This window comes from Haloarchaeobius marinus (genome assembly GCF_051207415.1).
Classification (GTDB): domain Archaea; phylum Halobacteriota; class Halobacteria; order Halobacteriales; family Natrialbaceae; genus Haloarchaeobius.
Map to the genome: position 1 here is coordinate 382,581 of NZ_JBPKGD010000003.1, position 200,652 is coordinate 583,232.

209 protein-coding genes, 1 tRNA gene and 2 pseudogenes (1 of these 212 cut by a window edge) are annotated in these 200,652 nt (G+C 67.7%); 103 read left to right on the forward strand and 109 right to left on the reverse strand.

Annotation, left to right across the window (positions count from 1 at the left end):
- From ileS to ACSC1W_RS13925, 3 genes are all read right to left on the reverse strand, one after another.
- A protein-coding gene (gene ileS / locus ACSC1W_RS13915) for an isoleucine--tRNA ligase (RefSeq protein ID WP_435348134.1) crosses the window boundary here: on the reverse strand, positions 1-2,103 show its 5' portion. 1,086 nt of this gene lie to the left of the window's left edge; the window shows 2,103 of its 3,189 coding nt (coding positions 1-2,103); its start codon is at positions 2,101-2,103; the stop codon falls past the left edge of the window.
- Positions 2,104-2,193: 90 nt separating this feature from the next.
- A complete protein-coding gene (locus ACSC1W_RS13920; protein WP_435348135.1) occupies positions 2,194-2,346 on the reverse strand; it encodes a hypothetical protein in 153 nt (50 codons plus the stop codon).
- Positions 2,347-2,452: 106 nt separating this feature from the next.
- On the reverse strand, positions 2,453-2,701 hold the full coding sequence (locus ACSC1W_RS13925) for a DUF8151 family protein (RefSeq protein WP_435348136.1): 249 nt from the start codon (positions 2,699-2,701) through the stop codon (positions 2,453-2,455).
- A 92-nt stretch (positions 2,702-2,793) separates the two neighbouring features.
- On the opposite strand from ACSC1W_RS13925, the gene ACSC1W_RS13930 reads away from it, so the two are divergent.
- Genes ACSC1W_RS13930 through ACSC1W_RS13940 form a run of 3 tightly spaced genes read left to right on the forward strand, consistent with a single transcriptional unit; the run spans position 2,794 to position 4,061 of the window.
- Positions 2,794-3,018 carry a DUF7860 family protein gene (locus ACSC1W_RS13930; protein ID WP_435348137.1) on the forward strand — a complete coding sequence of 75 codons (225 nt, stop codon included), beginning with the start codon at positions 2,794-2,796 and terminating at the stop codon, positions 3,016-3,018.
- A complete protein-coding gene (locus ACSC1W_RS13935) occupies positions 3,015-3,647 on the forward strand; it encodes a uracil-DNA glycosylase (protein ID WP_435348138.1) in 633 nt (210 codons plus the stop codon). The genes ACSC1W_RS13930 and ACSC1W_RS13935 overlap by 4 nt, the downstream gene beginning before the upstream one ends.
- A 33-nt stretch (positions 3,648-3,680) precedes the next feature.
- The gene (locus ACSC1W_RS13940) at positions 3,681-4,061 is read left to right on the forward strand and encodes a hotdog family protein (protein WP_435348139.1); all 381 of its coding nucleotides are present in this window, start codon (positions 3,681-3,683) and stop codon (positions 4,059-4,061) included.
- Positions 4,062-4,063: 2 nt separating this feature from the next.
- On the opposite strand, the gene ACSC1W_RS13945 is transcribed toward ACSC1W_RS13940, so the two are convergent.
- The gene (locus tag ACSC1W_RS13945; protein ID WP_435348140.1) at positions 4,064-4,900 is read right to left on the reverse strand and encodes an amidohydrolase family protein; all 837 of its coding nucleotides are present in this window, start codon (positions 4,898-4,900) and stop codon (positions 4,064-4,066) included.
- 76 nt (positions 4,901-4,976) lie between these two features.
- Between ACSC1W_RS13945 and ACSC1W_RS13950 the strand changes: the two genes are divergently transcribed.
- The 4 genes from ACSC1W_RS13950 (at position 4,977) to ACSC1W_RS13965 (ending at position 7,553) form a co-directional block, all read left to right on the forward strand.
- Complete coding sequence (locus tag ACSC1W_RS13950) at positions 4,977-5,402, forward strand: HIT family protein (RefSeq protein WP_435348141.1); 426 nt, start codon at positions 4,977-4,979, stop codon at positions 5,400-5,402.
- A 51-nt stretch (positions 5,403-5,453) separates the two neighbouring features.
- Complete coding sequence (locus tag ACSC1W_RS13955) at positions 5,454-6,209, forward strand: ParA family protein (protein ID WP_435348142.1); 756 nt, start codon at positions 5,454-5,456, stop codon at positions 6,207-6,209.
- Positions 6,210-6,251: 42 nt separating this feature from the next.
- Positions 6,252-7,094 carry a DUF7847 domain-containing protein gene (locus ACSC1W_RS13960; RefSeq protein WP_435348143.1) on the forward strand — a complete coding sequence of 281 codons (843 nt, stop codon included), beginning with the start codon at positions 6,252-6,254 and terminating at the stop codon, positions 7,092-7,094.
- A gap of 72 nt (positions 7,095-7,166) precedes the next feature.
- On the forward strand, positions 7,167-7,553 hold the full coding sequence (locus tag ACSC1W_RS13965; RefSeq protein WP_435348144.1) for a pyridoxamine 5'-phosphate oxidase family protein: 387 nt from the start codon (positions 7,167-7,169) through the stop codon (positions 7,551-7,553).
- Here the strand turns inward: ACSC1W_RS13965 and ACSC1W_RS13970 are convergent, their stop codons facing one another.
- Entirely contained in the window at positions 7,554-8,069 is a 516-nt protein-coding gene (locus ACSC1W_RS13970; RefSeq protein ID WP_435348145.1) for a DUF7858 family protein, read from the reverse strand.
- 168 nt (positions 8,070-8,237) lie between these two features.
- Between ACSC1W_RS13970 and ACSC1W_RS13975 the strand changes: the two genes are divergently transcribed.
- Positions 8,238-9,119: a transcription initiation factor IIB gene (locus ACSC1W_RS13975; RefSeq protein ID WP_435348146.1), complete on the forward strand. Its 882-nt coding sequence runs from the start codon at positions 8,238-8,240 to the stop codon at positions 9,117-9,119.
- On the opposite strand, the gene ACSC1W_RS13980 is transcribed toward ACSC1W_RS13975, so the two are convergent.
- From ACSC1W_RS13980 to ACSC1W_RS14035, 11 genes and pseudogenes are all read right to left on the reverse strand, one after another.
- On the reverse strand, positions 9,073-9,762 hold the full coding sequence (locus ACSC1W_RS13980) for a nucleotide-binding protein (RefSeq protein WP_435348147.1): 690 nt from the start codon (positions 9,760-9,762) through the stop codon (positions 9,073-9,075). The two genes, ACSC1W_RS13975 and ACSC1W_RS13980, sit on opposite strands and share 47 nt — an antisense overlap.
- A complete protein-coding gene (locus ACSC1W_RS13985; RefSeq protein ID WP_435348148.1) occupies positions 9,759-10,328 on the reverse strand; it encodes a DUF7857 domain-containing protein in 570 nt (189 codons plus the stop codon). The genes ACSC1W_RS13980 and ACSC1W_RS13985 overlap by 4 nt, the downstream gene beginning before the upstream one ends.
- A 25-nt stretch (positions 10,329-10,353) precedes the next feature.
- Positions 10,354-11,108 (reverse strand): annotated as a pseudogene (locus tag ACSC1W_RS13995) (DUF7856 family protein).
- The gene (locus tag ACSC1W_RS14000) at positions 11,105-11,443 is read right to left on the reverse strand and encodes a DUF7855 family protein (protein ID WP_435348151.1); all 339 of its coding nucleotides are present in this window, start codon (positions 11,441-11,443) and stop codon (positions 11,105-11,107) included. Before ACSC1W_RS14000 ends, ACSC1W_RS13995 begins: the two are co-directional and overlap by 4 nt.
- Before the next feature lie 60 nt (positions 11,444-11,503).
- Entirely contained in the window at positions 11,504-11,782 is a 279-nt protein-coding gene (locus ACSC1W_RS14005; protein WP_435348152.1) for a DUF7854 family protein, read from the reverse strand.
- On the reverse strand, positions 11,783-17,899 hold the full coding sequence (locus tag ACSC1W_RS14010; protein ID WP_435348153.1) for an LAGLIDADG family homing endonuclease: 6,117 nt from the start codon (positions 17,897-17,899) through the stop codon (positions 11,783-11,785).
- Between the two features lie 156 nt (positions 17,900-18,055).
- Positions 18,056-18,853: a group I intron-associated PD-(D/E)XK endonuclease gene (locus ACSC1W_RS14015; protein WP_435348154.1), complete on the reverse strand. Its 798-nt coding sequence runs from the start codon at positions 18,851-18,853 to the stop codon at positions 18,056-18,058.
- A gap of 275 nt (positions 18,854-19,128) precedes the next feature.
- A tRNA-Pro gene (locus ACSC1W_RS14020) sits at positions 19,129-19,201 on the reverse strand.
- Positions 19,202-19,389: 188 nt separating this feature from the next.
- On the reverse strand, positions 19,390-21,282 hold the full coding sequence (locus tag ACSC1W_RS14025; protein ID WP_435348155.1) for an SLC13 family permease: 1,893 nt from the start codon (positions 21,280-21,282) through the stop codon (positions 19,390-19,392).
- Positions 21,283-21,417: 135 nt separating this feature from the next.
- Complete coding sequence (locus ACSC1W_RS14030; protein WP_435348156.1) at positions 21,418-21,771, reverse strand: DsrE family protein; 354 nt, start codon at positions 21,769-21,771, stop codon at positions 21,418-21,420.
- Between the two features lie 118 nt (positions 21,772-21,889).
- On the reverse strand, positions 21,890-23,320 hold the full coding sequence (locus ACSC1W_RS14035; RefSeq protein WP_435348157.1) for a dihydrolipoyl dehydrogenase: 1,431 nt from the start codon (positions 23,318-23,320) through the stop codon (positions 21,890-21,892).
- Positions 23,321-23,511: 191 nt separating this feature from the next.
- On the opposite strand from ACSC1W_RS14035, the gene ACSC1W_RS14040 reads away from it, so the two are divergent.
- The 3 genes from ACSC1W_RS14040 to ACSC1W_RS14050 all read left to right on the forward strand — a co-directional run bounded on the left by ACSC1W_RS14040 (position 23,512) and on the right by ACSC1W_RS14050 (position 26,155).
- Complete coding sequence (locus ACSC1W_RS14040; protein ID WP_435348158.1) at positions 23,512-24,168, forward strand: NAD(P)H-hydrate epimerase; 657 nt, start codon at positions 23,512-23,514, stop codon at positions 24,166-24,168.
- A 111-nt stretch (positions 24,169-24,279) separates the two neighbouring features.
- The gene (locus tag ACSC1W_RS14045; protein WP_435348159.1) at positions 24,280-25,143 is read left to right on the forward strand and encodes an SDR family oxidoreductase; all 864 of its coding nucleotides are present in this window, start codon (positions 24,280-24,282) and stop codon (positions 25,141-25,143) included.
- The gene (locus ACSC1W_RS14050; protein WP_435348160.1) at positions 25,136-26,155 is read left to right on the forward strand and encodes a patatin-like phospholipase family protein; all 1,020 of its coding nucleotides are present in this window, start codon (positions 25,136-25,138) and stop codon (positions 26,153-26,155) included. Before ACSC1W_RS14045 ends, ACSC1W_RS14050 begins: the two co-directional genes overlap by 8 nt.
- 14 nt (positions 26,156-26,169) lie before the next feature.
- Here the strand turns inward: ACSC1W_RS14050 and ACSC1W_RS14055 are convergent, their stop codons facing one another.
- From ACSC1W_RS14055 to ACSC1W_RS14065, 3 genes are all read right to left on the reverse strand, one after another.
- Positions 26,170-27,201, reverse strand: a complete 1,032-nt coding sequence (locus tag ACSC1W_RS14055; protein WP_435348161.1) for an NAD(P)/FAD-dependent oxidoreductase — start codon at positions 27,199-27,201, stop codon at positions 26,170-26,172.
- Between the two features lie 32 nt (positions 27,202-27,233).
- A complete protein-coding gene (locus tag ACSC1W_RS14060) occupies positions 27,234-27,638 on the reverse strand; it encodes an oxidoreductase dimerization domain-containing protein (protein ID WP_435348162.1) in 405 nt (134 codons plus the stop codon).
- A 318-nt stretch (positions 27,639-27,956) separates the two neighbouring features.
- On the reverse strand, positions 27,957-28,499 hold the full coding sequence (locus ACSC1W_RS14065; protein WP_435348163.1) for a putative phosphothreonine lyase domain-containing protein: 543 nt from the start codon (positions 28,497-28,499) through the stop codon (positions 27,957-27,959).
- 328 nt (positions 28,500-28,827) lie between these two features.
- Between ACSC1W_RS14065 and ACSC1W_RS14070 the strand changes: the two genes are divergently transcribed.
- The 3 genes from ACSC1W_RS14070 to ACSC1W_RS14080 all read left to right on the forward strand — a co-directional run bounded on the left by ACSC1W_RS14070 (position 28,828) and on the right by ACSC1W_RS14080 (position 32,899).
- A complete protein-coding gene (locus ACSC1W_RS14070) occupies positions 28,828-29,139 on the forward strand; it encodes a hypothetical protein (RefSeq protein WP_435348164.1) in 312 nt (103 codons plus the stop codon).
- Complete coding sequence (locus ACSC1W_RS14075; protein ID WP_435348165.1) at positions 29,132-32,098, forward strand: DEAD/DEAH box helicase; 2,967 nt, start codon at positions 29,132-29,134, stop codon at positions 32,096-32,098. Before ACSC1W_RS14070 ends, ACSC1W_RS14075 begins: the two co-directional genes overlap by 8 nt.
- 450 nt (positions 32,099-32,548) lie before the next feature.
- On the forward strand, positions 32,549-32,899 hold the full coding sequence (locus ACSC1W_RS14080) for a hypothetical protein (RefSeq protein ID WP_435348166.1): 351 nt from the start codon (positions 32,549-32,551) through the stop codon (positions 32,897-32,899).
- A 169-nt stretch (positions 32,900-33,068) separates the two neighbouring features.
- Here ACSC1W_RS14080 and ACSC1W_RS14085 read toward each other — a convergent pair whose 3' ends face one another.
- The 3 genes from ACSC1W_RS14085 to ACSC1W_RS20930 form a co-directional block, all read right to left on the reverse strand.
- Positions 33,069-33,464, reverse strand: a complete 396-nt coding sequence (locus tag ACSC1W_RS14085) for an HIT family protein (protein ID WP_435348355.1) — start codon at positions 33,462-33,464, stop codon at positions 33,069-33,071.
- A gap of 202 nt (positions 33,465-33,666) precedes the next feature.
- A complete protein-coding gene (locus ACSC1W_RS14090; protein ID WP_435348167.1) occupies positions 33,667-33,873 on the reverse strand; it encodes a hypothetical protein in 207 nt (68 codons plus the stop codon).
- 836 nt (positions 33,874-34,709) lie between these two features.
- Entirely contained in the window at positions 34,710-34,910 is a 201-nt protein-coding gene (locus ACSC1W_RS20930; protein ID WP_492764725.1) for a DUF6199 family natural product biosynthesis protein, read from the reverse strand.
- A gap of 231 nt (positions 34,911-35,141) precedes the next feature.
- Here ACSC1W_RS20930 and ACSC1W_RS14100 point away from each other — a divergent pair, with 231 nt between their 5' ends.
- Positions 35,142-35,705: an OsmC family protein gene (locus ACSC1W_RS14100; RefSeq protein WP_435348169.1), complete on the forward strand. Its 564-nt coding sequence runs from the start codon at positions 35,142-35,144 to the stop codon at positions 35,703-35,705.
- A 263-nt stretch (positions 35,706-35,968) separates the two neighbouring features.
- Here the strand turns inward: ACSC1W_RS14100 and ACSC1W_RS14105 are convergent, their stop codons facing one another.
- Positions 35,969-36,442 carry a redoxin domain-containing protein gene (locus ACSC1W_RS14105; RefSeq protein WP_435348170.1) on the reverse strand — a complete coding sequence of 158 codons (474 nt, stop codon included), beginning with the start codon at positions 36,440-36,442 and terminating at the stop codon, positions 35,969-35,971.
- A 352-nt stretch (positions 36,443-36,794) separates the two neighbouring features.
- Here ACSC1W_RS14105 and ACSC1W_RS14110 point away from each other — a divergent pair, with 352 nt between their 5' ends.
- The gene (locus tag ACSC1W_RS14110) at positions 36,795-37,163 is read left to right on the forward strand and encodes a DUF5518 domain-containing protein (RefSeq protein WP_435348171.1); all 369 of its coding nucleotides are present in this window, start codon (positions 36,795-36,797) and stop codon (positions 37,161-37,163) included.
- Positions 37,164-37,311: 148 nt separating this feature from the next.
- Here the strand turns inward: ACSC1W_RS14110 and ACSC1W_RS14115 are convergent, their stop codons facing one another.
- Together ACSC1W_RS14115 and ACSC1W_RS14120 are read right to left on the reverse strand one after the other, a co-directional pair.
- Complete coding sequence (locus ACSC1W_RS14115; protein WP_435348172.1) at positions 37,312-38,082, reverse strand: DUF7504 family protein; 771 nt, start codon at positions 38,080-38,082, stop codon at positions 37,312-37,314.
- A 50-nt stretch (positions 38,083-38,132) separates the two neighbouring features.
- Positions 38,133-38,867, reverse strand: coding sequence for a DUF7504 family protein (locus ACSC1W_RS14120; RefSeq protein WP_435348173.1), 735 nt, complete (start codon positions 38,865-38,867; stop codon positions 38,133-38,135).
- A 177-nt stretch (positions 38,868-39,044) separates the two neighbouring features.
- On the opposite strand from ACSC1W_RS14120, the gene ACSC1W_RS14125 reads away from it, so the two are divergent.
- Entirely contained in the window at positions 39,045-39,278 is a 234-nt protein-coding gene (locus ACSC1W_RS14125) for a hypothetical protein (protein WP_435348174.1), read from the forward strand.
- Between the two features lie 6 nt (positions 39,279-39,284).
- On the opposite strand, the gene ACSC1W_RS14130 is transcribed toward ACSC1W_RS14125, so the two are convergent.
- The gene (locus ACSC1W_RS14130; protein WP_435348176.1) at positions 39,285-40,382 is read right to left on the reverse strand and encodes an A24 family peptidase C-terminal domain-containing protein; all 1,098 of its coding nucleotides are present in this window, start codon (positions 40,380-40,382) and stop codon (positions 39,285-39,287) included.
- A 224-nt stretch (positions 40,383-40,606) separates the two neighbouring features.
- On the opposite strand from ACSC1W_RS14130, the gene ACSC1W_RS14135 reads away from it, so the two are divergent.
- Positions 40,607-41,569 carry a hypothetical protein gene (locus tag ACSC1W_RS14135; protein ID WP_435348177.1) on the forward strand — a complete coding sequence of 321 codons (963 nt, stop codon included), beginning with the start codon at positions 40,607-40,609 and terminating at the stop codon, positions 41,567-41,569.
- A 7-nt stretch (positions 41,570-41,576) separates the two neighbouring features.
- Here ACSC1W_RS14135 and gvpM read toward each other — a convergent pair whose 3' ends face one another.
- The 8 genes from gvpM to ACSC1W_RS14175 are packed head-to-tail and all read right to left on the reverse strand — an operon-like array spanning position 41,577 to position 45,726.
- Positions 41,577-41,864: a gas vesicle protein GvpM gene (gene gvpM / locus ACSC1W_RS14140; protein WP_435348178.1), complete on the reverse strand. Its 288-nt coding sequence runs from the start codon at positions 41,862-41,864 to the stop codon at positions 41,577-41,579.
- Entirely contained in the window at positions 41,861-42,691 is an 831-nt protein-coding gene (gene gvpL, locus ACSC1W_RS14145; protein ID WP_435348179.1) for a gas vesicle protein GvpL, read from the reverse strand. The genes gvpM and gvpL overlap by 4 nt, the downstream gene beginning before the upstream one ends.
- Positions 42,684-43,031, reverse strand: a complete 348-nt coding sequence (gene gvpK / locus ACSC1W_RS14150) for a gas vesicle protein GvpK (RefSeq protein WP_435348180.1) — start codon at positions 43,029-43,031, stop codon at positions 42,684-42,686. The genes gvpL and gvpK overlap by 8 nt, the downstream gene beginning before the upstream one ends.
- Positions 43,018-43,455 carry a gas vesicle protein GvpJ gene (gene gvpJ, locus ACSC1W_RS14155; RefSeq protein ID WP_435348181.1) on the reverse strand — a complete coding sequence of 146 codons (438 nt, stop codon included), beginning with the start codon at positions 43,453-43,455 and terminating at the stop codon, positions 43,018-43,020. Before gvpJ ends, gvpK begins: the two co-directional genes overlap by 14 nt.
- A complete protein-coding gene (locus tag ACSC1W_RS14160; protein WP_435348182.1) occupies positions 43,448-44,338 on the reverse strand; it encodes a hypothetical protein in 891 nt (296 codons plus the stop codon). Before ACSC1W_RS14160 ends, gvpJ begins: the two co-directional genes overlap by 8 nt.
- On the reverse strand, positions 44,331-44,843 hold the full coding sequence (locus tag ACSC1W_RS14165; RefSeq protein WP_435348183.1) for an Hsp20/alpha crystallin family protein: 513 nt from the start codon (positions 44,841-44,843) through the stop codon (positions 44,331-44,333). The genes ACSC1W_RS14160 and ACSC1W_RS14165 overlap by 8 nt, the downstream gene beginning before the upstream one ends.
- Positions 44,843-45,097: a gas vesicle protein GvpG gene (gene gvpG / locus ACSC1W_RS14170; protein WP_435348184.1), complete on the reverse strand. Its 255-nt coding sequence runs from the start codon at positions 45,095-45,097 to the stop codon at positions 44,843-44,845. Before gvpG ends, ACSC1W_RS14165 begins: the two co-directional genes overlap by 1 nt.
- Positions 45,098-45,099: 2 nt before the next feature.
- Positions 45,100-45,726 carry a GvpL/GvpF family gas vesicle protein gene (locus ACSC1W_RS14175; RefSeq protein WP_435348185.1) on the reverse strand — a complete coding sequence of 209 codons (627 nt, stop codon included), beginning with the start codon at positions 45,724-45,726 and terminating at the stop codon, positions 45,100-45,102.
- A gap of 249 nt (positions 45,727-45,975) precedes the next feature.
- Between ACSC1W_RS14175 and gvpA the strand changes: the two genes are divergently transcribed.
- Together gvpA and ACSC1W_RS14185 are read left to right on the forward strand one after the other, a co-directional pair.
- Entirely contained in the window at positions 45,976-46,236 is a 261-nt protein-coding gene (gene gvpA, locus ACSC1W_RS14180; protein ID WP_435348186.1) for a gas vesicle protein GvpA, read from the forward strand.
- Positions 46,237-46,247: 11 nt separating this feature from the next.
- Positions 46,248-46,721 (forward strand): gas vesicle protein GvpO, encoded by a 474-nt coding sequence (locus ACSC1W_RS14185; RefSeq protein WP_435348187.1) that lies wholly within the window; start codon positions 46,248-46,250, stop codon positions 46,719-46,721.
- A 206-nt stretch (positions 46,722-46,927) separates the two neighbouring features.
- Here ACSC1W_RS14185 and fer read toward each other — a convergent pair whose 3' ends face one another.
- Together fer and ACSC1W_RS14195 are read right to left on the reverse strand one after the other, a co-directional pair.
- Complete coding sequence (gene fer, locus ACSC1W_RS14190; RefSeq protein ID WP_435348188.1) at positions 46,928-47,317, reverse strand: ferredoxin Fer; 390 nt, start codon at positions 47,315-47,317, stop codon at positions 46,928-46,930.
- 157 nt (positions 47,318-47,474) lie between these two features.
- Positions 47,475-48,710: an inorganic phosphate transporter gene (locus ACSC1W_RS14195; protein ID WP_435348189.1), complete on the reverse strand. Its 1,236-nt coding sequence runs from the start codon at positions 48,708-48,710 to the stop codon at positions 47,475-47,477.
- Positions 48,711-48,803: 93 nt separating this feature from the next.
- On the opposite strand from ACSC1W_RS14195, the gene hisA reads away from it, so the two are divergent.
- Complete coding sequence (gene hisA / locus ACSC1W_RS14200; protein WP_435348190.1) at positions 48,804-49,532, forward strand: 1-(5-phosphoribosyl)-5-[(5-phosphoribosylamino)methylideneamino]imidazole-4-carboxamide isomerase; 729 nt, start codon at positions 48,804-48,806, stop codon at positions 49,530-49,532.
- 317 nt (positions 49,533-49,849) lie between these two features.
- Here hisA and ACSC1W_RS14205 read toward each other — a convergent pair whose 3' ends face one another.
- Entirely contained in the window at positions 49,850-50,089 is a 240-nt protein-coding gene (locus ACSC1W_RS14205; protein WP_435348191.1) for a DUF8028 family protein, read from the reverse strand.
- Positions 50,090-50,340: 251 nt separating this feature from the next.
- On the opposite strand from ACSC1W_RS14205, the gene hisB reads away from it, so the two are divergent.
- The gene (gene hisB / locus ACSC1W_RS14210) at positions 50,341-50,928 is read left to right on the forward strand and encodes an imidazoleglycerol-phosphate dehydratase HisB (RefSeq protein WP_435348192.1); all 588 of its coding nucleotides are present in this window, start codon (positions 50,341-50,343) and stop codon (positions 50,926-50,928) included.
- Here the strand turns inward: hisB and ACSC1W_RS14215 are convergent.
- Positions 50,925-51,254: a cupin domain-containing protein gene (locus ACSC1W_RS14215; RefSeq protein WP_435348193.1), complete on the reverse strand. Its 330-nt coding sequence runs from the start codon at positions 51,252-51,254 to the stop codon at positions 50,925-50,927. The genes hisB and ACSC1W_RS14215 overlap by 4 nt on opposite strands.
- A 115-nt stretch (positions 51,255-51,369) precedes the next feature.
- On the opposite strand from ACSC1W_RS14215, the gene trpY reads away from it, so the two are divergent.
- Complete coding sequence (gene trpY / locus ACSC1W_RS14220) at positions 51,370-51,873, forward strand: TrpY family transcription regulator (RefSeq protein ID WP_435348194.1); 504 nt, start codon at positions 51,370-51,372, stop codon at positions 51,871-51,873.
- 45 nt (positions 51,874-51,918) lie between these two features.
- Here the strand turns inward: trpY and ACSC1W_RS14225 are convergent, their stop codons facing one another.
- Positions 51,919-52,296 (reverse strand): hypothetical protein, encoded by a 378-nt coding sequence (locus tag ACSC1W_RS14225; RefSeq protein ID WP_435348195.1) that lies wholly within the window; start codon positions 52,294-52,296, stop codon positions 51,919-51,921.
- 357 nt (positions 52,297-52,653) lie between these two features.
- On the opposite strand from ACSC1W_RS14225, the gene ACSC1W_RS14230 reads away from it, so the two are divergent.
- Entirely contained in the window at positions 52,654-53,196 is a 543-nt protein-coding gene (locus ACSC1W_RS14230) for a hypothetical protein (protein ID WP_435348196.1), read from the forward strand.
- Entirely contained in the window at positions 53,193-53,789 is a 597-nt protein-coding gene (locus ACSC1W_RS14235; RefSeq protein ID WP_435348197.1) for an IMPACT family protein, read from the forward strand. The genes ACSC1W_RS14230 and ACSC1W_RS14235 overlap by 4 nt, the downstream gene beginning before the upstream one ends.
- Before the next feature lie 41 nt (positions 53,790-53,830).
- Here the strand turns inward: ACSC1W_RS14235 and ACSC1W_RS14240 are convergent, their stop codons facing one another.
- Genes ACSC1W_RS14240 through ACSC1W_RS14250 form a run of 3 tightly spaced genes read right to left on the reverse strand, consistent with a single transcriptional unit; the run spans position 53,831 to position 57,795 of the window.
- Entirely contained in the window at positions 53,831-54,868 is a 1,038-nt protein-coding gene (locus ACSC1W_RS14240) for an ABC transporter ATP-binding protein (RefSeq protein WP_435348198.1), read from the reverse strand.
- Entirely contained in the window at positions 54,861-56,708 is a 1,848-nt protein-coding gene (locus ACSC1W_RS14245; protein ID WP_435348199.1) for an ABC transporter permease, read from the reverse strand. The genes ACSC1W_RS14240 and ACSC1W_RS14245 overlap by 8 nt, the downstream gene beginning before the upstream one ends.
- Positions 56,709-56,712: 4 nt before the next feature.
- Positions 56,713-57,795, reverse strand: coding sequence for a thiamine ABC transporter substrate-binding protein (locus ACSC1W_RS14250; protein WP_435348200.1), 1,083 nt, complete (start codon positions 57,793-57,795; stop codon positions 56,713-56,715).
- A gap of 229 nt (positions 57,796-58,024) precedes the next feature.
- Between ACSC1W_RS14250 and ACSC1W_RS14255 the strand changes: the two genes are divergently transcribed.
- A complete protein-coding gene (locus tag ACSC1W_RS14255; protein WP_435348201.1) occupies positions 58,025-59,179 on the forward strand; it encodes an AI-2E family transporter in 1,155 nt (384 codons plus the stop codon).
- On the opposite strand, the gene ACSC1W_RS14260 is transcribed toward ACSC1W_RS14255, so the two are convergent.
- Positions 59,176-59,952: a sulfurtransferase gene (locus ACSC1W_RS14260; protein WP_435348202.1), complete on the reverse strand. Its 777-nt coding sequence runs from the start codon at positions 59,950-59,952 to the stop codon at positions 59,176-59,178. The genes ACSC1W_RS14255 and ACSC1W_RS14260 overlap by 4 nt on opposite strands.
- 275 nt (positions 59,953-60,227) lie before the next feature.
- On the opposite strand from ACSC1W_RS14260, the gene ACSC1W_RS14265 reads away from it, so the two are divergent.
- Positions 60,228-61,082 (forward strand): sulfurtransferase, encoded by an 855-nt coding sequence (locus tag ACSC1W_RS14265; RefSeq protein ID WP_435348203.1) that lies wholly within the window; start codon positions 60,228-60,230, stop codon positions 61,080-61,082.
- A gap of 94 nt (positions 61,083-61,176) precedes the next feature.
- The gene (locus ACSC1W_RS14270; protein ID WP_435348204.1) at positions 61,177-61,797 is read left to right on the forward strand and encodes a rubrerythrin family protein; all 621 of its coding nucleotides are present in this window, start codon (positions 61,177-61,179) and stop codon (positions 61,795-61,797) included.
- Positions 61,798-61,834: 37 nt separating this feature from the next.
- On the opposite strand, the gene ACSC1W_RS14275 is transcribed toward ACSC1W_RS14270, so the two are convergent.
- Genes ACSC1W_RS14275 through ACSC1W_RS14285 form a run of 3 tightly spaced genes read right to left on the reverse strand, consistent with a single transcriptional unit; the run spans position 61,835 to position 64,403 of the window.
- A complete protein-coding gene (locus ACSC1W_RS14275; RefSeq protein ID WP_435348205.1) occupies positions 61,835-62,107 on the reverse strand; it encodes a DUF7553 family protein in 273 nt (90 codons plus the stop codon).
- Positions 62,104-63,486, reverse strand: coding sequence for a DUF2268 domain-containing putative Zn-dependent protease (locus tag ACSC1W_RS14280; RefSeq protein WP_435348206.1), 1,383 nt, complete (start codon positions 63,484-63,486; stop codon positions 62,104-62,106). The genes ACSC1W_RS14275 and ACSC1W_RS14280 overlap by 4 nt, the downstream gene beginning before the upstream one ends.
- Positions 63,483-64,403, reverse strand: coding sequence for a hypothetical protein (locus ACSC1W_RS14285; RefSeq protein ID WP_435348207.1), 921 nt, complete (start codon positions 64,401-64,403; stop codon positions 63,483-63,485). Before ACSC1W_RS14285 ends, ACSC1W_RS14280 begins: the two co-directional genes overlap by 4 nt.
- Before the next feature lie 131 nt (positions 64,404-64,534).
- Here ACSC1W_RS14285 and uvrB point away from each other — a divergent pair, with 131 nt between their 5' ends.
- The gene (uvrB, locus tag ACSC1W_RS14290) at positions 64,535-66,601 is read left to right on the forward strand and encodes an excinuclease ABC subunit UvrB (protein WP_435348208.1); all 2,067 of its coding nucleotides are present in this window, start codon (positions 64,535-64,537) and stop codon (positions 66,599-66,601) included.
- A gap of 124 nt (positions 66,602-66,725) precedes the next feature.
- Positions 66,726-67,412 carry a DUF4013 domain-containing protein gene (locus ACSC1W_RS14295; protein WP_435348209.1) on the forward strand — a complete coding sequence of 229 codons (687 nt, stop codon included), beginning with the start codon at positions 66,726-66,728 and terminating at the stop codon, positions 67,410-67,412.
- Between the two features lie 43 nt (positions 67,413-67,455).
- On the opposite strand, the gene ACSC1W_RS14300 is transcribed toward ACSC1W_RS14295, so the two are convergent.
- The 3 genes from ACSC1W_RS14300 to ACSC1W_RS14310 all read right to left on the reverse strand — a co-directional run bounded on the left by ACSC1W_RS14300 (position 67,456) and on the right by ACSC1W_RS14310 (position 70,321).
- The gene (locus ACSC1W_RS14300) at positions 67,456-69,225 is read right to left on the reverse strand and encodes an excinuclease ABC subunit C (protein WP_435348210.1); all 1,770 of its coding nucleotides are present in this window, start codon (positions 69,223-69,225) and stop codon (positions 67,456-67,458) included.
- Positions 69,226-69,362: 137 nt separating this feature from the next.
- On the reverse strand, positions 69,363-70,055 hold the full coding sequence (locus ACSC1W_RS14305) for a DUF5828 family protein (protein WP_435348211.1): 693 nt from the start codon (positions 70,053-70,055) through the stop codon (positions 69,363-69,365).
- Positions 70,056-70,105: 50 nt separating this feature from the next.
- Positions 70,106-70,321, reverse strand: coding sequence for a DUF8007 family protein (locus tag ACSC1W_RS14310; RefSeq protein WP_435348212.1), 216 nt, complete (start codon positions 70,319-70,321; stop codon positions 70,106-70,108).
- 95 nt (positions 70,322-70,416) lie between these two features.
- Between ACSC1W_RS14310 and ACSC1W_RS14315 the strand changes: the two genes are divergently transcribed.
- Positions 70,417-70,794, forward strand: coding sequence for a cupin domain-containing protein (locus ACSC1W_RS14315; protein ID WP_435348357.1), 378 nt, complete (start codon positions 70,417-70,419; stop codon positions 70,792-70,794).
- Positions 70,787-71,371, forward strand: a complete 585-nt coding sequence (locus tag ACSC1W_RS14320) for a DUF8052 family protein (protein ID WP_435348213.1) — start codon at positions 70,787-70,789, stop codon at positions 71,369-71,371. Before ACSC1W_RS14315 ends, ACSC1W_RS14320 begins: the two co-directional genes overlap by 8 nt.
- Before the next feature lie 15 nt (positions 71,372-71,386).
- Here ACSC1W_RS14320 and ACSC1W_RS14325 read toward each other — a convergent pair whose 3' ends face one another.
- The 4 genes from ACSC1W_RS14325 to ACSC1W_RS14340 form a co-directional block, all read right to left on the reverse strand.
- Positions 71,387-73,228, reverse strand: coding sequence for a carbon starvation CstA family protein (locus tag ACSC1W_RS14325; RefSeq protein ID WP_435348214.1), 1,842 nt, complete (start codon positions 73,226-73,228; stop codon positions 71,387-71,389).
- A 126-nt stretch (positions 73,229-73,354) separates the two neighbouring features.
- Entirely contained in the window at positions 73,355-74,332 is a 978-nt protein-coding gene (locus tag ACSC1W_RS14330) for an ArsA family ATPase (protein ID WP_435348215.1), read from the reverse strand.
- Positions 74,333-74,334: 2 nt separating this feature from the next.
- Complete coding sequence (locus ACSC1W_RS14335) at positions 74,335-74,634, reverse strand: DUF7990 family protein (protein WP_435348216.1); 300 nt, start codon at positions 74,632-74,634, stop codon at positions 74,335-74,337.
- Between the two features lie 52 nt (positions 74,635-74,686).
- The gene (locus tag ACSC1W_RS14340) at positions 74,687-75,007 is read right to left on the reverse strand and encodes a hypothetical protein (protein WP_435348217.1); all 321 of its coding nucleotides are present in this window, start codon (positions 75,005-75,007) and stop codon (positions 74,687-74,689) included.
- 66 nt (positions 75,008-75,073) lie between these two features.
- Between ACSC1W_RS14340 and ACSC1W_RS14345 the strand changes: the two genes are divergently transcribed.
- Complete coding sequence (locus ACSC1W_RS14345) at positions 75,074-75,265, forward strand: DUF8107 family protein (RefSeq protein ID WP_492764724.1); 192 nt, start codon at positions 75,074-75,076, stop codon at positions 75,263-75,265.
- Positions 75,266-75,270: 5 nt separating this feature from the next.
- Here ACSC1W_RS14345 and ACSC1W_RS14350 read toward each other — a convergent pair whose 3' ends face one another.
- Together ACSC1W_RS14350 and ACSC1W_RS14355 are read right to left on the reverse strand one after the other, a co-directional pair.
- Positions 75,271-75,492: a hypothetical protein gene (locus tag ACSC1W_RS14350; RefSeq protein ID WP_435348219.1), complete on the reverse strand. Its 222-nt coding sequence runs from the start codon at positions 75,490-75,492 to the stop codon at positions 75,271-75,273.
- Positions 75,493-75,575: 83 nt separating this feature from the next.
- A complete protein-coding gene (locus tag ACSC1W_RS14355) occupies positions 75,576-75,998 on the reverse strand; it encodes an SRPBCC family protein (protein ID WP_435348220.1) in 423 nt (140 codons plus the stop codon).
- A gap of 118 nt (positions 75,999-76,116) precedes the next feature.
- Between ACSC1W_RS14355 and upp the strand changes: the two genes are divergently transcribed.
- Entirely contained in the window at positions 76,117-76,794 is a 678-nt protein-coding gene (gene upp / locus ACSC1W_RS14360) for a uracil phosphoribosyltransferase (RefSeq protein WP_435348221.1), read from the forward strand.
- Positions 76,795-76,835: 41 nt separating this feature from the next.
- Positions 76,836-77,042 (forward strand): DUF7569 family protein, encoded by a 207-nt coding sequence (locus ACSC1W_RS14365; RefSeq protein WP_435348222.1) that lies wholly within the window; start codon positions 76,836-76,838, stop codon positions 77,040-77,042.
- A 508-nt stretch (positions 77,043-77,550) separates the two neighbouring features.
- Here the strand turns inward: ACSC1W_RS14365 and ACSC1W_RS14370 are convergent.
- Positions 77,551-78,507 (reverse strand): phosphotransferase family protein, encoded by a 957-nt coding sequence (locus ACSC1W_RS14370; RefSeq protein WP_435348223.1) that lies wholly within the window; start codon positions 78,505-78,507, stop codon positions 77,551-77,553.
- 59 nt (positions 78,508-78,566) lie between these two features.
- Positions 78,567-80,627, reverse strand: coding sequence for a S9 family peptidase (locus tag ACSC1W_RS14375; protein WP_435348224.1), 2,061 nt, complete (start codon positions 80,625-80,627; stop codon positions 78,567-78,569).
- Positions 80,628-80,768: 141 nt separating this feature from the next.
- On the opposite strand from ACSC1W_RS14375, the gene ACSC1W_RS14380 reads away from it, so the two are divergent.
- Complete coding sequence (locus ACSC1W_RS14380; RefSeq protein WP_435348225.1) at positions 80,769-82,628, forward strand: helicase C-terminal domain-containing protein; 1,860 nt, start codon at positions 80,769-80,771, stop codon at positions 82,626-82,628.
- 240 nt (positions 82,629-82,868) lie between these two features.
- Complete coding sequence (locus ACSC1W_RS14385) at positions 82,869-83,120, forward strand: hypothetical protein (RefSeq protein WP_435348226.1); 252 nt, start codon at positions 82,869-82,871, stop codon at positions 83,118-83,120.
- 1 nt (position 83,121) lies between these two features.
- Here ACSC1W_RS14385 and ACSC1W_RS14390 read toward each other — a convergent pair whose 3' ends face one another.
- From ACSC1W_RS14390 to ACSC1W_RS14400, 3 genes are all read right to left on the reverse strand, one after another.
- Positions 83,122-83,397, reverse strand: a complete 276-nt coding sequence (locus ACSC1W_RS14390; RefSeq protein WP_435348227.1) for a hypothetical protein — start codon at positions 83,395-83,397, stop codon at positions 83,122-83,124.
- A gap of 152 nt (positions 83,398-83,549) precedes the next feature.
- The gene (locus ACSC1W_RS14395; RefSeq protein ID WP_435348228.1) at positions 83,550-84,629 is read right to left on the reverse strand and encodes a class I SAM-dependent methyltransferase; all 1,080 of its coding nucleotides are present in this window, start codon (positions 84,627-84,629) and stop codon (positions 83,550-83,552) included.
- 4 nt (positions 84,630-84,633) lie between these two features.
- Positions 84,634-85,761, reverse strand: a complete 1,128-nt coding sequence (locus ACSC1W_RS14400; RefSeq protein ID WP_435348229.1) for a 60S ribosomal export protein NMD3 — start codon at positions 85,759-85,761, stop codon at positions 84,634-84,636.
- A gap of 178 nt (positions 85,762-85,939) precedes the next feature.
- Here ACSC1W_RS14400 and htpX point away from each other — a divergent pair, with 178 nt between their 5' ends.
- The 10 genes from htpX (at position 85,940) to ACSC1W_RS14450 (ending at position 93,232) form a co-directional block, all read left to right on the forward strand.
- Positions 85,940-86,815 carry a zinc metalloprotease HtpX gene (htpX, locus tag ACSC1W_RS14405; protein WP_435348230.1) on the forward strand — a complete coding sequence of 292 codons (876 nt, stop codon included), beginning with the start codon at positions 85,940-85,942 and terminating at the stop codon, positions 86,813-86,815.
- 5 nt (positions 86,816-86,820) lie between these two features.
- A complete protein-coding gene (locus tag ACSC1W_RS14410; RefSeq protein ID WP_435348231.1) occupies positions 86,821-87,258 on the forward strand; it encodes a hypothetical protein in 438 nt (145 codons plus the stop codon).
- A gap of 25 nt (positions 87,259-87,283) precedes the next feature.
- Positions 87,284-87,889: a PspA-associated protein PspAB gene (pspAB, locus tag ACSC1W_RS14415; RefSeq protein WP_435348232.1), complete on the forward strand. Its 606-nt coding sequence runs from the start codon at positions 87,284-87,286 to the stop codon at positions 87,887-87,889.
- Between the two features lie 76 nt (positions 87,890-87,965).
- Positions 87,966-88,931 carry an ABC transporter permease subunit gene (locus ACSC1W_RS14420; RefSeq protein ID WP_435348233.1) on the forward strand — a complete coding sequence of 322 codons (966 nt, stop codon included), beginning with the start codon at positions 87,966-87,968 and terminating at the stop codon, positions 88,929-88,931.
- A 149-nt stretch (positions 88,932-89,080) separates the two neighbouring features.
- Entirely contained in the window at positions 89,081-90,112 is a 1,032-nt protein-coding gene (gene radA / locus ACSC1W_RS14425) for a DNA repair and recombination protein RadA (protein WP_435348234.1), read from the forward strand.
- Positions 90,113-90,189: 77 nt separating this feature from the next.
- Entirely contained in the window at positions 90,190-90,579 is a 390-nt protein-coding gene (locus ACSC1W_RS14430; protein ID WP_435348235.1) for a DUF8147 domain-containing protein, read from the forward strand.
- 190 nt (positions 90,580-90,769) lie between these two features.
- Positions 90,770-91,168 carry a hypothetical protein gene (locus ACSC1W_RS14435; protein ID WP_435348236.1) on the forward strand — a complete coding sequence of 133 codons (399 nt, stop codon included), beginning with the start codon at positions 90,770-90,772 and terminating at the stop codon, positions 91,166-91,168.
- A gap of 58 nt (positions 91,169-91,226) precedes the next feature.
- Positions 91,227-91,466, forward strand: a complete 240-nt coding sequence (locus tag ACSC1W_RS14440) for a sulfurtransferase TusA family protein (protein WP_435348237.1) — start codon at positions 91,227-91,229, stop codon at positions 91,464-91,466.
- 4 nt (positions 91,467-91,470) lie between these two features.
- Entirely contained in the window at positions 91,471-92,613 is a 1,143-nt protein-coding gene (locus ACSC1W_RS14445) for an NAD(P)/FAD-dependent oxidoreductase (RefSeq protein ID WP_435348238.1), read from the forward strand.
- 10 nt (positions 92,614-92,623) lie between these two features.
- The gene (locus tag ACSC1W_RS14450; RefSeq protein ID WP_435348239.1) at positions 92,624-93,232 is read left to right on the forward strand and encodes a helical membrane plugin domain-containing protein; all 609 of its coding nucleotides are present in this window, start codon (positions 92,624-92,626) and stop codon (positions 93,230-93,232) included.
- Between the two features lie 16 nt (positions 93,233-93,248).
- Here the strand turns inward: ACSC1W_RS14450 and sufU are convergent, their stop codons facing one another.
- Entirely contained in the window at positions 93,249-93,674 is a 426-nt protein-coding gene (gene sufU, locus ACSC1W_RS14455) for a Fe-S cluster assembly sulfur transfer protein SufU (RefSeq protein WP_435348240.1), read from the reverse strand.
- A 116-nt stretch (positions 93,675-93,790) separates the two neighbouring features.
- Here sufU and ACSC1W_RS14460 point away from each other — a divergent pair, with 116 nt between their 5' ends.
- Positions 93,791-95,326, forward strand: coding sequence for an LVIVD repeat-containing protein (locus ACSC1W_RS14460; protein ID WP_435348241.1), 1,536 nt, complete (start codon positions 93,791-93,793; stop codon positions 95,324-95,326).
- A gap of 20 nt (positions 95,327-95,346) precedes the next feature.
- Here the strand turns inward: ACSC1W_RS14460 and ACSC1W_RS14465 are convergent, their stop codons facing one another.
- Complete coding sequence (locus ACSC1W_RS14465) at positions 95,347-95,982, reverse strand: HD domain-containing protein (protein ID WP_435348243.1); 636 nt, start codon at positions 95,980-95,982, stop codon at positions 95,347-95,349.
- Positions 95,983-96,072: 90 nt separating this feature from the next.
- A complete protein-coding gene (locus ACSC1W_RS14470; protein WP_435348244.1) occupies positions 96,073-97,317 on the reverse strand; it encodes an aminotransferase class V-fold PLP-dependent enzyme in 1,245 nt (414 codons plus the stop codon).
- Positions 97,318-97,462: 145 nt separating this feature from the next.
- Between ACSC1W_RS14470 and ACSC1W_RS14475 the strand changes: the two genes are divergently transcribed.
- From ACSC1W_RS14475 to ACSC1W_RS14490, 4 genes are all read left to right on the forward strand, one after another.
- A complete protein-coding gene (locus ACSC1W_RS14475; protein ID WP_435348245.1) occupies positions 97,463-98,020 on the forward strand; it encodes a KH domain-containing protein in 558 nt (185 codons plus the stop codon).
- 187 nt (positions 98,021-98,207) lie between these two features.
- A complete protein-coding gene (gene thsA, locus ACSC1W_RS14480) occupies positions 98,208-99,884 on the forward strand; it encodes a thermosome subunit alpha (protein ID WP_435348359.1) in 1,677 nt (558 codons plus the stop codon).
- 195 nt (positions 99,885-100,079) lie between these two features.
- Entirely contained in the window at positions 100,080-100,961 is an 882-nt protein-coding gene (locus ACSC1W_RS14485; RefSeq protein WP_435348246.1) for a hypothetical protein, read from the forward strand.
- A gap of 119 nt (positions 100,962-101,080) precedes the next feature.
- Positions 101,081-102,073 (forward strand): ornithine cyclodeaminase family protein, encoded by a 993-nt coding sequence (locus ACSC1W_RS14490; protein WP_435348247.1) that lies wholly within the window; start codon positions 101,081-101,083, stop codon positions 102,071-102,073.
- Positions 102,074-102,095: 22 nt separating this feature from the next.
- Here the strand turns inward: ACSC1W_RS14490 and ACSC1W_RS14495 are convergent, their stop codons facing one another.
- Complete coding sequence (locus tag ACSC1W_RS14495) at positions 102,096-102,737, reverse strand: helix-turn-helix domain-containing protein (RefSeq protein WP_435348248.1); 642 nt, start codon at positions 102,735-102,737, stop codon at positions 102,096-102,098.
- A 123-nt stretch (positions 102,738-102,860) separates the two neighbouring features.
- Between ACSC1W_RS14495 and ACSC1W_RS14500 the strand changes: the two genes are divergently transcribed.
- A complete protein-coding gene (locus ACSC1W_RS14500; RefSeq protein WP_435348249.1) occupies positions 102,861-104,132 on the forward strand; it encodes a hypothetical protein in 1,272 nt (423 codons plus the stop codon).
- Between the two features lie 64 nt (positions 104,133-104,196).
- On the opposite strand, the gene ACSC1W_RS14505 is transcribed toward ACSC1W_RS14500, so the two are convergent.
- The 13 genes from ACSC1W_RS14505 to lipA all read right to left on the reverse strand — a co-directional run bounded on the left by ACSC1W_RS14505 (position 104,197) and on the right by lipA (position 117,026).
- Positions 104,197-104,415 carry a DUF7535 family protein gene (locus tag ACSC1W_RS14505; protein ID WP_435348250.1) on the reverse strand — a complete coding sequence of 73 codons (219 nt, stop codon included), beginning with the start codon at positions 104,413-104,415 and terminating at the stop codon, positions 104,197-104,199.
- Between the two features lie 50 nt (positions 104,416-104,465).
- The gene (gene leuS / locus ACSC1W_RS14510; protein WP_435348251.1) at positions 104,466-107,333 is read right to left on the reverse strand and encodes a leucine--tRNA ligase; all 2,868 of its coding nucleotides are present in this window, start codon (positions 107,331-107,333) and stop codon (positions 104,466-104,468) included.
- 66 nt (positions 107,334-107,399) lie between these two features.
- Positions 107,400-107,918: a DUF8108 domain-containing protein gene (locus ACSC1W_RS14515; protein ID WP_435348252.1), complete on the reverse strand. Its 519-nt coding sequence runs from the start codon at positions 107,916-107,918 to the stop codon at positions 107,400-107,402.
- A gap of 35 nt (positions 107,919-107,953) precedes the next feature.
- Entirely contained in the window at positions 107,954-108,268 is a 315-nt protein-coding gene (locus ACSC1W_RS14520; RefSeq protein ID WP_435348253.1) for a hypothetical protein, read from the reverse strand.
- A gap of 123 nt (positions 108,269-108,391) precedes the next feature.
- A complete protein-coding gene (locus ACSC1W_RS14525; RefSeq protein WP_435348254.1) occupies positions 108,392-108,808 on the reverse strand; it encodes an Hsp20/alpha crystallin family protein in 417 nt (138 codons plus the stop codon).
- Positions 108,809-108,996: 188 nt separating this feature from the next.
- Entirely contained in the window at positions 108,997-109,803 is an 807-nt protein-coding gene (gene pheA, locus ACSC1W_RS14530) for a prephenate dehydratase (RefSeq protein ID WP_435348255.1), read from the reverse strand.
- A gap of 85 nt (positions 109,804-109,888) precedes the next feature.
- Entirely contained in the window at positions 109,889-110,083 is a 195-nt protein-coding gene (locus tag ACSC1W_RS14535) for a DUF7837 family putative zinc-binding protein (RefSeq protein WP_435348256.1), read from the reverse strand.
- A gap of 61 nt (positions 110,084-110,144) precedes the next feature.
- Positions 110,145-111,602 (reverse strand): dihydrolipoyl dehydrogenase, encoded by a 1,458-nt coding sequence (lpdA, locus tag ACSC1W_RS14540; RefSeq protein WP_435348257.1) that lies wholly within the window; start codon positions 111,600-111,602, stop codon positions 110,145-110,147.
- A 146-nt stretch (positions 111,603-111,748) separates the two neighbouring features.
- Positions 111,749-111,955 carry a hypothetical protein gene (locus tag ACSC1W_RS14545; RefSeq protein WP_435348258.1) on the reverse strand — a complete coding sequence of 69 codons (207 nt, stop codon included), beginning with the start codon at positions 111,953-111,955 and terminating at the stop codon, positions 111,749-111,751.
- A gap of 153 nt (positions 111,956-112,108) precedes the next feature.
- Complete coding sequence (locus ACSC1W_RS14550; protein ID WP_435348259.1) at positions 112,109-113,647, reverse strand: dihydrolipoamide acetyltransferase family protein; 1,539 nt, start codon at positions 113,645-113,647, stop codon at positions 112,109-112,111.
- A gap of 1 nt (position 113,648) precedes the next feature.
- Positions 113,649-114,653 (reverse strand): alpha-ketoacid dehydrogenase subunit beta, encoded by a 1,005-nt coding sequence (locus ACSC1W_RS14555; protein WP_435348260.1) that lies wholly within the window; start codon positions 114,651-114,653, stop codon positions 113,649-113,651.
- 3 nt (positions 114,654-114,656) lie between these two features.
- The gene (pdhA, locus tag ACSC1W_RS14560) at positions 114,657-115,766 is read right to left on the reverse strand and encodes a pyruvate dehydrogenase (acetyl-transferring) E1 component subunit alpha (RefSeq protein WP_435348262.1); all 1,110 of its coding nucleotides are present in this window, start codon (positions 115,764-115,766) and stop codon (positions 114,657-114,659) included.
- Positions 115,767-116,081: 315 nt separating this feature from the next.
- Entirely contained in the window at positions 116,082-117,026 is a 945-nt protein-coding gene (gene lipA, locus ACSC1W_RS14565; protein WP_435348263.1) for a lipoyl synthase, read from the reverse strand.
- Between the two features lie 215 nt (positions 117,027-117,241).
- Between lipA and ACSC1W_RS14570 the strand changes: the two genes are divergently transcribed.
- From ACSC1W_RS14570 to ACSC1W_RS14585, 4 genes are all read left to right on the forward strand, one after another.
- The gene (locus tag ACSC1W_RS14570) at positions 117,242-118,672 is read left to right on the forward strand and encodes an MATE family efflux transporter (protein ID WP_435348264.1); all 1,431 of its coding nucleotides are present in this window, start codon (positions 117,242-117,244) and stop codon (positions 118,670-118,672) included.
- Between the two features lie 91 nt (positions 118,673-118,763).
- The gene (locus tag ACSC1W_RS14575; RefSeq protein ID WP_435348265.1) at positions 118,764-121,109 is read left to right on the forward strand and encodes a DEAD/DEAH box helicase; all 2,346 of its coding nucleotides are present in this window, start codon (positions 118,764-118,766) and stop codon (positions 121,107-121,109) included.
- Between the two features lie 38 nt (positions 121,110-121,147).
- Positions 121,148-121,657 (forward strand): hypothetical protein, encoded by a 510-nt coding sequence (locus ACSC1W_RS14580; RefSeq protein ID WP_435348266.1) that lies wholly within the window; start codon positions 121,148-121,150, stop codon positions 121,655-121,657.
- Positions 121,654-122,130, forward strand: coding sequence for a hypothetical protein (locus tag ACSC1W_RS14585; protein ID WP_435348267.1), 477 nt, complete (start codon positions 121,654-121,656; stop codon positions 122,128-122,130). Before ACSC1W_RS14580 ends, ACSC1W_RS14585 begins: the two co-directional genes overlap by 4 nt.
- 4 nt (positions 122,131-122,134) lie before the next feature.
- Here the strand turns inward: ACSC1W_RS14585 and ACSC1W_RS14590 are convergent, their stop codons facing one another.
- On the reverse strand, positions 122,135-122,890 hold the full coding sequence (locus tag ACSC1W_RS14590; protein ID WP_435348268.1) for an HAD family hydrolase: 756 nt from the start codon (positions 122,888-122,890) through the stop codon (positions 122,135-122,137).
- A gap of 18 nt (positions 122,891-122,908) precedes the next feature.
- Here ACSC1W_RS14590 and ACSC1W_RS14595 point away from each other — a divergent pair, with 18 nt between their 5' ends.
- Positions 122,909-123,670: a PDDEXK family nuclease gene (locus ACSC1W_RS14595; protein WP_435348269.1), complete on the forward strand. Its 762-nt coding sequence runs from the start codon at positions 122,909-122,911 to the stop codon at positions 123,668-123,670.
- A 69-nt stretch (positions 123,671-123,739) separates the two neighbouring features.
- Positions 123,740-124,771 (forward strand): tRNA-intron lyase, encoded by a 1,032-nt coding sequence (gene endA / locus ACSC1W_RS14600; RefSeq protein ID WP_435348270.1) that lies wholly within the window; start codon positions 123,740-123,742, stop codon positions 124,769-124,771.
- 45 nt (positions 124,772-124,816) lie between these two features.
- Here the strand turns inward: endA and ACSC1W_RS14605 are convergent, their stop codons facing one another.
- On the reverse strand, positions 124,817-126,025 hold the full coding sequence (locus ACSC1W_RS14605; protein ID WP_435348271.1) for a tryptophan--tRNA ligase: 1,209 nt from the start codon (positions 126,023-126,025) through the stop codon (positions 124,817-124,819).
- A gap of 256 nt (positions 126,026-126,281) precedes the next feature.
- On the opposite strand from ACSC1W_RS14605, the gene ACSC1W_RS14610 reads away from it, so the two are divergent.
- Positions 126,282-127,712, forward strand: coding sequence for a DUF7282 domain-containing protein (locus ACSC1W_RS14610; protein WP_435348272.1), 1,431 nt, complete (start codon positions 126,282-126,284; stop codon positions 127,710-127,712).
- A gap of 1 nt (position 127,713) precedes the next feature.
- Here the strand turns inward: ACSC1W_RS14610 and rio1 are convergent, their stop codons facing one another.
- Positions 127,714-128,592, reverse strand: coding sequence for a serine/threonine-protein kinase Rio1 (rio1, locus tag ACSC1W_RS14615; RefSeq protein ID WP_435348273.1), 879 nt, complete (start codon positions 128,590-128,592; stop codon positions 127,714-127,716).
- A 133-nt stretch (positions 128,593-128,725) separates the two neighbouring features.
- Positions 128,726-129,016: a translation initiation factor eIF-1A gene (gene eif1A / locus ACSC1W_RS14620; RefSeq protein WP_435348274.1), complete on the reverse strand. Its 291-nt coding sequence runs from the start codon at positions 129,014-129,016 to the stop codon at positions 128,726-128,728.
- A 94-nt stretch (positions 129,017-129,110) separates the two neighbouring features.
- On the opposite strand from eif1A, the gene ACSC1W_RS14625 reads away from it, so the two are divergent.
- Positions 129,111-129,350, forward strand: coding sequence for a DUF7470 family protein (locus ACSC1W_RS14625; protein WP_435348275.1), 240 nt, complete (start codon positions 129,111-129,113; stop codon positions 129,348-129,350).
- Positions 129,351-129,362: 12 nt separating this feature from the next.
- On the opposite strand, the gene ACSC1W_RS14630 is transcribed toward ACSC1W_RS14625, so the two are convergent.
- Together ACSC1W_RS14630 and rnz are read right to left on the reverse strand one after the other, a co-directional pair.
- Positions 129,363-131,345, reverse strand: coding sequence for a DUF460 domain-containing protein (locus tag ACSC1W_RS14630; RefSeq protein WP_435348276.1), 1,983 nt, complete (start codon positions 131,343-131,345; stop codon positions 129,363-129,365).
- 138 nt (positions 131,346-131,483) lie between these two features.
- Positions 131,484-132,413 carry a ribonuclease Z gene (gene rnz / locus ACSC1W_RS14635; RefSeq protein WP_435348277.1) on the reverse strand — a complete coding sequence of 310 codons (930 nt, stop codon included), beginning with the start codon at positions 132,411-132,413 and terminating at the stop codon, positions 131,484-131,486.
- Between the two features lie 381 nt (positions 132,414-132,794).
- Here rnz and ACSC1W_RS14640 point away from each other — a divergent pair, with 381 nt between their 5' ends.
- From ACSC1W_RS14640 to ACSC1W_RS14660, 5 genes are all read left to right on the forward strand, one after another.
- Positions 132,795-135,968 carry a S8 family serine peptidase gene (locus tag ACSC1W_RS14640; protein ID WP_435348278.1) on the forward strand — a complete coding sequence of 1,058 codons (3,174 nt, stop codon included), beginning with the start codon at positions 132,795-132,797 and terminating at the stop codon, positions 135,966-135,968.
- Entirely contained in the window at positions 135,892-136,134 is a 243-nt protein-coding gene (locus tag ACSC1W_RS14645) for a dockerin type I repeat-containing protein (protein ID WP_435348279.1), read from the forward strand. The genes ACSC1W_RS14640 and ACSC1W_RS14645 overlap by 77 nt, the downstream gene beginning before the upstream one ends.
- Before the next feature lie 147 nt (positions 136,135-136,281).
- Positions 136,282-136,941 (forward strand): cohesin domain-containing protein, encoded by a 660-nt coding sequence (locus ACSC1W_RS14650; RefSeq protein WP_435348280.1) that lies wholly within the window; start codon positions 136,282-136,284, stop codon positions 136,939-136,941.
- Between the two features lie 56 nt (positions 136,942-136,997).
- Complete coding sequence (locus tag ACSC1W_RS14655; protein WP_435348281.1) at positions 136,998-138,005, forward strand: AAA family ATPase; 1,008 nt, start codon at positions 136,998-137,000, stop codon at positions 138,003-138,005.
- A 157-nt stretch (positions 138,006-138,162) separates the two neighbouring features.
- Positions 138,163-138,606, forward strand: coding sequence for an acyl-CoA thioesterase (locus ACSC1W_RS14660; protein WP_435348282.1), 444 nt, complete (start codon positions 138,163-138,165; stop codon positions 138,604-138,606).
- Here ACSC1W_RS14660 and ACSC1W_RS14665 read toward each other — a convergent pair whose 3' ends face one another.
- Entirely contained in the window at positions 138,607-139,665 is a 1,059-nt protein-coding gene (locus ACSC1W_RS14665; protein ID WP_435348283.1) for a methyltransferase domain-containing protein, read from the reverse strand.
- Positions 139,666-139,945: 280 nt separating this feature from the next.
- Here ACSC1W_RS14665 and ACSC1W_RS14670 point away from each other — a divergent pair, with 280 nt between their 5' ends.
- From ACSC1W_RS14670 to ACSC1W_RS14680, 3 genes are read left to right on the forward strand one after another with little or no spacing between them, the layout of a single operon-like run.
- Complete coding sequence (locus ACSC1W_RS14670) at positions 139,946-140,506, forward strand: TATA-box-binding protein (RefSeq protein WP_435348284.1); 561 nt, start codon at positions 139,946-139,948, stop codon at positions 140,504-140,506.
- 36 nt (positions 140,507-140,542) lie between these two features.
- Positions 140,543-140,914 carry a DUF7473 family protein gene (locus tag ACSC1W_RS14675; RefSeq protein WP_435348285.1) on the forward strand — a complete coding sequence of 124 codons (372 nt, stop codon included), beginning with the start codon at positions 140,543-140,545 and terminating at the stop codon, positions 140,912-140,914.
- 34 nt (positions 140,915-140,948) lie between these two features.
- Positions 140,949-141,272, forward strand: coding sequence for a hypothetical protein (locus ACSC1W_RS14680; RefSeq protein WP_435348286.1), 324 nt, complete (start codon positions 140,949-140,951; stop codon positions 141,270-141,272).
- 1 nt (position 141,273) lies between these two features.
- Here the strand turns inward: ACSC1W_RS14680 and hisG are convergent, their stop codons facing one another.
- Both hisG and ACSC1W_RS14690 read right to left on the reverse strand, forming a co-directional pair.
- Positions 141,274-142,119: an ATP phosphoribosyltransferase gene (gene hisG, locus ACSC1W_RS14685; RefSeq protein ID WP_435348287.1), complete on the reverse strand. Its 846-nt coding sequence runs from the start codon at positions 142,117-142,119 to the stop codon at positions 141,274-141,276.
- A 70-nt stretch (positions 142,120-142,189) separates the two neighbouring features.
- Positions 142,190-142,804 carry a stage II sporulation protein M gene (locus tag ACSC1W_RS14690; RefSeq protein ID WP_435348288.1) on the reverse strand — a complete coding sequence of 205 codons (615 nt, stop codon included), beginning with the start codon at positions 142,802-142,804 and terminating at the stop codon, positions 142,190-142,192.
- A 112-nt stretch (positions 142,805-142,916) separates the two neighbouring features.
- Here ACSC1W_RS14690 and ACSC1W_RS14695 point away from each other — a divergent pair, with 112 nt between their 5' ends.
- Both ACSC1W_RS14695 and ACSC1W_RS14700 read left to right on the forward strand, forming a co-directional pair.
- Positions 142,917-144,200 carry an amidohydrolase gene (locus ACSC1W_RS14695; protein WP_435348289.1) on the forward strand — a complete coding sequence of 428 codons (1,284 nt, stop codon included), beginning with the start codon at positions 142,917-142,919 and terminating at the stop codon, positions 144,198-144,200.
- A 218-nt stretch (positions 144,201-144,418) separates the two neighbouring features.
- Positions 144,419-144,868, forward strand: coding sequence for a hypothetical protein (locus tag ACSC1W_RS14700; protein ID WP_435348290.1), 450 nt, complete (start codon positions 144,419-144,421; stop codon positions 144,866-144,868).
- 154 nt (positions 144,869-145,022) lie between these two features.
- Here ACSC1W_RS14700 and ACSC1W_RS14705 read toward each other — a convergent pair whose 3' ends face one another.
- Positions 145,023-146,993 (reverse strand): PAS domain S-box protein, encoded by a 1,971-nt coding sequence (locus ACSC1W_RS14705; RefSeq protein WP_435348291.1) that lies wholly within the window; start codon positions 146,991-146,993, stop codon positions 145,023-145,025.
- Between the two features lie 188 nt (positions 146,994-147,181).
- On the opposite strand from ACSC1W_RS14705, the gene ACSC1W_RS14710 reads away from it, so the two are divergent.
- From ACSC1W_RS14710 to hjc, 3 genes are all read left to right on the forward strand, one after another.
- Positions 147,182-148,465: an adenosylhomocysteinase gene (locus ACSC1W_RS14710; RefSeq protein ID WP_435348292.1), complete on the forward strand. Its 1,284-nt coding sequence runs from the start codon at positions 147,182-147,184 to the stop codon at positions 148,463-148,465.
- A 119-nt stretch (positions 148,466-148,584) separates the two neighbouring features.
- Positions 148,585-150,948 (forward strand): ATP-binding protein, encoded by a 2,364-nt coding sequence (locus ACSC1W_RS14715; RefSeq protein WP_435348293.1) that lies wholly within the window; start codon positions 148,585-148,587, stop codon positions 150,946-150,948.
- A 52-nt stretch (positions 150,949-151,000) separates the two neighbouring features.
- Positions 151,001-151,426: a Holliday junction resolvase Hjc gene (gene hjc, locus ACSC1W_RS14720; RefSeq protein ID WP_435348294.1), complete on the forward strand. Its 426-nt coding sequence runs from the start codon at positions 151,001-151,003 to the stop codon at positions 151,424-151,426.
- 145 nt (positions 151,427-151,571) lie between these two features.
- On the opposite strand, the gene ACSC1W_RS14725 is transcribed toward hjc, so the two are convergent.
- A complete protein-coding gene (locus tag ACSC1W_RS14725) occupies positions 151,572-152,177 on the reverse strand; it encodes an SWIM zinc finger family protein (protein ID WP_435348295.1) in 606 nt (201 codons plus the stop codon).
- Positions 152,178-152,335: 158 nt separating this feature from the next.
- On the opposite strand from ACSC1W_RS14725, the gene ACSC1W_RS14730 reads away from it, so the two are divergent.
- From ACSC1W_RS14730 to ACSC1W_RS14750, 5 genes are all read left to right on the forward strand, one after another.
- Positions 152,336-152,677 (forward strand): DUF7471 family protein, encoded by a 342-nt coding sequence (locus ACSC1W_RS14730; protein ID WP_435348296.1) that lies wholly within the window; start codon positions 152,336-152,338, stop codon positions 152,675-152,677.
- Complete coding sequence (locus ACSC1W_RS14735) at positions 152,674-153,186, forward strand: winged helix-turn-helix transcriptional regulator (RefSeq protein ID WP_435348297.1); 513 nt, start codon at positions 152,674-152,676, stop codon at positions 153,184-153,186. The genes ACSC1W_RS14730 and ACSC1W_RS14735 overlap by 4 nt, the downstream gene beginning before the upstream one ends.
- Before the next feature lie 168 nt (positions 153,187-153,354).
- A complete protein-coding gene (locus ACSC1W_RS14740; protein ID WP_435348298.1) occupies positions 153,355-154,653 on the forward strand; it encodes a DUF7405 family protein in 1,299 nt (432 codons plus the stop codon).
- Between the two features lie 90 nt (positions 154,654-154,743).
- On the forward strand, positions 154,744-155,796 hold the full coding sequence (locus tag ACSC1W_RS14745; protein ID WP_435348299.1) for an iron transporter: 1,053 nt from the start codon (positions 154,744-154,746) through the stop codon (positions 155,794-155,796).
- Positions 155,797-155,839: 43 nt separating this feature from the next.
- Positions 155,840-156,061 (forward strand): DUF7472 family protein, encoded by a 222-nt coding sequence (locus ACSC1W_RS14750; RefSeq protein WP_435348301.1) that lies wholly within the window; start codon positions 155,840-155,842, stop codon positions 156,059-156,061.
- Here ACSC1W_RS14750 and ACSC1W_RS14755 read toward each other — a convergent pair whose 3' ends face one another.
- Positions 156,062-157,087 carry a DNA primase regulatory subunit PriL gene (locus tag ACSC1W_RS14755; protein ID WP_435348302.1) on the reverse strand — a complete coding sequence of 342 codons (1,026 nt, stop codon included), beginning with the start codon at positions 157,085-157,087 and terminating at the stop codon, positions 156,062-156,064.
- Between the two features lie 55 nt (positions 157,088-157,142).
- Entirely contained in the window at positions 157,143-157,580 is a 438-nt protein-coding gene (locus tag ACSC1W_RS14760) for a MaoC family dehydratase (RefSeq protein ID WP_435348303.1), read from the reverse strand.
- 88 nt (positions 157,581-157,668) lie between these two features.
- Here ACSC1W_RS14760 and ACSC1W_RS14765 point away from each other — a divergent pair, with 88 nt between their 5' ends.
- Positions 157,669-158,481 carry an alpha/beta fold hydrolase gene (locus ACSC1W_RS14765; protein WP_435348304.1) on the forward strand — a complete coding sequence of 271 codons (813 nt, stop codon included), beginning with the start codon at positions 157,669-157,671 and terminating at the stop codon, positions 158,479-158,481.
- Positions 158,471-160,087 (forward strand): AMP-binding protein, encoded by a 1,617-nt coding sequence (locus ACSC1W_RS14770; RefSeq protein ID WP_435348305.1) that lies wholly within the window; start codon positions 158,471-158,473, stop codon positions 160,085-160,087. The genes ACSC1W_RS14765 and ACSC1W_RS14770 overlap by 11 nt, the downstream gene beginning before the upstream one ends.
- Here ACSC1W_RS14770 and ACSC1W_RS14775 read toward each other — a convergent pair whose 3' ends face one another.
- Positions 160,088-160,837: a DUF429 domain-containing protein gene (locus tag ACSC1W_RS14775; protein WP_435348306.1), complete on the reverse strand. Its 750-nt coding sequence runs from the start codon at positions 160,835-160,837 to the stop codon at positions 160,088-160,090.
- 133 nt (positions 160,838-160,970) lie between these two features.
- Between ACSC1W_RS14775 and ACSC1W_RS14780 the strand changes: the two genes are divergently transcribed.
- The 9 genes from ACSC1W_RS14780 to ACSC1W_RS14820 all read left to right on the forward strand — a co-directional run bounded on the left by ACSC1W_RS14780 (position 160,971) and on the right by ACSC1W_RS14820 (position 172,031).
- A complete protein-coding gene (locus ACSC1W_RS14780) occupies positions 160,971-161,675 on the forward strand; it encodes a helix-turn-helix domain-containing protein (RefSeq protein ID WP_435348307.1) in 705 nt (234 codons plus the stop codon).
- 59 nt (positions 161,676-161,734) lie between these two features.
- On the forward strand, positions 161,735-163,159 hold the full coding sequence (locus tag ACSC1W_RS14785; RefSeq protein WP_435348308.1) for an ABC transporter substrate-binding protein: 1,425 nt from the start codon (positions 161,735-161,737) through the stop codon (positions 163,157-163,159).
- Positions 163,160-163,175: 16 nt separating this feature from the next.
- Entirely contained in the window at positions 163,176-163,985 is an 810-nt protein-coding gene (locus ACSC1W_RS14790; RefSeq protein ID WP_435348309.1) for an ABC transporter ATP-binding protein, read from the forward strand.
- The gene (locus ACSC1W_RS14795; RefSeq protein ID WP_435348310.1) at positions 163,982-164,680 is read left to right on the forward strand and encodes an ABC transporter ATP-binding protein; all 699 of its coding nucleotides are present in this window, start codon (positions 163,982-163,984) and stop codon (positions 164,678-164,680) included. Before ACSC1W_RS14790 ends, ACSC1W_RS14795 begins: the two co-directional genes overlap by 4 nt.
- Entirely contained in the window at positions 164,677-165,684 is a 1,008-nt protein-coding gene (locus tag ACSC1W_RS14800) for a branched-chain amino acid ABC transporter permease (RefSeq protein WP_435348311.1), read from the forward strand. The genes ACSC1W_RS14795 and ACSC1W_RS14800 overlap by 4 nt, the downstream gene beginning before the upstream one ends.
- Positions 165,674-167,092 carry a branched-chain amino acid ABC transporter permease gene (locus ACSC1W_RS14805; RefSeq protein ID WP_435348312.1) on the forward strand — a complete coding sequence of 473 codons (1,419 nt, stop codon included), beginning with the start codon at positions 165,674-165,676 and terminating at the stop codon, positions 167,090-167,092. Before ACSC1W_RS14800 ends, ACSC1W_RS14805 begins: the two co-directional genes overlap by 11 nt.
- On the forward strand, positions 167,089-168,114 hold the full coding sequence (locus ACSC1W_RS14810) for a 3-oxoacyl-ACP synthase (protein WP_435348313.1): 1,026 nt from the start codon (positions 167,089-167,091) through the stop codon (positions 168,112-168,114). The genes ACSC1W_RS14805 and ACSC1W_RS14810 overlap by 4 nt, the downstream gene beginning before the upstream one ends.
- Before the next feature lie 176 nt (positions 168,115-168,290).
- Positions 168,291-169,889 carry a tryptophan--tRNA ligase gene (locus ACSC1W_RS14815; RefSeq protein WP_435348314.1) on the forward strand — a complete coding sequence of 533 codons (1,599 nt, stop codon included), beginning with the start codon at positions 168,291-168,293 and terminating at the stop codon, positions 169,887-169,889.
- 123 nt (positions 169,890-170,012) lie between these two features.
- The gene (locus tag ACSC1W_RS14820) at positions 170,013-172,031 is read left to right on the forward strand and encodes a hypothetical protein (protein WP_435348315.1); all 2,019 of its coding nucleotides are present in this window, start codon (positions 170,013-170,015) and stop codon (positions 172,029-172,031) included.
- A 20-nt stretch (positions 172,032-172,051) separates the two neighbouring features.
- Here the strand turns inward: ACSC1W_RS14820 and ACSC1W_RS14825 are convergent, their stop codons facing one another.
- The 3 genes from ACSC1W_RS14825 to ACSC1W_RS14835 form a co-directional block, all read right to left on the reverse strand.
- The gene (locus ACSC1W_RS14825; RefSeq protein WP_435348316.1) at positions 172,052-172,402 is read right to left on the reverse strand and encodes a DUF7521 family protein; all 351 of its coding nucleotides are present in this window, start codon (positions 172,400-172,402) and stop codon (positions 172,052-172,054) included.
- Positions 172,399-172,749: a helix-turn-helix domain-containing protein gene (locus ACSC1W_RS14830; RefSeq protein ID WP_435348317.1), complete on the reverse strand. Its 351-nt coding sequence runs from the start codon at positions 172,747-172,749 to the stop codon at positions 172,399-172,401. Before ACSC1W_RS14830 ends, ACSC1W_RS14825 begins: the two co-directional genes overlap by 4 nt.
- Positions 172,750-172,816: 67 nt before the next feature.
- The gene (locus tag ACSC1W_RS14835; RefSeq protein ID WP_435348318.1) at positions 172,817-173,464 is read right to left on the reverse strand and encodes a class I SAM-dependent methyltransferase; all 648 of its coding nucleotides are present in this window, start codon (positions 173,462-173,464) and stop codon (positions 172,817-172,819) included.
- A 137-nt stretch (positions 173,465-173,601) separates the two neighbouring features.
- Here ACSC1W_RS14835 and ACSC1W_RS14840 point away from each other — a divergent pair, with 137 nt between their 5' ends.
- Positions 173,602-174,336 (forward strand): hypothetical protein, encoded by a 735-nt coding sequence (locus ACSC1W_RS14840; protein WP_435348319.1) that lies wholly within the window; start codon positions 173,602-173,604, stop codon positions 174,334-174,336.
- A gap of 52 nt (positions 174,337-174,388) precedes the next feature.
- On the opposite strand, the gene ACSC1W_RS14845 is transcribed toward ACSC1W_RS14840, so the two are convergent.
- Entirely contained in the window at positions 174,389-176,740 is a 2,352-nt protein-coding gene (locus ACSC1W_RS14845; RefSeq protein ID WP_435348360.1) for an ATP-dependent DNA helicase, read from the reverse strand.
- 209 nt (positions 176,741-176,949) lie between these two features.
- On the opposite strand from ACSC1W_RS14845, the gene ACSC1W_RS14850 reads away from it, so the two are divergent.
- Positions 176,950-177,528, forward strand: coding sequence for a DUF1684 domain-containing protein (locus ACSC1W_RS14850; protein WP_435348320.1), 579 nt, complete (start codon positions 176,950-176,952; stop codon positions 177,526-177,528).
- Between the two features lie 118 nt (positions 177,529-177,646).
- Here ACSC1W_RS14850 and ACSC1W_RS14855 read toward each other — a convergent pair whose 3' ends face one another.
- Positions 177,647-178,327, reverse strand: coding sequence for a class I SAM-dependent methyltransferase (locus tag ACSC1W_RS14855; protein ID WP_435348321.1), 681 nt, complete (start codon positions 178,325-178,327; stop codon positions 177,647-177,649).
- Between the two features lie 152 nt (positions 178,328-178,479).
- Between ACSC1W_RS14855 and ACSC1W_RS14860 the strand changes: the two genes are divergently transcribed.
- The 3 genes from ACSC1W_RS14860 to ACSC1W_RS14870 all read left to right on the forward strand — a co-directional run bounded on the left by ACSC1W_RS14860 (position 178,480) and on the right by ACSC1W_RS14870 (position 179,996).
- Positions 178,480-178,929 carry a DUF2391 domain-containing protein gene (locus ACSC1W_RS14860; protein ID WP_435348322.1) on the forward strand — a complete coding sequence of 150 codons (450 nt, stop codon included), beginning with the start codon at positions 178,480-178,482 and terminating at the stop codon, positions 178,927-178,929.
- 159 nt (positions 178,930-179,088) lie between these two features.
- A complete protein-coding gene (locus tag ACSC1W_RS14865) occupies positions 179,089-179,667 on the forward strand; it encodes a DUF7090 family protein (protein WP_435348323.1) in 579 nt (192 codons plus the stop codon).
- Between the two features lie 20 nt (positions 179,668-179,687).
- Positions 179,688-179,996, forward strand: coding sequence for a nucleoside triphosphate pyrophosphohydrolase (locus ACSC1W_RS14870; RefSeq protein ID WP_435348324.1), 309 nt, complete (start codon positions 179,688-179,690; stop codon positions 179,994-179,996).
- Between the two features lie 150 nt (positions 179,997-180,146).
- Here the strand turns inward: ACSC1W_RS14870 and ACSC1W_RS14875 are convergent, their stop codons facing one another.
- The 5 genes from ACSC1W_RS14875 to ACSC1W_RS14895 form a co-directional block, all read right to left on the reverse strand.
- On the reverse strand, positions 180,147-180,926 hold the full coding sequence (locus tag ACSC1W_RS14875) for a DUF7089 family protein (RefSeq protein WP_435348325.1): 780 nt from the start codon (positions 180,924-180,926) through the stop codon (positions 180,147-180,149).
- Positions 180,926-181,018, reverse strand: coding sequence for a hypothetical protein (locus ACSC1W_RS14880; protein WP_435348326.1), 93 nt, complete (start codon positions 181,016-181,018; stop codon positions 180,926-180,928). Before ACSC1W_RS14880 ends, ACSC1W_RS14875 begins: the two co-directional genes overlap by 1 nt.
- 265 nt (positions 181,019-181,283) lie before the next feature.
- Positions 181,284-182,138, reverse strand: a complete 855-nt coding sequence (locus ACSC1W_RS14885; protein WP_435348327.1) for an OapC/ArvC family zinc-ribbon domain-containing protein — start codon at positions 182,136-182,138, stop codon at positions 181,284-181,286.
- Complete coding sequence (locus tag ACSC1W_RS14890; RefSeq protein ID WP_435348328.1) at positions 182,138-182,524, reverse strand: DUF2073 domain-containing protein; 387 nt, start codon at positions 182,522-182,524, stop codon at positions 182,138-182,140. The genes ACSC1W_RS14885 and ACSC1W_RS14890 overlap by 1 nt, the downstream gene beginning before the upstream one ends.
- A 5-nt stretch (positions 182,525-182,529) precedes the next feature.
- On the reverse strand, positions 182,530-183,177 hold the full coding sequence (locus ACSC1W_RS14895) for an Era-like GTP-binding protein (RefSeq protein ID WP_435348329.1): 648 nt from the start codon (positions 183,175-183,177) through the stop codon (positions 182,530-182,532).
- A gap of 2,039 nt (positions 183,178-185,216) precedes the next feature.
- On the opposite strand from ACSC1W_RS14895, the gene ACSC1W_RS14900 reads away from it, so the two are divergent.
- Complete coding sequence (locus ACSC1W_RS14900) at positions 185,217-186,788, forward strand: Cdc6/Cdc18 family protein (RefSeq protein ID WP_435348330.1); 1,572 nt, start codon at positions 185,217-185,219, stop codon at positions 186,786-186,788.
- Positions 186,789-186,893: 105 nt separating this feature from the next.
- On the opposite strand, the gene ACSC1W_RS14905 is transcribed toward ACSC1W_RS14900, so the two are convergent.
- Positions 186,894-187,820 (reverse strand): S24/S26 family peptidase, encoded by a 927-nt coding sequence (locus tag ACSC1W_RS14905; RefSeq protein ID WP_435348331.1) that lies wholly within the window; start codon positions 187,818-187,820, stop codon positions 186,894-186,896.
- A 186-nt stretch (positions 187,821-188,006) separates the two neighbouring features.
- Here ACSC1W_RS14905 and ACSC1W_RS14910 point away from each other — a divergent pair, with 186 nt between their 5' ends.
- Complete coding sequence (locus ACSC1W_RS14910) at positions 188,007-189,632, forward strand: DNA-directed DNA polymerase II small subunit (RefSeq protein ID WP_435348332.1); 1,626 nt, start codon at positions 188,007-188,009, stop codon at positions 189,630-189,632.
- 27 nt (positions 189,633-189,659) lie between these two features.
- On the opposite strand, the gene ACSC1W_RS14915 is transcribed toward ACSC1W_RS14910, so the two are convergent.
- Complete coding sequence (locus ACSC1W_RS14915) at positions 189,660-190,097, reverse strand: hypothetical protein (RefSeq protein ID WP_435348333.1); 438 nt, start codon at positions 190,095-190,097, stop codon at positions 189,660-189,662.
- Positions 190,098-190,322: 225 nt separating this feature from the next.
- Here ACSC1W_RS14915 and ACSC1W_RS14920 point away from each other — a divergent pair, with 225 nt between their 5' ends.
- Positions 190,323-191,501 carry an aspartate kinase gene (locus ACSC1W_RS14920; protein ID WP_435348334.1) on the forward strand — a complete coding sequence of 393 codons (1,179 nt, stop codon included), beginning with the start codon at positions 190,323-190,325 and terminating at the stop codon, positions 191,499-191,501.
- 155 nt (positions 191,502-191,656) lie between these two features.
- Entirely contained in the window at positions 191,657-192,997 is a 1,341-nt protein-coding gene (locus ACSC1W_RS14925) for a tryptophanase (protein WP_435348335.1), read from the forward strand.
- 50 nt (positions 192,998-193,047) lie between these two features.
- Here ACSC1W_RS14925 and ACSC1W_RS14930 read toward each other — a convergent pair whose 3' ends face one another.
- The 4 genes from ACSC1W_RS14930 to ACSC1W_RS14945 all read right to left on the reverse strand — a co-directional run bounded on the left by ACSC1W_RS14930 (position 193,048) and on the right by ACSC1W_RS14945 (position 195,657).
- Positions 193,048-193,707, reverse strand: coding sequence for a metallophosphoesterase family protein (locus ACSC1W_RS14930; RefSeq protein WP_435348336.1), 660 nt, complete (start codon positions 193,705-193,707; stop codon positions 193,048-193,050).
- 62 nt (positions 193,708-193,769) lie between these two features.
- Positions 193,770-194,159: a DUF7344 domain-containing protein gene (locus ACSC1W_RS14935; protein WP_435348337.1), complete on the reverse strand. Its 390-nt coding sequence runs from the start codon at positions 194,157-194,159 to the stop codon at positions 193,770-193,772.
- A 134-nt stretch (positions 194,160-194,293) separates the two neighbouring features.
- A complete protein-coding gene (locus ACSC1W_RS14940; RefSeq protein WP_435348338.1) occupies positions 194,294-194,869 on the reverse strand; it encodes an IMP cyclohydrolase in 576 nt (191 codons plus the stop codon).
- Positions 194,870-194,922: 53 nt separating this feature from the next.
- On the reverse strand, positions 194,923-195,657 hold the full coding sequence (locus tag ACSC1W_RS14945; RefSeq protein ID WP_435348339.1) for a helix-turn-helix domain-containing protein: 735 nt from the start codon (positions 195,655-195,657) through the stop codon (positions 194,923-194,925).
- An 86-nt stretch (positions 195,658-195,743) separates the two neighbouring features.
- On the opposite strand from ACSC1W_RS14945, the gene ACSC1W_RS14950 reads away from it, so the two are divergent.
- From ACSC1W_RS14950 to ACSC1W_RS14960, 3 genes are all read left to right on the forward strand, one after another.
- Positions 195,744-197,033 (forward strand): MFS transporter, encoded by a 1,290-nt coding sequence (locus tag ACSC1W_RS14950; protein ID WP_435348341.1) that lies wholly within the window; start codon positions 195,744-195,746, stop codon positions 197,031-197,033.
- Between the two features lie 133 nt (positions 197,034-197,166).
- A complete protein-coding gene (locus tag ACSC1W_RS14955) occupies positions 197,167-197,595 on the forward strand; it encodes a universal stress protein (protein WP_435348342.1) in 429 nt (142 codons plus the stop codon).
- 163 nt (positions 197,596-197,758) lie between these two features.
- Positions 197,759-198,586 (forward strand): ZIP family metal transporter, encoded by an 828-nt coding sequence (locus tag ACSC1W_RS14960; RefSeq protein ID WP_435348343.1) that lies wholly within the window; start codon positions 197,759-197,761, stop codon positions 198,584-198,586.
- Between the two features lie 45 nt (positions 198,587-198,631).
- Here the strand turns inward: ACSC1W_RS14960 and ACSC1W_RS14965 are convergent, their stop codons facing one another.
- Positions 198,632-199,855, reverse strand: a complete 1,224-nt coding sequence (locus tag ACSC1W_RS14965) for an RNA-guided endonuclease InsQ/TnpB family protein (protein ID WP_435348344.1) — start codon at positions 199,853-199,855, stop codon at positions 198,632-198,634.
- 169 nt (positions 199,856-200,024) lie between these two features.
- On the opposite strand from ACSC1W_RS14965, the gene ACSC1W_RS14970 reads away from it, so the two are divergent.
- Complete coding sequence (locus ACSC1W_RS14970) at positions 200,025-200,447, forward strand: universal stress protein (protein ID WP_435348345.1); 423 nt, start codon at positions 200,025-200,027, stop codon at positions 200,445-200,447.
- Between the two features lie 48 nt (positions 200,448-200,495).
- On the opposite strand, the pseudogene ACSC1W_RS14975 reads toward ACSC1W_RS14970, so the two are convergent.
- Positions 200,496-200,652 (reverse strand): annotated as a pseudogene (locus tag ACSC1W_RS14975) (IS200/IS605 family transposon protein TnpB); the annotation flags it as partial.

Sequence of the window (200,652 nt, forward strand, 5' to 3'; positions counted from 1 at the left end):
GACGGTCTGGAGTCGGGCGAGTACCCACTCGTCGACGAGTTCGGTCTCCACGTCGGTCACGTCGACCGACCCGGGGGAGAACCCGTCCATTCGCATGTACGGGAGCGGGAACCGGAACACGTTCCAGAGGATGTTCAGGTCCCGGGTCATGTTCTCCATCTCGTCCCAGGAGAAGCGCATGTCCTCCTCCTGTGGGTTCCGCGAGAGCAGGAACAGTCGCATCGGGTCGACGCCGTACTCGTCGATGACCTCCTTCGGGTCGATGAGGATGTCCTTCGACTTCGACATCGTGCGGCCGTCGGGCATCAGGGCCCACCCGTGCATCAGCACCTCCCTGTAGGGAATCTCGCCGAGGGCGGCGGTTCCCATGCCGAGTTGCGACCAGAACCAGCCACGGGTCTGGTCGTGGGCCTCCATGATGAGGTCGGCGGGCCAGAGTTCCTCGAAGGCCGCCTCGTTCTCGGGGTAGTCGAGCGTCCCCCACGAGGCGACGGAGGAGTCCAGCCAGACGTCGAAGACGTCGGTGACGCGTTCGGCCGTCGCGCCACAGCCGGCACAGTCCATCGTCAGCGGGTCGACCGTCGGCTTGTGCAGGTCGACCGCGCCGGGGTCGACGTCCTGGTCGACGCGCTCTGCGAGTTCGTCGCGCGTGCCGACGACGTTGAGGTGGTCGCAGTCCTCGTCGTCGCAGAGCCAGATGGGGATGGGGATGCCCCAGTAGCGCTGGCGGGAGACGTTCCAGTCCGGGGAGTCCTCGACGAAGTCTCGGAACCGGTTGTCCCGTGCCTCCGGCGGGTTCCACTTGCTGTCCTCTATGTTCGCGAGGAGTTCGTCCTTGACGTCGGTGACCGTGATGAACCACTGGTCCGTGACGATGCGGACGATGTCCGTGTCACAGCGCCAGCACTGCCCCTCGCGGACGGTGTGGCCCTCCTCGCTGGCGAGCAGGAGGCCGTGGTCCGCCAGGTCGTCGATGACGTCGGCGTTGGCGTCGCGGACGAACGTGCCGGCGTACGTACCGCCCTCTGCCGTGTAGACGCCGTCGGGACCGACGGGGCAGAAGATGTCCAGTCCGAGTTCGGTACCGCGCTCGAAGTCCTCCTCACCGTGGCCGGGCGCGGAGTGGACCATCCCGGTCCGGTCGGCCTCGACGTAGTCGGCGGTGTAGACCTGCCCGGCACCCTCGCCGCTGGCGTGGTCGGGGACCTCCTCGGCCAGCGGGTGGTCGTACTGCCAGCCGACGAGGTCCTCGCCGGCCAGTTCCTCGACGACCTCGTAGTCGTCGTACCCGCCGGCATCGAGTACGTCGTCGACGCACTCCTTCGCGACGTAGAGGCGTTCCGTCTCGCCGTCCTTCGTGGCGTCGACGGCCTGGTAGGTCAGGTCGGCGTCGACCGCGACGAACGTGTTGGCGACGATGGTCCACGGGGTCGTCGTCCAGATGACGAGGTTGCCCTCGCGACCCTGCAGGGGGAACTTGACGTAGATGGAGGGTTTGGCGACGTCGTGGTACTCGACCTCGTTGTTGGCGATGGCGGTCTCACACCGCGGGCACTGGTTGATCGAGCGCATCCCGCGCTCGACGAGGTCGCGCTCGTGTGCGCGCTTGAACCCCCACCAGGCCGCCTCCATGTACTCGGGGGAGACGGTCTTGTAGGGGTCGTCCCAGTCCATCCAGACGCCGAAGGACTGGAAGTCGCTCTGGAGGCCCTCGAGTTGCTCGTCGGCGTACTCCTTGCAGGCCTCGATGAAGTTCTCGACGCCGTACTCCTCGATGTCCTTCTTGTTCTCGAAGCCGAGTTCGCCCTCGACGCGCGTCTCGATGGGCAACCCGTGCATGTCGTAGCCGGGGCGGTCGGTCACGTCGTAGCCCTGCATCCGGTAGAAGCGGATGAACGCGTCCTTCAGGGACTTGTTCCAGGTCGTTCCCATGTGCGCCGACCCGGAGGTGTACGGCGGGCCGTCGACGAAGAAGAACGGTTCGCCGTCGGCTCGGTGTTGCTTCGTTTGCTCGTAGGCGTCCACCTCGTCCCAGTGGTCGAAGATGCGATCCTCGACCCCGTCCGGGTCGTACTGGTCGGACACCTCCCCGAATCGTTCCATGCGGGAAGCGTGTCGCTCCGACATTAAAGGGGAATCGGTCCTGCAGACGCCGGTCAGGTCCCACCAGACCGCGTCACCACCACCGTCACCTCACTCGTCCTCGGTGAACTGGTACGACTCGTCGCCCTCGAAGACGGTCATCGTCCACCCGTCCGCCTGGTCCCGGAAGATGCTCTCCGGGTACTCGTGTGCCTGGTCGACCCCCTCGGTCGAGAAGATGCTTCCCTGGTCCCCGTTCGACATGCGACGACTGTTGGAACGGGTTGACATGATTCTGATGGCCGTTCCGGTCCGGGTTGCTTTCACTGTCATGCTTCTGCGGGGCCGAGGACGGGATCGGTCGCGACGCTCACCCGGTGACGATGCGTCGGACCCGCGGGACGAGTTCCTCGTAGCCGACGACGTAGACGGCGGCGTACAGGAACAGCAACCCGATTACGGCGTACCACGCGGTGAGGATCGTCACGCCGTCCGCGAGGAACGTGTGCCAGCTCTCGAGTTCGGCGACCGCGCCCAGCACCGTCAGCGCGGCCCCGACCAGCGAGTATCCAACGATCGGTAACAGTTCGGGCAGGAGTTCGAGCAGTGCCCACGACATAGTCGTCAAAAATCGCCTGTCGTTCATCTACTTTTCGGTGGGTGGCGACGTTAGGAAAAGGACTATATCGACGCTCCGACGAACAGAGTGGCATGCGACACGGCAACCTCGATTACGCCCGGTTGACGAAGCTCGGATTCCTGCTCGGACTCGGCCTCTTCGTGGCAGGGACCGGCGGCGAGTTCGTCGGGCACGCGCTGTACGGCGCGCTCCCGGCGTGGGAGGAGACGCTGCTGACCGACTCCGTCCTGCTCGGCATCCTCACCAGTTTCGTGTCGGTGTTCGGGTTCGGCATCGTCATGCCCCTAGTCGAGTGACGCCCGGGTTCCCCGACGCGGACGACCGCCTCGTCCTCGAACCGGACTGCGAGCGCTGCCCGGCGCTCGTCGACTGCCGGGAGCGCATCTCGTGGGGCAACGGGCCGACCGACGCCGACGTCGTCGTGGTCGGCGAGGCCCCGGCCGCCGGCGACCCCGTGGCCGACGAGTGGCGCGGCGGCAACTGGACCGGGATGGCGTACACCTCCCGGCACTCCGGGCGACGGGTCCGTGACCTGCTCGCCGCGACCGGTCACGAGGCGTTCTTCACGAACGCGGTGAAGTGCTTCCCCTGTGCGGCCGATGGGTCCGGCGACAACCGCGAACCCGCCGCCGAGGAACTGGCGACCTGCCGGACCCACCTCGACGCGGAACTCGACCGGATCGACCCCGCCGTCGTCGTGACGACGGGCAGGCACGCCACCGGGACGGTGTTCGCGTTCGACGACCGGCACCTCGACGGCTTCCTCGACTCGGTGCTCTCGCCGGTCGAATCCGACGCGCTCGGGTGCTGGGTCCTCCCGGTCCTGCACCCGTCCTACCGCGACGTCTGGGCCGGGAGACTCGGCTACGACGCAGACGAGTACGTCGCCGCCGTCGGTGCCGCCCTGGACCGACTCGTCGACTGACCACTTTTCACGGTGGCGACCGGACTCTCGGCCATGCCAGTCCCCGAGGAGGGCCAGACCGACACCTTCACGCGACGGTTCACGACCGAGGACGTGCGACGGTTCACGGCGGTCTCGGCCGACGCCGGCGAACACCACGAGGAACCCGACGAGGGCGGCCGCCTCCTCGTCCACGGGTTGCTCACGGCGACGCTCCCGACGAAGGTCGGCGGCGACTACGACGTGCTGGCCGAGACGATGGCCTTCGAGTTCCCCCGGCCCGTCTACACCGGCGAGGAGGTGACCTGCGAGGTCACCTTCCACACGGTCGAGGAGCGCGAACACGGCCACCGGGTGGACGCCCGGGGCGTCTGCCGGAACGAGGCGGGCGACGTCGTCCTGCGCGTCGAGTTCGGCGGCCGCATCCGCCGATAGGGTCAGTCCGCAGTCCCGAGGAACCGGTCGGCGGCACCGCGGAACAGGGCGTCGAACGCGTCCCCGGAGAGGTCCCGCGAGAGCAGGTGTTCGCGCTCTCGCTCGTAGTCGTAGGGCACGTTCGGGAAGTCGGAGCCGTACAGGATGGACCCGGCGAGGTCCTCGAACACGTCGTCGTCGACGTCGTCGGGGTCGAGTCCGAACAGGTCGGGCGCGGCCGAGGACATGGCGACCGACGTGTCGAGGAACACCTGGTCGTGGGCACGGGCCTCGGCGACGAACGCCTCGACGTCGGGCGCGCCCATGTGGGCCGCACAGACGCGGACGTCGGGGTAGGAGGCGACGAAGGTCCGGAACGAGTCGATACCGACGTGGGGCGAGTCCTCGAAGTTCGGCGCGGCCCCGGCGTGGAGGAGCACGGGGCGGTCGTACTCCGAGCAGAGTTCGAACGCGGGGTCGAGTCTCGGGTCGTCCGGGGACGCCTCCTGGACCGGACACTGGAGCTTCAACCCGCGAGCGCCGGCGTTGAGGGCGTCACGGACGACGGCCCGGACGTCGTCCTCGGGGTGGACGGTGGCGAAGGGGACGGCCAGTTCCGAGCGTCCGGCCTGCTCCAGCACCCACCGGTTCAGGTTCTCGGCCAGTCCGGCCTCGTGTGCGTACGGGAGCGCGACGTACCGGTCGACGCCCTGTGCCCGGAGCGCCGATTCGAGAGCGGTGGGCTCGACCGGGTGGTCGCAGGCCCAGCCAAGGTCCCGTTCGAGCGCCTCCCTGATGGCAGCCATCAGTCGCTGGGGCATGAGGTGGACGTGGGCGTCGGTGGCGGGGGCGAACGTCATACTGGACAGTGCCCGGCGACGCACGTCAACGTTGTCCCGGGAAACCTTCTTGGAGCGCCCCCGAGTCATTCCGCACATGGACGACTGCATCTTCTGCCAGATCGTCGACGGCGACATCCCGAGCAGGACCGTCTACGAGGACGAGGACGTGTTCGCGTTCCTCGACGTGAACCCCCTCGCACCGGGACACACGCTGGTCATCCCGAAGGGGCACTACGAGACGCTGGGCGACGTGCCCGGGGACCTCGGTGCGGACGTGCTGACGGCCGTCCACCGACTCGTGCCCGTCGTCGAGGACGCCGTCGACGCCGACGGGTCGACCGTCGCGTTCAACAACGGCGAGGCCGCCGGACAGGAGGTCCCGCACGTCCACTGTCACATCGTCCCGCGGTTCGAGGGCGACGGCCACGGCCCCATCCACGCGCTGTTCGGCGGGCCGGGCGAGATGGACGACGACGAACTCGACGCCATCGCGGACCGGATCAGCGACGCTGCGAACTGACCGGACACTCCGGATATTTTTTAACGAATCACGTCCGAGGAATTAGTCAGCATGTTAGAACAGGACCGGTCCGCGGCCATCGTCGGCGTCACCGGCGGTGCCGGTGCGACCAGACTGACGGTCGAACTCGGGGCGACGCTCGCCCGCGACGGACGGAGCGTCGCCGTCTTCGACGCCTCGTTCGCCACGCAGGGGTTGAGCCAGTACGTCCACGGGCGCATCGACACGGACGCCACTCGGCTCCTGACCGACGAGAGCATCGACGTCCACTCCGCACTGCTCGACCTGCGCGTCGACGCAGCGGGGAGCGTCGCGCTCTGTCCTGCCTACGCGCCGTTCCAGCGAATCGCCAGCGCGAAGTCCGGCGCCGCGGCAGAACGGTTCGGGCAGGTGATACGCGAGGCGGCACAGACGTACGACCACGTGCTCGTGGACACGCCGCCCGTCGCGGACAATCCGTCCATCGCGGCGGTCAACGCGGTCGACCACGTCGCCTGCATCGTCCCGTCGTCGAAACGTGGCATCGACACGCTCTCGCGCACGCTCGACCGCCTCGCCGACATCGGCGTCGACCCGCACCGCATCGTCGCCAACTACGCGGACGGAGAGACGCCGGTCGAGTCGGCCGACGTCGCAGTCCCGGAGAGCGAGGTGACCGGAGTCGCCGGTGCGCCGGTCTGCGTCGACGGCGCGGTCGGTCCGTTCGCCCGGTCCATCGCCACGATGGCCGAAGCCGTGTTCAACACGCAACTCGACGTGGAGTTCCCCAGGGGTGGACTGCGGAGTCGGCTCGCGTCACGGTTCTGAGAGTCGAAACAATTTTCAACCAATCTACATATATACGGAACGATGGCAGTCCAATCGCCACCCAGGTCCCCCGTCACCACCCGTCGCGTGCTCTCTCGCGCGACTGATGCGTTGGCGTCGGACCCGCGGATTCTCCTCGTGGGTATCGCAGTCGTCCTCCTCGGATTCGTCCCCGTCGCGGCCAGTCTGGCGACGCCCGTCGTCGGTGGGTTCGCGCTCGTGTTGACCCACCGCGCCTTCGCCGGCCACGAGGCGACGGACCGAAGCTACCGCAGCAGGGTCGTCTCGGGCGTCGGTGCGACCGTCCTCGTCGTCGTCGCCGTCGTCACCCTCGTCGCACTCGTCGCCACCACCTCACTGCTGGCCGTGGCCGTCGGGGCCGTGACGGTCGTGAAGCCGACCGTCGGCGGCTTCCTCGCGGCCGGCGTCGTCCTGCTGCTGCTCGCCCCCATCCTGTACGTCGCGTTGCGCCTCCAGCTGGCACTCCCCGCGGTGTTCATCGACGGCGAACGGGCCGTGGACGCGATCGCGGGGAGCTGGGACCGTACCGAGGGCAACGTCGCGACCGTGTTCGGCGTCGAACTCGTCGTCGCCGTCCTCTCCGGGGTGGCGACGCTCGCACTCGTGGCGGCGTTCGGAAGCGCGTTCCCCGGTACGTCGGAGACCGCGAACACGTTCGTGAACGTCTTCGGTGACGACCGACTCGTCACCCGGTCGACGATGGTCGTCCGGTACACGGTCGTCGGGTCCTCGACGGTCTCGACGACCATCCCGAACCCCGACTTCCTGCTCGGCTACTCGCTCGTCCTCGGCCTGTTCAACGCGCTGGGGTTCAGCGCACGGGCCGTGATGTACGAGGCGTTCGAACGGGTCCCGGCACACTGAGACGGACCGACCACGTCGGGGTCGCCTGCCGGCGCTCCCAACCGTCTTCTCGGGCCGTCCCGTAGGTCGACCATGGCATCGGTTTCGCAAGAGGTCGAGGGTCGACTCGCGAGCGAACCGCTCGTCGCGTATCTCGCCACCGCCAGCGACGACCGCCCGCACGTCGCCCCCGTCTGGTTCAACTACGATGACGGCGTCGTCGAGGTGGTCACGACAGGTCGGAAACTCGCCGACGTCCGGGCCAACCCCCGCGTCTCGCTCGCGGTCGGCAAGGACACCGGCGGCGACCCCGAGTGGGCCGTCACGCTCCGTGGGACGGCGACCGTCGTCGACGACCCCGCCGAGACGGCCGCGGCGAACGCGCGCATCAACCGGAAGTACGGTGCGCCCGAGGACGCCTGGTCGGAGAACGTACTGGTCCGCATCGAGGTCGGGTCCGCGACCCTGCAGACGTACTGACTACCAGAAGTCGTCGGCATCGCCCATCGCCTCTGCCAGCGCGTCGCGCTGGTCGACGCCGGCTGTCCCCGACCGGGAGAGGCGACTCGTGACCACGTCGGCGGCCCCCTCGATGGGGTCGTGGCTCTCGACGAACGCCGCGAGCGCGAACTCGCGTTCGCTCGCGCCGGTGAGCGCGCGGGCCTCGGCCCGGGAGCAGTCGGCGTCCAGCCAGTCCCGGACGATGGTCCGTCCCGCCGGCGACAGCGGCGAGACGCCGTCGAGGCCGACCAGGTGGAGCACCTTCGCGGCCGTCGTCGGCGCGATGCCGGCCTCGTGGCCGGCGACGTCGACCGCACACCCGCCGGCGTAGGCGTCGACGACCTCGGCAGCGGCCGTCGGCTCACAGGGCAGGTCGTCGGCGTAGTCGGCGAGTCGGTCGACAAGGTCGCCGTCGGTCTCGTCGGCGACTGCCACGCCGCGGTCGCGCTGCTCCGTCGTCACGCACACCCCGTCGGCGATGTCCGCCAGCCCCATATATACTGATTCGTGCGCTCCGAAATAAAAGGCCGCGGTCGTGGCTCGCCACGACGACCCGTTCCGGCGCTAACCTACCGGTTACCGGCAGGTTCGAGCAGCCCGAAGTGCCGGTTTACTCCGCCACCAGTTCCTGTTTAAATAACCCGTCGGGACCAACGTTCGAGTATGAGCGACGCACGACAGCGCTGTCCCGAGTGCAGCGGCACCCTCCAGCGAGAACGCGACGAGACCGTCTGTGCGGACTGCGGCCTCGTCGTCGGCGCGGACCGCATCGACCGCGGCCCCGAGTGGCGCGTCACGTCCGACGGCGAGACGAGCGGGAAACGGACCGGCGCGCCGCTGACGCGCTCCCGGCACGACCGTGGCCTCTCGACCGAGATCGGGTACGGACGCGGAGAGACGACCCGACTCAGCGGTCGGAAGCGGCGGTCCGTCGCCCGGATGCGCCGCCAGCACAGTCGCGCCCAGCTTGGGTCGAAGCGCGACCGGAACAGGGTGTACGCCTTCACGGAGATCCGTCGAGTCGTCGGCGCGCTCTCACTCCCTCGGCACGTCCGCGAGCAGGCGTGTACGCTGTTCGAGTCCGCCCAGAACGAGGACCTCCTCCGCGGTCGGTCCCTGGAGGGGTTCGCCGCCGCCGCGGTGTACGCTGTCTGTCGCGTGCAGGCCATCTCGCGGACCCTCGACGAGGTCACGGCCCACGCCCGCGCCGACGAGGGCGAGCTCAAGGTCGCCTACGACGCACTCAACCGCGACCTCGGACTCCCGACCGGACCCATCGACCCCCGGGAGTACCTCGCCCGGTTCGCCACGGAACTGGACCTCCCGCAGGCCGTCGAGTCCCGGGCCCGCGACCTGGCGCGCGAAGCAGTCGAGGACGGGACCGCGACCGGCCGAAACCCGGGCGGCTTCGCGGCGGCCTGCCTCTACGCTGTCGCCCGGGACCGGAACCTGGATCTGACCCAGGCCGAGGCCGCAGCGGCGGCCGACGTCTCGGCCGTCACCGTCCGCGCCGGGTTCTACGCGCTCCGCGACGGGGCGGAGTGATGGCCGACGCGAGCGCCCGGAACGACTCCGCCGCGGCCGAGTCGGGGGCCGTCGCCGTCACCGGCCGACCCGCCGCCGTCGCCCGGGCGAGCGCGTCCGACTCCGGTACCGTCGTCACGGGCGCGCCGAGTGCCCGTTCGACCGCCGCTGTCGGCGGGTTGGTACCCGTCCGGTTCAGCACGACGCGGGCCAGTCCGGCGTCGAGTTCCCGTGCGAGCGCCCGCGTCCTGAGCGCGTCGGGGAGCGCGAACGCGTCCGGCAGGGCGACCAGCACCGTCCGGTCGGCCGCGAGCAGGGGCATCCCCGCGTCGGCGGCCAGGCCGGCCGGGCAATCGACGACCACGTCGCCGTAGGCGCGTTCGACCGCCCGAATCGTGTCGACCAGTCGACGCACGTCGGCGGCGCGCGCGCCGGCGAGCGTCCGCCCACACGGGAGGAGTTCGACCGGTCCCGCCTCGCGGACCGCCTCGACGGGGTCGGCCCGGCCGGCGAGCACGTCGTGGAGGTCCGGACCCCTCCCGGTCGGCAGGTCCGCCATCCCGAGGTCCCCGTCGACGACGACTGCTCCCGTCACCGCCCCGAGGTTGTACGCGACGGTCGACTTCCCGACGCCGCCCTTTCCACCGGTGACCGCGACCCTCATCGCTCCTCCAGGTCCGCGGCCAGTGCCGTCGCGCGCGCCGCGACCGCCGCCACGCCTGCCCGGTCCCGGTCCGTCACCGCGTCTCGCTCCGCGAGTCGGTCGAGCCACGCGGTGACGGCCCGCGGTGGCCGACCGACCGTCGTCTCGGCTGTCCCGTTCCGCACGTCGGACGCCGTCCCCGGTCGACCCTCCTCCGACGACGGCGCGCCGGTCGGTACCGCGTCGGCCGGCGGCGTCGGGTCACCGAGCGCCCGGACCAGTCCGTCGGGCGTCCGTTCCCGTGACTCGTCCGTTGCTGGCTCCGCCGAAGCGACGGCGAGCACCGACTCGCCGGGGTCGGCTGGCGTCGCGAAGCCGATTCCGCGGCGACCCGCCGCCGGCACCGTCAGCGTGACGCCGTCGTCCGTCCACCCAGCGGCCGGCACGCCCTGCCGTCGGGGCGGCCACACCGGTCGCAGGTCGGTCCGGAGACGGACGCGTCTCGCCGTCGTCCCCTCGTTCGCCACCGTCGCGGCGACGAACGTCACGCACTCGCGTCGTTGCGTCTGCACGTCGAGTTCGACCATGCCCCCTCTGGGCGCCCGTTCCGGTTTAAACCGTGACGACGGCCGTCGCCAGCGTCCTGGCGGCCTCGGCAGGGGAGTCGAACCGATCGCAGGCCAGCACGACCGGGGCACGCAGGTCGGCGACGCGGACGACCGCGAGCGCCGCCGTCACCGGGTCCCCCTCGTACGTCCCCGGCGCATCGCCCGGGACAGCCGACCCGGGGACCGCCGCGAGCGCCCGGGCGAACTCGTCGTGGACGCGGCCAGCCAGCTCGGCCCGCGCCCGGCGGCGCTCGTTGGCCAGTTCGTCGGCCAGCCCCAGCCGACGGTCGCCCGTAACTCTTCCATCAGGTCGTCAGCCGGGGCGTCGAGCGCCCGGCGCTCATTCACCGCACCCCGAAGCTCCGCGACGCGCTCGCGGAGTTCGTCCTCCCGCGCACCCGCCTCGGCGACGCGACGCCGCGCCGTCCGCCGGTCGACGCCTCCCGACCCGACCTCGACGGCTGCCAGCCGGCGCTCCAGTCGCTCGACGTCGGCCGCGTTCGGCGCCTCGTACCCCCGGTCGCGTGCGACCGCCGCCAGCGCCCGTCGCGTCCGAACCGACGCCGTCGGCGTCACGAGACCGACGTACTCGTGGACCGGTCCCGGGTCCGGGCACTCGACGCGAAGGGCCGGCGACCCCGTGCAGTCCGCGTCGTCTGCACCCCGTACCGCCCGGACGACTGTCTCGGGAGCCAGTCTGTCCCCCCGGAGGTCGACCGCCCGACGGTCGCTCGTCCAGCCGTCGACGACAACCCTCACAGCTCCCGCTCGCGCATCGCGTCCGGGGCCGGATAGTCGGTCCCCGCCGCGAAGCGCTCGTAGGGGGTGTACGGCGACGCGCGGTCCTCGTACGCCTCGGCGGCCACCCGGACGCGCTCGAACGCCGGTTCGAACTCGTTCAGCGGTTCGGTCCGTTCGACCTGCACGTCGTCCCCGTGTTTCGCCCGCAGCCGTAGCGCACAGAACGCGCCGAACTCCGTCCGCGAGAACAGTGCTGCCCGCCCGAAATGTCGGACCACCGTGTCGTCGTGCTCCCGACAGACGTTCCGCAGTGTCTGCCGTGCTACCGTGGAGTAGGTGATGACGAGGAACACGTTATTTCCTGTGTTTCGGCGTGTAAAAAACGTCACGATGACGGACCGCTTCGGGAACGCCTACTCCGGGACGCGCTCGACCGTCATCGACCGCGGTGCATCGTCCCACAGGTCCCGCGCCCGGTCGCGCGCCTCGTTCGGCCCTGCCGCGACGACGACGACGCCAGTCTCGGCGTCGGCACCGACCCGGTACACCGCCAGTTCCGGTCGCTCGAACTCGCTCACGTACGTCCGCAGGATGGTCTGGACGCGTCGTTCGAGTCCCGCGAGGTCGCACTCGCCGTCCTCGAACCTCGCCAGTGCCTCCTCCACGTTCCGCATCGCCGATATTCGGTCCATTCAGGTCGTCCTGAGGTGGTCGGTCCGGGGCTCGTACACCTCGCCTTTCTGTTTGAGCTTCTCGATCTCGTGTTCGGCCTTCGAGGGGTCCATGCCGATCTCGTCGGCGCGGTCGAGCACCACGTCGACCGGCGCACCCTCGTCGTAGTCGTCCTCGATGTCCCCGATGAGCTGTTTGAGGTTCTTGATGCGGTCGCGCTGCGTCTTCGACGTCCCCGTCTCGATGACGTCCGCGTCGAACTCGCCCGTCTCCGGGTCGACGCCGATGTCCTGCAGGCACTCCCTGACGATGGTGATGACGCGCTCGGCGTCGGCCTCCTCGACCGTGTCCGAGAGCCGAACCCGCGCCGACGCCTCCGCCAGTCGCACCAGCGCCTCCAGCTGTCGGGCCGTGACCGGTACCGGTGCGTCTTCGTCCTGTCCCTTCGACCGCAGGTCGACGTAGAAGTCCTGCATCGCCTGTCTGGCCGCCTCGGTCATCCGCGGGTAACAGTTCTGCTTGGCGTAGGCTATGTACTTGCGCATCAGCTCCGGGTCGATGACCGGGTCGACCGACTCCGTGATGGACTCGACCTCCTCGTCCTCGACGTCGTGGTTCGTCATGTACTCGCGCTGGGTGTTCAGCTCCCCGGCGTAGTTCGTCGTCAGGATGTGTTCCGCGAGGTCGCTGTCGTGCTCCTCGTCGGGGCTGTCCGTCACCGTGAAGATGAGGTCGAACCGCGAGATGAGCGCCGGTTCCAGCTCTATCTGCTCGCCGATGGGTTCGTACTGGTCGAACCGGCCGTACTTCGGGTTCGCCGCCCCGAGCAACGAACACCGCGACTTCAACGTCGCGTTGATGCCCGCCTTCGAGACCGAGATCTCCTGTTGCTCCAGCGCCTGGTGCATGGCAGACCGGTCCTCGGAATTGTGGACGACCATCCCGTTGGCGACGAAGTTGTGCGTTCCCTCGACTGTGAGGTCGTACACCCTTCGATCGCGTCGGGATTCGATCTCGGCCACCGTCTCTCGAACGTCTGTGCGAATCGACTCGAGTCTCGCCAGCACCGCCTCCCGTACAGCCTCGAACTCGTCCGTCTCGACGACGCCGTCGAACCAGCGAGACACCGTCGAACCAGCGACGCCGAGGTCGGACGCGAGCGTCTGGAACGAGAGACCGTGGCGGTCCATCTCGGACCGGAGCGATCGCCAGGTCGTGGCGTCGCGGGGGTTCGAGGACAGAAGTTCCTCGGCCCGGTCGATGGCCTCGTCAGAACCGCATCCGAGTATCTCTGCGAGGTCCTCCCGCAGTAGTTCGATACGGTCGTCTTCGACTTCCCCAGGACTCACCTGCTCGACGGACTGGACGCGACGCCATTTGACGTCCCCGTTGACGAGGTTCTTCAACGTAGTAAGGTCGGTGTCCGCGACGGACCGGAGTATCTCAGCGAGACGGTCGCGGACCGTCTCTCTCAGCGACTCACACGTCCCCCAGTTCCTGGATATCTGCTGCTGTGAATACGGCGTCCCGGCCGCGATCTCCGACTGTGAGACGTGATACGTTCGTTTGAGTTCGTCGAGAGCTGTCCATCCCCCGGCACCCAGCTGCTGGAGGTCTTCGTTCGCGGCGACCCGACGCGTTTCGAACGTTCGAAGAATCGTCCGAGCGAGGCGAATCGAGACGTTCGCGTCCTCGTTCTCGAAGTTGCAGTAGGTCGCATCGTCGATTCCACACTCGGACTGGTACAATCGCAACTCCTCACGGGCCTCCTTCAGGACGGTTCCAGCGGCCGGGATGACGTCGAGTATCGTCCGGTCGCCCGTCACTCGTTCCAGGGCAGCGTCCAGTGCCTCCTGCTTCCGTGACAGCGTGAATCCGATTCGGTCGGCGAACCGAGTAAGGGACGTCGCGTCCGTGATGTTCAGCACGTGCAGGTCCCGTTTCCCGTCTCGCTCCCGGGTTTCGAGCTGACTCGTTATCCCGAACTCCAGGAGGAGCTGCTTCGTCCCCAGCAGAAGCTCGTAACTGGCCGAGTGAATCCGGACGTGACGCTTTCCGACAGAGGCTTCGCTATCGGCGAGGGACCGGACGAATGCAGCCTTCGTCTCACGTGACGACTCGGTGACCGATTCGGGCAGACGCTTTCCGTCGTACGTTTCGAGGTTCATCCCAGCGTCCAAGACGGCGTCGGCATGCGCCTTCCCTGGCAGCCGGACGGTTTCGACCCCATCCTCGCGCTGTTCACTCGGTGCACGGATCGGAGTCGCGTCGAACGCTTCTTCGCAGACCAGCTCGAAGTCGCGCAAGAGTTCTTCTTCGGAGTTGGTGAACCTGATCCCGTACGCGCCCGCATCGCGTTCGTAGTAGAGGTTCCCGTCGCCCGCGAGATACCCGAGAACGGCCCCGAGCGACGGAGAGACGGTGTTCTCCTGCATCGGTTCGGTCGAACCTGCGACTGCGATTCCTCCGTCCCCGAGTTGGGACGGGACGTGCCTCGGGACGAACGTCCAGTCCCCCGCTTCGAGGGCTGCGGCTGGTCGTTCGACGCGTTCCCCGTCTTCGGCGACGAAGAACGGGTGGTCGTCCGTCGTCGTCAGGCGTTCGCCGGTCTCGAGGGTCACCGCTGTCAGTTCCTCGGGTGCATCGTATTCGTGGATAGCCGTCACCGGACGTCGCACCAGTCGACCGTCGTCTGTCATGGTCCACGCGTCGTACTCGACGTCCCGGAACGTCCGACCGTTCTCCAGTTCCTCGATCCGGCCATCGGTCGATGCTTCGCGTGCAAGGTCCCGAATCCTCGCGATGCGTCCGTTCCCCAGGTGAACGAGCGAATCGCCAGTCACGCACCGCATCTTGTCGAGTTCGTCGACTGCCGCGATGCCCTGGTCGGCGAGTACGAGCGCGCCCGCCTCGAGCGTCCACTGCTGGCCGTCGCCGAAGTCGTCACGGACCGCTGCTGCGGTGTTGTGCGTGACGATGCCGTTCCCGACGAAGTTGTGCGTCTCCGGGACGGTGAGGTCGAACACCTCCTTCTCGCCGACGTCCACGACATCGGTGACGCGGTCCCATCGAAGGTCGGCGTCGACGACCTCGCGGACCGCGCGTTCGGCGTCGCCCACGTCGATGTCCTCGAGCATCGACCGGGCGCGCTCGCGACTCGGGTTGTCGCCTCTCCGAACGTTCTCGTGGTAGTTGCCGGCCACGCTTCCGCCATCGGTCTCCACGAGGACGTCACCGACCGGCATCTTCTCGCCGCGTCGGGTCGCGTCGTCAGTTATCTCGTCGAGCGCCGCTCGCTTCTCGGGGATCGCGAACCCGATCGCGTCCGCGTAGCGTTCGATGTCCGCACCGTAGAGTTCGACGAAGTGCTGGACGTGCTTGGACGTAATCGTCTTCCCGTCTGCGAGCTCGTACGTACCGCGACGGTCGCGTTCCCGTCGTCGTGCGCGAATCCCGTACGTCTCGAGCATCAACTGGAGCTGTTCGGCGAGCCCCTCGCTGATGGTCGACACGATGACGCTGGAGCCACCGTCATCGCGCGCCGAGACCGCGCCGTCGGCGTCCATGAACCCACGGAGGAACGCGTCAGCGTGCGCCGCGGTCGTCAGTTCAGGTGCGAGTTCGAGGTCGACCTTCGGGGTCTCCATGCCCGCGTTCGCGAACAGCCGTGCGACCGTCGCGCTGTTCACGCGGATGCAGGGCACGCGCTCGTCCTGATACTCGATCTCGGGGCGCTTGTCGAACTTCGCTGCAAAGATGTCCGCGGCGCGCTCCAGTAGGGCTTCGTCGCTGTTCGAGATGCGGACCGTCCCGCGGTTCCCGTCGCGACGATCCAGCGAGATGTCGCCGTCGCCGAAGACGAACCCGAGGAGGTACATGAGGTCTGCGTCGAACGTCTCAGGGACCTCGATGCTGTCGCCGTGGCGGATCATCAGTCGCTCGAACGCGAGGTCCTCGCGCTTCATCCCGACCGCGTCCAGCATCGTATCGAGTTTCTCGAGCGGGACGTGCCGGTTCCGCACCGAGTCGTACACGAAGTCCTCGCTGAGCCCGAGCGCTGCCGCAGCAGCGCGAAGGTGCCCGAACTCGCCGGCGAGCGCGGACCGGAGTCGCTCGACGGACTCGTCCGCGAGCTTCACCTTCTCGGACGCCAATTCGAGGAACTCGCGGACAGGCACCTCCTCGCGGTCGATGTCGTCGTACCGCGGCACTGCGACGTACTCGCCAGGCTCGACCTCCGACACCTGGACCCACTCCAGACCGTCGTTCCCGCACGTCAGCACCGGCGTGTTCACCGACGCCTCCAGCGACTTCCCGTGCGCCGTCTCGACGCGGTGACACGGCTTCTCCGGCATCCGCCAGACGTGCGACGACTCGCCCTCGACCACGTCAGTCGTCGTATAATCGAACGTCTGTAGCGGGACGGATCTCTCGGCGCGCGTATCAGCATCGACTGGCTCTGGATGCTCCTCGAGCGCGATATCGCGGATCGGAACGAGCCCGTCCCCCGTCTGGATCCGAGTGTCACCTGTGACGCAGAGACCAGCAGAGCTAGAGCCCTTGCCGGACGTATAGACGGACCGTGGCGCGACGTTCTTGATATACGATAGCATCTGGGAGTTGTGCGAGACCACGCCGTTGGACACGTACGTGTGTGTCTCCGCGACTTCGAGGTCGTATACCCACTCGTCGTCGGGTTCGTACGGTTCGATGGACGCGATGTTGTCCCACGTGACTTCCTCGGTGAGGGACGGGGTCGTCTGCGCATCGACCGCCACACCACCGTCCGCAGCGACGTCGTTCGCTACTGCGACCGTCACTCCCTCCTCGAGATCTTCGGCTCGAACGGCGTCGAATCCGGCGTCGCGCTGCACGAACAGCGGATGCGACGGCGTCACCTCGATTTCCTTCCCCGTACCGGTTCGAATCCGATACATCGTCTCGGGCGCCTCGCGCTTCCAGACCTTCGTTGCACGCTCTGTCCCTATGGTCCCATCCGGTTGCATCGACGGGAGTTCGATATCGACACCGTCCCACCACCCGTCGTCGACCTCCGTCGGGTCATCCAGGTTCGACTCGACGAGGTCGCGAATCTCGACCTCCGAACCATCGGCCAGTGTGACCCTCGTATCGCCCCGAACGCACTTACCGGTACCCGGGTCCCCTATCAGGAGCATGTGCAGGTCGCCACGGATCCGCGACCCGTCTGGGAGGTGCTTCGTGACGCCCGAGAAGAGCTGGAGTATCATCGCGAGTTTCTCCTGGTCGTAGCCGAAGATGGAGGGCGCGATGGAGCCGACCATCTGCTCGTAGATGTCCGGTTCGTCCGAGAGCGAGACGATCTTCGCCTTGTCCTCCTCGGTTATCTCCATGTCCTCGAACTGCTCCTCGTCGATGCGGACGGAGACGCCCTCCAGGTAGTGGTCGAACAGCGGGCTCTTCTCCTGCTGGTTGCCCTGTTGTTCGAGTCTGAGGATGCCGGTCGCGGCGACGTGGTCGCCGGGGGTGACGTCGCCGGTGATGTCGTCCTCGATGTGGACGTCGATCGCCTGCGGGGTCTCACCGCCGCGCAGTCCCTCGGGAGACTCCTGGACGCGAATCTTCTGGGCGTCGACGAACTCCGACTGGTCGTGGTTGAGTACGAAGGGGCCCTGGCGTTCACAGCCCTGGCACTCGTGGGGTTCCTGGAAGGTGCCTGTGGACTGCGGGATGCGGGTGAGGGTACCACAGCGCTGGCACTCGAAGGCGGCGACCTCCATCTTCGACTTGACGTCGGTCGCCTTGCGGACGATTCCCCGGACCGTGACCAGCGTGTTGACGTGCCGGGAGCGTATCTCACGGATCTCCGTCGGGTCCGGCAACGGTTCGATGCGGACGTGTGCCTGGCCGAGGCTCACGTCGACGGGGAGGTCGTAGAGGCGGAGCGCCTCCTCGGCGTACTCCTGTAGCTGTTCTGGCTGGCTCCGGTAGTCGTCGGCGAGGTCGGCGTCGAAGGTGTAGAGGTCGTTCCAGTCGACGTAGAGCGACCGGCGTTCGTTGGGGTACTGCTGTGCGAGCGTCCCGATCTCGTCTCGGTAGTACGTTCTGTAGAACTCGAGGAAGTCGTCGACGAGTTCGGCGTTGTCCCCAGTGGCCATCTTCACGGAATTAGACCATCATCGACTAAGTAGCTTGGCAAAGCGAACCGAAAGTGTTCGGCCCGACGTTAGCAGGGGACGACGTGTACTCGGCGGCCACTCACGAGAGGGTCGTCTAGGCTGTCGCAGCATGGCTCTGTGGCGCAGGCGAACGGGTCAGGCCGGTGGCCAGTTTTGGTGAATCTCGTATTCGGATGCAAGTTTTGTATCTCGACGGTCACGGTCGGGTTCGCTTACCCGGAGAGAGAACGCGCTTCCGACCGTCGACGCATCGACGGCATATACTGTCTCGAGGTCGTCGCAGTAGATGACGTAACAGTCCGTCTCCGTCTCGTCCGGTCGGACCTGAATTCTGCCATCGTTCAGGAAGCCAGTTTCGATGCGAACCCGGTATGGTCTCCCAGCGACTGCCGTGATAACGTTTCGCTCGCTCTCAGCGCGTACCGCTCTCCAGACGGGGGCGCCGACGGATTCGAGTGCATCGACTCCAGCTATCGTCGTCGGGTCTGTCGTCTTCCGTCGTCGTTCGTCGGTCGTTACGTCGAGTGGCCAACGTTCGTCGAATTCGAAGTCCTCAGCCCAGTTGATACCGTTGTGCTGTACTTTTGGCTCCGCTACTCGAAACGAGATACTCTTGTCGAACTCCTGCTCACCAACGAGATACATCTTCTCTGTTTCGTAGGCATAGACGACGAACACGTCGACGTCGCCATCGTACTGCTTTCGCACGGTTCCCTGTGAGTTCGTATGCGAGGACTGCCCGTTGAAGTGGATTCGGCCATCCCTCATCCAGCCCGTCTTGATCTGGACCCGGAAGAGTCCTCCGTCGGGACAGTCTGCGAGGAGGTCGTAGCGCTCGTTATCGCCGAATGGGCGAGAGACCGAGATTCCGCGTCGGCGCATCTCCGTGAGTACGATCGCTTCTGTCAAATCGCCCTTCCGATGCGTTTTCATTGCATGTCATTCGTCTTAATTTTATATAAGATGTGGTTTCTGAAATACGGAACGTGGTTATCATTCGCCAGCAGGCGTTCCGAGAGGAGTGAACGGCCCGGACTCACGCGTTGCAGAGCAGAGAGATACCTAGAAATGAACGGCAGTCGCACGCGTCGGCAGCAATCTCTCCCCCATCTTCATTCTTCAGCGATAGAAGGCTGGGATAGATACGTCGTGAGGAGCTGTTAGGAATCCTAGAGATTCGTCCCAGATGTTTTAGAATCGAAGTTAAATGGGCCGGCCCGGATTTGAACCAGGGGTACAGCGTCCCAAACGCTGAAGGTTACCAAGCTACCCCACCGGCCCTCGGATTAAAATCTGGGCCATCCGATGTAAAGCGTTTCGTTCCGTCGTCCCGTCGACCGCTCGGTCTATCACCGTTCCGTTAGTTTCACCGTCCACGGTCGCCCTCGCCGTCCTGCTCGGACTGTCGGGAACCGGGGTCGTTGCTCGTGCTCCCGTCGCACGCCCTCGACGTGGCGGTCTGAGCCGGGTCAGATGCCCCAGAAGGCGGCGATGCCGACGGTCGTGACGACGGCGAACAGGAGTTGCAGGGGCGTGCCGACCAGCGTGTAGTCCGAGAACTTGTAGCCGCCCGGCCCGTAGACGAAGAGGTTGGTCTGGTAGCCGACGGGGGTCATGAACGCAGTCGAGGCGGCGAACGTGACCGCCAGGACGAACGCGTAGGGAGACGCCCCTAGCTGGGCGGCCGTGTCGAACGCGACGGGAATCATGAGTACGACGCTGGCGTTGTTGGAGACGACGTTCGTGAGCGCGGCCGTCAGCACGTAGAACAGGCCGAGGACGGCGATGACCGGCAGGTACGCCTGCGTGCCGACGAGCAGGTCGGCGAGGTACAGCGCCGCCCCGGTGTGTTGCATCGCGGTGCCGAGGGGGATGACACCGGCGAGGAGGATGATGACGTCCCACTGGACGGCGTCGTACACCTCACCGGGCTTGAGACAGCCGGTGAGGACCATCGCGACGGCCCCGCCGAGGGCGGAGACGACGATGGGAACGACGTCGAGGGCGGCGAGGCCGACGACGCCGAGGATGATGCCGATTGCGACGGGGATCCTCTCCTCGCGGTAGGCGTGGCGTTCGATCTCCTGGGCGACGATGAAGTCGCGGGTGACGTCGAGTCGTTCGATGCTGTCTGCGGTGCCCTGGACGAGCAGCGTGTCGCCGACCCGGAGGACGATGTCGTCCATGCGCTTGTGGATGAGTTCGCCGCCGCGCCGCAGCGCGAGGACGGTCGCGTCGTAGCGCTGGCGGAAGTTGGCCGAGGAGAGGGACTCGCCGACCATGTGTGACCCCGGTGCGACGACGATCTCGACGAGGTTCTCACCGGCCTCGGCCCGTTCCAGTTCGTCCTCGGTCACCCGCATGCCGGGGACGACGTCCAGGCCCTCCATGTCGAGGAGGTCGACGAGCGTCTCCCTGTCGGTCCGGATGGTGAAGCGGTCCCCCGGGTCGATGTTCTTGGGGCCGAGCGGTTCGAGGAACACCACGTCGTTCCGGATGAGCTGGACGAGGTCGACGTCGAACTCGGTCTCGACGAGCGCATCGCGGACGGTCTGGCCGACCAGCGGCGAGTCCTCCCGGACGACCACCTCGGTGAGGTACTCCGAGAGACGGAACTCGGCGGCGAGGTCGGCCTCGGGTTCGATGCGCGATGGGAGGAGGTACCGGCCGACGAGGAAGAAGTACGCGAACCCGACGACGGTGACGACGGCGCCGAGACTGGTGAACTCGAACATCGAGAAGCCGTCCTGCAGGCCGGCGACCGCCGGACTGGGGTCCGAGACGTCGCTGGCGAGGTCGGCCGCGACCTCGCTCGCGAGGATGTTCGTGGACGTCCCGATGAGCGTGAGCGTGCCGCCGAACATCGAGGCGTACGAGAGCGGGATGAGGAGCTTCGACGGCGAGGTGTTGCCCTCGTGGGCGATGTCGGTGACCATGGGCAGGAGGATGGCGACGGCCGCAGTGTTGTTGATGAAGCCCGAGAGCGGGGCGACGACGCCCATCGTCGCCCCGAGCTGTCTGGACTCGGAGTCCTCCGTGAAGGCCGCGATTCGGCTCCCGAGTATCTGGACGATGCCGGTCCGCTGGACGCCGTCTGAGAGGATGAACATCGCGAAGACGGTCACGGTCGCCGTCGAGGCGAAGCCGGCGATGCCGTCGGCGGGGTAGTCGGCGAACAGTTCGATGGCGCCGTCGATGATGCCGGCAGAAGCCAGCAACTCCGAGACGGGTCCGACGACCAGCAGCGCGACCATCAGTCCCAGCGCGGTGATGTCGACGGGGACCGGTTCCGTCGCGAACAGCACCAGCACCACCACCACGATGGCGAAGACGAGCAGTATCTCTGGGGTGAGCGCGGCCACGGCGTTGTACACGACGTCTCGGGGGAAGAAAGACCCGGTATGCTATTGGCATTTCGTCCGTAATTCGGAGGCTACGTTCGTCCGGTTTCTCGAGACGACCAGAAGCAGAACACGAACGTCTCGTCCCGTATTCGGCTAGAATGTGAGAACTTCGTAGCCCTCGTTCACGAGCGACCGAACGCTGGGGTGTCCATCGTGGTCGTCGAGACGCACCACGTCGGAGTCGTCGACTGCGTCCTCGACGCCGAAGGCTCCGGAGCAGAAGTCGCACGCCGACGCGTGGTCGCGGACCGCCAGATACAGTTCGTGCTGGTCGCTTTCCTCGTCCTCGAGTTCTGGAACCCACTGGGTCCCGGCGCCGTCGAAGATGAGTTCGACTTCGTCATCGCTTTCTGCGAACTCTCTGGCCGTCTCGAGGCCGTTCACGAGTCGACCGAGGTTCGCGTGTCCGTCGGTCCCTGCCAGGATGATGACTGCTGCGTTCGTCATTGCGTCTTCCGTTTGGACGGCCGGTGATATATCGACACTGTGGGCGTGCAGTCGCGACGCGATTGCGACTGTTGTTTATATACCCCGTGGGGGCAACCGCTGGGTGGGGGATTCGACATCAGTGCGAGTGTTCATGACCTCCCCCACGAGAGAACTGTCCCGAGAAGGCGCGTTGGACGACCTCCGAGAGGGCTGGATGGATGTGTACCGACCGGCGGATGTCCTGGACCGTCCCCGAACCGGCTTTCATCGCGACGACGACTTCCTGGATGAGGTCCGAGGCTTCCGGCCCGATGATGTGACAGCCGAGGATCTCTCCGTCGAGACCGACGATAACCTTCACGAAGCCGTCGGCTTTCATCGCGCTGCCTCTCGCAGTCTGGTCGTATCGGTACGTCCGAGTCGCGTACTCCCGCCCTGCCTTCTGGAGGTCGGCTTCGCGTGCGCCGACGCCGGCAACCTCGGGCGAGGCGAACACGGCGAACGGCATCGCTGTATAGTCGACCGGCTGGAGTTCGTCGCCGAAGAGGTTCCGGGCGACAGCCTGTGCCTCGTGGTTGGCGCTGTGCTTCAGGAGGTACTCGCCGACGATGTCGCCGAGGGCCCAGACGCCCTCGGCGGTCGTCCGGAGGTAGTCGTCGGTTTCGACGAACCCACGTTCGTCCGTTTCGACTCCAGCCGCGTCGAGGTTCAGCGTATCCGAGTTCGGGGTGCGTCCGGTCGCTACGAGCAGCGTCTCTCCCGTCACAGTCCTCGGGTCGCCGTCGACTATTCCGCCGTCGTCCCCGTACTCGTACGGGTGCGCTTCGACGGTTACCGTTCCGTCAGCCTCCGAGACGTCGGTGGCCGCGTACCCCGTGTGGACCGTGAACCGGTCGGCGTATCGGTCGGTGAACGCGTCGCCCACCTCGTCGTCGGCTTCGGGGAGGAGGTTCGGCCGCCGGCCGACGATCGTCACGTCGCTGCCGAACGTCCCGAAGAAGTGACCGAGTTCCGCCGCGATGTAGCCACCGCCGACGATAACGAGGTGCTCCGGCGGCGTCTCCAGTTGCAAGGCCTCGGTGCTGGTCAGGTACTCGACGTCGTCGATGCCGTCGATGTCGGGAATCGACGGGCGGGTTCCAGCAGCTATCAACACCGTCTCGGCGCGAATACGGGCACCATCGTCCTCACCACCGACGATCTCGACCGTCCGTTCGTCGACGAATCGACCTTCACCTTCGTACAGGTCGTGACGCGACGACGACCGTAACCCTCGACGGATGGACGCCGAATCGGATTCGACGTCTTCGTTGACCTCACGGACGATCTCCGAGAACGCTACGGTACGAACGTCGACGTCGATGTGGAACTCGTCGGCCCGTTCGACCGTCTCGAGAACGTCGGCGTGGTAGAGCAACAGCTTCGAGGGGATGCACCCCCGGTTGAGGCACGTCCCTCCCAGGGGGCCTCTCTCGACGACTGCGACCGACTGCCCCTGGTTCGCGGCAGCGTTCGCGACGTCGAGTCCGGAACCGGAGCCGATGACCAGGAAGTCGACTTCCTTCATGGGTCCACTGTCGGGACAGACACGTAATAATCGACTGTCGGTGTGTTCTTCCACTGCCCACCCGCGCAGGCAGCAGGAACGCGGCCACCCGACGGTCGACTTTACCCGTTGCACGAGAGAGTCGTAGTATGTCCCGACGGTCGTTTCGAACTGCGACGGGAACCGAAGTGACGGCTGTGACCGCATCGGAGATGCGAGACGTCGACCGCGTCGCCGTCGACGACGTCGGACTGCAGTTGCTCCAGATGATGGAGAATGCAGGTCGCGCACTCGCGTGGCACGTACGAGACGTTCGGGAGAGCGACGTCTTCGTGGTGGCCGGGAATGGCGGGAACGGGGGCGGAGGGCTCGTCTGTGCACGACACCTCGCGAACCGAGACGTGTCCGTTCAGGTCGTACTGGATAGACCGGCCGAGGAACTGACCGGCGCGGCCGCCCACCAGCACCGAATCCTGGACGAGATGGGTGTCCCCGTCACGACCGAGATGGAATCACTGTCCCAGCGTACCAGCCGATTCGTCGTCGTGGACGCGCTCATCGGCTATGGACTCAGCGGAGAGGTCCGACCTCCGGCGAGCAGCTACATCGACACCGTGAATCGTCGACCAGACCCGGTCGTTTCACTCGACGTACCATCCGGAATCGATGCGACGACCGGCGAAGCGCTGGGGAACGCGGTAACACCGGATCGGACGGTCACACTCGCACTCCCGAAAACTGGCCTCGACGAGGACGCTGGAACGATTTTTCTCGCGGATATAGGCGTCCCGAAGACGGTGTACGACCGTCTCGGCATCGAATACGACTGCCCCTTCGGGGACTCCGACTGGGTCAGACTCGAACACTAGGCACCCTCGTAGCTGGCTCGTTCGGTCCGGGCGATTTCGGAGAGGGGCGTGGCTTCGCCTCGCACAGCCGGCATATCCATTTACGCCTGTGCCTCGTTAGCTAGTCACAGTATGTCAGCCGAGGAATTCGATTTGACGGAGCCGGAGCTAACGGCCGACGACCTCCTCGTTCTCGACGACCCGCACTTCGGTCCCGAAACAGCGGCTGTCGTGACGGGGGCGGCATCGGGCATCGGGCAGTCGACTGCGGTCGCCCTGGCGGCGAACGGGCTCTCGGTCATCGGTGCCGACATCGACGAAGACGGCCTCGAGGCGACGGCCGACATCGCTGCCGACATCGACGGAACGGGCAGGGTGCGCTCGGTCCCGACCGACCTCACCGACGACGCCGACGTCGAGACGATGATCGACGTCGCGGCCGAAGAGGGCGACCTCCGCTACGTCGCGAACATCGCCGGGATGCAACACATCGCCTCGATACCGGAGTTCCCCATGGAGAAGTACGACCTCCTCCTCGATATCATGCTGCGGGCCCCGTTCCTGACGGCGAAACTCGCGATGCCACACGTCCGCGCGACCGACGACGGCGTCGGTGCCATCGGGAACATGTCGTCGGTCCACGGTCACTATGCGACGCAGGACAAACCCGCCTACATCACCGCCAAGCACGGGCTCCGGGGGCTCACCCGGTCCATCGCCGCAGAGGGCCGGGGGACCCTCCGGGGGTTCTCGGTCAGCGTCGGGTACGTGCTCACACCGCTGATGGTGAACCAGATCGAGGACACCGCCAGAGAGCGCGGTATCTCCGAGCAGGCGGTCGTCGAGGACGTGATGCTCGGACAGGCCCGCACCAAGGAGATGATGACGCCCAGCGAGGTGGCCAACCTCTTCGTCTTCGGGTTCTCCAGCCACGGTCGGCACCTCAACGGGGGCGACCTGCTCTGGGACGGGGGCTACACCACGACCTATGAGTGAACGCGACGACGAGGCGGTGGAACCGAACGGACACGACCCCGTCTCGGACGACCCGACGCGCGTCGCCATCGCCTGCCAGGGCGGTGGCAGCCACACAGCGTTCACTGCGGGCGTGCTCCGGACGCTTCTCGACGAGTGGAGTGACGAGTACGAACTCGTCGGTATCAGCGGCACCTCGGGTGGCGCGTTCAACGCCCTCGGGACGTGGTACGGTCTGGTCACCGGCGACGCCGAACGGGCACGGGCGATTCTCGACGGACTCTGGACGGACCTGGCAGCCGACGGGGTACAGGACCGGTGGCTGAACTCCGCGGTGACCACCCTCTCGCGAATGGATAGCGCTGGCTTTCCGGTTCCCTCGATCAGTCCCTACCAGGTGCTCGGACCGGAGGTCGGGAAACAGCGCATCAGGGAGGTACTCGAACGGCACATCGACTTCGACGCGATTCCGACCCTCTGTGACAGGGAGGTGCCGGAACTCGTGGTCGGGACCGTGGACATCAACGCCGGTGTCTTCGAGACGTTCATCAACGAGGACGTTACCGTCGACGCCGTGCTCGCGTCTGCGGCGGTTCCGAACCTGTTCCAGGCCGTCGAGATACACGGACACCTCCACTGGGACGGGCTGTTCTCACAGAACCCCCCGGTCAACGACCTGATGGGGCTCCCACCGGAACGCAAACCGGAAGAGCTGTGGATCGTACAGATAAACTCCCAGGAGTTCGAGGGCGAACCCGACACGCTGGACGTCATCGTCGACCGGCGGAACGAGCTCTCGGGGAACATCTCGCTCAACCAGGAACTCGGATTCATCGAGCGAGTCAACGAGTGGGTCGCAGACGGGACGCTCCCCGCCGACGAGTTTCAGCGGACGAGCATCCACCGCATCCAGATGGGCAAGCGGTTCCACTGCTCGACGAAGGTCGACCGGGACCCCGCGTTCCTCGACGAACTCCGGGGACTGGGCAACCAGCGAGCCCGCGAGTTCCTCGAATCACGAGCCGAGTCCTGACCGCTGACGACGTGTCACCGTCCGACTCGGTCGTAGGTGTGGAAGTCGATAGCCTGCTCGAGTAATTCGTCCGGTATCCCCGGGACCTCCTCCGAGCGAACCGGGCCCTGTTCGTCGAGCACCTCGGGGTCCCGTGGGAAGTCGCGCAGTCTGAAGTGAACGTCGATGCCCGCCTTCGCGCCTTCCCCCATCCCGACCGGAAGCTGGTTGTGGCCAGGCGTGCAGTCGCCGACGGCGTAGACGCTCTCGACGGTCGTCTGCCCGTGGTCACCGACTTCGATGGTCCCGTCGTCGTTGATCTCACAGCCGAGTTCCCGGGCGAGGGCGTTGTTGTACTCGGCGCCGTACATGGCGAACCCTCCCTTGTACTCCCTGACGGCACCGTCCTCGAATTCGAGCGCTTTCAACCAGCCGTCTTCGCCGTTCTGGACGCCCGTGACGTCTTCGTGGACGACGTCGATGGGATGCCGGTCGAGCATGGCACTCGTCTCGTCGCTCCACTCCGGTTCGTCGCCGCGAGTGAGCAGGTCGACCTCGTCGGTGAAGTTCAGCATGATTCCAGCGACGCGGGCCGCACTCTCCGAGTGACCCATGACGTAGACCGACTCGTCGACGAACGTGTGGGCGTCACAGTGCAGGCAGTAGTGGAGACCGCGGCCGGTCCGCGGGAGCGGCGGTTCCGGACGAACGTCGTTGAACCCGGTCGCGAGGACGACTATCTCTGCCTCGTACTCGCCATCGTCGCCCGACAGCCGTATCAGTCCCTCCTCGTCACGGGAACACGTCGTGACCACGTCCTGGTGGAGGTCACAGCCGTACTCTTCGAGTTGCTCCCTCCCGATGCCGAGGAACTCGGCGCCGCTGGTCTCCTTGCGGACGCCCAGCAGGTTGTGGACGTTCTGCATCATCGCCGCCCGGCCGCCGCCGCGACTGACGACCGCCGTCCGGTGACTGAGCCGCGTGCTGTACAGCGCCGCCGTCATCCCAGCGGGGCCACCGCCGACGACGACGACCTCGTATTCCCGGGACGTTGGTTCCTCGCCCATGGGTATCGACTAGCGTTTCGTTCGGCAGTCAGTTACACGTGACGACGGTCGGGGTACCGGGACGTCACGTCCCGGGACGCAGCCTCGACGACGTTGCTCAGCGTCGGATGGGCGTGTATCGTCCCGGCGACGTCGGCGACGGACGCGTCAGTTCGCATCGCGACGACGGCCTCGTTGAGCAGCGTCGACGCCTCGTGGCCGACGGCGTGTGCGCCCAGAATCTCGGCGTCAGGTGCGGCGAGCATCGTCACGAACCCGCGGTCGAGCTTCTTCGCTCGACCCGTCGCCGAGAGGTCGATGGCAGTCCGCTCCTCGTGGACGACCTTCGCGACCGTCTGGCGGGTCTCGTAGTCGCCAGGGTGTTCGAACGACGCGTTCCCGGCGACGTCGCCCCGGGGCCACACGTTCTCGGCAGTCGTCTCCGGATACTCGTTCATCGCTGTTGGGTCGGCGACCGAGTGCAACGAGCACCTCACTCCCTTCGACGGTCGGTTCCTCACCGGTCCCGGGGTCGGCGGAGACCACGTGACCCTCACCGCGCTCTTCGACTGCGGTCACGCGATGGCCGGTGTAGCCGTCGTTGCTGAAAGCGCGCCGTCGTTGCAGTGCGGTCATCGGAAGCAGTCAACCGAGAATCCCTTCAGCGGCGCGACCCTGTCGAAATCTGTAGAACCCGAGGGATTCGTCGGGTGTGCTGCGTAGAGCGCGTAAGGCGGTCAGACGGGTTCCCAGCCGAGAGGCGACACGTCGGGACGCTATCCGACGTATCTGGCAGGAGCCGAGAGGCCGAACTCTTCGGCCGTGCCCGCTACGATTCCCTTCGTGGTGTAGATGTCTGGTTTGTAGTACAGGTCGTGGGTGACGTCGTGTTCGTCTCGGAGGTGTTCCCTGACCCGGGTTACGTCGTGACGCTCGAAATAGTTGGGCGTGTACACTGTGAGGACGTACTCGTCGTACATCGGCAGTTCCTCGTATCCGAACGCGGTCATAGCCTTCACCGCCCAGAGGATGCCTGCCCCCGCGTCAGCGAGGAGTTCGGGCCACAACTGTTCGATACGTTCCGCCGACCCCGTAACTTGCCACTTGCCGATGGTTTTCTTCTGTTCGAGTGCTTCACGGTCGATCTCGCGAACGGCCTCGCTGTCCGCCGGTGGCAACTCGTCGGACTCGACGGTTTCGGGTCGTGCAACGTCGTGCTCGGAGAAATAGTCCTCACCTCCTATCTTCGGTGAGTCACTCACGTCTCGACTACGGAGCCAGTACTGCTCTGTCTCGGTGATTTCGAGTGGGGACTGCATGGTGGACTTCGTCTCGACGTCGGACGAGTTCGAACAACAATGCTCGCCATACGGAGTGAAAGTGAAACTGACCCTTGAATGCTGCTAGAAACCGACTGGAGTTCGACAGAGCTGATGCATACACCCTCTCTGTGCCGCACGCCATCCGCATCGACTGCCGAGAATCCCGGCAGGGTCGGTCGAAGCGCACCCGCCAAGTGGTCGAGACACGCTACCGAGTGCGCGTCGGCGGCCTGTGCAGCATCGAGTCGCTATCCGTGCGACGGTGCAGCAAGACGGCCGTCGTAAAGAATTATATTTGGAGCCTGGAACAAGCGTAGTGTCCGAGATGGCTGGCAAATCAACCGCACGAAATCCGGGGAAGTGCAACCGGGCCGATATTTTCGACTCCGACCTCGAACCCGACGTCGGCGCTGCTGACACGGAAGACGTCGCACACGGTCACATCGACGGCGAGGACGCGGGTCGGTTCCGCGTCGTCACTGCCCGATACTCCGTGCGAACGGCACGCACGTACCGGGCGAATCGCGACCCGTCCTCGAATCACTACCGTGACGAGCACCGGCCCGAGATGGAAACGTTGGACGACCGCACCGACGAGGCGGTCGAAACAGTCGACTCGACGGTCCACGATGACTGACTTCGAAGTCGGCGACCACGTCACGTTCGCAGGCGGGCGGGGAGAGGTCACGAAGATCGAGGGACGACCCGACGGTGGTCACCTCCTCCACGTCTACACCTCCGAGGGGCAACTCCGAAAACTGCCCAGCGGGCTCCCCCACGTCGAGAGACTCGACTCGCTCGTCGACAGACTCGCGGCGGGCCAGGTCGGCTCGCCGCTTCACTACGACCTTCGGGAGCGGGCGACTCGGCTCGACCTCGCCTACAGGTACGACCGGTTCCTCTCTCTGACCAGCAATCGCATCGACATCGAACCGTACCAGGTCCAGGCCGCCTACGATATCCTGACCTCCTACGACCACCGCTATCTCGTCGGCGACGAGGTGGGCCTCGGGAAGACCATCGAAGCCGGTATCGTCATCGAGGAACTCATCGCTCGCGACCGGGCCGACCGGGTCCTCATCGTCGCGCCGGCGCCGCTGACCGTCCAGTGGCAGGAGGAGATGCGCGAGAAGTTCGACCGCAACTTCGTCATCTACGACCGCGAGACGGTCCGGACGCACCGCAAGTCCCACCCCGACCAGAACGTCTGGGCGCACGCGGACCTCGTCATCACCTCCATCGACTTCGCGAAGCAAACCACGGACGACCCCGAGTCGGACACGGTCTCCGTACTCGACGAACTCCGAACCCTCGACGAGGAGTGGGACGTCGCGGTCTTCGACGAGGCACACCACCTGACGGCCCGGCGGTCGAGCGACGACTCCATCGAGCGCACGCAACGCTATCAGGTCGGCGAGGCAGTCGCCGAGAACTCGGATGCGCTCCTCCTGCTTACCGGGACCCCGCACAAGGGGAAGTCTGACCAGTTCTACTTCCTCGTGAGTCTGCTCGACCCGTACCGTTTCAGCCACGAGTCACAGATAACGCCCGACGCGCTGGACGACCTGATGATCCGTCGGCTGAAAGACGACATGTACGAGACGGACGGGACGCGCATGTTCCCCGAGAAGAACATCGAGGCGCTCCCGGTCGAGATGACCGACGAGGAGCGGAAACTCTACAACGACGTCACCGAGTACATCCGCGGATACTACAACCACGCCCAGCAGGAGGAGAACCAGGCGGCGGGGTTCACGATGGTCATCTATCAGAAGCGACTCGTGTCGAGCATCTACGCGATTCGCAAGTCGCTCGAAAAACGGATGCAGGCCATCCAGAGCGACTCCGTCGCCGAGGGGCTTCCTGACGACGTTCAGGAACTGATTCCACGGTACAGGACGGAGCCAGAGACACTGACGGAAGCCGAGTACACTCGTGTCGAGGAGGCGCTCGAGACGGTCACGGTTACGCTCAACCAGTCACAGGTCCAGCAGGAACTCTCCCGCGTGAAGCAACTCTGGCAGCAGGCCAAGAGCATCGAGACCGACTCCAAGGCCCGTCTCCTCCGGCAGTTCGTCGACCGCATCCTGTCGGAAGACCCCGACGAGAAGATCCTCATCTTCACCGAGTACACGGACACGCTGGAGTACCTGCGCGACGAGGTGTTCGCCGACCACGACGTCGCGCAGGTCTACGGTGACCTCGACCAGTCCCGCCGACAGAGGGAGATGGCGAAGTTCGAACGGGAAGCGAATCTGATGCTGGCGACCGACGCCGCACAGGAGGGTCTCAACCTCCAGTTCGCGCACATCATGGTGAACTACGACCTTCCCTGGAATCCGACCCGTATCGACCAGCGGATGGGACGGCTCCACCGCTACGGACAGGAGCACACGGTCGAGATTCGCAACCTCTTCTTCGCCGGGACGCGGGAGAGTGAAATCCTCAACCTCCTCGTCAAGAAGATGAACCAGATCGAGTCCGACCTCGGGATGCGGTCGGACGTCCTCGGTCGCGTCCTCGAAGACGTCGACCTGGACGAGACGATCATGACGGCCATCGCAGAGAACGAACCGACCGACAGGGTCGTCGCCGACATCGACGCGACTATCGAGGAACGTCGTGATGCGATTCACACGGTCGAGAACGAGTTCCTGATCCGCGACCGGTTCGACCTGTCCGGCGAGGACGACGAGATACTCGACGTGATCGAGCGAAGCCAACACGGCGAGGTGTCCGAAGACGACATCGAGACCCTCGTGCGGCTGTTTTTCGACGAGTTCGGCGGGTCCATCAGAGGGGTTCGCCCTGGGCCAGCACGGATGGACGGGGACGTGTTCCAGTTGGACGTCCCCGAGTTCCTGTGCGGGACGCAGGTCGAACCGCAGTATCCACGAGCGACGTTCACCAGAGACGTCGCGATAGCGGCTGACGACGTCGAGTTCGTCTCCCTCGACCATCCACTCGTCGAGTCCCTCATCGAGTTCTGCCTGGGTTCCGAACGCGTCCGTGGCGAGATCGCTGCGAAAGTCGCCGCCACCGAGTCCCGGACGCCGGGTATCCTGTTCAACTATCGCCTGGGGTACGTCTCCGGGGCTGGCGAGGTCGTAACCGAGAAGTTCGTCCGGTTGTACGCGACTCCCGATGGGACCGTTACGACGGACGTGCCGGAGTTCGAGGAAACGCTTCCGCCGGGCGATGCGGAGTCACGGTCCGACGTCCAACGGGTGTCCGCGAAGGCTCACGACCTCTACGACGCCGCCGAGATGGAGGCGTGGACACAGGTAGAGGCATTCGCCGAGGAGGCGCGAACCGAACGGAAGCGGGAGATAGAGATCAAACGCAGGCACGCGGAACGCTACTTCGACGAGCAGATCGAAACGTGGGAGGAGCGTCTCGAAACGTACCAGCAACGTGCTGAAGAGGGGACAGACATGTCTGCCCCGATCGGGAACGCGAAACAACGGCTCGAGAGCCTCCGTCGTGAGCGCGAAGCGGAACGCTCCCGACTCGAGGAGGAACAGCACGTGACGCCGGAGGAACCGGAACTCGTGACTGCAGCAATCGTCGTCCCGCCCTCGTCGGGCGGGAGCTGAATGGTCGCCATCGCGACGGCGGTCACTCGGGTGTCGACCGCTTCGAGGTAGCCAAACCGGGGCGTTCCTCCTGAACGGGCGACCGGAGGACGCGAGTGGGGGGATGGGAGACGGCGAATCGACGAGGATACTCACCCACACAGTGAGGTGCCACCGGGGGGAGCACTCGACTGGTCGGGCTTCTCAGACGACGGGGCGACCTCGTTTGCTGCCAGTGGCGTTCGGGAGTGCAGTCGCTCGTGGTCCGACCGACGTCCTCGTCAGATGCCTCCTGCCCGGTACCGAATACAGGCCGCGAACGCAGTACGGACTCCATCGAAATCGGGAAGGGTCGAATTGCTCGGTAGAGCCCGTCTACAGGACATCAAAGACGTCTCCGCACCCTGCCAGTATGGTGTCCAGATAACATTTCGGCGGAACGTTTATCATTATATCAGATAGATAGACTGTATGGCCTCGATTACGCCCCTGCTCGGACTTCTCGTCGCTCCCCTCTTCGCAGGACTCGTGTACATAGACGCCACCCGACGTGGCCTCCCACAACCAGTTCGCCTGCTGTGTGCTGGTAGCGTCGGAATCGCGAGTTTCGTCGGTTTTTTACAGCCTGCCCCGATTCGGAATTTCGTGGAGAAGGTCTACTGGCTCGGAATCAAATCGAACGGCGTCGCGTATAGTCCGTACGAGATGCTGGTTTTGCACATCTCCGCCGGAGTGATAATCAGCCTTCTCGCCGCCCTCCTCTACATACTCGGTAGTCGGAATGTATCCGTGGACGGTAGGTTCGACTTCGGAACTCACTGACGGGTTCGCAGGTTCACTGTGCGGGTGGCCCACTGGATTCAGCGTGAAACGACCAGCAACGGGTGCTGAACTCCTGTTCTCTACTCGGCACGGCGTTCCTGGTAAAGTAGTGATATCTTCGGGTAGACAGTACGGGGGTAGAGACGGTGCGTTCAGGTATCGAAGTGTGCTACACTGAATCCTCGTCGCCGAGCCTGTTCCGGATGTGTTGGTAGGTTCGTTCGAAGTTCGATTCCTCGTATCCACTCTCGGGCCAGAGGTCTTCTAACCCGTCGTCGTTCCGGCGTGGGGCGAGGTGCAGGTGAAAGTGCGGGACCGACTGCTGGTGACTGCTGTCGTGTAGCAGGTTTACACCGTCGAAATCGTGCGCCTTGAGCCGTTCGGCGATGGTTTTCGTGCGTTCCATCACCGTACACAGAGTCGGCTCCGGGATGTCGAAGATGGTCTCGTAGTGGTCTCTGGGAATCACCAGGATATGACCCTCGGAGATGGGGTCCAGTGGGGCGAACGCCAGTGTCTCGTCGGTCTCGTCGACGATCTCGGCGTCCTCCTCACCAGCACATATCGAACAAAACGTTCAGGTCATCGTGACACGTTGCCGATTCGCTGCTGTAACTGTTGTGGACGGGAAGGAGTTCCAACGCTGCGTTCGCTGCGCTACTGACTCCGGTTTCAGGACTGCTGGCTTGCGAGAGACGCGCTCTGTGCAGCACGACCGTCAGAGTGCGTCGCCGCCTGAGAGTATCGACAGAGCCCTGCCGCCCCATTCAGCACGCCGCTTCCGACAGATTCCGAGGTGTCGATAGGGCCGTCGTCTCCGCGGACTCAGTCGACGAACGCGCCGAGTCGTACCCGTGGACGTCCGCGAGCGCGTCGTTCGTCCGGACGAGTTCACCGTCGTCGACGATTCCGACCCCGTCGATCGACACGGCGGCGAGTTCGGACCCGTCGATCGCGATGCCTGACTCCCTCATGTACGAATCATGCGTGCTAGACTTTATCAAGATTCGTCCGGGACACTACACAGGGAGTGTATACACGTTCGGTGTGACCGGAGCAAGTGGAACCGAAGCTGACACGCGACGGTGGGGTTCGGGACAGGTGTCAGGGTAGCGATGGGTCAGCACTTCGGCATCCGACGCTCGTCCCGGAAGACGAGACCCGTACGACGCCCTGTCCATCGACAGGTCGTCCGGACGTCGGCGTCCACGGTTCGACCCTCCGAGTGTAGCGCTCGGGACTATGCTCCGATGGTCTGACTAGCCGGATGGACCGATGACCAGACGACCTGGCATTTCCAGACGCAGCGTGTTACAGACCGGGAGAGCGACGGGCGCTCCCCTCGCGGCCGACGGGGAGGACCGATGAAACACGAATCAGACCGGGAGCCGAGTCCGGTAAGCAAGGCGGTCGAGGACGTGGCCACAGCATCCGACGAGCGATTGATAGCGACGTACCGACGGCTCTCGCGGGACTTCGACTCGCCGACGACCAGCGACCGTCGCTCTACCAGAAGATGTTCGAGGTCGAAACGGCGATGGTCGAGCGAGGTCTCGACGCAGACCAGATTGCACGAGAGGTGCAGGCGGAGTACGACGAGTTCAACGAGTAGTTCGAATCCACCTCGTGTGCGTCGGCGCGGTGGTGAACTCGGCTACCGTTCGTGCAACAGACCAGCGGTCCTCGGTAACCGGGCACTGAATGGCCGTCCATACCAGACGTAGGCCCCGTGCAAGGTGCACCCGCTGTATCCAGCACGCTATTTCTGACGACGCACGAGTAGACCACAGCAACTCGTTGCAGGTCCGCCTCACAGGAGCATCGAGGGACTTCCAAACGCCATGATGAGAGCGATTGCCGCGACAAAAATGCTCGTAATACGCATCACGAGAAGGCGCATCCTTCCCGGTTCGATATGGGAAGTACCGGCGGGGCCACGCATCTGCCAGCGACTCATCTGCCGGGGAAATGCCGCCGATGCGAGCGAGAGGACCGCGATAAGGAGGGCCATCAATTGGAAGATTGCGGGGGGCACTGTCGGAGAAGTTGCAAGCAAATCGAGAAGAACCTTCTGGTTGGAGATACCCGTCGTCCCCTCTCCACTCGGCACGCTATCTCTGATAGTGGTCGAGAAGGTCTGTGCCGAATACAGCGTACCTGCCAGGGGCAGGTGTGCAAGTGACCATCATATGTTAATATATCTTTACGTCTGTAGCCGTCCTCTGTACGGCGGCGATTCGAAATGGCAACCACCGAACGAACGACAGTGAACGGTGTCGACGTCTCCGCCCTCGAGGGCGCAGTCGAAGCGATCAGTGAGGACCCCGACGTCGGGATGTTCACGTTCCGGGCCGAAACAGAGTGGGAGGACGCTCTCAAGTCCGTGACGACCATCGACGAGTTCGACCAGGCGGGAGAAACCATCCACACCAGCGAGTTCACGCTCCGGGGCGACGAACCCGAACAGATACTCGGCGAACGTACCGGGCCGAACGCCGTCGAACTCCTGCTCGGTGCGCTCGGGTCGTGTCTGAGCGTCGGCTACGCGGCGAACGCCGCCCACATGGGTATCGAACTCGACGAGCTACGGTTCGAGATGGAGGGCGACGTCGACCTCCGGGGGTTCCTCGGCATCTCCGAAGACGTCCGACCCGGCTACGACTCGATCACCTGCACGGTGTACGTCGACGCCGACGCTACCGAGGAGGAACTCGCAGCCCTGAGTGAGCGCGTCGAGAAGACGTCACCGGTCGTGGACGCGCTCACGCACGAGGTCTCACTCGAAACCCGCCTCGTCGCCGAATAGCTCCGCGACCGACAGCCCCCTTCTTTCGCCGGTACTTCGTCCCCGTACTCCCTTCGAATCGTCGAACGCGAACTCCGTACAGTGTTCAGCACACGTAACGCACCAGCATTCTACTCCGCGGGACTGTCGTTTACGAACCGTGGCACGGCCGCGTCCAGCGAATCCTCGCCGCACCACTGGAAAGTGGGCCGTTCTCGGTCACCTCGTCCGGGTGATCAGTCAGGGCGAATCGAGTCCGCTCGCGACCGACCGACGGGCGGGAATCAGACCGATTCGACCGCGGCTACCAGTTCCTCGTACTCGGGTTCGTTCGTCGGATCGTCGGCCGTCCATCTATAGGTGACCGTCCCGTCCGCGTCCAGGACGAACGCTGCACGGTTGGGGACGCCGTACAGCCCCAGCTCCGGGATGTCGGTCTCCAGTCCGTACGCACGGATTGCCTCGCCGCTCATGTCGCTGACGAGGTCGAATTCGATTCCGTGCTCGTTCCGGAAGGCCCCGAGGGAGAAGGGGGAATCCGCACTCAGACCGAACACGGTCGCTCCAGCCGCCTCGAAGTCCTCGAATCGGTCCTGGAGGGCCACCATCTCGTTCGTGCAGGGGGGCGTGAACGCGCCCGGGAAGAACGCCAGTACGACCGGGCCGTTCCCGAGGTGGTCGGTCAACTCGAACGATTCGTGGTCGCTCGTGCCGACGGTTGCGGTGAACGTCGGAGCGGGGTCGCCTTTCGAAGCCATCGGTCGACGGAACGGCCGCCAGCTGGGTAAGGGTGGTCACGAACATCTTCTGCCGAACGACTATCGTGGTGATAGAACGGTAGCAGGCGTCCCTACCCGTCGAACCGTGGGACTGTCACGCTCTCGACCAGAACGAGGACGGGTCTGGCGGCGTGCGTCGAACGTGCCACTGGTGCGCTGGTCGTCGACGGGCGGACACAGAGACTCGCAGACGGCCACGGTCGACGTCGAAGTACCGCGGCGTGAGGGGCCGGGTCATCGCTCGGGATCGACCTTCTGGCGAACGAAGAGTTTTCGTCACAGCGTCGACCCCAGCGGGTCCATTATGGTGGTCGCTGCCGTATCACCCACTATGGGAACCAACTGGAGAGCGGTGATCGTCGGCTTCCTCGTCATGGTCGTGGTCGGCGCGTTCGGCGGTATCGTCATCCCGGTCGTCGGCACCATCGGTGGCGGCATCATCGGGGGATTCATCGCCGGTTACATGGCGGGCGGTGGCCTCGGGAACGGAGCCTGGAACGGGCTCGTGGCCGGGGCGTTCGGCGGCATCATCGGGGCGGTCATACTCTCGTTCGCCGGTGCCCTCGTCGGAACCCTGGCGGGCCCCCTCGGCACCATTTTCGCCGGTGCGAGCGTGTTGATAATCGGCGTCATCGTCGCGCTCCTGTTCGCCGTTCCGAGCGGCCTCGCAGGCGCACTCGGTGGCTGGTTGAAGGAGTAGCGAGAACGTCGTGCCGTCGACCCACCGCAGCCCACACAGTGAGTCGATTCCGACCTCGCTCCACGGGACGGCCGAGTTCGGACGGAGGACGGACTGACGACTGCGCGACCACTAAAACCCTACCTGGAGAGGAGACGACGTACTGCGGTCAGTCCGGCACGGCGTCGGAGACGTCGTCGTCGGAGGCCTGTCCGGACCGCGTCGGCCGGGATGCAGGTTCGTCGTGGACAGTGCCGTCGGTGGTGTCTGCGTCCGTACCGTCGGCGGGGTCGTCTAGGTCGAGCGTCTCGGTCTTGCGGGCCACGTCTGCGGCGCTGGCGCGACGGCGGCGGGTCGGGACGAGTCGGTCGACGTCGACCTCCTCGACGAGGGTCTCGTCGAAGAGGTCCTCGAACGTCAACTGGAGGTCCTGGGCGTGTTCGTTCGGGTCGAGGTGGAAGTGTGCGACGGCACCGACGGAGTCGAGCCGGCCGGAGAGCGCGTGACAGAACCGGACGACGAGTTCGGGGTCGTTCGCGACGAGCAGGTCGGTCAGGGAGTCGAAACAGACGACGACGTCGTAGCCGGCGTCGCTCCACGCCCGGCAGAACCGGCTGACGGTCTGCCCGAGGTCCTGGAGGTCTGTGGGATCGGGCACGGCCCGTTCGACGAGGTGGTCGCCGAAGTCCGGGTCGCTTGCCCCGGCGGCCTGCATGGTCTCGCCGACGGTGACGAAGCCGCGTTTGGCCGGCTGGCGCCCGCCGGACGCCGCGCTGAAGTCCAATCGGTCGGTCACGTCGTCGGGGAACGAGACGACGAGTTCGGCACGACGGGGCGAGTCGAAGCCACGCATCAACGCGTCGCAGTGCTCGCCCGTCTCGCTCTCGGTCGTCTCGTCTAGCAACAGGACCGTCCGGGGGTCCGTGTCGCGGTCACTCATACTGGCTCCCCAGTGCAGCGTCGGCACGAGACGGTAGCACGGTTGTCCGGCTACTCGACCTGGAGCGAGTCGGCGATCTCCTGGTCAGAGGCTTCGTGGACCTCGTCCGGCCGCTCGTCCCGACCGTCCCCGACGATGGAGTAGTTCGCCTCCTGGTCCCAGCCATCGGCGAGTGCGGCGACGTCGTCGTCGGTGGCCTCCACGAACTCCTCGATGGCGTCGGCGTCGGTCGTCTCGCCGACCGTCTCGTCGAAGATGGACTGGAACGTCGCGACGGTCTCTGCCTCGTGTTCCGCGGGGTCGAGGTGGAAGTGTGAGAGCGCGTCGATGGACGTGAGACGGCCGCCGAGGACCTGGCAGAACCGGAAGACGCCAGCCACGTCGGCGTGGCCGAGCAACTCGGTGAGCGAGTCGAAGCAGACGACGACGTCGTACCCCTCACGGGTCCAGCGTTCGCAGAACCGGGTGACAGAGGTGCAGATAGACTGCAGGTCGCCCGGGTCGGCGACGGCGTCGATGGATACCGGGGGCTCGACGTCCGGGCCGTCCCCGGCCGACGACTGGCCGACGTCCCCGACGGAGATGACGGCCCGCCGAACGGGGGTGGTTCCCGACTGGCTCTCGAAGCCGGTCTCCCCCGCACGAGCGTTCGGCAGGGAGACGGTCAGCTCGGCACAGTTCGACGGGTCGTCCGTCGTCAGCAGGTCGGCGCACTGTTCGCGGTCGGTCGATGCGTCCGTCACGAGGACGTTTCCGATGTCCTCGACGTCGTCCAGGTGGCTCATGATAACAGATGTGGTGGGTCCCCCGTCCCGTCGTCTTGTACTACGAATCGGCTCGTTCCCTATTGATAGTTTCGGCCAGCTGAGAGGTAGACCATGAGCCTTGTGGCCGTCGCGACCCATCGAACCGCGAACCGGGCCTGACGATACGGTTATACCGCCGGCGACGGACAACGAGGCATGGCCAGTCTCAGCGCGCAGTTCAGGGAGGCATCCGTCCTCGTCTCGCTCTCGCTGGCGAGTCTGCTCGCGTGCATCGGAATGTTCGTTGGGACGATGGTGCTCCTGGTGGTCGGGTTCGACCGCTCGACGGACGTGCTGTGGCTCACCGTCGTCGGCGTCGGCGTCGGGGTCACCGTCCTCTGGAACGTTCTCTTTCCGCTGTACGACCGCGTCTCGTCGGCGTCCGGGTGACCCCCGCTACGCCAGTCCGAACGTCCGCAGGAGTCCGACGAGCACGTCGCCGTAGGCGAACGCGACGACCAGTCCGAGGAACACCGGGACGAGGAACGGGATGCCCGGCGTGACCCAGAGTTCGTCGTCGGTCGCCAGCCGGTCGAGTCCGTCACGTAACCGCTCCGGCGACGTGCCGTAGGCGTCGCCGTCGACGTCGTCGAGGAACGCCGCCGCACCCCACGGGTCGGTCGGCCCGTCGTCCGACTCGGCGTCGGCGTCCGGCGTCCGTGCCGTCGTCGACTCGTCGACGCCACCGTCGGTCACCGCGTCGCCGGTCGACGATGCCGCCCCGACCGCGCCGTCGGTCGGGTCGTTGGGGGCTTCGGGAAGCGTCGACGGGTCCCGGTACCGGTCCGGGTCCGCCCGCAGGTCGTCTAGCGAGAGGCCGCGCCACCGGAGGTACATCCGCACGGCGTCGAGGTCGAGTCCGGCACTTCTGGGGTAGAGAACCCCACGCACCCGCTCCGCGAGGGGCCGGCCCTCGGTCGCCAGCAGTTTGCCGTGGGTCTCCGGAATCGCGTCCCAGCGGACGGGGATGCCGACGACCATCCGCTTCGAGACGTGGCCCATCGCCCCGTTCCGGACCGCGAGCAAGAGCGGGTAGGCCAGCCCCCACGCGACGGCGTTCGTGAGGACGGTGAAGGAGAACACCGGGACCGGCCCCGGGTCAGAGAGGGGCAACCGGGTGCCGAACAGCAGCAGGGCCTCGCCGCCGACGTAGCCCGGGTACGTCGGATACAGGACCGCGATGGTCATCAGCGCGCGAGCGTCGGCCCCGCCGAACGCGCCGAGGAAGTGGAACAGGTACGCCATCGAGACGACGAAGCCGACGCTGATGGTCGTCGTGACGACGAACACGCGCCACTCCCGGAACCCGGCGGCCGCCGCCGTCTGCCACTCGAGGGCCAGCAACGACACGCCGACGGCCGTCAACGGTACCCACGTCAGGTTGTCGATGCGGCGCGTCTCGACGTCGACCCACGCGAGATACCCGAAGATGGGGACCGTCAGCAGGCGAACCAGGTCCGGAACCGACGCGGAGAGGGGGCCGACGTCTACCACTGGCAGAACCCGCACCGGCGAGGCAGTTAGCGTTTGCGGTCCGCGTGGTCGCCGCCGCCCGGCGGTTGCCAGCCGTGGCCGTGCCCCGCCCGGCCGGGACACGTCAGTTACCCATGCAGATGGCCTTTACGTGTGTATGGCGAACCCCGATGCGAGCGCTCCAGGTCGCCCCCTGACGACCGGTCGCTCGACCGCTTCGGTGCCACCCCGGAGTCCCCCTGACTATGAGTGAAACTCGATCCGAAGCGATAGAGAACGTGCTGGACCACGCACGACCGGACGAGTCGTCCGAGACGAACGTCATCGACGTCCTCGAAGCCATCCTGAAAGACGTCGACGAGATGAGCGACGACGGCGTCTCGGCCGAGGCCGTCGGCGGAGCGATGGGCGCGTCGCTCGGCCGGGAGGTCGGTTCGAGACTGGGCCAGCGCCTCGGTCAGCGCATCGCCGCCGACGCCGAAGCGGCCGTCGAACGCGGCGAGGACGAGTCGGTCGTCGACGTGGTCGAGGGCTGGATATCGGTCATCGAACGCTGGCTCCAGTCGACCGCCGAGGAGGCCCGCTCCGGTGCCGCCAGCGCCCGGGACGAGGTCCGTTCGGAGGTCGAGGACGTCACGTCGACCGCGAGCGACGCCGTCTCCGGGACCGCTGACGAACTCACGCCGGAGCAAGCGGACCTCGTCGACCGTATCCAGTCGGAGTTCGACACGACGGCAGCGCAGACCCGCGAGATAGTCCTCGGCGACCAGGACGAGGAGACTGGCAGCGAGGAGGCCGAGAGCGAACAGGCCGAACCGGAGGCCGACGAGACAGAGTCCGGCGACGCCGGCGAGGCGGAGTCCGACGAGAGCGACGGAGACGACGGACTCGACGGCGAGGAGGACTCGCTCGAGGAGCAGGTCGCCCAGCAGCTGGAGTCAGAGTCCGACGAGGAGTCGTCCGGAGACGCCGGCGACGGCGGCCAGGCCGACGCGGACGACGGCGACGGCGAGGTCACCGACGACGAGGTCACCGACGACGGCGAGGTCACCGACGACGGCGAGGTCACCGACGACGGCGAGGTCACCGACGACGGCGAGCGAGCAGCCACCGCCAACGACTTCGGCGAGCTGTCCGAGGACGAACTCCGGTCGCTGGCGACCGAACTCGTGAGCGAACTCAAGCAGCGACAGGAGGCAACCGCCTGAACCGCCCTCACTCGGCTCGACCGTCCCCCTCGAGACGGCCGGTCCGGTCGTCCGTAGCGAACGCGGTCGTCCGGTCTTCGTAGCGCGCGAACTCGCGCTGGGCGGCGTCCCAGTCCTCGAACAGGCCGTACTCGGTCATCGTCGACATGCCCGCGAGCGCCGCCCGCAACTTCAGGCCGACGAGTGGCACGTCCGCGACGGTGACGAGCACGTCGGCCTCCACGACGGCCCCCTCGCGGAGGAGGACGTCGACGAGGTCGACGAGTGCGTCCTCCTCGCGCTTCGTCGGCTTCACTGGTCCGCACCTCCGACCTCGGGAGCGAAGGTGTACGGGGGCCAGGGACCGCTGAACCGGACCTCGACGCCGTCGGCCGCCGCGACGTCGTCGAGAACCGCGCCGAGGTCGTCCTCGTGGTCGGCGGGCGCGAGTACGGCGAAACGGGTCGCGTCCCCGTCCCCGGCCCCTTCCACGCCGAGGATGCCGGCGTTCTGGTTGCGTCCGAGGCGACGGACCTCCACGGCGTACTCGGCCAGTCGGTCGGCCAGCGCGTCGGCCTCGCGCTCGCGATGCTCGCGCACGAGGTCCGAGAGTCGCTTCTCGTACTGCTTGCCGACGAGGAAGCTCGTCCCCTCGTCCGTCTCGTCCCGGCGCCTCCCGAGTTCCGCGAGGCGGTCGTCCGACTCGGCGAGGCGGTCGGCCAGCGCGTCCTCGTCGCGGTGAACGCCGACGCGGTACTCCCGGCGTCCGGCGAACCGTTCCAGCGCCGGTTCGAGTTCGGCTGCGGCGTCGCGGAGCCACGCCCGGACGTCCTCGTCGTCGCCCGTCAGTACCGTGTCGAACCGGACCGGCAGGGGCGTCCCGAAGAACTCGGCGGCGTCGTCGGTCACGCCCTGGTGGCGGAGCAACCATCGCTTGAGCGTCGTCGGGTCGTCGCTGTCGTACAGCGAGTCGCACGTGTGGACGACCGCGCCGAGTCCGTCGGCTGTGACGACGCGGACCGGTTCGTCAGCCAGTCCCTCGGGGGCGAACCCGTCGGGGTCCACACCGGCGACACGGACGACGCAGTACAGGTACCGACCGTCCTCGAACCCCTCGTCGGCGTCGGGTCCGGCGTCACTCATCGGTCTCGACCCCGACGGTCCTGCCCGGTTTCGCCTCGTCGTCCCGGTGCTCGCGTTCGGAGAGCGTCTCGACGGCGTCGGTGACGAGAGAGTCGAGGTCCCCGCGGAGTCGCTCGACGGGTTCTTCGACGCCCTGTTGCTCTTTCAGGCGCTCCACCTCGGCCTCGATGGCCGCCAGCTGCGAGCCGAGTCGCTCGACCTCCTCGTCGGTGAGTCGACCCGACTCCATCCGGCGGACCGCCTCGCGTTCGAGCGCCTCGACGAGCAGTTCGACGACGGTGACGACGAGCGCGACGAGGCCCGTCCCGGCGTCCTCGCCGTCGAGTTCAATCGTCGTCATCGGTCTCCTCGGGAGTCGACCGGTCGTCGGTGGTCTCCTCTCCGGTCGTGGTCTCCGCGTCCGACGCCGATTCGCCGGCAGCCTCGTCGTCCTCGGCGGCCGACTCCTCGTCCACACTCGCCGGTCGCGTCGGGGCCGTCGCTCCCTCGACCTCGACCGGCACGTCGCGGTCCGGGAGTCCCGACCCTCGCTCCCCGCCGGCGGCGGCCTCGACGCGGTCCATGTCGGTTCCCTCGGGGAACTCGAGACCGTACGCTGCCGCCGTCTCGAACGACGCGATAGCCGCCCGGATCTTCACGCCGAGCAACTCGGTGTCGCCGACGGACACGACGACGTCGGCGTTGACGACCACGCCCTTGTCGAGGAGCATCTCGACCATCTCGGCGAGGCCGGCCTGCTGCCGGGTCGGTCGGGTATCAGCCATCGGTCTCACCTCCACGTCGGTCGAAGCGAGGGCCGTAGACGCGGTCCCGGTTCGGTGCCGTCGAGTACCGCGTCTCCGTAGGGACCGTCGAGTACCGGGTCCCGATGCCGGACGTCGCGCCCTCGCTCGGCATCGTCCGGTAGGCCGTCGGGTTCCGCGACGTCCGGGACCGGTCGCGCTGGCGGTCCGTTCGCTCCCGGTTCTCCTCGTACAGTTCCTTCAGTTCCTCGTGCGCCTCGAGAGCGCCCGCCCGCAACTCGTCGACCGCCTCCATCGCCTTCGACTGGATGGACAACTGGACCTCCTCGGGGTCGAACTCCTGCAGGCCGCCGGACGGGTCTGCCGAGTCCGACGACTCCCCGTCGACGTCCGCGTCGTCGGTCAGTCGCTCGGCGACGGCCTCGGCGGCCGAGGTCGAGTCGGACTCGCCGTCGTCGTCGTCGAGGAGCGCCTCCAGTTCGGCGACGACCCGGGACGTCTCGTCGTCGGCCTCGTCGTCGGCGTACGAGTCCAGTTCGTCGGATGCTTCCTGGTACTCCTGCCAGAGCGCGCGGACGTCGGCACTGCCCCACAGGTCCCGGACGTCGATCGCCCGCACGAGTTGCCCGAGGGTGACGGCCTCCCGGGGGTCGCGCTTCCTGACGGCCGCCGGGAGGTCCGTCAGGTCGCACGCCTGCAGGAGCCGTTTCCCGTCGACGGCGGCCGGGAGGTCGCGCAGTTCTATCTCGGCGACGACGTCCTGCAGCTCGTCCGTGAGGCTGACGAGGTCGGTCGCCTCCAGCAGGGCGTCCTCGGTTCGCCCCTCGTCGGCGGCACCGGCCAGAGCGTCGAAACGGGCCTCTACCCGGTCGAGCAGGTCGTCGAGGTCCGCGCTCTCACCCATCGGTGACACCCCCGTCCAGTCGGACCCGGACTTCGAGGACGCCGTTCCTGTACGTGGCTGCCACCGTCTCGGGGTCGGGGTCGTCGACCGGGACGCGCTCGACGGGTCGGCCGTCGACGGAGACGACCAGGTGGCTTCCCGAGAGGCCGACCGTCACGTCGTCAGGGTCGACGGCCGGCATGTCCACGGACACGACGAGTTCGTCGCCCTCGCGGTTCGTCGTCGTCAGGTAGTCGGACGAATACAGTCGCTTCGTCCTGTGGTGGGTCGTCTCGGTCGGTCGACGCGTGCCCCCGTCGTTCGCCGACCGCGCTCCCGGTCGCCGGCCACCCAGTCCCGTCTCGACGCGGGACCCGTACTCGACGGTGGCGTCGTGCGCCTCGAGCCACTCGACGACGTTCCTGCTCCCGCGCGCCGCGAGTGCGAGCAGGAGTCGAGCGGCGAGGTTCGCGTCGGAGTGGTCGTCGTCTTCGATTCGGTCGTCGGTGTCTTCGGGGTCGTGCATTAGCGTTTCACCTCTATCTTGCCGCTCGCGTACCGGTCGCGCACCTCCTCGGCCAGTGCGAGTTCGTCCTCGAGTTCGGCCTTCCGTCGCCGGTACTCGTCCGCGGAGCGTTCGCCCAGTTCGTACAGCAACTGGTTCTCCTTCAGTTCGTCCCGGATGGCCTCGACGTCGTACGCCTCCTGCAGTGCGACCGTCTGGATGACGTCCAGGAGCGACACGAACGGTCGGACGAGGAGGTCGTCGAGTACGAGCACGGTTACCGCTCCGCGCCGACGTGGACGTCGACGAAGTTGTAGGGTGCCCACGGGCCGGTGTACTGGACGAGCACGCCGTCGAGTGCCGACTCCAGTTCGTCGACCGCGTCGCCGAACTCGTCCATGCGCTCCCGTTCGACCAGGTACGACCGGTTGAGGAGCAACCGGTCGCTGAACCGCTCGTTCTCGACGTGGTTCACGCTCGCGTCCGTCAGCGGTTCGGCGGCCGCCTCGACCGCCTCGGCGTCGACGGCGGTCCCCTCCTCGCCGACGACCTTCACGCCGAGTTCGACCGTTCCCTCGACCTCGTCGAGCGCCCGTCTGAACGCGGGACCGGCACCCCGGAGGACGTTCTTCAGCGCCCCCTCGTCGGCGAACACCATGCCGAACTGCATCGGGACGACGGTCCTGCCGTCACCGTGTTCGAGGACCGTCCTGAGCACCTCGTCGTGTGCCTGTACGTTCTCGTCCGTTCGGTCCGGGTCGGTCGTCCCGACGTCCGAGGCGACTGCGGAGACGTTCCCGTGGGTGACCGTGTACACCTGCTCGGCCCCGTCGACGGCCGAGACGTGGAGTTCGAGGTCTTCGGACTCGATCGCGCCGTATACGTAGACGTTCTCACTGGTCATCTGTGGTCAGCGCGGAGAAACGCGGAACCGGGAGGGCCTCCGCACGCGAAGACACAGGGTCCTCGGCTCAATAAGTGGTCGTGTTTAAAAGGCATCTTACCAGATTTCGACGGCCGGCCGCGGGAAGTAACAGCCCGATATCGGCAGTAACTCGGTCGTACACACCTGACTCGGTCGGTTAGGCTCAACCCTCTTCAGTGCGAGCATCGTAGCGGCGGTGCGTCCAACTCATCCGGAGATACGATCATCATGGTACAACGAACACCCAACTCGTCGAGTCTGGCTGAGGTCCTCGACCGCGTCCTGGACAAAGGTATCGTCGTCGACGTCTGGGCGCGGATATCGGTCGTCGGTATCGAACTGTTGACCGTCGAGGCACGGGTCGTCGTCGCCTCCGTCGACACCTTCCTCCACTACGCGAGCGAGATGGCGAAGCTGGAGCAGGTTCAGGCCGAGGGCGACCTCGAAGAGATGGACAAGATAGAGGTCGAACAGGAGGCGACGCAGTGAGGGAGGGTCAGATGACTGACAACGCTCCCCCGTCGCCGGGTCGCCACGGCGACTCCAGCGACGGACCGTGCGGCCGGTTCGGCGACGCCGACACCGCGACGACGGACGGAGACAGACCGCTCCTCCCCGACGGCGGGACCCAGACCAGCGACGGGACCGGAGGAGGCGAGTCCGACGTCGTCGACGAACTGGAGACCCTGACGACGGCCGAGGACGAGGACGGGTCGTTCGGCGTGCTGGACGCACGTCAAACGGCCGAGACGGTCGCCGAGGAACTCCTCGACGGCGCCGTCGACGGCGTCACCGAGGTTCGACGCGTGGACGACGGCTGGGTCGTCGTCGTCGAACTGCTAGAGCGGCGGGCGATTCCCGACACGCAGGACATCCTCGGACGCTACGAACTCGAACTCGAGGACGAGGGGACCGTTCGCGGCTACGAGCGCATCGACCGGTACCGCAGAGGAGACACGAGCGACCGCGAGTGACGACGGCTACACCACGTGGCGTCGTCCAGGCTACCGGCCGCCTACTTCTGGAGTGCGAATACGGGGAGCAGAGAACGCACGCTCGTCGGGATGGCCGACGTCGCAGGATACGGCGATGCGGAGCGAACAAACGGTGAGTCGCGGGAGTGCGCCGACCGCAACCCCGAGAGACGTGCGTTCGCGAGACACGCGTCGTTCTGTGCCAGCTAGATGACGCGGTTCTGCAGGTAGTCGAGATGCTTTGCGTTGTAGACGATCTGGACTTCGTCGGTGGCGGGCGAACCGATGCAGGTCAGGCGGACGTTCTTCTCCTCGACCTCCTCGTCGGAGAGAATCTGCTGCATGTCCATGTCGATGTCGCCATCCGTGACGATGGCAGCACAGTTCGCGCAGGCACCGGCGCGGCAGGAGAAAGGCCAGTCGTAGCCCTGTGCCTCCGCGGCTTCGAGGATGTACTCGCCCTGGTTGACCTCGAGTGTACCGTAGTCCTCGTCACCGAGGCCGGCGTCTGCCGCTTTCTCGAAGAGGTCGTCGTCTTCCATCTCCCAGCCCTGGTCGTCTAGCACTTCGTAGTTGAGGTATTCTACCGTGGGCATCACCCGACAATTGTCTCCCCCCACCCTAAGAACTTGCTGTTCTGGGTTTCTCGGACGGTATGGAATAATCCTGAAAGACCCCTCCCGGTGGCGGTCGGCTACCCGGAGAGCGGAGCGTCGAGAACGGCAGGAACGACCCCGACAGCGACCGCGTGGTTCAGAGCGACGGGACGAACCGGAACAGGAGGAATGCGGCGACGGTGGCCAGCACCGGAACGATGTTCTGCATCGCGATGACGCGGGCGGTCTCGCGGGGTTCGAACAGGTCGCTGGTCGCGGGGAGGTCTTCCGGGTCCTCGTCGCCGATCGGCGGAACCTCCGCCGTCTTGCCCTCTTCGACGCCCTTCGGGCGCGGGTTGGAGACCGTCGGGACGGTCTCGTCCTCGGCCTCCGCGGCGAGTGCGCCGACCGTCGGTCGCTGGGGGCGTTGCGGACGCTTCCCCTCGACGGTGTCCGCGAGACGAACGGTCCGTGTCGCCCGCCCCCAGCCGAGGCCGACGATGCTCATCGTCGCGACGACGACGAAGCTCGCGGGGATGCCGATGGCCGACAGTGCCGTGATGATGCTCGCGCTCACGACCTCGACGATCAGCGCCGCCAGCAGCGGGAGGTCGGTCAGGTCGTTCCCCATCGTGTCGAGCGTGCGTCGGGCGATGGTGAACGCGCCGACGCCGATGGCGACCCCCGCCAGCAGGATGCCGGGCGTCATGTCGATGTAACCGCTCCCGACCAGTGGCGCGATGGCGTTGGCGACGTTCGACGCGCCCGCGGAGAACGCCATGTAACAGCCGATGACGACGACGAGGACGGTCCCGACGAGTTCCCGGCTGGTCGTTCCGGGGCCCATGACCGGCCGGGGAACCGACCCCGAGCGGTCGAGTGCGAGGAGCGAACCCTCGGTCTGGCCGACTGCGAACCGCTTGACTAGACTGGGGTAGAGGTAGCGACCGACGACCGCGCTGACCCAGAACGCGGCGACCGGGGCGACGACCCAGTAGCCCACGATGGTCACCATCACGCCCCAGTCGAGGTTGCCCTGTGCCAGCCCGAGGCCTGCGATGGCGCCGACGCCGGTCATCGACGTCGACGCCGGGACGCCGACGAGGTTCGAGAGGAACAGGGCGAAACCGATGAAGAAGAGGACGGCGATGCTGGCCTCCAGCGTGAAGGCCGACGACGGAACGATGCGGCCGCCCATCGTGTCGACGACGTTCCGCCCGACGGTGAGCCCGCCGAGCATCGCGAACGCAGTCATCAGGCCGGCAGCACCGACCTTCGAGACGACACCACTGCCGACCGCCGGGCCGAAAGCGACGCCGGTCGAGGAGCCACCGATGTTGAACCCGACGAACGCGGCGACGACGAGACCAACGAGGAGGAGTGTTTCGACCACGGGGGTACGTGAGGCTCCGTGGCACTTAACGGATTCCTTCGGCGCTGGGACCCGACCGTCGAACTTACCTCCCGGGGTCGCTCAGTCGGAGGTATGTTCCCCGAGTTCGAGGTCGTCCCGGCTGTCGACGTGCAGGACGGCGAGGTCGTACAGCTAGTCCAGGGCGAGCGCGGTACCGAGAAGACCTACGGCGACCCCGTCGACGCCGCCGAGCGCTGGGTCGAACAGGGGGCACGGACGCTCCACCTCGTCGACCTCGACGGCGCGTTCGAGGGCGAACGCGTCAACGCGCCCGCCATCGAGGCCATCCTCGACGCCGTCGACGTGACCGTCCAGCTGGGCGGCGGCATCCGCACCGCCGCCGACGCCATCGACCTGCTCGACCGCGGCGTCGACCGCGTCATCCTCGGCACCGCAGCAGTGGAGAACCCCGACGTCGTCGCCGAGATAAGCGACGTCTATCCCGACGGCGTGCTCGTGAGCCTGGACGCGAAAGGGGGCGAGGTCGTCGTCTCCGGCTGGACCGAGGGGACGGGACTCGACCCCACCGAGGCCGCCGGCCGGTACGAGGACCTCGGCGCTACGGGCATCCTCTTCACCGACGTCGACGTGGAGGGTCGCCTCGCCGGCGTCCAGACGGACCCGGTCCGCCGCCTCGTCGACGCGGTCGGGATACCGGTCGTCGCGAGCGGCGGCGTCGCGACGCTCGACGACGTGCGTGCGCTGCGGGACGCGGGCGCTGCCGCCGTCGTCGTCGGCAGCGCGCTCTACGAGGGCCGGTTCACGCTCCGGGAGGCGCTGGCGGCGCTCGACGAGGACTGAGGGCCGGGAGGCGTCACTTCCGTCGACGGCACTCGTGGCGGGTGTAACGAACTCCTAGTCGTCGTACCGCCATGTTAACGGAGTGATACGGGATGGGGCCGGTCGCCACGACGTCGGCCGGTCGTCAGGGAGTGGATGGCGACGACGCGACGGCGACCGGTAACGAGTCGGTATTGGTCGAGAGGTGTGGGTGGAGGGGTTCTGTGTGTTGGTGTGGGTGGAGGGGTTCTGTGTGTTGGTGTGGGTGGAGGGGCGTTGAGTGTTGGTGTGGATAGATTCGATGTGTTGGTGTGGGGTTCGACGGTCGTTCGATGCTGTCAGTCGTTCCGGTGGCCGTGGCCGACCACCAGTGCGCCGAGGTTCAGCACGAGCAGGACGAGAAACGCCTGCGTCTCGGCAGGCGTCTCGATACCGGACGCGAGCAACGACAGGTGTGCGAACGGCAGTGCGATGGCGAGCCAGAAACTCGCCATCCGCACGGGCGTCGCGACGGGGCCGAGTCGCTCGCCGAGGCGGCGTGGAATCGTGTGTAGTTTGTTCGGGGTAGCCGAGGACATCGGGGACACCTTGGTGGCGACTACGTCTACGACGGGGGAGACCATATAACGGCCCGAGCCTTTCGATGATTTCGACCCGTTTTACTTGGAACGGTGACGTTTTTTAACGGTTTCAGAGAGCTCCTAAACTTTCAAAACCGGTTCTGAGGCCGTTTTCCAGAATCGCCGTTAGCCCTCTCAGACGGTCCATTCCATCGGTCTGGCCGCGAGCGAGCGCAACCGCTTTGTCGCCGGGGCCGATGGGATACGATATGACCGAACGGACCGCGACCGTCTCGCGGGAGACGGCCGAGACCGACGTGGAGGTCACCCTCGCCATCGACGGCGACGGCGAGAGCGACGTCGACACCGGCATCGGCTTCTTCGACCACATGCTCGCAGCGTTCGCCAAGCACGGCCTGTTCGACCTCAGCGTGCGCTGCGACGGCGACCTGCACGTCGACGAACACCACAGCGTCGAGGACGTCGCGATCGTCCTCGGAGAGGCGTTCGAGGCCGCGCTGGGAGACAAGCGCGGCATCGTCCGGTACGCCGACCGGCGGGTGCCCCTCGACGAGGCCGTCGCCAGCGTCGTCGTGGACGTCTCCGGCCGGCCGTACTTCGCGTTCGAGGGCACCTTCTCCCAGGAGTCGGTCGGCGACTTCACCAGCCACATGGCCGAACACTTCGCCCAGTCGCTGGCGACGAACGCCGGCCTGACGCTCCACTGCGAGGTCGACGGCGACAACGCCCACCACGAGATAGAGGCGCTGTTCAAGTCCCTGGCCCGGGCGCTGGACGACGCGACCCGCGTCGACGAGCGCCGGAGCGACACCCCGAGTACGAAGGGCGAGCTCTAGGAGGGGAGCGGGCAGAGGCTGGCGGTGAACAGCACGGTCTCGTCGGTCTCGTTTCTCGCGCCGTGGACGACGCCGCGTTCGTGGAGGACGACCCCGGGTGCGTCGACGCGTTCGTCGTCGTCCCCCTGCAGAACCGTCACCGGCCCCTTCAGGACGTGGAAGACGTTCGTGCTGTCGGCGTGTTCGTGCGGGTCGAGTTCCGCACCCGGTCCGAGTGCGAACAGTTTCACAAGCACGTCGTCGGTGACCGCGAGTTCGGCCGTCTCGACCTCACCGTCGGCCGGGTCGAGTGCGTCGAGTGCGGTCTCGTATCTGTCGAGTGGCATCCCGTCTACGTACGCGTCGTCGAGACAGAAAGTTCTGACCGGTCGTCCGGCCGCACCGCGTCCACCCGCAAAATCAACAGGTCTTTCGCACCCGCTATCGTCGGTCCGTACAGGCATGTTCGACGAGATCATGGAGAAGTTCGAGGGCTCGCCGAGCCAGCAGGCGGTCATCCGCCTGTTGCTCGAACGGGGCTTCTCCGTGAACGACGAGGGGCGGGTCGTCTCCGGCGGCATCGAGATACCCAACACGGGCATCGCGCGGGAGATCGGCGTCGACCGGCGCGTCGTCGACTCCACGACCGACGCCATCCTGGCCGACGAGGAACTCCGACGCATCTTCCAGAACATCTCGCAGGTGCCGAGCCTGATGGACCTCGCCCCGGTCCTCGACCTGACCGTCCTGACCGTCGAGGTCAGCGACGCAGAGCAGAAGGGCATCGTCGCGGCGGTCACCGGACTCCTCGCCGACCACGACATCTCCATCCGCCAGACCATCAGCGAGGACCCCGAGTTCACCGACGAGCCGAAACTCCACATCGTCACGGACCAGCCACTCCCCGGGGACCTCATCAACGAGATTCGCGCGCTCCCGTTCGTGCGGAAGATAGAACTGCAGTGAAGACAGCGTCCGACGCCGGTCCCGTCCGCGACGTGGGACCGTCGGTCACCCGTCGTGTCGGCTGCCGACCCGGTCGCCGTGTCCCTCACTCTCGACCTGCAGGACCCCGTGTGCGTGTTCGTCGCAGAGCAACATCGACGGTTCCGACGCGGGTTCGTGCTTCACCACGTCCCGACCACCGTCGCTGACGAGGTGGGGCTTGTTCTCCAGGATGGCGAGGTGGCCGTCCCGTTCGCAGACCGCACAGCCGTTCGTGTCCTTCCACAGGCCGCGGTTCAGCGACTCTCCGAACTCGTTGAGTGCGCAGAACCGACACAGCGCCCCGACGGTCAACCCGCTAACGGAATCTTTCACCACGTAGTCCAGGGCGTGGCGCGACCCGCAGGTCACGCACGGTCTCCCGGCCGCAGGTTGACCCGTCATGCGTGGCAACACAAGTTGTCCGACCGTCGTAAAGGTATCGACCGAAATCAGAGAATACCAGCTGGATTATGGTTTCTCGACCCGGGTTCTGTCCGGTAGATTGTCACGAACGCCCGTTCAGATTAGGCCCGGTATACCGGCGTCTAGAGGCCTCCTGACGGAAATATCCGACGTCCCCGCGTCGGCGCAGAGGCGCTCTGTGCGCACCCTCGTTTCACCTGGAGTGATATACCACCTCGCGGTTGTTTCGTCCTGTGGCTCGTCCACCTGCAACGCAGGTCGACGCGCCGACGTGGGTCGGCGGTGCCCCGGTACGCGAACCGACGCGCTATTGGGTCCGGCTGTCGGAGTACGACCATGGACGAGAACGTCGATGCGGCGCTGCGCTTTGCGGCGCTGCAACTCGCGGTCGTTACCGCGGCTATCCACCTCTGGATAGGTCTCCCTCGTCTGCTCAGTTACACGGCGATCGGGCGGCCGTTCGCCGACCCGCGACAGGCGCTGTTCGTCCTCTCGTCGGTGGCTGTGTTCGTCGGCATCGGCCTCGCTGCTGCCGGCCTTCGACGCGACTACGTCTACGGGTCGGGCATCGTACTCGCGCTCACCTACCTCGTCGGCTGGCTGGTCCTCGGCGGGCACCCCGTCGGGAACGAGGTCGTCGCGTTCGCCTGGGAGTCCACCGGACACAGCCACGGCGCTCCACTCACGACGCTGGTCGAGCACCTGCTCTCGGACTGGCGACTCGTGACGACGAAGACCATCGAGTCGCTGCTGCTCGGCATCCTCCTGGTGTTGCTGTACGACGAGCGCTTCGGCGACGCGGACGACGCCGACGACCTGGACGACGCCGACGACCCGGACGACGGGACCGGCACGTCCGACCCGGAGGCGACGACGTGAGCGAGACGTACCGCACTGTCGCCGGCCGCGGCGAAGCCGCCTTCACCGTCCAGGGCTCCGAGTTCCTGGGTCACGTCGCCCCCGTCGACACCGTCGAGGCGGCCGAAGACTTCGTCCGTCGCGTCTCTGCTGAGTACGACGACGCGACCCACAACGTGCCCGCCTACCGGGTGCGTGCCGACCCACTGCGCGAGTGGTCGAGCGACGCGGGCGAACCCTCGGGGAGCGCCGGTAAACCCGCACTCAACGTCCTGCAGGGCCAGGACGTCGAGAACGTCGTCGTCGTCGTCACGCGGTACTACGGCGGGACGAACCTCGGCATCGGTGGCCTCGTCCGGGCCTACGGTCGCGCCGTGAAGGAGGCCCTCGACGACGCCGGCGTCGTGGCGGAACGACCGCAGGAGTCGGTCCACGTCGTCGTCGACTACGACGACTCGGGCACGGTCCGGGGCATCCTGGAGGGGTCGGACTGCGAGTTCGACGCCACCTACGAGGAACGCGTCTCGTTCGACGTCCGGGTGCCGGTCGCGGAGGGCGATGCGCTTCGGGACCGCCTCCGGTCGGCGACGAGTGGTCGCGTCCAACTGTCCTGACGCGCCGGCGGTCCCGACCCGACCGACGTTCTCGCCGGGACTCACGAACGGAGTAGCCGTGCGCGGTCGGGCGGGAACCCCAGCGACACCGCCTCTCCGCGGTCCGGGATGGTCCCGTCGGCGTCCGTCCGCCAGACCACCCGGTACGGTCCCCAGTCGCAGTGGACGCGGACGGCCTCGCCGAGGAACTCGCTCTGGTCGACGGTGACGTCGAAGCGGTTCACGTCGTACCCCCGCCGGAGGTGTTCCGGGCGGACGCAGACGGTCACCTGGCCCGACGCCTCCGTCGTCCCCTGGACGCTGAAGGTGGTCCCGTCGACGCGGACGACGGTGCCGTCGTCGCCGGACCGGACGACGGTGCCGTCGAAGCAGTTGTTGTCGCCGACGAACTCGGCGACGAACCTGGTCGCCGGGTCGCGGTAGATGTCCCGCGGCGTGCCGACCTGTGCGACGCGGCCGTCGTGCATGACCGCCACGCGGTCCGAGACGGCCAGCGCCTCCGCCTGGTCGTGCGTGACGTAGACGGTGGTTATGCCGAGGTCCGACTGGATGCGCCTGACCTCGCGGCGGAGGTCCTCGCGGAGTCGGGCGTCGAGGGCGCTCATCGGTTCGTCCAGCAGGAGTACGTCCGGTTCGGGCGCGAGCGCGCGGGCCAGCGAGACGCGCTGTTGCTGGCCGCCCGAGAGTGCGGTCGGGTCGCGGTCGCCGAAGCCGTCGAGGTCGACGAGGTCCAGCAGGTCGGCGACGCGGGCGTCGGGGTCGGCCACGTCGTGAAAGCGCAGGCCGTAGCCGACGTTCTCGGAGACGGTCATGTGCGGGAACAGCGCGTAGTTCTGGAAGACGACGCCCACGTCGCGCTCCTCCGGGGCGACGCCGGTCATGTCCCGGTCGCCGAATCGAACGCGGCCGGCGTCCGGCGTCTCGAACCCGGCGATGGCCCGGAGGGTCGTCGTCTTCCCGCACCCCGAGGGGCCGACGAGCGTGAAGAACTCGCCGTCGGCCACGTCGAGACTCACGTCCGACAGGGCCGGCGTCTCGCCGTAGCTGACCGAGACGGCGTCGAGGTGGAGGTCAACCACGCTCGAACCGACCCCCGAGTCGGTCGACGACGACGAAGCTCGCGGACGTGACGACCAGCAGTACGGTTCCCATCGCCATCGCGGGGCCGAACCGGCGACCGAGGTAGCGTTCGACGGCGACTGGCATCGTGTAGCTCCCCGCGTCGCTCGCCAAAATCACCGTCGAATCGAACTCGCCGATGCTGATGGCGAAGGCGAACGCCGCGCCGGCGACGAGTCCCGTCGCGGCGAGCGGGAGTTCGACGTCGAGCACCGCCCGCACTCGACTCGCACCGAGACTCCGTGCGGATTCGACGAGGCGGTGGTCGATGCCGGCTAGCTGGGGCGCGACGTTGCGGACGACGAAGGGGTAGGCGGCGACGGCGTGGGCGGCGACGATGGCGACCGCCCCCGTGAGCGCGAGTCGCCACCCGCCGGGCAGTGGCACGCCGAACACCAGCGCCCGGAGCAGGCCGACGCCGAAGACGACGCCCGAGACGGCGAACGGGAGCATCGTCGCCGTCTCCACGAGCGACCGGGCCCGCCCCTCGCCGGTGGCGACGACCGAGATGACCAGCCCCATCGGGACGGCGACGGCGACGGTGGCCGTCGCGAAGACGAGCGAGTTCACGATGGCCGGCAGCGGTTTCGTCTGGTAGCTCGCGCCCTCGGCCTGGCGCTCGAACAGGAAGGCGTAGTGCGACAGCGTGAACCCGCTGCCGTCGGTGAACCCCTCGACGACCATGCTGGCCATCGGCCCGACGAACAGCACGACGACGACCGCGGCGTAGGCGGCGATCGCGAGCCGTGTCGGGTCGAGCGGGGAGCCAGCGAACAGGGGTTCCCGTGGCGGCCCCTCGCCCCCGCCGCCGGCACGCTGGCGCGCCTCGAACCGGAGGTAGGCGTAGGTCACCCCGAGCGAGACGACCGTCTCGAGGACGGCGAGCGTCGCGGCCTCCTCGAACTGCAACCGGCGCACCCGGTCGTACACCCAGACCTCGACGGTCGCCAGTTCCAGGCCGCCGAGTGCGAGGACGATGGGGAACGTGAGGAACGTGAAGAGGAACGTGAGCAACGCCCCGGTGACGAGGGCGGGTCGGAGCTGTGGAAGCACCACGTCGCGGAACGCCCGGCGACGACTCGCGCCGAGGCTCCGTGCGGTCTCGACGGACCGGTAGTCGACGGCCTCCCACGCCGCCGTCACGACCCGGGTAACGAGCGGGGCGTTGTAGAAGGCGTGTGCGAGGACGACGACGAGCAGCGGGTTCGTCTCCAGCAGCGTCTGCGGACCGGCGCCGACGACGCCGAGCGCGTCGTTCAACAGCCCCGACCGGCCGAACGCGGCGTAGAACCCGCTGGCCACCATGATGCCCGGGAGGACGAACGGGACGATGGTGAGCGAGCGCAGCGCCCGCCGGCCCCTGAACTCGTAGTTCGCGAGGACGTACGCGCCGGGGAGGCCGACCACGACGCTGACGGCGGTCGAGAGCGCCGCCTGGTAGGCGGTGAAGCCGAACAGGCCCTTGCGCAACGGCGGCGCGTGGACGCCGTCGAGGCCGATGGAGACGCCACCGACCCACGCCAGGACGTTACCGGCGTGGTAGCCAATCGCCAGCGGGCGGTCGAATACCTCGGCGAGGACGCCGGTGTAGAAGGGGTCGGTGAGGACGCGACCGAACGAGGCGAACGGTCGCGGACCGCCGAACGCCTCGGCAAACACCACTCCGACCGGGAGGTAGAGGACCAGGACGAGGACGACGGCCGTCCCCAGTGCGGCCGCGACGGCGAGACCGGTCGCGGAGGCGTCCGTCACCGCCCCGAGTCGGTGTGCGAGCCTCCCGAACCGGTCGCGGCTGGCCATCGGGTCAGTTGCTCGCGATGGTGCGTGCCCACTCCTCGACCCAGCCGGAGAGGCTCCCACTGAGTTCCTCGTAGCCGAACGAGACGGACTCCGGCGGACGGTGTGCGTACTGGTCGAACGACTCGGGGAGGTCGACGTGCTCGTCGGTGACCGCCGGGAACTGGACGTTCCGGACCGCGAGTTCGGCCTGCGTCTCGCTCTCCAGCATGAAGTTCACGAACTCCCACGCGAGGTCTGCGTTGGCCGTGCCGTCGATCACGGCCATCCCCTCGGGGTTCGCGTAGCCCTGGTCGTTCAGGAAGCCGATCTGGTGCCGGCTCATCGGGAGGTCGTCCTCGTTGGCGAACACCTGGTCCGTCGAGTACGAGACGACGATGGGGCGTTCGCCCTCCAGGTAGGCGCTGTAGGCGTCCCACCAGCTCCCGAGGATGCGAACGCCGTTCCCCTGCAGGTCACGCCAGTAGTCGAGGTAGCCGTCCGGGCCGAACGCGTCGATGGTCCACAGCATGAACGCCTGCCCGGAGTCGGCCGACTGGGCGTTCTGGGCCAGCAGCGTGTTCTCGTACGCGGGGGCGGTCAGGTCGTCGAACGTCTCCGGTTCGGAGACCTCGTTCTCGTCGTAGACGAGGCTGATGTAGCCCGTGTCGTACGGCAGGACGCGGTTCCTCGGGTCCGCGAAGTCCAGTTCGTCGCGGACCCGGTTCGCGTTCGAGATGGCGTCGCGATTGAGTTCGCGGAACAGGCGCGTGTCGTCGCCCAGTGCGTCGTCGATGGTGACCAGGTCGTCGACGTTCAGCCCGACGTACACGTCGGCGTCGACCGTCGCGCCCTGCTGGCGACGCTGGACGAAGTCGGTGACGCCGTTGCTCGGCGTGACGTAGTCGACGGTCACGTCGTCGTAGTTCGACTCGAAGGCGTCCTTGATCCAGCCACCGGGGCTGGTCGACGGCGAGTCGACGAACGACTCGTAGGTCGCCACCGTCAGCGTGCCACTCGGTTCGCCGCCACCGTTGCCCCTGGTCAGGCACCCGGCGAGGGCCGCTACCCCCGTTCCACCGACCGTCGTGAGGAACGCTCTACGCTTCATTATCCAGTGGTTGCACCCTGTGGTACAAAAGTGACGTGGAAGTGACCGGCAACCGTGCGGCCATTCGTCGGCCGTCCGCGGCCCGCTCGTCGGCCGTCAGGAGGTGGAGTCGCCGGCCGTCTGGCGGTCCAGTCGTCGACAGCCCATGCCAGGCCCCGGCCGCCGACGACCGGCCGAGGCGCCGGAACTGCCGATGTACTTTTTTGTCTACACTCGGTCGGGGCAAACGATGGAAGCGAATCGTCGGCTCGTCCTCACCGCCCTGGTGGTCGTCGCCGGTGTGATAACCTGGTTCGTCCTCTCGGCTGTGTTCGGCACCGTCTTCTTCGCCTTGACCGTCGCCGCCGTCGTGCTGCCGGTCCAGTTACTCCTTGAACGACAGGGCGTCCCGCCGTACTGGGCCGCCGTCGTGACGACGGTGGCGACGTTCATCGGCGGTGTGCTCGTCCTCGCGCCGCTGTTCGTCGTCGTCTACATGCGACGGGAGGAGCTGGTGCAACTCGTCCGCCAGCTCCCGGGGGAGTTCTCCGCGTCGGCCTTCGGTCAGACCTACTCGGTGTCCATCTCCGAGGCCCAGGACTTCCTCGTCACGTACCTGAGCGACGTGGCCGTCCAGGCCGCGAGAGCCACACCGGACCTGAGCCTGAAGCTCCTGCTGTTCGTGATGGTGCTGTTCGGCTTCCTCGTCGGGCAGAATCACGTCTACGCGACGACGATGGGCATCGTCCCGGCGAGGTACCGGGACGCCGCCAGTTCGCTCCACGAGACGGCCAACGACACCCTGCAGGCCATCTACGTCCTCCAGATAGCCACCGCGGTCGGGACGTTCGCCATGGCGCTCCCGACGTTCTGGCTGCTCGGCTACGACTACCCGGTGACGATGGCCGTCGTCGCCGGCGTCCTCCAGTTCCTCCCGGTCATCGGGCCGAGCGTCCTCATCGGTGTGACGGCGCTGTTCCACGTCAGCCAGAACGACGTCAACGCAGCCATCCTGGTCGTCGTCGTCGGCGGTATCGTCGTCGCGTACCTCCCCGACGCCGTCATCCGCCCACGCCTCGCCAGCATGACGGCCGACATGCCCGGCAGCCTCTACTTCGTCGGGTTCGTCGGGGGGTTACTCAGCGTCGGCCCCGTCGGGGTCATCATCGGCCCGCTGGTCGTCGCGCTGTTCGCCGAGAGCGTCGCGTTGCTCTCCGAGGAGGTCGCCGAGGTACCCCTGCCGTCCGACCACGAACTCGCCGGCGAGAGCCACGTGTTCGACGGCGATGGTGCGAACCCGGACTCGTCCGGCGACGACAGACCCGACCCCGACGACGACGGGAACTGGACGGCCCGGAGCGACGAAGACGCGCCCGACGGGCCGGACGGCGACGGCCGGGACTAGGCCGTCTCCAGCGGACCGTCCACCGCCCGCCACTCGGTGAGACTGCCCTCGAAGAACTGGACGTCCTCGTAGCCGAGTTGGTCGAGGACGACGTAGGTGTGGCTGATGCGCCGGGCCGTGTTGCAGTAGAGGACGACGCGGCGGTCGGGCGTGATGCCGTGGGATTCGAGGATGTCACGGAGGTCGGCCTCGGGCTTCAGCCCCCTGGTCTCCTCGTCGACGAACTCGCGCCAGTCCAGCAGTTTCGCGCCGGGGATGTGACCCTCGTCGTACTCCCACTCCTCGCGCGTGTCGACGACGACGGCGTCGGTGTCCAGTGCGTCCAGCACCGCCCCGGCGTCGACGAGCGGGACGGCCCCGTTCCGGTGGCCGACGTACTCCGTCCGGTCGGGCGTCGCGGGGCCGCTCTCGGTGTCGTACTCGCGGTTCCACGCCGAGAAGTCGCCGTCGAGCAGGTGGACGTCCTCGTGGCCGTAGACGAGGGCGGTGACGACGAACCGTGCGGCGAAGACGCCGTGGGTGTCGTCGTAGGCGACGAGCGTGTCGTCGGGGACGACGCCCGCCCCGGAGAGCAGTTCGTTCCAGGCGTCGAGGCCCGGCAGTTGCCCCACGTCGGCACCCTCGCTCCGGAACTCGTCGAACGGGACGTTCACCGCACCGGGGACGTGGCCGATTCCCTCGAACTCCCACGGTTCGCGCACGTCGACCACCCGCACGGCGTCCAGGTGGTCGGCGAGCCACTCGCGAGACACCACCCGTGGCACGTCTGTCATGCCCGGCGATACGTCGGCTGGCGGTTAAGTGCCCACGGTCCCGGCCATCCCTCCCGTCTCGTAGATAGCGGTAACGGTTGCCTGTACAAACCCCGCCGGAACGTGTAACCCGTTGGACTAGTTCGGGCGCAATCCCGGTCACTGCGGCGAGGAGTGCATCGAGGGGACGGCCACGACCGGCCAACTCCCGGCACTTCTGTCCGGTTCGACCGATGACCGGCGGGACCTGCCGGGGTGGGTTAGGGATAAGCCCCTGTAGTGACAAGTACGTATGTATGACCGAATACGCGAAAGACGTACTCGTCTCGGCCGACTGGGTTGAGAGCCACCTCGACGACTTCCAGAGCGACGACCCCGAGCATCGCCTGGTCGAGGTCGACGTCGACACCGAGGCCTACGACGAGGGCCACGCACCTGGCGCCATCGGCTTCAACTGGGAGACACAGTTGCAGGACCAGACCACACGCGACATCCTCACGAAGGACGCGTTCGAGGACCTCCTCGGCAGTCACGGCATCACCGAGGACTCGACCGTCGTCCTCTACGGCGACAACTCCAACTGGTTCGCGGCGTACACCTACTGGCAGTTCAAGTACTACGGGCACGAGGACGTCCGCCTCATGGACGGTGGCCGCGACTACTGGCTGGAACACGACTACCCCCTCACCACGGACGTGCCGGAGTTCTCCGAGCGGACCTACACCGCGAGCGGTCCGCGCGAGTCCATCCGCGCCTACCGCGAGGACGTCGAGAACGCCATCGAACGCGGCGTCCCGCTCGTCGACGTGCGCTCGCCCGAGGAGTACAGCGGCGAGATACTCGCACCCCCGGGACTGCAGGAGACCGCCCAGCGCGGCGGCCACATCCCCGGTGCGAAGAACATCTCGTGGGCGGCCGTGACCAACGACGACGGGACGTTCAAGGACGTCGACGAACTGCACGAACTCTACGCCGACCACGGCATCACCGGCGACCAGACGACGGTCGCCTACTGCCGCATCGGCGAGCGCTCCTCGGTCGCCTGGTTCGCACTCCACGAACTCCTCGGCTACGACGACGCCATCAACTACGACGGGTCCTGGACCGAGTGGGGCAACCTGGTCGGGGCGCCCATCGAGAAGGGCGACTGACGCTCGAGTTTCGACGACCGCTCGACCGTCGGCGACCCCGGCAGGGCATGCGACTGGCGGTGCTTACAAGCACCGACGCGACGAACCGTCGGGCATGAACCGAGCCGAATTCCTCGACGCGGTCCGCGACGAGAACCAGACGGAGCTCTCACGACTCGGGTCGTCGAAGTCGCTCTACGCGCTGACGGGCGGTGAGATGGACGAGAACGACGTGTACGCGGTGGTCCAGACGCTCGCCGGCGAACTCGCGGCGACGTTCGAATCGTGGAGCGGCGACGCCGACGGGGCGCTGGCGACGGCGCTGTCCGCTGCCGTCGAGACGGAACGAGAACGTGCGGCCGACGCCGCCGAGGAGACCGACGCCGACACCGACGCCGAGGGTGGTCTCTACGACGCCCTCGACGGCCTGAAGTCGCCCGTCGAGCGCGCTGCCGGACTCGTCGCGGCGACGCTGGTCGGCAAGAAGGTCCAGGAGCAACTGGTCGGCTTCTTCGTCGGGCAGGCCGACCCGACGACGGCGAGTACGTTCCGAGACTACGGGGGCGTCCTCGAGGACCGACGGGAGGCGGCGCTCGACGCGCTGGAGTCGGTCGTCGACGGCGACGACGACTGGGAGACGGCCGTCGAGACCGCAGAACGGGTCGTCGGCGGCGCCTACGAGGTCTACACCGACCGTCTCGAGGCGATGGGCGTGAACCCGAAGCCGGTCTGCTGACGGGCGGTTCTCAGGGCGACGAAGACGCCGACGGCGCTCACACGCCGGGGAGCGTCTCGCGGAACTCGTGGATGTAGTCGACCGCGACCTCGATCTCCGTTCTGACCTCGTCGTTCGAGCCGTCGGCTATCTCGTCGAGGATGCTCTCGTGGCGAGCGAGGCGGCCGTGGTCCGGGCCGCGCTCCGACTCGGCGTGCTCCTCGAACTCCTCGGCCTGTCGGTAGAGTCGTTCGCGTCGCTCTGGGTCGTCGGCCGCCTTGGCGGCGGCGATGAGGTGCTCGCTTGCGGTGTGGAGTTCGTCGCGTGTCATGCTAGCACGTACGATGCCCCCAGGGTTGTCGCTTGTGGTTCCCGCGACGGGTCGGTCGCGTTCGTCGTCGTCCGGAGGACGACCGTCTCGCCGTCGGACGAGACCGACAGCACGTCGAGGAGGTCGGCGTCGCCGACGGTCACGACGACGGTCCGGTCGTCGGGTCGGACGATGGCACCGCGCGCCGGCGACTCGCCCGGCCCCCGGGTCGCGTCGAGGACCCAGCGTCCGGCCACGCGCCGGCCGGCGGCGTCGAACGTCCGGTTCATCGCGGCGGCGAACTCGTCGGCGTCGGCGTCGGTGTCCCACCGGGTCACCCAGACGAAACTGGCGTCGGCGGTCGGGTCCTCGCGGTAGGTCAGCAGCCAGTCGCTCCCCCAGCCGGCGGCCGCCCGCTCGGCGCGCTCGACGGGGACGCCGTTCTCCAGCACGACGCGGGTGTAGGCCTCGCCGAGTCGGTCGCTCTGTCGCCCCCGCCAGGAGTTGCCGTCGCGGGTGCGGACCCAGAGGTCGACCGGCGGCTCGGAGCCCGGGTCGAGGCCGTGGAGGACCTGCTCGCTCGTGGTCGGAGGGTCCTCGTACACCGCGTCGACCCGGGCGAGGGAGGTGGTCTGTGCCGACACGTAGCGGTAGCCGTAGAGGTACGCGCTCTGGCCGTGGCGTGCCGGCGACCCCGGTTCGAGGCGTCGATACAGCGACGCGGTGCGCTCGCCGCCGGTGTCGGTGGCCACGTCGTACGAGCCCACGTATCGCGTCTCGGTCCAGACCGCGACGCCCTCGATGACGCTCCTGGCGGTCCAGCTACCGTCCGTCGTCCACTGCTCGCCGACCCGGCCGCGAACCGTCGACACGTCGCCGCGCTGGAACTGGACGACGTGGACGAACTCGTGGGCCAGCAACACCTCGAGGGTGGCCGGCGACTCGTTCGCCGGGTAGACCGCGACGGTTCCCAGCGGACCGGTCGCGCCGTTGGACATCGACCGGAGCACCGACCGGTTCGGCCGGCCGGAGACGCCGAGCAGTCGGCCGAACCGACCGGCCGGGGTCGCGACGCGACGGGCAGTGTCGCCGTCGTCGTCGCCGAACCACTCCGTCTCGTTCAGCACCTGCACGTGGGTCGGGAGTTGGGCGTCGACGCCGAGGAGCACCTCGACCCGTTTGAACACCGGGCCGGCGGTGAACGACAGTTCGCCGCCACGGTACGGGACCTCCGCCTCGCCGGTCGACGGTTGCGACCGCGTCTCGTCAGCCGCTACCTCGGCATGCGTCGTCGCGTTCGTCGCGCCGGACGGCGAGTTGTCTATCTCCTGTGCGCCACACCCGGCGAGCAGGACGAGCAGGACGCAGGCGACCGCACTCCAGCTAGGGCGACCGGTCATGCGATGCCAGCCACGCTCCGTGCCGTCGTCCGGTTGGTCGTGTTCCCGCCGAGGGGGACAGCATCGTCTGCCTCCTCGGGGAGCGTCACCGTCACCCCCTCGTCGTACGCGAGGAAGTCACGTTCGACGTCGACGATGGCTGTGAGCTCCTGTCCGGACGGGGTCCGGACGGTCTGGTTCACGTGGAGCACCGACCGCAACACGAGGTCGGTCTCCGTCGAGACGTACATCGTCGCGTCCAGTTCGTTCACCTGCGAGCCCTGGAAGTTCGGGCCGCTGACGTTCGCGAGTTCGTCCTGGTCGGGACGCAGCACCACCACGTACGCCTGCTCGCCGCGAACCGTCTCGGTCCCGGTCACCTGGACGTCCGAGACTTCGAGGAGGGCCCGGTGCATGTAGAGCGTGCTCGTGTTCCGCCAGACCCGGTCGTACGACTCCGAGACGTTCTGCGTGACCCAGTTGGAGCCGTACTGCTGTTCGAGCACCGGACTCCGGACGTAGAAGGAACCGTTCAGCAGGTAGGACGTCTGGTTGATGGTCCGTCCCTGTACGGAGACCGTCTGGTCGAGGACCAGACGACGGTTCGCGGCGTCGATGGTCTTCTCGAAGTCGACCGTGCGGGACTGGTTGCGGGTCCCGTCCGAGACGGTCTGTTCGAGCGTCCCCACCAGTCGGACGTCGGAGACGCCGTCGAGGGCTGCGATGGTGGCCTGTCGTATCTCGCGCTCCTCGGCGTCGGAGTAGGCGTCGACGTCGACGCCGGTCGTCGTCCCGCCGTCGCCGTCGGCCGTCGCCGAGACAGTGGTCTGCGGGTTCGCTACGGTCTCGGGGCCGTCGTCGGCCGTGTCGCTACAGCCCGCGAGCACGGGCGTCGCGAGGACGGCGGCGACCAGCAGGAGGACCTTCGTTCGGTTCATTTTAGCCTCTGGGTTCGGGACGTGGACGTATAATCCTTCGAGCGCGACGGGCGGGAGAGGAGACGTCGGCGCACGCGACGACGGCCGACGAACGTGTAACTCATTGTGCTGGCCTCCCTACGACGGCTACGATGAGCGACGCCAACTCCGGTCCCCTCTCGCCCGACCGACCGGACGCCCAGCGACCGTTCCGCGTCGACGCCCCGTTCGAACCGGCGGGCGACCAGCCAGAAGCCATCGCGGAACTGGTCGAGGGGTTCGAGTCGGGCGCGACCGAACAGACGCTGCTCGGCGTGACCGGGTCGGGCAAGACCAACACCGTCTCGTGGGTCGTCGAGGAACTCCAGCAGCCGACGCTGGTCATCGCCCACAACAAGACGCTGGCGGCGCAACTGTACGAGGAGTTCAGGAACCTCTTCCCGGACAACGCCGTCGAGTACTTCGTCTCCTACTACGACTACTACCAGCCGGAGGCCTACGTCGAGCAGACGGACACCTACATCGACAAGGACGCCTCCATCAACGACGAGATAGACCGACTCCGGCACTCGGCGACGCGCTCGCTCCTGACCAGGGACGACGTAATCGTCGTCGCCTCGGTGTCTGCCATCTACGGCCTCGGCGACCCGCGGAACTACGTCGAGATGGCGATGCGCCTGGAGGTCGGCGAGGAGATCGGACGCGACGAACTGCTCGCTCGACTGGTCGACCTGAACTACGAGCGCAACGACGTCGACTTCACGCAGGGCACGTTCCGGGTCCGCGGCGACACCGTCGAGATATTCCCGATGTACGGTCGCTACGCCGTCCGCGTCGAACTGTGGGGCGACGAGATAGACCGCATGGTGAAGATGGACCCGATGCAGGGCGAGGTCGTCAGCGAGGAACCCGCCGTGCTGGTCCACCCGGCGGAGCACTACTCCATCCCCGAGGAGCGCCTCGAACGCGCGATGGCGGAGATCCGGTCGGACATGGCGGACCGGGTCCGCTACTTCGAACGCAAGGGCGACGCCATCGCCGCCCAGCGCATCGAGGAGCGCACGACGTTCGACCTGGAGATGATGCAGGAGACGGGTTACTGTTCGGGCATCGAGAACTACTCGCTGTACCTCTCGGACCGCGAACAGGGCGACGCGCCGTACACCTTGCTCGACTACTTCCCCGACGACTTCCTCACCGTCGTCGACGAGTCGCACCAGACGCTCCCCCAGGTGAAGGGCCAGTTCGCCGGCGACAAGTCCCGGAAGGACTCGCTGGTCGAGAACGGCTTCCGCCTCCCGACAGCCTACGACAACCGGCCCCTGACCTACGAGGAGTTCTTCGAGAAGACCGACGACCGGCTGTACGTGTCGGCGACGCCCGGCGACTACGAGCGCGAGCACAGCGACAACGTCGCCGAGCAGATCGTCCGACCCACCCACCTCGTCGACCCGGCCGTCGAGGTCGCCCCGGCGACCGGACAGGTCGACGACCTGATGGATCGCATCGACGACCGCGTCGAACGTGACGAGCGCGTCCTCGTGACCACCCTCACGAAGCGCATGGCCGAGGACCTCACCGAGTTCCTCGAGGAGTCCGGCGTCGACGTGGCGTACATGCACGACGAGACGGACACGCTGGAGCGCCACGAACTCGTCCGGGCGCTCCGCCTCGGCGACATCGACGTGCTCGTCGGCATCAACCTGCTGCGCGAGGGCCTCGACATCCCCGAGGTGAGCCTCGTCGCCATCCTCGACGCCGACCAGGAGGGGTTCCTGCGGAGCGAGACGATGCTCGTCCAGACGATGGGCCGGGCCGCCCGGAACGTCGAGGGAGAGGTCGTCCTCTACGCCGACGACCCCAGCGACGCCATGGAGTCGGCCATCGAGGAGACGCAGCGCCGCCGGCGCATCCAGCAGCGGTACAACGAGGAACACGGCTTCACGCCGACGACCATCGAGAAGGAGGTCGGCGAGACGAACCTCCCCGGCAGCCAGACCGACACGGGCGGCATCACCACCGAAGAGGGACCGGAGACCGTCGAGGAGGCCCAGGCACGCATCCAGCGTCTCGAGGACCGGATGCAGGAGGCCGCGAACAACCTCGAGTTCGAACTGGCGGCCGACATCCGCGACCGCATCCGCGACCTGCGCCGGGAGTTCGACGAACTCGACGACCCCGACGACGGCATCGAACCGGAGGCAGACCCCGAGTTCTGAACGGGTCCCGGGGGAACGTCACGACGCCGTCGACGACGGTCCGCGCCCGACTCCGGCAGGACACTCGCCCCGTCGGTCGTTTCGATGCCCGAACATTTTTTAGCCGGTGGTTGGATGTCGAGCCATGGTGGTAGACTCACTGAGTTTCCCGACCAAAGGTGACGACGGACTCGTCCGTTCGATCATCGGCGGGGCACTCATACTCGCGGGGACCGTCATCCCGATAATCCCCCAGTTGCTGTTGTACGGGTACAGTCTGCAGGCGATGCGAGCCGGGGCGACGGGCGACCCCCGGGCGCCCGAGTTCGACGACTGGGGCGACCTGTTCAAGGACGGCCTCAAGGTGTTCGTTGTCGTGTTCGTGTTCACGCTGGTACCGATGGTCCTGCTCGTCGGCGTCGCCGTCTTCGGCGGCTTCGCGCTCTCGTTCGGCACCGCCGCCGGGGGTGCGACGGGGGCCGAGAGCGCAGCGGCTGCCGGGAGCGGCCTCGGCGCGCTCGTCTTCCTCGGTCTGATGGGAGTGGCGGGTATCGTCAGCCTGGCCATCTTCTACGTCGTCCCGGCGGCGCTCGTCGGCGTCGCCACCGAGGACGACATCGGTGCGGCGTTCGACTTCGGGTCGGTCAAGCAGATCGCGTTCACCGGTGACTACCTCGTCGCCTTCGTCGTCGCCGGTATCGTCTCGACGGTGGGGAGCATGCTCGCGCTTCCGCTCATGTTCCTGCTGGTCGGCTTCCCGCTCCTGTTCATCCTGCAGGCCGGACTGGCGCACTACTTCGGTCGGGTCGCCCGCGACGTCGCGACGTACTGACCCGCCGGGGCTCCCTTCGGCGACCGTAGCACCGTCGTGTCCGTCAGCGACCGCCGAGTCGGTTCCGGACCGACGTGGCCGTCTTCTCGCCGACGCCCTCGACGGACTGCAACTCCTCGACGCTGGCCTCGCGGACGTTCTCGACGCTCCCGAACCGTCGGAGCAGTCGCGACCGGGTCTCCGGGCCGACGCCCGGCACGTCGTCGAGCACCGTCGAGACGTCGTCCCGGACCGTCTGGTGGTACTGCACCGCGAAGCGGTGGGCCTCGTCTCGGACGCGCTGGAGGAGGTGTAGCTGTGGCGCGTCGTCGTCCCAGTCGACGGTCCGGTCGGGCGTGACGACCAGTTCCTCCGCCTTCGCCAGCGCGATGGCCGGCACGTCCCACCCCGTCTCGTCGAGTGCGTCACGCGCCGCCGAGAGCTGGCCCTCGCCGCCGTCGACGACGAGCAGGTCGGGGTCCGGTCGGTCGTCGCGTCCCGCGAGCGCGCGGTCGGCCCGCCAGCGGACCAGTTCGCGCATGTTCGCGTAGTCGTCGTTCGTCTCGGTCAGTTTCTTCCGGCGGTAGTCGGCGGTCGACGCCGCCCCGTCGACGAAGCAGACGTTCGAGCCGACGACCGCACGGCCCTGCGCGTGGCTCACGTCGAACCCCTCGATGCGCTCGACCGACGAGAGGCCGAGTTCGTCCGCCAGCGCCGCCGACTCGTCGCGTCGGCCGACGTTCCGGCGCGCGTTCTTCAGCGCCAGTTCGACCAGTTTCGCCTCCCGGCCGGTCCCCGGCACCCGGACGGCGACGTCGGCCGCGTCCAGCCACGCCGCGACCTCGTCGTCGCCGTGGTGTTCGGGCAAGAGGATGGCGTCCGGGAGCGACCGTTCCGCGTAGTACTGGACGAGAAACGCCGCAAGCACGGCCGGAATCGCGTCCGCGTCGTCGGTGGCGTCGCCGTCTCCGGACGTCGGCGCCGCGACCGGATGCCGGTCGCGCTCGACCAGTTGCCCGCCCTCGGCGTGCAACCGGGCGACCGTCGCGTCGCCGCCACGGAGCGCAACGCCCAGCACGTCGACCGACCGTTCCGGGTCGTCGCGCCCGCTGACCGCCTCGCCGCCGCTCCCGTGGAACGACTCCACGACCGCCAGGCGGTCCCTGAGGTTCGCCGCGCGCTCGTACTCCTGGGCCGCCGCCGCCCGGTCCATCTCGGTTCGCAACGGGTCCGCGAGGACGCCCGTCTCGCCCGCGAAGAACCGCGTCACGGACTCGACGTCGGCGAGGTAGTCCGCCTCACCGATCTCGCCCGTACACGGCGCGGTGCACAGGCCCATCTCGTAGTCGAGGCAGGGCCGGTCCCGGCCCGCGAACTTGTAGTCCGAACACCCCCGGACGCCGAACGTCTCCCGGAGCGCCTTCACCACCGTCTCGACGACGCCCACGTTCGTGAACGGGCCGAACACCGTCGCCGCCTCGCCCGGGTCCCGCGTCACCTCGATGCGGGGGAACTCGTGTTCGGTCAACTGGACCAGCGGGTACGACTTGTCGTCCTTCAGCCGAACGTTGTACCGCGGCTGGTGGCGCTTGATGAGGTTCGCCTCCAGCAACAGCGCCTGGGTCTCCGTGTCCGTGACCGCGACGTCCAGGCCGTCGGCGCGCTCGACCATCCCCGCGATCCGGGCCGACCGCGGGTCGGCGTACGACCGCACCCTGGAGCGCAGGTCGACCGCCTTCCCGACGTAGAGCGTCGTGTTCCCGTCGAGGAACTGGTAGACGCCGGGCTCGGTCGGGAGGTCGCTCGCGCGTTCGCGCACCGTCGCCGCGTCCATGCTTCTCGGGGCCGGCTAGGGGCCGCGTCGTCATGGGGGTTTTGTCTCGGTGCGCGCTCGGTTCGCCAGTCTCCCGCCCGGGCGTCGAGACGGTCTGGTCAGTCCGCGTCCACGTGACCGCCCCGGGCACCGTCCGTTCAGTTCGTCGAGGGGTTCGAGCGCTCTTCGGACTGCGGGGGTTCGACGCCCTCGGCGGCCTCGACGTGGGCGGTCTCCTTCTCGACGTCGACGTGCCAGCGGTCGACGGTGTCCTCGTACTCGTAGAGGCGGTCGGCCACCTCGGACTTGATGTCCTCGTCGTTGAGGTTCACCTCGAAGATGAACGCTTCCTCGTCGCCGCCGGTCTGCTGGAGGTTCGCGCTGACGAGTTCGTTGTCGAAGTAGTACGGCGCGAGCTGGGTCATCACGCGCTGGTAGACGGTGTCCTCGACCTTCCTGAGGGCCTTCCGGCCGGCGGAGTCGGCGGCACGGGCGACGTAGTTGATCGACTCGCTCCACTTGTCGACGGCCGAGTCGGTGTCGCCCTCCTCGAGGGACTCGTAGGACTGGGACAGTTTCTCGCCGGCGGTCTGGACGTCCTCGTTGGGCTGCTTGCCGGCCTTCTCGCCCTCTCCCTCGGCGACGCTCGCCTGTTCGGCGGTCTTCTCGCTGACGTCCTGGTCGATGTCCTCGGTGACCTTCGGTCGCCACTCGTTCCACTCCTCGAACGCGTCGGCGTACGTCCCGGTGTTCGCGTCGAGGTCGCGCAACGCTCTGGTGATGCGCTCGCCGTGTTCGACGACTTCGGGCCAGGTTCCGCGCACCTTGAACCCGGAGATGCTCTCTTCCATTTGCTATTGGCCCTACGGTAGCAGTGCGGTGGCTAAACCTGTTGCGCCACTCATCGCCCGTACGTCAGCCGTCGGGCCCACCGGTTCAACCGGTCCTTCAGGCGCCCGAGGGCGACGACGTGGCCGTTTACGGTCCGGAGTTCGGAGTCCGACAGCTCGATGCGGTCGCCGTCGAACGGGTTCGTGCCGTGGTCGCCGCCTGCGGTCTCGACGACCGAACTCATGGAACAGCGACCGCACGCCTCGACGTCGTCGTTCGTACCCATAGTATCACCCCGTACGGACTCCGAATACCAAAGCGTTTTGATGCGTGCCATCACGCGACAATGGATTCATGTCGGTCGGTTCCCTCTCGACGGGTATGGAGTACCATCACATCGAGGTCGACGCCGTTCCGGTCACGCCCGACCGGCCGTCGGACCAGCGAAGTCTGGGCGACGCGGCCGACCTCTCGAACGTCGCCATCAACCGCTACGAGGTCGCTCCCGGCGAACAGGTCCCGTTCGTCTATCACTACCACGACGAGCAGGAGGAGGTCTTCTACGTGCTCGACGGCGCGCTCCACGTCGAGACGCCGACGGAGGAGTACGTCGTCGAGAGCGACCACGCCTTCGTCGCCGAACCGGGCAGTCCCCACCGGGCGTACAACCCGGCGGACGCCGACGGCCCGGTCAGCCTGCTCGCCGTCGGTGCACCGGCGGTCGAAGACGCACACGAGTACCACCCCGACGATGAGTGAGACGGAGACCGAGGCGGCGAACGTGCCGGACTGGGAGGACGAGTACCTCGACCGGGTCTCCGACCGGTTGATGTTCAACTACGACCTGGAGAAGGACTACCAGGTGGACGGGCGGACGTTCCCGATGTACGGGCGCATGCTCGTCAAGAACCAGAAGCAGTTCTTCGTCGCGGCGCTGCGGTACGGGTACCACGAGTCGGTCGAACACCTGTTCGTCGAGCGGGCCGACGAGGTCACCCGGGACGACCTGGAGGCACTCGTCGACCTCGGCCACGACCTCGCCGACGAGTGGATCACGCTCGACGAGGAGCACTTCGAGACGACGTTCACGTTCGTCCGCGTCGTCCCGAACATCCCCGACGACGTGGCGTCGTTCGTCTCCGGGTTCCGCGACCGGACGCTCCTCCGGTACGGCTACAACGGCCACTACGAGGTCAATCTCGTCGTCGTCGCACCCGAAAAAGAACGTCTCGTCGCCAGCGAGGCGGTGGACGTCCACCGCGCGTTTCAGTTGTGGGAGTCGGTCGAACCGGAACGGACCGGAATCGTCGACCGAGTCCGTCGACTCATCGGTTGACGGACCGCAGCGGGTCTAGTCGTCCGATTCCACCTCCCCGCCGTCCGCGGCGACCGCGCCGGTTCCCCGTGCCTCCCTGATGTTCTCGTACCCCATCCGGAGTACGGACAGCGCGAGGTACACCAGGACGAGCGCGATGGCGATCTGCACCGCCGCGGCGACCTGCATGACGATAGTCGGTTCGGTGACATCCGGACCCCAGTTGCCCTGGACGAACTTCTGGTAGAGGTTCTGCCAGAAGGCGAGGTAGAGCAGCGCCGTCGTCGTCACCGTGAACATGATGGCCATCGGTGCGCCGGTGCTGATCAGTTGCTTGCTCTCGTCCCAGTTAGCGAGCCAGATGGTTGCGATGAGCAACGCGAGCGCCGCGAGCGTCTGGTTCGCACCGCCGAACAGCGGCCAGAGGTCGGCCCACCGGCCACTCGCGACGAGGACGTACGCCGGGATGCACTGTATCGCAGCCGTGGCGTACTTGTTCGCGGCGTACCCCTGGAGCGACGTCTCGGGCGTCCCGATGAGTTCCTCCATCATGTACCGCCCGAGGCGGACGGCCGTGTCGGTGCTGGTCAGCAGGAAGCTCACGAGCACCAGTCCCATGAACGCGGCGGCGAGGGTCTCGCCGATGCCGAACGCGGCGTTCAGGATGATGCCGCCGCCGGTTGCGAAGTTCGGCAGTGCGAGACCGATACCGCTGCCGGTCGGGATGTTGGCGTAGACCGCGACGGTCACGAGCGCGACCGCCGCGAGCAGGCCCTCGCCGAGCATGCCGCCGTAGCCGATGGTCCGGGCGTCGGACTCCTTGTCGAGTTGCTTCGCCGTCGTCCCGGACGAGACCAGCGAGTGGAACCCACTGATGGTCCCGCACGCGATGGTGACGAACAGGAGCGGGAACAGGGGTGCCGCAGCGAGTTCTGGGTCACCCATGAAGCCCTTGTACGCGGGCAGCTGGATGGTCAGGGTCTCGCCGGCGCCGGTGAAGGTGCCCACGATGACCGCCAGCAGCGTGCCGCCGACCCCGACGTACAGCAGGTTCGACGTGAGGAAGTCCCGCGGCTGGAGCAGCACCCAGACCGGCAGGACGCTCGCGACGAACCCGTACGCGATGACGACCGGAATCCACGCTGCGATGTTCGTGCTCCCGAGTACCGGCGGCAGGAACGACCCGCCGAACAGGACGATGGTCCCCTCCGGGTACGGGGCGAACCCGCCGGCACCGGGCGTCAGTGCGATGGGGAACTCCACCCCGACGAACACGCCCGCGAAGACGGCCGCGATGAACACGATGGCCCCCAGCACGAACGGAAGGTCGAGCTGGTACAGGTACACCCCGAACACCAGCGCGAGCAGGATGTATATCATGCTCGCCGTCGCCGACTGCGGATACGCGGTGAACACCAGCGCGACGACCAGTGCGAACACCGCGACGACGAGGACGATGGTGAGGAACGCGAACCACAGGATCATGTCCTTGCCCCGTTCGCCCACGTACTCGCCGATGATGTACCCGATGGACTTGCCCTCGTGTCGGACGCTGGTGCTCAGCGACATGAAGTCGTGCACCGCGCCGAACAGCGGGTTGCCGATGGCGATCCAGAGGAACGCCGGCACCCAACCCCACCAGACCGCCGCCGTGATCGGTCCGACGATGGGTGCCCCGCCCGCGATACTCGAATAGTGATGCCCCAGGAGGACCGGCTTCTTGGATGGAACGTATTCCTGCCCGTCCTCGTACTTGTGTGCTGGCGTCTCCCGGCTATCGTCCAGTCCGACGAACCGTGAGAGGTACTTGCTGTACCCCAGGTAGCCGATGCTGAACGTGACCAGTACTGTGACGACCAGCCAAATTGCTTGTACCATGATAACCTACCACGGCCGAATACATGGAGTAACTACTGTTTAAAACTAATTCTCGAATAGGGACAGAAACGGGTGCCAACTTTGATGGATGTCCCACTTTCGAGATTCGGTTCGGACCGACCGGCCTCAGGACGACCCGCCGACCGTCGCGGACTCGACCTCGATGTCGAGTTCGTCGGCCACCGTCGCGAGCAGGTCGCCTTTCACCTCGGAGACGCGGGACTCGATGCGGGCGACGATGGGTTCGTCGAACCGTTCCTCGACCTCAGCGATGCGCTCGCGCTCGGTCGCACAGCGGTCCCTGAGGTAGCGCGCCCCGGTCCCCTCCTCGTCCTCGTCCGGCATCGGCGTCACCCTGTTGACGACGAGTCCAGCCACGGTCAGACCGTAGTCCGTCAGCTGGGCGAGCGCCCGGTCGGTCTCGCGGATGGACAGTTCGTCCGGGTTCAGGACGAGGTAGAACCGCGCGTCGTCGCGCAACACCCGTCCGGCGAACTCGAACATCTCCTTGCGCTCGGAGAGGCGGGCGATGATGGGGTCGCTCTCGGCCTTCCGGCGGGCCTCCTTCTCGCCGATGGCGGCCTTCTCGTACAGGTCGATGCTCTTCATGCGCTTCTCGATGAGGCGGTCGATCCAGTCCTCCAGGAACGACGGGAGCGAGAGCAGGCGTAGCGTCCCGCCGGTCGGCGAGGTGTCGAAGACGACCCTGTCGAACCGGTCGCTGTCGCGCATCACGTCGATGAATCGGTCGAACAGCGCGGCCTCGTACGCCCCGGGCGTCTTGTGGGCCAGCTCTATCTGCCGGTCGATGTCGTTGACGATGGCCGGACTCACCTGGTCGCTCATCGCGCGCTTGGTCTCGAGCAGGTGGTCTTCGACCTCCTCCTCCGGGTCGAGTTCCATCGCCCAGAGGTGGTCGATGCCCTCGACCGGTGCCGGGTCGTCGTCGAACTGCTGGTCGAACACGTCCGACGTGCTGTGGGCCGGGTCCGTCGAGACGACGAGCGTGTCGAGGCCACCGTTCGCACACTTCAGCCCGTAGGCGCAGGAGACGGTCGTCTTGCCGACGCCACCCTTCCCACCGAAGAAGACGAACTTGTGCATCGTCAGTGGAAGTGGTACTGTTCGCCCTTCCGTTCGAGCAGGGTCCCACGGTCCCACATCCGTCGTTCCCACGCCTCGAACTCCTCTGCGAGGTAGGGGAGCAACTCCGCCGTGTAGTACGACACCGGACTGGGGATGCCGAAGGCGTCGGCGAAGCAGGCGAAGAAGAACACGTCCTCCTGGTCCTCGGCCTCGTGCTCTATCTTCTCGAACGCCGGATGCTCGAACATGCCGTGATAGAGGCCGTGGAGCACCTCCGTCACCCACTCCCGGAACGTCGCGATGCGGTCTACCAGTGTCATACGTGCTCACTGGGCGTGACGGGTCTTAAACGTCCGGCTCTGGTCGTGCGGTTCACCCCAGGACCAGGGGGAGCGAGAGCAACGCCAGCAGTGCCATCCCCGTGAGGACCGCGTAGAACAGGCGCTGAATCCGCCGGGCGGGTGGCACCACGGCGCGATGCTCGGGGTTGCTGTCCCACACGAGTCGGTGGTAAGACGCGACGACGAATCCGGTCCACACGACGGCACAGAGGCAGATGGCGGCGTCGAGGGGGACGTTCAGCGTCACCAGGTACACTGGTCCGAACGAGAAGAACACGAAGACGGCGCTCGCGCAGACCACGAAGAAGGGGACGGGGTCGACTGGAGTGCCGCGCCTGTTCCTGAGACGCATCGTCTAGAGTAGCACGTACACCCGTGTAAAGCCATCCCCGCCGCGCTGGAACTAAGTCACCGGGGCGTGTCGGGTCGGCACATGGCTTCGCAGGGTGACCCACGGGTGCTCTTCGTGATGAACCTCGTCCTCTCGGCGGTCTTCGCGGCCCTCATCCTCTGGGGGTCCGAGTTCGTCGGGGTGACGGAGTTCACCCTCGGCAGGTTCGTCGTGTTCACGGCTCTCCTGATGGTGATAACGCACCTCGCGACGCGATAGCCCCCTCAGCAGGCACAGCCTGTCGTGCCGGGCGAGCGCTCGAAGTGCATCTCCTCGCCGCACTCCGGACACGTGGGCGCTTCGTCGCCCTCGACCGCCGTGTCGAGCAGTCGTTCGCTACAGTCGTTACACCAGTACGCCCCCGACGACTGTTCCGTCGACGTCCCCCTGCTGGTCGACTGGGTCGACGCCGCCAGCATCTCCTTTATCGTGGTAACGACACTCATACGTGGAGGTCGTCGGACGCAGCCCTAAAGCCCGGGGCGGTCGTGCGACGCGTGCGCACAGACCCCGGTTCGGCGCGTCGCGCTCACCCCACCGCCTCGGCGAGTCGGTCGAGTACCCGACGGAGTTCCCCCCGGCGCTTCCACCCGGCGACCCGGTCGGTCACAGACCGGAGGGGGAGTCCCAGGTCGACCGTCGACGTCGCCGTCACGGTCGTCCCGTCGGCCGCCTGTTCGAGCGCGAGTCGCGTGTGCATCGACTCGAACGGCCCACGGTCGCCGACCTGCTCGTAGACGTAGCCCTCCACGTCGCCGTCCACGAACGGTCGAACCTCGAACGCAGCGCGCATCCCCGGGGCCGACGCCTCGACCAGCCAGCCGTCGTCGGCCTCGCGCACGTCCTGCACGTCGAAGGTCCCCTCCATCTCGATTATCGACCGGGCGTCGAGGTGTCGCGCCACGGTCGGACGCGACGCGTCGAGTCGGCGGGAGACGGAAACCTCGGCCATGGCGTCGACTCACGACCCCCGGGGGTAAAGTGGTACTGGACGCGTTCGGCCCCGAACGCACGACTCACGGCCGCGAGGGACCGGTACTTTCTATTGCCCAGGAATCGGCTCTACTCGTATGACCATCGAAGACCGTGGCGACGCCTACCTCGTCACACACGCGCTGGCGAAGGACACGCTGACGAAACTCCGCAGCATCGAGACCGAGCAGGTCGCCTTCCGGAAGGGCCTCGTGAAACTGGGGCGCATCTGCGGGTACGAGATAATCGACGGGCGGATGGAGACCCAGTACGTCGAGATAGAGACGCCCCTGGAGAAGATGATGGGCGAGCGCGTCAAGGGACTGGACGACGTGGTCATCATCAACGTCCTGCGCGCCGCGACGCCGTTCGTGGAGGGCCTGCTGAAGGCGTTCCCGCGCGCCCGGCAGGGCGTCATCTCGGCCTCGCGTGACGAGGAGGCGGGCCGCGACGAGGACGGCCAGTTCCCCATCACCATCGACTACGTGAAACTCCCGGAGATTCACGAGGAGGACACCGTCATCGTCGCCGACCCGATGCTCGCGACGGGGTCGACGATGTGTGCGGTGCTGGAACACGTGACCGAGCAGGCACCCGACCCGGAGCACCTCATCGTGCTGTCGGCGGTCAGCGCGCCGGAGGGACTGCTCCGCGTCGGCGAGACGGTCCCGGACGCGGACCTGCTGACGGTGGCCATCGACGACCACCTCGACGAGAACGGCTTCATCGTTCCGGGCCTCGGCGACGCCGGCGACCGGGCGTTCCGAACGACGTAGGGACCTGAACGCCTTTAACCGCCGAGTACGAGGACCTTTGCATGACCGACGATCCGTGTGACGAGTGCGGCGACCCCGTCACCGACGCGCTCTCGCGCACCGTCCAGTTGGCGGTCGACCGCACGCAGATAGACGCCCACCGGCTCTGTCCCGATTGTTTCGCGACGTGGATAGACCGGTACCAGCGCGAGATGCAGACCGGTTCGACGACGGTGAACGTCGGCGACGACGACATCATCGTCGACTGAACCCCTCGATTTCATCTCGAAGCCGGCAGACTGCGACGGGTCGGTGCGTCAGACATCTCCGAACGAAACCGACCGTCAGAGCGGTCGAGAGTGGTCTATACCCCTCCGGAGCTGCCCGGCGGGGTCGTCTCCGGTTCGAACCCCTTCCTTTCGTCTGGAATCCGCCGGACTGCGTCGACGGCGGGCGTCAGACATCTCCGAACGAAACCGACCGTGGGTGGGATACGGAGCGGTCCGTACCGCTGTAGAGTTACCTCGGCGCGAACCCCCACGTTTCCCGTCGAAACCCCGGGAATGCGTCGCGGTCGACCGTCGAACCGGTCCGGACGAAACCCACCAGGGGAGCGCTCCCCCGTGGTTCTGCCGGCTATAGCGACGGGGCGTTGGGACCTCGGTCGTCGACGTCGAACCCCCTCGTTTCGTGTCCGAATCGCACGACACAGGCGGGGTGTCGTCGGTCAAACTCCGGACGAAACGGTCCCCAGTTGGCGACCAGTTTGCACAGTAGTCAGAGCGCGTCGAGGCGGCGCTCCATCTCGGACTGGACCCACGTCGCGAACTCCTCGCGGGGGTCGTCGACGTACTCGGCCGTCTGCTCGAAGAAGCCGACGGTACCGAGGAACCGGACGGCGTCGTAGACCGGGGTGCGCTCGTCGTACCCGTCGGGGAGACCGCCCGCCCGCTCCCGGTAGCCGTCGTAGAACGCGGCGACGAGACGCTCGTCGCCCGGTTCGCGGAGCGAGTCGAGTTGCTGGTCCCTGGCGCGGTGGACGTCCCGGACCGGGTCGCCGACGTGGGCGATCTCCCAGTCGACGAAGCCGAACCGGTCCTCGCCGTAGAACGTGTTCGGCATGGCCGGGTCGCCGTGGACCAACGCGGCGGGGGCGTCGTCCAGCAGGTCGCGGTTCGCGCGGACGGCCGCGGCGACGTCGTCGAAGTAGCCGTCGAAGCGCTCGGATGGGGCACGAGCGCGCATCCTCGCAATCTTGTCGAGGAGGACGTCGGTCCACGGCGCGGCGTCGAGTTCGAGGCCGTCGGCACCGCCACCGACGACGTGTCCGTGCCGGTCGAAGCGCAGGTCGTGGAGTTCGGCCAGGGTCGCGCCGACCCGGCGGGCCATCGTTGCCCGTTCGTCGGCGTCGGCGTCGCCCCACGGCCCGACGAGACACTCGCCGGCCATCGGTGCGGTCGCGACGTAGGGGGCCTCGGCGTCGGTCTCGCTCGCCACGACGGTCGGGGCGCGGACCGCACAGTTCGCGTCGACGTAGTCGACGACGGGTGGTTCGACGCCGAGCCGCGACGCGTCGCCGTCGAGGGCCACCTTCAGGTAGACGGTCTCGCCGTCGTCGAAGTCGACCTTCGCCGACTCGTTGACCGGGTTCCACGAGATGCCCGCCGGCGACACGTCGGCGACGGTCCGACCGGGGAAGGCGTCGGCGAGGACCGACTCGATTCGACTGTCCATAGGTGGAGCAGACGAGTGACCGGAGAAGGTTTTGGGGTGGTGTGCGAACGGGTGACAGGCTATCCGTCGTCCTCGTCGCCCGCCGACAGGCCGGCGTCGCGCTCGCGCTCCAGCGCCGGTGGGACGTCGTGGTGGTCGCTGTACCCGTCGAACCAGCGTCGGATGCGTTCGAGTCGGTCGACGACGTGGCCCGGTTCGCCCGACCGCGAGAGTTCGTGGCCCTCGTCGGGGTACCGGACGAGTCGGGTCGGCGTCCCGGTCTTTCGCAACGCCCTGAAGAGGAACTCAGCGCCGTCGACGGGCACCCGGAAGTCGTTCTCGGCGTGCAGGACGAGCGTCGGCGCGTCGATGGCGTCGGCGTGGGCGATAGGCGACTGCTCCCAGAGGGTGGTGGGGTCGTCCCACGGGTCCGTCCCGAAGTCGCCCTCGACGAGGTGGTAGGCGACGTCGGTCGAACCGTAGAACCCGAGCAGGTCGTAGACGCCTCGCTGGGCGACGGTCGCCCGGAACCGGTCGCTTCGGGCGGACAGCCACGCCGTCAGGAACCCGCCGAAGGACCCGCCGGTGAGGAAGACGTTCGTCCCGTCGACGAACGCACGAGACGTGGCGTGGTCCACGCCGGCGAGTACGTCCGCACCGGTGACCGCGCCCCAGTCCCCCTCGATGGCCCGCATGAACGACTCGCCGTAGCCCGACGAACCGCGCGGGTTGCAGAAGAAGACGACGTACCCCGCCGTCGCCAGCGACTGGAACTCGTGCCACATCGTCCCCGACGGCGACCACATGACGTGGGGGCCGCCGTGGACGTTCACGACCAGCGGGTAGGTGTCGTTCGCGTCGAAGTCCGGCGGCGTGAGCAACCAGCCCTGTATCTCGTCGCCGTCGGGGCCCTCGAACCGGACCTCCTCCGGTTGGCTGACGGCCCGCCCCTCCAGGAACGCGGAGTTGCTACGGGTCAGGCGCGTCCCCTCGCCGCCGCCGGGCGTCGAGAGGAACACGTCGCCGGGGTGGTCCCACTCGCTGGCGACGTAGGCGACCACGTCTCGCCCCACGTCGGCCGCGGTGAGGTGCATCCCCCGGCCGGCGACGACGGTCGACTCGTCGGCGGATTCGTCGGCGTCCCAGGGGAGTCGCCGGAGGACGACCGACCCACCGTCGGGGGTCGCGACGTACAGCAGTTCCTCGTCGGCACCCCACTCCAGCACCGGTTCGTAGGCCATCGTCCGGTCGAGGCCGGCCGTCGGCGTCCGCGTCTCTCCCGTCGCCGGGTCGAAGACGCGCACCTCCGTCTGCTGGAGGGTCACCCGGTCCCGCGGCGTGTGGAAGTACGCCACCCGGCCGTCGCTGGTCGCCCGGAGCAGGCCGCCCCATCCCTCGTCCGTCGTCAGCACCGACCGGTCGTCGCCCGCCAGGTCGTGCGCCACCAGCTCGACCTGCAGGGCGTCGTCCGCGTCGTCGGTCGCCTCGTTGCCGACGCGACGGCCGTAGTACAGCGTCTGCGCGTCGACCCACGAGGGACAGAAGTGGTCCACGTCGCCGTCCGTGAGTCCGGTGAGCGCGTCGTCGTCGCCGTCGTCCCCCAGGTCGACGACGTAGACGTGCGCCCGGCGACCGTCGTGGTAGCGCTCGGCGGCCCGGTACACCGTCCGGTCGACGACGCGAGGGTCCGGGTCGGTCGGTTCGTACGACGGGTCGACGTCCAGGTCCCGCCCCGCCTCGCGGTCGTCGGGCGACACCTGCTGGACGAACGCGACACGCTCGCCGTCGGGGCTCCAGACCGGGTCGCCGACGTCCCCGGCGACCGAGGTGACCTGTCTCGCCTCGCCGCCGTCGGTCGGCACGACCCACAGCTGGCTCCGGTCGTCGTCACCGCCGCGCGTGCTGGTGAACGCGAGGCGGTCGCCCGACGGGGACCAGCGCGGTGCGGCGTCGACGCCGTCGCGGGCCGTGAACCGGCGGGCTTCGCCGCCGCCGACCGGCGCGACGTACACCGTCGCGTCGTAGGACTCGTCGTCGTCGGGCGTCCGCCTGACGAACGCGACGCGCTCCCCGCCGGGGGCGACCCGTGGCTCCGAGACGGACGCCAGTTCGTGGTAGTCCGCGGCCTCGATGGAATCCATGGCCCGGGCTTCGGTTCCACGTGAGAAAGACGTTCGGTTGGGTCGGGACCGTCCGTCACCGTCGACGATGCCCGACCAGCACCCGGACCGTACTATCCGTATCCGGAGACTTTACGACGGCCCGAACACACCGTCTCGACAGTGGACCCGTCTCGCATCCTCGCCGAGTTCCCCGCGCCCTCCTACCGCGGTGCCCAGGAGCAGGCGCTGTCAGACGTCCGGGCGGCGTTCGAGGCCGGGAACGACGTCGTCCTCGTCAGGGCACCGACCGGCAGCGGGAAGTCGCTCCTCGCCCGCGCCATCGCCGGCTGTGCGAAGGACGCGGACGAGGCGGCCCCCAGCGAGGCGACGGGGGCGTACTACACGACGCCGCAGGTGTCCCAACTGGACGACGTCGCGGCGGACTCGCTGCTCGACGACCTGAACGTCATCCGGGGGAAGTCGAACTACGACTGCATCCTGCCGGGCGAACGGAACACGCCGGTCAACCGCGCCCCCTGCGTCCGGGAGGCGGGGTACGACTGCTCGGTCCAGCACCGCTGTCCGTACTTCTCCGACCGGGCCATCGCCTCGAACCGGAACATCGCGGCGATGACGCTGGCGTACTTCATGCAGACCGCCGGGTCGGAGGTGTTCCGGACGCGCGACGTGGTCGTCGTCGACGAGGCCCACGGCCTGGCGGAGTGGGCGGAGATGTACGCGACCATCGAGGTGAACCCCCGGACCGTCCCGAACTGGGACGACCTCAGGGTGCCCGAACTCGACTCCGTCGAGCGTGCGGTCAGGTACGCCGAGAACGTGGTCGGGACGCTCGGGCGCCGGAAGGACGACCTGCTGGGGAAACCCGAACTCACGCCGGAGGAGGTACACGTCCGGGACAAACTGCAAGAGCGAATCGCCGAACTCGACTGGTTCGTCGAGGACTACCGCGACCCCGACAGCGCGACCGAGTGGCTCGTCGACCAGGAACCGGGCGACGGCGACGGCGACGGCGACGAGGGCGGCCCGTTCACCATCAAGCCGATGAACCCCGAGAAGTACCTCCAGCACACCGTCTGGGACCGGGGGAACAGGTTCGCCCTGCTGTCGGCGACCATCCTGAACAAGGACGCCTTCTGCCGGCAGGTGGGTCTGGACCCCTCGCGCACGGCGCTGGTGGACGTCGAGCACACCTTCCCCGTCGAGCACCGCCCGCTCTACGACGTGACGCAGGGGAAGATGACCTACGAGCACCGCGACGAGACGCTCCCGAAGGTCGCCCGCGTGGTGACCCGGGTGATGCAACGACACCCGGACGAGAAGGGGCTGATCCACTGCCACTCCTACGGCATCCAGGAACGCCTCGCCGACCTCCTGCGGGACTTCGGCGTCGGCCCGCGAATCCGGGTGCACTCCCGGGATGACCGCGACGCCGAACTCGACAGCTGGAAGGCCTGCGACGACCCCGAGGTGTTCCTCTCGGTGAAGATGGAGGAGGCGCTCGACCTGAAGGGCGACCTCTGTCGCTGGCAGGTGCTCTGCAAGGCCCCGTTCCTGAACACGGGCGACTCGCGGGTCGCCCACCGCCTCGAACAGGGCCAGTGGGCGTGGTACTACCGGGCGGCGCTCCGGACGGTCGTCCAGGCCTGCGGCCGGGTCGTCCGGTCGCCCGACGACCACGGCCACACCTACCTCGCGGATTCGAGCCTCGTGGACCTGTTCGACCGGGCGCGGAGCGACACGCCGCCGTGGTTCCGCGATCAGGTCGACCGCCTGTCGAGGCCGGACCTCCCCGCGTTCGACCCGGGGGCAGCGCTCTCGGGGGTCGACGACGTGACCGGCGGTCGGTCGCGGCACGCCGGTGGGAGAACGGCGTCGGGCAACGCCGACGGCGACGGCGGCGCAAGCGGTGGAGACGCCGGGTCGACCGGTGGCGACCAGGGCGGGACGACCGGTGGCCGGAACCGGCGGCGCCGCCGGTCGCGGTCGCCGATGGCCGACGTGTGGGACACCGACGGGTGAGGAGGACATCGGCGATGCGAGCGACCGGCGGCCGGGCGCCGCCGTCGCCTCAGAACGCGCTGATGACGCCGACGACCGAGGAGAGTACCATCAGCGCGACGAACACGAGCGCGACGACCTGCTGACGCGAGAGTCCGAACATACCCCTGGATTCTGACTCCGGGGGCTTCAACCTCTCGGCTGGTTCCGACTCGACGCCGGACCGTGCCGTATATGGCCGCGATGGACGAACCCGCAGGTATGGAAGACCGCACCTCGTGGCCGCGTCTCGCCCGCCCGGTCGGTGCGCTGTTGACCGTCGTCGGCGTGGCACACCTCGTCGCCCCCGACCGACTGCTCTCGCTGGCACGGACTGGGTACGGGACCGTCCTCGACGTCGAGTTCGCCCCCCGCGACGGCGCGAGGACCCGGGTGCGACTGCTCGGGGCGCTGTTCGTCGCCGCGGGTGCACACCTGCTCTATCACGGCGGCGTGCTGCCGAGGGGCGACTGAGTCAGGCCGTCGCGCGGCGGACGACGTAGCCGCCGAGCGCCAGCAGACCGGTCCAGCGGACGACCGACGCGAACCAGTCGCCGAGTCGGCGGAACCACCTGACTGGGTCGTACGGACGGTGGAAGAACGGGTCGAGCAGACCATGGAACAGCATCGAGACCAGGTCGAACGCCGACTCGACGAACCAGGCCACGAACAGTATCAGAACGACGCCGAGCAGGAGTCGAGGGAGTTCACCGACGACCCAGTGCAGGTCCTCGTCGCGTGTCGAAGGCATACACCCGAGTGCCGAGTGCAATCGATAAAAACCCCATCGGTCCGGGTGGCACGAACGCGTCAGTCCGTCGCACGACGGACGACGTACCCGAGCGCCAGCAACAGCCCCGTCCAGCGACCACATCAGATGTCTCGTCCTGTCGACCGGACGAATCAGTCCACGCGTGCGTCGACGACGACGTGAGCGACGCCCTCGCTGTGACTCTTGACCCGTCGACGGTCGCGGACCGTCACGTCCCGGCCGTGCCCGGCGGCCACCGTTTCGAGTCGGGCGACGGGCCGCGTCCACGGGTCGGTGTCGGGTTCGGTCGCGTGGACGTGGACGACGCCACCGGGTTCGAGTGCGTCGAGGGCGGCGTCGAGGTAGTCCCGGTCGCCGTCGGTTGCCGGTTCGGCGGCGTCGTAGTAGCCCATGACCACGCGGTCCGCCGTCGCCTCCACGTCGCGACAGTCGCCGAGGACGAGTTCCATCCGGTCGAGCACGTCGTTCATGGCGGCGTTCTCGCCGAGGTAGCGGAACGCCTCCGGGTTCTTCTCGACGGCGGTGACCCGCGCGCCGGCCCGGGCCATCGGGAGCGCGAAGTAGCCGATGCCGGCGAACATGTCCAGCACGCGCTCGTCGGGGTCGGCGACGTAGCCCATGCGGACGCGCTCGGCCTGGTTGCCCGGCGAGAACATGACTCTCGAGAGGTCCAGCCCGTACCGGGTGCCGTGTTCGACGTGGACCGTCTCCGTGTCGCCGAGGCCGGCGACGACGCGCACGCTCGGTTCGCGGAACTCGCCGTCGACCCCCTCGCGGGCGCAGACGGTGTCCGCCTCGCCGTGGAGGTCAAGCAGCGCCTCGCCGACGTCGCGTTCCGCCTCGGCGTCGAGTTCGGGCAGCGAGACGAGGACGACGGAGCCGACGACGGCCCACGACGACGGCGCGCTGGCCACCGCCTCGTCGTCCCAGCCGCGCTCTTCGAGCAGGGTCGCGAGGTCGGGAGCGCGGGCGACGGGGTCGGTCTGGCGGACGACCCGACGGACGCGCGTCTCCGTGGGGGCCGCCGTCACCGGGAGCGCGACCGTCTCCTCGTCGACCGACTGGACGCGGCGCTCGTCGTCGTAGACGCCCTCCGAGCGCAGGCTGGCGATGGCCACCTCCGTCCGTGGTTTCTCGACGACGGCGGCGAGGGGGTCAGTCCCGAGGTCGGGGGGAGGACCTGTCGGTCCGTCCGCGTCGTCGCCGGTCATCGCGTCACCACCAGTCGTCCTCGTCGTCCTCCTCGGGCGGGAGGACGTGCAGGCCGGCGCGACTCTTGAGGACGGTGACCGTGTCGCCCTCCGGTTCGAAGTAGTCCGGGCGTGCGATGGTCTTCGCCTGGTACGTCTCCGGGTCGAGCACCTGCACGGCGTGGTCGTCCTCGACGGTGACGAGCGACGTCTCGACGCCTTCCTCGACCGTCCCGAGTTTGCGCGCGTCGGGCGCGTCCCCCTCCTCGTAACTCGCCTCGTAGCGTTCGCCGGTCGTGACGCGTACGCCCTTCAGGTTCCCCTGGACGCTGCTGACCAGCACCGGACCGCCCTCGTCGTCGGCGAGGTCGATGACGTCGCCGGGGCGGTACGGCGGCAGGCGGACGGCGTAGGTGACGCGGTAGACCTCGTTGCCGTCCTCGTCCTCCGTGACGAGCGTCTCGTGGTCGGTCCAGGCGCCGCCGAACTCCTCGACCACCTTCGCGGCGATCTGCTTGCCGATGTTGTTGGTCGACACCTTCACGTCGAGGCCGTCGGGCGTCTCGCCCATCTCGGTGACGAAGGCGTTCCGGTCGCCCGTCGCCTCCATCCGGTCGACGACGGCGTTCGATATCTCCTTCGCGCGCGCTATCTCCTCGGCGTCCGGCGTCCGGTCGGCCGCCCGGATCTGCACGATGGAGGCGTAGTAGTCGCCCGCGATGCGGCCACACCGGGTGCAGGTCTGGCGCGCGATGCGGACCGGGACCGTCACCTCGGCCTCGCGGTACTGGCCGCGGACGATGCCGGTGAACAGGCAGTGCATCCGGATGGTGTTCTGGTCGACCTGTTCGGGTTCGACCTGCCACGACACGTCCTCGGCGTCGACGTGGACCGCGAGCGCGTCGGCGACCTCGTCGATGGCGACGTCGGTGTAGTCGTCGGCCCCGACGTCCACCCAGCGGTTCCCGCGGTGGACCGCACCGCAGGTCGCACACACGCGGACGTCGATGGTGTCGGGCGCGTCGACGAGTTCGAACTGCTCGAAGTAGCAGTCGTCGCAGACGCCCACGTCGGACTTGCCCAGCGGGTCGCTGGCGGCGGCCGCCGACATGGGCTCGCCACAGCGGGGACAGAAGGAACGCTGGTCGGTCATTGGCGGTGTGTAGTCCGTTCGGCCGTATAAAGCGCAGGATTGGCGGCGGACGCGAGTTCGGGATTCGACCGGCGTCCCGTGCGCCCTCGCGTGACCGCGACGCGCGACGTGAACGTATCGAAGCAACACCGCGTTCTGTGGCGACGAACTTTAGACCGCTCGCTCCCTCCCTGCGAATATGGAATGGAAGGCGGACTGGGGCCTCAGGTTCCGTATGTTCGTGACGATGCTGCTCCTGACGGGGTTGTACCTCGTCTTCATCGCCGCCCTGACGGTCTATCTCGGCGGGGGGATGACCAGCATCGTCCTCGTGTTCGCGCTCTTCGCCGGTGCGCAGTGGTACTTCAGCGACAGTTTGACCCTGTGGAGCATGGGCGCGAGGGAGGTCGACGAGTCGGAGTACCCCGAACTCCACGGGATGGTCCGACGGCTCTCCCAGCAGGCCGACGTGCCGGTGCCGAAGGTGGCCGTCGTGGACTCTCGCGTGCCCAACGCGTTCGCGACCGGGCGCACGCAGAAGCACTCGGCGGTCTGCGTCACGACGGGGCTGATGAACACGCTGAACCGGGAAGAACTCGAGGGCGTCATCGCCCACGAACTCTCACACGTCAAGAACCGCGACGTGATGGTGATGACGGTGGCGTCGTTCCTCTCGACCATCGCCTTCCTCATCTTCCGGTTCGGCTTCTGGTTCGGCGGCGGCCGGGACCGGAACAACGGGGGCATCCTCGTCGCCATCGGCGTCTCGCTCCTCGTGTGGATACTCTCGTACCTGCTCATCAGGGCGCTGTCGCGCTACCGGGAGTTCGCCGCCGACCGGGGCGCGGCAACCATCACCGGTCAGCCGTCGGCGCTCGCGTCGGCGCTGATGAAGATATCGGGCCGGATGGAGTCGGTGCCGACGGAGGACATGCGCGACCAGGCTGAGATGAACGCGTTCTTCATCATCCCCGTCTCGGCGGGCGCCCTCACCCGCCTGTTCAGCACGCACCCCTCGACCGAGCGACGTATCGAGGCGCTCCAGCGCCTCGAACGCGAGATGGAGACCGCGTGAGAACGATGGACCGCGCACGGGTCGGGACGCTCGTGCTCGTCGCCGGACTGGTCGTCGCCGCACACCCCGTCTACCTCGGGCTCCATCCCGGCGACACGACGGTCGACGTGCGGGCCGAACCGGCCGACGTCGCGGACGTCTCCGAGGACCGCATCGCCGACGCGTCCGACCTCCCCGGGCCGACGCAGGACGCGCTCGTCGAGGCCGTCGAGGACGGCGAGGCGACGCGCTGGCGCGTCGCCGACCGCGGGGCCGTCGACCCACTCGTCGAGCACGACTTCGTCCGCCTCGACGGCGAGACGTACCGGGTCCGGGTCTTCGCGGACGAGGGACTGCTCGGTCACGTCGACACCGTCGTCTCTCCGCTGGTCGCACTCGTCGGCGTGCTCGGCGTGTTCGTCGGTGCCCGGACGTTCTGGGACGCCCACAATAGGGACTCCTAAGACGCCCCCTGTCCTTCACCCGCGTATGGGGCTGCTCGATTCGATCCGTGAGGTCCTCGGAGTGCGGGCCGAGGCCGACGCCACCCGCGACGCCGACCCGGACGACCTGTTCGGGATGAGCACGGCCTACATCACGATGGCGGCCGAACTCGGCTACGACCCGACCGGCGACGCCGCACTCTGTTTCTCCGGCGTCGACAGCACAGACTTCGCCGACGCCGTCCAGGAAGTCGAGACCATCCTCGAGGCTGGGTCCGAGGAGACCGGCACGGCCTTCGACCTGCACGAGGACGACCACGGCTACCACTGGGTCGTACTCCACGACGAGGACTTCGAGGACCTCGTGACCAGCCTCCACTTCGCGGCCGACACGTTCATCGAACGCGGCTACGGGTCGCGCCTCCTCGCGGCCGTCTTCGGGTTCGCCGACGACGGCCGGTCGGCCTACTGGATCTACTCGTTCCGTCGGGGCGCGTACTACCCGTTCGCCCCCCGCGGCGGCCAGGAACGCGACGACGGCGTGGAGTTCAAACTGGAGACGAACCTCGACGGCGAACTCGACGTCGAGTCCGACAAGCAGTACTGGTACCCCCTGTGGCCGAGTCGCGCCGGGGGCCACCCCTGGGAGTAGGCCGACGGGCCGTCCAGAGAAACGAGTAGCGTCCGGACCCACTCTTTTTGTTCGAGGGACATGAATCGGGTGCACGATGCGTCGCCCGTCCCCTCCCCCGGTCACCTGGACACAGTTTCTCGCCGCCCGAACCGCCGTCGCTGCCATCTCCCTGACCGCCGTCGCGAGTGCCATCTTCGCCCTCGTCCGGTTCGGCCCGTTCGGTCCCGTCGTGGCGCTGACCGAACCGGGGACGTCACGGGAGGTCGTCGCCGCCCTCCGCCGAGACATCGAGGGTACCACCCGACTCGGCGACGGCTACCTCGCCACCGTCGGCGACCTGTTCGTGTTCGACCTCGGCCAGTCGGTGATACTCTCGGACGGACCGGCGCGACCCCTGGTCGCCGAGGCCGTCCTGCCGACGCTCGTGCTCGTCGCCGGGGCACTCTGCCTCGTGACCGTCGTCGCGCTCCCCGTCGGCGTCGCCGCGGGCTACCTCGACGGTCGTCTCGGCCGGGCCGTCGACGACCTCGCGGTGTTCGGCCGGAGCGTCCCGAACTTCTGGCTGGCCGTCGTCGCTGTCGCCCTCTTCTGGCCCGGACTCGGCGTCGCTGCACCGTCAGAGTCCGGCGTCCTCGCCCTGTTCGTCTCGTCGGCGGCCGTCGCGTCCGCGCTCGTCGCGACCCGCGTCCGGACGACCGCCGGTGCGGTCCGGGAGGCGCGTCGAGACGGCCACGTCGACGCTGCCCGGGCGAAGGGGCTCTCCAGTCGAACCGTCCTCTGGCGACACGTGGCCCCCGTCGCGCTACTGGCGCACCTGCGGGGGGTCGGCGACGACGCCGCGTACCTCGTCGGGGCCGTGACCGTCGTCGAACTGACGACGCCGCACCTCCCCGGCGTCGACGCCTCGGGACTCGGGTACCTGTTCTACCAGGCGACCGTCCAGGGCGACCTCACGCTCGCCGGGACGCTCGCGTTCCTGTTCGCGGCCGCCGTCGTGGCCGTCCGGTTCTGTGGCGACCTCGCGCTGGCGCTGGTCGACCCCCGGGTCGGGCCAGGGTGAGACGCGTTCGACCGGTCCGAACCGGCGCGTCGCGGCTTCCGGTGTGATCCCTCGCCACCGATTCGAATCTACCCCGACGCCTGCCTCTACTTTCACTTTCACTCCCCTGTTTACGGGGGTTTATCATCCAACGGGACACACCAGCAGGTATGGCAGACGCAGACCTCGAGAAACTCCCCGGTGTAGGACCGGCAACGGCAGACAAACTCCGCGACGCTGGCTTCGACTCGTTCCAGGGCATCGCGGTGGCGTCCCCCTCCGAACTGTCGAACACGGCCGACGTCGGCGAGTCCAGCGCCGCCGACATCGTCCAGGCCGCCCGCGAGGAGGCCGACATCGGCGGCTTCGAGACCGGGTCGGCCGTCCTCGAACGACGCAACCAGATCGGGAAGCTCAGCTGGCAGATCGACGAGGTCGACGAGTTGCTCGGCGGCGGCGTCGAGACCCAGTCCATCACCGAGGTGTACGGCGAGTTCGGGGCCGGCAAGTCCCAGGTCACACACCAGCTCTCGGTGAACGTCCAGTTGCCGAAGGAGGTCGGCGGCCTCCGTGGCTCGGTCATCTTCATCGACTCCGAGGACACGTTCCGTCCCGAGCGCATCGACGACATGGTCCGCGGACTCCCGGAGGAGGCCATCGAGGCCACCCTCGAGGACCGCGACATGGAGGGCTCGCCCGACGACGAGGAGACGATGGACGACCTCGTCGACGCCTTCCTCGACAAGATACACGTCGCGAAGGGCTTCAACTCGAACCACCAGATGCTCCTGGCCGAGAAGGCACAGGAACTCGCCGGCGAACACGAGGACGGCGAGTGGCCCGTCCGCCTGCTCTGTGTCGACTCGCTCACCGCGCACTTCCGCGCCGAGTACGTCGGTCGTGGCGAACTCGCCGACCGGCAGCAGAAACTCAACAAGCACCTGCACGACCTGGACAAGGTCGGGAACCTCTTCAACTGCGCCGTCGTCGTGACCAACCAGGTCGCCTCGAACCCCGACTCGTTCTTCGGCGACCCGACCCAGCCCATCGGTGGGAACATCCTCGGCCACAAGTCGACGTTCCGGATGTACCTGCGCAAGTCCAAGGGCGACAAGCGCATCGTCCGCCTCGTCGACGCACCGAACCTCGCCGACGGCGAGGCCGTGATGCGGGTCCAGGACGGCGGCCTGCGCCCCGAGTAACGCCGCCGTCGACGGGGTCCGTTCAGACCGGACCCGGCGGAGACCGCTTTTTCACGCACGCGAACGTACCGTCCTGCATGGACGCTCGACGCTCGCTGACGGCCCTCGGTTCGGGAGTGACCACGTTCCTGCTCGTCGGTGCCCTCGTCGTCGAACTCGTCGGCGGCGACGTCCCCGGCGGGATACTCGGGGTCCTCGGCGGACTGGTCGCCGGCGTCGCCGCCACCGCCGGCGTCTGGGTCACGCTCGGCGAGGCCAGCGACGTCGCCCGGCGCGTCGCGCTGGGGTACGCCACGTTCGGCTACGCCTTCGTCGGCATCTGGTTCCTCCGGTACGCCCACGTCGCCGGTCTCCGGTCCACCGTCGACGTGCCGATGCAGGTCGGCCTCAGCGTCGCCCTGGCTGTACTGGTCGCCGCCTGGGACTGGGCGGGGACCCGGCGAGGCAGGGAGCGAAGCCCGCAGTAGTGCGCAGATTTGTACAAGACTGTGCCAGTCACGTTCCCGCAAGGTTACCAGTTACGCCAGTAATAGTGCCATATGGACCCGGATACTCACGTCGAAACACCGTGCTACCACCGGTCATCGTTCTCGTAATCTTGGAACCCAGCTACAATACTATATCCGTGGCGTGCCTATCATCACCTGTGAAGACACCATGAACGGCTATGCGATCGTCATCGCGACGGAGGAATTCGAGAAGATAACCGCCGTCAGCATCATCGGCTCCATCGCCGCAGCCTCGGACATCCCCGTCGACGTGTTCGTGACCATGAACGGACTTCGGCCGTTCGAACGCGAGGTCGTCGAGACCCGGGACTTCGAGACCGGCGCGCTCGGGGAGGCCATGCTGACGAGCGAGGAGACGGAGATACCCCTCTTCACGGACCAGTTCCGTGACGCCAAGGAGATGGGCCCGATGAACGTCTACGCCTGCACGATGGCGATGGAGATGTGGGGCCGCGAACTCGAGGACTACGTCGACATCTTCGACGGCGAACTCGGGGTCTCCGGCTTCCTGAACAGGGCCGCGGACAAGCAGGTCGTCTTCGTCTGAGCCTGCCCGGCCACCGTATCGCCAACCGACCACCACCCAGACAACGAGACACACAACGATGACCGAACAGATCAACGCCGACGTAACGATAGACGCACGCGGTTCCGGCTGCCCCGGCCCCCTGATGGACCTCATCGGGAAGATCAAGACGGCCGACGCCGGCACCGTGTTCGAACTCCAGACCTCCGACCGTGGCTCGGTCACCGACGTGCCCGAGTGGGTCGAGAAGGCCGGTCACGAACTCGTCGACACCGTAGAGCGCGACGACTACTGGAGCATCTACGTGGAGAAGGTGTGAGACCATGACCCGAATCGTCGTCGTCGGGGGCGGAACCGGCGGCACCATCCTCGCCAACCGGCTCGTCGAGAACCTCGACCACGAGGTCGCGGCCGGCGAGGTCGAGGTGACGCTGGTCAACGACTCCCCCGACCACGTGTACAAACCGACGTACCTGTACGTCCCGTTCGGCAAGAAGACCGCCGAGGAGGCCGTCCGGCCCCTCGCGGACCTCGTCGACCGGCGGGTCGAACTGGAGATAAACCGCGTCGTCGACATCGACACCGACGACAAGACCCTGGCACTGCAGGACGGCCGCGACACGCTGTCCTACGACTACCTCGTGCTGGCCACCGGCGCGAAACTGGTGCCCGACGAGGTTCCCGGCCTCGTGGAGGGCGGCCACCACTTCTACGGGGCGGAGGGGGCCGAGACGCTCCGCGACGCCCTGGCCGACTTCGACGGCGGCCACCTCGTGCTGAGCGTCGTCGGCGTCCCGCACATGTGTCCGGCCGCACCCGTCGAGTTCGTGATGATGGCCGACGAGTGGTTCCGCGAGCGCGGCATCCGCGACGAGGTCGACATCACCTACACCTACCCCATCCAGCGCCTGCACGGCCTCCAGCCGGTCTCCGACTGGATGGAGCCGCGCTTCGCCGAGCGGGGCATCGACACGGTGACCTTCTTCAACGCGGAGGAGGTCGACCCCGACGAGAAGGTCGTCCGGTCGATGGAGGGCGAGGCGGTGGACTACGACCTGCTCGTGGCCATCCCGCCCCACACCGGCGACGAACTCATCGCGGACTCCGGCCTCGGCGACGACGGCTGGGTGGCGGTCGACAAACACACCCTCGAAGCCGACAACGCCGAGGACGTCTTCGCGATGGGGGACGCCGCCGACGTGCCGACCAGCAAGGCCGGTTCCGTCGCCCACTACGAGGCCGACGTCGTCGCCGACCGCATCGCCAGCAAGGTCCGCGGGCAGCTCCCGACGGCGACGTTCGACGGGAAGGCCGTCTGCTTCATCGAGGCGGGCATGAACGAGGCGACGTTCATCGAGTTCGACTACGAACGGTCGCCGGTGATGCGGGACGAGTCCCGTCCGATCCACCTGGCGAAACTGGCGTACAACGAGACCTACTGGCTGACCGCCAGGGGGCTCCTCTGAGGTGATAGCGATGGCAGAATCGCCACAGGAGCTCGAGGTCGACGACCTCACGGCGGCCATCGAACAGAACCCCGAGGCCGTCGCCGAGTTCGTCGAGCGCCTCGACGCGGTGAACGAGCTGCTCGACGTGCTCGAACTCGGCACGAGCGCCATGGACGACGAGATGATGATGCGGCTGGCCAGCACCGGCAGCACGCTGGTGGAGTCCGCCGACGCGGCGGCGACGCCCGGGACGGTCCGCCTCGCCGAGGCCGTCGGCAACGACGGCGAGGACCTGGCCGGCGCGCTGGAGACGCTGGCCGAACTCCAGCGCGACGGGACCCTCGACGACCTGGCCGCGCTGACCGACCTGCTGGGGCTGGCGAACGGTGCGCTCGACGACGAGATGGCGATACGGCTGGCCAGCACCGGCAGCAACCTGGGCGAAGTCGCCGACGCCGCCGCCGACCCGGACACGGTCCGTGGCCTGGAACGGATGCTCGACGCGGTGGGCGACGCGAACGCGGCGGAGTCCGAACCGGTCGGGGCCATCGGTCTCGTGAAGGCGACCAGGGACCCCGAGGTCAGGAGTGGCCTCGGCTACCTGCTCGCGCTGGCGAGGGCGCTCGGCAGAGCGTGAGAACGAGCGTCCGCGGTCAGTCGTCGTCTTCGGTCGTCGTCTTCTCGACGTCGAGTTCGCCGCGGTAGATGTCCGCACCGTCCTGTGCCACCTTCTCGGCCAGCACCGCGCACTTGATGCGCATTGGCGAGATGTCGACGCCGAGCATGTCGACGACGTCGTCGCGGTCCATCTCGGCGAGTTCGTCGAGCGTCTTGCCCCGGAGTTTCTGCGAGAGCATGCTCGCGGAGGCCTGCGAGATGGCACAGCCGTCGCCCCGGAAGGCGACCGCGGCTATCGTCTCGTCGTCGTCTTCGAGTTTCACGTCGATACGGATCTCGTCGCCACACATCGGGTTCTCGCCGACGTGCGAGAACGTCGCATCCTCGATCTCCCCGTAGTTCCGGGGGTTCTTGTAGTGGTCGAGGATCTGCTGGCGGTACATGTCCGAGCCCATTCCCATTGTTGGTCGTGGCTACGGGAGTGCGGTGGAAAAGGGTTCCGCAGGCGCGGGCGGAGGGTCAAACGAACGTTTGAGGTTTGGACACGCACTTGGCTCCCGTTCGCGTCCTGGGAGGTATGGTCCCCAACCCGACCGACGACGGACGCGGCCGACCAAGTGGGGTCGGCCGCCGGCGCGTTCTCGCCGGCCTGGCAACCGTGACGGCAGCGAGTACCGTCTCGTCGACGACCGCGACCGCGACGAGCGCCCCGGCCGACCGTACGCCACTCGAACCCGCCGGCGAACTGGCGCTCCAGGGCGTCTGCGAGGTCGTCGTCAGCGAGACCGGCGAGACGGCCTTCGCCGCGACGCGTGACGGCTTCGCCACCGTCGACGTGTCGGACCCGGCGAACCCGACGGTGCTCGCCGAGGAGCGCGACCTGACCCACGAGGGTCGCGGCCCGATGCGGCGCATCTACGACGTGAAGTACGCGAACGGGAGACTCGTCGTCGCCGGTCCCAACGCCGGCGGGTCGAACGAACTGTCGGGCTTCTTCCTCTACGACGTGTCGGACCCGGCGTCGCCGGAGCGGGTGGCGTTCCAGGCGACGAACCACGGCATCCACAACTGCTTCTTCGACGGCGACCGCGTCTACCTCACCGGGAGCGGCGTCACCCACGAACCGACGATGCTGTACGACGTCTCCGGCGACACCCCGGAGAAGGTCGGCGAGTGGTCGGCCGTCGACGAGGACGACGCCTGGCGCGACGCCGGCCGGAACGCCCTCTCCTGTCACGACGTCTACGTCCAGGACGACACGCTCTACGTCGCCTACTGGGACGCCGGTACGTGGGTCGTCGACGTCTCGGACCCGGCGAACCCGAGCGCCATCGCCCGTCTCGGCGGCCACGACGTCGAGTACCTCTCCACGGTCGCCGACGGGTTCACCGCCGAGCTCGTCGAACTCCCCGGGAACGCACACTACGTCCAGCCGAACGCCGACGGCTCCGAGGTGTACGTCGGCAAGGAGGCATGGGACCACCAGGAGACCGACCACGACGGCGGTCCCGGCGGCATCGAACTCTGGTCGATGGACGGCGACGCCCCGACGCGAGAGACGATACTCGCACCCCCGGAGGACAACAGGGGGGCGACCTCGCACAACTTCGGCGTCGACGGCGACCGACTCTACACCTCGTGGTACGGCGGCGGCGTCCGCGTCTACGACGTGAGCGACGTGACCGCACCACGACTCCTCGGTGCGTGGCGCGACGACGAGAACGCGGTGTTCTGGGCAGCGAAGCCCATCCAAGAGGGCTTCGTCGGTGCGAGCTACCAGAACCCGAGCAACAGTCGCGAGGAACGTCAGCAGGGCGTCGGAGCGCGCCTGCTCGTCTTCCCGGAACCCGGGGGCGAGGGGACGGCGGCCCCGACGATGGAACCCCGGCCCGTCCCCGACCGAGACACCGGCACGTCGGACGGTGGCGGCACGACGGTGCCCGGCCACGACGGGACGCCGACGCCGACCAGCGCGTCGACCGGCGACACGGCCACCCCGACCGATGACGGCGGCGGGGGCAGCGGTAGCACCCCGGGGTTCGGGACGCTCGCGGCGCTCGCCAGCGTCGGTGCGGCCGCCGGACTGGCCCGTCGCTGGCGGACCGACGACTGACGGGGGCCTCGGCGACCGCTTCAGCGCTCGCCCCCGACCTCCCGCTCGAATCGCTCGACGAACGTCTCGACGAAGGCGTGCCGGTCCTCGGCGACGGCGCGTCCGGCGTCGGTGTACATCCGGTCGCGGATGCGGAGCAGTTTCTTGTGGACGTGGTTCAGGGCCGTCCGGCCGGCGGCCGTCTCGTCCGTCGAGGGGGGCAGGGCCGGGTCGTGGATTGGACGTTCGAACTCGCCGGCGTGGGCGAACGTCCGGGCGAGGCCGACCGCGCCGATGGCGTCGAGGTTGTCGGCGTCACAGAGCAGTTCCGCCTCCGTCGTCGTCGGTTCGACGTCGTTCGAGAACCGGTGGGCGCGGACGCAGTGGGCAACGGCGTCGACGGCGGTTCGGTCGGCGTCGAACTCCCGGAGGATGCGGCCGGCCTCCTCGGCGCCCCACTCGGCGTGGTCGGCTATCTCGCCCGCCGTCTCACGCTTGCGTCCGACGTCGTGGAGCCACGCCGCCGCGAACAGCACGTCCTCGTCGACGGGACGGTCGGTCGTCGCGGCCAGTTCCTCCGCGTTGGCGACGACGCGCTGGACGTGGTGCCAGTCGTGGGTCGGCGAGAGCCCGCCGAAGTAGGTCTCTGCGCGCTCCCGGAGGGCGGTCAGGTCCATGAATTCGGGGAACACTGCCGGCGACAAAAACGGTTCGGAGGACGGGACCGTCCCGCTGGACGCCCGTCGGAGCACGCGGACGCGGAGCCCTCAGGCGAACAACTGTCGCGCGTCGTCGATGGCCTCGACGAGCACGTCCACTTCGGCCTCGGTGTTGTAGATGTAGAACGACGCACGTGCGGAGGCGGCGACGCCGAGCTTGTCGTGCAACGGCTGGGTGCAGTGGTCGCCGGCCCGGATGGCGACGCCGTGGTCGTTGACGATGCTCGCCAGGTCGTGGGCGTGGACGCCGTCGACGTTGAACGCGACGAGCCCCCCACGGCCCTGGTCCGGCGACGGGCCGTAGATATCGACGTCGTCGTACCCGGAGAGCCGGTCGTACGCGTAGCGCGCGAGGCGACTCTCGTGGCGCTCGATGCGGTCCATGCCGATGTCGTCGAGGTAGTCGATGGCCGCGTCGAGACCGACCGCCTGTGCGATGAGCGGCGTCCCGGCCTCGAACTTCCACGGGAGGTCGTTCCACGTCGAGTCCTCGAACGTGACCTTGCGTATCATGTCCCCGCCGTAGAGGTACGGCTGCATCGAGTCGAGGACGTGTTCCTTGCCGTAGAGGACGCCGATGCCGGTCGGGCCGGCCATCTTGTGACCCGAGAAGGCGTAGAAGTCGGCGTCGATGGCGCCGACGTCGACCGGACGGGTCGGGACCGCCTGCGCGCCGTCGATGAACGCGTAGGCGTCGTGCTCGTGGGCCAGGTCGACGATGTCGGAGACCGGGTTGACCGTCCCGAGCGTGTTCGAGACGTGGACGACGCTGACCAGCTTCGTGTCGTCGGTGACGAGGTCGGCGGCGGCGTCCATGTCCAGCAGTCCGTCGTCGTCGATGGGGACGTACTTCACCGTCGCGCCGGTCCGCTTGGCCATCTGTTGCCAGGTCACCAGCGACGCGTGGTGTTCCATCTCGGTGAGGACCACCTCGTCGCCGGGACCGAGTTCGTCCAGGCCCCAGGCGTACGCGACGAGGTTCATCGCTTCGGTCGTGTTCTTCGTGAAGACGACCTCTTCGCGGCCGTCGGCACCGATGAACTCGGCGACGCGGTCGTGGGCCTCCTCGTAGGCGATGGAGGCCTCCTGGCTCAACTGGTGGACGCCGCGGTGGACGTTCGCGTTGTAGCCGTAGTAGTAGTCGACGATGGCCTCGACGACCTGTCGTGGGGTCTGACTCGTCGCCCCGTTGTCGAGGTAGACCAGTGGGACGCCGCCCACGTCCCGTTCGAGGACCGGGAAGTCCGCCCGGATGGCCTCGACGTCCAGTGGTTCGATGTCCGATGTGCTCATTACCTTATTTTGGGGACCCTAGACCCAACTGTCCTTCGGTCCGTCACCGTCGCCGGCGACGCCCGTGAACCACGCGAGGGCGGTGGAGCGGACGGAAAAAGTCCACTGCCGAAGCCTTAAACGGGTTCGAATCCTACGCCGGTGTATGCAGCAGCACGTGAAGATTCCGCAGGACCGCATCGGCGTGCTGATCGGCGAGGGCGGTGAGACGATGCGACGGATCGAGAACCGGGCGGGTGTCCGACTGGACATCGACTCGGAGAACGGGTCCGTCGCGATCGAGCAGGTCGGCGACCCCATCGACGCGCTGAAGGGGCCCGACATCGTCCAGGCCATCGGCCGTGGCTTCCCCCCCGAGGAGGCCCTGTCGTTACTCGACGACGAGATGCGGATGTTCGACCTGATAGACATCGATTCCGCGGCACGAAACAAGCGCGACCTGAAGCGAAAGAAGGGCCGACTCATCGGCGAGAACGGCCGTACCCGCGAACTCATGGAGGACCTCACGGGGTCGAACGTCGTCATCTACGGTTCGACCCTCGGCGTCATCGGCGGCCCGGAGCAGGTCCAGATCGTCCGCGAGGCGGCAGAGCGCCTCCTCGACGGAGCACCCCACGGGTCGGTGTACGCCTACCTGGAGCGCAAGCACAACGAACTCAAGCGCAAGGGCATGGAGTACCACCGGTACCCCGGCGGGACGTAGAGGCCACCGGACCAGCCAGCGTCCGCGTCCGCCGTCCTCCCGCCCGTTCTCGAACGAGTATATAAAGATAGTGTGAGAGTGCATCTCACATCGCCGAATGCAGGGCACGTAGACAGGTCACTCTGCCCTCTACAGAAATGTTTATATAGAATGCCATTCAATCATTCGACCGACTATGGCACAGCAGATGGGTAACCAGCCCCTCATCGTACTTTCGGAGGACAGCCAGCGAACGTCCGGACGTGACGCACAGTCGATGAACATCACGGCCGGCAAGGCCGTCGCCGAGGCCGTACGGACGACACTCGGCCCGAAAGGGATGGACAAGATGCTCGTCGACTCGACGGGCGGCGTCGTCGTCACGAACGACGGCGTGACCATCCTGAAGGAGATGGACATCGAGCACCCGGCCGCGAACATGATCGTCGAGGTCGCCCAGACCCAGGAGGACGAGGTCGGCGACGGGACGACCACCGCCGTCGTCGTCTCCGGCGAACTGCTGAAGAAGGCCGAGGAACTCCTCGAGCAGGACGTCCACGCGACGACCATCGCGAACGGGTACCGCCAGGCCGCCGAGAAGGCCAAGGAGATCCTCGACGAGGCCGCCATCGACGTCGACGAGGACGACCGCGAGTACCTCGAACAGATCGCCGCCACGGCGATGACCGGCAAGGGCGCCGAGTCCGCGAAGGACCTCCTCGCCGAACTCGTCGTCGACGCCGTCCTCGCCGTCAAGGACGAGGAGGGCATCGACGCCGACAACATCAAGATCGAGAAGATCGTCGGCGGTTCCGTCGACAACTCCGAACTCGTCGACGGCGTCCTCCTCGACAAGACCCGCGTCCACGACAACATGCCCTTCTTCGTCGAGGACGCCAACGTGGCCGTCATCGACGACGCGCTCGAAGTGCGCGAGACCGAGATTGACGCCGAGGTCAACGTCACCGACCCCGACCAGCTCCAGCAGTTCCTCGACCAGGAGGAGAAGCAGCTGAAGGAGATGGTCGACACGCTCGTCGAGGCCGGTGCCGACGCGGTCTTCGTCGGCGACGGCATCGACGACATGGCCCAGCACTACCTCGCACAGGAGGGCATCTTCGCGGTCCGCCGCGTCAAGGACTCCGACGCGAAGCGCATCGCCCGCGCGACCGGCGCCCGCGTCGTCGCCAACGTCGACGACGTCGAGGCCGACGACCTCGGCTTCGCCGGCCGCATCAGCCAGCAGGACGTCGGCGGCTCCGAGCAGGTCCTCATCGAGGACGTCGAGGACGCCAAGTCCGTCACGCTCCTCCTCCGCGGCGGCACCGAGCACGTCGTCGACGAGGTCGAGCGCGCCATCGACGACTCCCTGGGCGTGGTCCGCACGACCATCGAGGACGGCACCGTCCTCCCCGGCGGCGGCGCACCCGAGGTCGAGATGGCCCTCGAACTCCGCGACTTCGCCGACTCCGTCGGCGGCCGCGAACAGCTGGCCGTCGAGGCGTTCGCCGACGCGCTGGAGGTCATCCCGCGCACCCTCGCCGAGAACGCCGGGCTGGACTCCATCGACAGCCTCGTCGAACTCCGCTCGCGCCACGACGGCGGCGAGTACGGTGCGGGTCTCGACGCCTACTCCGGCGACGTCATCGACATGGAAGCCGAGGGCGTCGTCGAGCCGCGGCGCGTGAAGAGCCAGGCCATCGAGTCCGCCACCGAGGCGGCCGTCATGCTCCTGCGCATCGACGACGTCATCGCCGCGGGCGACCTCTCCGGCGGCAAGGTCGACGGCGACGACGGCGGCGACGAGATGCCCCCGGGCGGCGGCGGCATGGGCGGCGGTATGGGCGGCATGGGCGGCATGGGCGGCATGGGCGGCGCGATGTAGAATCGGGCAACGCCCGGTTCTCGTAGACCGTCAGGCTCCGCCTGTCCACCCACCGCGACAGCCGTTCCACGTACCGCACCCCGACCGAATCCACGAACCTTCTTTCGACGCCGAACCGGTAGCGACGGCTCCCCAGGTGAAACCGGCGTTTCAGCCACTGGAAAGCACTTGTACTCGACGCCACTGGGCACGACTATGCCACGACGCCGCCCCCTGCTCGCCGCGGTGGGGACTGCCCTCGCCACAGCCGGCTGCCTCGTCGACGACGGGTCGCCCGGTACCGACCGCCGGGACACGCAGAGCGACTCCCTCGACCCGGGTACGACCGGGACGCCGCCGTCCGACGACCCACGGCCGTTCTCGGAGACGCTCGACGTTGGCGACCTGCGAGTCCGACTCTCCGGCCCGGCCGTCCAGCACTCGTTCCTGCACCTCGTCCAGCCCGACACGATGGGCGTGAAAGCGCTCGACGGCCGCCAGTTCGTCTTCGTCGGCGTCGGCGTCGAGGGCGAGCCGAGACCGGCCGCCGAGGACGTCTCGCTCCTCGTCGACGGCGAGTCCGTCGCCGGCTGGACGAGCTACGGGCACCGGTCGCCCTACAGCGTCGGGGTCGCGACCGGGAACGGACGACCGTACAGCGCCGACGGCGAAGACGGCTGGGTCGGCTTCGACGTCCCCGCACCGGTCTCCGACGACCCGCGACTCCGGTTCTCGGTCGACGGCGGGCGGGCGACGACGAGCCTCCCCGACCGGGCCGTCGAGGCCCTCCGGACGCCGCCGCCGTCGTTCAGCGTCTCCGAGTTCTCCGCCCCCGACTCGGTCGGCCCCGACGAACCCATCCCCGTCTCGGCGACGGTGACCAACGAGGGCGACGGCCCGGGGTCGTTCCGGGCGTCGCTCAACCAGCTCGGTCCGATGTACGGTCCCGGGCCGGTCGAGGTCGCACTCGGCGCCGGCGAGAGCGAGCGCTGGGAGGAGTCCATCACGGTCCACCGGGGGCTGAACGACGTCGAGGAGGTCCGATTCGCGTTCGTCACGGCCGACGACGAGTACGCACGGACCGTCGTCGTCGACTGAGGGACGTCGCTCCGGCAGCATCGAGGCCACCAGCCGCACCACGGCGCGCCGACCGACCCCGGCGACCGACGAACGTCCTTTCGATTTAACTAAGTGGTCGCCATGGAAATTTTGCGGCAATGCAAACGTTACTTCTGAGCAGCGAGGACGTCGACGAGAACGCGCAGATGCCGGAGGTCATCGGCGCCGTCGAAGACGCGTTCGCTGCCTACGAACGCGGCGACGCACAGATGCCGGCGAAGTCCTACATCGACCTGCCCGAGTACAACGGCGACTTCCGGTCGATGCCGGCGTACCTCGCCGCCGAGACGTGGGACGCCGCGGGCATCAAGTGGGTGAACGTCCACCCGGACAACCCCGACGACCACGGCCTGCCGACGGTCATGGGGACGATGATATACTCCGACCCCGAGACGGCGTTCCCGCTGGCCATCATGGACGGGACGGAACTCACGATGAAGCGCACCGGCGCGGCCGCCGCCGTCGCCACCGACCACCTGGCCGTCGAGGATGCAACGTCGCTCGGAATCGTCGGTGCCGGTGTCCAGTCGTACACGCAACTCGACGCCATCTCGTCCGTTCGTGACATCGAGAAAGTCGTCGTCAGCGACGTCGACGACGGGGCCATCCAGCGCTTCGTCGACCGCTACGACGACCAGTTCGACGTCCGCGGCGGGTCCATCAGCGAGGCGGGCCACTGCGACGTGCTCTCGACCGTGACCCCGGTCGAGTCGCCCATCGTCTCCGCCGACGACCTCGGCGACCACACCCACGTCAACGCCATGGGTGCCGACGCCGAGGGCAAGCACGAACTCGCCGACGAGGTCCTGCTCGCCGCGAAACTCGTCATCGACGACTACAAGCAGTGTACCCACTCCGGGGAGATCAACGTCCCGTGGAACGAGGGACTCCTCGACGACGACGACCTCTACGGCGAGATCGGGGAGATAGTCACCGGCCACCGCGAGGGCCGCACCGCGGACGACGGCGTCACCGTCTTCGATTCCACCGGCCTGGCTATCCAGGACGTGGCGACGGCCCACGTCGTCTACGAACACGCCGACGACAACGACAACGGCACGCCGTTCGACCTCCTCGGACTCGGTAACTGACCGGACTGCTCGGCCTCACGGTTCAGGGCTCCAGTACGTTCGCCACGAACCAGTCGACGATGCGCCCCTCCGCCCGATGGAGGACGTCGCTCGCCGTGGCTTTCGAGACGTCCAGCGAGTCGGCGACCTCGGTCAACGTCGCCCGTCGTGGCGTCTCGTAGTATCCCCGTTCGATAGCGGCGAGCAACACCTCTCGCTGGCGGTCCGTGAGGACGGCCTCGCTCTCGCCCCCGTCGATTCGCCGGACGTACTCGATGTCGAACTGTATCCCCGCCGCGTCTAGCTGGGTCCCGAGCGCGGAGAGTCGACTCGACGACGTCGTCAACTCCCAGGTCGCGGTGCCGTCGACGACGTCGAACGGGGTCTGGACCGGGACGCCGGCCTCCCAGACGGGCACGAGCAGGACGGGGTCGGTCGTCTCGACCTGGAGCAGCGTCGCGCCGTCGTCCGTCCAGAGCAACTCCACCGACTCGACGTCCGGTCGGTTCTCCACGTCGGCGAGTATCGGCACCGGGTCGTCCGCCTGCAGTTCCACGAGCGCGACGCTCGATTCGGTCCCCGGGAGGAGCGTGACGACGCGGAACACGCTCCCCTCGTGGGCGTTCGAGACGGCTGCGATCCACGCTTCGTCCGGAATCGTGACGGTCAGTTTGGCTGCTGGCACGGGAGTCCACCGTCGGTAGGGGGCGCACGGTCAAAGCGACGGGTTCGAACATGTTCGAACGGCACCGACGTGTTCGGACGAACCGTTACTCGCTACCCACCCTTACGACCGGTCGATTCACGAATGAAGGTCAGAACCGATCCGTTCCTCCTCGTGGCGGCCCTGTACCTGACGGTCGGGGCGCTCGCCGTGGTCGGGAAACTCGCCGTCGGTGTAGAGCTCCTCGAACCGTTGCCCCGCCTCCGGTGGGTGATGATACACCTGGTCACCATCGGAGGGCTGACGCAGGCGCTGTTCGGGGTGCTCCCGCACCTCGTCGGGAGTCTCGATTCGTCGGCCGGACGGCTCTCACCCCGGGCACGCTGGGTGCAGTGGATAGCCCTGAACACCGGCTACCCGCTCGTCCTGTTCGGGATGACGACCGGGTCGACCCTCGTCGCGGTGGCGGGGGCGACCGTCGTCCTGTTCGCGCTGGCACTGCTGCTGGCGACGGTGTACCGCGTCAGCGACGGGTCGGGCGGCCAGTCGCTCGGTCGGTACTACCGCGTCGCGCCGTGGTTCCTCGTCGTCGGCATCCTCGCGGCGTTCGGCATGTTGCTCGGAATCCACGGTCCGGGCGGGTACTTCGGCTCGATAGAGGCCCACGTCCACGCGAACGTCTGGGGGTTCCTCGCGCTGGTCGTCGCCGCGACCCTCCTCCAGCTGGTGCCCGCCATGGCGGGTGCGGACCTCTACGCGTCGCGGCTCACCAGGGTCACGTTCTGGGGCCTGACCGTCGGCACGGTCGGACTCGTCTCGGGGCCGTGGCTGGCCGAACACGCCCTGACGTTCGGCGGCCTCGCCATCTACGTCGTCGGGACGGTCGCCCTGCTGGCGAACGTCGTCGGGACCAGACGGGCTGGCGGGTGTACGAAGGACGCCCGCTTCGGGCACGTACTAGGTGCGTACCTGTGGCTCGTCGTCCCGGTTCCGGTCGCACCGTTCGTGCTCCTGTTCCCGAGCGTCGTCCCGGGCCGGGTCATCGAGATGGCCGCCATCAACGGACTGGTGTTCGGCTGGATGCTCCAGCTGGCGATGGCGTTCCTGCCCGTCGTCGTGACCGCGTTCGAGAACGGCGACGGCGGCCTCGTGGACGTTCGGGCCGCCGTCGAGGCGTCCACCGACACCGCCTCGTGGCTGGACGTCGCCGGTGTCAACCTCGGGATGGTCGCCCTCTGGGCGACGGCGATTCCCGCCCTCTCGGGCGTCGCCGGGGCGCTCGAGACCGTCGGTTTCGGACTCTTCGCCGTCGCGTGGGTCGCGTTCGTCGTTCGACTCTGGCGCTCGCTCGTCAGTGGGGATGCGGGAACCCGGGGGCAGGAGCCGACCGGGACGGGTGCCGCGACCGTCGACTGACCGGACGGGACGCGAGTCGGGACCGACGGGGCGACGCGACGGGCGCAGGTCCCGAATCTCGGACCTACCGGTTCCCGAGCGCCTCGGCCACCTTCGACACTGCCCAGATGGCGATAAGGAGTGGCAGGAAGGGGAACAGGATGGCCACCAGCAGCCCGAACACGGCCCAGCCGATGACCGACATCTCGGCGTCCTCGCGGCCGAAGTACGGCGGCGTGACGGTTCGAAGCGGCTCCGGAAGGGCAGACGGTGTGGACTCCTCTTGTTGCGCTTCTGCGCTCATACGAGGAGATACGCGCTACAGCGGCCTAAATCGTGCCCCGGTCGGTGCGGTCAGTTCGCCTCGAGTTCGATGTTCGGCCGGAACGGGACGGCGCCGCTGTCGGTCTCGTCCGTCTCCGTCTCCACGACGACGTCGGCGTCGAACTCCTCGCCGAGGAACGCGGCCGCGTCCTCGTACACCTCCCGCTCGGAGAGGCGTGCGAGTTCGTCGAGTCTGTCTTCGTCCGTCTCGCGCACGAAGTCGACGAGTTCCTGCACGAGGTCGTTCACCGCGTCGCCCTTCTCGCGCAGGTCGGGGTTCTGCATGACCTCGCTCATCACGGCACCCTGGTTCGGCCCCACCTCGTGGACGGCCTCGAACACCAGCCACTTCCAGTCGGCCGCGGTCGTCACGCGGACCACGTCCGGTTCCGCCTCGGGCACGTCCTCCTCGGCGTTCTCCAGGGACTGCTGGATGCCGTGGACGTCGTTCGTAAGGCGCTCGACGAGGCTCTCGGCCGCGACGTCGCGGGGGCTACGGAGGTCCTCGTCGACCTCGGGCCACGGCGCGTCCTCGGCCGGGGTGCCGGTGAGACGCTCGTGGAGTTCGTTGGCGAGGAACGGGACGAACGGTGCGAGCAGTCGGAGTCGCGTCTCCAGCACCCGCCGGAGCGTCCAGCGCGCGCCGGGACGGTCGGTGTCGGTCCGACGGCGGTACCAGCGCATGTCCTCCTCGAAGTTGTAGAAGGCGGCCTGGCTGGCGGTTCGCGTCTCGAAGTTCTCCATCGCGTCCGTCACCGTCTCGACGGTGTCCTGCAGTTTCGCGAGCAACCAGCGGTCGATCTGTTCGAGGTCGCGTTCGCCCTCGTCCGCCGCGACGACCTCGGTGGCCCGCCGCCAGAAGCGGTCGAGCTGGTCGCGCGTGCTCTCGACCTGGTCGGCGCGCCAGTCGTAGTCCTGCCACGGTTCGGCGGAGTTCATCAGGAAGAAGCGGACGGTGTCGGCACCGTACTTCTCGATGGCCTCGCCGGGGAGGACGACGTGGCCCTTGGAGGAGGACATCTTCTGGCCCTCCAGCAGACCCATGCCCATGACGGTGATGCCCTGGGGCCAGTTCGGCGGGTCGAACAGTTCGGCGTGGTGGAACAGGTAGAACGTCAGGTGGTTGCTCACCAGGTCGTTCCCCGAGCACCGGTAGTCGACCGGGTACCAGTAGTCCCACTCCTCGCGGAGTTCCAGTGCCGTCTCGTCGGGGTCGTCGACCGCGTCGGGACCGTAGAACAGCGTGTCGAAGAACTCGCGGTCCATCGTCTCGGGGTCCACGTCCGAGAGGCGGTGGGCGAACGTGTAGTACGCCATGTAGATGGTCGAGTCCGACAGCGGTTCGATGACGAAGTCCTGGTCCCACGGCAGGCGCGTCCCGAGCCCGTAGTTCCGGATGCAGGGCCACTCGTTCAGCCAGTCGATGGTGTGGTCGTACTGTTCGCGGGTGTTCTCGGGAATCGCGTCGAGGCCGGCGACGACCTCGTGGGTCTTTCGCTTCCAGTCGGCGTCGTCGTAGCGCAGGAACCACGTGTCCTGCTGGGCTACCTCGACGTCGCCGCCACAGCGACAGACGACCTCCTCGGAGAACTCCTGCATCGTCGCGAAGGCGTCGCCCAGGTAGGACTGCTTGAACTCGTCGCGGACGTCCTCGACGACCTCGCCGGCGAACTCGCCGTACTCGTCGAGCAGGCGGCCCGAGTGGAACTCGGCGTTGTAGAGGTCCTGCGTGACGGCCTTGAGGTCGGGGTCCCGACTGGACTCGATGCCGGCGGACTCGACGGCGTCCTTCGCGGGAATCTCGCCGTAGCCCTCGATCTCGAGGATGGGGACGGGTTCGATGGCGTCGACCTCGTCGGGGTCGATGCCGTACTCGGTCATCTCGTCGGCCTCCGCCTTTGCCTCCTGCAGGGCGAGGTAGTCGTCCGGCGAGTGCGCCGGGACGGACATGACGACGCCCGTCGCGTTGTCGGCGTCGACGAACCCGGCCGGGAGCACGAGCACGTCGTCGCCGGTGACGGGGTTCTCGACGTGCTTCCCGACGAGGTCACGACCCTCGTACTCGTGGCGAATCTCGACCTCGTGGCCCTGCAGGTCCAGTTTCTCGGCGGCCGCCGCCGAGACGAACCAGAACTCCCCGTCGACCTCGGCGACCACGTAGTCCGCCTCGGGGTCGACGAAGGCGTTGGTGACCCCACGGACCGTCTCCGGGCGGAGCGTCGCCATCGGCACCGTCACCTCGGCGTCGTCCAGTTCCGCGCCGAACTTGACGAGGGTGTACTCCTGAAACTCGGCCTCCTCGCCCTCCAGCAGGTCGTGGGTCGTCACCGGTTGTTCCTCGTTCGTACAGTACTTGACCGGGTGGAGGCCCTTCTCCAGCAGGCCACGCTCGCGCAGGGTCTCGTACTGCCAGGTGATGAACTTCGAGTAGCGCTCGTCGTTCGTGGTGAACTCGCGGCGCCAGTCGACCGAGAGGCCGAGTTGCTTCATCCCCTTCTTGTAGTGTTCCTCGATGAAGTGCCGGGCGAAGCCCATCGGCGTCTCGAGGTCGGCGAGGGTGTCCTCGGGGACGTTGTACGTGTTCGTCAGCACGTCCATCTGCTTCGGTTCGCGCTTCTTCAGGCGCTCGACCGCACCGATGATGGGCGTCCCCGTGACGTGCCACGCGATGGGGAACAGGACGTTGTCACCTCGCTGTCGCCGATACCGGGCGTAGACGTCCGGAACGGTGTACGTCCGGGCGTGTCCGATGTGCATCCCTCCACTCGGGTACGGGTACGGAACCGTGACGAAGGTGGACTCCTCGTCGCCCTCGGGGTCCGGCGTCGCCTCGTAGCGACCCTCCGACCGCCAGCGGTCCCGCCACTCCGCTTCGAGCGTCTGCGGGTCGTAGGTCATGGGGATTCGTTCAGTCGGAGGCGTTAAAAGGACTATCAATCCCGCCCAGGCGGGACGTCGCCACCCTCACTCGAACTCCAGTCGTCCCATCTCGTCCCGCGACTCGTGTCCGTCGACGTCCGGCGGTTCGTCGGTGGCACAGTCCCGGCAGTAGTGGTTGAACTCCTCTGACCTCGTGACCAGCGGGACCCCGAAGAGCACGAACTCCTCGCGGAACCGCCGGACGAGTCCCGCGTCCACCCGCGAGTCACAGGCGGTACAGCGCTCTGTGCATCGTTCCTCGGGGTGGAGGACGCGGTCGTCGACGCTCCGGACGCGGCCGACCCGCGTCACCGGATGCAGTCGGTTCAGCCGACGACGGGTCCACGGGTTGACGAGTATCCCGGTGCCGACGAAGACGAACGAGAGGGTGCCAGCGACCAGCGTGAGAACGGCCGAGGAGACGCTCGGGTCCCGGAGGAGACTCGACCCTGCGGCCCAGAAGAGCAGGAGTCCGAATCCGATAGCGACCGTTCCGAGGATGCCGTATAGCACGTCGTAGACGAGGCTCTCGAGGAGGGCCGCGTTGGACGGGTCGTCTCGCATGGTATTTTCGGTTCAGTTTCGACGGGTATCAACGTTCACCCCGACCGTTCCTGTTCGTCGTACCGGGACCGACGGCGGCCCACCACCGAGTTCGCCGACGAACTGCTCGGCGGCGTCGACGACCTCCGCGCTCGGGGGCAAGTGCCGCCGACTTCGCCAGGGACCTGGCAACCGACCATCCCGGCCTCCCAGGGGCGCTCCCGCCGGAACACGAGCGCGCGACGCTGGAACGAGCGGCGTGGCTCCTCGAAGACGAGTTCGACGCGCCAGTACGCGTGCTGGGCGCCGACGAGGCCGACGACGACCTGGCTGGCGAGGCACGGCCTGCCCGGCCAGCCATCCACGTCCACGAGAACGACGAGGGCTAGTGAACGGTAGCCCCGCCAGAGCGCGGCGGACCGTCGCCCGACGACTGGCCGGACGCGGTCGCCGCGGTGGCCGAGCAGGTAGCCGTCGCGCCGTCTCGACGTCGACTATTCGATGTCGATGCGACGGCCCTGTTCGACCTCGGTCTTGGGGGCCGTCACGGTGAGCGTCCCGTTCGAGTAGGCGGCGGCGATGGCGTCCTCGTCGACCGGGTCTGGCAGGCGGATGGACCTGCTGACCGACGTCTTTCGCTCCCGGTGGACGTACCGGACGCCCTCCTCGTCCGTCTCCTCCTCGTCCGTCTCCTCCTCGCGGTTCGCCTCGATGCTGAGGGCGTTGTCCGAGAACGTGAGTTCGATGTCGTCGCTATCGAACCCGGGGAGGTCGGCGACGACCTCGTACTCGTCGCCGTGGTCTCGCACGTCCACCGGGACGGATTCGAACGACGGCATTCCTGGCCGTTCGAGCTGGCGGCCCATGCGGTCGAACATCTCTTCGAGTTCTTCGAACGGATTTCGTCGCATCGTGACCGACAGATACGCCGGGGGAGACCTTAAAACCCGCTCCGGACTGGACAGGGTCGGCACTCGCGTGGTGATTGCGAACAGGCGGCACGGAACGGCCCGGACGACGCGGTGCCACACACCCGCGAGGCGCCGTCCGGCGGCGGTCAGGTCGCGCCGACGCTGGCCGCCCCCTGGTACTTGAACCCTCAGTCGACGACGTGCTCGACGTCGTAGGAGCCGAGGACGCGCACCCAGCCGTCGCCGGCCAGGGCTCTGACATCATCGATGGCGTCCTGCGTCCGGTCCTCGAACAGGCCCGCCTCGACGTCGACGTGGAAGGCGTAGTCGCCGAGGCGTTCGCCGGACGGACGGGACTCCAGTCGAGTGAGGTTGATGTCGCGGTCCGCGAACGGCTGGAGCAGTTCGAGCAGGAGTCCGGGGTAGTTCGCGCCGGGATAGACGACGAGGGTCGTCTTCCCGCCGGCCTCGGACCGCTCGTCCGGCGGCGCGAGGACGAAGAACCGCGTGGCGTTCGAGGTGCGGTCCTGAACGCCCTCGGCGAGCAGGCGGACGGTCTCGTCGGCGGTACCCGGGTGGGCGATCGCGGCGACGTTCGGGTCCTCGCGGGCGCGTTCAACCCCGCGAGCCGTGCTCGCGACTGCCTCTCGGTCGACGTCGGGGTACGCCTCGTCGAGGAAGTCCCGGCACTGTGCGAGTGCCTGCGGGTGGCTTGCGACGGTGTCGAAGGACTCGGACTGGGCGAGCAACGCGTGACGGATGGGCGTCACCACCTCGCTGGTGACGGCCACGTCGAAACTGGCCAGTGCGTCGAGCGTCTCGGTGACGCTCCCCTCGATGCTGTTCTCGATGGGGACGACCCCCCGGGTCGCCTCCCCCTCTGCGACGGCCTCGACGATGCTCGTCACGGACTCGCGGAACGACACCTCGTCGGCGACGGTGCGTGCGGCGCGATGCGAGTACGTCCCGGCGGGCCCGAGCGTGACGACAGTCATGGCTGGTCGTACATCGCTGGTGGGGAAAAGGCCGTCGGGGAGACAGACCGAACGGGCGGCGACCCGTCGGGGGTGGACAGGCGTGCTACGCCGGATGAACCACGGCGTCGCACTCGGGGCACTCGGCGAGGATTCGGGGCCAGTCGGTCGGCGTGACGTACTTCACCACGAGGTTCGCCTGCGGGATGCTGGCCGCACACTCAGAACACGTGCCGAGCGTCCGTCCCCTGGCGGCACTGTCGCGAACTCCCATGTGAATCGCTTCGGTATCCCCGTCCATTGTTACGGGCTAGCTACCGGGTCGGGCGCCACGGCCGGAGACGGCCCGGAGTCGCCTCGCGTCACCGGTTCAGCGTGTGGATGGCGTGACCGAGCGCGTTCTCGGCGGCCTCCATGACGGCCTCCGAGAGCGTCGGGTGGGTGTGGACCGTCGAGGCCACGTCCTCGAGCGTCGCGCCCATCTCGATGGCGAGTGCGAGTTCGGCAACGAGTTCGCTGGCCTCCGGGCCGACTATCTGGCCGCCGAGGACGAAGCCACTCTCGTCGTCGGCGACGATGCGGACGAAGCCGTCCGTCTCGTTGGCGGTCATCGCACGACCGCTGGCGCTGAAGGGGAACTTGCCGACGACCGGGTCGAAGCCCTGCGCCTCGGCCTCGGCCTGGGTCAGGCCGACGGTGCCGACCTCGGGGGTGGTGAACACGGCTGCGGGCATCGACACGTAGTCGAGTGCGGCGGGTTCGCCGGCGATGACCTCGGCGGCGACCTGGCCCTCCTTGCTGGCCTTGTGGGCGAGCATCGGTTCGCCGGCGACGTCGCCGACGGCGAAGATGTGGTCCTTCTCGGTGCGGGCGCGGTCGTCCGTCGGGAGGAAGCCGTTCTCGTCCGTCTCCAGGCCGGCGGCCTCGAGGTTCATCGTGTCGGTGACCGGCTGGCGACCGACCGCGACGAGGACCTTGTCGGCGGAGAGTTCGAGCGCGTCGGCCTCCTCGGCGCTCGCCGTCTCGCCGCCGTCTGCGGCCGCCGGGGTGGCCGTCACGACGATGCCGTCGCCAGCGCGTTCCCAGCCGGCGGCGGTGTAGCCGAAGTGGAAGTCGATGCCGAGGCTCGTGGCGTGCTTGCGGACGATGCGGCTCACGTCGTCCTCGTACGGCGGGAGGACGTCGTCCAGCATCTCGACGACGGTCACGTCGGTCCCGAGCTGGGCGTAGACGCAGGCGAGTTCCATGCCGATGTAGCCCGCGCCGACGACGACGAGTTCGGTCGGGACGCTCTCCAGTTCGAGTGCGGTCTTCGAGGAGATGACGTTCTCGCCGTCGAACTCGAAGCCAGGTATCTGGATGGGCCGCGAGCCGGTGGCGACGATGCAGTGCTCGAAGTCGATGGACTCGGAGCCCTGTCCCTCGCCGGCGTGGACGACGCGGACCGAGTTCTCGCCGGAGAACTCGGCGGTGCCCTCGACGAGGTTGACGCCGTTGGCTTTGCAGAGTTTCTCGACGCCGCCGGTCAACCCGTCGACCACGTCGTTCTTCCAGTTCATCATCTGGGAGAGGTCCACGGCGGGGTTGGCGTGGATACCCATCTCCTCGGCGTTGGCCGCGTCGTGGGCGAGTTTCGAACTGGTGATGAGTGCCTTCGACGGGATGCAGCCACGGTTGAGGCAGGCACCGCCGTAGGCGTCGCGCTCGACGAGGGTCACGTCGAGGTCGAGTTGTCCGGCGCGGATGGCGGCCACGTAGCCCCCCGGTCCTGCGCCGATTACCAGTACGTCCGTTCCGGTTGTGACGTCTCCGACGACCATACTACTGATGCGGACCAGCAGCCATAAAAAGCCGCAGGAATTGCCACCAGGGTCGGTTCCGGCCAGGGCGTCGACTTGCGAGGGGGACGGGTGCCCGGCACTCGCGACGAGACGGCCCTCACCCCGTCACCGAACCGGGTCGGCCATCACCGGGTCGCTGCAACCACGCCGAGAACGACCAGTCCGGCGAGTACGAGTCCGGCGAGAACGAGTATCCCCAGGACGCCGCCGATGCCGAGCGCGACTATCGCTCCGACGACGGCCAGGACGCTCGCGAGGAGCAGTACGACCTCCATACGGAAGTACGCCCCGACGAGTCGGGTGTTCCAGAGGGCATGGAACGGACCACGCATGGTTCACCACCGACACCTCGAACGCCGTCGTTCTTTCGAATCCGCGGCGGTCGTGCCGGTCGAGGCTCACCTGCGACGTTGGAAGGGAAAAGTAGCCCGCGACGAGCGACCGCCCCGTCGGCTACGTTCGGAACCCGGACCGCACCCGGCGGGTCACTCCAGCAACAGGAGTTGCGGGTTCGCGAGGTACTTCTTGACCTCGTTGGTGAACCGTGCGCCGTCGGCCCCGTCGATGACGCGGTGGTCGAAGCTGAGCGACAGGGTCAGCACGTGACGGATCTCGATGGAGTCCTCGCCGTCCTCGTCGGTGACGACGCGCGGTTTCTTCTTTATCGCGCCGAGCGCCAGGATGGCGGTCTCGGGGTAGTTGATGATGGGCGTGGCGTACTCGCCGCCGATACCCCCGACGTTCGTGATGGTGAACGTACCGCCGCGCATCTCCTCGAGCGCGATGGAGCGCTCGCGAGCCTTCGAGACGAGTTCGTTCATCTCGGAGGAGAGCTGCAGGAGTCCCTTGCTGTCGGCGTCCTTGACGACGGGGACCATCAGGCCCACGTCGGTCGCGGTGGCGACGCCGATGTTGTAGTAGTGCTTCTTGACGATCTCGTCGTTCTCCTCGTCGAGCGAGGAGTTGACGATGGGGAACTGCTTGAGTGCGGCGACGCAGGCCTTCATCACGAAGGGCATGTAGCTGAGCTTGATGTCGCGCTCGGCGGCGACCGCCTTGAGCTCGTCGCGCGTCTCGACGAGTTCCGTCACGTCCACCTCGTCGTGGTGGGTGACGTGCGGGGCGGTGTACTTCGACTCCGCCATCGCGTCGCCGATGGTCCTGCGGACGCCGCGGTAGTCCTCCCGCGTCTCGCGCTGGGCGGGTTCGCCCATCGGCTCGCCCGCTGCCATCGCCTGTGCGTCGGCCTCCTGTGCGCGCTGCTGGGCCTCGGCGTACTCGCGGACGGCCTCGGGCGTGACGAACGCCTCGCCGTCTTTCGTCTCGTCGGTCGGGACGGCGTTCAGGTCGACGCCCTCCTCCTCGGCGAGTTGTCTGGTCGCGGGGGCGGCCAGCGTGCGCTCGCGGTCGGCGGACTCGACCTGTGCGGGCGGGGCCGTCGACGCAGCGGACTCCACCGTCGCCTCTGCTTCGGCACCGCCAGCCTCGGCACCACCGGCCTCGGTCTCCGCCGTCTCGGCTTCGGCGGCCGTCGGCTCCGGCTCTGCCCCACCTTCGGCGTGGGCCCTGACGTCCTGCTCGGTGACGCGACCGGACGGACCGCTCCCCGACACTGCCGCGATGTTCACGCCGAGTTCGCGGGCGAGTCGTCGCGCGCTCGGCGGCGCGAACACGCGGCCCGAGGGCGTCTCGGTCTCGCCGGTGGTCCCGGACTCGGCTGCCGGTTCGGCCTCGACCTCGGTCGTGGCGGCCTCGCTCGGCGTGGTGTCCTCGAGGTCGTCCTCGCCCTCGACGTTGTAGACCATGATGACGTCGCCGACGGGGACCATCTCACCTTCCTCGACGAGCAGTTCCTTCACGGTCCCGTCGTACGGCGAGGGTACGTCGACGGCGGCCTTGTCGGTCTCGACCTTCGCCACCGGCTGGTCCTCCGTGACCGTGTCGCCGGGTTCGACGAGCCACTCCAGCAGTTCGCCCTCTGCGACGCCCTCGCCGACGTCGGGTAGTTTGAATTCGCGAGGCATCTCAGAACTCCACCGCGTCTCGGATGCCCTCCTTGATGCGGGCGGGTTCGGGCAGGTAGTAGTCCTCGAGCGCGTACAGCGGGAACGGCGTGTCGAAGCCGGTGATGCGCTCGACCGGTGCCTCCTGGTAGAGCAGCGCCTCCTCCTGGATGATGGAGGCTATCTCGCCGCCGAGACCGCCGGACTTCGGAGCCTCGTGGACGACGGCCGCGCGGCCGGTCTTCTTGAACGACTCGACGATGGTCTCCTCGTCCAGCGGCGAGATGGAACGGATGTCGACGACCTCGGCGTCGATGCCCTCCTCGGCGAGTTCCTCGGCGGCCTCGATGGTCGGCCGGGACATCGCACCCCACGTGTAGACGGAGATGTCGGTCCCCTCGCGGCGCACGGCGGCCTCGCCGAGGGGCACCTCGTAGTCGTCGGTCGGGACCTCCTCGCGGAAGGCGCGGTAGATGAGCTTCGGTTCGAGGAAGACGACCGGGTCCGGGTCGCGGATGGCCGAGATGAGCATGCCCTTCGCGTCGTACGGCGTGCTCGGAATCTGGACCTTCAGACCCGGCTGGTGGGCGAACATCGCCTCGGTCGACTCGGAGTGGTGCTCGGGGGCGCGGATGCCGCCGCCGTAGGGCGCACGGACGACCATCGGACACGTGAACCGGCCGCGAGAGCGCGTCCGGATGCGCGCCGCGTGGCTCACGATCTGGTCGAACGCCGGGTAGATGAAGCCCATGAACTGTATCTCTGGGACGGGCTTCAGACCGTAGGCGGCCATCCCGATGGCGGTGCCGACGATGCCGGACTCGGCGAGCGGGGTGTCGATGACGCGGTCACCGCCGAACTCGTCGTAGAGTCCCTCGGTGGCGCGGAACACGCCGCCGTTCTTCCCGACGTCCTCGCCCATGACGAGGACGTCGTCGTCGTTCTTCATCTCGGTGTACAGCCCGTCGCGGACGGACTGCACGAGCGTCAGATTCTCGGTTTCGGATGCAGTTTGTTGCGTAGCCATGTGTTAGTCCTCCAGTAGTTCGTCGTCGCCGTACTGTTCGCGGACCTGCTGGAACCACTCCAGCTGTTCCCGAAGCTTCTTCGGCATGTCCGCGTAGACGTGCGTGAATATCTCCTCGGGGTCGGGGCGTTCGACGGCCTCGGCGGCCGAGATGGCGTCGGCCACCTCGTCCTCTATCTCGGCCTCGATGGCGGAGACGCGCTCGTCGTCGAGCAGGCCGTGCTGGCGCAGGAACGTCTCCATCCGGGGGATGGGGTCCTTCTGCTTCCAGCGTTCGACCTCCTCCTCGTCGCGGTAGACCGACGGGTCGTCGGCCGTGGTGTGCGCGCCGAAGCGGTACTGGACCGCCTCGATGAGCGTCGGCCGGAGTTCGTCGTCGTCCGGGTGCTTCGCCTTCCTGACGGCGTCTCTCGTGACCTTGTAGACGGCGAGCGGGTCCATCCCGTCGACCTGTACGCCCTCGAACCCGTAGGCGTTCGCCTTCTGTGCGATGGTCGCGCTCGCGGTCTGGCGCTCGCGCGGGACCGAGATGGCCCACTGGTTGTTGTTACAGAAGAAGACGCTCGGCGTGTCGAAGACGCCGGCGAAGTTCAGCCCCTCGTGGAAGTCGCCCTCCGAGGTCGCGCCGTCGCCGAAGTAACAGAGGAACGCCCTGTTCTCGCCCTTGAGCTTCGACGCCCACGCCGCGCCCGTCGCGTGCGGCACCTGCGTGGCGATGGGGACGGCGACGGTGAACAGGTTGAGGTCCTCCGGGATGGCGTTGCCGGACTCGTGACCCATCCAGTACAGCAGCGTCCGTTGCAGCGAGAAGCCACGGACCATCGCGGCGCCGTGCTCGCGGTACGACGGGAACATCCAGTCGTCCTCGCCGAGGGCGTGTGCGCTCCCGACCTGTGCGCCTTCCTGGCCGGAGAGCGGCGGGTACGTCCCCATGCGGCCCTGGCGCTGCAGCGAGACAGCCCGCTGGTCGAAGTGGCGGGCCAGCCGCATCTCCTTGTACATCTCGACGAGTTCGTCGTCGTCGATGTCCGGCACGTCCGCGTCGTCGCGGACCCGGCCGGCGTCGTCGAGCACCTGTACTCGCTCGCCGGGGTCGTGTTGTAGCGTACTCACGGTAGAACCCACCTGGACATGTATCAGATGTCTCTGGCTCGGGTTATATGGTTTTCGTAAAAACGTTACTATCAAACCGATTCTTGCCATACAGTCGCAAAGATTTGCGATATTCGACCGAAACGTGAACGTGTTTACGATTTTCCGCGCAAATCTCGCCCTGTCTGTGAACTGTCACGGTCTTCTATCTCCAATTCTGGACGAATGGGCGGGATTCGGTGTGAACCGTGGTACCACGCACCGATGCCGAGCCGATTGTGGCGTGTTCCCGAGGGGCATGGGAGGTGACTCGGCTCGAACTGGCGAGAACGACGCTCAGTCGGAGGCGACGCTGCGGGCCGCCTCACGTGCCTCCTCGACGGTCTTCCCGTCCCGCAGGATGGCGTCGACGAACAGTTCGCCCGCCTTGTACGACGACCGGACCATCGGACCGGAGGCGCAGTAGAGGAAGTCGAACTCCTCCTCGGCGACGCGTCGCCACGTGTCGAACTCGTCGGGGTGGACGTAGCGCTCGACGTCGAGGTGGGTCAGGGAGGGCTGGAGGTACTGCCCGAACGTGACGATGTCCAGGTCTATCTCGGCGAGGTCGGAGAGCGTCTGCCAGAGTTCGTGGTGGTACTCGCCGACGCCGAGCATGAGGCTGGTCTTCGTGTAGATGTCGGACTCGCGGGCGACCTGTTCGAGCACCGAGAGGGACTGCTCGTAGCCGGCACGGCGGTCCCGGACCGGCCACTGGAGGCGCTCGACCGTCTCGACGTTGTGGGCGATGACGTCCGGTTCCGCGTCGATTATCTTCCGGACGAGGTCGGGTTCGCCCTGGAAGTCCGGGATCAGCACCTCGACGAGGATGCCCGGGTGCCGGCGCTTTATCTCGCGGATGGTCTCGGCGAAGTGGCCCGCGCCCTGGTCGGGCAGGTCGTCGCGGTCGACGCTCGTCAGGACCACGTAGTCCAGGCCGATCTCTGCGATAGCCTCGGCCACGTTCGCGGGTTCGTTGGGGTCGAGTGCGTCCATGCCGCCGGTCTCGACGTCACAGAAGTTGCACCCGCGCGAACACCGGTCGCCCATCAGCATGAACGTCGCCGTCCCACCGTCCCCGCTGCCGTTGCGGCCGCTCCAGCACTCGCCGAGGTTCGGACAGTTGGCCTCCTCACAGACTGTGTTGAGGTCGTGGTCCCGGAGGGTCTCCCGGATACCGGTGAACTCCCGGCCGGCCGGTGGCCGCATCTTCAGCCAGTCGGGTTTCCGCGAGCGACTCATGGCAAAAACTGCGTGCCCGGAGGAGAAAAAGCGTAGGGGTTCCGTCGTCGGCCACGTCTGCGATGCATCGTGGCCGTCGACCCACCCGACGCGAAACGGTAAGTACCATGACCAGTCATGGAGAGAGGACGAGAGCCGTGCCGCCTCCCGTCTTGACCATCGGTAATGGTCGACAGAGTTTAGTGTTCGTCGCGTGCCAGTAAGACAACAAGCAGATGTTCGATGTGTCACCAGATGACATCAAGACGGGGTCGATTCCCCGCGTCCTCGTCGCGCTCGCGGCCCCCCTGGTCGTCCAGAACCTCGTCCAGGTCGTCCAGCAGGTAGTGGACGCGTTCTGGCTCGGCCGCCTCGGGGAGGCCGAACTCGGGGCCGTCGGACTCGTGACGCCCATCACCTCCATCCTCGTCGCACTCGCCGTCTTCGGCCCGTTCGTCGGCATCCACGTCGTCTCCTCCCAGCGCTTCGGTGCCGACGACGACTCGGCGGCGCGCCGGGTCGTCTTCAACGGCGTCCTCGTGACGCTGGCGTTCGGACTCGGCGCCGCGCTCGTCGTGGTCGCCGCGGCGGAGCCACTGGTCGAGACGGTCGCAACCGTCAACCCGGACGCCTCGGCCGTCGCCCCCGCGATAACCTACCTGACCGCCTACGCACCCGTCTTCGTGTTCATGGGCCTCTCGGACTCGCTGGAGGCCGGCTTCCTCGGCCTGGGTGACACCCGCGCCACGCTGTACGTCAACGTCACCGCCGTCGTCGTGAACATCGTCCTGGACCCGATTCTCATCTTCGGCTACGGGGTCGGCGGCTTCGGCGGCCTCGGCATCACCGGCGCGGCACTGGCCACCGCCAGCGGCTACGCCGCCAGCTTCCTGCTCATCCTCGCGTTCGCACTCGGCGTCCGGAGCACCCTCCAGTTCGACCGGGCGGACGCGACCATCTCCGTCCCGGACTGCTACGAGGTCCTCGACGTCGGCTGGCCCAACGCCGGTCAGCGCGTCGCACAGGACGCCGTCCGCATCGTCGTCGTCGTCCTCGTGTTCGTCGCCGGCGGCACCCCCGGCCTCGCCGCGTACGTCATCGGCGCACGGATCGCCAGCGTCGCCTTCATCCCGGCCAGCGGCCTCCAGCAGGCAGCCCAATCGATGATCGGACAGAACATCGGCGCGGGCCACACCGAGCGCGCCCAGTCGACGACGTGGACCGGCGTCGGCATCGCCATCGCCATGTTGACCCTCACCGGCGGCGTCCAGTGGCTCTTCCCGAACGCGCTCGCGACCCTGTTCGTCCCCGACATCGCCGGCCCCGCCCTCGAGTACACGGTCGACTACCTCCAGATACTCGCGTACGGCTACTGGGCCATCGGCGCTGGCTACCTGCTCCGCGGCGGGTTCAACGCCGCCCGACGGACCAAGACCAGCATGGTCGCCTCCATGCTCCAGTACTGGGGCGTCCGCCTCCCCGTCGCCGCCGTCGGCGTCCTCCTCCTCGACGGGGGGGTCGGGGCGGTGTTCTGGGCGGTGACGCTCTCGAACGTCGCCGTCGCGCTCGGCCTCGCCGTCTACTACTGGTACGAGACGACGGACCGCGGCGGTGGCGGCATGATGGAGCGCGCGGCCGCCCAGGCGGCCGGAACGGCCGACGACTAGTGGCACGCCACGCGGTCTCGCGAGTCGTCCGGGCCGGGTGCGTCCGGTACGGAAACGCATTTCACGACCGGGCACCCGGACACACACGAGAATGGAGGTCGCCGAAGTCGTCCCCGATTTCGCCGACGCCTTCGCCTTCGATGAGTTCAACCGGATGCAGCGCGAGGCCCTGCCCGCGCTGCTCGATTCGGAGGAGAACGTCGTCGCCAGTGCCCCGACCGCGAGCGGGAAGACCGCGCTCGCCGAGCTCGCCATCTGCAAGACGCTCGACGCGGGTGGCACCGCGCTGTTCATCGCGCCGTTGCGCGCACTGACCAACGAGAAGGAGGCCGACTGGGACCGGTTCGAGGACCTCGGCTACTCGGTCTACGTCGTCACCGGCGAGCGCGACCTGAACCCGCGGCGGGCGCGCCACGCCGACATCCTCGTGATGACGCCCGAGAAACTGGACTCGGCGACGCGAAAGCACGACACGCCGCGGTACGACTTCATCACCGACGTCGACGTCTGCGTCATCGACGAGGTGCACCTGCTCGATTCGGACCGCCGGGGTGCCGTACTGGAGGTGACCGTCTCGCGCCTCCGGCGCCTGTGCGACCCACGCGTGGTGGCGCTGTCTGCGACGATGCCGAACATCGACGACGTGGCGGGGTGGCTCGACGCACCGCCCGAGACGACCTTCGAGTTCGGCGACGAGTACCGGCCGGTCGACCTCAACGCGGGCGTGAAGACCTACACCCACGGCGAGAACTCCTTCGCGGACAAGTACCGACGGCTCTACCGTGCGCTGGACCTCGCCGAACCCCACCTGAACGAGGACGGGCAGGCACTGGTGTTCGTCTCCTCGCGCCAGGACACGGTGCAGGCGGCGAAGAAGGCCCGCGACGAGGTCGCAAAGCGCGACGTGTCGATGGGCGCACGCGGCGACTACGACTTCCACACCGAGACGCAGGAACTCGACAACGACACGCTCCGGAACTCCTGCATCGACGGCGTGGCATTCCACCACGCCGGCCTCTCGAAGAACGACAAGGACCGCGTCGAGGAGTGGTTCAAGCGGGGGGACCTGCAGTTGCTCTTCTCCACCTCGACGCTGGCGTGGGGCGTCAACCTCCCCGCCCGCTGCGTGGTCATCCGCGACACGAAGATACACGACCCGCTGGAGGGCGAGGTGGACATGAGCCCGCTCGACGTCCTGCAGATGCTCGGGCGGGCGGGCCGCCCGGGGTACGACGACGTGGGCTACGGCTGGGTCGTCTGCGACGGTTCGGACGCCGGGAAGTACCGCCGACTCCTGCGCGACGGCAAGGAGATAGAGAGCCGACTCGCGGAGAACCTCGACGCCCACCTCAACGCCGAGATAGCGATGGGGACGGTCCAGGACCTGGACGACGTGATGGACTGGCTGGAGACGACCTTCTACTTCCAGCGCGCGCGGTCGAACCCGGAGGCCTACGAGTTCGAGGACCGGCGCGAACGGGTCCGGACCGTCCTGCAGTCGCTGGTCGACCGCGGGTTCGTGGAGACGGGCGAGGACCTGCGAATCGAGGCGACGGGACTCGGCGTCCTCGCCTCGAAGTTCTACCTGCGCCTGGAGACAGCCGTGCGGTTCCACGACCTGGCGACGAGCGAGGGCATCGACGAGAAGGCGGTGCTCGGCGCGGTGGCGACCGCCGCCGAGTTCGACAGCGTGAGCGCCCGCCAGTCCGAGAGGGAGGCCGTCGACTCGATGCTCGCGGGCCAGAACACCGGCGAGATGGACGCCGGTGCGCGGAAGGTGCTCGCCATCCTCGTCGGCGCGATGAACGGGACGACGCCCGGCGACCTGCGCTCGGACGCCTGGGTCATCAAGCAGAACGGCCTGCGCCTGCTGGCGGCGCTCCGGGCGTTCCTCGACCGGTTCGCCGACCCGCACGCCGCGAACTGCGCCCGCCGGGCCGAGGCGCGCGTCGAGAACGGCGTCGCGCCCGACGCTGTCGGCCTGACCGCCATCGACGGCGTCGGGTCCGGACGCGCCTCGAAACTCGCCAAGGAGGGCCTCCGGACGCCGGGCGACGCCGCCGACGCCGGGGTGTCGGGACTTGTCGACGCCGGCCTCTCCGAGGGCGTCGCCGAACGGGTCCACTCGGCGGCCCGTGACCTCCCCAACGTCACGGTCGACTGGGGCGACTTCCCCGAGACGGTCGCCCGCGGCGAGAACGACATGTGCGAGGTGACGGTCCGGAACGAGGGCGACGGCGCGGCCGCCGGCGTCCGGGTGACCGTCAACGGCGTCGAGATGACGAGTACCGAACCGTACCTCGACGGCGAGGTGACCGTCCCGGTGGGCGTCTTCGGTGCGACCGACGACGTACTCGACTACGAGGTGTCGGTGGCGTTCGCCGACCTCCCGCTGGTGCCCGTCACGGAGACGCGGACGGTACGGGTCAGGGACTGAGCGAAATCCTTTCGTGGTCTCGACAGGAGGTGTTCGTCATGCAACGAGAGGCGGAGCGTCGCGTCGACGTCGTCCGGGTCCCCGCCGAGACCGACGGCGGCCTCTCGTCGACCCTGCGACGCTCGGCAGTCCTGCCCGGAGGCGACGTGCACTCGGCCGAGGCGTCGCCGACCTACCGGGCGGTCCCGGCCGGCCGTGGACACGGCGTCGTGGCTGCAGCGGCCGAGGAGACCGACTCCCGGCGACGGTACCGCAGACTGCGCCGGTGGGTGACCGTTCCACTCGGGGTACTCCTCGTGAGTTTGCAGGTCCTCTGGCGACTCGAACGTAGTTTCTGGTTCGGGGCCGTCGCGGCCCTCGCGGCGTGCTCGCTGCTGTGGTGGTACGACTTCGTCACGGCCGACCGCTACGCCCCGGCGGTCCTCGCCAGTGGGGTTCCAGCGTCTGAAGCGAAGGCGCGCTGGGGTCTCCTCGTCGACGACGTTGAGTGGTCCGGTACGACAGTTCCGTCCGAACCGACGGCGGCGGCCGAGGTGGTGCGCCGATGACCGGTCGGGACGACCGGCGCGGACCCGACCGGCCGCGCGTCGACGTCCTCCGCTACCCGCCCGGGGCGGACGGGCCGCGCGTCCGGGCCGTCCGGGCGGGCGACGGCGAGACCCGCGTCCAGGACCGCGAACGTCGCGAGCGTGAGCGACGGGCGGACCGCCTCGTCTACTGGGTCGGCATTCCGCTCGCCGCCACGTTCATGTCGGTCGGCCCCGCCGGCGTGCTCGGCCTGCCGGGGTGGTCGCCCCTCGTCGCGGGAGTGGCGTCGTTCTCGCTGCTCTGGTGGGTGTTCGACGCCGTCGACGCCCGGCGCGACGACACTGTCCCCGAACTCGTCGCGACGGACTGCTCGGTCACGACGGCCCGAGAGCGGTGGAACGCGACCGTCGTCGATTCGTCGGCAGGACGGTCGCAGGTGGAACGGTCGTCCGGCACCGACGACGCGACGACCGAGGAGGCGTCGAACCGGTAGTCGCTCAGTCGCCGCCCCGGCAGAGCAACTCGTCGACGGTCGCGAGCAGTTCCTCGGGCGAGTCGGTGACGTAGTCGGCCGCCGAGTGGTCGAGCGAGTCGTCGGCACCCGAGACGTACCCGACGCAGGTCGTCCCCGCCGCGACGGCCGAGGCGATGCCGTGTTCCGAGTCCTCGACGGCGACGCAGCGCTCCGGCGGGACGCCGGCCACCTCGGCGGCGTGTTCGAACACGTCCGGTTCCGGCTTGCCCGGGCCGTCGATGTCCTCGGCGCTGACGTAGGCGTCGAACGCGAGGTCGAACTCGTCACAGACCATCGATATCCAGTGCTGGGGCGAGGAGGAGACGACCACGACCGGGACGTCCTCGCGGGCGTCCGGCAACCACTCGTCGAATCCCGCCAGGAGTGTCGCCCGTTCGGTGTATATCTCCTCTGCCGTCCGGTCGAAGCGCTCGACCCACGCCTCCTTCGTGACCGCGACGTCGTAGTGCTCCGCCAGGTAGTCGTATATCTCGCGATAGTTCATCCCCGTGACCTCGCGGGCCTCGACCGTCTCGTCGGGGACCGCCCACGGGAGGATCTCCGACTCCTCGCGTTCGACCCAGTAGTGCTCGGAGTCGACCAGCACGCCGTCCATGTCGAACAGCGCCGCGTCGTGGCTCATGGCCGGAGTGTCGGCGGCGGGGCGTATCGGTCCATCGGTCGCGGTCGCCGCCGACGGCACGGGGTCGAGGCGGGCACCCCACGGTTCAAGTACCATCCCGGGACCAACGTCGGCATGTCCGACTCACTCGAGTTGTTCGCGGGCGACTGCTCGGTCGCGTTCGAGAACGGCGACCGGACCGAACACCGCGGTCACGTCGTGGTCGTCGTCAAACCCGACGACACCGTCCTCGTCCACGACGCCGACGGCTACCAGCCCGTCGCGTGGCTCACCCGGGCCGCCGCCGTGAGCCACACGACCGACGACGGCCTCTCCCTGGTCGCACGCGACGGCGAGCGCGTCCTCCGGGTTCGCTCGCATCGCCTGCACCTCTCCGGGTCGTACCCCGTCACCGACGCGGGCACGCCCGTCGGTCGGTGTCCGGGCTGTGACGGGTCGCTCGTCCGGACGGCCCGGGCGGTCGAGTGCGTCGACTGCGACGCGAGACACGGCGTCCCCACCGACGCCACGTGTCACGGCGGGCGCTGTGACTGCGGCCTGCCCCGGATGCGCGTCGAACGGGGCACGGCGCTCGACCTCTGCGTGGACCGCCACTGCGAGTCGCTCGACGAGGCCGTCGCCGACCGGTTCGACCGCGAGTGGGACTGTCCAGACTGCGGCGACGACCTCCGGGTGCTGCGCCGGGGCGGACTGCTCCTCGGCTGTGACGCCTACCCCGGGTGCGACGTCGGCTTCGCGTTCCCGGCCGGCAGCGTCGTCGGGACGTGCGACTGTGGCCTGCCACTGTTCGAGACGTCGGGAGGCCGCCGGTGTCTCGACTCGACGTGCGACCGGTCCGTCGGGGTGGGGAACGAAACCGGGGCGAGCAGTGCGTGAGGTCGCCCACGACGGGCGGGACGACGCTGGACCGTCACCGCTTTCCCCGCCCGGGGCACATCCGCGTCCATGAACGGACACCTCGACGACGGCGTCGTCCGCGTGGGGCGGGACGCCCGCCAGCGGTTCCACGACTCGCGGGGGTACGGCTACCCGCTCGGCGGCGGGGAGATCGCGCTCGCGCCGGTCGAGGCGGCCCACCTGCTGTACCGGGGGGACCTCGACGCCGTCGACGGCATGGACTTCCGGGCGTTCCTCCGGGAGTCGGCCGAGGACGGCTTCGTCCCGACCTTCCTCGTCTACGCCGACCTCCGGGAGCGAGGGTTCTACCTCTCCCCGGCGAGGGCGGACTGGCTCCAGACCGTCTCGGCCGACGACGCCGACCTCGTGGTCTACCCGAGGGGGAAGGGCCCTGGCGACGGCGCCGTCGAGTACCGCATCCGCGTCGTCGGCGAACGCGAGTCGGTGCCGGCCGCCGACCTGGGCGACTGCGTGCTCGCCGTCGTCGACGAGGAGAGCGAGATCACGTACTTCGAGACGGACCGACCGGACCCCGACGGCACCGCCGGCGTCGACCTGCCCACTCGCGTCGACGCCGACCTGCTCGCCGACCGGGCGGTCTGCTGGGGGCCACCGACGCGCCTGTACGACGAGGGGTTCTACGGGACGCCACTCTCGGGACGCGACGCCGAACACGACGCGCTCCAGTTGTCGCTGGTCGAGGCGGCGTACCTCGCGGAGCGAGACGCCGTCACCCTCGACCCGGCGACCGTCCGCGAGCGTGGCCGGTCGGTCGAGGGCGGCCGGTTCGACCGTCGACTCCGCGTCTACGCTGGACTGCGCGAGCGTGGCGTCGTGCCCAAGACCGGCTTCAAGTTCGGTGCGGACTTCCGGACCTACGCCGAGTTCGAGAGCGTCGACGAGTTCGGGCACTCCGAACTGCTCGTGCGCGTGCTCCCGGCGGGCCACGTGTTCTCGCCGCGAAGCCTCTCGCTGGACGTGCGACTGGCGAACGGCGTTCGAAAGGAGATGGTGTTCGCGCTGGTCGACGAGTCGGCGGCCGACGTGACGTGGCTCCGGGCCGGCCGGTTGACGCCCTGAACCCGGGCAGCGAGGCCTCCGACGGTCACGCCGACGGGCGTGCCGTCACCGACGTAGCCCGACCGCCCGTCGCGCCCGCTCGCGGTCCGCCTCGGTCAGCCGGAACGGTTCGAGTTCGGATTCGAGGTCGCCCAGTTCGGCCTTCCGGCGCTGGTGGTCCGCGAGGAACGCCGAGATGCGGTCGGCCGCACGCTGCTTGAGTTCGCCGCTGAGCAGGTCGCCGTCGCGGTAGGCCCGTTCGACCGAGGCGAGTGCCTCGTCGTCGTCCTCGAAGAAGAACCGGAGGAACTGGAACGCGACGTCGACCGACGGGTCGCCGCCGAGTTCCCGGTGAGCCTCGACGCTCTCCTGCCCGCCCGAGTAGGCGTGGGTCAGGACGGTCTCGCGGACCGTCGCCTCGTCGTCGTCGAGGTGGATGGCCGGGGCGTCGTCGCTCGAGGACATCTTCCCCGGACCCGAGAGCGTCGGCAGGAACCGCCCGAGGAGGGCACCTGGTTTCGAGACCGGGAACTGCTCCTTGGCGGCGACGTCCCGGCAGACCCGGACGTGTGGGTCCTGGTCGACCGCGACGGGGACCAGCGTCGGGTGGGCGCCGCGTATCAGTTGCGGTAGCAGCAGGTGCGCGGTCTGTACCGCCGGGTAGAACGAGAGGCCCACGTTCTCCGGGTCGCCGTAGGTCGCGTCGACCGTCGACTGCGTGAGGTGGCTGGCGAACGCGCTGGCGACGGGGTAGACCACGTCGGCGTCCTCCGTGTCGACGACGATGGTCGTCTGCTCCGGGTCGAACCCCACCGCGAGCAGGTCGCGCAGGTTCTCGTCGCGGTATCCGGCGACGTCCTCGTACGTGAGGTCCTTGCCGTAGTACTTCTCGTCGTCCGAGAGGGGAATCAGGACCGTCGCCCCCGTCGCGTCCTGGAGTGCCTTCGCGAGGTAGAACACGAGGGCGTGACCCAGATGCATCGGCCCCGACGGCCCGATGCCGGTGACGATGGAGTGCGGCCGACCGGCCTCGGCGGCGTCGAGGAACGGGTCGACGCTCCGACCGGCGTAGTAGATTCGTCGCCGGAGCATCGGGTGGTCAGGGAACCGACGGACCTGCTCGTCGGTGAGTCGGTCCGCGCCGAAGCGGTCGAGCAGGCGGTCGTAGTCGACGGTCCCCGAGACGTCGTAGGGGGTGACCGTGAAGTCGTCCTCGTCGTCGTCCGTCGTGGTCGTGTCGTGCTGTGCGTCCATCGTCGTGTCGTCTGTCGTCATCTGTGGCTGGTGAAACGGCTGGCTGGCGGGCGATACCTGCGAGAGAACGAGTGAGCACCGCGCCGCCGGCGACCCGGTTACGCCGCGTCGACGCCGAACGCGATACTGTCCGCTCCCGAAGTGACCTGCCAGCGCCAGGCGGGAGCGGCGTACATCGTCCCACCGTAGTCCGTCCGGGCGTTTTACGTTTTCGGCGGGTCGCGTCGCCCAGTCGGTCGTGACAACTGCTTTATACCGGGTATCCGAACCGCGTGTCATGTCACGGTCCCCGCAGTTCGTGGCAGCCGTAACGATGCTCGTCGTGTCGGCGGCGGTCCTCCCCGTCGCAATCGGTGCCGTCCCGTCGACCCTCGACGCGGCCGGCGACGAACCGACGACGAACCGACTACCATCCGCCGACGACTCGACGGTCGTCCGATTGCACGCCGTTCCGGACGGGACCGACCCGACCGACCTCCCCGACCGCGTCGGCGTCGACGCAGTGAGCGACGACGTCTTCATCTCCGGCGAGCCCCTCGTGGTCTCGGTCCAGTCGTCGGCACTCGCCGAGACCGTCGAGAACGCCTCGGGCGAGACCCTGACGGACCGGTTCGTCGCGGCCCAGTCCAGCGAACCGCGCCTCCGCGTCGTGCAGAAGTACCCGACGCCCGAGCGCCTGCCCGTCCACGTCGACCTCTCCGACGCGGCCAACCTCACCGTAGTCCCCGGCGACGGCCCGACGACGTTCCACGTCGTCCTCGACACCCGGAACGTCACCGTCACCCGCGGCGAACCCGGCAGCGAGTACGAGCACGACCCCCGACCGATGTCGGACCTCTACGGCGGCAAGGAGTTCGGTGCCGGGGTCGGCGAACACGACGCAACCGCCGAGATAACGCTCCTCGAACCGGACGCGACCGTCGACACGGGGGACGTGGGTCGCCTGTTCGCCACGCCCGGCGAGGAACTCTCCGTCACCGGGACGACCACGCTCCGTCCGAACGAGTCGGTCACGGTGGAACTGGTCAAGTGGTCGACCGTCTTCGACAGCCAACGCGTGTCGCTCGCGCCGACGGGGAACGACACGTCCACCGAGGAGCGGTCACGGTTCGACGTCGACCTCGGCCTCGGAGACACCGAGGACGGAGAGTCGCTCGGGGTACGCGTGCGAGACGGCGAGACGGTCCTCGACGGGGCGGTCGACGTCACGGTCCGGAACCGGTCGGCGTCGCTCACCTTCGAGGACGACACCGTCAGAACCGGCGTGCTGGTCGAGAACGTGAGCCTGTCCCACGGCGGGTTCGTCGTGCTGGAACGCGCCGACGGGACCGTCGTCGATTCGACGCGGTTCGTCTACCCGTCCGAAGCGGCGGTCGACGCCCACCTCGACATCCGGCCCGAACTCGACGCCCGCGGTACCTACGTCGCCGTCGCCTACCGCGACGTCGACGACGACGGCGAGTTCGGCGACGAGGACGTCCCCTACCGCCGGAACGGGTCACCCGTCACCGACACTGCCGTCCTCCGACCGCCGAACCGGACCACGACGCCGACGACGTCGACGCCTGCACCCACGACGGCGCCACCGACCCAGACGCCTGCGGAGCCGACCGCGACCGACCCGGCAGAGACCGCCCCGGTCCCGGGGTTCGGCGTCCTGCCGGCGGTCGCGGCGCTGCTCGCACTGGCGTTCCTCAGACGGCCCTGACTCACTCCTCGCTCTCGGTGACGAACGCGTACAGTTCGTCGCCGGTCACGTCGAGTCCCTGCCTGGAGAAGAAGGCGGCGACGTTGCGGCAGTCCCGCCGGAGGAAGTCGTCGGCGTTCGGATGGTGGACGGTCACGGCCTGCCCGAGGTCGATGACGACGAGTTCGCCCTCGTGGATGACCATGTTGTACTCGGAGAGGTCGCCGTGGACCAGGCCCGCCCGGTTGAGCCGACGCATGTACTCCCTGACGACCTCGTAGGCGGTCTGTGGGTTCTCGACGGTCACCTCGGTGAGTCGCTTCGCCCGGCCCTCCTCGGCGCCGATGTACTCCATGACGAGGACGTTCCGTTCGACCGCGAGCGGCGTGGGCACCCGGACCCCCGCCTTCCGGGCGCGTTCGAGGTTCGCGTACTCCTTGCGGACCCACGCGACGACGACCTGTGACTTCTTCGACCCGATGCCCTCGAACCGGGGGTCGCCGACGAGGTAGTCCCGCATGTCCCGGAAGTCGGAGGCGTTGATCCGGTACACCTTGATGGCGACCTCCGGCGATTCGGTGTCGAGCATCGTGGCCGAGCGCTCGCCGCCGAGGGCGGTGTAGACGTTGGCCTCCTTGCCGGTCGATATCGGACCGCCGAGGGCGTCGACCCAGCCGTCCTGGACGAGTTTGTACAGCGCGGCGAAGGTCGCGTCGTCGAACACCGACGCCTCGACCTTGAACTGCTCGGCGTCCTTGATGCGCTTTCTGAACTGGTCGAACTCGCGGTCGCGCTTGCGGGCGATGCGGTCGGCCTCGGTGTCGGAGACGTCGATCTCCTCCCACTCGTCGCCCGGCGCTTCGGCCGCGTCTGGTTCGACCAGTCCGAACTCGTCCGTCATCTATGGAGTGACTCGGTGACGGAGGCGTAAAAGGGTGGGTATCGTTCCCCCGGCAGGGTGCCCGAACCGGAGACGGAGGCGTACTATTCGGTCGGCGTCGGCGTCGTGGCGCTGTGAATCGTCGGCCGCCGAATCACTGGATGTGGCCTTCCTCACGGAGCTGGTCCGCGTCCTGCTTCTCGTAGCGCCACGTGATGTCGGCCTTCTCGTCCTGCCAGTCCCACGGTTCGACGAGTACCACGTCGTTCTCCCGAATCCAGACGCGCTTTTGCATCTTGCCTGGAATCCGGGCTGTGCGCTCGACGCCGTCTGCACACCGGACTTTCACGCGGTTCGCACCGAGCATGTTGGTCACCGTCGCGAACACCTCGTCGTCGTCTGGCATCCGCAGGTTGCGTCGACCACCGTCGTCGTTGTCGCTCATATGTGGCCCGTATGGTGGCCGACACGTTTAAACGGTCTGGAGTTTGTCGGCAGAAACCATCGCGTTTAATCGGCTCGCCTGTGGAGACGTTGCCATGGCTGCTGATATGACTCCCGGTGCCGGCTCGTCAGGTCCCGGAGGGTTCGTACAGATACTCGGCGTCGTGGGCGCACTCGGCGTGCTCCTCGTCCTCGGTGGTATCGCGATGATAGCTATCTTCGGCTCGCTCGAACTCGCCGCCGGGTTCGCGATGGTGCTCGCGGGCGTCGGACTGCTCGTGAAGGCGCTCGTGAGCAACGTGCTCGGCATGCTCGGCATGGGCGGGATGTTCTAGGCCAGGCGACCGTCAGAACGCGTTGCTGCCGGCCTCGTCGGCGCGATGTTCGCTGATGAGCCGGTCGACCATCTCCGCGTTCTGGTCCTTCCGTCGTTCGGCCGCCCGGTCCTCCCAGTCGTCGATGACGGCTTTCACGTCGTCCTCCCGGGCGACCGCGAGGTCGTCGACCTCCTGCATCGACACGTCGTCGGCCGGACCGACCGGCACCTCGTTCTCGAACAGCACCTCGTCGGCCGCCTCGGAGAGCCCACCGTCCTTGAGGACGACCCGGGGGTCGTGGGCGACGAGTTTCTCCGCGGTCGAGCGCCCGGCACCGGAGGCGTCGCGCAGGTAGACGACGTCGTCGGCCGCGAGGCCGTAGTCGTCGTGGGCCGCGTCGATGGCGTCGCGGGTGAACTTGGCGACGGGTTTGACCGGGACGAGGCCCTTCTTCTTCTCCTCGATGTCGGCGAAGTTCGAGTGGTCGAGCCGCCAGAGCTGCTTCAGGCGGGCGAGTTTCCCCTCGAGTTCCTCGATGGTCTCCTCGCGGTCCTCCAGGTCGCGTTCGAGCGCGCGGTTCCGACGTTCCAGTCGGGTGACGGTCCGGCGCTCGCGGGCCTCGCGGCGCTCCTCGCGCCGGGCCTCGCCGAGTTCCGTCTCGAGTTCGTCGATGCGGGCGTCCTTCTCCTCGATGGTCGCGTCGAGTTCCTCGACGTGGGACTCGAGGCGGTCGACCTGCCGTTCGAGGGACCTGATGCGGCGTTCCTCGCTCGTCAGTTCGCGTGGCTGGTGCTCCTCGTCCTGGTCGCTCTCGTCCTCGGATTCGGTGAGGTCGGCGACGACGGTCTCGACGTTGCCCTCCCCGGCGAGCACCTTCTCGGTGACGGTGCCCCGGTCGAGCGTCGGCGGCGTCTTCCGGGCGATGCGCTCGAACTGGTCCTCGTGGGAGTCGTAGGCGAACAGCGCGGCCGCCAGCGCGTCTCGTTCGTGGTCGTTGTCGTAGCCCACGTCGCGGGTGCGGTGCTGTTTCTCGTCGACCGGCAGGTCCGAACTGGGGACCCAGCCGGTCGCGTCGAAGCTCCGGCGGACCTTCTCGACCGTCTCGGGCATCGGCGTCACGTCGGCGGCGACGACGATGGGTCGGCCGCGCTCGATGACCCACTCGATGACGGCGGCGGTGTCGGCGGTCCGGGTCGACAGCACGTCGTGGACCTGCCCGTCGAGCGAGCAGACGGCGACTGCGGTCGTCGTCCCGGGGTCCATCCCGACGATGACGTGGTCGCGGCGCTTCGCGAGCGGTTCGAACTCGATGCCGTCGCGTCGTTCGCGTTCGATCTCGACGCGCGTGTCGCCGGAGCGACCCCGGGAGACGGGGATGTCGCCGGGGCGGGCCGACACGGCGAACACCGCGTTGGCGTAGCCGCCGTACTTCTCGGTCACGTCGAGTTCGTAGTCCAGACCCGCCTCGTCGAGTTTCGACTCGACCTCACGGGCGCGGCGCTTGACGTTGCCGTGGATGCGCCGCGTGTAGCGGTCCTGGCTCCAGCCGCCCTTGCCGGTCGAGCGCCCCCGAGAGACCTTCACCGTCGTCGTGTCGGTGAAAGCGCTGACCTCGTAGCCGACGCTCCCGGCGGCGAGGTGCGCCGCGGCCTCGGCCTCTTGCATGGGGTCCTTCCCGTAGGGGACGCCGTGGCGCGAGGCGACGCGAGAGAGCGGTTCGGGCTGTTCGTCGCCCGTCACCTGCACGAGGCGTGTCCCGTCCGGGAGGCTGCCGAGGAAGTGGACGAGTGCGTCCTTGTCCTCGGCGAGTTCGTACATGTTGTCGGTGGCGACGATGGCGGGCTCCTCGCTGTCGATGCGGCGGCGGAGCTTCCGGTACGTCACGACGTCGCGCTCGACGGTCTCGCCGTCGAAGACGACGAGCGCGTACGACGGGGCGTCCCCCCGGACGTCCCCACTCTGGATGTCCACGCCGAAGATGACCGCGTCGAGAGCAGTTGTACGGGCGCTCACACGCCCGCCTTGGGGACATACGGCTATAAATTCCGTGGGACAGCGAAAGATTGATGTGCGGGAAATCACCCGCCGGCCTCGGTACGACTCGCTGCGAGCGACGCCCCCGGCAGGGTGGCGATGGACGAACTGGCGACCTCACGCCGCGTCGGGATACGGTATCTCGACGGTGTCGCCGTCCTCGGGGACGAACACCTCACCGGCGAAGACCGACCGGGCCTCGTCCAGGTGTGCGCTCACGTCGCCCGCGTACCGCGAGGAGATGTGCGTCAGTGCGAGGCGCTTCGCTCCGGCACGTGCCGCGACCTCGCCGGCCTGCTTCGCCGTCGAGTGGCCGGTCTGGCTGGCACGGTCCCGGCGGTCCTCGGCGAACGTCGCGTCGTGGACCAGCAGGTCGGCGCGGGTGGCGGCCTCGACCGTCGAGTCGACGGGTTCGGTGTCGCCGGTGTAGACGAAGCGTCGGCCGGGACGGGGGTCGCCCACGACCTGCTCGGGGTCGACGACCGTGCCGTCGTCGAGTTCGACCGACCGCCCCTCGTGGAGCGCCGAGAACTTCGGGCCGACGGGGACGCCGAGTTCCTCGGCACGGTCGCGGTCGAACCGTCCCTTCCGGTCGTCCTCGACGAGGGCGTAGCCGACGGCCGTGGTCCGGTGTTCGACGTCGAACGCACGGACCTCGTACTCGTCGCCGCGGAGTGCCACCTCGCCGGCGGTGACCTCGTTCACGCGCACCGGGAACGAGGGGCGCGTGCCGGTCGCGCTGACGAGGCGTTCGACGAGTCGCTTCTCGCCGGGCGGACAGTGGATGGCGAGTGCGGCGTCTCGCTCGTTGAAGTCCATCGTCTGGACGAGTCCGGGAATCCCGAGGACGTGGTCGCCGTGCGTATGCGTGACGAAGATGTGGTCGATGGAGAAACCGGTCCGGAAGCGCATCATCTGACGCTGGGTCCCCTCGCCACAGTCGAAGAGGAACCCGTCGCCCTCGCGCTGACAGTAGATCGCGGTGGGGTTGCGGTGTGTCGTCGGCACTGCCCCACTGGTCCCGAGAAACGTCACGCGCATCGACATGGTACCGTCTCCGCCCGGCACCGATAAACCGGTGTCGAATCGGACACCGCCGTGCCATCGACTGACGGTCGCGCCTGGCGTTCGCCGTGTCGCCCCGGGAGAGCGGTCGGTGGACCCGGCCTGGCCGGGTTACCATCGCGTTTCCGCCCGGTTAACGGTCCCCCACCGTCGCACGAGCCGACCGTGAACGGTTCCCGACCTTTGGTAATCTCCGTTGGCGGGACCTTTCCCGGTCGGCTACGGTGGTTCGGACCGAATCTCCGGCACGGCAGTGGGAAGGTGTAGTTGTCGATGCACTTTTTTGGGTAAGTTCAACGGTAGCAACGGCTTAGTTACTAGGTATCTGGGAATTAACTTAGTCGGTGGCGGGGTGAGGAAGTGATGCTGCGAGAGCAGTTCTCGCAGGGGGAAAGGATGAATCGAAAGCTACTAGCACTACTGCTCGCTGGCCTGCTGGTACTCGGGACCGGCACTCCGTTCGTCGCTGCCGGAGCGCCCTCCACCCAGCAAGCTGGCACACAGGCCGAGATAGTACAGACCGGCGTCGGAGACGACGCCGACACGAACACAGTCGCGGGCGAGCGCGCACCGGACGCATCACCAGCGTCCATCGACCCGGTGCTCGAACGCTCGTCCGGCACCGTGGAGGTCGTCGTCCGCCTCAGTGAGGCGCCGACGAGCGCCACGTCCGGTCGGGACGCGACCATCGACACGCTCCAGCGACACGCCGACAGAACCCAGCAGAGCGTCCTCGAGTACGCACACGAGACCGAGGGCGTCTCGGTCGAGAACACCTTCTGGATCACGAACGCCGTGTTGCTCGAGGTCGACCGGAGCGAGGTCGACCTCGACGCAATCGCACACGTCGAGCACGTGAACCAGCTCCACGCGAACTTCGACCTCAGCCTGCCCGAGGGAGCGGACGCTCGCTCCGACCCGGTCGGCGGAGACGACTACAACACCACGTACGGTCTCGACCAGGTCAACGCGACCGAGGTCTGGGACCAGTACGGAACCATGGGAGAGGGCGCGAAGGTCGCCGTCCTCGACACGGGCGTCGACGTCGGTCACCCCGACATCGACCTCTACACCGAGAACGCGTCGGACCCGACCTACCCCGGCGGGTGGGCCGAGTTCGACGACAGCGGGAACCAGGTTCCGGGTAGCGAGCCACACGACACCGACACGCACGGGACGCACACGTCCGGTACCGTCTCCGGTGGAAACGCCAGTGGCGAGTACATCGGCGTCGCACCGAACGTCGACCTCATGCACGGACTCGTCATCCCGGCCGGCGGGGGTAGCTTCGCCCAGGTCGCCGGCGGGATGGAGTGGGCCGTCCAGGAGGACGCCGACGTCGTCTCGATGAGCCTCGGTGCGACCGGCTACTACACCGAGATGATCGAGCCGATCCAGAACGCCGAGGACGCGGGGACCGTCTTCGCCATCTCGTCCGGCAACAGCGGCGAGGGGTCGAGCAGTTCCCCCGGTAACGTCTGGGACGCCGTCGCGGTCGGCGCGTCCGACGTCGACGCGAACGTCGCGTCCTTCTCCAGCGGCGAGGAGGTCGACACCTCCTCGGCGTGGGGGTCGGACGCACCAGACCACTGGCCGGACACCTACGTGGTGCCCGACGTCGCCGCACCCGGCGTGGCCGTCAAGAGTTCGGTCCCCGGCGGCGGCTACGCCGAGTACGACGGCACGTCCATGGCCGCACCGCACGTCGCGGGCGTCGTGGCGCTGATGGAGTCCGCGGCAGGCCCCGGCCAGCTCACGAACTCCCAGATACGGACGGCGCTCCGGGACTCCGCGTGGAAGCCCGAGGGCGAACCCGCCGGTAACGACACCCGCTACGGTGCCGGCATCGTCGACGCCCTGGAGGCGACCACCGCGGTCGCACTCGAACAGGGCGTCAACGGGACCGTCACGGACGCCAGCGGCACCCCGGTCGAGGGCGCCACCGTGAGCATCGACGGCGGTGGGACTTCGACGACGGCAGCCGACGGGTCCTACACCCTGCTCGCGACGAACGGCACCCACGACGTCACGGCCGACGAGTTCGGCTACGAGTCCCAGACCAGGACCGTCACGGTCGAGGGGGACTACGCGGTCCAGAACTTCAGCCTGAACGAGACGCTCGACGTCGCCCTCGTCGACGGACAGCGGTCTGCCATCGCGGCCGGCGAGAACGTCTCGGTGACGGTCGACGTCGCCAACCTCGAATCGGTGACGGTCGACGCCGCCGGGACGTACGACACCTCGAACGCGACGCTGTACGTCGCCGGCCAGGAGGCCACGTTCGGCGACCCCGTCACGTTCGACGCACCGTACACCGGGCAGGTTACCGTCACCGTCGTGACCGCCGCGGACGCGACCGGTGAACTCTCCCTCGAACACACGTTCGAGGGGCTGGGTGACGCCGTCTCGGTGACGACCGGCCCGACCGCGGTCTTCTCCGAGTACTACACCGTCGGCATCGTCGACGACGACGGTGCCTACGGCGACGACGTCGCGAGCACCCTCCATGAGGAGCTGAGTGCCCAGTACGAGTTCTCGGTCGTCTCGTCCGTCGAGGCAGTCGAGAGCGTCGACGCCTACGACGGCTTCGTCGTCCAGAACGTCGAGAACGAGACGCAGGCCGGCGCCCTCGCCGACGCGACCGACGGCGTCGAGACCGGCGTCGTCTGGCTCGACAACTGGGGTAGCGACAGTAACGGCATCCCGATGCGCTCCGGCGCGACGGGTGACCCCGCCAGCACCGGGGACGCCTACGGTGACGGCGTGGTCTCCTACGAGGCCCTGGGCGAACACCCGGTCCTCGACGGGGTCGTCGCGCCCGGCGAGCGCGTCCAGCTCCACACCGCGACGGTGTTCAACGACCACTCGTGGTTCGACGGCTCCAACGGCGACGTGCTCGCCGACCTGCACACGGGCGACGCCGGCGTCAAAGGACCTGGCCTCGCGGTCTACGAGGACCGTCGGACCGTCCTCGCGTCGACCCTCGGTCGAGAGTTCTTCGTCGAGGACGGCGAGTTCACCGCCGAGGCGGACCAGATTCTCGCGAACGCCGTCACGTGGTCCGCACAGCCGCCCGAGCCGGCCGGCACCATCGACGTCACCGAGAGCGAGGTCCAGCCCGGCGAGAGTACCACCCTCACCGTCCTGACCGACGACGTGGACGACGTCTCCGGCTACCAGTTCAACCTCAGCTTCGACCCGGACAAACTGCAGGTCACCGGGGTCAGCGGCGTCGAGTTCGCCGACCCGGTCGTCGACGTCGACAACGAGGAGGGCTACGTCAGCTTCGCCCAGGCACAGGCCGAGGGCATCGACGGGGCCACCTTCGCCGACGTCCACTTCGACGTCCTGATGGACGACCGTGGCACCACCGCCGACGTCTCCTGGCAGTCGGACGGCGTGATGGTGACCTACCCGAACGGCACCGCACCCTACGTCGACTGGTCCGACGGCGTCCTGCATGGCTGGCGACGTCAACATGGACGGCGCGGTCACCGTCCAGGACGCGACGCTCGTCCAGCAGTTCATCGTCGGTGAGGACCCCGCGGACTTCAACGAGGCCTGCGCCGACGTGAACGGCGACGGCGTCATCACGTCCGCCGACGTGACCCTCATCCTCGAGGACATCGTCGGCACCTCCGTCGTCGCCCCGCAGGCGACGGCCGTCGACCTCGTCGACACGCAGGTCCGACTCGAAGCCTGAGACGCATCGCTCACCGACCACGGATCGACCGACGACCGACCTCGCCCCGTGCGAGGCCTTTCGGACGACCGCGACGCGGCTTTCGGTACCGCCCGTTCGACGGGCACGGCGGCGGCCGGGCGACCGGTCGCCAGTTTCCAACCGACCATGACCAGCAACTCACTCCCCGACGGCACGACCGTACTGCTGGCCGCCATCTGTGCGGCGTCGTTACTGGCGCCGGTGGCCACGGCCGACGCGACGACCCCCGAAGACGTGACGCTCGCGCTGTCGAGCGCCGAAGCGGACGCGACCGGCGACGCGGTGACGGTCACGCTGGCTGCCACCGGCGAGAACGTCGCCGGCTATCAGGCCAACGTGACGTTCGACCCGGACGTCGTGCAGGTCCGGAGCGTCGAGGGTGCCGACTTCTCCAGACCGGTGGCCAACGTGAACAACGACGCCGGGTGGGTGTTCGTCACCCAGTCACGCGCGAGTGGCGCCGACGACCCGGCACTCGCCCGCATCACCGTCGAGGTGGTCGGCTCCGACGGCCAGCGCTCCGCGCTCTCGTTCGTCGAGTCGGACACCCGCGTCAACGACGGTGACGGCGACCACGTCGGCGTCGCCCTCGACGCAGGCGCCATCGGCGTCGGCGATGGCGGGCTGCAGGCTCACGACGGCGACGCCGGGGAACGGGACGACTCGGCCGACGACGACAGCGAGGTTGACGCCGATGACGGGGTCGGCGTCTCGACCCCGGTGATGGTCGGTGGGGCCGCTGCACTCCTCGTGAGTGGTGCGATGCTCGGCCGGCGTGGCGCCTGAGTCGACGGGCCCCGGAACCGACCGATTCTTACCGGGCGCTCGCCTAGCGGTCGGTGATGGACGCGCCGCTGTGGACGGACGAATACGCCCCCTCGCTCGACGAGTTGCCACAGCCGGACGCCCGCGAGTACCTCCAGAAGGCGGTCGACGAACCCATGAACCTCCTCCTGCACGGACCGCCGGGCGTCGGCAAGACCGCGGCGGTTCGAGCCCTCGGCCGGGCCGCCCACGAGGACGAGAACGACCTCGTCGAGATCAACGTGGCCGACTTCTTCGGCCGGACGAAGACCGAGATAAAGAACGACCCGCGGTTCGAGTCGTTCCTCGTCGGGAAGTCGAGCTTCTCGAAGCGGGACATGATAAACCACGTCCTGAAGGAGTCCGCCAGCTACGCGCCGGTGACGGGCACGTACAAGACGGTGTTGCTGGACAACGCCGAGGACGTCCGCGTCGACTTCCAGCAGGCGCTCCGACGGGTGATGGAGCGGTTCCACCGGACGACCCAGTTCGTCATCTGTACGCGCCAGCCGACGAAGCTCATCCCGCCGATCCGGTCGCGGTGCTTCCAGGTGCCGATGCGGGCGGCGACGAACGAGGAACTCGTCGGGATACTCGACCGCGTCGTCGAGGCGGAGGGCGTCGACTACGACGACGACGGCCTGGAGTACGTCGCCGGGTACGCCGACGGCGACGTACGAGAGGCGCTGCTGGCGGCGCAGACGACCGTCTCCCGGGCGGACGAGCTGACGATGCAGACGGCCTACGAGACGCTGGGCGAGGTCGGTGCGGCGGACCAGGTCGGCGAGATGCTGGACGACGCCGAGGCCGGCGAGTTCACCGACGCCCGGAAGACGCTGGACGACCTGCTCGTCGACGAGGGGTACAGCGGTTCCGAGGTGCTCGAGGACGTGCTTCGCGTCGCCCGCAAGCGCTACGACGGACAGCGACTGGCCCGACTGCACGAACTGGCCGGCGAGGTGGACGCGGACATGAGCGAGGGGACGAGCGACCGGGTCCACCTCTCGCGGTTGCTCGCTGAGCTCGGGAGAGCGCAGGTGGCGTAGGCGGGACCGGGCGAGCAGGCGACGCGTCGGTGTCCGTCCGGGGCGCGTCGCACACCAGCCTCGACCACCGGACGGCGTCGGTCAGACCACGCCGGCGGTGCGTCGCTCTCACTGAAGAACCCTCACACTTGTTCCTGCGGCGGTCGAAGCGTCACACATGCCCACGCTCGCAGAAACCCACCTCGAGAACCGCCAGCGCGTCCAGCCGAACCACGCGAACAACTACGGCGCGCTCCACGGCGGCAACCTGATGAAGTGGATGGACGAGGTCGGCGCGATGTCGGCGATGCGCTTCGCCGGGGAGACGTGCGTCACCGCCGGCGTCGACGAGTTCTCCTTCGAGCGTCCGATTCCGACCGGCGAGACGGCGCTCATCGAGGCGTACGTCTTCGGGGCGGGTCGGTCGAGCGTCCGGGTCTTCCTGCGCGCCTACCGGGAGGACCCCCGAACTGGCGACCGCCAGGAGACGACGGCGGCCTGCTTCACGTTCGTCGCAGTCGACGACGACGGCGCACCGGTGGGGGTGCCGTCGCTGACCGTCGAATCGGACGAGGAGGAGCGGTTGCACGAGGAGGCACGACGACGGGCCGAGGGCCGGTGACTACTCCAGGACGAGCACGTACCGCGTCAGCGACCGGTGGACGGGGCGCTCGAAGGTGGCCTCGATGGTCCACCCGGCCTCCCTGGCGACGCTCGCCCACGACCGGTCGGCGACGACGACGGCCCGGTCTGCGACGCGCCGGGTCTCCGCCAGCGCGCCGGCGACGAGGTCGTCGAGACGGTGGGTGGCTATCTTCGACTGCCGACCGTAGGGCGCGTCGAAGACGGCGGCGTCGAAGGAGTCGTCGACGAACGGGAGCCTCGTCGCGTCGCCCCGACAGACGTCCCAGTCGCCGGGGTCGGTGACCGCCTGGTCGGCCCCGTCGCCGAGGTAGTGGCCGAGGTTCGTCCGTGCGCCCCGGGACATCTTCTCCTGGGCGTCGACGCCGACGACGGCTGCACCGACGAGACCGGCCTCGACGAGGACGCCACCGGTGCCACACATCGGGTCCAGCAGGCGACGGCCCGGGGCCGCGCCGGCGACGTTGGCGACGGCGCGGGCGAGCAGGGGGTCCATGCTCCCGGGCTGGAAGAACGGTTTGTCGGTCGGAAGCCGGTCGCCGAAGTCCCGCGTGGACTCGACCGCCAGCCAGCCGAGGGCACAGACGCCCGCGTCGCCCAGCGCGCCCTCGCGGTCGGTCGCGTCGCCGTCGCCGCTGGCCGCGTCGGTGGCCGGCGCGAAGACCGCCCGGAGTTCGTGGTCCGGGTCGTCGAGGTCGACGCTGAACCCGCGGTCGACGAGCACCTGTCCGAGGGCGCGTTCGGCGTCGCTCGTCGAGACGCCCGTCCCGCCCCGCACGTCCCGTGCCCGGACGGCGACCGTGCCCTCGCGGGAGATGGGCGCGGCCTCCAGCAGGGTGACTGCGCTGTCGAGGCTGGCGTCGGTCCGGCCGACCAGGTCGCTCGCCCGGCGGGTGTACGCCAGTCCGCGGACGCGTTCCGGCGCTATCGTCCCGGCCACGGCCAGTCCGGCCGCGATGCGGTCGACGTTCGTGGCCGCGTTCGCGGCCTCGCAGGCGGCGAAGGCGTCGTCCTCGCCGCCGAGTTCCAGCAGGTACACGCGAGAGAGTGCGTGGACGCGCCGTATCAGCGTGTCGACTGTCCGCCCGGTGCCCGAGACGTGATGTCGCCCGCCGGGCCGTCGCCCCGTCCGCCGGGCCGGTCCTCCCCAGTCCGTGACGTGTCAGCACGGTCGGGGGAGCCGGTTCAAGTCGGGCTTTTATCGGCAGTATTCCCCGCTTTCGTCGTACGAGTACCGTGGCTCCGTCGCTCGGTTTGGTACCGCACCGTCTCGCGGCACCAACCTTTATAAACCTTAAATACGACTTTTAAGTCGAGTTATGACCGACCCCAAGGAGACTATCAATATCGAAAACGTCGTCGCTTCGACCGGTATCGGCCAGGAGCTCGACCTCCAGAGCGTCGCCATGGACCTGGAGGGGGCCGACTACGACCCCGAGCAGTTCCCCGGCCTCGTCTACCGTACGCAGGAGCCCAAGTCCGCCGCCCTCATCTTCCGGTCCGGCAAGATCGTCTGCACAGGTGCGAAGAGCACCGACGACGTCCACGAGAGCCTCCGCATCGTCTTCGACAAGTTACGCGAACTGAACATCCAGGTGAACGAGAACCCCGAGATCGTCGTCCAGAACATCGTCACCTCCGCCGACCTCGGGCGGAACCTGAACCTCAACGCCATCGCCATCGGTCTCGGCCTGGAGAACATCGAGTACGAACCCGAGCAGTTCCCCGGCCTCGTCTACCGTCTCGACGAACCCGAGGTCGTCGCGCTGCTGTTCGGGTCGGGGAAACTCGTCATCACCGGCGGGAAGAAGCCCGAGGACGCCGAACACGCCGTCGACAAGATCGTCTCTCGTCTCGAGGACCTCGGCCTGCTGGAATAGCAGGGCACAAACCGCGGCGGTGTCAAGCGTAGCTATATGCTCTTTCCCGCGCAACTCGACCCGTCTGCGGGCACGCCAGTCGCCTACGTCGGGACGTTCCTCGTCGCAGCGCTCTTCTACTCGGTGACGCTGCACATCGCCGCCCGGAACGTCCTCGGTGACGTGCCTATCAAGCGAGCGTTCGTCGTCGGCCCGATGCTCGGACTCGTCTCGGTGTTGCTCCAGCAGTACGGTCCCGCCGTCGTCATCGCGGTCACGGTTCTCGTCGACGCAGTGGCCATCAGCGTCGTCTACCGCCTCGACGCTCGACTCACCGCGTTCGTCGCGGTCATCCACTACACCGTCTCGGTCATCCTCGGCTTCACGCTGTTCAACCTGTACGCGCTCCTGTCGACCGCGCCGGCATAGCGGGATTTTTCACCGGTGGATTCGACGAGTGGGTATGGACCAGGAACGGCGCACGCGAATCGCCAGGGGCGGACTCTCGCTGTTGCTCGCCGGTGGCGTCGTCGGTGTCGTCGCGCTCGCGGGTCTGCCGGTGACGACGGCGCTCCTCTCCGGTCTCGTCGGCGTCGGCGTCGCCTGCCTGCTCGTGGGCGTGTACGCCGACCGACCCGTGGCGATGGCCGTCTGGCTCTCGCCGGTCGTCGCGGCCGTCGTGCTCGCGCTCTTCGGCGACGCCGGGAGCGACAGCTTGCTCACCCAGGCGGCGCTACTCGGCGTCATCGGCGTCGCACAGGTCATCTTCTCGCAGGTCCGGGGCTGACTCACTCCACGAGTCGCTCTATCTCGGTGACGAGCACGTCGCTCGCGCCCTCGTTCTTGACCTCGTTGATGGTCTCGAACACGTGGCGCTCGTCGACGACGGCGTGAACCGCCACCTTGTCGCTGCCCGCGATGTCCATCACGGTCGGGCCGCCCATCCCGGGGATGACCTCGCGGACGGCGTCGAGGTTGGCCTCGGGGACGTTCATCATCAGGTAGCGCTTGCCGTCGGCGGCGAGCACCGAGTCGAGCGCCATCCGGACCTGCTCGGTCTTCTCCTCGTCGGCGACGTCCTGCCTGGCGACGAGGCGGACGGACGACTTGAGCACCTCGTCGATGACCGCGAGTCGGTTCACCTGGAGCGTCGTCCCGGTCGAGGTGATGTCGACGATGGCGTCCGCCATGTCGACGTGGGGGGTCAACTCCGTCGCGCCCGTGACCTCGACGATGTCGGCGTCGATGTTCCGCTCCTCGAAGTAGTTCCGCGTGACGTGCGGGAACTCGGTGGCGACGGTCCGCCCGTCGAGGTCGAACGGCGTCTCGATGTCGCCGTCTTCGGGTGCGGCGAGGACGAGTCGGCACTGGCCGTAGCCGAGGTCCAGCAGGTCGGCGACGTCGACGCCCGCCTCGCGGACCTGGTCGTGGCCCGTGATACCGAGGTCTGCAGCACCGTCGGCGACGTACTCGGGGATGTCCGCCGCCCGTGCGAACAGCAGCGACACGTCCGGGTCGACGGTGTCGGCGTACAGTTTCCTGTCGGCCCCGTCGACGACGTGCAACCCGGCCCGTTCCAGCAGGTCGATGGTGGGGTCGTGCAGTCGTCCCTTGTTGGGTACCGCGATACGCATTTCCCGAACGTTGGTCGCCGGACGGCAACTGCCTTTCCCTCCGCCCGTGACTTGCCGGTTCGAGGGGCGGTCAGGCCGCAATCGACCCGTACACCTGCTCTATCAGCCACGTCGTCACGTGGATCTCGACGACGGCGGCGACGGCGAGGGCGACCCACGCGACGACGACGAGCAGGAGCGTCCGTTCGAGTTCGGGCCGGGTGAACAGGTGGTCGCGTCGCCCCAGCACGTACTGCACGGGGACGCCGACGAGGCGGTAGGCGACGCCGGCAGCGACGAACAGCGCCGGGAGTTCGAGCACGCCGTGGGGTGCCAGCGCCAGCAGGACGAACCCGACGCTGAACTGGCCGGCGGCCAGCGCCGAGACGTAGCCGACGAGGATGCCGTTGAACACCAGTCCGAACGTCGTCAGTATCCCGCCGGTGAGTGCGCCGGCGATGAACACGAAGAACGCCCGCGTGTTGTTCGTGAAGACGAACAGGGCACCCGGGTCCTCGGGGAACATGTCGCCGAACGACTCGAAGCCGAACAGTCCGAACAGGTCGACCTCCCCGGCGATGGCGACCCCGACGACGACGCTGAGGGCGAACACGACCGTGGCGAACGCGACGTACGGGCGATGCTCGCGCCAGGCCAGTCCGAGGGCGGCCAGCGACAGCGACGGCGGGTCGGTCCGGTCGGCCATGCCTGCACGTACGACCCCCGGCCGATAAAACCCGGGCGTCTCCGGACCGACGGACGTCGGTACCGCTGGCCCGTCCCGATGGAGTCTTGTCGCCGGCGGGGAAAGCCCAGCCATGGAACTGGCAGTCACCGGCGGGCAGGTCCTCCTGCCCGACCTGACCGTTCGGGAGACGGACGTGCTCGTCGACGCCGACGAGGGCGTGATTCGTGACCTCGGCGACGGATACACCGGCGACGAGGAACTCGACGCCTCCGGCGGCCTGGTGATACCCGGACTCGTGAACGCCCACACGCACGCCGCGATGACGCTCCTGCGCGGCTACGCCGACGACAAACCCCTCGACGCGTGGCTCCGCGAGGACATCTGGCCCGTCGAGGGTGCGCTGACGCCGGCCGACGTCCACGTGGGTACCGAACTGGGGTTGCTCGAGATGATCAAGACCGGGACGACCGGGTTCGTGGACATGTACTTCCACGTCCCCGAGGTCGTGGACGCGGTCGACCGGGCGGGGCTCCGGGCGCGCCTCGGTCACGGCGTCGTCACCGTGGCCAAGGAGACGGACAGCGCCCACGACGACGCCGCAGAGAGCATCGAGGTTGCCCGGAAGTACGACGGCGCGGCCGACGGCCGGATTCGCACGGCGTTCATGCCCCACTCGCTGACCACCGTCGGTGACTCGTTCCTCGGCGAGTACGTGCCACAGGCCCGCGAGGCCGGCGTGCCGGTGCACTTCCACGCCAACGAGACGGTCGACGAGGTCGACCCCCTCGTCGAGGCCCACGGCGAGCGCCCCCTCGAGTACGCCCGGGAACACGGCCTGCTCGAACCCGAGGACTTCGTCGCCCACGGCGTCCACACCGACGCGACCGAGCACGAACTCCTCGCCGAGACGGGCGCCGGCGTCGTCCACTGCCCCGCCTCGAACATGAAACTCGCCAGCGGGATGGCACCGGTGCAGGCGATGCTCGACGCCGGCGTCAGCGTCGGCCTCGGCACCGACGGCGCGGCCTCGAACAACGACCTCTCGCTGTTCGACGAGATGCGCGACGCCGCGATGCTCGGCAAACTCGCGTCCGACGACCCGAGCGCCGTGGCCGCGGAGACGGTCGTGGACATGGCGACGAAGGGGAGCGCCGACGTGGCCGGCCTGCCCGGTGGACGTGTCGAACCCGGTGCGGCGGCCGACCTCGTCGTCGTCGACCTGGACGCCGCGCACCTGACCCCGGCACACGACCTGGTGAGTCACCTCGTCTACGCCGCGGCCGGGAGCGACGTCCGCCACACCGTCTGCGACGGGCAGGTGCTGATGCGGGACCGCGAGGTGCTGACGATGGACGAAGACGACGTGCTGGCCCGGGCCGAAGCGACCGCCGAAGACGTCGTCGGACGGGTCTGAGCGCCGACGCTGGCGTTCGCCGGTCGTCCGGCACCGGCGAGGACGGCGGGGTCAACGATGTCGGACGCACTGGTACACCGGAAATCGGCCCCAGTATTATTCCACAGCTCTGCGCCGAATTGAACGTCCAGAACCGTTCGTAAACGGTGAAACGGTCTCAACTCCGGTCCTGGTCTGGCGATGAACCGCCTGAATCGAATGAACGTGGATACGGGTTTATGACCATCTCCGTCACAGATGCTGACGTCATGCGCTCGAAGAAAGCACTCTCCGTGTTCGCCGCGATGCTGCTCGTGGTCAGCGTGGCCGTCCCCGCGGCCGCGGCGGCCGCGTCCACGGCACAGACTCCGAACGATGCGCCGGCCCTGGACCTGGGTCCGAACGAGAACGCGTCCGAGCAGGCCCAGACCAGCAGCGAGGACGCGAGCAACGAGTTCGCCGAGAACCTGAACGACTACATCGAAAGCGTGCAGAACGGCGACGTCTCGGAGCCCGGCCTCGAGATCGCCGAGTGGGTCCACAGCCACGTCCCGGCTGACCTGCCCGAACAGGCGGGTGCCGACGGCGAGACCGGTCAGCCCGACGACACCGGCTCCGACAACGCTCAGAGTCCGCCGGAAAACGCCGGTGACGACGACGACGACGAAGACATCAAGACGAGTCGATAGTCCCTGGACGAGCGGACAGGGACGCACCGCCGTTCCACAGATTCCCCCGTTCTTCGATTTTTGCGCCCATAGCGACGCAACAGATCGAGCGAGTCGGTGCCGGGAGCCCGATACGACCTGAAACGAAGAGAAGTTTAGCTGCGACCGACCCTCGCTAGGCCCGTGGCAGGTGGACGGTGAACGCGGCGCCGCCCTCGTCTCGGTTGGTCGCCTCGACCTTGCCGCCGTAGGAGTCGACGATCTCGTGGACGAGGTACAGACCGAATCCGGTCCCGGGGCTCTCGAACCCCTTCTGGCCCTTCTCGAAGACGTGTTCCAGCACGGTCTCGTCGATGCCGGGGCCGTCGTCCGCGACCCGCACGGCCACCGTCTCGTCCCCGACCACCGTCTCGACCCGGACCGACGCCGTCGAGCCGTCGTTGTGCTGGACGGCGTTCATCAACAGGTTCTCGAACACCTCCGGGAGCAGGTCGTCGGCCAGTACAGGCACCGACGGGAGGTCGTCGTGGTCGAACGTCGCGTCGTCGTAGACGTCGTCGGCCTTCGCGAGCTGGTCCGCCAGCACCTCGCCGATGTCGGTCGGTTCCGGTTCGTGCTCCTCGCCCTCGACGATGGCCTTCATGAACGTCCGCATCGTCTCGATGAGGTCGGTCATGTCCTCGACGCGACCGATGACCGTCTCGAGGTGCTGGCGGGCCTCCTCGTCGACGTGCCCGTCGAGCAGGTTCGCCCGTGCCTCGACGACGTTCATCCCGTTGAGGAGGTTGTGTCGGATGATGCGGTTGACGAACTCCAGTCGCTCGCGCTCGTACTGGACCTGTTGCTCGCGTTCGCGTTGTTCGGTCATGTCTCGCGTGACCTTCAGGTACCCCTGCAGGTCGCCGTCGTCGTCTCGCAGGGCCGTCAGGACCGTACTCACCCATATCTTCGAGCCGTCGGCCCGGACGCGCCACCCCTCGTCGACCGCACGACCGTCCTCGGCGGCCCGGTCGAGCAAGGTCTCCCCCAGCCCCGCTTCGCGGTCCGCTTCGGTGTAGAACGTCCGGACGTGCTCGCCGAGAATCTCGTCCGCCTCGTACCCCTTTATCTCCTCGGCACCGCGGTTCCAGCTCTCGACGTAGCCCCCCGTGTCGAGGCGGAAGATGGCGTAGTCCTCGACGTCTTCGACGAGCGACTCGAACTGCCGTCGGGCCCTGTTGAGTTCCTCCTCCTTCCGTCGCGTCCGGCGTCGGCGGGCGAGTTCGGTACCCAGCGAACTCGCGGTGATGTCCAGCAGCGAGAACTCCCAGTCCCCCTCGCTGGCGGGGGACTGCTCGTCGGCGAACGAGAGGACGCCGTAGAGGTCGCCCTCGGCACGGACCGGCACGCCGACGTAGTAGTCGAGTCGAGCGCCGCCACGAGCCGCCGCAGGGCGCCGGTCTGGCCAGCGTTCGGACGCGTCGTGGACCGTCACGCCATCGTCGGCGTCGACCACGACGCTGGCCTGCGCCGTCTGTAAATCGATGGTGTGGCCGGGGGAGACGCTGTTCTCGAGCGCCGACTGGACGTTCTCGACCAGCACCCGGTCGCCGGTCACGCGAACGAACGAGGCGTGGTCCACCCCGAGCATGCGCCTGGCGATGTCGAGCAACTCGTCGAGGCGGTCGTCGAGGTCCGTCGAACGGTCGAGCAGGACGTCGTGTATCGCCCGCAACGACCGTTCGCGGCGTTCGAGTCGGTCGACGACGCGCGCGTGGTCGGTCACGTCGCGGAACCGCTCGATTCGCCCGCCCTCGTACTGCCCGCTGTGGATGTGGTCCGTCCTTCGTTCGAGCCATCGGTCCGCGTCGCCGGCGACGACGTGGTGTTCGGTGCCCTGTTCGCCGGACGCCGACCCGGCACTGGTCGGTCCCGCTTCCGCCACTGCCTCGACGAAGGCATCGCCGTCTTCGAGTCGCGGCGCGACCGCCTCGGCGAACTCGCGACTGTCGGCACCGTCTATCGACTCCCGGTCGAGACCCAGGTACTCCGTAACCGCGTCGTTGACCCTGACGACCCGTTCGTCGGCGTCGAAGACGACGATTCCAACGTCGGTGCTGTCGAGGACGTGATTCGCGACGGAGTCGCGTTCCCGGTCACCGGTCACTTGACGTTCACCCCACCCACCCGCTGGTCGACTCGATGCAAGTCGGCCGAATCTACTCACTCGCTCCGTAAAAGACGGCGGCCTACACACCTTGCCCAGCGACTGCTACCGGTCCCCGGACCGAATCGACACCGGAGACACGCCCCGACTCCGGTAGGGTTTTGCGGGCGTTCCCCCTCGTTCGGGGTATGAGTCAGTACCCGACCATCAGCGAGCAACTCGACGACGTCGAGACCGCTCGCACGGAGGGACGACGCAAGATGGAGTGGGCACGCCAGCACATGCCCATCCTGAACGCACTCCGGGAGGAGTTCGAACGCGACCGTCCTTTCGAGGGCCAGCGCATCGGCATGGCGATGCACGTCGAGGCGAAGACGGCGAACCTCGTCGAGTTGCTCGCCGACGGTGGCGCCGAGGTCGCCATCACCGGCTGTAACCCGCTCTCGACGCACGACGACGTGTCCGCTGCACTCGACACCCACGAGAACATCACCAGCTACGCGAAGCGTGGCGTCGACGACGACGAGTACTACGAGGCCATCGAGGCCGTCGTCGACATCGACCCCACCGTCACCGTCGACGACGGCATGGACATGGTCGCCGCCATCCACGAGGACCGTCCGGACCTCATCGACACCATCGTCGGCGGGTGCGAGGAGACGACCACCGGCGTCCACCGCCTGCGCGCCATGGACGCGGACGGCGCACTCGAGTACCCCGTCTTCGCCGTCAACGACACGCCGATGAAGCGCCTGTTCGACAACGTCCACGGCACCGGCGAGTCCTCGCTGGCCACCATCGCGATGACGACCAACCTCTCGTACGCCGGCAAGAACGTGGTCGTCGCAGGGTACGGCGACTGTGGCCGCGGCGTCGCCAAGAAGGCCAGCGGCCAGAACGCGAACGTCATCGTCACCGAGGTGGAACCCCGACACGCGCTCGAGGCGCACATGGAGGGCTACGACGTCATGCCGATGGCCGAGGCCGCCGAGGTCGGCGACGTGTTCATCACCGTCACGGGCAACCGCGACGTCATCACGCGCGAGGACTTCGAACGGATGAACGACGGCGTCCTGCTCGCGAACGCCGGGCACTTCGACATCGAGATCGACCTCGACGCGCTCTCGGACCTCGCCGTCGACCAGTACGAGGCCCGCGACGGCGTCGAGGCCTACGAACTCGAGGACGGCCGCCGCCTGAACGTGCTCGCCGAGGGTCGACTCGTCAACCTCGCCTCGCCCATCGCCCTCGGCCACCCCGTCGAGGTCATGGACCAGTCCTTCGGCGTCCAGGCCGTCTGCGTCCGCGAACTCGTCGAGAACGGCGACGCCTACGACGCCGGCGTCCACGACGTCCCCGACGAACTCGACAGGGAAGTCGCCGAGATAAAACTCGCCGCAGAGGGCGTCGAGTTCGACTCGCTGACCGACGCCCAGACGGAGTACATGGGGTCCTGGCAGCACGGAACCTGAAACCGAAGCCAATCACCGACGTTTCTACCTTCGTTCCCGTACGTCTCACCCCCAGAAACTTCGGTTTCTATGAATTTTTCCGATAGCATGAAATGGGTCCAGGGAGAGGGTCGAACAACGTGACCGAGGAACACGAGCTGGCGGCGGACGAGGAATCGGTCGACTGGCCGCCTTCGAACGGCGACGCGGTGGTGGTCGCCGAGCAGGGAGTCCGGGTCAGAAAGTGGGTGACCGACCGTGGGGCGGCGGTGCCGGTGGTTACGTACGACATCGCATCGCTCCGTGACGAAGCGGTGACGCTCGAACTGCACGACCGGACGCCCGACGCGCTCGAACCGGACGAGTTCGGCTTCCACGACGACTACGAGGCCGAGAACTGGCGGCGCATCGGTGAACACGACATCGCGTTCCTGCGACGGCTCGAACCCAGCGAGTCGGTGACGACGCTGTACGGTGTGCGACGGGAGTCGCTCGACGACGCCGAACCGTTCCTGACGAACCCGTCCGTCACCGTCTCGGTCGGCGGCGGCGAGAGTGGCGGCGACCGGGAGGACGCCGCAGGTGAAGCCGTGTCCACGATCGACTTCGGTGGGGGCGAGATGGAGATGACGGACCTCGACGAGTTCGACAGCGACGGCGAGGTCGACGCGGAAGTCGAGACGCTGTTACAGGGCGGCGACCCGACAGCAGGGCGACCGGCAGACGAGAGGGCCGGCGGCGAACCCGTCGAGACGGATTCGTTCGACGCCGGCGACGTCGAGGCCGTCCCCTCCGGTTCCGGCGGGGAGACCGTCGGCGGGACGCTCGCGGCCGAACTCCGCGACGGGCGCGTGTCGGCGGCCGACCAGGACGCCATCGCGGAATCGCTGAATCTCGAACTCTCGGAGTCGACGGCCGCCTTCCTCGACAGACTCCGCGACCGCGTCGGACAGCGCCGCGACCGGATGGAGCGGGAACTCGAGGAACTCGACGAGAGCATCACCGAACTGTACGGGCTGAAAGCCGACGCGGCGGACGTCGAGCAGGCCCGCGCCGAACTCGCAGAACTCGTCGAGGCGACGGCCGATATCGACCGGCTGGAGGCACTCGAACGACAGCTGGAGGCACTCAGCGAACGTGCGGCCGAGGACGGCGACCTGCAGGCGCTTTCGAGCCGCCTCGACGACCTCGACGAGCGCGTGGCGACCGCCGAGTCGCTGGCCGAGACGGACGACAGACTGGACGAACTCGAGGAGACGGCCGCCAGCGCTGCCGCCCTCGACGCCCTCACCGAACGGCTCGACGACCACGAGACGGCGACCGACGAGGCCATCGAGGCGACGCGAGACGACCTGCAGTCGAGACTCGCCAACGTCCGGTCGGACCACGAGACGTCGATGACCTCGCTCCGCAGGGAGCGCGAGGCGGCGACCACCGACGTCAGGGACGACGTGACCGAACGGGTCGACGACCTGCGCGCCGACACGGCGGCCGACGTAGCCGCTATCGAGGAGACGCTCGAGACGACCTACGTCACGCAGCGCGACGTGGACGCCGTCATCGACGACCGGTTGGAGAGACGCCTCCGTGCCATCGTGTTTGTCGCGCTCGGGTCCGGCGGCGTGCTCCTGTCGTTCGTACTCGCGTCGACGGGGTCGTCCACGCTCGCCCTCGGGTCGTTCGTCGCCGGCGCACTGCTCGTCGGTGGCTGGTGGTACCTCCAGCCCGGCAGCATCGTCCCGGGTCGGGGTACCGACGACAGCGGTTCGGCGGCGGACGGTGCCGTCGCGGCCGGCACTCCATCCTCGTCGACGGAGGTCGAGGCGACGGACGACGACGACGCACCGGAGACGTCCGATGGCGTCACGTTCGACAAAGGCACCGACACTTCGGAGACGACCGACGACGGTGTGACGTTCGACGACGACGAGAGCGCTCCAGAGTCCGCTGACGACGAGTCCGGCGGCGTCACGTTCGACGACGACGAAGCGGAGGCGACCGAACCGGACCCCATCGCCGAAGACGAGGGCGTCGTCGTCGAGGACGACGCGGGAGAGGTCGATACTGCCGAAGCCGACGACGGGGACGGGGGCGAGGACGACGAGGGCGAGAACGACGCTGGCGAGGATGCAGACGCGAACGAATCCGGGCCAGACGACGAAGCAGACGACGACCTGGATGGCATCACCGTCGAGGACGCGAACGATAGCGACGAAGGCGACGCAGCCGACGTAGAAGCCGAGTCAGACGACGACGAAGCAGCCGAAGCTGACGACGTCGATGGCGTCACTATCGGTTCCGACGACGGGGACGAGGATGAGGAAACCGACGGCGATAGCGCCGAGGACGGCGACGAGGACTCGGTCGTCGAACCGGAGGGGACAGAGGAACTGGCCGCCGCCGCGGTGACGGAGGCCGACGAGGACGGCGCTGCAGACGACGGCGACGCCGACACCGGAGACGATGCCAGCGGCGAGCCGGAATCCGCCGAGGGCGACGACTGAACGGCCGACCCGGGTCGGCCCTTTTTTACCCGACCACTGCCGAGAGTCGGGCATGAGTTCGAACCGCAAGGGCGACCGACGGGAGCGAGAACTCGTCAACAGGCTGGACGAGGCCGGATTCGCGGTCATGCGCGCGCCGGCGAGCGGCAGCGCGACCGACCGCGAACTCCCGGACGTGCTCGCGGGCAACGGTGACGTGTTCTACGCGATCGAGGCGAAGTCCTCCTCGGGGCGGCCCATCTATCTCGACGGCGAGGAGGTCGAGGCGCTGCTCTACTTCGCGCAGAACTTCGGTGCGAAGGCCCGCATCGGCGTCCGGTTCGACCGCGAGGACTGGTACTTCTTCCACCCGGCGGACCTGCACACCACCGATGGAGGGAACTATCGGGTGAAGAAGGAGACGGCGCTGGCCGACGGCACGGACTTCGAGGAGTTCGTCGGCGGCCCAGCGAAGACGGGGCTCGAAGACTTCGAGTAGGGCGAACAGGCGGTCGTGACGGACGTCCGACGGCGCACCGCGCACCCGCCTCGGCCGACGGACGACGACTCGTCAGGGCACGCCGCGTCTGGCCGCTCGCTGGTACAAAAACGGTCGGACGACCCGAGACGAGACGCCGGGCCGGTCAGTCCGACCGGACCCGCTCCAGGCGCGACGCCGGGAACGCGTACACGCGGAGCGTCTCCGGCGAGACCCCCTCGCCTGTCGTGGAGACCGAGGGGAAGACCGCGGCCACCACCGGTTCGTCGGGTGCGTAGGCCCCGTTCGTTGCGTACTCCGCGACGGTACATCCCTTCCCACGGATGGGGACCTCGTCGGCGCGGCGGGACGAGACATCGACGACGAGGACGGTACTGCCCGTCTCGCGGTCGCGGGCGAGGTCGCCGCGGGTGAGCCGGTGCAGGTCGCAGAAGTGCGGTTCCGGTTCGTCCGGCGGGACGAACGTCCGCGTCGCACAGACCGCGCAGTCGACGGCGACGTGGTCCGGCGGTGGGACGGTTCCTTCGGTTATCTCGATAGCGACGCGACGGAGGTGCTTGCACCGTGCGCCCCGGAACGTGTGGTCGGGACACGTACACCGTCCCGCCGGGGTGTCGACGAGGTAGGTGCCGTGTTCGGTAGTGACCGAGTAGCGGCCGCTCCCGAGCGGTTCGACGGCCATCGCTTCGGTCCGTGCCCGTCGAGAGCGCGGGTCGAGTCGTGCGTCCCCGGGAACGGGGCGAACTGTCATCTGTGACGCGGGTGTGCTTCGAGTGTGCGCCATTGGAATCACTGCCAGAACGCGGTCAGTACGGCGGTTCTAGCTTCGAGTTGAAATAGGGGTCGAGAGACCGTAAGTCTTCCACCGAATCGAACGGTTGAGGTGTCTCGACCCCAAAGGAACGGTCGATGAGCCCCCTGCCGGTGGGACGACCACTCCACGCCGGACCGACCGTTGACCCGTTACTGCTCGGAGTCCTCGGTCTCGCCGCGCTCGGTTCGGCCCTGCTCCTCGGTCTGGGGCTGGCCGCCTACGTCCGCCGCCGGTCCCGGCCGTACTTGCTGGTCGCACTCGCCCTGGCGACCATCGGCGTCCGTTCGGGGGTCGCGTGGGTGACGATGCTGGGGTTGCTCCCGGATGCGACCCACCACCTCCTCGAACACGGCCTCGACGTGGCCATGACCGCGCTGGTCGTCGGCGCAGTGTGGTACGCGCGGTCCATCCGACAGGAACCGAAGCCAGAGACATGACCGATACACGAGACACCATCGCCGCGGAGATCGTCAGCACGCCCGGCGTCCACTTCAACGAACTCGTCCGCTCGCTCCCGTTCGCCCCCGGACAGGTACAGTACCACGTTCGAACGCTGGTCGACGACGAACGCGTCGTCCGGGACGAACTGTTCGGACGGACGCACTACTACCCGCCCGAGTACGACGCCTTCGAACGTGCGACCATCGCGTTGCTCCGGCGCGAGACGACGCGGGACGTGCTCGCGACGCTCATCGAAGGGGGACCGCAACGCCCCGCGACGGTCGCCGACAGCGTCGGTATCGCACGGTCGACGCTCGAACACCACGTCGCCAACCTCGTCGACGCCGGCCTCGTCGAGAAGGAACGCGACAGCCACAACCGCGTCACGCTCGTCCTCGCGGACCCCGAACGGACCGCGACCCTGCTGGCGGACGTGACGCCGACGCTCCCCGAACGCATCGTCGACCGCTTCACGAGACTCGTCGACGACCTGCTGGCGCAGTAGTTTATGTACCAGGACCGGACGACAGTCGGCGTGGCCTGACCGACGTCGTCCGGCAACCGAGGCGGGTGTGCGACGCACTGCCGGACGGTCCGACCCCTGCGTCGCCTGTTCGCCCTTTCGACGGATGCACCAGTCCGTTTTTTGGCGGTCGGGGGCTAGCCGGACGCAATGAACCCGAGCGACACCCGCGGAATCCCACGACGGGAGTTCGTGAAATCCGCAGTCGCGATCGGTGGTGCGACCGCCCTGTCCGCGTGTCTCGGTCGCGAGGGCGGTGCGGACGTCCCGACCGGAGTCGACGACCCCTCCACCCTGCCGGCCCGGCAACACGCGTGGAACGACGCCCTCTCCAGAGACGACCACGGCAACGCCGTGTTGGCGAGGCATCACGCGTTGCTCTACCTCGACTACGCAGGCGAGGGGACGCCGACCGCCGACGAGCGCGAGACCGTCGAGACCGCCCTCCAGGGTCTCGAACGCGCCTACGAGTGGTCGAACGACGGCCTGCTGTTCACCGTCGGCTACTCGCCGAGTTACTTCGACCGGTTCGACGAGTCCCTCCCGTCGTCGGTCGACCTCCCCCAGCCCGAAGCGCTCACGCCGTTCGAGGACCCCGAACTCGACACCCACGACGCCGTCGTCCACCTCGCCAGCGACCACGGGTCTGCGCTACTGGCCGCCGAGGAGGGGCTGAAAGGGACCCGCGAGACGGTCAACGGCGTCGAGATGGAGGCCTCGCTGGCCGACGTCTTCGACCTCCCCACGGAGTTCCCCCGGCGCAGGACCGGGTTCGTGGGCGACGGCCTGCCCGCCGAGAATCAGGACGTTGAAGGCATCCCTGCAGAAGCCGACGTCCCGGACGACGCCCCGCTGTACATGGGATTCAAGTCCGGGTTCGAGAAGAACCAGGCGACCGAGGACCGCGTCAGCATCCAGGACGGTCCGTTCGCGGACGGAACGACCCAGCACGTCTCGCGCATCAGACTCCGCCTCCAGGACTGGTACGTCGAGCAGGACCGCGACGAGCGCGTCGCCGAGATGTTCTGTCCGGCCCACGCCGAACAGGGCCGAGTCGAGGGGGCCGGCGACAACCTCGGCGACTCCTCGGGCATCACCGAGGAGGACTGTGGCGACCGCATCGAGGAGGACGCCCGGCAGTACGGTCGCATCGGCCACTCACAGAAACTGGCGAGCGCCCGCGAGGACGGCCGACCGATCATCCTCCGGCGGGACTTCGACTCGACCGACCTGGGCGAAGCGAGCGTCCACTTCCTCGCCGTTCAACGGCGCATCTCCGACTTCGTCGAGACCAAAACGGCCATGACCGGCAGCGAACACACGGAGCAACCGGCCATCCGCCAGCGCGTCAACAACGGCATCCTCGAGTACACCTTCGTCAAACGTCGTGGGAACTTCCTGCTCCCGCCGAGGGCTCACCGTTCCCTGCCGACGCCACGCCCGGCGTAGCCGGAGTCGAACCCCGGATTCGTCGCCGTACCGCCCCGATTCGACGGATAAACCAGAAGTCGTTTTTCCACGAGGTTCCGAGGTCCGGCCATGCAACGACGCACGTTCCTCGCCGCCAGCGCCGGTGCGGCGGCCACCGGGCTCGCCGGGTGTACGGGGCTGCTCGAGACACAGCCCGCCGGCGTCCCGCCGGTACTCTCGGATAGACCGGACGCGGTCTACTTCCCCACCCACGTCGAGGGGATGAAGATGGAGGACATGGGCATGGACGGCGACTTCGCGGCCGCCGTGATGTACAGCTACCCGCACAGGTTCTGGACGGTATCGGGCACCGAGGCGTCGAAACAGTCGATCCGCTCGGAGGACGCCGCCCACCTGATGGTGAGCGTCTGGGACCCCGAGACGAAGGTCGTCGTCCCCGACGCCGGCGTCAGCCTGGACGTCCTGAAGAACGGCGACACCGTCACCGAGGAGGTCGTCTATCCCATGCTCTCCCAGCCGATGGGCTTTCACTACGGCGCGAACTTCGCACTCGACGGGACGGGGGAGTACACCGTCCGGGTGAACGTCGGCGGGTTGCGCGGCGTCGAGACGACCGGGTCGTTCGACGGCCGGTTCACCGACCCGGCGACCATCGACCTCGACCTCTCCTACAGCCAGGGGGAGAAGGAGAACATCACGTACGAGAACACGCCAGACCGGGCGGGCGAGCGGACCGCCCGGCCGCAGATGTCGATGGACATGCCGCTTGGAACCGCGCCGACGCCCGACGAACTGCCCGGCACGGCCGTCGGAACGGCGACGTCGGGCGACGCGACGTTCGTCGCCACGGCCGTCCAGGCGGAGCGGTTCGGAACGGGTACGCACCTCGCAGTCTCGCCGCGGACGCCCTACAACGGGATGGTGCTCCCGCTGATGGGACTGGAAGCGACGGTCGAACGGGGCGGCGAGACGGTCTTCGACGACCGCCTCGCCCCGACGCTCGACCCCGAACTGGCGTACCACTACGGGGCGACGCTCGACTCGCTCGAATCAGGCGACGAGGTGACCGTCCGGGTGACGACCCCGCCACAGGTCGCCCGGCACGAGGGCTACGAGACCGCGTTCATGTCGTTCGAACCGATGGCGTTCACCGTGGCCTGAGTACGATACGCTTTTGTCCCGGCCACTGAAACGGCGAGGCAAGATGGATTCGGATACCCTCAAGGAGGTCGTCGTCGCGGCCAGCGCCGTCGGTCTCGTCATCGCCGCGATGGCGTTCATCGGGGTGACCTACGGCGACAGTACGGGTGTGTTGAGTAGCGAGGGTGGACGACTACTCGCCTTCGCAGTCGCCGGGTTCGTCGTACTGATGACGCTGGTCGGTTACTCGCGGTCGTACTGGCTGGACCTGGAAGACGAGGAGTGATCAGTCGCCGTCGGCGAGTCGCGTCTCGTAGTACGACAGAGGGTGCGAGATAGTCGCACAGACGTCGTCCTTGTTCACGCAGTCACCGTAGTTCTCCATCGTCGCACACGAGACCGGCGGGTACGCGACGTCGCCGTCTGCCGTCGCGAGTTTCCCGATACCGTACTCGATGCGCTCTGCGACCACCGGGTCGTCCGGGTCGACGGTGGCGACGGCCTCTTCGGCGCTCATGCCAACCGTCGCACAGAACGACAGCAGGGAGAACCACGAGTGGTCCGGCAGGTCAGCACCGTCGCGAGCGCGTTCGAGGAGTGCCGTCATACACGGGGGGAACGACTCGGGCCGGACCTCGTCGAAGGAGGTGGGGAGTACCGGGTCCGAGAGCACGTCCTCGACCTGGGCCACCTCGTCGTCGAGGTGGGCCGCGATGCCGTCCGGAACCGTAAAGGGCAGGCCGGCGGCGACGCGCTCCTCGATGGCGGCCCGGAGCAGTGCGAGGAGTTCGCCCCGGGTGACGGGGACGAACCCGTCGGTGAGACTGCGTCGCGGGAGTCGCCAGTCCGGGTCGTCGAGGTCCGACGAGAGCTGGAGGTACCGGGCGACCGCCACGCGGTAGCCGCCGGCTGCTGTCTCCTCGACGTCGTCGACGAGGTCGAACTCGTCGAGCAACCGGTCGATAGAGAGGTCGACGCCGCGGGTCGACTTGAGGTCGTCGCCGTCGAGGTCGGACAGGACGCGTTCGTGGGCCGTCGTCGCCTCGGCGATGGCGTACGTCCGGGTGACGACGGCGTCGTCGACGAGCGAGACGAGCACCCGGGCGACGGGATACGAGAGCAGTTCCGTCCGGGCGTCGCGGTGAGGCCTGCCCGTCGTGTGGTCGGTGAGCGCGGTGGTCACCCGGTCGACCGCGCGGTCGACGGCCGGTTCGTCGGGCTGTGCGACCAGCTCGGCGAGGTCGACCGCGGCGGCGTCGACGGCATCGCGGGCGGCCGTGAAGAACGGGTACCGGGCGTGCAGGCGCTCCATCAGGCGTCACGTTCCCGGTGCGACCGGATAAACGCGACGGTCGGTCGAAGCCCCGTCAGTCCGCGCCGGCCTCGGCACCACCGCAGGATTCGTCGGGCGTCTCGTGCGGGACCGAGAGGACCAGCGCCTCGCCGGAGAGGACCGTCACGCCGTCGGCGACGACGTCCGTCCGGACCCGGAGGCGGTCGTCCCCCAGGGCCTCGACCACCTCGACCGTCGCCTCGACCGTCTGGCCCGGGTGGACCGGCGCCTGGAAGGAGAGGTCCTGCGAGACGTAGATGACGTCGCCGGGGAGGTCCGCGAGTGCGGCGCTGACGACGCCGGCCGAGAGCATCCCGTGAGCGATGCGACCGTCGAACATCGTCTCCTCGGCGTACCCCTCGTCGACGTGGATCGGGTTGTCGTCGCCGACCAGGTCGGCGTAGGCTTCGATGTCGTCGGTCGATACCGTCATCCGTGCGGTTGCGGTGTCCCCAACCGTCGCGACTGGCATGCTCGAACCCGCTCGTCGGACGGGGTTCAAGCTAGGGGTTAACATGTAAAACGGGGTCCTTACTATCCGGTCGGCCGTCTGGTCCGACATGCCGACTGTGGACAACGACGGCGTCGCTATCTCCTACGAGGTCGACGGACCGGCGGGCGCCCCGGTCGTCGCGTTCTGCGAGGGACTGGGGTACGGCCGGTGGATGTGGCGGTTCCAGCGGGAACGCCTCGACGACTACCGGACGCTGGTGTTCGACAACCGGGGGACCGGCGAGTCCGACGTGCCGGCCGACCCCGAGGCGTACAGCATCGCCGCGTTCGCGAGCGACCTCGAATCGGTACTCGACGCGGAAGGGGTCGAGGCGGCACACGTCGTCGGCGCGAGCATGGGTGGGATGACCGCCCAGCGCTACGCCCGCGAGTACGACCGCGCCGTCTCGCTCACCCTGCTGTGTACCACCCACGGCGGCGAGGACGCCGTCGAGACGCCGGCGGAGACCCGGGAGTACATGTTCGACGTGCCGGACGGCTACGACGAGCGCGAGGCCATCCGGTACAAGATGCGTCCGGCGACGTCCGACGAGTTCCGGACGGAGAACGAGGACCTGCTGGAGCGCATCGTCGACTGGCGACTCGACTCCGACGCACCGGACCCCGCCCGGACGGCCCAGGCCGGCGCCGTCGTCGCCTTCGACAGCACGCCGTGGCTGGACGAGGTCACCCCGCCGACGCTCGTCCTCCACGGGACCGCCGACCGGGTCCTGCCCGTCGAGAACGGGGAGCGTCTGCACGAGGGACTGCCGAACAGCGAACGCCGACTGTACGAGGGCGGGTCGCACCTCTTCTTCATCGAGGAGGCCGACGCCGTCACCGCCGACGTACGGGCACACGTGGAGGAACATGCGAGGTAACGCCCGACCGTACGAGTGGGTCGGTGCGTGGTCCGAGCGACGGGCGGCCCTGTCGCCCGACGCCGTCGGCCTCCGCGACGCGACGACGGGGGAGTCGTACACCTACGCCGACCTCGACCGCCGTGCGAACCAGGTCGCGCGCCTGCTCCGGACCCACGGCGTCGACGCCGACGACCCGGAGACGCTGGATTCGGACGGGGACGAGACGCCCGGCGACGCGGTCACGGTCGGTGACCGGGTCGCCGTCGTCTCCCGGAACCGGCCCGAACTCGTCGACCTCTTCTTCGCGACGGGGAAGACAGGGGGCGTCCTCGCACCCCTGTCGCACCGGCTGGCGGCTCGCGAACTCGCGGCGTTGCTGACGGACGTCGCGCCGTCGCTGCTCGTCGTCGAGGACACGTTCGAGGGCCTCGTCGACGAGGCGCTGTCCCACGGAGCCTGCGAGTACGACGGCCCCGTCCTCGGCCTGGGCGACACCGACCACGAACCGTTCGCCGAGGCCGTCCCGGACGACGACTCGCCGGTCGAGACGGCGTCGTTCGGGTTGGACCACGCCCACCTGTTCCTGCACACCGGCGGGTCGACGGGGACGCCGAAGGAGACGGTCCTCACCCACGGCTCCATCGCGTGGAACTCGTTCAACACCATCACTGCGTGGGGGCTGCGACCGGAGGACGTGACGCCGATGGTGTTCCCGATGTTCCACACCGGCGGCTGGAACGTCCTCACGGTACCCATGTTCCACCTCGGGGCGGAGGTGGTCGTCGCCCGCGAGTTCGACCCGACGACGGTCCTGACCATCGTCGACGAACGGGACGCGACCGTCCTCGTGGCCGTGCCTGCGGTCCTCCGGATGATGACCCGGGCCGACGGCTGGGCGGACGCCGACCTCTCGACGCTCCGCCTGGTCAAGTCGGGTGGCGGTCCCTGCCGCGAGTCGGTGATGGAGCGCTGGTGGGACCGCGGCGTCGACCTCTCGCAGGGGTACGGGCTGACCGAGTGCGGTCCGAACAACTTCGCCATGCCCGACGGCTGGCCACGCGAGAAGGCCGACAGCGTCGGCGTCCCCGTGATGCACCTCGACGTGCGAATCGTGGACGACGACGGCGACCGGGTCGACCGCGGCGAGGTCGGCGAACTGGAACTCGCCAGCCCCCACGCCGCAGCGGGCTACTGGCACGCCCCCGACGAGACCGCCGCGACGTTCGGCGGCGACGACGGGTCGGGTGACGCCTGGGTGTCGACGGGCGACCTCGCCCGCCGAGACGAGGACGGCTACCTCTACGTCGAGGGGCGGAAGAAGAACATGTACGTCTCGGGCGGCGAGAACGTCTACCCTCCCGAGGTCGAGGACGCCGTCTCGGGGCACCCGAAGGTCGACGAGGTGGTCGTGATTCCGGTCCCCGACGAGCGATGGGGACAGGTCGGGAAGGCGGTCGTCGAGGGGGACGACTCGCTGACCGTGGAGGAGTTGACCGCGTTCCTCGACGGCCGACTCGCCCGGTTCAAGCGTCCCCGCCACCTCGCGTTCGTCGACGAGATGCCGACGTCCGGCCCGTCGAAGATCGACCGCGACGCCGTCGAGGACGAGTTCGGCGAGGAGTAGTCAGCCCGGGTGCGCGAACACCATCTCCATCCGGAGTCCTGCCGCGTCGGTGGCCGGCTCCGCCGGGAGCGTCCGGTAGTCGCCCGCGCCCTCTCTCGCGGTCAGTGCCAGGACGAACGCGTCGAGCAGGTCGTCGTTGGACAGTTCGGGGTCGGCCCAGTCACGGACCGCGTTCCCGGCCGCCCGCAGGTGGGTCACGAACTCCTCGTCGACCGGTTCGAGGACCTCGACGCGTTCCCAGAACGCGGCCGCCGGCTGGCCGGTCTTCGAGTACGCCATCGGCGTCTCCCCGGCGAACGCCCAGAAGCAGACCTCGGGGTGGGCCTCTCGCAGGACGTCCTGCGTCGCGCCGACGTCGTCGTCCCGCAACAGGTCGTCGACCGCCCGGATTCGCGGTGCGATGGCGTGGGTCTGTCGCTGGAGGCCCGTGTCGATGCGGTCCTTCTGCTCCTCGTTGGCGTCGTGGTAGTCCTCGACGCCCAGCACCGGTCGGATCGGGACGTTGAACACGCTGCTGCTTCGAGGACCGAGGACCGCCCGTGCTTCCCGTTCCGGTTCGCGGGCGGCCGCGTCGTCGGCGACGCCGACCGGAACGTCCACCAGTATCGTCTCGGCGTCGCGGTTGTCCTCCCAGAGCGCCTCGATGGACCCGTATCGCCGTGCGTCGACGAACGAGTCCGACCCGTACCGGACCGCGACCCAGCCGTCGGGACAGCCGTCGACCCCGACGAAGGGTGCGTTCGTTTCCATGTCCGGGGGTTGGAATCGGGACTGCAAAACGCTCCCGGGCGGTCGTCGTCGGCCGAGCGTCGTGAGTAGTGTGCCCGGACGACAACGCTTATGCCCTGTCACGTCGCTATGTGAACACTAGTCACAGACTATCATGATAGATATCTCGATGGACATGCAGCAGTACGACTGCCCGTTCATCGACACCACGACAGACCACGAGGTGGCGTTCGCGGCGGCACACTGGGAGTTCCATCCGGTCGCCTCCGAACTGGAGTGTCGGATGGTCGTCGAGGGGGCGGACAGGGGCGCACTCGACAACGGCCTGCACGCGCTACAGTCACACGACAACATGCACGACGTCTCCTTGCTGGCCAAGCGCGAGAACGTCGCCCACCTGAAGACGGTGATGGGCCAGACGGACGCGATGGGGACCATCCGTGGCAACGACGGCTACATCACCGGTCCGTTCTACATCGAGGACGGGAGCGAGACGTGGCACGTCGGGTTCGACGAGGAGCGACTGGCCGACGGCACGCTCTCCGAACTGGAGAAGCACAACGAGTTCGACGTGCTCGAACGCGAGTCGGTGACCCTGCCGTCGATGAACGACATCGTCCAGAACGCCGGGGCCGCGATGACGCTCATCGACGGGTGCCGGGACCTGTCCGACGTCGAACGGACGACGCTGGAGACGGCGGCGAACGAGGGCTACTTCGAGAGCCCGCGCCAGACGACCCTCGGCGGTCTGGCCGAGGAGTTCGGCGTCTCCAAACCCGCCGTCTCGAAGAACCTGCGACGCGGTCAGCAGAAGATGGTCGAACGGGTCGTCGACGCGCTCTCGGACCTCGACGAGTAGGTAGCTCGTTCACATGTTAACCTCGCAATTCTTGCGGCTAGTCATTCGTAAGTCTCAGTATGTCGCGCGTGAGCATCTCACGGAGACGAATGCTGGGAACGCTGGGCGCGCTCGGGACGACCGGGCTCGCCGGATGCACGAGTGGTGGGAACGGAACTGACACGCCAGCGACCGACGGAGGGACGACCACCGGCGGTGGGGGCACGAAGACGACCTCGCAGGCCGACGTCTCCGCGTCCGGGACGGTCACGGTCGGCGTCATGCAACCGATGTCCGGCGACCTCCAGTACTACGGGATGCAGTCCATCTGGGGCTTCCTCTCGGGGCTGGCCTACCGGACCGACACCGACCCGCTGACGGACATCACGACGGGGACGAAGACCATCGAGGACGGCGACGTGACCTGGGAACTCGTGTTCAAGGACACGCAGTTCTCGGCCGACGAGGCCCAGACGGCCGCGACGGACCTCGTCCAGCAGGACGACGTCGACGTGCTGTTCGGCTGTTCCTCGTCCGGGTCGGCGACGCGAGTCGCCCAGACCGTCGTGAACACGTCCGGCGTCGACGTCCCGTTCATCGCGGGGCCGGCGGCCTCGGCCGACATCACCGCGAACAGCGAGACCTGCTCGGACCAGGTGTTCCGCGCCAACGAGAACACGGCGATGGACGCCCGGTCCGGCGGTACCTACGCCGCCCAGGAGACGGACATCCAGCGCGTGTTCCTGATGGGCGCCGACTACTCGTTCGGTCGCGCCGTCGTGAACAACTACCGGACGGTGCTGGAGGACAACGGCATCGATATCGTCGGCGAGCGGTTCGTCCCGCAGGGCTACTCCGAGTTCGAGGGGCTGTTCGAGGCCGCGGTTGACGCGAACGCCGACGCGGTCGTCCCCGGCTTCACGGTCGCCACGCTGCCGAACTTCATGACGACCGGGGCGAACTACGACATGCGCATCTTCGGTGGCTTCGCCACGGAGATCACGAACGCGGTCGTCGGGCAGATCCTGACGAACCTGCTCGGCGAACCGCTGACCGCCGAGAAGATCCGTGACTCGCGCATCGGGCCGTTCACGACCCGGTACCACTGGAACCAGTACGACAACGAGATCAACTCCGCGTTCGTCGACATGTACACGGGCGCCTACGGGAAGGTGCCGGACCTGTTCACCTCCGGGACGTTCACCGCGGCCTCGTCGGTCCACCAGGCGGTGCAGGCCTCCGGGTCGACCGAGGGCATCGACATCGCGGACGCGATGCGGGGGATGACGGTCGCGGACACCCCGAAGGGCGCGGACGCGTACACCTACCAGGAGTACAACAACCAGGCGCGCTCCGAGGTGACCGTCGCCTACCCCGTGCCGACGAGCGACGAGTGGGCGGGCAGCTGGGGAGCCAGCATCATGCCGGGCCAGCCGGTCGCCCGCGTCGGCAGGGACAAGACGACCATCCCGGCCGACGACGACCAGATGGGCTGCTCGCTCTAAGCGAATGACCGCTCAGGTGTTACGAACCGACGGTGTAACGAAGCACTTCGGCGGCGTCACGGCCGTCGACGGCGTGTCGTTCGAGCTCGCGTCCGACGAGTGCTGTGCGCTCATCGGACCGAACGGGGCCGGGAAGACGACGTTCTTCAACCTGCTCACGGGGACGCTCGACCCATCGACGGGGAGCGTCGAGTTCCGCGACGGCGACGGGTGGCTGGACGTGACCGACTACGACCCTCACGAGACGGCGAGCGCCGGCGTCCACCGGTCGTACCAGATAACGAACCTGTTCCCGACGACGACGGTGCTGGAGAACGTGCGCGTGGCGGCACAGGCCCACGGCGACGCCACGATGCGCTTCTGGCGGAACGCCGACGCCTTCCCCGAGTACGTCGCCGAGGCGGAGACCATCCTCGACCGGGTCGGCCTCGCCGGGAAGGCAGACGTGGTCGCCCAGAACCTCAGCCACGGCGAGAAGCGCCAGCTCGAACTCGGCGTCGCCCTCGCCGGCGACCCGGACGTCCTGTTGCTGGACGAACCGGCGGCCGGCGTCTCCTCTGAGAGCGTCGACGAGGTCGTCGACCTCATCGACGACGTCGCGGACGACCACGCCGTGTTGCTGGTCGAGCACAACATGGACGTCGTGATGGACCTCGCCGACCGCATCGCCGTGTTGCACCAGGGCGAACTCATCGCGGACGGCCCGCCGGAGGCGGTCCGGGAGGACGACGCGGTCCGGAAGGCCTACCTCGGTGGCTACGACCCAGAGGAGGGCCTCGACGACCAGGCGAACGGGGACGGCTCCGCCGGGGGTGGCGTCGCGTGAGCCACCTGCTCGAACTCGAGGACGTGCACACGTACTACGGGGAGAGCCACATCCTCGAAGGCGTCTCGTTGCACGTCGACCCCGGCGAGACCGTCGCGCTGGTCGGCCGGAACGGCGTCGGCAAGACGACCACCCTGCGGACCGCACTGCAACTGACGCCGCCGCGCTCGGGCACCGTGCGCCTGCACGGCGACGACGTGACCGGAGCCGAGACACACGACGTGGCACGCGCCGGCATGGGCTGGATTCCCGAAGACAGGCGGATGTTCGGCCAGTTGACCGTCGAGGAGAACGTTCGCGTCGCGGTCAAGGACGGCGTCGGCGTCGACGCCCACCTCGAACGCGCGTTCGAGGCGTTCCCCGACCTCAGGGAGTTCCGCCACCGGAAGGCCGGCAACCTCTCGGGCGGCCAGCAGCAGATGGTCGCCATCGCCCGGGGGCTGGTGGGCGAGAACGAACTGCTGCTCGTCGACGAACCCAGCGAGGGGCTCGCACCGCAGATCGTCGAGGACGTGGCGAACGCGCTGCGTGCGGTCTCGGACGAGGCCTCGCTGCTGCTCGTCGAGCAGAACTTCCCGCTCGCGATGGACCTGGCGGACCGGTTCTACCTGATGGACCACGGCGAGGTCGTCCACTCGGACACGACCGACGGCGTCAGTGCCGACGACGAGGAGATACGGAGGTACCTGACGTGATTCTCCTCGCCTCGCTCGTCGACGCCATCGCGCACTTCCTCGACCCGTCGGTGCTGGCGCGCGTGCTGTTCGACGGGCTCGCGAAGGCGTCGCTGTACGTGATGATCGCCGCCGGACTGACGCTCATCTTCGGACTGATGGGCGTGCTCAACTTCGCGCACGGCTCGCTGACCGCCATCGGGGCGTACCTCGGTGGGCTCGTGATGGTGACATTCGCCGCGAGCGCGACCGGCAACGTCGGGCGCATCGCCCTGTTCTTCGTCGCTATCGTCGTCGTGTTCGCACTGCTGACGGCGTTCGGCGGCGCGCTGGAGGTGACGCTCATCCGGCCGCTGTACGACCGGCCGCCGCTGTACCAGATACTGCTGACCTTCGGCGTCACGCTGGTGCTCGAGGAGCTGTTGCGCATGGTGCTGCTGTTCTACGACGTCCAGCCGTCGACGGACTGGCTGGAGGCCCAGGGCACCCGTCCGGACATCATCTCGGAGACGCACGACGTGCTCGGCCTGAGTGTCGAGGGGCTGGAGGTGTTCCAGATACTGCTGGGCATCGTCGTCACTGCCGGCGTCTGGCTGTTCCTCACCCGGACCCGGTACGGGCTCTACATCCGGGCCGGAAGCGAGGACGGCGAGATGGCACAGGCCCTCGGCGTGAACGTCCACCAGGCGTTCACCGTCGTCTTCGGCGTGGGCGTCGGCATCACCGGCGTCGCCGGTGCACTGTTGATGTGGGACAGCGCGTGGGCGGCCAGCATCGACCTCGGTGCGGAGGTGCTGCTGCCCGCGTTCGTCGTCGTCATCGTCGGCGGTCTCGGCACGTTCCGGGGCACCGTCGTCGCCGGCCTGCTGGTCGGCTTCGTCGACGCATTCACGACGGAACTGTTCACCAGCGACATCGTCGGCTTCTCCGCGCTGCCGGAGCTGTTCATCTTCCTCATCCTGGTGGGCACGCTCGTGCTGCGACCGCAGGGGCTGTTCGGCGTCGAGGAGGTGGGTGGCCATTAGCGACCCGACCGACGCGCCAGACGATGGTGTGGCTGCGTCGACGACCGAACCCGACGGCGGCGCAACCGCGACGGCCGACTCCGCCGACGTCGCGAGCGAGACGGCCACCGACGAGCACTACCTCGTCGAGTACCTCCGCAAGCACGTCGCACACGCGCTCGTGGTCGGCTTCTTCGGGCTCTACCCGTTCGTCTACACGTTCCTGCTCGGCTCGCCAGTCGGGGCGGAGATGGCGATGTTCCTGCCGCGCGTGCAGACGATGATAACGGTGTTCTACTTCGGCCTGTTCGCGATGAGCTTCGACTTCATCAGCGGCTACACGGGGTACCTCTCCTTCGGCCACTCGGCGTTCTACGGCCTCGGGGCGTACTTCGTCATCCTCGTCGCGAACGGGCAGGTGCCCCTGCTTGGCTCGGGGACGCCGTTCGTTGTGCTCTTGCTGCTCGGGGGGTTCCTCGCCGTGGTCCTGGCGCTGCTTATGGGCGCGGTCGCGTTCCGGCTGACCGGCGTCTACTTCGCGATGATCACGCTCGGGTTCGCCCAGATCCTCTACGTGTTCTTCTCTAACTGGGACTACCTCGGCTCGAACCCGGGGGACGGCATCGCCGTCGTCGGTCGCAGCGACGGGTTCGCCGTCGGCGTGCCCTACGTCGACTCGCTGAACATGACCATCGGCCAGCTCCAGGGCGACACGTTCACCTGGGGGATGGACTTCGCACAGATGACCGGCATCGGGGCGCTCGAACCCATCAGTCACACCATCGCCCTCGGTCCGGGCGAGGTGTCGTACTACATGGTCGGGCTGGTCGTGCTCGTCTGTTACTTCACGATGCAGCGAATCATCCACTCGCCGTTCGGGCGGGCGATGATAGCCATCCGCGAGAACGAGGAGCGCGCCCGTGCGGTCGGCTACGACACGTTCCGCGTGAAGATGGGTGCGTTCGCCATCTCGGGCTTCTTCGGGGCCATCGCCGGCGGCCTGTTCGCGGGCTACCGGACCTCGGTCGCGCCGGAGAACTCCTTCTACTTCCTCACCGCCGGGGACGCGTTGCTGGCGTCCATCATCGGCGGCTTCGGCACCGTCGCCGGCCCGCTGTTCGGCCGACTGTTCCACGAGGGACTGCACGAGTTCCTCACGAAGGAGGGTGGTGGCCTGCTGCCGTACCTCCGCAGCCACCTCGGCGAGGGGACGCTGAACACCGTGCTACTCGACGGCTTCACCGTCGGCGAGGGCATCGAGGTGTTCCTCAACGGTCGCGCCGGGCTCTACATCGGCCTGCTGTTCGTCCTGTTCGTGCTGTACGTGCCCAACGGGTTGCTCGGGACGGTCCGGGCGCACCTCGGTGGGACCGTCGCCGAACGCGCCGCCGACGCCGTCGAGGCGCGCGTTCGGGGGTGGAAGCTGTGACCGGCGAGTCCGTCGCACTCACCGGCTACGGGACGTACGTCCCCGACGAGACGCTGTCGGGTGAGGCGGTCGCCGAGGCAAGCGGGGTTCCCGTCGACGTGGTCGTCGAGAAGATGGGCCTCCGGCAGAAGCACGTCTGTCCGCCCGACGACGACCACGTGACCGACATGGCCGTCGCGGCCGGCGAGGACGCACTCGCCGACGCCGGCCTCGACGCGACCGACCTCGACCTCGTGCTGTACCACGGCAGCGAGTTCAAGGACCACGTCGTCTGGTCGGCCGCCGCCGCCGTCGCCGAGCGACTCGGCGCGACCGACGCCTACGCGAACGAGTCCTACTCGCTCTGTGCCGGCGCACCCCTGGCCATCCGCCAGACGAAGGCGCAGTTGCTCGCCGACCACGTCGACAGCGCCCTGCTCGTCACCGCCAGCCGCGAGGCGGACCTCGTCGACTACGGGAACGAGCGCTCGTCGTTCATGTTCAACTTCGGGTCCGGCGCGAGCGCGATGGTGCTCGAAGCCGACCCCGACGACGAACGGGTCCGGGCCACAGTCGGCGAGAGCGCCGCCGTCACCGACGGCTCGTTCGCCGGCGACGTGGTGATGCCCGCCGGCGGGTCGAGGCGCCCGCCGAGCAGGGAGACGGTCGAGACGGGGCTGCACGCGCTCGACGTGCCCGACCAGCCGTCGATGAAGGAACGCCTCGCCGAGGTGAGCCTCCCGAACTTCCGCGAGGTCGCCCACACCGCCATGGAGCGCTCCGGCGTCGACTCGGTCGACTTCGTCGCGCTGACGCACGTGAAACGGTCGTTCCACGAGCACCTGTGCGACGACCTGGGCTGTGACCCCGCGACCGACGCCTACTACCTCGACGACTACGGCCACGTCCAGTCGGCCGACCAGGTGCTCGCGCTGGACGAGGGGCTGGCACGAGGGCGGGTCGAGCCCGGCGACGACGTGCTCTTTCTCGCCGCCGGGACGGGCTACACCTGGGCCGCGACCTGCCTGCGCTGGCAGGACTGACGGGTCCGGCCGACACGTTCTGGCCGACCCGGTCCGACCAGACGACGAGACGGGTCCCGCGTCGCCGAGTTGGCCGTCGTGGCCGAGCGACTGGTCGCCCGGACGGTGCGATAGCGCCAGATTCGGACCACAAGCGAAGCTTTTTGCGCGCGCCGCCGTCATCCTCGGGTAGTCAAATGACGCGCGATTCCGAGTCTTCTCTGCGTCCGGACGGCGGGGAAACGGCGGCCGAGGGAGCCGACGACCTGGCGCTGGACCCCTGGGGCTCTTCGACCGTCTCGGACTATCGAAAGCTGTTCGAGGAGTTCGGCATCGAGGAGTTCGACGAGGTGCTCCCCGAGGTGCCGAACCCGCACTACCTGATGCGGCGCGGGGTCATCTTCGGACACCGGGACTACCGGGCGGTGACCGACGCGATGCAGGCGGGGGACCCGTGGGCCGTCCTCTCCGGGTTCATGCCGACGGGCGACCCGCACATCGGCCACAAGCTGGTGTTCGACGAGATAATCTGGCACCAGGAGCGCGGCGGCGAGGCGTACGGCCTCATCGCCGACCTCGAAGCGCACTCGGCGCGGGGGCTGACGTGGGACGAGATCGACGAGCACTCGCGTGACTACCTCCTCAGCCTGCTCGCGCTCGGGTTCGACCCCGAGGACGGCGTCCTCTACCGGCAGTCAGAGAACCGCGAGCTGCAGGACCTGGCGTTCGAACTCGGCATCGAGGCGAACTACTCGGAACTGCAGGCCATCTACGGCTTCGACGGCGAGACGGACGTCTCGCACATGCAGTCGGTCGTCACCCAGATGGCGGACATCCTCTACCCGCAACTCGGCGAGCCGAAGCCGACGGTCATCCCGGTCGGGCCGGACCAGGACCCGCACATGCGACTGGCCCGCGACCTGGCCACCCGGATGCGCTTCTTCAAGGTGACCGAGGCGTACGCGAGTTTCGAGGCGGACGACGCCGAACGCGAGTTGCTGGCCGAGGCACACGAGACGCTGGCCGACGTCGCCGACGGGGCGACCATCCGGTGCGTCCACGCCGCCCAGTACCTCGCCCACGGAGCGGACGCGGTGGACTTCGACGTGGAACGACCGTCGGTCGACGTCCCCGACATCGAGGAGTCGGCGCGGGCGAGCGCCGTGAAGAAACTCCGGTCGGCGGGGATGGAGCCGTTCCGCCCACGAACGCGCTTTTTCGACCGCAAGGCGACCGACGAGGCGTTCGAGGCGCTCGTCGACGCCGTCGAGGGCGAGAAGCGTGTGTACGAGGGCCACGTCGACGCCTTCGACCTCGACGTCGCCGAGGCCGAGGAACTCGCCCGGGAGGTCGAGGTGGACAACGGCGGCTACGGCTTCATGCTCCCGTCGTCCGTCTACCACCGGTTCATGACGGGGTTGACCGGCGGGAAGATGTCCTCGTCGGTGCCGGCGAGTCACATCAGCCTGCTCGACGACCCGGAGGACGGGTACGACAAGGTGAAGTCGGCGACGACAGGTGGGCGCGAGACGGCCGAACTCCAGCGCGAACTCGGCGGCGAGGCCGACAAGTGCCCGGTGTACGAACTGTACGCCTACCTGCTCGCCGGCGACGACGACGAGTTCGCGACGAAGGTGTACGACGAGTGCGTCGGCGGCGAACGACTCTGTGGCGACTGCAAGGAGCAGGCCGCCGGGTTGATGCGCGAGTTCCTCGACGAGCACCAGGAGAAACGGGCGGAGGCCGAGGAACTGCTCGACGACCTGGACATCGTCCTCGACACCGACAGGGCGTGAGCGTCGCCGGACGTCGGGTATCGCGACCGCCGCGAGACCGCCGAGACGTGTCAGACAGTCACCAGATTCGTTCAGTCTCGATTGAAGAAAATTTTAACCGGCGGGTCCACCAATCGGTGACGAATGGGTTCACGGACGCGTCGCGACAGGGACAACGATGTGGTCGTCTGTGCGGACGTACTCGGCGCGTTCGGCGTCTCCAGCGAGGCGGTGCGCGACCTGACGGACGCCCCCGAGCAGGCGCTGGAAGACGCCCTCGCGGCGGCGCTCCGCGACGCCGACCACCCAACCGAGTTCCTCAAGGAGACCCTCGCGACCACCGACCGGGGCATCGACGCGCCGGCCCGGTACTGGCGGCACGCGCCCGTGCGCTACCTCGAATCCGTCTTCGACGCCATCGACTGGTCGTTCTCGATCAGGGACGCCACCGGCGCTCCGCTCTCGCCCGACGGTCCCTCCCCGGAACCGTTCACGCTCTCGCTGACGGACGCGAACGACGTCACCCGCGAGACGTCGTTCGACTACCCGCCGACCCCGCTCGACGACTACAACCTCCCGGCGCTGGTCGACGCGGTCAACGTGCGTCTGCTGTACGGCCTCGACTGCACGTTCGTCCAGTTGTCGGACGGGACGGACCGCTGGCGGTTCGCGCTCGTGGAGACGGACGAACTCGACCGCCTGCGAGAGCGCTACGGGCTCCGCGTCGAGGTGTTCGACCGGCCGTTGCTCACCGCCCACCAGCCACCGGCGTACGTCCCGGGCGACGACGGGGACGACGTACCGTTGCCGGACTGGGTCACGACGAGGCCCGACCGGTCGCTCGACCTGAGTGGCTATCGCCCGGCGGCGGAGGAGACGACCACCGACCCGAGAGCCGAGGTGGACGTGGACGCCATACTGGACGAGGCCGAAGGTACGGACGAGACCGAAGGTAAGGACGAATCCGAGGTGGCGGTCCAAAACACCACGACGACCGGTGATACCGCGACGGCCGACGACACCGCGACGGCCGACGATACCGCGACGGCCAACGACATTGCAACGACCGGTACCACCGTCGTCGCCGACGACGGCCTGACCGGTGGCGACGCCACCGCACGCTACGCCGAGTTCGTCGGCGAGGAATCGGACGACGGCGGAGACGGGTCCCGCACAGCGGTGCGACGGGGGGACGGTCAGGACTGGACGGAATCCGGTACCGCTGGCGGCGACGCCGGCGACGGTAATACTGGTGACGCTGGCGAAACGACGGTCGTCGACGGCACTGGCGAACCGACGGTCGTCGAAGCCGATGCCAGCACGACCCCCTTCTGGGAACGCGACGACGACTGGTCGCTCGACGCCGTCACGGTCGAGGGGCCTGCAGGAACCGGGAGAGACGCCGACGACGAAGACGAGACTGGGGACGACGGTGCGACCGCAGGTGCAGGCGACGTGACCAGCGGCGCGGAGGACGGTCCGACAGACGCGGTCAGCGACGATAGCGGCGAATCGGGCGACGACGACCTCGAACTCGTCGGAGCCGGCCCGACGGTCTCCCGGTCGGCCGAGACCCTCGACGACGACCTCGAACTCGTCGGGGCCGGCACGACGGTCTCCCAGTCGGCCGAGAACCTCGACGACGCCTTCGCGGAGGTCGAACGGGCGGTGGCGACGGAGTCCGTCGGCGACCCGGTGGACGACGAGGACGACGACGATTCGTTCGACGCAGACGACCTGGAGGCGTTCAAACGCGACTACTCGGAGGCCCGCGTCAGCGACGAGAGTTTCGGCATCGGTCTCAGCATCGACGGAGACGACGACGGACACGACGAGGATGACGGGGGCAACGTCGACGACGGACACGACTACGACGCCGACGACACGCACGACGCCGACGACACGCACGACGCCGACGACACGCACGACGACCAGTTCACGACCTCTGGCGCACCCGTCGACGCGGATTCCAGCCCCTCGGTCGGCGGACTGCTCGACGACGACGACGGGTTCGTGCCCGAGTTCCCGAAGGGCGAACCGGAGGAGGTCCGCATCGAGTTCGACGAACCGCCCGACTCCGAGTCGTCGGGCGACCGTCGTGAGACCGACGAGGGCTTCGTCTGGGTCAACGAAGGGTCGGTCGACGCGGACCGGTCGGAGTGACCGGTCGCGCGCTCGGTTTTTTACCAGCGAACGTACAGCGACGCGAGGATGCTACACAGACCCGCAAGTTCGAGGAGGTGCTCCACCGTCAGGACGACCATCAGCACCTCGTAACTGGGCCCACCGCCGGACACCGGGGCGCCGAAGGGACCGACCACGAGCTCGGCGACGGTCGAGAAGAGGGGTGCGACCAGCACCAGCAGGAACAGACCGACCGCGAGCAGGAGCATCGGCCGACTTCCGTTCTGGCGGTAGCCCTGCACGGCCTTGCCGACGATGACCAGCGCGACCAGCAGCGCGAGGACTTGCACCGCCGCCGGGAGGTACACCAGCGCCTCGTGCGTGGCGTTGCCGAGGATTCCCGTCATCATCGAAGCCCCTCCCAGAGGTCGGTCAACCGGTCCGCCTGGGCGTCGCGGTCTATCACCTCCGTCTCGACTGTGAACCCGTCCGCTGTCAGCCGAGCGGCCATGCCCTCCAGTCGGGCGCTGTACGCGGTATAGTGATCGCCGTCGTCCGATATCCGGTCACGGCCGTCGAGCAGTCCCGCGTCGAGCAGTCGGTCGATGCGGTCGTACACCGTCGAGTTCGCGGCGTCGATGTGGTCGGCTAACATGGGTGCAGACATCCGCCGGTCGGCGGTCGCGATGAGGATAGCCCGCGCGTACTCGTCGGCCAGCAGTTCGAACAGTTCCGACGGGGGCAGTTCCTCTCGCACGATTCACAGTTCTCACCGGTCCCGGATATAGTCGACGCGCAGTTCGCGGGTCGCGAACTGCCCCTCGTCACGGGGCCTTCCGGACGTACACCGCCGGCCCAGACCGCCGCGCGTAGGGTTCGTCGCTGGCACCGACGGCGCTCCAGTAGCTTCGCGGCCTGCGGCCGAGTACCTCGGCGATGCGGTCGTACGAGAGCAGGTTCTCGCCGCGTGCGACGAGGGAGAACGCCTCGCGCTTCTCCGGGGGTGCCTCCTCGGTCACCCACGTTCGCGTGTACCGGTTCGGGTAGTTGACAACGAGCGTCCCGCCGGGACGAACCCGGTCGAACAGCGCGCGGAGCGCACCTTCGGCGTCTGCTACGAAGTACAGCGTCGCCATCGAGTAGACGAGGTCGAACCGGCGGTCGACGTCGAGGTCCGGAAGCGAGTCCACGGCGAACTGGAGGTTCTCGAGTCCCTCGTCGGCCGCGCGCTGACGGTTCGCCTCGACGACCGAGGGTGCGACGTCGTAGCCGTAGAACTCCGTGTCGGGGTACCTGGGGGCGAGTTCGAAGGGTACCAGCGCCGGCCCGCACCCCACGTCCGCCACCGACGACGGGACGCCCTCGCGCTCGAAGAACGTCTCCAGGTGGTCGGGCATGTCGTCACCCCCGATGTAGGCCCCCCGGTCCCAGTCCGTCGCCGCGTAGAAGTCCGCCTCCCAGTCGAAGGGCATGGATAGAACTCCCCGCGAGCCACGGAATAGCGTTGCGGTCGGAACGCGACCTGCCCCGGTCACGTCGACGCATTGACGGGATTGAATTTGACCTCGTGTACGAAAGAATTAACTTTGCCTGTGTCAGTATCGGAGCTATGACTGTGGGCAGGTCTGGCGGGCGGCCGACCGGCATCGGCGTCGTGGACGCCGGACTCGAGGCCGTCTACGAGGCACTCGGCGTCGGCGGCGAGGACACCGAACCGGAGGCCGACGATTCAGAGCCAGACGAGACGGACGTCGACGACACCGACGAAGTCGAGAGCCACGGACCGGCCGAGGGGTTGACGTTCCCCGATGCGGAGACCGGCCACGACGGGACCGACGACGACGCCGATTCGATCGACTTCTCGTTCAGTGGCGACGTGATGTCCCCGACCGTCCGGGTGGCGAACGACTCCTTCGGTCTGGACGACGTCCGCCGTGACGACCCCTACGAGTACTACGAGACCGCCCACGACGAGTTCAAGGCCGTCGCGGAGGACGTCGAGTTCGAGGGGAGTATCGACGACCTCGAACTGGACGAACTCATGCTCGGCGACGCGATGGGAGTGGCGCTCGACGACTCGATGGAGAACGTCGACTTCGACGACCTCACGGCCGACGGACCGGTCGAGTTCGTCGCCGACCACCCCGCCGCTGCCGACGATGTCGACGCCGTCTGGGACCCAGGAATCGACCGGGAGCTGGCCGAGATACTCGGTCTCCCGCCCGTGTTCGATGGCGACGGCCCCGACATGGACGGGTTCACATTCGGTCGTGCGGACGCGGGCATCGTCCCCGACGGGCAGGACCCCGCCACATTCGACGACGGATTCGACTGGTCGACCTGATTCGTGAGCGTCCGTCGGCTGCTCTGCTCCACCCACGAGGCCTCCATCGGTCCTACTTGCTCGACCAGAATCGGTCCAGCCCGAGGTCCAGCATGTCCGGGCTGACCGGCTGGAACTCCTCGCGCTCGCCGGGCGGGAGGTACTCGCGGACGGAGTCCCAGGAGTCCCGTGCGTAGCGCGCGTCGACGAACACGCGGACGCCGACCTCCTCCGGGCCGCGGATCACGCGCCCGACGGCCTGTCTGGCCTTCCTGACGGCAGGGACCGTCAGGGCGTACTCGAAGCCGTCGCCGAAGGTGTCGTCGTAGGCGCGCGTGACCGCCCGAGTGCGGGGCGACGACGTGTTGATGAGCGGAACGCCACAGACGACTGCGGCCGAGAGTCGGTCGCCCCGGTAGTCGACGCCCTCGGTGAGCGTTCCCCGGAGGCTGGTGACGAGGACCTTCCCCTCGCCGGCGAAGAACTCGTCCTTCAGCGACTCGGTCTCGCTGTCGGCGCTGGACTCGTCGAGGAGGACGGGCTTGTCGAGGCGGGCCTCGCAGACGCCGGCGATCCACTCTGCCTCGCCGTAGTTCGGCATCCCGACGAGGACGTTGCCCCGTCGGCCGGCCACGGCACAGACGGCGTCGGCGTAGGTCTGGCGGGTCCGGTTGTCCTCGCCCGGGTCGCCGCGGTTGTCGTAGGTGAACTTCGGCGCGTCGACGGCGAAGGACTCGCGGTTCGACCCGGGGAAGTGCAGGCCGTACGTCCGCGTCTCGACCGGCCGACCCTCGGATTCGAGGTGTTTCAACCCCGTCACCTCGGCGAACGCGTCGAGCGGTTCGAGCGTCGCACTCATCAGGACGCCGCCGCCGAACTCGGCCAGGTGCTCGCCGATGACGTCCGAGGGGACGCAGTTCTGGATGGCGAGGCGGGCGTTGTACGCACGTCGCCAGGAGTCGGTCGGTTCGGTGTCGTCCCACGTCCGGTCGAGTTCTATCTCGCGGAAGTAGTCCGTGTGTCCGCGATGGAACCACGCCGAGAGCGTCCTGGCCGTGCTCTCGACGGCACGGGCCTTCTCCTCCTCCTCGGCCTCGTTCAGCACCCGGGCGACGACGGCGGCCACCGAGGGGAGGTCGGTCCACGTCCCCCCGTCGTAGCCCGCCTGCTCTGCCCACTCTGTCAGTTCGTCCGGGGCGGGGCGTTCGGGGTCCCGGAGGGGGATCTCGTCGTCTGGGAGGTCGGTCAGGTCGGCGCGCCAGCTCCGATGTTCACGGTCCAGGTGGCTGGTGACCCGCCTGTCGAGTTCCTCCCTGACGTCGGTGACGAACGACCGGGCGTGTTTCAGGTCGTCGAGACTCACGTCGGAATCGGCGAGTTCGCCACGGACGAGGTCGGCCCCGGCGGTCGTGTGCCTGCTTGGGGTTCCGGTACCGTCGTCGAACTCGACCGGCTGGATGACCCTGGTCAACTCGGCTTCGGCGTCGCGAAGGGTGGCATCGGCGACCCGGTCGCTGACCAGGTCCCTGACACGCGGTTCGAGCATGTGCGCCTCGTCGCAGACGACGAACGTGGAGTCGTCGAGCAACGCGCCGGTGAACGAACCGGTCGTCCGGGGGTCGAAGGCGTGGTAGTAGTTCCCGACGACGACCTCTGCGTGCCCGAGCAGGACGCCCATCAGCGAGTGCGGGCAGGTGCCGAACTCCATGCCCTTCCCGACGAGGTCCTCCGGTCGGAGCAGGCCGGTCTCGGTGAGGTCGAACGGCACCGCCTCGGCCGGGTCGCCGTCCTCGGGCAGGTCCGCGAGGAACCGGGCGTAGAACGGGCAGAACTCGACGTCGCCGCCGCCGACGTCGAACTCGGGCATCGTCCGGGGGTACGGCGAGGGTTCGCCAGCGCTCTCGAGGTACGAGGCGGCGCCTGCGCCTGCGCCCGAACTCGCGATGTCTATCTGCTGACTCCGTGCCTCGGCCGCCAGCGACTCGGCCGTCGTCGACCCACCCTCGCCCGCGAGGTCGCGGGTTCGCTCGCGGAGGGAGTCACACCGGTCGTAGACGTTCTCGTCGTCGATGCCGCCCGTGTTCTCCCGGTTGTACGGGCAGACGTCGGCCTTGCCGACGAGCGTGAGCGCCGAGACGGGGTCCCAGTCGTCCGGCAGGTTCGCGTTGATCGTCTCGACGTCGTCCTCGAACTGCCGGAGTTGCTGTTTGACGCTCGTGAGGACGAGGACGCGCTCGTAGTCGCTGTCGGGGTCGCGGACGAGGTGGATGCCGGCGGTCAGCGCGAGCATGGTCTTTCCAGTCCCACAGGCACCCTCGACCACGGTGAACCCGCCCTCTCGTGCGGTCTCGATAGCGGTCTCGATGCCGTCGACCTGCTCGTCGTACGGCGCGTCGTGTCCGAAGACCGTCCGCCATCCGTCCATCTGGATTCCGTTCATCGTTCCCCGTGCATAGGCCTGTCGGAGGGTGGGTCGGCATCGGTCAAAAAGAGTGACACGGGTCGGGGTCGGAGGTCGCAGCCGGCTCTCGAACAGCACCATTCGACTGCCGGCACAGAATGCCCGACCGCCGACGCGTTGCCCCCGACTACCGGGAGCGCAATGCCTACCGGTCTCGACGCGAAACGAGAGGTATGAGCGACTCCGAGGCCGGTCCGGGGGACTTCGACGTCGACGAATGGCGCACCGAACTCGAGGCGAAGCGCGCGGAGAAGGACGAGTTCTTCGCCTCGCACCCGCACTCGCCGATTCCGGAGGCGGAGCGCGAGGCGTTCGACGGACTGGAGTACTTCGACCCGGACCCCGCGTTCCGTGTCGAGGCGACGGTCACCCTCGTCGACGAGGACGACGACTCGGTGTACGTCATGGACACGACGACCGGTGGCGAGCAACGCTACCTGAAGGTGGCCGAGTTGACGTTCGAACTCGACGGCGGGACGTACGCACTCGGTGGTTACCGCCAGTCGGGCGAGGAGCGCGAGACGCTGTTCGTCCCCTTCCGGGACAAGACGACCGGGCAGCAGACCTACGGCGCCGGTCGGTACATGGAACTCGAAGCCGAGGGCGAACTCGAGGACGGCGACACGATACCCATCGACTTCAACCTCGCGTACAACCCGTTCTGTGCGTTCAACGACGCCTACGCCTGCCCCCTCCCGCCCGCGGAGAACTGGCTGGAGGCCCTCGTCGAGGCCGGCGAGAAGAAGCCGTGACCGGTCGGCCCAGGGCTGGAGCGATTGCTGGTTTCGATGGCAGTGCTGGTGACGAGGCCTGCGCTGCCATCGATGGCAGTACCGGTGTCGATGCCAGTGCTGCTGACGAGGCCAGCGACTACGGCGCGACGCCGACGGTCAGCAACGTCCCGAACGTGCGGTAGCGCTCGACCATGTCCTCGCGGGCGTCCCAGTCGTCGGTCGGGAACTCGTCGGCCGGCGGGATCTCGATCTCCCGGTCCGGGACGTTGTCCTGGCCGGCGACGTACAGGCCCGCCTCGCGGAACGCCTGTCGGTACTGCTCGGCGCTCCACAGGGTCATGTCCACCTCGATGAACTCCTGCCACTCGTGGGAGTGGACGTTCTCCTCGTAGTAGTTCACTGCACAGTAGAACGTCCCGCCGGGTCCGAGGACCCGGGCGACCTCCTCGAGCGTGTGTACCGGGTCGGCCGCGTAGTAGAACGCCTCCATCGACCAGACGTGGTCGACCGAGTCGGTCGCGAAGGGCAGGTCGTCGAAGTCGCCGACGACGTAGGCGACGGCCTCGTCGTCGGTGTACGACCGGGCGTTGGCCGCCATCTCGGGCGACCCGTCGAGTCCGTAGACCCGACCCGCGTCCTTCGTGTCGCGGAGCGCCCGGCCGGCGTACCCCGACCCGCACCCGAGGTCGAGGACCACGTCGCCTGCCTCGACCGGCATCCGGGCGAGTGCGTGTTTCGCCGTGTGCCAGTGGCGCTCCTCCATCCCCCTGTCTCGGCCGTCCTGGGCCCACGCGTCGAACTCCTCGCGAACACTCATGGTCCCCGGTTCGGAGCGCCCCGACAAAACGGGTTCGACACGCCGAAGTCCGACATATCCGGGGGACACGCGCCGACGTTCGACCCGAAACGGAGGGCGGCGGAACCGGACCACGCGAACCGCTTAACACCCATGCGAACGGACTGGACGGTATGGTCGGGTCACGGAGACGGTACCAGTTGACGGACAGCGCACAGCAGGTCGTCGGCGGGTTCCTGCTTGCCGGCCCCTTCGTCGTGACAGAGGAGGTGTGGGTCCTCGCCGCGAGCATGGAGTGGTTCCACGCGTTCGTAACCGTGGCCATCGTCTTCAGCATCGGCTACGGCGCGCTGTACAAGGCCGACGACGACCGCAACCCCGACCGGGAGGCCGACGTCGCCGGCATCCCCGTCCGGTTCGTCTCGCTGATGCTCGTCTCGTTCGGTTCGGTCGCCATACTGGCACTGGCATTCGACGCCCCGACGACGTTCCTCGTCGAGGGCGACGAACCCATCCTGACGGACCCCACCACAGTCGAGGTGGTCCAGACGACGCTCACCGCCATCGCCGTCGGGGCCATCTTCAGCGTCGTCGGGGCGGCTACCGCCGACTCGCTCCTGTGACCGCCCGACCGAACTGAGCGCATCCGACCGAACGCCGAGGGCGGACGGGGTTGCCGTGAGCGCGTGAGAACGTACACCGTCCGCTGGAGGATGCCACCGGCTACCGTACCGCAGTTGGCCACCCGCACGCTTAAGTTAACTCCGCCGGTTTCCGCCAGTATGGACTACGCGCTCGGAATCGACGGGGAGGACCGGACCGTTCCAGGGGGAACGAGTGTCCTGCTGGTCCATCCGTCGACAGGCGAAACCGACCGAATCGACACCGACTTCCTCCGCGACGACACCGACAACTTCCTCGTCATCTCGACCCGAACCACCGCCCGCGAGGTACGCCAGAAACTCGACTACTACGACGTCGACGAGTCGAAGGCGGCCATCCTCGACACGCTGAGCGTCGAACGCGGCTACTCCCGACGCTCCAGCGATCGGGTACACTACGTCTCCGCACCCGACGACGTCGCCGGCATCGTCGAACAGGCCGAGCGGTTCTTCGACGCGCACGACGGGAAACTCCGTGTCAGCTTCGACTCCATCACCGAACTCGCCTACTACGCCGGCGAGGAGGAGGCCCGCCAGGCGGTCGAACGACTCGTCGAACTCCTCGAGGCGAACGATGCTGTCGGCCTGTTCCACCTCTCGGACGAGGTTCACTCCGACGAGACCGAGGCTGGCTACCGCGACCTGTTCGACGTGGTCGTCGACCTGGACGTCGAGGGCAACGTCGAGATCGTGAGCTGACGATTCCCGAGAGCACTTCTATGGAACGCTACGGCAAACTCGTCCGGGACCGTATTCCGGCGGTCGTCCGCGAGAACGGCGAGACGCCCGTCTTCCACGCCGTCGAGGGTGAGGACTATCGTCGACGACTCCGCGAGAAGCTCGTCGAGGAGGCTACCGAGTTCCGCGACGACCCGAGTACCGAAGAACTCGCCGACGTCGTCGAGGTGGTCGAGGCGATACGTGCCGCCGAGGAGGTCGAGGACGCGGCGCTCGAATCGAAACGACGGGCGAAGCGCGACGCTCGTGGTGGGTTCGAGGAGGGAATCGTCCTCGACCGGGTAGAGTGAGCATCGGGAACGGAGCGTCAGGAACGGAGCGTCAGGAACGGAGGGGTGGCGAGTATTCGTCCAGACAGAGGGCGCTCCCCGGCGAGAATCGATGACGCGCCGCGTCGGTATGGAGGCCACGTGACGCGTCAGTATGGGTGACGCGACGAGTCAGTCCAGCTGTTCGAACGTCTTCTCGGCCCACTTGACCGCGAAGGCCGCACCTCGGTCGCGGTAGGCCGCCGAGTCGAGCGCGCCGAACGGCGTCGGCAGTTCGAGCGCGTGCTTTATCGCACTGCAGGCCAGTTCCGTCGCGTCGGCGAAGTCGGTCTCGCCGAGCGCGACCTCTCGTGAGAGGCCGTCGAGTCGCCCCTCCAGGCGACGCCCGGCGTCCTGCCAGGCGTCGCCGAGTTCGGGTTCCTCGTCCAGCCACCCGGCGAACGTATCCCGCGTGTGAAGCCCAAGCCAGCCGCGGTACAGCGCTGCTGCGACCTGGTACGTGGCGTTCGGGTCGAGCGGAACGGCGGCGTCGAGTGCGCGGTAGTGCTCGCGGAAGAACCCGAGGAAGTGCTCCGGTCGGTCCAGTCCGGTCTCGACCAGCGCCTCTGCGACGAGGAAGTCGACGAACGCCGCCGGTGACCCCTGGACCCGCGGTTTCACGATGACGACGGGGGGCTCCGTCTGGTGCGTCCAGACGACGCTCCCGTCGCCCGGTGCGCCGATGGTGAAGTCGCCCCCGGCGAGTCGATAGAGGAGTTCGGGCGCGTTCTCGGGAAGCCACTCCGAGGGGTACGTCGTGGGGTGGAGCGAATCGACCAGGAGGCCGAGGTCCTCGGCCTGGGCCGGTGGCAACGTCTCGAAGTCGCTGGCTGCGTCGAGGACGATGGCGTCCGGGGCGTGTCGCTCCCGGACCGAAGCGACCGGAGGAGAGAGGATTCGTTCTTCGAACATCAGGCGATTCCGAGGGACGCGACCACCAGTGCGATGGCCAGCGCTCCGGAGATTCCAACCGTCGCGAGCACGATTTTCGTGGCGTCGCTCATATCCGAGCAGTGCGGGTGCGACCGCATAAAACCATCAGTTCCGGATTCTCACGTGGTTCCACCATTTCGGGTGGAACCAGTATCGTCGTATTTTCGGGTTCTAACTGGTTTTAGAGCGGGTTTCGAGTGGAAACAGTAGGGTGGCAACGGTTCCCACGGCCCGTTTGGGTAACGGTTCCCACGGCCCGTTCGAGTAGTTGTTTCGGGAGTGTCTCGCGGGTTCGAGACGAAGTAGACGAAGTGGACCAGCCGAATCGGGTCAGGCTCAGTCCCCTCCGCGCCAGGAGTCGGGCACGTCGATGACGTAGCGGCCGTCCTCGCGGAGGGAGATGATGTACTCCTCGCGGTCGTACAGTTCCATCAGGTTCAGTTCGTACTGGCCGGGGTTGAGGATCTTGATGCTCTCGAACTGCTCGTTCAACTCCTCGCGGAGTTCGTCGAGGTCCGGTCGGTCCTCGATCTTCGTGTCGGTGGGGTCCGCAGCCTCGTGTCGGTCGGCCGACGACTCCATCGACTGCTCGGGGGTCCCAGGGCCGCCGGTGGACGGTGCCCGTCGCTCTCGCTCGTCGGTCGGCGTCCGTGCCGACTGACTCCCAGCCGGCGCGTCCGTGTCGGCCGACCGGTCCGGAAGTTCGTCGGGCGCGACCACGTCCGAACGGGCGTTCGCCTGGGCAGTGTCCTCGTCGGCAGGGGGTCTCCCAATCGACCCACCAGCGTCGCCCCGATTCGCGTCCCGGCCAGCACCTTGCTCCGCCGTCCCTGCACTGCCACCGACGGTCGCCTGCGCCGATGCGTCGGCGTCCGCACGCGCTGCTGCCTTCTCTGCCGGCGTCTCGTAGTCCTCGGTTCCCGACTTCGGCCACTGGCCGGGGTCGGTCCCCGACGGTGAGTCGTCGCGACTACTGACCCAGTCGCGGACCGTCGCCGTGGCCTTGCTCACAGCACCGGCCGAGGAACTCCGGGTCGGCGGTTCGCCCGTCGCGTTCTCCTCGACGGAGTGGTCGACGGCGTCTGCGGGGATGAACTGGAACTTGTTGCCGCCACAGTCCGGACACCCCGACAGCATCTCCTTCGACCCGTCCTCGAACGTTCGACCGCAATCGGTACACTGGTGCGGCATTATTTCCGGGACACGAGGGCGCTGATGAGTGTTTCGTCCTTGTGCAGGGTCTCGATCTGGTTCGCCGGTCCGATGACCGTCAGTTTCGCGGTCTCCTCACGACCCAGGATGCGGTCGAGGATGCTCACGTCGTTCGACTGCGAGCGTGGGTACGTCTCGATCTCGATGCCGTTGAACTCGTCGGGGTTGATCTCGGTCATCGTGACCTCGATGAGCTTCGACTCCTCGTTGGGGGAGAGTCCCTCCTCGAGAACGACGATGTTCCCGTCGCGGACCCCGTCGAGTATCATCCGGATCTTCTCCATGCTCGCGAGGTTCTCCATGCGTCGCCCGCTGATGAGGTCTATCTGAACGCCGACACCGTCTGAGGTTTTTGCTTCCGGCATCGGAATCACCCAAAGTAGTCCGCAATCTTGTCGTAGACCTCGTCCATGTTGTCACCCTCGAGGGCGGACAGTGGAACGGTCTCGTGCTGCGGGAACGCGTCGTCGATACGTTTCGTGCTCGAATCTTCGAGGTCTATCTTGTTCGAGAAGATGAGCACCGGGAGGTCCCGCGACTCGATGATGCCGATGAGCATCGTGTTCACCTGCGTGAACGGGTCCTCCGTACTGTCCAGCACGTAGACGACGCCGTCGACGTCCTCTCGAAGCCAGTGCATGGCCTCGGCGACGCCCTCCGTGGCCTCGCGAGAGCGACGGACGGCCTCGTCCTTGTCGAAATCCTCGTAGTCGAGGAACTCTTCGTAATCGACCTTCGTCGTCACGCCGGGCGTGTCGACGATGTCGATGTTCACCGTACTCCCGTTCCGTTCGATCTCGACGTTCTCCTTCCGACGTGCCCGCCTGGTCTCGTGTGGGACGTGGCTCTCCGGGCCGACCGCGTCCCCGGTCCAGTCCCTGGCAATCCGGTTCGCCAGCGTGGTCTTTCCGGCGTTCGGGGGCCCGTAGATACCGATCCGCCGGTGCTGCTCGTCCTCTGTGAACAGGGCTTCTCGTACGCGCTGAAGGCTATCTTTGAGTCCTGAAATGAGTCCCATCCTATTCTATCCTCCCACACGCGCACCGAGTGGCCGGCGATTCACGTGCGTCTGGCCATAGTACCGAACCGAACTCACTTAAGCGTACGTCAGACACACTTAAGTGAAGGTCGAATATATCGGGAATCGTACCACGATTCGGTCCAATCTCCAGTGGAAACATTGGGGGAGAACGACTGCGTCGTGCTTCCGCTTGTAGCTTCTGGCCGTTCGTTCCACCACGTCGATAGTCCGGTGTGTCACTACACCGAACGGCCAGTTCGCTACGTCGGTTACCTGGAGGGACGACTTCCGAATCGGCCGTCCTGGAAGTACGAACGTACTGACGCGCATTCGAAGCAGACGAGACGCGAAGCTGGGTGAGCGAACGTCAGAGGGTGTGCTGTTCGAGGAATACTGTTCGAGGAGTACTGTTCGAGGAGTACTGTTCGAGGAGTACTATTCGAGGTGAAACGAAGGGGTTGCGGCTGAGTCGAGGTGATTCTCGGTGGCGTTGGAGTGGTTCTCGGCGGCGTCGAGGCGGTCCTGGGTAGCGTCGAGGTGATCCCCCTCACTCGTCGACGTTCGCTACGGAGTGGCGTGGTCGATTTCGACTCGGTCCCGTCTTCGGAAGAGAGGTGCTTCGTCGCGAATCGTCGTAATCCACTCGGGTCGTGATTCATTCGGCTGTCGTGATTCACCCAGCTACCGTGGCCGATCAGCCGTGGTGGTCTCTCGACCGTCGAACTGTTCGGTTGCTCGGACCGGGAACCGTACCCCGTCTGCTCGTGCCCGGTGGGTTCGACCGACTGCCGAGGCGGTTCCATGGAGCCGAAACGACCCCTCCCGTAGAATCGAAGCGGTTCCACGGACCCCGGATGAGATGGGCTAGCAACCGTCTAGCCCCTCCCCCACCCCTTCGTTTCAACTGGAGCGGGCGGGGGTGTGGGTGGGGGTCGGTGGAACCGGACGGTTTCCTGCTAGAATCACTAGAAGAAACGCGCCACGTCTAGATTAACATATAACTAGCAACTAGAACAATTTGATATTACTCTGTCTTACGGTTATTGTTTGAGCGGAGGGGTAATAAAGATTCCCGTCGCTAGAACCACGCCACCCCCACCCCACCCTCCACACCGTTCCACCCGAAACGAAGGGGTGGGGGGGTCCACCGTCTACTGACAACATCTCACACGGCACCCACACATCGACCATCATCGTGCCACTCCACCCGGTTCTACCGCCACGAGAACCATCGTCTCTGGCCACCTCCCCCTTACTTCGTGTCCAGCACCGTCGATACGGAGGTCGAAGTGGGGTCGCCGAACCCCATCGCTTCGGGTGCACGCAGTCGTGGTAGTTCGAGTCTGTCGGCTCGATTCAGTCAGCTCGAGCCCGTCCAGTTCGAGTCTCTCCCATTCGGAAACCGAGCCCGTCCGGCTGGCTCTGGTCAGGGCTGTCACGGTGACCCGATCTCGCGTTCCCGTCTCCGTCGAAACAGGTCGAGGGCCCCTCGACGCTCCCGGTCGGTCGGTCCGACGGAGGTTTCCCATCCCCGGCCGTGCTAGCACGGGACGTGATTGACAGTCGGTGGTCACACTGGAACAACAGTCACAGACCAGAACAGCATTCTCAGACCAGAACAGCGGTCACGGACCACGTGGCTGCCGTGCTGGACGTAACGGCCTCGCTCTCGTATGTACCCGAACGACCTCGCTCACTCCCGTAGAGACTCCCGCAGTTCCACCGAACTCCGAGAACCACCGAATCCAGTCGTACGGAAGACGACATCTGGCTACTGACGACCGGCCAGACGCTGTCGAGATGAAACGTGCGTGTGTTCGCACGAGGGAGAGGAGTTTCGTCGATGTCACGTCCGATAGACGGCTGTCTCAGGCGCTCTAGCGCCTTTCTTTCCCGGGTCGTATCACTGAACGCCATCGCGGAAGAGTAACTATTAATAGCCTTGTCTTCATCTGGTTCGTTTGCATCAACTGGACGGGTCAACGCCAGGTCGGTCGCGAGATGGCCGATTTTTTGGCGGTTACGCGTCCGTTAACATGGGTCTCCGTTTCGGTTTCCAGTCGAAACGGAGGGGGTACACTGAATCGATGTCTGATAACGAAGACGCGGACACGGACGCGACTCGGCATAGCCTACGTGCCGACGGAGAGAGTTCGCGGGATTTCAGCGTCGACCTCGACGACGTGGTCCTCGACGAGGACGACGCGGACGAAGCGTCGCAGGGGTTGTTCGACGACCTCATGAGCGGCGAGCCGATCTTCGAGAACAAGGAGGTCCTCCGCCCGTCCTACACACCGCACGAACTGCCGCATCGCAAGGAACAGATAAACAAGATGGCGACCATCCTGGTCGCCGCGTTGCGCGGGGAGACGCCGTCTAACATCCTCATCTACGGGAAGACCGGGACGGGAAAGACCGCCAGCGCGAAGTTCGTCTCGAACGAACTCGAGAGCACGTCCCAGAAGTACGAGGTGCCGTGTTCCGTCGAGTACATCAACTGCGAGGTGACCGACACCCAGTATCGGGTGCTGGCCCAGCTCGCGAACAAGTTCATCGACGAGAACGAGGCGTTCATCGAGGACCGTCTCGACGAACTCGGTGCCCTCCTCGACGCCGCGACCGGTGACGGGTCGACCGCAGAGGCCCTGGCCGGGACCGAGTTCGACTCGCCCGCGGGCGTCCGCGAGCGCATCGAAGAACTCGAGGCCGACGCCGACGAGTTCGAGGACGTCCCGATGACCGGGTGGCCGACCGACCGCGTCTACAGCGTCTTCTTCGACGCCGTCGACTACGAGGAACGCGTCGTCGTCATCATGCTGGACGAGATAGACAAACTCGTCGAGAAGTCCGGCGACGATACCCTCTACAACCTCTCGCGGATGAACTCGGAACTGGAGAACTCGCGGGTCTCCATCATGGGTATCTCGAACGACCTGAAGTTCACCGACTTCCTCGACCCCCGCGTCAAGTCCAGCCTCGGCGAGGAGGAGATCGTCTTCCCGCCCTACGACGCGAACCAGTTGCGGGACATCCTCCAGCACCGCGCCGACGTCGCGTTCGAACCCGATGCGCTCACCGAGGACGTCATCCCGCTGTGTGCGGCCTTCGCGGCGCAGGAACACGGCGACGCGCGCCGCGCGCTCGACCTGTTACGCACGGCCGGCGAACTCGCGGAGCGCTCGCAGTCCGAACTGGTCGACGAGGATCACGTCAGGAAGGCCCAGGACAAGATCGAACTCGACCGCGTCGTCGAGGTGGTGCGGACGCTCCCGACGCAGTCGAAACTCGTCCTGTTCGCCATCATCCTCCTGGAGAAGAACGGCGTCCGCAACATCAACACCGGCGAGGTGTTCAACATCTACAAGCGTCTCTGCGAGGAGATCGACGCCGACGTCCTGACCCAGCGTCGCGTCACGGACCTCATCTCCGAACTCGACATGCTCGGCATCGTCAACGCCGTCGTCGTCTCGAAGGGTCGGTACGGCCGGACGAAGGAGATCTCGCTGTCGGTCCCGATCGAGGAGACGGAGGCCGTCCTCCTGAGCGACTCCCGACTCGGGGACATCGAGGACGTCCAGCCGTTCGTCCAGGCCAGGTTCGACAAGTAGCGGGAGTCGACAGGTAGCGGGAGTCGACAGGTAGCGGGAGTCGACGACCATCCTCGGATTCGAATGCACGAGGAGTGGAATCGACGGACGCTACCGGGACCGGTCTCAGAGGAGGCCACGCCGTCGCGAGACGACGACGCCGACGCCCGCAGTCACGAGTCCGAGCTGCAGTCGTAGGGCCTCGATGCCGACGGGACCGGTGGTGGCGAGCACCGTCGCGAACTTCGCGAACTGGAGGCGTATCCACCCGAGCAGCGGGATTCGGACCTTGGCTTTCCCCTGAATCCACTCCGGTTTGACGGTGCTACTCTGCGAACCGACCTGGTCGTAGTACTGGTTGTTGTCGCCTTTCGTGATGAACCCGTCGTAGGGGGCGGGACAGGCGTCGTTGCTCACCTCGCGGCAGGAGTCGGTCCCCTCGCGGAGGTAGTCCGGGTTCGCCCGGTCGTACCAGTTCTCGCCCTCCTCGACGTAGAACATCGCGCGGTGTATTATCGGCGTCCTGGCCTGGCTGCCGTCCGGCTGGTAGATGACGACGTTGCCGTAGTCACCGAAACTCCAGTATCCGGTCGTCGCTTCGGCCCTCTCGTGGGTCACCACGCCGGTCCCCTCGATCGCTGCGGCGGACGTGAACCTGTCCTCGTCGACGATGAACACGAGGTCGTTCTTGTGCATGTGTGGCTCCATGCTCCCGCTCTCGACGGCGACGAGGGGCGGCCAGATACCGCTGACCGCGAACAGCACGAGGCCGATGACGACGACGGTGGCGACGCTGCTCGTCACGTCCCTGATGGTGACGACGAGCGAGTCGTCGGTGTTGAAGAACCAGTCGATGGGGCCGTCGAACTCCCCTGACCCGTCGGCGGCGCCGGAAACTGGTGGACCGTCCGGTCGGCCGGTCCGTCCGTCACCGGTCCGGGTCGAGTGGACGTCACCGGAAACGGCTCCCCCGTTCGGCGTTCTGGCCGAACTCTGCGATGCGTCGGCGTCGCTGGGGACGCCCGACTCGTCGTCGGTACCGGGTCCGGTCATCTGAGCGACGGTTAGGTGGCCCTCCCAATCAACCTTCTGTTGGACGGTGGCCGGAGGTCGACCGCCACGGTCGGTCGTTTCGGCACGCCACGGTCGGCCGATTCGGAATGCCTCGGGCGGTCATTTCGGCACGCCACGGTCGGTCGTTTCGGCACGCTTTTGACCGGGCGAGTGGTGGGACGTGATGTGCCACAGGAGGCCCCCGCCCGCATCGTCAGCGAACTCGCGAGCAGGGGGTACAACGCCGAACGAGAGGCCGTGACGCTCATCGCCGCGGCCGAGGACCCCGCCGCGACGCTCGCTGCCGTCGTCGACGCGAAACCGGACGGTGCGCTGAAGGTGACGGCCGCCGACGTCCGCGACGTTCGCGACCGCGACGGCGGCAGGACGGGCCGGGAAGACGGTCGTGGGAGCGGTGAGACACGGGGAGAACCCGGTGATGACGGGGCGACGTGGGGAGGTGAAGTCGACGTCGATACCTCCGCGCCGAACCCCTCTGTTTCGACTGGAACCGAGGGCACCCGAACCGATTCGACTGGACGCGATACCGCCGCCGAATCTCCAGTCGAAACGAAGGGGTCGTTCGGGCGGTCGGTCGACCCCGAACTGCAGTCCGTCAGCATCGACGGAGACATGACCGGCCGGAGCACCGGAACCGGCGAGTACAGCGACTTCGTCAAGGTGTTCCGGGACCGCTACGACAAACTCGGGGGCAAGCTACGGGGCCGGGTCAACCACCGGCCGACCGACGCCATCGCCACCATGCCGGGTGGAAGCGAGGTGGCGCTCGTCGGCATGGTCAACGACGTCCGGTCGACCGCCTCGGGCCACTGGCTGGTCGAACTCGAGGACACGAAAGGAACGTTCCCCTGTCTCGTCATGAAGGACCGGGACATCGCCGGCATGGTCGAGGAACTCCTGTTCGACGAGGTGATCGCCGTCGAGGGGACCCTCTCGGACGACGCCGGCATCGTCTTCGTCGACACGATGCACTTCCCCGACGTCCCCCGGACGTACGAACCCTCCTACGCCGACCGGCACGTGCAGGCGGCGCTCATCTCGGACGTCCACGTCGGCAGTCAGGAGTTCATGGCCGAGGAGTGGGACCTGTTCACCGACTGGCTGTCCACGGCAGAGGCCGAACACGTCGAGTACCTGCTCATCGCCGGCGACATGGTCGAGGGCGTAGGCGTCTACCCCAACCAGGACGAGGAACTCGACGTGGTCGACATATACGACCAGTACGAGACGTTCAACGAGAAGCTCAAGCAGGTTCCCGGGGACCTCGAGATCGTCATGATTCCGGGCAACCACGACGCGGTCCGACTCGCGGAACCGCAACCCGGGTTCGACGAGGAACTCAGGGACATCATGTCGGCTCACGACCCACGCATCGTCAGCAACCCCTCGACGGTCACCATCGACGGCGTCTCCGTGCTGCTGTACCACGGCGTCTCCCTGGACGAGGTCATCGCCGAGACGCCGGAAGACACCGCGAGCTACGACGAACCGCACAGGGCAATGTACCAGCTCCTCAAGAAGCGCCACGTCGCGCCCCAGTACGGCGGCCACACCCGACTCGCCCCCGAGGAGGAGGACTACCTCGTCATCGAGGACGTCCCGGACATCTTCCACACGGGACACGTCCACAAGCTCGGCTTCGGCAAGTACCACAACGTCCTCGCCATCAACTCCGGGTGCTGGCAGAGCCAGACCGACTTCCAGAAGTCAGTGAACATCGACCCCGACGCCGGGTTCGCACCGATCGTCGACCTGGACACGCTGGACGTGACCGTCAGAAAGTTCTCCTGACCTCGCAGGTGCGGTCCGGTCGCGGCGTCAATCGCCAGTCACGTACCGGTAGCGGACGGTCTGCTGGCGGTCGAACCGGGGGCCCGGGCCGTCCTTCTCGAACCCGACGCGTTCGGCGGCGACCGCCGCTGGATCGCTCGGGTCGGTCACGAGCAGTTCCACGTCCATCCCCTCGGTCCGTGCGAACCCGACGGGTGCCGCGAGCAGTCGCTCGCAGGCGTCGGCCGTCCCGTCGAGCTGGGTGACGTAGACGACGTCGGTGGCCGCGTCGAAGCTGACGAACCCGAGCAGTTCCGGCACCTCGGGGTCCTCGACGTCGGCGTTGGGGTCGGCGATGGTCGGGTCCTCGGTCGCCGCGACCTGTACCGTCCGGTCGTGGATGAGGTTGCGCATCACGTCGACCGGGGTGTCCGCGATGGCCGCCATCGCTGGCGCGTCGGCCTCGACCGCCTCACGCACGTACATCGCGGGTACGTTCGTCCCACGACCGTATAAAACCGCCGCGCCGACACGCCGGCGGGCGACCTGACGGCTGGCTGGAACGACACGACCGGAGACGCCGCATGCCAACGTTCCCGGAGGCCGGCAGGTATTTCCCCGGAGGGACATAGTTATGGCGGCGACCCGGCTACGTGGGGGCATGAGTGACGTACATCGCCACGTAGCCGACCACGCGGCCGGGGTGACCGGATGCGCGTAGTCGCCAAGTTCGGTGGCACGAGTCTCGGAAGCGGTGACCGGATCAACAGGGCCGCCGACTCGGTCGCCAACGCCGTCCGCGAAGGACACGAGATAGCCGTCGTCGCGAGCGCCATGGGCAACACGACGGACGAACTGCTCGAAGACATCACCTTCGAGGCCGACGAGGCCGACCGGGCCGAGATCGTCAGCATGGGCGAACGCACGTCGGTCCGGATGCTCAAGGCCGCCCTGGCCGCCCGGGGCATCGACGCCTTGTTCCTCGAACCCGGCCACCCGCAGTGGCCCGTCATCACCGACGAACGCGGCGAGGTCGACGTCGAGGAGACCACGCGACGGGCGAAGGCCCTCGCCGCCGAACTCGACCACGTCGTCCCGGTCATCACGGGGTTCCTCGCCGAGACGCACGACGGTACGGTCACGACGCTCGGGCGCGGCGGGAGCGACACGACCGCGGTCATGCTCGGGAGGTACATGGACGCCGACGAGGTCGTCATCGTCACCGACGTCGAGGGCGTGATGACCGGCGACCCCCACGTCGTCGAGGGTGCCCGGAACGTCGGCCAGATATCCGTCGACGAACTGCGGAACCTCTCGTTCCGCGGTGCCGAGGTGGTCGCGCCGTCGGCCCTGTCGTACAAGGACGACGAACTCGACGTCCGCGTCGTCCACTACCAGCACGGCGACCTGCTCTCGGGCGGGACCCAGATAACCGGCGAGTTCAAGCACCTCGTCGACCTCCGGGAGGAACCGCTGGCCTGCCTCACCGTCGCCGGGCGGGCCATCCGCAACCAGGCCGGCGTGTTCCACCGCCTCTCCCAGTCGCTGGCGGAGTCCGGCATCAACGTCGACGCCGTCGCCAGCGGGATGGACTCGGTGACCTTCTACGTCGACGTCGACGAGGCAGAGCGCGCCGAGAACATCCTCCACCGCGAGGTCATCGACGACGAGATGCTCTCGTCGGTCACCGTCGAGGACGACATCGCGGTCGTCCGGGTCACCGGTGGGGAACTCCCGAACCAGCCCGGAATCATCGCCGAGATCGTCGCGCCGATGGCCGAGGCCGGCATCAACATCCACGACCTCATCACGTCGGCGACGAGCGTCGCCATCTTCGTCGCCTGGGGGGACCGCGAGCAGACCCTGGAGATACTGCAGCAACTCTACTGACCGGTCCACCGGTTCGTGTCCCGACCCGTCCGCCGGTTCGCCCCGTTCGAACCCGCGTCGCGATGCACTGATTCGTACACTCGGTCGACCTTCTGTCGGCTGATTCCCAGAGAGCGCCACCTAGGACTTTCACGGTTTCGGGCCTAGGGACGGCCGTGACGACCTACAAGTCGAAGATGGTCGAGCGCATCTACCTCCCCGCACGGGAGGAGCGTTCCGCCAACCTCGAAGCCGCTGGTTACAACGTGTTCAATCTCGACTCCGACGACGTCTTCGTCGACCTGCTGACCGACTCCGGCACCGGGACGATGAGCGACGAACAGTGGGCGGCACTCGTCCGGGGAGACGAGTCCTACGCCGGCAGTTCGAGCTTCAGGAACCTCGAAGCCGCCGTCGCCGACGTGATGGGCTTCGAGTACGTCGTTCCGGCACACCAGGGCCGGGGCGCAGAGAACGTCCTCTACGGGACCATCCTCGAGGAGGGCGACGTCGTCCCGAACAACACCCACTTCGACACGACGCGGGCACACGTCGCCAACCAGGGCGCAGAAGCCGTCGACTGTCCGGTTCCGGAGGCCCGCGAGTTCGACGCCGAGGGCGACTTCAAGGGCAACTTCTCGGTCGATGCCGCGAGGGCCGTCGTCGAGGAGTACGGTGCGGACCGTATCCCGGCGGTCATCCTGACCATCACGAACAACTCCGCGGCCGGCCAGCCGGTCAGCGTCGCGAACACCCGCGAGGTGCGCGAGTTCTGCGACGAGATAAACGCCACGTTCGTCGTCGACGCCTGCCGGTTCGCCGAGAACGCCTACTTCGTCGGCCAGCGCGAACCCGAGTTCGCCGACGCCAGCGTCGCAGAGATAGCCCGCGAACAGCTCTCCTACGCCGACGCGGTGGTCATGTCCGGCAAGAAGGACGGACTGGCGAACATCGGCGGCTTCGTCGCCTGCCGCGACGAGACCCTCTACGAGCACGCCAAGCAACGGGGCATCCTCTACGAGGGCTTCTCGACCTACGGCGGGATGGCCGGGCGCGACATCGAGGCGATGGCCGTGGGCCTTCGCGAGGCCGTCGAGGAGGCGTACGTCGCCGACCGCGTCGAGCAGGTACAGCAACTCGGCCACCTCCTCGCCGAGCGCGGCGTCCCCGTCTACGAACCCGTCGGCGGTCACGCCGTCTACCTCGACGCCGGCGCCTTCCTCCCGCAGGTCCCCGCCGAGGAGTTCCCCGGCCAGGCGCTCGCGTGCGAACTCTACCGCGAGGGCGGCGTCCGCTGCGTCGAACTCGGGAGTTTCGCGTTCCCCGACAGCGACCGGCCCGAACTCGTCCGGATGGCCGTCCCCCGTCGGACCTACCACAAGGAGCACATCGAGCACGTCGTCGACACCGTCGCCGCCGTCTGGGAGCGCCGCGACGAGGTCACCGGCCTCGAGATAGTCGAGGAACCCCCGATGAAGGAGATTCGCCACTTCTCGGCCGAACTCCGGCCGCTGTAGCCCCGGGGCGAACGCGTCGAAGGATGGCTGTAAGACGAGGTCCGACCGCGCTACCGGCCGAACTCGAGCCTCGTCGCCAGTCGTTCCGGCAGGCCGGCCTCGCGTATCTGGGTCTGCACGCGCTCGACGTCGTACTCGACGCGGCGTTCCTCCACGGTGCCGTCGTCGAGGTCGAGTATCGCGTACGCCGCCCGGGGGTCGCCGTCGCGGGGTTGGCCGACGCTGCCGGGGTTCAGCACGATGCCCTCGTCGAACGTCTCGTGGCCCTGGACGTGGGTGTGGCCGAGAATCAGCACCGACTCGCCGTGGAGCAGGGCGGGACCGAACTCGTTGGAGTACGTGTAGTGGTCCGGGTCGTCGGGATGTCCGTGGACGACCTTGACGTCGCCGTCGTGTGCCAGTCGCTCCGTGGGCAACGCCGAGAGCCAGTCGAACTGCGTTTCCGTGAGGTGGTCGCGACTGTACTCGATGCCCGCCTGGGCCACGTCGTTGAACCGGAACCCCGCGTTCCGGACGACCGCCCGGTCGTGGTTCCCCTCCACCGTCGGGACGTCGCGCTCCCGGAGTTCGTCGACGCACTCGCCGGGCGACGGGCCGTACCCGACGACGTCGCCGGCACAGAGTAACCCGTCCACCGTGGGCATGTCGTCGAGGACAGCGCGTAGCGCGACTGCGTTCCCGTGGACGTCCGAGATGACGCCGAACCGCATACCGGGGACCAGTGCGTCTGGCCCTATAACCCCCGCGCTTCGACCCGTTCCCTTCCCGCCAGTCAGCGGTCGACCGACGTGGACGTGCTCGCCGAACCGGCGTCGGTGCGCGCTTCGACCTGCTCCAGCAGCGACTCCACGTCGATGAAGTCGACGTCGACGAACCGCTCGTCGCCCCGGTACCGGAGCGACCCCTGTCTGGAGTCGTACTCCACGAGTCCCGCCTCGGTCAGTTTGGGGACGTGGGCGTGGTGGAGACGCACCTCGAGCTGCGTCCGGTCGGGCGTGTCTGCTCGCGTCTCGACACGACGAAGGAGTTCGTCGACGAGTTCGTCGACGCCGAACACGGACCGGTCGGCAGTGTGCATGTACGCACAGAGCTGGCGGCGCCGGGGGTCGCCCAGCGCGTCGAACAACCTGTCGAGTTGCTCCGTTGATACTGGGACGGGCATACCAAGTGAAAAGAACGTCTGACACAAAGAACACAGAGCAGGAATATACATGGTATTGATACCTCCCCACGAGGTCGCTATCCTGTCGACGAGCGATGCAACGGGGCGTGTGGCCGGGCGACGACAGTTAGTGACTACTCGTTGACAACCGATAGCTCGAAGCGGTCGCCGTCGCGGGCGACGCCGGCGGCGCAGACGGCGTGCTCGTACGGGGCGTCGAAGACGGCACGTGCCGCCGCGTCGGCGTCCGTGGCGTCGAAGTCGAACGGGGTCGGCGAGTCCTCCTCGTACGTGGCGACGAGCGTCGGTTCGGTCACTTCCTCGACGAGCAGTGCGTCGCGACGGACGGTGCCGATGAAGGCGGAGTCGTCGCCGACGACGCCCGCGATCCGTGGCGTGTCGTAGTCGTCCTTCTCGTAGTCCAGCGCCAGCAGGGCCGTCGCCAGTGCGTCCCGGGCCGGGTACCCCATCGCGAGTTTCTCCGCCACGGGGTCGACGTGCGACCCGTTACCCAGGACGGCACCCTCGTCGGTGACCCGGACGCAGTTGTACGAGACGTAGGGGTTGTCCGTCTCCGGGGCGTCCTCGGTCGGGCCGACGGTCAGCGTCTCCTCGTCGCGACGGGTGACTGCGCGGTTCGGGAACGAGCGAGAGGAGACGCGGTACGCACCGACGTCGGGACCGACGACCAGGAATCGTCCGATGTACATACACGGACGTGTGCATTTTGGCGGTATGAAGGCATCGATGTATGCACGAACTCTCAGTCGGCGCGCTGTTCGGACGTGCCCGACCGGTCGGCCTGCAGGGGGTTGGCCGCGGAGGTCGCGGTCAGCATCCGGAGGAACCGGCCAGCGTTCGTGAGGAGTTTGTTCTCGGCCTTGCGGAGGTGCTCCTCGAACGTCGACCGGGCGACGGACGTCGGTGCGGCGAGTTCCCGGAGCGACGTCTGTCGCGGCTGTTCGTAGTACCCGTTCTCGAGGGCCAACTGGAGCGCCGCCAGCTGTCGTGCGGTCAGGTCGTCGAACAGCTGGTCGACCGGTGCCAGCGTGGTGTGGGGGATTCGCTGTTCCTCGATGGCGGTCTTCGAGAGCACGTCGACGTCGCGGGCCCCGTCCAGGTCCCTGAGCAACGCCCCGACGTCGGCTTCGTCGAACGCGACGACGGTGTAGTGCTCCCAGCCGTGGCGGTGGACCGTCGGTGGCTGGTACAGGCAGTTGTGCTCCTCGAACCGGTCGACGATGGTGTCCTCGAGCGAACAGAGACAGGACTGCGTGACGACGTGCAGTCCGTCGTCGTCGACCGATTCGTGCAGGACGGTCCCGAGGTCGTCGATCTCGTCGCGGAGGTCGGCGGTCGGTGCGTCGGCCGCCGTTATCTCGAGCACCTGGCAGTCGCTCACGTACCACTCGCGAATCGTGATGTCCGGGTAGCGTTCGGAGAACTCCCGGTACGGACACTCGTGTCGCACCCGGAACGAGGCCTCGTACAGGCTCATACGAACCGAAACGGCTAGACGGGATTAACGGTGCCGGTCATGACCGGCAACACCTATATTCGGACGCTCCCGCTACGACGAACACGATGCGTACGACGACAGACCTCCGACAGGGCATCCGCGAACATCTCGGGCAGTTCTCGCTGCACGTCCTGCTGGTGTTCGCGACCGGCCTGACGCTGGGGTCCGAACGGACCGTCGTTCCCATCCTGGGCGAGAAGGTCCTCGGCGTCGAGTCGTTCCTGGTCATCGGGTCGTTCGTCGTCTCGTTCGGGTTCGTCAAGGCGCTCCTCAACCTCTACGCCGGCAAGTGGGGCGAGGCGTACGGGCGCAAGCCTGTGCTCGTCCTCGGGTGGCTCACGGCGCTGCCGATTCCGGTCATCCTCATCTACGCGCCGAACTGGGCCTGGATAACCGTCGGGAACGTCCTGCTGGGGGTCAACCAGGCGCTGACGTGGAGCATGGCCATCAACGCGAAGATAGACCTCGCCGGCCCGGACCAGCGCGGTCTGGCCGTCGGCATCGACGAGGCCTTCGGCTACACCGGCGTCGCCGTCGGTGCCGCAGTCACCGGCGCCATCGCCGCCCGGACGACGTTCCGACCGGAACCGTTCTACTTCCTCGCCGTCGTCGTGGTCTTCGCGTTCCTCGCCTCCATCTTCCTCGTCAGGGAGACGGTCCAGTACGCACGGGCCGAGGGCGACGACGACCACCACGACGCGAACCTGCCGTTCGGCGAGGTCCTGAGGCGGGCGACCTACGGCGACAGGACGCTGTTCGCGGCGGCACAGGCCGGCCACATCGAGAACTTCGTGGACACGCTGTTCTGGATCGCGGTCCCGCTCTATCTCACGAGTCAGGACCTCGGCATCGACGCCGTGGGCGTCGTCGTCGGCGTCCACAGCGCGATGTACTTCCTCCAGGTCGGGACCGGTGGACTCGCAGACCGCATCGGGCGACGCACACCCGTCGTCGTGGGGATGTTCGTCGCCGGGGCCGGCGTCCTCGGGATGGTGCTGGTCGACGGGTACCTCCCGTGGGCCGTCATGGCCGCCGTCTCCGGACTGGGGATGGCGCTGCTCTACCCGAACCTGATGACCGTCCCCGGCGACGCGGCCCACCCGTCGTGGCGGTCGGCCGGGATGGGGGTCTACCGGATGTGGCGGGACTCCGGCTACGGCGTCGGCGCCATCGTCATCGGCCTCTCGATGGAGTTCGTCAGCCCGGTGGCCGCCTTCTACCTGACCGCGATTCTGATGTTCGTCTCCGGTGCCATCGTGTACCTCTGGATGGAGGAGACCCACCCGGAGTTCGGCACCCACGAACCGCCGGCACCGGCGTCGGACACGTCGTCCCGGCCGATTACCGACGACTGAGGTCGACGGTCGCACCCCCGCCGGGCGGTAGTGAACCCCTTCGTTTCCACTGCAACACTCCGCCGTGACGAGCGACGGACGCCCGGTCCGGTCGACACCACGCTCATGGGGAACGGCGACGAAGTACCACGTGATGGAAGCGCGGGTGCTCGTCCCCTTCGACGGGACACCGCTGTCGAAGCACGCCCTGGAGCACGCGATGGAGACCTTCCCCGACGCGGCGCTCACCACCATCTACGTCATCGACCCGATGGACTCGGTCATCGACGTCGAGGTGGGCGGACTCCCCGTCGCCGAAGAGTGGTACGAGAACGCCCAGGCGAGGGCGACCGACGTCCAGGCGATAGCGACCGAGCTGGCGGCGGAACGCGGACGCGAACTCGACACAGTCACGGCCGTCGGCCGGCCCGTACGGGAGGTGCTCGACTACGCCGACGAACGCGACGTCTCTCACATCGTCCTCGGGAGCCACGGACGAGAAGGGGTCGAACGCGCTCTCCTGGGAAGCGTCGCGGAGCGAGTGGTCCGCCGTGCACGGGTGCCCGTGACGGTCGTCCGGTGATGCGGTCGCTGCCAGGGACGGCGTCGCACCGCCGTCGACGAGCACCCGACGGGCGATGGGTCGCTCGGCCGGGGAGGCGCCGCCGGGAGGAACAACACCAATGTAGCAGGGCTTGCAACGCACGGTACATGCAGCCGAGTCCAGTTGTCGGGAGGTGCCGTCGGTGGTAGGCGACCTGTTCACGCAACTGTTCGGGACGAATCCCGTCGTCCACGGACTGGTCGGCGGGCTCGTCATCGCGTCGCTCAACCTCCTCGGCGCCTCGCTGGTGTTCGTCTGGCGGGACCCGACCGACCGGGCGATGGACGGTGCCCTCGGCTTCGCGGCCGGCGTGATGCTCGCTGCGAGTTTCACGAGCCTCATCATCCCCGGCATCGAGACGTACTCGAACGGCAACCCCATCCCGGTCCTGGTCGGGGTCGCCCTCGGCGCGCTCTTTCTCGACCGCTCGGACATGCTCGTCCCGCACGCACACTACCTGCTCTCCGGACGGCGGCGACGGGACGCGGCGAATCCAGCCGCCGACCTGCCGGTGGACGACGAGCGACTCACGGGCGTCGTCCTGTTCATCCTCGCCATCACGCTCCACAACATGCCCGAGGGACTCGCCGTCGGCGTGGGGTTCGGCAGTGGGGACCTCGGCACCGCCATCCCGCTCATGCTCGCCATCGGCATCCAGAACATCCCGGAGGGGTTCGCGGTGTCCGTGGCCGCCATCAACGCCGGACTGGACAGGCGCTTCTACGCCGTCTTCGCGGGACTTCGCTCGGGCGCCGTCGAGATACCGCTCGCGATACTCGGCGCGTACGCCGTCCAGACGGTGACCGCGTTGCTCCCCTACGCGATGGGGTTCGCCGCCGGGGCCATGCTGTTCGTCATCAGCGACGAGATCGTCCCGGAGACCCACGCGAGTGGCAACGAGCGCATCGCGACGCTCGGAACGATATTCGGCGCCATCGTGATGCTCTACCTCGACATCTCTCTCGGGTAAATCGCCTCGGGGTCAAGCCCCGAGGCTTTCGCGTGGACTCCCGTTCTATGCCTCAATAGAGGCAGGGGGGATGTACTCCCCACTCACGTTCAGCGTCCCGCGATTCAAGCGCACATCTACGGGTGCACCTCCGTCGCCTGCATTTTGCCTGCGACGGAGATACTGCAAGCCGATGTTCTTCGAGGCGTTGTAGTCGGCGTGGTTCTCGTACCCGCATTGCTGACACGCGAACGACTCTCGATGGCGATTGTCGTCGTGGGTAAACCCACAGGTCGAGCAACGCTTCGACGTATTGCGCGGGTCAACTTGCACGGCTTCGACGCCGTGTTCTTCGGCCTTGTATTCGACGTACTCGTAGAGGCGTCGGAACGCCCAGACGTGTTGCCACGTCGCCTCGGGAATATTCTCCCGAATGTGGGTCAAATCCTCGAACACGATGTGCGAACAACCGTGTTCGACGGCTTCCTCGATAAGTTCGTTCGCTACCGTGTGCAGGTGTATCTCGAACCGACCGTACTCTTTCTGTCCGACGATCTCGATGGTTTCGTGGGCGTGGCGCGAGCCACACTGCTGGAGCGACCCACGACGCTTCTCGTACTCCCGACGCCAGTGGTTGAACTCGTCTGCCGACCAGAATCGCCCCGTCGAAGCGATGGCGAGGTTGTTGACGCCCAAATCCACACCAAGGACTGTTCTGTGCTTGGACTCAGATTCGGATTCAGACGATTCGTCTTCTGCTTCGACTTTCCGCATCGAGGCGTGGAGATACCAGTCACCGTCGCGGTACTGGAGGTGGGCCATCCGAAACTCGAAGTCCCCGTCGGAGACGTACTTCGTCGGCGGTGTCTCCGAGTCGTCGGGGAGGATGTAGTCGCACTCGATCCGCCCGTCCACGGTCGAGAGGGAAACGTGGTCGCGGTGGAACGTCGCGCTTCGCTTGTCGTACACCGCGCTGTCTGCCGAGAAGTAGGGTTGTGACGTGTTCTCACCACGTTTGAGGCGTTCGACACCGCTCTTGATGGCTTCGACCGCCCTGCGAATCCCTTTCTGAACGAGATTCGCAGTCAGGTCGGTTTCGTCGCGGAGTCGGTCGTAGAGGGCGCGTTCGGCTCTGGCTTTGCAGGTGACGTGGTAGCCGTCGTCGCCGTGCCAGCACCACTCGCTTGCGGTGTTGGCGCAGTGTTTGAACTGCTCGACCGTCTCTCGAAGGGAGCCGTCGGCTCCGTCGGGAGTGTCGAGTTTGATGACGGCGGTACGACGGTATCCCACCTTATTTTCACGCATACGGCCGGCGTTACTTATACGTCGGGGGTCGGCCTGTCATCGTCGCGTGGGTTGTATCATCGGGTGTCGGCTTCCTCCCCGACCTCAAGGGTCGGGGCATCCCGCCTCGTACCGCCTGTGAACTGTTAACGCCCTCGGCGTCCAATCTAGGTCCATGTACGACGTCGTCCTCTTCCCGATAAACGCCTCGGAGGGTACGGAACGGGCGCGCGAGCACGCGCTCGAACTGGCCGCAGACCAGGGCGCGACCCTCCACGTCCTGCACGTCGTCGAGGTAGCGTCGCCCGGAGCGTCCCTCCACGACATGCTCGCCGAGAAACTGACCGAGCGCGGCCGGGAACTGGTCGACGCCGTCGCGGACGCGGCCCGGGAGCGCGGTATCGCGGTCGAAACCCACATTCGGGAGGGCGACCCCGCCCAGACCATCGTGGAGTACGCGGCGGAGGAAGGGGTCGACGTCATCGTGATGCCGACGCACGGCCGCCCCGAACTGACCAAAGCGATCGTCGGGAGCGTGACGGACAAGGTGATTCGCACGGGGGACGTCCCGGTCGTCGTCGTCAAAGTCGAGGATTGACATCCTCCCCGCGCTAAAGCGCGAGGATTCCTCCGTTGGGGGGTTCGGCTACCGACCCACGGAGGCAACTTGCGGGTTCGTGCGCGCTTCTTTGGGACTTTCATGAGGGTGTGGTTTCCCCGACCAATCGTGGTCGTCCCACTCGAATCGCACGGGCCGTGCCATCGGCCTGATTTCGCAACCGCTGTTTTCTCGAAGGAACGTC

What these genes read in the sequence shown, in the direction of transcription:
- ACSC1W_RS13920 (WP_435348135.1), bottom strand. Translation starts at nt 2,346, where the DNA reads ATGTCGAACGGGGACCAGGGAAGCATCTTCTCGACCGAGGGGGTCGAC.
- ACSC1W_RS13925 (WP_435348136.1), bottom strand. Translation starts at nt 2,701, where the DNA reads ATGTCGTGGGCACTGCTCGAACTCCTGCCCGAACTGTTACCGATCGTT.
- ACSC1W_RS13930 (WP_435348137.1), top strand. Translation starts at nt 2,794, where the DNA reads ATGCGACACGGCAACCTCGATTACGCCCGGTTGACGAAGCTCGGATTC.
- ACSC1W_RS13940 (WP_435348139.1), top strand. Translation starts at nt 3,681, where the DNA reads ATGCCAGTCCCCGAGGAGGGCCAGACCGACACCTTCACGCGACGGTTC.
- ACSC1W_RS13945 (WP_435348140.1), bottom strand. Translation starts at nt 4,900, where the DNA reads ATGACGTTCGCCCCCGCCACCGACGCCCACGTCCACCTCATGCCCCAG.
- ACSC1W_RS13950 (WP_435348141.1), top strand. Translation starts at nt 4,977, where the DNA reads ATGGACGACTGCATCTTCTGCCAGATCGTCGACGGCGACATCCCGAGC.
- ACSC1W_RS13955 (WP_435348142.1), top strand. Translation starts at nt 5,454, where the DNA reads ATGTTAGAACAGGACCGGTCCGCGGCCATCGTCGGCGTCACCGGCGGT.
- ACSC1W_RS13960 (WP_435348143.1), top strand. Translation starts at nt 6,252, where the DNA reads ATGGCAGTCCAATCGCCACCCAGGTCCCCCGTCACCACCCGTCGCGTG.
- ACSC1W_RS13965 (WP_435348144.1), top strand. Translation starts at nt 7,167, where the DNA reads ATGGCATCGGTTTCGCAAGAGGTCGAGGGTCGACTCGCGAGCGAACCG.
- ACSC1W_RS13970 (WP_435348145.1), bottom strand. Translation starts at nt 8,069, where the DNA reads ATGGGGCTGGCGGACATCGCCGACGGGGTGTGCGTGACGACGGAGCAG.
- ACSC1W_RS13975 (WP_435348146.1), top strand. Translation starts at nt 8,238, where the DNA reads ATGAGCGACGCACGACAGCGCTGTCCCGAGTGCAGCGGCACCCTCCAG.
- ACSC1W_RS13980 (WP_435348147.1), bottom strand. Translation starts at nt 9,762, where the DNA reads ATGAGGGTCGCGGTCACCGGTGGAAAGGGCGGCGTCGGGAAGTCGACC.
- ACSC1W_RS13985 (WP_435348148.1), bottom strand. Translation starts at nt 10,328, where the DNA reads ATGGTCGAACTCGACGTGCAGACGCAACGACGCGAGTGCGTGACGTTC.
- ACSC1W_RS14005 (WP_435348152.1), bottom strand. Translation starts at nt 11,782, where the DNA reads ATGGACCGAATATCGGCGATGCGGAACGTGGAGGAGGCACTGGCGAGG.
- ACSC1W_RS14010 (WP_435348153.1), bottom strand. Translation starts at nt 17,899, where the DNA reads ATGGCCACTGGGGACAACGCCGAACTCGTCGACGACTTCCTCGAGTTC.
- ACSC1W_RS14015 (WP_435348154.1), bottom strand. Translation starts at nt 18,853, where the DNA reads ATGAAAACGCATCGGAAGGGCGATTTGACAGAAGCGATCGTACTCACG.
- ACSC1W_RS14030 (WP_435348156.1), bottom strand. Translation starts at nt 21,771, where the DNA reads ATGACGAACGCAGCAGTCATCATCCTGGCAGGGACCGACGGACACGCG.
- ACSC1W_RS14035 (WP_435348157.1), bottom strand. Translation starts at nt 23,320, where the DNA reads ATGAAGGAAGTCGACTTCCTGGTCATCGGCTCCGGTTCCGGACTCGAC.
- ACSC1W_RS14040 (WP_435348158.1), top strand. Translation starts at nt 23,512, where the DNA reads ATGCGAGACGTCGACCGCGTCGCCGTCGACGACGTCGGACTGCAGTTG.
- ACSC1W_RS14045 (WP_435348159.1), top strand. Translation starts at nt 24,280, where the DNA reads ATGTCAGCCGAGGAATTCGATTTGACGGAGCCGGAGCTAACGGCCGAC.
- ACSC1W_RS14050 (WP_435348160.1), top strand. Translation starts at nt 25,136, where the DNA reads ATGAGTGAACGCGACGACGAGGCGGTGGAACCGAACGGACACGACCCC.
- ACSC1W_RS14055 (WP_435348161.1), bottom strand. Translation starts at nt 27,201, where the DNA reads ATGGGCGAGGAACCAACGTCCCGGGAATACGAGGTCGTCGTCGTCGGC.
- ACSC1W_RS14060 (WP_435348162.1), bottom strand. Translation starts at nt 27,638, where the DNA reads ATGAACGAGTATCCGGAGACGACTGCCGAGAACGTGTGGCCCCGGGGC.
- ACSC1W_RS14065 (WP_435348163.1), bottom strand. Translation starts at nt 28,499, where the DNA reads ATGCAGTCCCCACTCGAAATCACCGAGACAGAGCAGTACTGGCTCCGT.
- ACSC1W_RS14070 (WP_435348164.1), top strand. Translation starts at nt 28,828, where the DNA reads ATGGCTGGCAAATCAACCGCACGAAATCCGGGGAAGTGCAACCGGGCC.
- ACSC1W_RS14075 (WP_435348165.1), top strand. Translation starts at nt 29,132, where the DNA reads ATGACTGACTTCGAAGTCGGCGACCACGTCACGTTCGCAGGCGGGCGG.
- ACSC1W_RS14080 (WP_435348166.1), top strand. Translation starts at nt 32,549, where the DNA reads ATGGCCTCGATTACGCCCCTGCTCGGACTTCTCGTCGCTCCCCTCTTC.
- ACSC1W_RS14090 (WP_435348167.1), bottom strand. Translation starts at nt 33,873, where the DNA reads ATGAGGGAGTCAGGCATCGCGATCGACGGGTCCGAACTCGCCGCCGTG.
- ACSC1W_RS20930 (WP_492764725.1), bottom strand. Translation starts at nt 34,910, where the DNA reads ATGGCCCTCCTTATCGCGGTCCTCTCGCTCGCATCGGCGGCATTTCCC.
- ACSC1W_RS14100 (WP_435348169.1), top strand. Translation starts at nt 35,142, where the DNA reads ATGGCAACCACCGAACGAACGACAGTGAACGGTGTCGACGTCTCCGCC.
- ACSC1W_RS14105 (WP_435348170.1), bottom strand. Translation starts at nt 36,442, where the DNA reads ATGGCTTCGAAAGGCGACCCCGCTCCGACGTTCACCGCAACCGTCGGC.
- ACSC1W_RS14110 (WP_435348171.1), top strand. Translation starts at nt 36,795, where the DNA reads ATGGGAACCAACTGGAGAGCGGTGATCGTCGGCTTCCTCGTCATGGTC.
- ACSC1W_RS14115 (WP_435348172.1), bottom strand. Translation starts at nt 38,082, where the DNA reads ATGAGTGACCGCGACACGGACCCCCGGACGGTCCTGTTGCTAGACGAG.
- ACSC1W_RS14120 (WP_435348173.1), bottom strand. Translation starts at nt 38,867, where the DNA reads ATGAGCCACCTGGACGACGTCGAGGACATCGGAAACGTCCTCGTGACG.
- ACSC1W_RS14125 (WP_435348174.1), top strand. Translation starts at nt 39,045, where the DNA reads ATGGCCAGTCTCAGCGCGCAGTTCAGGGAGGCATCCGTCCTCGTCTCG.
- ACSC1W_RS14135 (WP_435348177.1), top strand. Translation starts at nt 40,607, where the DNA reads ATGAGTGAAACTCGATCCGAAGCGATAGAGAACGTGCTGGACCACGCA.
- gvpL (WP_435348179.1), bottom strand. Translation starts at nt 42,691, where the DNA reads ATGAGTGACGCCGGACCCGACGCCGACGAGGGGTTCGAGGACGGTCGG.
- gvpK (WP_435348180.1), bottom strand. Translation starts at nt 43,031, where the DNA reads ATGACGACGATTGAACTCGACGGCGAGGACGCCGGGACGGGCCTCGTC.
- gvpJ (WP_435348181.1), bottom strand. Translation starts at nt 43,455, where the DNA reads ATGGCTGATACCCGACCGACCCGGCAGCAGGCCGGCCTCGCCGAGATG.
- ACSC1W_RS14160 (WP_435348182.1), bottom strand. Translation starts at nt 44,338, where the DNA reads ATGGGTGAGAGCGCGGACCTCGACGACCTGCTCGACCGGGTAGAGGCC.
- ACSC1W_RS14165 (WP_435348183.1), bottom strand. Translation starts at nt 44,843, where the DNA reads ATGCACGACCCCGAAGACACCGACGACCGAATCGAAGACGACGACCAC.
- ACSC1W_RS14175 (WP_435348185.1), bottom strand. Translation starts at nt 45,726, where the DNA reads ATGACCAGTGAGAACGTCTACGTATACGGCGCGATCGAGTCCGAAGAC.
- gvpA (WP_435348186.1), top strand. Translation starts at nt 45,976, where the DNA reads ATGGTACAACGAACACCCAACTCGTCGAGTCTGGCTGAGGTCCTCGAC.
- ACSC1W_RS14185 (WP_435348187.1), top strand. Translation starts at nt 46,248, where the DNA reads ATGACTGACAACGCTCCCCCGTCGCCGGGTCGCCACGGCGACTCCAGC.
- fer (WP_435348188.1), bottom strand. Translation starts at nt 47,317, where the DNA reads ATGCCCACGGTAGAATACCTCAACTACGAAGTGCTAGACGACCAGGGC.
- hisA (WP_435348190.1), top strand. Translation starts at nt 48,804, where the DNA reads ATGTTCCCCGAGTTCGAGGTCGTCCCGGCTGTCGACGTGCAGGACGGC.
- ACSC1W_RS14205 (WP_435348191.1), bottom strand. Translation starts at nt 50,089, where the DNA reads ATGTCCTCGGCTACCCCGAACAAACTACACACGATTCCACGCCGCCTC.
- hisB (WP_435348192.1), top strand. Translation starts at nt 50,341, where the DNA reads ATGACCGAACGGACCGCGACCGTCTCGCGGGAGACGGCCGAGACCGAC.
- ACSC1W_RS14215 (WP_435348193.1), bottom strand. Translation starts at nt 51,254, where the DNA reads ATGCCACTCGACAGATACGAGACCGCACTCGACGCACTCGACCCGGCC.
- trpY (WP_435348194.1), top strand. Translation starts at nt 51,370, where the DNA reads ATGTTCGACGAGATCATGGAGAAGTTCGAGGGCTCGCCGAGCCAGCAG.
- ACSC1W_RS14225 (WP_435348195.1), bottom strand. Translation starts at nt 52,296, where the DNA reads ATGACGGGTCAACCTGCGGCCGGGAGACCGTGCGTGACCTGCGGGTCG.
- ACSC1W_RS14230 (WP_435348196.1), top strand. Translation starts at nt 52,654, where the DNA reads ATGGACGAGAACGTCGATGCGGCGCTGCGCTTTGCGGCGCTGCAACTC.
- ACSC1W_RS14245 (WP_435348199.1), bottom strand. Translation starts at nt 56,708, where the DNA reads ATGGCCAGCCGCGACCGGTTCGGGAGGCTCGCACACCGACTCGGGGCG.
- ACSC1W_RS14250 (WP_435348200.1), bottom strand. Translation starts at nt 57,795, where the DNA reads ATGAAGCGTAGAGCGTTCCTCACGACGGTCGGTGGAACGGGGGTAGCG.
- ACSC1W_RS14255 (WP_435348201.1), top strand. Translation starts at nt 58,025, where the DNA reads ATGGAAGCGAATCGTCGGCTCGTCCTCACCGCCCTGGTGGTCGTCGCC.
- ACSC1W_RS14260 (WP_435348202.1), bottom strand. Translation starts at nt 59,952, where the DNA reads ATGACAGACGTGCCACGGGTGGTGTCTCGCGAGTGGCTCGCCGACCAC.
- ACSC1W_RS14265 (WP_435348203.1), top strand. Translation starts at nt 60,228, where the DNA reads ATGACCGAATACGCGAAAGACGTACTCGTCTCGGCCGACTGGGTTGAG.
- ACSC1W_RS14270 (WP_435348204.1), top strand. Translation starts at nt 61,177, where the DNA reads ATGAACCGAGCCGAATTCCTCGACGCGGTCCGCGACGAGAACCAGACG.
- ACSC1W_RS14275 (WP_435348205.1), bottom strand. Translation starts at nt 62,107, where the DNA reads ATGACACGCGACGAACTCCACACCGCAAGCGAGCACCTCATCGCCGCC.
- ACSC1W_RS14280 (WP_435348206.1), bottom strand. Translation starts at nt 63,486, where the DNA reads ATGACCGGTCGCCCTAGCTGGAGTGCGGTCGCCTGCGTCCTGCTCGTC.
- ACSC1W_RS14285 (WP_435348207.1), bottom strand. Translation starts at nt 64,403, where the DNA reads ATGAACCGAACGAAGGTCCTCCTGCTGGTCGCCGCCGTCCTCGCGACG.
- uvrB (WP_435348208.1), top strand. Translation starts at nt 64,535, where the DNA reads ATGAGCGACGCCAACTCCGGTCCCCTCTCGCCCGACCGACCGGACGCC.
- ACSC1W_RS14295 (WP_435348209.1), top strand. Translation starts at nt 66,726, where the DNA reads ATGGTGGTAGACTCACTGAGTTTCCCGACCAAAGGTGACGACGGACTC.
- ACSC1W_RS14300 (WP_435348210.1), bottom strand. Translation starts at nt 69,225, where the DNA reads ATGGACGCGGCGACGGTGCGCGAACGCGCGAGCGACCTCCCGACCGAG.
- ACSC1W_RS14305 (WP_435348211.1), bottom strand. Translation starts at nt 70,055, where the DNA reads ATGGAAGAGAGCATCTCCGGGTTCAAGGTGCGCGGAACCTGGCCCGAA.
- ACSC1W_RS14310 (WP_435348212.1), bottom strand. Translation starts at nt 70,321, where the DNA reads ATGGGTACGAACGACGACGTCGAGGCGTGCGGTCGCTGTTCCATGAGT.
- ACSC1W_RS14315 (WP_435348357.1), top strand. Translation starts at nt 70,417, where the DNA reads ATGGAGTACCATCACATCGAGGTCGACGCCGTTCCGGTCACGCCCGAC.
- ACSC1W_RS14320 (WP_435348213.1), top strand. Translation starts at nt 70,787, where the DNA reads ATGAGTGAGACGGAGACCGAGGCGGCGAACGTGCCGGACTGGGAGGAC.
- ACSC1W_RS14325 (WP_435348214.1), bottom strand. Translation starts at nt 73,228, where the DNA reads ATGGTACAAGCAATTTGGCTGGTCGTCACAGTACTGGTCACGTTCAGC.
- ACSC1W_RS14330 (WP_435348215.1), bottom strand. Translation starts at nt 74,332, where the DNA reads ATGCACAAGTTCGTCTTCTTCGGTGGGAAGGGTGGCGTCGGCAAGACG.
- ACSC1W_RS14335 (WP_435348216.1), bottom strand. Translation starts at nt 74,634, where the DNA reads ATGACACTGGTAGACCGCATCGCGACGTTCCGGGAGTGGGTGACGGAG.
- ACSC1W_RS14340 (WP_435348217.1), bottom strand. Translation starts at nt 75,007, where the DNA reads ATGCGTCTCAGGAACAGGCGCGGCACTCCAGTCGACCCCGTCCCCTTC.
- ACSC1W_RS14350 (WP_435348219.1), bottom strand. Translation starts at nt 75,492, where the DNA reads ATGAGTGTCGTTACCACGATAAAGGAGATGCTGGCGGCGTCGACCCAG.
- ACSC1W_RS14355 (WP_435348220.1), bottom strand. Translation starts at nt 75,998, where the DNA reads ATGGCCGAGGTTTCCGTCTCCCGCCGACTCGACGCGTCGCGTCCGACC.
- upp (WP_435348221.1), top strand. Translation starts at nt 76,117, where the DNA reads ATGACCATCGAAGACCGTGGCGACGCCTACCTCGTCACACACGCGCTG.
- ACSC1W_RS14365 (WP_435348222.1), top strand. Translation starts at nt 76,836, where the DNA reads ATGACCGACGATCCGTGTGACGAGTGCGGCGACCCCGTCACCGACGCG.
- ACSC1W_RS14370 (WP_435348223.1), bottom strand. Translation starts at nt 78,507, where the DNA reads ATGGACAGTCGAATCGAGTCGGTCCTCGCCGACGCCTTCCCCGGTCGG.
- ACSC1W_RS14375 (WP_435348224.1), bottom strand. Translation starts at nt 80,627, where the DNA reads ATGGATTCCATCGAGGCCGCGGACTACCACGAACTGGCGTCCGTCTCG.
- ACSC1W_RS14385 (WP_435348226.1), top strand. Translation starts at nt 82,869, where the DNA reads ATGGAAGACCGCACCTCGTGGCCGCGTCTCGCCCGCCCGGTCGGTGCG.
- ACSC1W_RS14390 (WP_435348227.1), bottom strand. Translation starts at nt 83,397, where the DNA reads ATGCCTTCGACACGCGACGAGGACCTGCACTGGGTCGTCGGTGAACTC.
- ACSC1W_RS14395 (WP_435348228.1), bottom strand. Translation starts at nt 84,629, where the DNA reads ATGACCGGCGACGACGCGGACGGACCGACAGGTCCTCCCCCCGACCTC.
- ACSC1W_RS14400 (WP_435348229.1), bottom strand. Translation starts at nt 85,761, where the DNA reads ATGACCGACCAGCGTTCCTTCTGTCCCCGCTGTGGCGAGCCCATGTCG.
- htpX (WP_435348230.1), top strand. Translation starts at nt 85,940, where the DNA reads ATGGAATGGAAGGCGGACTGGGGCCTCAGGTTCCGTATGTTCGTGACG.
- ACSC1W_RS14410 (WP_435348231.1), top strand. Translation starts at nt 86,821, where the DNA reads ATGGACCGCGCACGGGTCGGGACGCTCGTGCTCGTCGCCGGACTGGTC.
- pspAB (WP_435348232.1), top strand. Translation starts at nt 87,284, where the DNA reads ATGGGGCTGCTCGATTCGATCCGTGAGGTCCTCGGAGTGCGGGCCGAG.
- ACSC1W_RS14420 (WP_435348233.1), top strand. Translation starts at nt 87,966, where the DNA reads ATGCGTCGCCCGTCCCCTCCCCCGGTCACCTGGACACAGTTTCTCGCC.
- radA (WP_435348234.1), top strand. Translation starts at nt 89,081, where the DNA reads ATGGCAGACGCAGACCTCGAGAAACTCCCCGGTGTAGGACCGGCAACG.
- ACSC1W_RS14430 (WP_435348235.1), top strand. Translation starts at nt 90,190, where the DNA reads ATGGACGCTCGACGCTCGCTGACGGCCCTCGGTTCGGGAGTGACCACG.
- ACSC1W_RS14435 (WP_435348236.1), top strand. Translation starts at nt 90,770, where the DNA reads ATGAACGGCTATGCGATCGTCATCGCGACGGAGGAATTCGAGAAGATA.
- ACSC1W_RS14440 (WP_435348237.1), top strand. Translation starts at nt 91,227, where the DNA reads ATGACCGAACAGATCAACGCCGACGTAACGATAGACGCACGCGGTTCC.
- ACSC1W_RS14445 (WP_435348238.1), top strand. Translation starts at nt 91,471, where the DNA reads ATGACCCGAATCGTCGTCGTCGGGGGCGGAACCGGCGGCACCATCCTC.
- ACSC1W_RS14450 (WP_435348239.1), top strand. Translation starts at nt 92,624, where the DNA reads ATGGCAGAATCGCCACAGGAGCTCGAGGTCGACGACCTCACGGCGGCC.
- sufU (WP_435348240.1), bottom strand. Translation starts at nt 93,674, where the DNA reads ATGGGAATGGGCTCGGACATGTACCGCCAGCAGATCCTCGACCACTAC.
- ACSC1W_RS14460 (WP_435348241.1), top strand. Translation starts at nt 93,791, where the DNA reads ATGGTCCCCAACCCGACCGACGACGGACGCGGCCGACCAAGTGGGGTC.
- ACSC1W_RS14465 (WP_435348243.1), bottom strand. Translation starts at nt 95,982, where the DNA reads ATGGACCTGACCGCCCTCCGGGAGCGCGCAGAGACCTACTTCGGCGGG.
- ACSC1W_RS14470 (WP_435348244.1), bottom strand. Translation starts at nt 97,317, where the DNA reads ATGAGCACATCGGACATCGAACCACTGGACGTCGAGGCCATCCGGGCG.
- ACSC1W_RS14475 (WP_435348245.1), top strand. Translation starts at nt 97,463, where the DNA reads ATGCAGCAGCACGTGAAGATTCCGCAGGACCGCATCGGCGTGCTGATC.
- thsA (WP_435348359.1), top strand. Translation starts at nt 98,208, where the DNA reads ATGGGTAACCAGCCCCTCATCGTACTTTCGGAGGACAGCCAGCGAACG.
- ACSC1W_RS14485 (WP_435348246.1), top strand. Translation starts at nt 100,080, where the DNA reads ATGCCACGACGCCGCCCCCTGCTCGCCGCGGTGGGGACTGCCCTCGCC.
- ACSC1W_RS14490 (WP_435348247.1), top strand. Translation starts at nt 101,081, where the DNA reads ATGCAAACGTTACTTCTGAGCAGCGAGGACGTCGACGAGAACGCGCAG.
- ACSC1W_RS14500 (WP_435348249.1), top strand. Translation starts at nt 102,861, where the DNA reads ATGAAGGTCAGAACCGATCCGTTCCTCCTCGTGGCGGCCCTGTACCTG.
- ACSC1W_RS14505 (WP_435348250.1), bottom strand. Translation starts at nt 104,415, where the DNA reads ATGAGCGCAGAAGCGCAACAAGAGGAGTCCACACCGTCTGCCCTTCCG.
- leuS (WP_435348251.1), bottom strand. Translation starts at nt 107,333, where the DNA reads ATGACCTACGACCCGCAGACGCTCGAAGCGGAGTGGCGGGACCGCTGG.
- ACSC1W_RS14515 (WP_435348252.1), bottom strand. Translation starts at nt 107,918, where the DNA reads ATGCGAGACGACCCGTCCAACGCGGCCCTCCTCGAGAGCCTCGTCTAC.
- ACSC1W_RS14525 (WP_435348254.1), bottom strand. Translation starts at nt 108,808, where the DNA reads ATGCGACGAAATCCGTTCGAAGAACTCGAAGAGATGTTCGACCGCATG.
- pheA (WP_435348255.1), bottom strand. Translation starts at nt 109,803, where the DNA reads ATGACTGTCGTCACGCTCGGGCCCGCCGGGACGTACTCGCATCGCGCC.
- ACSC1W_RS14535 (WP_435348256.1), bottom strand. Translation starts at nt 110,083, where the DNA reads ATGGACGGGGATACCGAAGCGATTCACATGGGAGTTCGCGACAGTGCC.
- lpdA (WP_435348257.1), bottom strand. Translation starts at nt 111,602, where the DNA reads ATGGTCGTCGGAGACGTCACAACCGGAACGGACGTACTGGTAATCGGC.
- ACSC1W_RS14545 (WP_435348258.1), bottom strand. Translation starts at nt 111,955, where the DNA reads ATGCGTGGTCCGTTCCATGCCCTCTGGAACACCCGACTCGTCGGGGCG.
- ACSC1W_RS14550 (WP_435348259.1), bottom strand. Translation starts at nt 113,647, where the DNA reads ATGCCTCGCGAATTCAAACTACCCGACGTCGGCGAGGGCGTCGCAGAG.
- ACSC1W_RS14555 (WP_435348260.1), bottom strand. Translation starts at nt 114,653, where the DNA reads ATGGCTACGCAACAAACTGCATCCGAAACCGAGAATCTGACGCTCGTG.
- lipA (WP_435348263.1), bottom strand. Translation starts at nt 117,026, where the DNA reads ATGAGTCGCTCGCGGAAACCCGACTGGCTGAAGATGCGGCCACCGGCC.
- ACSC1W_RS14570 (WP_435348264.1), top strand. Translation starts at nt 117,242, where the DNA reads ATGTTCGATGTGTCACCAGATGACATCAAGACGGGGTCGATTCCCCGC.
- ACSC1W_RS14575 (WP_435348265.1), top strand. Translation starts at nt 118,764, where the DNA reads ATGGAGGTCGCCGAAGTCGTCCCCGATTTCGCCGACGCCTTCGCCTTC.
- ACSC1W_RS14580 (WP_435348266.1), top strand. Translation starts at nt 121,148, where the DNA reads ATGCAACGAGAGGCGGAGCGTCGCGTCGACGTCGTCCGGGTCCCCGCC.
- ACSC1W_RS14585 (WP_435348267.1), top strand. Translation starts at nt 121,654, where the DNA reads ATGACCGGTCGGGACGACCGGCGCGGACCCGACCGGCCGCGCGTCGAC.
- ACSC1W_RS14590 (WP_435348268.1), bottom strand. Translation starts at nt 122,890, where the DNA reads ATGGTACTTGAACCGTGGGGTGCCCGCCTCGACCCCGTGCCGTCGGCG.
- ACSC1W_RS14595 (WP_435348269.1), top strand. Translation starts at nt 122,909, where the DNA reads ATGTCCGACTCACTCGAGTTGTTCGCGGGCGACTGCTCGGTCGCGTTC.
- endA (WP_435348270.1), top strand. Translation starts at nt 123,740, where the DNA reads ATGAACGGACACCTCGACGACGGCGTCGTCCGCGTGGGGCGGGACGCC.
- ACSC1W_RS14605 (WP_435348271.1), bottom strand. Translation starts at nt 126,025, where the DNA reads ATGACGACAGACGACACGACGATGGACGCACAGCACGACACGACCACG.
- ACSC1W_RS14610 (WP_435348272.1), top strand. Translation starts at nt 126,282, where the DNA reads ATGTCACGGTCCCCGCAGTTCGTGGCAGCCGTAACGATGCTCGTCGTG.
- rio1 (WP_435348273.1), bottom strand. Translation starts at nt 128,592, where the DNA reads ATGACGGACGAGTTCGGACTGGTCGAACCAGACGCGGCCGAAGCGCCG.
- eif1A (WP_435348274.1), bottom strand. Translation starts at nt 129,016, where the DNA reads ATGAGCGACAACGACGACGGTGGTCGACGCAACCTGCGGATGCCAGAC.
- ACSC1W_RS14625 (WP_435348275.1), top strand. Translation starts at nt 129,111, where the DNA reads ATGGCTGCTGATATGACTCCCGGTGCCGGCTCGTCAGGTCCCGGAGGG.
- rnz (WP_435348277.1), bottom strand. Translation starts at nt 132,413, where the DNA reads ATGTCGATGCGCGTGACGTTTCTCGGGACCAGTGGGGCAGTGCCGACG.
- ACSC1W_RS14640 (WP_435348278.1), top strand. Translation starts at nt 132,795, where the DNA reads ATGCTGCGAGAGCAGTTCTCGCAGGGGGAAAGGATGAATCGAAAGCTA.
- ACSC1W_RS14645 (WP_435348279.1), top strand. Translation starts at nt 135,892, where the DNA reads ATGGCTGGCGACGTCAACATGGACGGCGCGGTCACCGTCCAGGACGCG.
- ACSC1W_RS14650 (WP_435348280.1), top strand. Translation starts at nt 136,282, where the DNA reads ATGACCAGCAACTCACTCCCCGACGGCACGACCGTACTGCTGGCCGCC.
- ACSC1W_RS14655 (WP_435348281.1), top strand. Translation starts at nt 136,998, where the DNA reads ATGGACGCGCCGCTGTGGACGGACGAATACGCCCCCTCGCTCGACGAG.
- ACSC1W_RS14660 (WP_435348282.1), top strand. Translation starts at nt 138,163, where the DNA reads ATGCCCACGCTCGCAGAAACCCACCTCGAGAACCGCCAGCGCGTCCAG.
- ACSC1W_RS14670 (WP_435348284.1), top strand. Translation starts at nt 139,946, where the DNA reads ATGACCGACCCCAAGGAGACTATCAATATCGAAAACGTCGTCGCTTCG.
- ACSC1W_RS14675 (WP_435348285.1), top strand. Translation starts at nt 140,543, where the DNA reads ATGCTCTTTCCCGCGCAACTCGACCCGTCTGCGGGCACGCCAGTCGCC.
- ACSC1W_RS14680 (WP_435348286.1), top strand. Translation starts at nt 140,949, where the DNA reads ATGGACCAGGAACGGCGCACGCGAATCGCCAGGGGCGGACTCTCGCTG.
- hisG (WP_435348287.1), bottom strand. Translation starts at nt 142,119, where the DNA reads ATGCGTATCGCGGTACCCAACAAGGGACGACTGCACGACCCCACCATC.
- ACSC1W_RS14690 (WP_435348288.1), bottom strand. Translation starts at nt 142,804, where the DNA reads ATGGCCGACCGGACCGACCCGCCGTCGCTGTCGCTGGCCGCCCTCGGA.
- ACSC1W_RS14695 (WP_435348289.1), top strand. Translation starts at nt 142,917, where the DNA reads ATGGAACTGGCAGTCACCGGCGGGCAGGTCCTCCTGCCCGACCTGACC.
- ACSC1W_RS14700 (WP_435348290.1), top strand. Translation starts at nt 144,419, where the DNA reads ATGACCATCTCCGTCACAGATGCTGACGTCATGCGCTCGAAGAAAGCA.
- ACSC1W_RS14710 (WP_435348292.1), top strand. Translation starts at nt 147,182, where the DNA reads ATGAGTCAGTACCCGACCATCAGCGAGCAACTCGACGACGTCGAGACC.
- hjc (WP_435348294.1), top strand. Translation starts at nt 151,001, where the DNA reads ATGAGTTCGAACCGCAAGGGCGACCGACGGGAGCGAGAACTCGTCAAC.
- ACSC1W_RS14725 (WP_435348295.1), bottom strand. Translation starts at nt 152,177, where the DNA reads ATGACAGTTCGCCCCGTTCCCGGGGACGCACGACTCGACCCGCGCTCT.
- ACSC1W_RS14730 (WP_435348296.1), top strand. Translation starts at nt 152,336, where the DNA reads ATGAGCCCCCTGCCGGTGGGACGACCACTCCACGCCGGACCGACCGTT.
- ACSC1W_RS14735 (WP_435348297.1), top strand. Translation starts at nt 152,674, where the DNA reads ATGACCGATACACGAGACACCATCGCCGCGGAGATCGTCAGCACGCCC.
- ACSC1W_RS14740 (WP_435348298.1), top strand. Translation starts at nt 153,355, where the DNA reads ATGAACCCGAGCGACACCCGCGGAATCCCACGACGGGAGTTCGTGAAA.
- ACSC1W_RS14745 (WP_435348299.1), top strand. Translation starts at nt 154,744, where the DNA reads ATGCAACGACGCACGTTCCTCGCCGCCAGCGCCGGTGCGGCGGCCACC.
- ACSC1W_RS14750 (WP_435348301.1), top strand. Translation starts at nt 155,840, where the DNA reads ATGGATTCGGATACCCTCAAGGAGGTCGTCGTCGCGGCCAGCGCCGTC.
- ACSC1W_RS14755 (WP_435348302.1), bottom strand. Translation starts at nt 157,087, where the DNA reads ATGGAGCGCCTGCACGCCCGGTACCCGTTCTTCACGGCCGCCCGCGAT.
- ACSC1W_RS14760 (WP_435348303.1), bottom strand. Translation starts at nt 157,580, where the DNA reads ATGCCAGTCGCGACGGTTGGGGACACCGCAACCGCACGGATGACGGTA.
- ACSC1W_RS14765 (WP_435348304.1), top strand. Translation starts at nt 157,669, where the DNA reads ATGCCGACTGTGGACAACGACGGCGTCGCTATCTCCTACGAGGTCGAC.
- ACSC1W_RS14770 (WP_435348305.1), top strand. Translation starts at nt 158,471, where the DNA reads ATGCGAGGTAACGCCCGACCGTACGAGTGGGTCGGTGCGTGGTCCGAG.
- ACSC1W_RS14775 (WP_435348306.1), bottom strand. Translation starts at nt 160,837, where the DNA reads ATGGAAACGAACGCACCCTTCGTCGGGGTCGACGGCTGTCCCGACGGC.
- ACSC1W_RS14780 (WP_435348307.1), top strand. Translation starts at nt 160,971, where the DNA reads ATGATAGATATCTCGATGGACATGCAGCAGTACGACTGCCCGTTCATC.
- ACSC1W_RS14785 (WP_435348308.1), top strand. Translation starts at nt 161,735, where the DNA reads ATGTCGCGCGTGAGCATCTCACGGAGACGAATGCTGGGAACGCTGGGC.
- ACSC1W_RS14815 (WP_435348314.1), top strand. Translation starts at nt 168,291, where the DNA reads ATGACGCGCGATTCCGAGTCTTCTCTGCGTCCGGACGGCGGGGAAACG.
- ACSC1W_RS14820 (WP_435348315.1), top strand. Translation starts at nt 170,013, where the DNA reads ATGGGTTCACGGACGCGTCGCGACAGGGACAACGATGTGGTCGTCTGT.
- ACSC1W_RS14825 (WP_435348316.1), bottom strand. Translation starts at nt 172,402, where the DNA reads ATGATGACGGGAATCCTCGGCAACGCCACGCACGAGGCGCTGGTGTAC.
- ACSC1W_RS14835 (WP_435348318.1), bottom strand. Translation starts at nt 173,464, where the DNA reads ATGCCCTTCGACTGGGAGGCGGACTTCTACGCGGCGACGGACTGGGAC.
- ACSC1W_RS14840 (WP_435348319.1), top strand. Translation starts at nt 173,602, where the DNA reads ATGACTGTGGGCAGGTCTGGCGGGCGGCCGACCGGCATCGGCGTCGTG.
- ACSC1W_RS14845 (WP_435348360.1), bottom strand. Translation starts at nt 176,740, where the DNA reads ATGGACGGATGGCGGACGGTCTTCGGACACGACGCGCCGTACGACGAG.
- ACSC1W_RS14850 (WP_435348320.1), top strand. Translation starts at nt 176,950, where the DNA reads ATGAGCGACTCCGAGGCCGGTCCGGGGGACTTCGACGTCGACGAATGG.
- ACSC1W_RS14855 (WP_435348321.1), bottom strand. Translation starts at nt 178,327, where the DNA reads ATGAGTGTTCGCGAGGAGTTCGACGCGTGGGCCCAGGACGGCCGAGAC.
- ACSC1W_RS14860 (WP_435348322.1), top strand. Translation starts at nt 178,480, where the DNA reads ATGGTCGGGTCACGGAGACGGTACCAGTTGACGGACAGCGCACAGCAG.
- ACSC1W_RS14865 (WP_435348323.1), top strand. Translation starts at nt 179,089, where the DNA reads ATGGACTACGCGCTCGGAATCGACGGGGAGGACCGGACCGTTCCAGGG.
- ACSC1W_RS14870 (WP_435348324.1), top strand. Translation starts at nt 179,688, where the DNA reads ATGGAACGCTACGGCAAACTCGTCCGGGACCGTATTCCGGCGGTCGTC.
- ACSC1W_RS14875 (WP_435348325.1), bottom strand. Translation starts at nt 180,926, where the DNA reads ATGTTCGAAGAACGAATCCTCTCTCCTCCGGTCGCTTCGGTCCGGGAG.
- ACSC1W_RS14880 (WP_435348326.1), bottom strand. Translation starts at nt 181,018, where the DNA reads ATGAGCGACGCCACGAAAATCGTGCTCGCGACGGTTGGAATCTCCGGA.
- ACSC1W_RS14885 (WP_435348327.1), bottom strand. Translation starts at nt 182,138, where the DNA reads ATGCCGCACCAGTGTACCGATTGCGGTCGAACGTTCGAGGACGGGTCG.
- ACSC1W_RS14890 (WP_435348328.1), bottom strand. Translation starts at nt 182,524, where the DNA reads ATGCCGGAAGCAAAAACCTCAGACGGTGTCGGCGTTCAGATAGACCTC.
- ACSC1W_RS14895 (WP_435348329.1), bottom strand. Translation starts at nt 183,177, where the DNA reads ATGGGACTCATTTCAGGACTCAAAGATAGCCTTCAGCGCGTACGAGAA.
- ACSC1W_RS14900 (WP_435348330.1), top strand. Translation starts at nt 185,217, where the DNA reads ATGGGTCTCCGTTTCGGTTTCCAGTCGAAACGGAGGGGGTACACTGAA.
- ACSC1W_RS14905 (WP_435348331.1), bottom strand. Translation starts at nt 187,820, where the DNA reads ATGACCGGACCCGGTACCGACGACGAGTCGGGCGTCCCCAGCGACGCC.
- ACSC1W_RS14915 (WP_435348333.1), bottom strand. Translation starts at nt 190,097, where the DNA reads ATGTACGTGCGTGAGGCGGTCGAGGCCGACGCGCCAGCGATGGCGGCC.
- ACSC1W_RS14920 (WP_435348334.1), top strand. Translation starts at nt 190,323, where the DNA reads ATGCGCGTAGTCGCCAAGTTCGGTGGCACGAGTCTCGGAAGCGGTGAC.
- ACSC1W_RS14930 (WP_435348336.1), bottom strand. Translation starts at nt 193,707, where the DNA reads ATGCGGTTCGGCGTCATCTCGGACGTCCACGGGAACGCAGTCGCGCTA.
- ACSC1W_RS14935 (WP_435348337.1), bottom strand. Translation starts at nt 194,159, where the DNA reads ATGCCCGTCCCAGTATCAACGGAGCAACTCGACAGGTTGTTCGACGCG.
- ACSC1W_RS14940 (WP_435348338.1), bottom strand. Translation starts at nt 194,869, where the DNA reads ATGTACATCGGACGATTCCTGGTCGTCGGTCCCGACGTCGGTGCGTAC.
- ACSC1W_RS14945 (WP_435348339.1), bottom strand. Translation starts at nt 195,657, where the DNA reads ATGAGCCTGTACGAGGCCTCGTTCCGGGTGCGACACGAGTGTCCGTAC.
- ACSC1W_RS14950 (WP_435348341.1), top strand. Translation starts at nt 195,744, where the DNA reads ATGCGTACGACGACAGACCTCCGACAGGGCATCCGCGAACATCTCGGG.
- ACSC1W_RS14955 (WP_435348342.1), top strand. Translation starts at nt 197,167, where the DNA reads ATGGAAGCGCGGGTGCTCGTCCCCTTCGACGGGACACCGCTGTCGAAG.
- ACSC1W_RS14970 (WP_435348345.1), top strand. Translation starts at nt 200,025, where the DNA reads ATGTACGACGTCGTCCTCTTCCCGATAAACGCCTCGGAGGGTACGGAA.